The organism is Nostoc sp. 'Peltigera membranacea cyanobiont' 210A (genome assembly GCF_002246015.1).
Lineage (GTDB): Bacteria > Cyanobacteriota > Cyanobacteriia > Cyanobacteriales > Nostocaceae > Nostoc.
Genome location: NZ_NOLJ01000004.1, coordinates 557,367 through 730,033 on the forward strand (window position 1 = coordinate 557,367; position 172,667 = coordinate 730,033).

The 172,667-nt window shown below is 40.8% G+C and carries 167 protein-coding genes, 2 tRNA genes and 6 pseudogenes; 97 read left to right on the top strand and 78 right to left on the bottom strand.

Going from position 1 to position 172,667, the window contains the following annotated elements:
- Positions 1-154: 154 nt before the first annotated feature.
- The gene (locus CDG76_RS15335; RefSeq protein ID WP_094349841.1) at positions 155-613 is read right to left on the bottom strand and encodes a BON domain-containing protein; all 459 of its coding nucleotides are present in this window, start codon (positions 611-613) and stop codon (positions 155-157) included.
- A gap of 289 nt (positions 614-902) precedes the next feature.
- Here CDG76_RS15335 and CDG76_RS36185 point away from each other — a divergent pair, with 289 nt between their 5' ends.
- The 3 genes from CDG76_RS36185 to CDG76_RS15345 all read left to right on the top strand — a co-directional run bounded on the left by CDG76_RS36185 (position 903) and on the right by CDG76_RS15345 (position 3,077).
- A complete protein-coding gene (locus CDG76_RS36185; protein WP_143854094.1) occupies positions 903-1,103 on the top strand; it encodes a hypothetical protein in 201 nt (66 codons plus the stop codon).
- Positions 1,081-2,001 (top strand): ribonuclease D, encoded by a 921-nt coding sequence (locus CDG76_RS15340; RefSeq protein WP_094349842.1) that lies wholly within the window; start codon positions 1,081-1,083, stop codon positions 1,999-2,001. The genes CDG76_RS36185 and CDG76_RS15340 overlap by 23 nt, the downstream gene beginning before the upstream one ends.
- A gap of 233 nt (positions 2,002-2,234) precedes the next feature.
- Positions 2,235-3,077: a tetratricopeptide repeat protein gene (locus CDG76_RS15345; protein ID WP_094349843.1), complete on the top strand. Its 843-nt coding sequence runs from the start codon at positions 2,235-2,237 to the stop codon at positions 3,075-3,077.
- A 126-nt stretch (positions 3,078-3,203) separates the two neighbouring features.
- Here the strand turns inward: CDG76_RS15345 and CDG76_RS15350 are convergent, their stop codons facing one another.
- Together CDG76_RS15350 and CDG76_RS15355 are read right to left on the bottom strand one after the other, a co-directional pair.
- Entirely contained in the window at positions 3,204-4,772 is a 1,569-nt protein-coding gene (locus tag CDG76_RS15350; RefSeq protein ID WP_094349844.1) for a sodium:solute symporter family transporter, read from the bottom strand.
- A 137-nt stretch (positions 4,773-4,909) separates the two neighbouring features.
- On the bottom strand, positions 4,910-5,185 hold the full coding sequence (locus tag CDG76_RS15355) for a DUF485 domain-containing protein (protein WP_094349845.1): 276 nt from the start codon (positions 5,183-5,185) through the stop codon (positions 4,910-4,912).
- A 685-nt stretch (positions 5,186-5,870) separates the two neighbouring features.
- Between CDG76_RS15355 and CDG76_RS15360 the strand changes: the two genes are divergently transcribed.
- Positions 5,871-7,118 carry an ISL3 family transposase gene (locus CDG76_RS15360; RefSeq protein ID WP_442946355.1) on the top strand — a complete coding sequence of 416 codons (1,248 nt, stop codon included), beginning with the start codon at positions 5,871-5,873 and terminating at the stop codon, positions 7,116-7,118.
- Here CDG76_RS15360 and CDG76_RS15365 read toward each other — a convergent pair.
- The 4 genes from CDG76_RS15365 to CDG76_RS15380 all read right to left on the bottom strand — a co-directional run bounded on the left by CDG76_RS15365 (position 7,115) and on the right by CDG76_RS15380 (position 12,739).
- Positions 7,115-8,521, bottom strand: a complete 1,407-nt coding sequence (locus CDG76_RS15365) for a hypothetical protein (RefSeq protein WP_223265246.1) — start codon at positions 8,519-8,521, stop codon at positions 7,115-7,117. The two genes, CDG76_RS15360 and CDG76_RS15365, sit on opposite strands and share 4 nt — an antisense overlap.
- 353 nt (positions 8,522-8,874) lie before the next feature.
- The gene (locus tag CDG76_RS15370) at positions 8,875-10,545 is read right to left on the bottom strand and encodes a phosphatidylglycerol lysyltransferase domain-containing protein (protein WP_094349847.1); all 1,671 of its coding nucleotides are present in this window, start codon (positions 10,543-10,545) and stop codon (positions 8,875-8,877) included.
- Positions 10,546-10,717: 172 nt separating this feature from the next.
- Positions 10,718-11,626, bottom strand: coding sequence for an alpha/beta hydrolase (locus CDG76_RS15375; protein WP_094349848.1), 909 nt, complete (start codon positions 11,624-11,626; stop codon positions 10,718-10,720).
- 150 nt (positions 11,627-11,776) lie between these two features.
- A complete protein-coding gene (locus CDG76_RS15380; protein ID WP_094349849.1) occupies positions 11,777-12,739 on the bottom strand; it encodes an alpha/beta hydrolase in 963 nt (320 codons plus the stop codon).
- Positions 12,740-12,886: 147 nt separating this feature from the next.
- Here CDG76_RS15380 and CDG76_RS15385 point away from each other — a divergent pair, with 147 nt between their 5' ends.
- From CDG76_RS15385 to CDG76_RS15415, 6 genes are all read left to right on the top strand, one after another.
- Positions 12,887-13,819: a lysylphosphatidylglycerol synthase domain-containing protein gene (locus tag CDG76_RS15385; RefSeq protein ID WP_094350015.1), complete on the top strand. Its 933-nt coding sequence runs from the start codon at positions 12,887-12,889 to the stop codon at positions 13,817-13,819.
- Between the two features lie 540 nt (positions 13,820-14,359).
- Positions 14,360-14,821 carry a hypothetical protein gene (locus CDG76_RS15390; RefSeq protein ID WP_094349850.1) on the top strand — a complete coding sequence of 154 codons (462 nt, stop codon included), beginning with the start codon at positions 14,360-14,362 and terminating at the stop codon, positions 14,819-14,821.
- Between the two features lie 4 nt (positions 14,822-14,825).
- Positions 14,826-17,714, top strand: coding sequence for a tetratricopeptide repeat protein (locus tag CDG76_RS15395; protein WP_094349851.1), 2,889 nt, complete (start codon positions 14,826-14,828; stop codon positions 17,712-17,714).
- Positions 17,715-18,336: 622 nt separating this feature from the next.
- The gene (locus CDG76_RS15405; protein ID WP_094349853.1) at positions 18,337-18,777 is read left to right on the top strand and encodes a PIN domain-containing protein; all 441 of its coding nucleotides are present in this window, start codon (positions 18,337-18,339) and stop codon (positions 18,775-18,777) included.
- Complete coding sequence (locus CDG76_RS15410; RefSeq protein WP_094349854.1) at positions 18,767-18,982, top strand: hypothetical protein; 216 nt, start codon at positions 18,767-18,769, stop codon at positions 18,980-18,982. The genes CDG76_RS15405 and CDG76_RS15410 overlap by 11 nt, the downstream gene beginning before the upstream one ends.
- Before the next feature lie 46 nt (positions 18,983-19,028).
- Entirely contained in the window at positions 19,029-19,598 is a 570-nt protein-coding gene (locus CDG76_RS15415; protein WP_094350016.1) for a Uma2 family endonuclease, read from the top strand.
- A 104-nt stretch (positions 19,599-19,702) separates the two neighbouring features.
- Here CDG76_RS15415 and CDG76_RS39615 read toward each other — a convergent pair.
- Positions 19,703-20,889 (bottom strand): annotated as a pseudogene (locus CDG76_RS39615) (ISAs1 family transposase).
- Between the two features lie 279 nt (positions 20,890-21,168).
- Here CDG76_RS39615 and CDG76_RS15430 point away from each other — a divergent pair.
- The 5 genes from CDG76_RS15430 (at position 21,169) to CDG76_RS15450 (ending at position 29,053) form a co-directional block, all read left to right on the top strand.
- Positions 21,169-23,010, top strand: a complete 1,842-nt coding sequence (locus CDG76_RS15430; protein WP_094349855.1) for an aspartate kinase — start codon at positions 21,169-21,171, stop codon at positions 23,008-23,010.
- A gap of 367 nt (positions 23,011-23,377) precedes the next feature.
- Complete coding sequence (locus CDG76_RS15435) at positions 23,378-25,438, top strand: tetratricopeptide repeat protein (protein WP_094349856.1); 2,061 nt, start codon at positions 23,378-23,380, stop codon at positions 25,436-25,438.
- A gap of 220 nt (positions 25,439-25,658) precedes the next feature.
- Positions 25,659-26,639, top strand: coding sequence for a magnesium transporter CorA family protein (locus CDG76_RS15440; RefSeq protein ID WP_094349857.1), 981 nt, complete (start codon positions 25,659-25,661; stop codon positions 26,637-26,639).
- Between the two features lie 142 nt (positions 26,640-26,781).
- Entirely contained in the window at positions 26,782-28,284 is a 1,503-nt protein-coding gene (locus CDG76_RS15445; RefSeq protein WP_094349858.1) for an acyl-CoA synthetase, read from the top strand.
- A gap of 175 nt (positions 28,285-28,459) precedes the next feature.
- Positions 28,460-29,053, top strand: coding sequence for a restriction endonuclease (locus CDG76_RS15450; protein WP_094349859.1), 594 nt, complete (start codon positions 28,460-28,462; stop codon positions 29,051-29,053).
- Between the two features lie 15 nt (positions 29,054-29,068).
- Here the strand turns inward: CDG76_RS15450 and CDG76_RS15455 are convergent, their stop codons facing one another.
- The 3 genes from CDG76_RS15455 to CDG76_RS15465 form a co-directional block, all read right to left on the bottom strand.
- Positions 29,069-30,055, bottom strand: coding sequence for a DNA-methyltransferase (locus CDG76_RS15455; RefSeq protein WP_094349860.1), 987 nt, complete (start codon positions 30,053-30,055; stop codon positions 29,069-29,071).
- Positions 30,056-30,105: 50 nt separating this feature from the next.
- Positions 30,106-30,348 carry a helix-turn-helix domain-containing protein gene (locus tag CDG76_RS15460; RefSeq protein WP_094349861.1) on the bottom strand — a complete coding sequence of 81 codons (243 nt, stop codon included), beginning with the start codon at positions 30,346-30,348 and terminating at the stop codon, positions 30,106-30,108.
- 132 nt (positions 30,349-30,480) lie between these two features.
- On the bottom strand, positions 30,481-32,745 hold the full coding sequence (locus tag CDG76_RS15465; protein ID WP_094349862.1) for a DUF1796 family putative cysteine peptidase: 2,265 nt from the start codon (positions 32,743-32,745) through the stop codon (positions 30,481-30,483).
- 764 nt (positions 32,746-33,509) lie between these two features.
- Here CDG76_RS15465 and CDG76_RS15470 point away from each other — a divergent pair.
- The 6 genes from CDG76_RS15470 to CDG76_RS39100 all read left to right on the top strand — a co-directional run bounded on the left by CDG76_RS15470 (position 33,510) and on the right by CDG76_RS39100 (position 38,812).
- On the top strand, positions 33,510-34,226 hold the full coding sequence (locus tag CDG76_RS15470) for a biliverdin-producing heme oxygenase (RefSeq protein WP_094350017.1): 717 nt from the start codon (positions 33,510-33,512) through the stop codon (positions 34,224-34,226).
- A 160-nt stretch (positions 34,227-34,386) separates the two neighbouring features.
- The gene (gene hemN, locus CDG76_RS15475; protein ID WP_094349863.1) at positions 34,387-35,769 is read left to right on the top strand and encodes an oxygen-independent coproporphyrinogen III oxidase; all 1,383 of its coding nucleotides are present in this window, start codon (positions 34,387-34,389) and stop codon (positions 35,767-35,769) included.
- A 600-nt stretch (positions 35,770-36,369) separates the two neighbouring features.
- A complete protein-coding gene (locus CDG76_RS15480; RefSeq protein ID WP_094349864.1) occupies positions 36,370-36,648 on the top strand; it encodes a GlsB/YeaQ/YmgE family stress response membrane protein in 279 nt (92 codons plus the stop codon).
- A gap of 165 nt (positions 36,649-36,813) precedes the next feature.
- A complete protein-coding gene (locus CDG76_RS15485; protein WP_094349865.1) occupies positions 36,814-37,506 on the top strand; it encodes a manganese catalase family protein in 693 nt (230 codons plus the stop codon).
- Positions 37,507-37,839: 333 nt separating this feature from the next.
- Complete coding sequence (locus tag CDG76_RS15490) at positions 37,840-38,580, top strand: DUF3891 family protein (RefSeq protein WP_094349866.1); 741 nt, start codon at positions 37,840-37,842, stop codon at positions 38,578-38,580.
- A 97-nt stretch (positions 38,581-38,677) separates the two neighbouring features.
- On the top strand, positions 38,678-38,812 hold the full coding sequence (locus CDG76_RS39100; protein WP_262984331.1) for a hypothetical protein: 135 nt from the start codon (positions 38,678-38,680) through the stop codon (positions 38,810-38,812).
- Between the two features lie 469 nt (positions 38,813-39,281).
- Here the strand turns inward: CDG76_RS39100 and CDG76_RS15500 are convergent, their stop codons facing one another.
- The 4 genes from CDG76_RS15500 to era form a co-directional block, all read right to left on the bottom strand.
- Positions 39,282-39,479 (bottom strand): hypothetical protein, encoded by a 198-nt coding sequence (locus CDG76_RS15500; RefSeq protein ID WP_143854095.1) that lies wholly within the window; start codon positions 39,477-39,479, stop codon positions 39,282-39,284.
- Between the two features lie 45 nt (positions 39,480-39,524).
- Complete coding sequence (locus CDG76_RS15505; protein ID WP_094349868.1) at positions 39,525-39,965, bottom strand: GNAT family N-acetyltransferase; 441 nt, start codon at positions 39,963-39,965, stop codon at positions 39,525-39,527.
- A 101-nt stretch (positions 39,966-40,066) separates the two neighbouring features.
- Complete coding sequence (locus tag CDG76_RS15510; protein ID WP_094349869.1) at positions 40,067-40,744, bottom strand: response regulator; 678 nt, start codon at positions 40,742-40,744, stop codon at positions 40,067-40,069.
- A gap of 97 nt (positions 40,745-40,841) precedes the next feature.
- A complete protein-coding gene (gene era, locus CDG76_RS15515; RefSeq protein ID WP_094349870.1) occupies positions 40,842-41,816 on the bottom strand; it encodes a GTPase Era in 975 nt (324 codons plus the stop codon).
- Between the two features lie 429 nt (positions 41,817-42,245).
- Between era and CDG76_RS15520 the strand changes: the two genes are divergently transcribed.
- A complete protein-coding gene (locus CDG76_RS15520; protein WP_094350019.1) occupies positions 42,246-43,328 on the top strand; it encodes an ATP-dependent 6-phosphofructokinase in 1,083 nt (360 codons plus the stop codon).
- A gap of 129 nt (positions 43,329-43,457) precedes the next feature.
- Here CDG76_RS15520 and CDG76_RS15525 read toward each other — a convergent pair whose 3' ends face one another.
- Entirely contained in the window at positions 43,458-44,585 is a 1,128-nt protein-coding gene (locus tag CDG76_RS15525; protein WP_094349871.1) for a succinylglutamate desuccinylase/aspartoacylase family protein, read from the bottom strand.
- Positions 44,586-44,746: 161 nt separating this feature from the next.
- On the opposite strand from CDG76_RS15525, the gene CDG76_RS15530 reads away from it, so the two are divergent.
- The 5 genes from CDG76_RS15530 to CDG76_RS15550 all read left to right on the top strand — a co-directional run bounded on the left by CDG76_RS15530 (position 44,747) and on the right by CDG76_RS15550 (position 49,988).
- On the top strand, positions 44,747-48,448 hold the full coding sequence (locus CDG76_RS15530) for a tetratricopeptide repeat protein (protein ID WP_094349872.1): 3,702 nt from the start codon (positions 44,747-44,749) through the stop codon (positions 48,446-48,448).
- A 77-nt stretch (positions 48,449-48,525) separates the two neighbouring features.
- The gene (locus CDG76_RS36190) at positions 48,526-48,822 is read left to right on the top strand and encodes a hypothetical protein (protein WP_143854096.1); all 297 of its coding nucleotides are present in this window, start codon (positions 48,526-48,528) and stop codon (positions 48,820-48,822) included.
- A gap of 20 nt (positions 48,823-48,842) precedes the next feature.
- A complete protein-coding gene (locus tag CDG76_RS15540; protein WP_094349874.1) occupies positions 48,843-49,115 on the top strand; it encodes a hypothetical protein in 273 nt (90 codons plus the stop codon).
- The gene (locus tag CDG76_RS15545; protein WP_094349875.1) at positions 49,112-49,531 is read left to right on the top strand and encodes a type II toxin-antitoxin system VapC family toxin; all 420 of its coding nucleotides are present in this window, start codon (positions 49,112-49,114) and stop codon (positions 49,529-49,531) included. The genes CDG76_RS15540 and CDG76_RS15545 overlap by 4 nt, the downstream gene beginning before the upstream one ends.
- Positions 49,532-49,550: 19 nt before the next feature.
- Positions 49,551-49,988, top strand: a complete 438-nt coding sequence (locus CDG76_RS15550; RefSeq protein WP_094349876.1) for a hypothetical protein — start codon at positions 49,551-49,553, stop codon at positions 49,986-49,988.
- A 53-nt stretch (positions 49,989-50,041) separates the two neighbouring features.
- Here the strand turns inward: CDG76_RS15550 and CDG76_RS15555 are convergent, their stop codons facing one another.
- The 3 genes from CDG76_RS15555 to CDG76_RS15565 form a co-directional block, all read right to left on the bottom strand.
- Positions 50,042-50,680, bottom strand: a complete 639-nt coding sequence (locus CDG76_RS15555; RefSeq protein ID WP_094349877.1) for a histidine phosphatase family protein — start codon at positions 50,678-50,680, stop codon at positions 50,042-50,044.
- A gap of 710 nt (positions 50,681-51,390) precedes the next feature.
- Positions 51,391-51,573: a CsbD family protein gene (locus CDG76_RS15560; RefSeq protein ID WP_069070399.1), complete on the bottom strand. Its 183-nt coding sequence runs from the start codon at positions 51,571-51,573 to the stop codon at positions 51,391-51,393.
- A gap of 347 nt (positions 51,574-51,920) precedes the next feature.
- On the bottom strand, positions 51,921-52,385 hold the full coding sequence (locus tag CDG76_RS15565) for a hypothetical protein (RefSeq protein ID WP_094349878.1): 465 nt from the start codon (positions 52,383-52,385) through the stop codon (positions 51,921-51,923).
- A gap of 254 nt (positions 52,386-52,639) precedes the next feature.
- Between CDG76_RS15565 and uvrB the strand changes: the two genes are divergently transcribed.
- The 6 genes from uvrB (at position 52,640) to CDG76_RS15600 (ending at position 59,536) form a co-directional block, all read left to right on the top strand.
- Complete coding sequence (gene uvrB / locus CDG76_RS15570; RefSeq protein ID WP_094349879.1) at positions 52,640-54,637, top strand: excinuclease ABC subunit UvrB; 1,998 nt, start codon at positions 52,640-52,642, stop codon at positions 54,635-54,637.
- A gap of 10 nt (positions 54,638-54,647) precedes the next feature.
- On the top strand, positions 54,648-55,208 hold the full coding sequence (locus tag CDG76_RS15575) for a Uma2 family endonuclease (RefSeq protein ID WP_094349880.1): 561 nt from the start codon (positions 54,648-54,650) through the stop codon (positions 55,206-55,208).
- Positions 55,209-55,579: 371 nt separating this feature from the next.
- The gene (locus tag CDG76_RS15580; protein ID WP_094349881.1) at positions 55,580-57,853 is read left to right on the top strand and encodes a DEAD/DEAH box helicase family protein; all 2,274 of its coding nucleotides are present in this window, start codon (positions 55,580-55,582) and stop codon (positions 57,851-57,853) included.
- A gap of 139 nt (positions 57,854-57,992) precedes the next feature.
- Complete coding sequence (locus tag CDG76_RS15590; protein WP_094349882.1) at positions 57,993-58,574, top strand: Uma2 family endonuclease; 582 nt, start codon at positions 57,993-57,995, stop codon at positions 58,572-58,574.
- 149 nt (positions 58,575-58,723) lie between these two features.
- Complete coding sequence (locus CDG76_RS15595; RefSeq protein ID WP_094349883.1) at positions 58,724-59,092, top strand: hypothetical protein; 369 nt, start codon at positions 58,724-58,726, stop codon at positions 59,090-59,092.
- Between the two features lie 138 nt (positions 59,093-59,230).
- Positions 59,231-59,536, top strand: a complete 306-nt coding sequence (locus tag CDG76_RS15600; RefSeq protein WP_223265247.1) for a helix-turn-helix domain-containing protein — start codon at positions 59,231-59,233, stop codon at positions 59,534-59,536.
- 193 nt (positions 59,537-59,729) lie between these two features.
- Here CDG76_RS15600 and CDG76_RS15605 read toward each other — a convergent pair whose 3' ends face one another.
- Positions 59,730-60,344 (bottom strand): tetratricopeptide repeat protein, encoded by a 615-nt coding sequence (locus CDG76_RS15605; protein WP_094349884.1) that lies wholly within the window; start codon positions 60,342-60,344, stop codon positions 59,730-59,732.
- Positions 60,345-60,596: 252 nt separating this feature from the next.
- Here CDG76_RS15605 and CDG76_RS15610 point away from each other — a divergent pair, with 252 nt between their 5' ends.
- Positions 60,597-61,316 carry a rhomboid family intramembrane serine protease gene (locus CDG76_RS15610; protein WP_094349885.1) on the top strand — a complete coding sequence of 240 codons (720 nt, stop codon included), beginning with the start codon at positions 60,597-60,599 and terminating at the stop codon, positions 61,314-61,316.
- A gap of 129 nt (positions 61,317-61,445) precedes the next feature.
- Positions 61,446-62,117 (top strand): rhomboid family intramembrane serine protease, encoded by a 672-nt coding sequence (locus CDG76_RS15615; RefSeq protein ID WP_094350020.1) that lies wholly within the window; start codon positions 61,446-61,448, stop codon positions 62,115-62,117.
- A gap of 153 nt (positions 62,118-62,270) precedes the next feature.
- On the opposite strand, the gene CDG76_RS15620 is transcribed toward CDG76_RS15615, so the two are convergent.
- The 5 genes from CDG76_RS15620 to CDG76_RS15640 all read right to left on the bottom strand — a co-directional run bounded on the left by CDG76_RS15620 (position 62,271) and on the right by CDG76_RS15640 (position 69,474).
- Positions 62,271-64,445, bottom strand: a complete 2,175-nt coding sequence (locus CDG76_RS15620) for a GumC family protein (protein ID WP_094349886.1) — start codon at positions 64,443-64,445, stop codon at positions 62,271-62,273.
- Between the two features lie 221 nt (positions 64,446-64,666).
- Complete coding sequence (locus tag CDG76_RS15625) at positions 64,667-66,025, bottom strand: polysaccharide biosynthesis/export family protein (protein ID WP_094349887.1); 1,359 nt, start codon at positions 66,023-66,025, stop codon at positions 64,667-64,669.
- Positions 66,026-66,258: 233 nt separating this feature from the next.
- The gene (locus tag CDG76_RS15630; protein WP_094349888.1) at positions 66,259-66,981 is read right to left on the bottom strand and encodes a cyanoexosortase B system-associated protein; all 723 of its coding nucleotides are present in this window, start codon (positions 66,979-66,981) and stop codon (positions 66,259-66,261) included.
- 236 nt (positions 66,982-67,217) lie between these two features.
- The gene (crtB, locus tag CDG76_RS15635; protein WP_094349889.1) at positions 67,218-68,111 is read right to left on the bottom strand and encodes a cyanoexosortase B; all 894 of its coding nucleotides are present in this window, start codon (positions 68,109-68,111) and stop codon (positions 67,218-67,220) included.
- A gap of 169 nt (positions 68,112-68,280) precedes the next feature.
- Positions 68,281-69,474, bottom strand: coding sequence for a DegT/DnrJ/EryC1/StrS family aminotransferase (locus CDG76_RS15640; RefSeq protein WP_190240861.1), 1,194 nt, complete (start codon positions 69,472-69,474; stop codon positions 68,281-68,283).
- Positions 69,475-70,214: 740 nt separating this feature from the next.
- On the opposite strand from CDG76_RS15640, the gene CDG76_RS15645 reads away from it, so the two are divergent.
- Together CDG76_RS15645 and CDG76_RS15650 are read left to right on the top strand one after the other, a co-directional pair.
- Entirely contained in the window at positions 70,215-71,768 is a 1,554-nt protein-coding gene (locus CDG76_RS15645) for a GAF domain-containing sensor histidine kinase (protein WP_094350022.1), read from the top strand.
- A 328-nt stretch (positions 71,769-72,096) separates the two neighbouring features.
- Positions 72,097-73,515 (top strand): IctB family putative bicarbonate transporter, encoded by a 1,419-nt coding sequence (locus CDG76_RS15650; protein WP_094349890.1) that lies wholly within the window; start codon positions 72,097-72,099, stop codon positions 73,513-73,515.
- Between the two features lie 55 nt (positions 73,516-73,570).
- On the opposite strand, the gene CDG76_RS15655 is transcribed toward CDG76_RS15650, so the two are convergent.
- Positions 73,571-73,852: a WGxxGxxG family protein gene (locus tag CDG76_RS15655; protein WP_094349891.1), complete on the bottom strand. Its 282-nt coding sequence runs from the start codon at positions 73,850-73,852 to the stop codon at positions 73,571-73,573.
- Positions 73,853-74,034: 182 nt separating this feature from the next.
- The gene (smpB, locus tag CDG76_RS15660; RefSeq protein ID WP_094349892.1) at positions 74,035-74,502 is read right to left on the bottom strand and encodes an SsrA-binding protein SmpB; all 468 of its coding nucleotides are present in this window, start codon (positions 74,500-74,502) and stop codon (positions 74,035-74,037) included.
- Positions 74,503-75,153: 651 nt separating this feature from the next.
- Between smpB and CDG76_RS15665 the strand changes: the two genes are divergently transcribed.
- Positions 75,154-75,837: a response regulator transcription factor gene (locus CDG76_RS15665; protein WP_094349893.1), complete on the top strand. Its 684-nt coding sequence runs from the start codon at positions 75,154-75,156 to the stop codon at positions 75,835-75,837.
- 211 nt (positions 75,838-76,048) lie between these two features.
- On the opposite strand, the gene CDG76_RS15670 is transcribed toward CDG76_RS15665, so the two are convergent.
- The 4 genes from CDG76_RS15670 to murC all read right to left on the bottom strand — a co-directional run bounded on the left by CDG76_RS15670 (position 76,049) and on the right by murC (position 79,757).
- Positions 76,049-76,528, bottom strand: coding sequence for a low molecular weight protein-tyrosine-phosphatase (locus tag CDG76_RS15670; protein WP_094350023.1), 480 nt, complete (start codon positions 76,526-76,528; stop codon positions 76,049-76,051).
- Between the two features lie 118 nt (positions 76,529-76,646).
- Positions 76,647-76,994 carry a YbaB/EbfC family nucleoid-associated protein gene (locus CDG76_RS15675; protein WP_094349894.1) on the bottom strand — a complete coding sequence of 116 codons (348 nt, stop codon included), beginning with the start codon at positions 76,992-76,994 and terminating at the stop codon, positions 76,647-76,649.
- Positions 76,995-77,167: 173 nt separating this feature from the next.
- Positions 77,168-78,169, bottom strand: a complete 1,002-nt coding sequence (gene murB / locus CDG76_RS15680) for a UDP-N-acetylmuramate dehydrogenase (RefSeq protein ID WP_094349895.1) — start codon at positions 78,167-78,169, stop codon at positions 77,168-77,170.
- 124 nt (positions 78,170-78,293) lie between these two features.
- Positions 78,294-79,757 carry a UDP-N-acetylmuramate--L-alanine ligase gene (gene murC / locus CDG76_RS15685; RefSeq protein ID WP_094349896.1) on the bottom strand — a complete coding sequence of 488 codons (1,464 nt, stop codon included), beginning with the start codon at positions 79,755-79,757 and terminating at the stop codon, positions 78,294-78,296.
- 403 nt (positions 79,758-80,160) lie between these two features.
- On the opposite strand from murC, the gene nadD reads away from it, so the two are divergent.
- Positions 80,161-80,811: a nicotinate (nicotinamide) nucleotide adenylyltransferase gene (gene nadD, locus CDG76_RS15695; protein WP_094349898.1), complete on the top strand. Its 651-nt coding sequence runs from the start codon at positions 80,161-80,163 to the stop codon at positions 80,809-80,811.
- Positions 80,812-80,927: 116 nt separating this feature from the next.
- Positions 80,928-81,941, top strand: coding sequence for a type I glyceraldehyde-3-phosphate dehydrogenase (locus CDG76_RS15700; RefSeq protein ID WP_094349899.1), 1,014 nt, complete (start codon positions 80,928-80,930; stop codon positions 81,939-81,941).
- A gap of 47 nt (positions 81,942-81,988) precedes the next feature.
- Here CDG76_RS15700 and thiL read toward each other — a convergent pair whose 3' ends face one another.
- Positions 81,989-83,011 (bottom strand): thiamine-phosphate kinase, encoded by a 1,023-nt coding sequence (gene thiL / locus CDG76_RS15705; RefSeq protein WP_094349900.1) that lies wholly within the window; start codon positions 83,009-83,011, stop codon positions 81,989-81,991.
- Between the two features lie 89 nt (positions 83,012-83,100).
- Between thiL and CDG76_RS15710 the strand changes: the two genes are divergently transcribed.
- On the top strand, positions 83,101-83,688 hold the full coding sequence (locus CDG76_RS15710) for a Uma2 family endonuclease (protein WP_094349901.1): 588 nt from the start codon (positions 83,101-83,103) through the stop codon (positions 83,686-83,688).
- A gap of 45 nt (positions 83,689-83,733) precedes the next feature.
- Here the strand turns inward: CDG76_RS15710 and CDG76_RS15715 are convergent, their stop codons facing one another.
- Positions 83,734-84,840, bottom strand: a complete 1,107-nt coding sequence (locus tag CDG76_RS15715) for a peptidylprolyl isomerase (protein WP_094349902.1) — start codon at positions 84,838-84,840, stop codon at positions 83,734-83,736.
- 202 nt (positions 84,841-85,042) lie between these two features.
- On the opposite strand from CDG76_RS15715, the gene efp reads away from it, so the two are divergent.
- The 3 genes from efp (at position 85,043) to CDG76_RS15730 (ending at position 86,676) form a co-directional block, all read left to right on the top strand.
- The gene (efp, locus tag CDG76_RS15720; RefSeq protein ID WP_094349903.1) at positions 85,043-85,600 is read left to right on the top strand and encodes an elongation factor P; all 558 of its coding nucleotides are present in this window, start codon (positions 85,043-85,045) and stop codon (positions 85,598-85,600) included.
- Positions 85,601-85,708: 108 nt separating this feature from the next.
- Positions 85,709-86,266 (top strand): acetyl-CoA carboxylase biotin carboxyl carrier protein, encoded by a 558-nt coding sequence (gene accB, locus CDG76_RS15725; RefSeq protein ID WP_094349904.1) that lies wholly within the window; start codon positions 85,709-85,711, stop codon positions 86,264-86,266.
- A gap of 62 nt (positions 86,267-86,328) precedes the next feature.
- Positions 86,329-86,676, top strand: a complete 348-nt coding sequence (locus tag CDG76_RS15730) for an ArsR/SmtB family transcription factor (protein WP_094349905.1) — start codon at positions 86,329-86,331, stop codon at positions 86,674-86,676.
- Positions 86,677-86,740: 64 nt separating this feature from the next.
- Here the strand turns inward: CDG76_RS15730 and CDG76_RS15735 are convergent, their stop codons facing one another.
- Together CDG76_RS15735 and CDG76_RS15740 are read right to left on the bottom strand one after the other, a co-directional pair.
- Positions 86,741-87,352, bottom strand: coding sequence for a GerMN domain-containing protein (locus tag CDG76_RS15735; RefSeq protein ID WP_094349906.1), 612 nt, complete (start codon positions 87,350-87,352; stop codon positions 86,741-86,743).
- Between the two features lie 302 nt (positions 87,353-87,654).
- Positions 87,655-89,469 (bottom strand): proline--tRNA ligase, encoded by a 1,815-nt coding sequence (locus CDG76_RS15740; RefSeq protein ID WP_094349907.1) that lies wholly within the window; start codon positions 89,467-89,469, stop codon positions 87,655-87,657.
- Positions 89,470-89,684: 215 nt separating this feature from the next.
- Between CDG76_RS15740 and CDG76_RS15745 the strand changes: the two genes are divergently transcribed.
- The 3 genes from CDG76_RS15745 (at position 89,685) to CDG76_RS15755 (ending at position 93,292) form a co-directional block, all read left to right on the top strand.
- Positions 89,685-90,254 (top strand): Uma2 family endonuclease, encoded by a 570-nt coding sequence (locus tag CDG76_RS15745; RefSeq protein ID WP_094349908.1) that lies wholly within the window; start codon positions 89,685-89,687, stop codon positions 90,252-90,254.
- Positions 90,255-90,481: 227 nt separating this feature from the next.
- Entirely contained in the window at positions 90,482-91,864 is a 1,383-nt protein-coding gene (locus tag CDG76_RS15750; protein WP_094349909.1) for a glycerol acyltransferase, read from the top strand.
- Positions 91,865-92,362: 498 nt separating this feature from the next.
- Complete coding sequence (locus CDG76_RS15755) at positions 92,363-93,292, top strand: XDD3 family exosortase-dependent surface protein (protein WP_094349910.1); 930 nt, start codon at positions 92,363-92,365, stop codon at positions 93,290-93,292.
- 195 nt (positions 93,293-93,487) lie between these two features.
- Here CDG76_RS15755 and CDG76_RS37340 read toward each other — a convergent pair whose 3' ends face one another.
- From CDG76_RS37340 to CDG76_RS15835, 15 genes and pseudogenes are all read right to left on the bottom strand, one after another.
- Complete coding sequence (locus CDG76_RS37340) at positions 93,488-93,637, bottom strand: hypothetical protein (protein WP_190240862.1); 150 nt, start codon at positions 93,635-93,637, stop codon at positions 93,488-93,490.
- 494 nt (positions 93,638-94,131) lie between these two features.
- Positions 94,132-95,346, bottom strand: coding sequence for a pentapeptide repeat-containing protein (locus tag CDG76_RS15765; RefSeq protein WP_143854097.1), 1,215 nt, complete (start codon positions 95,344-95,346; stop codon positions 94,132-94,134).
- A 94-nt stretch (positions 95,347-95,440) separates the two neighbouring features.
- Positions 95,441-95,986, bottom strand: a complete 546-nt coding sequence (locus tag CDG76_RS15770) for a (2Fe-2S) ferredoxin domain-containing protein (protein ID WP_094349912.1) — start codon at positions 95,984-95,986, stop codon at positions 95,441-95,443.
- A gap of 102 nt (positions 95,987-96,088) precedes the next feature.
- Positions 96,089-96,292, bottom strand: a complete 204-nt coding sequence (gene nifT / locus CDG76_RS15775; RefSeq protein ID WP_094327371.1) for a putative nitrogen fixation protein NifT — start codon at positions 96,290-96,292, stop codon at positions 96,089-96,091.
- Complete coding sequence (locus CDG76_RS15780; RefSeq protein WP_094349913.1) at positions 96,267-96,554, bottom strand: nitrogen fixation protein NifZ; 288 nt, start codon at positions 96,552-96,554, stop codon at positions 96,267-96,269. The genes nifT and CDG76_RS15780 overlap by 26 nt, the downstream gene beginning before the upstream one ends.
- Positions 96,541-97,674 carry a homocitrate synthase gene (gene nifV / locus CDG76_RS15785; RefSeq protein WP_094349914.1) on the bottom strand — a complete coding sequence of 378 codons (1,134 nt, stop codon included), beginning with the start codon at positions 97,672-97,674 and terminating at the stop codon, positions 96,541-96,543. The genes CDG76_RS15780 and nifV overlap by 14 nt, the downstream gene beginning before the upstream one ends.
- Before the next feature lie 371 nt (positions 97,675-98,045).
- Positions 98,046-98,243 carry a DUF2949 domain-containing protein gene (locus CDG76_RS15790; protein WP_094349915.1) on the bottom strand — a complete coding sequence of 66 codons (198 nt, stop codon included), beginning with the start codon at positions 98,241-98,243 and terminating at the stop codon, positions 98,046-98,048.
- A 306-nt stretch (positions 98,244-98,549) separates the two neighbouring features.
- Positions 98,550-98,780 (bottom strand): Asr1405/Asl0597 family protein, encoded by a 231-nt coding sequence (locus tag CDG76_RS15795; RefSeq protein ID WP_094349916.1) that lies wholly within the window; start codon positions 98,778-98,780, stop codon positions 98,550-98,552.
- Positions 98,781-98,891: 111 nt separating this feature from the next.
- Entirely contained in the window at positions 98,892-99,653 is a 762-nt protein-coding gene (gene cysE, locus CDG76_RS15800) for a serine O-acetyltransferase (protein WP_094349917.1), read from the bottom strand.
- 920 nt (positions 99,654-100,573) lie between these two features.
- Positions 100,574-100,777 carry a hypothetical protein gene (locus CDG76_RS15810; RefSeq protein WP_223265248.1) on the bottom strand — a complete coding sequence of 68 codons (204 nt, stop codon included), beginning with the start codon at positions 100,775-100,777 and terminating at the stop codon, positions 100,574-100,576.
- Between the two features lie 418 nt (positions 100,778-101,195).
- Positions 101,196-101,420 carry a type II toxin-antitoxin system HicB family antitoxin gene (locus CDG76_RS15815; RefSeq protein ID WP_094349919.1) on the bottom strand — a complete coding sequence of 75 codons (225 nt, stop codon included), beginning with the start codon at positions 101,418-101,420 and terminating at the stop codon, positions 101,196-101,198.
- Positions 101,417-101,641 carry a type II toxin-antitoxin system HicA family toxin gene (locus CDG76_RS15820; RefSeq protein WP_094349920.1) on the bottom strand — a complete coding sequence of 75 codons (225 nt, stop codon included), beginning with the start codon at positions 101,639-101,641 and terminating at the stop codon, positions 101,417-101,419. Before CDG76_RS15820 ends, CDG76_RS15815 begins: the two co-directional genes overlap by 4 nt.
- 23 nt (positions 101,642-101,664) lie before the next feature.
- Positions 101,665-101,913 (bottom strand): DUF6887 family protein, encoded by a 249-nt coding sequence (locus CDG76_RS15825; RefSeq protein ID WP_094349921.1) that lies wholly within the window; start codon positions 101,911-101,913, stop codon positions 101,665-101,667.
- On the bottom strand, positions 101,897-102,169 hold the full coding sequence (locus tag CDG76_RS39620) for a DUF6888 family protein (RefSeq protein WP_442946376.1): 273 nt from the start codon (positions 102,167-102,169) through the stop codon (positions 101,897-101,899). Before CDG76_RS39620 ends, CDG76_RS15825 begins: the two co-directional genes overlap by 17 nt.
- Before the next feature lie 7 nt (positions 102,170-102,176).
- A pseudogene (locus tag CDG76_RS15835) lies at positions 102,177-103,994 on the bottom strand (HEAT repeat domain-containing protein); the annotation flags it as partial.
- A 52-nt stretch (positions 103,995-104,046) separates the two neighbouring features.
- Between CDG76_RS15835 and CDG76_RS38325 the strand changes: the two are divergent.
- Both CDG76_RS38325 and CDG76_RS38330 read left to right on the top strand, forming a co-directional pair.
- The gene (locus CDG76_RS38325) at positions 104,047-104,427 is read left to right on the top strand and encodes a helix-turn-helix domain-containing protein (RefSeq protein ID WP_223265249.1); all 381 of its coding nucleotides are present in this window, start codon (positions 104,047-104,049) and stop codon (positions 104,425-104,427) included.
- 50 nt (positions 104,428-104,477) lie between these two features.
- Positions 104,478-104,969, top strand: coding sequence for a transposase family protein (locus CDG76_RS38330; protein WP_262984332.1), 492 nt, complete (start codon positions 104,478-104,480; stop codon positions 104,967-104,969).
- 147 nt (positions 104,970-105,116) lie between these two features.
- On the opposite strand, the pseudogene CDG76_RS15845 reads toward CDG76_RS38330, so the two are convergent.
- Both CDG76_RS15845 and CDG76_RS38335 read right to left on the bottom strand, forming a co-directional pair.
- A pseudogene (locus tag CDG76_RS15845) lies at positions 105,117-106,325 on the bottom strand (NACHT domain-containing protein); the annotation flags it as partial.
- A 486-nt stretch (positions 106,326-106,811) separates the two neighbouring features.
- A complete protein-coding gene (locus tag CDG76_RS38335) occupies positions 106,812-107,084 on the bottom strand; it encodes a hypothetical protein (RefSeq protein WP_223265250.1) in 273 nt (90 codons plus the stop codon).
- Between the two features lie 375 nt (positions 107,085-107,459).
- Between CDG76_RS38335 and CDG76_RS15855 the strand changes: the two genes are divergently transcribed.
- Entirely contained in the window at positions 107,460-109,067 is a 1,608-nt protein-coding gene (locus CDG76_RS15855; RefSeq protein ID WP_094349923.1) for a PQQ-dependent sugar dehydrogenase, read from the top strand.
- Between the two features lie 274 nt (positions 109,068-109,341).
- Here the strand turns inward: CDG76_RS15855 and CDG76_RS15860 are convergent, their stop codons facing one another.
- Complete coding sequence (locus tag CDG76_RS15860; RefSeq protein WP_094349924.1) at positions 109,342-110,307, bottom strand: NAD(P)-dependent alcohol dehydrogenase; 966 nt, start codon at positions 110,305-110,307, stop codon at positions 109,342-109,344.
- 210 nt (positions 110,308-110,517) lie between these two features.
- On the opposite strand from CDG76_RS15860, the gene CDG76_RS15865 reads away from it, so the two are divergent.
- Together CDG76_RS15865 and CDG76_RS15870 are read left to right on the top strand one after the other, a co-directional pair.
- A complete protein-coding gene (locus CDG76_RS15865) occupies positions 110,518-110,940 on the top strand; it encodes an element excision factor XisH family protein (RefSeq protein WP_094349925.1) in 423 nt (140 codons plus the stop codon).
- Positions 110,922-111,263 carry a XisI protein gene (locus tag CDG76_RS15870; RefSeq protein WP_094349926.1) on the top strand — a complete coding sequence of 114 codons (342 nt, stop codon included), beginning with the start codon at positions 110,922-110,924 and terminating at the stop codon, positions 111,261-111,263. Before CDG76_RS15865 ends, CDG76_RS15870 begins: the two co-directional genes overlap by 19 nt.
- A gap of 14 nt (positions 111,264-111,277) precedes the next feature.
- Here CDG76_RS15870 and CDG76_RS15875 read toward each other — a convergent pair whose 3' ends face one another.
- Positions 111,278-111,856, bottom strand: a complete 579-nt coding sequence (locus CDG76_RS15875; protein WP_094349927.1) for a Uma2 family endonuclease — start codon at positions 111,854-111,856, stop codon at positions 111,278-111,280.
- A gap of 287 nt (positions 111,857-112,143) precedes the next feature.
- On the opposite strand from CDG76_RS15875, the gene CDG76_RS15880 reads away from it, so the two are divergent.
- The 9 genes and pseudogenes from CDG76_RS15880 (at position 112,144) to nifD (ending at position 121,701) form a co-directional block, all read left to right on the top strand.
- Complete coding sequence (locus CDG76_RS15880; RefSeq protein ID WP_094348690.1) at positions 112,144-112,299, top strand: IS4/Tn5 family transposase DNA-binding protein; 156 nt, start codon at positions 112,144-112,146, stop codon at positions 112,297-112,299.
- Positions 112,280-112,939: pseudogene (locus CDG76_RS15885) on the top strand (IS4 family transposase); the annotation flags it as partial. The gene CDG76_RS15880 and the pseudogene CDG76_RS15885, both read left to right, overlap by 20 nt.
- Before the next feature lie 1,239 nt (positions 112,940-114,178).
- Entirely contained in the window at positions 114,179-115,630 is a 1,452-nt protein-coding gene (gene nifB, locus CDG76_RS15890) for a nitrogenase cofactor biosynthesis protein NifB (RefSeq protein WP_094349928.1), read from the top strand.
- 104 nt (positions 115,631-115,734) lie between these two features.
- Positions 115,735-116,091, top strand: coding sequence for a 4Fe-4S binding protein (locus CDG76_RS15895; RefSeq protein WP_094349929.1), 357 nt, complete (start codon positions 115,735-115,737; stop codon positions 116,089-116,091).
- 34 nt (positions 116,092-116,125) lie between these two features.
- Positions 116,126-117,334, top strand: coding sequence for a cysteine desulfurase NifS (gene nifS / locus CDG76_RS15900; RefSeq protein ID WP_094349930.1), 1,209 nt, complete (start codon positions 116,126-116,128; stop codon positions 117,332-117,334).
- A gap of 104 nt (positions 117,335-117,438) precedes the next feature.
- Positions 117,439-118,338: a Fe-S cluster assembly protein NifU gene (gene nifU, locus CDG76_RS15905; RefSeq protein ID WP_094349931.1), complete on the top strand. Its 900-nt coding sequence runs from the start codon at positions 117,439-117,441 to the stop codon at positions 118,336-118,338.
- A gap of 222 nt (positions 118,339-118,560) precedes the next feature.
- Positions 118,561-118,917 carry a globin domain-containing protein gene (locus CDG76_RS15910; protein ID WP_094349932.1) on the top strand — a complete coding sequence of 119 codons (357 nt, stop codon included), beginning with the start codon at positions 118,561-118,563 and terminating at the stop codon, positions 118,915-118,917.
- A gap of 348 nt (positions 118,918-119,265) precedes the next feature.
- The gene (nifH, locus tag CDG76_RS15915; RefSeq protein ID WP_094349933.1) at positions 119,266-120,159 is read left to right on the top strand and encodes a nitrogenase iron protein; all 894 of its coding nucleotides are present in this window, start codon (positions 119,266-119,268) and stop codon (positions 120,157-120,159) included.
- 150 nt (positions 120,160-120,309) lie between these two features.
- Positions 120,310-121,701 (top strand): nitrogenase molybdenum-iron protein alpha chain, encoded by a 1,392-nt coding sequence (gene nifD, locus CDG76_RS15920; RefSeq protein WP_094349934.1) that lies wholly within the window; start codon positions 120,310-120,312, stop codon positions 121,699-121,701.
- A gap of 241 nt (positions 121,702-121,942) precedes the next feature.
- Here the strand turns inward: nifD and CDG76_RS15925 are convergent, their stop codons facing one another.
- Positions 121,943-122,839 (bottom strand): hypothetical protein, encoded by an 897-nt coding sequence (locus tag CDG76_RS15925; RefSeq protein WP_094349935.1) that lies wholly within the window; start codon positions 122,837-122,839, stop codon positions 121,943-121,945.
- Between the two features lie 208 nt (positions 122,840-123,047).
- On the bottom strand, positions 123,048-123,743 hold the full coding sequence (locus CDG76_RS15930; RefSeq protein ID WP_094349936.1) for a hypothetical protein: 696 nt from the start codon (positions 123,741-123,743) through the stop codon (positions 123,048-123,050).
- A gap of 115 nt (positions 123,744-123,858) precedes the next feature.
- On the opposite strand from CDG76_RS15930, the gene CDG76_RS36205 reads away from it, so the two are divergent.
- The 6 genes and pseudogenes from CDG76_RS36205 to CDG76_RS15955 all read left to right on the top strand — a co-directional run bounded on the left by CDG76_RS36205 (position 123,859) and on the right by CDG76_RS15955 (position 126,666).
- A complete protein-coding gene (locus CDG76_RS36205) occupies positions 123,859-124,053 on the top strand; it encodes a hypothetical protein (RefSeq protein ID WP_143854099.1) in 195 nt (64 codons plus the stop codon).
- A gap of 259 nt (positions 124,054-124,312) precedes the next feature.
- Entirely contained in the window at positions 124,313-124,564 is a 252-nt protein-coding gene (locus CDG76_RS15935) for a DUF433 domain-containing protein (protein WP_094349937.1), read from the top strand.
- The gene (locus CDG76_RS15940; protein WP_094349938.1) at positions 124,561-124,893 is read left to right on the top strand and encodes a DUF5615 family PIN-like protein; all 333 of its coding nucleotides are present in this window, start codon (positions 124,561-124,563) and stop codon (positions 124,891-124,893) included. Before CDG76_RS15935 ends, CDG76_RS15940 begins: the two co-directional genes overlap by 4 nt.
- A gap of 167 nt (positions 124,894-125,060) precedes the next feature.
- A pseudogene (locus CDG76_RS15945) lies at positions 125,061-125,666 on the top strand (transposase).
- Between the two features lie 468 nt (positions 125,667-126,134).
- The gene (locus tag CDG76_RS15950; RefSeq protein WP_094349939.1) at positions 126,135-126,353 is read left to right on the top strand and encodes a DUF433 domain-containing protein; all 219 of its coding nucleotides are present in this window, start codon (positions 126,135-126,137) and stop codon (positions 126,351-126,353) included.
- A 1-nt stretch (position 126,354) separates the two neighbouring features.
- The gene (locus CDG76_RS15955; RefSeq protein WP_094349940.1) at positions 126,355-126,666 is read left to right on the top strand and encodes a DUF5615 family PIN-like protein; all 312 of its coding nucleotides are present in this window, start codon (positions 126,355-126,357) and stop codon (positions 126,664-126,666) included.
- Between the two features lie 400 nt (positions 126,667-127,066).
- Here the strand turns inward: CDG76_RS15955 and CDG76_RS15960 are convergent, their stop codons facing one another.
- From CDG76_RS15960 to CDG76_RS15990, 8 genes are all read right to left on the bottom strand, one after another.
- Positions 127,067-127,948: a DUF5677 domain-containing protein gene (locus CDG76_RS15960; RefSeq protein ID WP_094349941.1), complete on the bottom strand. Its 882-nt coding sequence runs from the start codon at positions 127,946-127,948 to the stop codon at positions 127,067-127,069.
- A gap of 165 nt (positions 127,949-128,113) precedes the next feature.
- Positions 128,114-129,037: a polyphosphate kinase 2 gene (gene ppk2, locus CDG76_RS15965; RefSeq protein WP_094349942.1), complete on the bottom strand. Its 924-nt coding sequence runs from the start codon at positions 129,035-129,037 to the stop codon at positions 128,114-128,116.
- A gap of 143 nt (positions 129,038-129,180) precedes the next feature.
- Entirely contained in the window at positions 129,181-130,128 is a 948-nt protein-coding gene (locus tag CDG76_RS15970) for a DUF4238 domain-containing protein (protein ID WP_094349943.1), read from the bottom strand.
- Positions 130,129-130,221: 93 nt separating this feature from the next.
- Positions 130,222-131,745: a slipin family protein gene (locus CDG76_RS15975; protein ID WP_190240868.1), complete on the bottom strand. Its 1,524-nt coding sequence runs from the start codon at positions 131,743-131,745 to the stop codon at positions 130,222-130,224.
- Positions 131,746-132,490: 745 nt separating this feature from the next.
- Positions 132,491-132,565 (bottom strand) — tRNA-Met (locus CDG76_RS15980).
- A gap of 1 nt (position 132,566) precedes the next feature.
- A tRNA-Thr gene (locus tag CDG76_RS15985) sits at positions 132,567-132,642 on the bottom strand.
- A 166-nt stretch (positions 132,643-132,808) separates the two neighbouring features.
- Positions 132,809-132,955 (bottom strand): hypothetical protein, encoded by a 147-nt coding sequence (locus tag CDG76_RS37345; RefSeq protein ID WP_190240863.1) that lies wholly within the window; start codon positions 132,953-132,955, stop codon positions 132,809-132,811.
- A 23-nt stretch (positions 132,956-132,978) separates the two neighbouring features.
- Positions 132,979-133,557, bottom strand: coding sequence for a hypothetical protein (locus tag CDG76_RS15990; protein WP_094349945.1), 579 nt, complete (start codon positions 133,555-133,557; stop codon positions 132,979-132,981).
- Positions 133,558-133,853: 296 nt separating this feature from the next.
- Between CDG76_RS15990 and CDG76_RS15995 the strand changes: the two genes are divergently transcribed.
- From CDG76_RS15995 to CDG76_RS16010, 3 genes are all read left to right on the top strand, one after another.
- Positions 133,854-134,507, top strand: a complete 654-nt coding sequence (locus CDG76_RS15995) for a TraX family protein (RefSeq protein ID WP_094349946.1) — start codon at positions 133,854-133,856, stop codon at positions 134,505-134,507.
- An 852-nt stretch (positions 134,508-135,359) separates the two neighbouring features.
- Positions 135,360-136,319, top strand: a complete 960-nt coding sequence (locus CDG76_RS16000; RefSeq protein ID WP_094349947.1) for an orange carotenoid protein N-terminal domain-containing protein — start codon at positions 135,360-135,362, stop codon at positions 136,317-136,319.
- 603 nt (positions 136,320-136,922) lie between these two features.
- Positions 136,923-137,348: a hypothetical protein gene (locus CDG76_RS16010; protein ID WP_094349949.1), complete on the top strand. Its 426-nt coding sequence runs from the start codon at positions 136,923-136,925 to the stop codon at positions 137,346-137,348.
- Positions 137,349-137,736: 388 nt separating this feature from the next.
- Here the strand turns inward: CDG76_RS16010 and CDG76_RS16015 are convergent, their stop codons facing one another.
- Entirely contained in the window at positions 137,737-138,633 is an 897-nt protein-coding gene (locus CDG76_RS16015; protein ID WP_094349950.1) for a glycoside hydrolase family 75 protein, read from the bottom strand.
- Between the two features lie 437 nt (positions 138,634-139,070).
- On the opposite strand from CDG76_RS16015, the gene CDG76_RS16020 reads away from it, so the two are divergent.
- On the top strand, positions 139,071-141,257 hold the full coding sequence (locus tag CDG76_RS16020) for a sensor histidine kinase (protein ID WP_094349951.1): 2,187 nt from the start codon (positions 139,071-139,073) through the stop codon (positions 141,255-141,257).
- A gap of 8 nt (positions 141,258-141,265) precedes the next feature.
- Here the strand turns inward: CDG76_RS16020 and CDG76_RS36225 are convergent, their stop codons facing one another.
- On the bottom strand, positions 141,266-141,469 hold the full coding sequence (locus CDG76_RS36225; RefSeq protein ID WP_143854102.1) for a hypothetical protein: 204 nt from the start codon (positions 141,467-141,469) through the stop codon (positions 141,266-141,268).
- 188 nt (positions 141,470-141,657) lie between these two features.
- On the opposite strand from CDG76_RS36225, the gene CDG76_RS16025 reads away from it, so the two are divergent.
- Positions 141,658-142,305 (top strand): class I SAM-dependent methyltransferase, encoded by a 648-nt coding sequence (locus CDG76_RS16025; RefSeq protein WP_094349952.1) that lies wholly within the window; start codon positions 141,658-141,660, stop codon positions 142,303-142,305.
- A gap of 159 nt (positions 142,306-142,464) precedes the next feature.
- Here the strand turns inward: CDG76_RS16025 and CDG76_RS16030 are convergent, their stop codons facing one another.
- Positions 142,465-142,938 carry a hypothetical protein gene (locus CDG76_RS16030; protein WP_094349953.1) on the bottom strand — a complete coding sequence of 158 codons (474 nt, stop codon included), beginning with the start codon at positions 142,936-142,938 and terminating at the stop codon, positions 142,465-142,467.
- Positions 142,939-143,107: 169 nt separating this feature from the next.
- Entirely contained in the window at positions 143,108-143,905 is a 798-nt protein-coding gene (locus CDG76_RS16035; protein WP_094349954.1) for a dienelactone hydrolase family protein, read from the bottom strand.
- Positions 143,906-144,154: 249 nt separating this feature from the next.
- On the opposite strand from CDG76_RS16035, the gene CDG76_RS16040 reads away from it, so the two are divergent.
- Positions 144,155-144,694 (top strand): DUF2267 domain-containing protein, encoded by a 540-nt coding sequence (locus CDG76_RS16040; protein ID WP_094349955.1) that lies wholly within the window; start codon positions 144,155-144,157, stop codon positions 144,692-144,694.
- Between the two features lie 65 nt (positions 144,695-144,759).
- Here the strand turns inward: CDG76_RS16040 and CDG76_RS16045 are convergent, their stop codons facing one another.
- From CDG76_RS16045 to CDG76_RS16055, 4 genes are read right to left on the bottom strand one after another with little or no spacing between them, the layout of a single operon-like run.
- A complete protein-coding gene (locus CDG76_RS16045; RefSeq protein WP_094349956.1) occupies positions 144,760-145,098 on the bottom strand; it encodes a XisI protein in 339 nt (112 codons plus the stop codon).
- The gene (locus CDG76_RS16050) at positions 145,086-145,502 is read right to left on the bottom strand and encodes a XisH family protein (RefSeq protein WP_094349957.1); all 417 of its coding nucleotides are present in this window, start codon (positions 145,500-145,502) and stop codon (positions 145,086-145,088) included. Before CDG76_RS16050 ends, CDG76_RS16045 begins: the two co-directional genes overlap by 13 nt.
- Before the next feature lie 9 nt (positions 145,503-145,511).
- Complete coding sequence (locus CDG76_RS37350; protein WP_190240864.1) at positions 145,512-145,652, bottom strand: hypothetical protein; 141 nt, start codon at positions 145,650-145,652, stop codon at positions 145,512-145,514.
- A gap of 11 nt (positions 145,653-145,663) precedes the next feature.
- A complete protein-coding gene (locus CDG76_RS16055) occupies positions 145,664-149,332 on the bottom strand; it encodes an NB-ARC domain-containing protein (RefSeq protein ID WP_094349958.1) in 3,669 nt (1,222 codons plus the stop codon).
- Positions 149,333-149,563: 231 nt separating this feature from the next.
- Here CDG76_RS16055 and CDG76_RS16060 point away from each other — a divergent pair, with 231 nt between their 5' ends.
- Complete coding sequence (locus CDG76_RS16060) at positions 149,564-149,845, top strand: hypothetical protein (protein ID WP_094349959.1); 282 nt, start codon at positions 149,564-149,566, stop codon at positions 149,843-149,845.
- Positions 149,846-150,039: 194 nt separating this feature from the next.
- Here the strand turns inward: CDG76_RS16060 and CDG76_RS16065 are convergent, their stop codons facing one another.
- Entirely contained in the window at positions 150,040-151,341 is a 1,302-nt protein-coding gene (locus tag CDG76_RS16065) for a site-specific integrase (protein ID WP_094349960.1), read from the bottom strand.
- Between the two features lie 217 nt (positions 151,342-151,558).
- Between CDG76_RS16065 and CDG76_RS39625 the strand changes: the two are divergent.
- From CDG76_RS39625 to CDG76_RS16130, 13 genes and pseudogenes are all read left to right on the top strand, one after another.
- Positions 151,559-151,726, top strand: a pseudogene (locus CDG76_RS39625) (nitrogenase molybdenum-iron protein alpha chain); the annotation flags it as partial.
- Positions 151,727-151,923: 197 nt separating this feature from the next.
- Entirely contained in the window at positions 151,924-153,459 is a 1,536-nt protein-coding gene (nifK, locus tag CDG76_RS16075) for a nitrogenase molybdenum-iron protein subunit beta (protein ID WP_094349961.1), read from the top strand.
- 125 nt (positions 153,460-153,584) lie between these two features.
- A complete protein-coding gene (locus CDG76_RS16080; RefSeq protein ID WP_094349962.1) occupies positions 153,585-153,932 on the top strand; it encodes a Mo-dependent nitrogenase C-terminal domain-containing protein in 348 nt (115 codons plus the stop codon).
- An 89-nt stretch (positions 153,933-154,021) separates the two neighbouring features.
- A complete protein-coding gene (nifE, locus tag CDG76_RS16085) occupies positions 154,022-155,404 on the top strand; it encodes a nitrogenase iron-molybdenum cofactor biosynthesis protein NifE (protein ID WP_094349963.1) in 1,383 nt (460 codons plus the stop codon).
- A complete protein-coding gene (gene nifN / locus CDG76_RS16090; RefSeq protein WP_094349964.1) occupies positions 155,404-156,741 on the top strand; it encodes a nitrogenase iron-molybdenum cofactor biosynthesis protein NifN in 1,338 nt (445 codons plus the stop codon). Before nifE ends, nifN begins: the two co-directional genes overlap by 1 nt.
- A gap of 217 nt (positions 156,742-156,958) precedes the next feature.
- Positions 156,959-157,372, top strand: coding sequence for a nitrogen fixation protein NifX (gene nifX, locus CDG76_RS16095; RefSeq protein WP_094349965.1), 414 nt, complete (start codon positions 156,959-156,961; stop codon positions 157,370-157,372).
- Positions 157,369-157,845, top strand: coding sequence for a NifX-associated nitrogen fixation protein (locus CDG76_RS16100; RefSeq protein WP_094349966.1), 477 nt, complete (start codon positions 157,369-157,371; stop codon positions 157,843-157,845). The genes nifX and CDG76_RS16100 overlap by 4 nt, the downstream gene beginning before the upstream one ends.
- A gap of 158 nt (positions 157,846-158,003) precedes the next feature.
- Positions 158,004-158,219 carry a CCE_0567 family metalloprotein gene (locus CDG76_RS16105; protein WP_094350024.1) on the top strand — a complete coding sequence of 72 codons (216 nt, stop codon included), beginning with the start codon at positions 158,004-158,006 and terminating at the stop codon, positions 158,217-158,219.
- Positions 158,216-158,533, top strand: a complete 318-nt coding sequence (gene nifW / locus CDG76_RS16110) for a nitrogenase-stabilizing/protective protein NifW (protein ID WP_094349967.1) — start codon at positions 158,216-158,218, stop codon at positions 158,531-158,533. Before CDG76_RS16105 ends, nifW begins: the two co-directional genes overlap by 4 nt.
- Before the next feature lie 10 nt (positions 158,534-158,543).
- A complete protein-coding gene (locus CDG76_RS16115; protein WP_094349968.1) occupies positions 158,544-159,353 on the top strand; it encodes a HesA/MoeB/ThiF family protein in 810 nt (269 codons plus the stop codon).
- Between the two features lie 105 nt (positions 159,354-159,458).
- Positions 159,459-159,830: a HesB/IscA family protein gene (locus tag CDG76_RS16120; RefSeq protein WP_094349969.1), complete on the top strand. Its 372-nt coding sequence runs from the start codon at positions 159,459-159,461 to the stop codon at positions 159,828-159,830.
- Positions 159,831-160,058: 228 nt separating this feature from the next.
- Positions 160,059-160,358 (top strand): 2Fe-2S iron-sulfur cluster-binding protein, encoded by a 300-nt coding sequence (locus CDG76_RS16125; protein WP_069069799.1) that lies wholly within the window; start codon positions 160,059-160,061, stop codon positions 160,356-160,358.
- 104 nt (positions 160,359-160,462) lie between these two features.
- A complete protein-coding gene (locus CDG76_RS16130; RefSeq protein ID WP_094349970.1) occupies positions 160,463-160,723 on the top strand; it encodes a FeoA family protein in 261 nt (86 codons plus the stop codon).
- A gap of 215 nt (positions 160,724-160,938) precedes the next feature.
- On the opposite strand, the gene CDG76_RS16135 is transcribed toward CDG76_RS16130, so the two are convergent.
- Positions 160,939-161,148, bottom strand: coding sequence for a TOBE domain-containing protein (locus CDG76_RS16135; protein WP_094327429.1), 210 nt, complete (start codon positions 161,146-161,148; stop codon positions 160,939-160,941).
- 319 nt (positions 161,149-161,467) lie between these two features.
- Between CDG76_RS16135 and CDG76_RS16140 the strand changes: the two genes are divergently transcribed.
- The 5 genes from CDG76_RS16140 (at position 161,468) to CDG76_RS16160 (ending at position 165,993) form a co-directional block, all read left to right on the top strand.
- Positions 161,468-162,349 carry an AAA family ATPase gene (locus CDG76_RS16140; RefSeq protein ID WP_094349971.1) on the top strand — a complete coding sequence of 294 codons (882 nt, stop codon included), beginning with the start codon at positions 161,468-161,470 and terminating at the stop codon, positions 162,347-162,349.
- A gap of 35 nt (positions 162,350-162,384) precedes the next feature.
- A complete protein-coding gene (lysS, locus tag CDG76_RS16145; RefSeq protein WP_094349972.1) occupies positions 162,385-163,524 on the top strand; it encodes a homocitrate synthase in 1,140 nt (379 codons plus the stop codon).
- Positions 163,525-163,862: 338 nt separating this feature from the next.
- The gene (locus CDG76_RS16150) at positions 163,863-164,351 is read left to right on the top strand and encodes an ankyrin repeat domain-containing protein (protein ID WP_094349973.1); all 489 of its coding nucleotides are present in this window, start codon (positions 163,863-163,865) and stop codon (positions 164,349-164,351) included.
- The gene (locus CDG76_RS16155; protein ID WP_094349974.1) at positions 164,314-165,600 is read left to right on the top strand and encodes a SagB/ThcOx family dehydrogenase; all 1,287 of its coding nucleotides are present in this window, start codon (positions 164,314-164,316) and stop codon (positions 165,598-165,600) included. Before CDG76_RS16150 ends, CDG76_RS16155 begins: the two co-directional genes overlap by 38 nt.
- Before the next feature lie 18 nt (positions 165,601-165,618).
- The gene (locus tag CDG76_RS16160) at positions 165,619-165,993 is read left to right on the top strand and encodes a hypothetical protein (protein WP_094327434.1); all 375 of its coding nucleotides are present in this window, start codon (positions 165,619-165,621) and stop codon (positions 165,991-165,993) included.
- A gap of 44 nt (positions 165,994-166,037) precedes the next feature.
- Here CDG76_RS16160 and CDG76_RS16165 read toward each other — a convergent pair whose 3' ends face one another.
- A complete protein-coding gene (locus CDG76_RS16165; RefSeq protein ID WP_094349975.1) occupies positions 166,038-166,517 on the bottom strand; it encodes a hydrogenase maturation protease in 480 nt (159 codons plus the stop codon).
- 87 nt (positions 166,518-166,604) lie between these two features.
- Between CDG76_RS16165 and CDG76_RS16170 the strand changes: the two genes are divergently transcribed.
- Together CDG76_RS16170 and CDG76_RS38340 are read left to right on the top strand one after the other, a co-directional pair.
- Positions 166,605-166,880 carry a DUF2281 domain-containing protein gene (locus CDG76_RS16170; protein ID WP_094349976.1) on the top strand — a complete coding sequence of 92 codons (276 nt, stop codon included), beginning with the start codon at positions 166,605-166,607 and terminating at the stop codon, positions 166,878-166,880.
- Positions 166,877-167,140: a PIN domain-containing protein gene (locus tag CDG76_RS38340; protein WP_223265252.1), complete on the top strand. Its 264-nt coding sequence runs from the start codon at positions 166,877-166,879 to the stop codon at positions 167,138-167,140. Before CDG76_RS16170 ends, CDG76_RS38340 begins: the two co-directional genes overlap by 4 nt.
- A 219-nt stretch (positions 167,141-167,359) precedes the next feature.
- On the opposite strand, the gene CDG76_RS16180 is transcribed toward CDG76_RS38340, so the two are convergent.
- Positions 167,360-167,782: a hypothetical protein gene (locus tag CDG76_RS16180; protein ID WP_094349977.1), complete on the bottom strand. Its 423-nt coding sequence runs from the start codon at positions 167,780-167,782 to the stop codon at positions 167,360-167,362.
- A gap of 165 nt (positions 167,783-167,947) precedes the next feature.
- Positions 167,948-168,280 carry a winged helix-turn-helix transcriptional regulator gene (locus CDG76_RS16185; RefSeq protein WP_094349978.1) on the bottom strand — a complete coding sequence of 111 codons (333 nt, stop codon included), beginning with the start codon at positions 168,278-168,280 and terminating at the stop codon, positions 167,948-167,950.
- Between the two features lie 102 nt (positions 168,281-168,382).
- On the opposite strand from CDG76_RS16185, the gene CDG76_RS16190 reads away from it, so the two are divergent.
- Positions 168,383-169,120, top strand: a complete 738-nt coding sequence (locus CDG76_RS16190; RefSeq protein ID WP_094349979.1) for an SDR family oxidoreductase — start codon at positions 168,383-168,385, stop codon at positions 169,118-169,120.
- A 231-nt stretch (positions 169,121-169,351) separates the two neighbouring features.
- Here the strand turns inward: CDG76_RS16190 and CDG76_RS16195 are convergent, their stop codons facing one another.
- Entirely contained in the window at positions 169,352-169,597 is a 246-nt protein-coding gene (locus CDG76_RS16195; protein ID WP_094349980.1) for a type II toxin-antitoxin system Phd/YefM family antitoxin, read from the bottom strand.
- A 501-nt stretch (positions 169,598-170,098) separates the two neighbouring features.
- Between CDG76_RS16195 and CDG76_RS16200 the strand changes: the two genes are divergently transcribed.
- Positions 170,099-171,295, top strand: coding sequence for an AAA family ATPase (locus tag CDG76_RS16200; protein ID WP_223265253.1), 1,197 nt, complete (start codon positions 170,099-170,101; stop codon positions 171,293-171,295).
- A 135-nt stretch (positions 171,296-171,430) separates the two neighbouring features.
- Positions 171,431-172,651, top strand: a complete 1,221-nt coding sequence (locus CDG76_RS16205) for an ISL3 family transposase (RefSeq protein WP_094348229.1) — start codon at positions 171,431-171,433, stop codon at positions 172,649-172,651.
- Positions 172,652-172,667: the final 16 nt, after the last annotated feature.

Genomic DNA, 172,667 nt, shown 5'->3' on the forward strand with positions numbered 1-172,667 from the left:
ATTTCTTATTTCCCTCCTTTTTTATAAGGGGGGATTAAGAGGGGTAATTTGACTTGTTGTGTACACCGTAGGCTTGTGGGGAGGGGGAGGGTTTGCTTTACTCAAATGCGGGGTGGGGTTCTTTATTTTTGATTTATCCAAAAGGTCTATTCTTTTATGGCTTTTTCACACTATCAACTTTTGCTTCTAGCTTCACTGTCTTCACACCTTGAACTTCTTTAGCTAAGGTTTCAGCTTTCTTGAGTTCTTCAGCAGAAGCGGCTGTACCTTTGAGGATAATTTCACCTTCTTTGTTTTCAACTTGTAACTTGTTGCCTGGTAAACCTTTATTCAACTTTGCGCTAACTTCAGTTTTTAAATCGCTCTTAGCTTTTGTTGCTGCCGTTTTTTCAGCATCGGTTTTAACTTTCGTACCTGTATTAGCTGCTAAGGGAGTAGCTTGTGTTTCTGGAACTTTGGCAGTTTGATTTGTCTGCGAAGCTGGTTTTGCTGGTGCTTGGGCGGCTTCATTAGTTGTGCTAGGAGTTTCTGAACCAGTTTTAGGAGCCTCTTGGCAGCCAAAAGTACCAACTACCAAAATGCTACTAACTACTAATAGAATTAGCTTTTTCATTATCTATCTCCGAATTGAGTACTTGAAGCGGTTAATTGAGGTGTGTGTGATGATGAGGAGCAAATTTAAAAAAACAATTAAAAGTGAAGTAGCAAAAGTGCTTAAGCAATAACTCAGGTTACTGAAAATTGAAATTTGGACGATTTCTTGAACCTAAGATTTTGCACCTAGTTTTGAGAAATGCCAATTCAATTGTTCTGACGGCTGATAACCAGGATGGCTTTACACACAGTCTCTGGCTCTCGATGAATTTAATGTAGATGCTGAGTAGCTGTTTTGATGGTAGACTATGCCACTGCACAGTAGTGACTCGATGTTATCAGATTTGAGTCAATTTGGCGATGTCTATGACGAATTTCAAACTTCAGCCTTTTTGCAATCCTGTATAAGCATTCTTACCATCAAAATGTTACTTTATAAAACTATGGCTTACTTACAATGCCTTAAATATCAGGAAATATTAGTCAATGCCCTACCTTACTTCGGCTAGCGAAATTCGTGCTATTGTCGCTGAATATACAAACGCTAAAACACTGTGGATAGATACAGAAGTCGCTGACTATAAAAGTCGTAATCCCCGATTATCGCTGATTCAGGTATTAGATAATCCTCAAGATATGAGTGGCGATCGCGTCTATCTTTTAGATGTATTAGACCAGCCTACTATTATAGCTGAATTTATTGATAAAATTATGATAAATTCTGCGATTGAAAAAGTTTTTCACAACGCCAGTTACGATCTAAAATTTCTCGGTAGCAAGAAAGGCAAAAATATTACTTGCACTTTGGAAATGGCCAAAAAAATTCCCTACTATCTTTTGCCATTACCCAACTACCAACTCAAGACAATAGCTACAGCACTTTGTAGCTTTAATAATATCGATAAACAAGAACAAAAAAGTGATTGGGCAAAACGCCCTCTGACTGAAGAACAGATAGAGTATGCTTACCTAGACTGCATTTATCTTGCTCAAATTCACCTAAACTTGTTAGACTTACAAGCCCAAGCCAGCCCCGAACCTGCAACAGAAAACTTAAGATCGCTAAGTACTAGATACTCGCAAGTTGAGCAGCAATGGAAATTGTTGAATTCAGAATTTGAGCATTTGCAAGAACGTATAAAAAAAGCCATGCAGGCTCAGGATATATCAGAAACTTATGATTATAAGCTGACTAGTTATGAACGGACTACAATCAAAGCTGCATTTACAGAATTGGCACACCTAGCACAAAATCAAGGTATTAATTTAGATTTTCCGATTACGCTAACTCAGAAACTCCAAAAAGATTTAGGGCAAAATCTAGAACAATTGTCTGTAGATATTGACAAAAATACCTCTTGGCGGTTAATTCCTAAAACTCAAGAGAGTGAAGCTGAGGATGAGTAAATTGTTCATCAGGCTACAAATGTCAGAATTTATAGAGTTATTGTGAAGAATAAATATTGAAATTTAATAATTCTTGCCTCCTCCCTTCTCTAATAAATCTATAAAATATTAGGGAAATTTGTCAATTAACTTTAAAGGGCTATCAAAAGTTAGAATAGTTATTGAGCTAAAGAATTAAAATCTAGATTTTGGTACTAATTCCATTCAGGTATTATGGCAGTTTATATTAACTTATGAGACGGCGTTTATTTGGGCAAAAGCGAACAAGGGTAAATACTTTATTTACCATAGCTATTTTTACTACATTGACCGCAACTAGCAGTATTTCTTGTAGTAAGAATGACAATGTATTAGTAACAGAAATAGGAGTTAGTCAACCTAGCCGTAGTTCAGCTACAACTTCCAATGGTGGGGAATTTTATCTTCAGGGAAAGAATCAGCATTTAAACGGCGACTTGCAAGCTGCGATCGCTTCTTATAGTAAGGCAATTAGTCAAAATTCTCAATATGGCGCTGCCTACAACGCGCGGGGACTAGCCTACTTCGATTTGGGAGACAAGGAAAAAGCGATCGCAGATTACAATCAAGCACTCCGCATCAACCCTAATGATGCCGAAGCCCACAATAACTTAGGAAATGCCCGCGCCTCACTAGGAAACAACAGAGAAGCAGTTAAAGATTACAGTGAAGCGATTCGCCTCAATCCCAACTATGCCGAAGCTTATAATAACCGGGGAAATGCCCGCGCCACCAATGGAGACAAAAAAGGGGCAATAGACGATCTCGATCAAGCAATTCTTCTTAACCCCAAATATGCGATCGCTTATAATAACCGAGGAAATGCCCGTGCTGCCAATGGAGATGCCAAGGGTGCGATCGCAGATTACAATCAAGCCATTCGCCTCAATCCTAACTTTGCTCCTGCCTACAATAACCGAGGAAATGCCCGCGCCACCAATGGAGACAAACAGGGGGCGCTCAAGGACTTACAACAAGCAGCAAACATTTTTCAAAGTCAAGGTAACAACGATTTATACCAACAAGTGATGAATAACATCAAAGAACTTGGACAGTAGCAGAGGGGCAGGGAGCAGGGGAGTAGGGGAGCAGGGGGGAAATTCCTCTCCTCTGTATCCTTTTCCCTGCACCCCTGCCTCTTTACCCAATGACAAATGACAAATGACAAATGACAAATGACAAAATTACATCCCAGAACCAATGTGAATGCGATCCTCGACTTCCGCAAACTTTTCTAGTGCTTCCTGTTCAGTACTCAATAGTGAAACGACAATCGCCACAATAAACGCCAGTGGGATACTGATTAATCCAGGATTTTTTAGAGGAAAGGGTGCAGAAGCGTGCTTGAGAATCGTTACTTGAATAGTAGGTGATAAATAAATCAGTACTAAAGAGGAGACAGTTCCTACTAACATACTTGCAACCGCACCATTGGTTGTAAAGCGTCGCCAAAGCATGGATAAGAGTAACGCTGGGAAGTTTGCACTCGCAGCGATCGCAAATGCTAAACCTACCATATAGGCTACGTTTTGTCCTTTAAACAAGATACCCAGAAATATTGCCACTAATCCCAAAAGCATTGTCGCACCACGAGCCACCTTCAATTGTTCTGACTCGTCAGCATGGCCAGAGCGCACCACATTTACCCATAAATCATGAGACAGTGCAGCCGCACCTGAGAGTGTCAACCCAGCGACAACAGCCAAAATAGTTGCAAAAGAAACAGCGGCGATAAAGCCTAAGAAAGCATCACCACCGAGAAATTCTGCCAACATCGGCGCAGCCATGTTACCACCAGTACCAATTTTCTCAATGGCATCTTTACCTACCAGTACCATCGCTCCAAAGCCCAGAATGAAGGTAAGGAGATAAAAAACGCCAATAATAGCTGTGGCGTAAGTAACAGAGAGTCGCGCTGCTTTGGCGTCGGGTACTGTATAGAAACGCATTAGGATGTGGGGTAATCCAGCAGTGCCGAACATCAACGACATCCCTAAAGAGATAGCATCCAAGGGGTTAGAAACCAGTTTGCCTGGAGCTAATACACCTGTATACTTTTCAGATGCAGCGGCGAAAAGAGCAAGTGGGTTAAAGCCAAATCGCGCCAGTACCAAGATAGCTAGTAAAATAGTTCCGGCGAGCAACAAAACTGCTTTGATAATTTGTACCCAAGTGGTGGCAATCATCCCGCCAAAAATCACATAAGCCATCATCACACAACCGACGATGACCACAGCTAATTCATAATCAAAGCCAAACAGCAGTTTGATTAATTCCCCAGCACCTACCATCTGGGCAATTAAGTAAAAGCTAATTACTACTAGCGTTCCAATTGCAGATGCAATACGTACAGGTTTTTGCTGCAAGCGAAAAGCCACTACATCAGCAAAAGTGTATTTACCTAAGTTACGTAGTGGTTCGGCAATTAGGAACATGACAATCGGCCAGCCCACCAAGAAGCCGATAGAATAAATTAAGCCGTCAAAGCCGTTGAGTGCCACCAGCCCCGCGATACCTAAAAAGCTAGCTGCACTCATGAAGTCTCCAGCCAAGGCCAGCCCATTTTGGAAACCGCTAATTTTACCGCCAGCTGTATAGAACTGTGCCGTATTTTTGGTAAGCTTTGCCGCCCAATAGGTAATGCCTAAAGAACTTACAACAAACAGAAAAAAGAAAGCGATCGCCAACGGGTTAAACTTACCAAGACTGGTAATATCCGCCGCTAGTGGCAGATCGAACCACACACTATTCATGCTTTTTTGGTTTAGGATTTTGAATTTGGGACTAGAAATTGCTAATAGCTAATTCGCCTTACTCAGTGCTGAGTGAGTCAAATACTACTCAGCACGGGCTAAACGCCCCGCTAACAGCACTTTTAACTCAGCACTCTTCACTTGCGTGTCAGCCTTGCGATTTGGTCGTCGTAACTACTATTTGCCCAACGCACATAGATAAAAATTAATACCCATGCTGAGACAATTACCAGCGCCCCTAGTAAAATTCCCAGGCTCAGACCAGGAACTACTAATGACCCCAGCAGGGGCTTATTGAACGCGATTAATAGGATAAAGCCGAAGTAAATAAACATCATGGCTCCAGTCAGAATCAAGGATACCCGCCAACGTTCAGCGGCGAGAGCCTGGAGAGCCTTTGTGCGATCGTTCATGTCTTCCTTTAGGTTGAGAAGATTAGGTCAGATTGTCTCATTGAAGCTGATTTCTGCGTAATTTTCTTAAAGATTATTAGTAAATCTATTGCTACATCAGGTAATAAAATTAACTTTGCAAAGTGATATACCCAAATAACAAGACAATAGCGACTCTGTTTTGAGTCAGAGAAACATAAAACTATAGATGCAGTTAGACACAAATAAACCTCATCTATCTGTGATTTGTGATTCTGCACATATTAAGTGCTTTATTATACATTTAAATTAAGTCGGTAGCTAATAAATTAAGTTTTTAGATACTAAAAAATAAAATAAATACGTAGTTATTACGAGGTTTTAAAATCCTTAAAGTGTTATGAACTACTTTTTTTAAGCTATAAAATCAACTGAGATTAATAAAAGTAGTAAATTTTAATTTATAAAATATACCAAAAATTACAGTAGCAGCTTAAGTAGTTAGTTTAGCAAAATTTATACCATTGTTTTATCATTACACAGATAGGGCATTACCAAAATTTAGTGGTTCTTCAGTACTTACTATGCTAAATTATTAGCTGCGAAGGTTAAAAAGTATAAAGAATTGCATAAAATATTTAGTAAAACTTTTGACATAATTGACTTAGGACGCAGATTCATTATTAACTGTAAGTACTAGAAAAGTATTTTTTGTCTATTTACAGTTATGAACAGGAAACAAAATATTAAAATACTAACAGAGCTTCTAGATTTAAAAGATGTGAAAGTTATATCACATCGCCTTCATGTCGGGATAGGAATGATTTTACAAATAGAATCAATAAAATCATACAGTACTTGTCCTCGCTGTGGTACAAAAAGCCATAGATTACATCAAAATCATCGATACATTGTTAAAGATTTACCTTTCGGTGAGAAACCAGTATTTTTAGAAATAAATAGAAGACAATTCAAATGCGAAGAATGTAAAAAACCCTTTAGTGAGAATTTAGATTTCGTGAGCCAGAAAAGAACTTATACAAAACGGCTGGCACACAAGATAATACAAGAGGTAGTAGAAAACGATATCCACAGTGTAGCTGATCAAGGGATAGTGACAACAGAAGAAATAGAAAGAATGTTAAAAGACGCTTCGCTTGAATTATCTGATGACAAACCTTCTCTGATAAAAAGACTTGGAATCGATGAGATAGCTCTGGTTAAGGGCAAGGGTAATTACTGCGCCGTACTAATAGATTTAGATACATCTAAGCTAGTAACTATTTTAAATGGGCGCACGCAAGAAGTAGTGAAGGAAACCCTTTTAGAATGGGGATATGAGGTCTTAGAACAAATTGAGGAAGTGAGTATAGATTTGTGGGTTGGTTATAAAAACGTTGTCACAGAATTAATGCCCAATGCTCAAGTAGTAGCAGATAGATTTCATGTAATGACACAGATTAATAAAGAATTAGATACACAGAGAAAACGAGAGAAACGGAGTCTAGAAGAATTAATTAAAAAAGCGCAATTATCAGCACAAAAAGCTGAATATGAAAAACTTTTATCGGGATTAAAAAATAGTAAGTACGTTTTACTTAAAAATGAGTCAGACTTAAATGAAGAGCAAATAAATAAACTTTCTGAAGTCAAGAATGTATCTCCTGTCTTAAAAGAAATGCATGAATTAAAAGAAAAATTTAGAAAGATTTTTAATAAGACAGATAATTGGTATCCGGGAGTTTTTAAACTCGGTATGTGGTTATCGAAAGCTAAAAAATATTTTCCCAAGAGTAACAATACTATTATCCGTTGGTTTGATGAGATAATTGCTTACTTTGATAATGGGACAAGTAGTGGTGCTGTGGAAGGTATTAATAACAAGATCAAGTTGATTAAACGTTCCGGTTATGGATTTAGAAACTTTGACAATTTCCGAGTTAGATGCTTATTGAATTGGCATTTTAACTATTAGTTAAGCATACTATGTACTGAAGAACCAACAGAAATAAGTTTGCTATAATATTCCGTTTTGGCATAAATGCTGATAATACTATCACCAACTGCAAAGAAAGTACCTTCTTGCTCATCTTTAGAAAATTGCAAATTTGGGTATTTAGCAGCAGCTTCATCAGCAGTCATGGCTTTGACTTCCATTTGATCTGGCAATAGTCCAGTAGAACCAATGTAAAATACTAAGGGAGATATTTTATCTTGATAGATATTTTCTGCATATTGTTCTAACTTTTTATTTGCCACTGTTAAAGCTGCAACCATTTCCTCTTTGTCTATCTGCTTACCAGTTTGTTTATCCTGCAATAACTGCGCCAAACTATCAGCACCAACTTTCTGAAGAATACCTCCAACAATACCATTTTGCTCAAGCCCAAGAAAATCATCAAAAATTGGTTTCATCAATTCGTCAACTTTTGTAATTTTGGTACGTGATGACAGCAATCTGTGCCTAACAGCGACATTCTGATTAAATGTCATCTCGAAACTTGGCTTAATGATAATTTCTCCAGTTTCTTCGTCATAAAGACGATACATTCTATTGAGAAACTTGTTAGCAGAAGGTAACTTACTCAGGTTTAGAATATCTTGACTGCCGATATCGATTTTATAACTCAATTTTGATTCAATAGTACCATTAGCTAAAGCTTCGCTGATGTCAGTGTATTCGTTGGTTGTAGGAAAGTTGATGTAAGTATTCTTAGACAGATAGTGCTTTTTAAACTCATCTAACTGTGCCTCGATAAATACATCTGATTCCTTTTTCAAGTGAGCGCAAATAATACTAGTCAGTACTTTAATTTCTGCCAGTTCATTGAATAGTCCATCAATACTGCTGTAACGACTATTAGCAGCTACAAGTGGCAAGTTATCTAACTGAATCGTATATTCTGATCGGAAGTCAAATTCTTCTGCGTCCAGTATGCCTTTTTGTTTGAGTAAATCAAAGGCTTTTTTATTGCTAATTTTGACTTGTAATGATTTTACGTTTATTTTGCCGTCACTTACAATCGTGTAATTATTAAAAGTGTTGAGGTCATTTACTAACAAGCCTGCTACTTCAATAGTAGGAGTTTGGTCTTCAAACTTGGCAAGTTTAACTCTACGCTTGACAAGCATATTGATAGTAGCAGCGTTGCGGCTAAACTGAAACTCGCCCATGTCAACGTACTCAGCATTATCTATATATTCTGTTGTTAACCAAGGTTGTAACAGTTCTCCATTTTCGTTTCTAACACCTCTAATACGCTTAACACCTGTTCTTTGATAATGTTCTTGTAAGTGCTTAATATTGATGATAATGTTATTGCAGTATTGTCCAAAAATTTGGATTAATTCTACTAGAGAAAATTTATTGTCGCTCATATTGCCACCTTGCGAATAAAGGTCAATAATCTTTTATAGCAACGGTTATTGAAGTCTATTAATATTCCAAAATAAACTGTTCTTACCGTGCGAAATTTAATGGTAAGTTCGTGGACGATTGAGGGTTTAAGTTTAAACGCAGAGTATAGCGCAGAGGAGCGCAAAGTTTGTTTGAGTCTATTCGCTAGGAATTTAGGCAACGCGAAGAACAGCCTTGCCTAAGTTATAGTACAATTGTATCACACAAAGGGCAAGTTGTGTAGGCGTAGCCCCTAGTAGATATCGCTGTGCAATGAGGTGTTATAGTATAAAGCAATTCAGTCAAAATCATTGCGACTTTTTTGAGTCCACATTTAGGCTCCGGGTTTGAAATAATCGAAGAGGCGATCGCCTGAATCTGCGCGAATCAATGCTACAACTACATCTGGTAAAGTAGCTAAACTGGGGTAAACCAAGTAACGCGGTTCCCAACGGGGGCGGAACTTATCTTTGTAGGCGTGCAGTCCCTTGAAGTTGTAGAAGCGATTCAAATGCTCGTAAAGATAGTGCAATACTTTCTCCAAGCGGCGTGATTCGGGGTTGTCTCCAACTCCAGCAAGCGCAGAAAGACCGAAATTAAAGCTGTCGTAGCCACCCTCTTTAAAATGCTGGAGCAGGGAAATAAATAGAAAGTCCATTGTGCCATTTTCAAGAGATGAGCGATGTCGCATCATGTCAATAGTCGCTTCGTTAAGTTGGTACTCCCGGATAATGTTGGCAAAGGCGCTAATCTGACCTTCAGGATTATGCACCACAGCAATTTCGCACTCTCGCAGGTAAGCTTCATCAAACCAACCCAAAGAAAATTGTTTTTCTGAACCTTGTACCATTTTCAACCATTCATCACTTACAGATTTGAGTCGGTGCAATAAATCATTGGCGATGGGTGGTTGGTAAAAGTCGATTTGGTATCCTAGCTTAGTTAAACGACTGATTGATGGTCTAAAGTTTTTACCGGCTTTACCTTGTAAGGTAAAACTTTTTAAGTCAACGATCGCTTCCTCTCCAATCTTGAGCACTTTAAACCCCAATGATTTGTAAAGCTCAACATCATCGGGCATAGTTTGGTAAAAGCCAGGATACCAGTCGTTACGCTGGCAAAACTGCCAGAAAGCAATAATTGTCTCTTTGCGGTCTTCAATGGGGCCGATGGGATCTCCCAAGGCGATCGCACCCCGTCCTTTGGGAACATAAGCAATTACACTATTACCCGAAGGACTGAAATAATAACTTTTATCATTTAAAAGTGTAAGCGCAGCTAAAGAAGAACATCCATATTGCTCGACAATTTCTTTAACTCTTCGTTGCTCGTTTGTAGTTGTTAGATTGCGCCAAAATACAGGTTGCAACAGCATTACTATTGCATAAGTAATAGTACCTGCGGCAATAATATAGATAGAATTAGCAAAAAATTCTCCAAATTGACTCTTTGGTTGCAGTCCCCAATTATCCTCGGTGAAGAACATCGCCAAAGTCTGAACTATCGCTTCACGCCAATTAAAATTCTCTGAAAACTTACCATCTAACAAGTAAAATCCAATAGTTCCGTATGCCAGGGTAAATAATAAAGCGCCTATCAGCACTCTGACTCCTCGTGCAATGGAAGGACGGTCTGATTGCGCCGTGAAATAATGGCGCATCAAGATTAATTGCAGCAGCAAAACTCCAGAGAGTAGACTTTCTTCATAATCCAGTCCCTTCAGCAAGTGGCTGCAAATAGAAATTACTAGTAAAGCAATGGTTAGTAACCAGGCTATTCTTTTCCGGCGTAATAAATTAGTAGCAAGTGTTAATAAAACAAACCCAGTCAATGCTGCGAATATATGACCGCTGGCGCGAATTTCAAATGGTAAAAATTCTTTTAACCAGTGAGTCCGCCCATACAGGTTAGGTGTCACTGCTGATAATAAATTTACTACTCCGACTAAACCTGTTAGGAAAACTGCACTCCAAAGTCCAATCTTAGTTTTTAAATTATTTGTCATTGGTCATTTGTCGTTGGTCATTTGTCATTGGTCACTTGTACTGAGTTTCGACTGCGCGGAAATCGAGCGAAGTCGAGATTCAACTACCGCGTAGCCGTTGGCGCAGCCTCTGTCTGCGACACGCTGCGCGAACGTAGAGAAGTATTTGTCATTTGTTTTGGCGTTAAAACTCTTAAGTCTTAACTCCTAATTGTTTAAACTGTTCTCCGACATAGGAGAGTGAATCTTTAAGATGTTTGTGAAAGTAGTTCCAGCCTACATTAGCACCAGACAAACCATGACCTCCGGGAAATGCATAAAATACGTGAGCAATGCCTAATTTATTTAATGTTTCGTTGAAGGCTTTGGTAGAAGCTAGTAAATTAATATCGTTCAAACCAGCATCTAGGTAAACACGCAATCGCTTCCTATCTTGAACCGTTAGCTGTTGGACAATTTGTTGAGGACTATTTTGTGAACCGCTCTCATCAGTAAAGTAACCACTGTGGCTAAACAAAATCTGAAAGTTGTTGAGATAGCGTAATCCAATATTAAATGCTCCCCATCCTCCAGAAGATAGACCTCCTAGCGCCCAAAATTGGGGTTCTTTCAAAGTGCGGTAGCGCGACTTGACAACTTGTACTAATTCTGAACCAATCAAAGTTCCCACTTTGCCATTCGGTCCATCAAAGTAATCGGGGTCGTATAAAGGACTAGAACCGCGATTATCATTACCATCAGGTGTAATCACAATCGATGGCGGTAATTTTCCACTTTGATAAAGTTCATGCAACACGTCTAAGAGTGCATATTTATTAGCATAAGCACGAGCATCATCATGACCACCGTGTAGTAAGAATATCACAGGGTAGCGCTTTTGCGGATTTTTGCTATAGCTAGGGGGCAAAATCACGCCGTAGTTACGGACTGCACCCATCGCTTGGGAGTTGAAGGTTGCTAATTGAAACTTTAGCCCAGTATTTGCCTCTTTTTTGGGTGGGTCTAGTTGTGGCGCGCCTAAGATGAATACATAATAATAACCAGCAGTAGTAAGAAGTGCGATCGCTCCTACTAAGCTAATTAACAATTTATAAATCTTCATATTCTTTTACAGCTAAAAAAATCACCTCCGTTAGAACTTACTATAATTAATCTGCTGAGAAATTGCAGTAGAGTTTTTCACATTAATGTTTAAATATCAACGGTTTTGCAAAGTAGTATTATCGATCATAGGGATTTTTAATTATTTCAATTACTTTTTTTGATTAATATTTGAATTATCAGCCATATTTGCTGTTTCAGAAGCTCGAAATTGTTCGCCGACAAATGTCAATGAATTTGCTAAATGTTTCCGCCAGTATTGCCAAGTATGACTGCCAGGAAACTCACGAAATGAATTATAAATTTTCAGTTGATTTAGTGCTTTGCTAAATCGCTCTGCTTCCCTGATTTCATCAATATCTGATGTACCCGAATCTAGATAAATTTTCAACCTTTTTTGAGCTTGTCTGGGAATGGTTTTAATATAAAATATTGGGCTATTCGCTGGGCCACTTTTATCATTAAAATAACCACTATGACTAAATAAAATCGAGAAACGATCCAAATTGTGTAATCCCACATTCATTGCTCCCCAACCACCAGAAGATAAACCACCTATCGCCCAAAAATCTGGATTAGTTAGTGTACGATAACGGCTTTGCACAACTTTTACTAACTCATCGCCTACGGCTGTAGAGACTTTACCATTAGGGCCATCGATATATTCGGGATCTCGGTAGGGACTAGAGCCGCGTTTGTCGTTGCCATCTGGTGTAATTATGATGCTGGGTGGCAACTTACCTGTAGTATAAAGTTGTTCTACAGTCTTGAGAGCTTGTCCCTTATTCTGAATAAACCAATCACTGGGATTACCATGTCCACCGTGGAGGAGAAAGATTACAGGATACCTTTGTTTTGGGTTTTGCTCATATCCAGGAGGTAAAGAAACGCCATAAGTGCGACTTGCACCCATTGCTTGACTATCGTAAGTTTCAATTTTATAGGTTAGGAGAGTCGCTGAGTTGTTAGTATTGCGCTGGGTTGGAAGAATGGAAGGCTTTGTTTGTAAATCCTGCTGTTGCGGTGGTTTTGCGACGACACCTTGGGAGAAATTACAGCCAACTAGGGCTAATACTGAAAATAGCAAGAGAATTTTAGATTGTTTGTAGTTCATCTTTGAAAGGCATTTGGCATGGGGTAGTTAGTCGTTGCTTGCCTTCAAAAGTTTATGCAAATGATATGTCAACGCTGTGTCAACAAGATGGAAACTTTACGACTGGTTGTAAATTAAAAGTCAAGACTTAGGATGAGTTTCTTGATGATGCTTAAAAAGCTGCGACTCAATTTCAGTTCTTTGTTTGGCTTGTTGCTGCTGCTGCTTTCCCTGTGGGCGATCGCAAACGAATTACGTCAGTATAATTATCGTGATATCCTCAACTCTCTAGCTGTTATTCCCAAAAGCCGCGTAAGTTGGGCAATTTGGCTGACAGCTTTGGGCTATTTAGTGATGATTGGGTACGATATCTTAGGTTTTAACTACATTAATCGCTCTTTAAGTTGGAATAAGATAGCTTTCACTAACTTTATTAGCTCTGCATTTAGTAATACCATCGGTTTTGCCTTGCTGACTGGCAGTGCTATCCGTTATCGATTTTACTCAACTTGGGGAGTGTCAGCAGTTGCGATCGCTCAAGTCATTGCTTTCGCCAATTTTACCTTTTGGTTGGGGATGTTTGCCGTTGCAGGTTTCTTGTTCCTCATCAATCCCTTGAAGATTCCTACTCAATTACATTTACCTTTTGCTACTGTGCGTCCCATCGGCGTAATTTTTCTACTATTAGTTGCGGTTTATTTACTAGGAAGTATTTTTATTAAACAACCATTAATAATTCGTGGAAATGAATTCCGATTTCCTTCTTTGAAAATCTCCCTGGCTCAAATAGCAATTTCTAGTTTTGACTGGATTCTTGCGGCAGCAGTTCTTTATGTTTTACTTCCTAGCAATATATCTTTGTCATATCTAGACTTTTTAGGAATTTATTTACTAGCGATGTTTGCAGGTGTGGTTAGTAATGTACCCGGTGGTTTGGGAGTATTTGAAACTATAATTTTGCTGATTCTCTCCTCAAAAGTTTCGGCGGCGGCAGTTTTGGGTTCAATGTTAGCTTATCGGGGAGTCTATTATTTCTTACCTTTGCTAGTAGCCGCAGGTTTGCTGGGAATATATGAAATTAGATTTAAACGGGGAATTTAAAATAATGAATAATCTTAAAAGGGCAGTTAGAGGATCTTTGAAAAGTCGCAAAGTATGTATACTAAAAACCCCTCTCCAAACCTCTCCCCGAAGCGGAGAGAGGCTTTGAAACCCCCATTCCCTTAGGGAAGGGGGGCTAGGGGGGTTAGGTTTCCGAGGCTTTGATGTTACCAAAAATACTTTTCAAACATCCTCTTAGAAACAGCCAGCATCACTGACAGCAACTGCGTCAGCAAACAGCCCATCGGAGACATCGCTCATCTAAAACCTATTAAACTCAAGTCTGTAAGTCTGAGATATTGCATCTGTTGCATTACCCGCCACAGGTTAAAAACCTATGGCTAATAGCTAAAGTCTTCTAAAGAAGACTGAGAAGTTTTAGTCCACTAAAGTGGAGTTGGGCTATTAGCCTTGTAATTGATTGCAAGGCGTGATATGGGGGTTAATTGCTAAATGTGTGTTATATATTTGCGAAATAGACATAACTGCATTTGTATTTTCCTGTGCGATGTCGTATTTCATTACTAATTTACTAAATTTATGGAACCTATAACACTGACGGCGGCTGGAATTGCAACTCTTATTTTCTCAGAAGCCCTCAAAGAAAGTGGGAAAGCTTTAGGAAAAGGTATTTCAGAAAAAGTTGCTCAACTCTTGAGTGCTATTCGTGAAAAGTTCCAAACTGCGGGAACTGAAGGACTACTGACACGAGCGCAAGAAAATCCTATAGAAAAGAATACCGCAAAGTTCCAAGATGAATTGGAAACACAAATGCAGGAAGATGAAGCCTTTGCCAATCGGTTACAAGAATTAATGACGCAACTTAAATCAAACGAAACGATTAATCAAATTGTTCTCAAGGGAGTTGAGGTAAAAGGTAAGGCTAAAGTCGGCGATATAAATTTAGGAGCAACAAGAGACGGTTCAGTGAATCAAGAAGCGGTGGTTGATGCTAAATTTGGCGACGATCTTGACCTTGGTAATGTGAATATGAAAGCCTAAAATCATGAGCGAAAATCGCAGCCCAGAAGAAATTCTCCAGAGCATTCTTCAGAATGTACAAGTAGGCGGCAATCTGACTACAGGCAATATTACCCAAACAATAATCGACAATTTGCTGGTCTTTATTTATCAGCACGAATCTTTTAAGCCTAAAGAAATTCCTCAAAATATTCCTCGTGGTAGCATAGTCAAGTTTGTCGGACGTGCTGAGACTTTAGTACATCTGCACGAAAGACTACAACACAGTTCTCAAGTGGTAGTTGCTGCTATTGAGGGTATGGGAGGAGTCGGGAAAACAGAGTTAGCAATTGAGTATGCACTGATTCACCTGCTACTCAACACTTACCCAGGTGGTATCTGTTGGTTACGCGCTAGAGATGAAGATATTGGGCTTCAGATATTGGAGTTTGCCATAGCCAAGTTAGGACTAAAACTACCAGAAGATTTGGATTTCCTAAAGAAAGTTGATTTCTGTTGGTCACACTGGCACGATGGGGATGTGTTGGTAGTGCTGGATGATGTCAACGATTTCCCCAAAGTAGAGCAATATTTACCACCACAATCACCCCGCTTTAAGCTGCTAATTACCACCAGGTTACAGTTAGATTTTCCCCAGTCATTTACTCTAGATGTTTTAAGTGAGTCCGCAGCACTGGAACTTTTACAAGAGTGGGTGGGAGCAGAAAAAGTCGCACATGAATTAGAAGATGCCAAAGAAATCTGTCAGCGTTTAGGTTGTTTGCCTTTGGCGCTGAATTTGGTGGGGAGGTATGTGAAAAAGCGGAGAATCTCTCTGGCGGAAATGGTGCAACGGTTGGACGCAAAAGGGAAGGCGTTAAGTCATAAAGCTTTAGCGCTGGATGAAAAAGACCGTACTTGGACGCTAAATGTTAAGCGGGGTGTGATTGCAGCTTTTGAGTTAAGTTGGGAAGAATTAAGTAATGATGCCAAGGAGTTAGGTGTTTTATTGAGTTTATTTGCTTTAGCTCCTATTCCCTGGAGACTGGTAGAAAGTGTAGAAACGACGAAAGATGCTGAACAGTTGGAAGATAGCAGAGTTGAGTTAGAGAGTTTGCATCTGCTTCAAGGTGAGGACAGCTACCAACTACATCAACTCATTCGGGAATTTTTTCAACTCAAGCAAGCTGAGTTCAGTCAAGTGGAAGAATTAAAGCGATCGCTTTGTCGGATAATGGTAGAAATTGCCGACGAGATTCCTGAAACTCCCACCCTTAACCAAATTACCGATGCTACACCTGCAATACCTCATATAGCTGAAGTAGCGAACAATCTTATTCAATACGTCAGCGATGATGATTTAACTTTGCCTTTTATTGGTAATGCCTGGTTTTACGGTGGTCAGGGTTTGTATGATCAGGCTTTACCTTGGTGTAAAAAGTGCAGAGAAATAACTAAACAACGCTTGGGTGAGGAACATCTTTATTTTGCTACTAGCCTCAACAATCTGGCAGCAATCTACCGTTGTCAAGGAAAATACAGCAAAGCCGAACCTCTGTACCAGCAAGCTTTGGAAATAAGGCGACACTTGCTAGGAGACGAACATTCAGGTGTTGCACTTAGCCTCAACAATCTGGCTAATATCTACAATTCCCAAGGAAGATATAGCGAAGCTGAACCCCTATATCAACAAGCTTTGGTACTAACGCGGCGCTTGTTGGGAGAAGAACATCCTGATGTTGCACTTAGCCTCAACAATCTAGCTATTCTTTATACCTTCCAAGGAAAATACAGTGAAGCTGAACCCCTATATCAACAAGCTTTGTTACTAATGCGACGCTTGCTGGGAGAAGAACATCCAGATATTGCACAAAACCTCAATAATCTGGCTAATCTCTACCACTTGCAAGGAAGATATAACAAAGCAGAATCCCTTTACCTGCAAGTTTTGGCACTCAGGCAACGCCTGCTGGGAGAGGAACATCTAGATGTTGCACTTAGCCTTAACAACCTAGCAGCACTCTATAAATTCCAAGGAAGATATAACGAAGCCGAACCCTTGTACCAGAAAGCTTTGGAAATAAGGCGACGCTTGCTAGGAGAGGAACATCCCGATACTGCACAAAGCCTCAATAACCTAGCAGCACTCTACCGTTCCCAAGCAAGATATAACGAAGCCGAACACTTGTACCAGAAAGCTTTGGCAATAAGGCGATGCTTGCTGGGTGAGGAACATCGTGATGTTGCACAAAGCCTCAACAATCTAGCAGTACTTTACTATTCCCAAGGAAGATACAGCGAAGCTGAACCCCTGTACCTGCAAGCTTTAGAACTAAGGCGATGCTTGCTAGGTGAAGAACATCCTGATGTTGCACAAACCCTTAACAATCTGGCGGGACTCTATGATTCCCAAGGAAAATACAGCGAAGCCGAACCCTTGTACCAAAAAGCTTTGGAACTAAGGCGACACTTGCTGGGTGAAAAACATCCTGATGTTGCACAAACCCTTAACAATCTAGCAGTACTTTACTATTCCCAAGGAAGATATAGCGAAGCCGAACCCCTATTCATGCAAGCTTTGGAACTAAGGCGACACTTGCTGGGTGAAGAACATCCTGATGTTGCTACTAGCTTTTACAATCTGGCGGAACTCTACAACTCTCAAGGAAAATACAGCGAAGCTGAACCCCTCTACTTGCAAGCTTTAGAACTAAAGCGACGCTTGTTTGGAGAGGAACATCCTGATGTTGCACAAACCCTCAACAATCTGGCTGGACTCTATGAATCCCAAGGAAGATACAGCGAAGCCGAACCCCTTTTCATTCAAGCATTAGATATTTTGGAGCGACGGTTAGGCGCAAATCATCCTAATACTGTTACTGTGCGTGAAAATTTAGCATATCTACGCGATCGCCTCTCCCAAAATCCAGAATAAGCTAGTTTTGTGCAAAGCGTACCGTAATAAAACTGAAAAGTGCGTTAGCGTTCGCGAAGCGTCTCATAGAGAAGCTCACCGTTCGCGTAGCGTTCCGAAGGAAAGGTATCGCCTAGACTAAAATTCATATTGAACTAAGTAAAAATGCCATTCGACTTACTCAAAATGAGCTTTTACTTATTCAAAAGGAGCTTTTACTTTCTCAAACCCCAGTTTGCTTTCTCGTTTTGGTGTTTTCCGCAAGCAAAATAAGCTTTTACTTACTCAAACCCCAGTTTGCTTTCTCATTTTGGTGTTTTCCGCAAGCAAAATGAGCTTTGACTTTCTCAAAATAAGCTTTTGTTTTCTCAAACCCCAGTTTGCTTACTCATTTTGGTGTTTTCCGCAAGCAAAAGCAGCTTTTACTTACTCAAACCCCAGTTTGCTTACTTATTTGAGTAATTCACGCATTCATTTTGGTATATCATTGAGCCGAAAGCTGGCGATGCTCTAGAAAAGAAGTGTAAATTTACGAGCGATGTCTCCGACGGGCTACGCCTACGCGTGGATTGCACTGCTAGAGGCGATGTCTACGACGGGCTACGCCTACGCTTTTCTTGAGAGAAAGTTGTAAAAAAGCTATATGACCAGGGTTTATCTAGATACCAGTATTTATAATCGTCCGTTTGACGACCAAACACAGCCAAAAATATTTCTAGAAACACAAGCTATCATCTTAATTTTACAAATGGTGGAGGCAAGATTAATAGAATTAGTTAGTTCTTCAGTTCTAGAATATGAAAATAGCCGTAACCCTTTTATTATAAATCAGCAATCGATGCAGCGATATTTACAAATAGCTGTCTTGAGAGTATTAGTAGATGAAAATATTAGAGTGAGAGGAGAACAACTAGAACAACAAGGAATTAAACCTATCGATGCACTTCATGTAGCTTGTGCAGAGGCTTCCCAAAGTAATTATTTTGTTACTTGCGATCGGAGATTAATCAACCGATGCCAAGATTTATCGCTTTTGGTGATCAACCCAACTAATTTTATTTTTGAGGTAGACAATGGAAATTAAAGTTATTAACGAACAAGAAAATTTACAAGAAGTTATGCAGGTTTTGCTCACTCATTTAGAACCATCGAAGGTAATGAAGTTTTGGGCAGCTTGTAAACTAAGTCAAGGTGACTATTTGCAAGTTAAAGAAAAACTATTTGCTAAAGAAACGGTTGCCAGCTTATATGCCAAAATCAAAGAATATCAAGATGATGAAAGTAAGTAACCGCTAGAATAAAGCCTATATTCATAAATTAAAGTTTCAACTTATGATAATAGCCTCGCCCCAACAAAACTATCTTACTGCTGAAGAATACCTCCAAATGGAGGAACAGAGCGATATCAAGCATGAATATATAGACGGCTATATTTATGCAATGGCTGAGGTGCTTGATGCACACGTAACCATAGCTGGAAACCTTGCTACGTTCCTCCGTAATCATGTGCGCGGCTCTGGTTGTCGTGTTTACATGGCTGACATGAAAGCCCGAATCGAATCTCTGAATCGCTTTTATTATCCTGATGTGATGGTTACTTGCGATCAACGAGATCGAGAAACCCCAGGTTATAAAAGATTTCCCTGTTTAATTATCGAAGTTTTATCTAATTCTACCGAAGCCTTTGACCGAGGCGACAAATTCGCCGATTATCAAACACTCGAAAGTCTGCAAGAATATGTTTTAATTAATACAAAACGTCAGCGAGTTGAGTGTTTTCGCCGCAATGAGCAAGGGTTATGGGTTTTACAATCCTACACAGCAGAGCATCAATCATTTCGACTCAACAGCGTGGATTTTGAGGAAACGATGGCAGCACTTTACGAAGATGTAGTTTTTGAATAATTATGATCTCATTTTTGCTTAATTACTTAATTAAATCCGAAGAACCCCACCCCGCCAAAGCTGTGCTTTGTCTCCCCTCCCCGCAAGCGGGGAGGCAGGGTGGATTAATTGTGGAGAGAGAAAAAGTTTTCTGACTCGACCGTTGGACTCATAGGTATTCTGGAAGAGAAGTCAAAGTGCTCAAATAGCGCATCAAAAATCATTTGAAGTTGGTTAGCCATCAGCCTTAACGCTTCAGGAAGAGTCCGACAATGTAACTGACGAGCGAGGGAAACTAAAAACTGTCTGACCATCGCCCAATTAGCTGGTGAAAAACCGCCAGTATGAATACAGTTATCTTCATTTAAAGTTACATCCTTGACCCAATGAAGTTGATTTTCGATTGACCAATGGCCACGAATAAGGAGAGCGAATTTTGAGGCTGAACAATTTAAGCTACTCAAATAAAAGTGTCGTTCATGATAATCAACAATCTGACGACGACTTTTCTTTCCTTGAGGTCGAGTTCCATGTCTGTTAACCTCAACTAAACTTTTAGCGGCAACCCAATCAGGTAATGACTCAGATGGAATTGGATAGACTTTGACTTGACGAGTGGTCTTTCGTCCATGCAAATTTTCATAATGGTGATTGGTATCGATAGCGATTGAGGATTCAGCTAGCTCAGTAGCTACTTTCAGCAGATTTGGCTGGTTTCCTTTAATAGTAATAATGTAGTCATTTTCTCCCTCAATAATTAACTCAACAGTTTTTTTTGGCAATGTAGCGCATCTGCTGTAATCACGACATGATACCCAGAAAGTGTTTTAATTAGCTCTTCTACCACACTAATCTCACTATGAGCGTGATTCTCCATAGCTTGATGTCTGACTACCCATCCTTGCTGATGACTATAAACTGAAACGATACTCACAAAGTTTTGATAAGATTTATTTCCCCCTGTGACAGTACTTTTAATACATTTACCATCGATGGCAAATAATTCTTTGTGATTAATTGGCAAACTATTTTCTGCCCAGACGTTAAACAGTTCAGCTAATATCTGAAAATCAATAGACATCATGATATTTCTAAATGTTGATGCTGACGGAAATTGAATATCTGGAGATAAATCTAATAATTTGATTAGGGATAATCGATGATTTTTAGTGAACTCAGCTAAAGGTTTATATCCCCAATATCCTGTGCAACTACCTAACAAAACTATAGTTAGTATTATCCAAAGTCTATGTCTAATCCCTCTGGCATGTCGATAATCGGGAACCCCTTGAATTGCTTCGATTAAATTCATTCCCAACTTTCCTCTGGTTTTGGTCTTTTTCTCAAGGAATCATTCTTCCATGTTATATTTTCTCTCTCGACAATTAATCCACCCTGCTCCCCGCNAAGCGGGGAGGGGATTAAGGGGTGGGGTGCAATGACTGTGAGAATCATAACTAATTACCCAGATTTGATTATGATAGGGTATTCGACGCAATATTTAGTAAACTATATAACTGATAAGCCTTGAAGGCTTCCTAACCAGGTGGAAGCGTTGATGAAAACAGGCACAATTGATTAAAAAAAAGTTATGGCGCTCATAGTTCAGAAATACGGTGGTACATCTGTCGGTTCAGTGGAACGCATTCAAGCTGTCGCACAGCGTGTTTATAAAACTGTCCAAGCTGGAAACTCTCTGGTAGTAGTGGTTTCAGCAATGGGCAAAACCACCGATGGACTCGTCAAACTAGCTAATGAAATTTCTCCAAATCCTAACCGCCGGGAAATGGATATGCTGCTTTCCACAGGCGAACAAGTAACTATTGCCTTACTCAGTATGGCTTTGCAGGAACTCGGACAACCCGCAATTTCCATGACTGGCGCTCAGGTAGGAATTGTTACTGAAGCTGAACACAGCCGCGCTCGGATTTTGCATATTGAAACTACTCGCCTAACTCGCCACATAAATGCAGGTAAAGTAGTTGTAGTAGCAGGCTTTCAAGGCACATCCAGCGCCGGAGAGATGGAAATTACGACTTTGGGGCGCGGTGGTTCTGACACATCAGCAGTGGCGATCGCAGCCGCATTAAGAGCGAATTTTTGCGAAATTTATACAGACGTTCCAGGTATTCTCACTACAGACCCCCGCTTAGTTGCCGAAGCCCAGTTGATGGATGCCATCACCTGCGATGAAATGTTGGAATTAGCTAGTTTGGGCGCAAAAGTGCTGCATCCCCGTGCTGTGGAAATTGCCCGTAACTATGGTGTTCCCCTGGTAGTTAGGTCTAGTTGGACAGATCAACCAGGGACTTGGGTGACATCAGCCAAACCCCAAGGGCGATCGCTAATCAATCTAGAAATTGCCCGTCCAGTAGATCATGTAGAATTTGACACTGACCAAGCGAAGGTCGCTTTGTTGCGCGTACCCGACAAACCAGGTGTGGCAGCTAGGTTATTTGGCGAAATTTCTCGGCAAAAAGTAGACGTAGATTTGATTATTCAGTCAGTTCATGAAGGTAACAGTAATGACATTGCCTTCACTGTGACAACACCAATATTAAAACGGGCAGAAGCAGTAGCAACAGCGATCGCCCCAGCACTGAGGAATCAATCTAACCCCAAGTTTGACGAAGCCGAGGTAATGGTAGAACATAACATTGCCAAAGTTAGCATCGCAGGCGCAGGAATGATTGGCCGTCCTGGGGTAGCTGCAAAGATGTTCGCCACATTAGCTGAAGCTGGCGTGAACATTCAAATGATTTCCACCAGCGAAGTGAAAGTAAGTTGTGTAGTCAATGCCGCAGAATGCGATCGCGCCGTCTTAGCACTCCGTACCGCCTTTGAGATTGAGGCAGGGGAGCAGGGAGCAGGGAGCAGGGGAGAATTTCTTACTCCTAACTCCTCACTCCTAACTCCTCACTCTCCACCTCCCGTTCGCGGTGTCGCCCTCGACTTGAATCAAGCGCGTCTTGCTATTCGCCAATTGCCAGATCGTCCGGGGATGGCGGCGAAGTTGTTTGGATTATTAGCGCAGCATAATATCAGCGTTGATATGATTATCCAATCTCAGCGTTGCCGGGTGATTGATGGTGTTCCCAGACGAGATATTGCCTTTACAGTCTCGCGCATAGATGGGGAAAGTGCCAAAAAAATGCTTACTCAAGTAGCGGCAGAGTTAGGATGGGGTGAAGTTGTTTTAGATAGTGCGATCGCTAAAGTGAGTATTGTCGGTGCAGGTATGGTAGGACAACCAGGTATTGCCGCTAAAATGTTTGAAGCTTTAGCTCAACAACAAATCAACATTCAAATGATTGCCACCTCAGAAATCAAAATTAGTTGTGTTGTGGCGCAAGAGCAAGGTGTTAAAGCTTTGCAAGCCATTCATGCAGCCTTTGAACTGGCTGGTAGCGAGAAATTTGTCGTACCAGCGTAAAACCTGAATCAATGAGCTTTCATCCTAAATCCCTTTCCTAAGCTTGGGCTACAGTGTACACCAAAACCCTGGATTTACCCCCCTTAATCCCCCCTTATAAAGGGGGGAAACAGAAATCTAGTTCCCTCCCCTTTATAAGGGGAGGGTTAGGGTGGGGTAAAACCTTGGTTACTCAGCTATTTCAGACTTGTGTATACACCGTAGCTCCCAAGCTTCTTGGGAGAGGGACTTTGCAATATACACGCCGTAGCAGCCCACACCTCGATCTCATTTGAAGTTGCTTAATAATAAATATTTATATTTTAAAAGCAGGAGTAATAACACGTAAGCTATAATCGAACAATTTATCAGACTATAATTTATATTGATGAATAGTCATTTACTAGATGGACATTATCAAATACTAAAAATTCTCAATGATGGGGAAAAAGAGAAAACCTATCTAGTTGAAGATGTTAATCTTAATGGTAAAGAATTTATAGTAAAGCAGTTATCTCTTACTAATAGCAATCCTCAAGCTTTAACAATCCTACGCCGCTTATTTACGAATAAGGCAGCAACTTTAGAAAAACTCGGACAAAAACACGATAAAATTCAAAAGCTCATTGCTTCTTTTGAAGAAAATGAAGAATTTTATCTAGTCCAAGAATTCATAACTGGTAATCCTTTAACTGACGAAATTATCCAGGGAGAACTTCTCAAGGAAGACCAAGTAATTAGTCTTTTGTCAGAGATATTAGAAACTTTGGTCGTTGTACATAGCTATGGCATAATTCATCGGAATATTACACCAGCAAATATTATTCGTCGGGAATCAGATAAAAAGTTAGTTTTGATTAATTTGGGTACTTTTAATGAAGCGATCGATAATACTGTTGACAATTCCGAGTATATGCCTATAGAGCAAATTAACGGCAACCTCAAATACAACAGTGATATATATGCTTTAGGTATCGTTGCGATCGCAGCCCTGAAAGGTTTACCTACAAAGGAAATATCTAATTTACGAAGTCAGAAAAATAAGCTGACTGGTGAAATAGTTTGGCGCGATAAAAATCTCAAAGTTAACAGAAGATTAGCAAAAATTATTAATAAGATGGTGCGTTTTGACTACCGTAAGCGCTACCAGTATGCAACGGAAGTTTTAGACGACCTGAAAAAGTTCATAAATGTTGATGACAATCAACAAAAACAGCATCAGAAAAAATTATTACTAGTTCTAGCAGGGATAGCTGGATGTATTACCCTTAGTGTTGCAGCGTGGCAATTGAGATCGCCAAAACTTGTGAGTGATGCTCAAAAGACATTATACCAAGAGGGAGTAAATAAATATGAGTCAGGAAACTATGAAGGAGCAGTTGAAGATTTCAATCAGGCTATTAAATTAGATCCGCAAAACGCTTTAGCTTATAATAGGCGGGGTGATGCTTATTATCGATTAGGAGACTACGAGCAAGCACAAGCAGACTCTAGCCAAGCTATTGTGCTTAATCCTCAAGATGCTAATGCCTATTTTGACCGAGGATTTGCTTTTTCGGCATTAGGCAAATACAAAGAAGCGATCGCAGATTATACTCAAGCAATTAAGTTAAATTCTAAAGATGCTTATGCTTACTATGGGCGAGGATTAGCTCGTGTTCAATTGAAGGATAATAAAGGTGCAATTGAAGATTTTAGCAAAGCGATCGCTCTTAAACCTCAATATACCGAAGCTTACTTGCAACGAGGTATCTTTCGCCGTCGTCTCAAACAAAGACTTGAAGCAATCCAAGATTTTGATAAAGTAATTAAGATTAATCCTAGTGATGCCAAAGCTTATTATCAAAGGGGTTTAACTCAATCTATTAATAAACAAAAAAATGAAGCAATTAAAGATTACACAGATGCAATCAACATCAATCCAAAATACATAGAAGCTTATCTGAATCGTGGTGATATTTACAGCGATCTGGGAAATAATGTAGAAGCGACTGAAGATTACAATACTATTTTACAGATAGACCCGAAATTTATTGCAGCTTATATTCACAGAGGTATTCACCGCTTTTCTTTTGGAGATTATAAAGGTGCTATTGAAGATTACACCGCAGCACTAAAACTAGATACTAATAATGTAGCAGCTTACAATAACCGTGGTAACGCCTATCTCGAACTGGGAAATAAAAAAGCTGCAAATCAGGATTATTCACGAGCGATCGCAATTAATGCTAACAATGCCTTAGCCTATTATAACCGGGGCGTGATTCGCACCAAGCAGAAAAATAAACCAGGTGCGATCGCAGACTTCAAAAAAGCTGCAAAACTATTCCAACAGCAAGGGGAACAAGATAGTTATCAAGATGCACGGCGGGAAATTGCAATTCTGCAAAATAATTCAGCGCCAGCGCCAACTACGCGCCCGAAATCTGGGAAAATAGAAAAAAATTGAGTCACCACTCAATATAGTGTTGACTATCAACAGTCAAAACTCTTAGAGAGTGATTGTGCTATTTAAATGTGTTTTACTTTACAAATTTACAACTATTACTTTATCAAACTAGTTTTGATGGTTTGTAGTAAGCACTAAAGTGCTTATAAAACAAGGACTAAAGTCCTGATTAATTACCATGAGTCACAGTATTTTATTACGACTCAATTAGGATTGCTATATGCTAATTCTCCTGACTTTTCATCCAGATAACCTGGAAATCTTCACCCATAGAGATGTCGATACGGTACTGAAAAGAATTGATGGTTCTTATAATATTTGGTTGCGTTGTATTCACTTCCGCGATCGCACTGGAACAGCCAAAATTATCAAGCACTTTGGACTAAATCCATCTCGTGTTAACATGATTTTCAACCATTCCCCTGTAGGAATTGATGAAGACGTAGAAGATTGTTTATTTGACAGCTATGAAATCCTAAGTTCTCAAATCAAAAATAATGAGTTTGAGGTTGTACGTGGCAACATTGTAGTTGGAAATAATTTTATCATAACTTTTGAAATCACAGAACTCAAAATTTTAAGTATTTTAGCTAATAATCTCCAAAAGCGAACTCTAGATATTCAAAAATGCGGCATCGACTATCTTTTTTATCTCATATTTAAAGATATTTTGAATAATTACGAAACTGTCTTTACCTATATTTCTAGAAAACTTGATGATTTAGAAGATGAAGTTTTAGACAATTCTGGTGATGAATCAACGTACCAAAAAATTGCCACAATGAGGCAATCTACTCGTTCTGGACGCCGTAATTTTCAAAGCATCAAGTTACTTATGGCTATTATGGATAATGAAGATTTCCAATGGATAGGCCAGCCAGTAAAAGAACTATTCAATCAAGAATTGGTTCATCACGTTGATAAACTCTGGCAAGAATATCAAGCTATAAGAGCCTGGATGTCAGAATTGATGGAAATTCAACGCGATAATATTGCTAGTAAAACAGGTGAACGAATTAATCGCCTGACTATCCTCTCAAGCATATTTCTACCAATCACTTTTCTGTCTGGTTTCTATGGTATGAACTTCAAATATATGCCGGAATTAGAACAACCTTGGGCTTATCCTGTAGTAATCTGTATGATGGCATTAATTGTAATTGGCAGTATTACCTATGCAAAAAAACAACGTTGGTTGTAGTATTTATAAAGTTATTAATAAAAAGATTATCGACTCATTAAAAGATTTTTATCTGAGTCTGTTGGTGCGAAGCAAATTAAATCAGATTTCTACATATACTTTCTTTAAGTAGACTGAATCAACCCTAAATCGGCAAATAAACGTGAATTTACCATTGATTATTCGTGCTGAAGAATATAACGAAAAAACAGCAATTGTGACAACGGATGGAGCATTTACTTATCGAGATTTGCTACACACTTCCAGTCAAATAGCAACAAGTCTTCTTCAAAATGCAGAAAATTTACAAGAGCAGCGAGTTGCCTTTCTCATTCCGCCTGGATTTGAGTATGTAGCCACTCAATGGGGAATTTGGCGGGCTGGTGGCATAGCTGTACCTCTGTGTGTTTCCCACCCACGCCCAGAATTGGAGTATGTAATTACTAATTCTGGAGCATCGATTATTATTGCTCATCCTAATTTTGAGGATATACTGCGTAGTTTACCGCCGCAGGCATCGCTCGCCCAAGAACGCAATTTGCGATTTATCCTCACCTCAGAAACGCTCCCACATAATATTAGTCGCCTCCCAGAGATAGATATCACGAGACGCGGCTTAATTCTCTACACCAGTGGTACAACAGGTAAACCCAAGGGTGTAGTTACGACTCACCAAAATATTCAAGCCCAAGTGACTAGCTTAAACACCGCTTGGGAATGGACATCGGATGATCGCATTTTACATATCCTGCCACTACATCATATTCATGGAATTATTAACGTACTGACTTGTGCTTTATGGGCTGGAGCAGAGTGCCATATCTTGAGCAAATTTGATGCCGAAACTGTTTGGAACCGAATTTGTGATGGTGACTTAACCCTATTTATGGCAGTACCAACAATTTATGTAAAGCTAATTACTGCTTGGGAAACAGCCTCTAAGGAACGCCAAAAAACGATGTCAGAAGGCTGTGCTAAGATGCGCCTGATGGTTTCTGGTTCGGCAGCATTACCAGTCCAAGTTTTAGAAAAGTGGCAGACTATCAGCGGCCATTTTCTGCTTGAGCGCTATGGTATGACTGAAATTGGTATGGCGCTATCAAACCCTTTACATGGTGAGCGGTTATCTGGATATGTTGGTAAACCTCTACCTCATGTTGAAGTAAGATTAGTGGATGAGAACGGAGAGTTAGTCCCAGGCGAAACCCCAGGGGAGATCCAAGTTAAAGGCCCCGGAGTGTTTCTAGAATATTGGCAAAACCCCGAAGCAACCGCCAAAGCTTTCCAAGATGGCTGGTTCCGTACTGGAGATACCGCCGTAGTGGAGAATGGCAACTACCGAATTCTGGGACGGATGAGCGTAGATATCATCAAAACTGGAGGGTATAAAGTTTCAGCTTTAGAAATTGAAGAAGTGCTAAGAACCCATCCAAATATTCAAGAATGTGCAGTGGTTGGGGTTGCCGATTTAGAGTGGGGTGAACGGGTTTGTGCCGCGTTAGTATTGCAAGGTTCACAACCTTTAACATTACAAGCTTTCAGGAGTTGGGCAAAAGAGCGATTGGCTGTTTATAAAGTGCCAACCCAAATTTTGATAGTTGAAGAATTACCGCGCAATGCGATGGGGAAAGTTACTAAACCGACGGTGGTTGAGCTATTTTGCTGATAGCGATCGTCAACGCTCAATTAGACTTGGAGTTTAAAGTTAGCTGGCTTTGAGTTGACTATGGGAGTGTAGCGCGAGGTTATCTGTTTGTTAGACGATGTAGAAACAAACCTTAATTGCAACAAATAGGCAAACCTGCACTACTTTTGCATAGCTAAGTCAATGAGTAGTTAATATGAAAATTGTTCAAGAAGTTTCTCTGATCAGTATTGGGAATTTTGAAGAATCAAACGATTGGTCTATCATTAGGGCTGAAATTCGTGATGCTATCTCTCTAATCGTTCATCCTCCTGGTACATCCAGTTTTACAATTAATCCAACAAAGCACGGTAATGGCGTCAAGCCAATTAAAGATGCTTGCATGGTTGCATTGAGAGATAAATTTGGATGGAGTCTCGAAACTTCGATTAACTATGCAACTCGATCGCCAGGAAAGGTCGATGCAACAAAGATCATTGACAAATATCTTTTTGCGCTTGAGTGGGAAACGGGTAACATCTCTTCAAGCCATCGAGCAGTCAATAAACTGAGTCTTGGATTACTACGGGGTGTCTTTTTAGGCGCTGTCTTGGTACTCCCCAGTAGAAAACTCTACCCTTATCTAACTGATCGGATTGGCAACTATGAAGAGCTAGAGCCATACTTTGATATTTGGCGGGCAATCCGTATTGAAGAGGGTTTTCTGGCAATTTTTGTGATTGAACACGATCGGTTAGATGACAATGTACCAAAGATTACCAAAGGAACAGATGGTCGTGCATTAGTCTAAATTTTCCTGCATGAATTATGTAGAGTAAGGAATAGGCAGTTGTAATGCAGTTGTTTTGCCTTGTTTCAATTTCTTGCTTCCCCTTGCCGATTCCCATTGCTCTACAATTCCATTAGCCAAGTCAGTCAAGCGGTCTACTGCTGGCTCTGTATCTCCAATTTCTGAACCTATCCAGTAACGGTGTAGTTTTTCTGCTGCATAAAATGTAGTACCAGAACCCCCAAAAGGATCGACCACAATCTGCCCTGGATCAGATGCCATTGCGATAATCCGTTCCAGCATAATGGGAGCGAGCTCATTAGGAACTCGTTTTTTGTGCCGACGATGCCGAACGGGTGGAATATCAGTCCACATCTCCTCGGTTAATGTCCATAAAACTTCAGTAGTGGAAGCTTCAGGGGCATCCTCCCAAACATCTTCTGGCATATCCCAGACATCCATTAAGTTGATGCCTTTTTCATTGAGGCTTTTTCGATGCCCACCATAGTCACGAATCTCTTTGCCACAGTGTCGGCAGAGTTGAATCGGTGTGTAGACTTTGTTGAAAACGGCTGGCTCCCCTTTTGTATAATAGATCAGTCCGTAGTGAGCCGGAGACATTTTTTTACCTCTAGGAAAAGCCTTTGGCATTCTGCAAGCAATCCAATGCCGAAAGCACATTCCTTTACGATTAAGGTATGCGCCGTACTCTATACACCATTTGGGCAGGTTGAAAATAAATAAGCTGCCACCTGGTTTAAGTATGCGAATGCTTTCATCAAGCCACTGTTGCGACCAGCTTAAATACTGATCTGCCTTGATTTGATCGCTTATACCTTCACCATATTCTTTACCGAGATTAAAAGGTGGGTCGGCAAATACCAAATCCACGGAATCATTTGCCAAAGCTGACAAAAATTTAAGACAGTCTCCTTGGTAGAGTATGCCATGCTCACTGATATAAACCTGTTGCAGTTCTTGTTGAGTTGCAACATCAGGTGTGATCGCTTGAAAGGGGAGCATTCACTTAACCTCTAGTACATTAGTATAGCTTGAGTATAGAAACTCTGTTGTCAATAGTCAATAGAGTTTTTTTGAGAGGTTGTACTACGCGGCTGATAGGGTTTTCCAGCAGGTTGATTTTTATACCTCTCTACTTCAGCAAATTCTATGTAATAGTAACGCCCAAGTTTGCAAGCTATAATCTGACCATTCTTAATTAGGTCGTGAATTCGCTGACGAGTTACATCAAGTAGCTTGGCAGTTTGAGCTACAGAAAGTAATTCCGGGCTATCATTTGATCCGGAGTCTGTCATAGGATGAAAATGCTTTAATCACTGGAGCCAATCTTTTTTATATTGCATATTCAAGGATAACTAAAATTCTCTGAAAATAGATACTAGAAAACGCCAGCCACCACTGAGTCAAAGGGCTTGAGCGGATCGCCCCTACCTAATTTCCCACCCCTTCGGTATCTTTGGCGGACACCAGAAAAGATTTTTGCTGGACACACCAAGAGATTCCAGAATTCCTCGCATAACTTCTGTGCAGTACATCCAGTGTCCCAAATCGTCATACATGCGATCGGGATTAAACTCGACATTGTAATGCAGTACATTGGGAAGGTCTAAAAATTCATCACCGCTTTGGGGAGAAAGAAGCAACAGATGAAATGGCTTCCCCTGGCATTGTTTTTGCAGCTTGTTGACTAAATCTATCACACCACCGCGTAGCTTGCCGCCGTAGGCATCGCTAATTCCTGTGCGGACAAAAAGCACTTTGTCGCAATGCCGCAATGCGTACCAAAACCTTTCAGAGCGTGCTGTGTAACGAATACGCATCCGTTCATGGACGGGAGACATATCGTTTTTTGGGTCGTCTGTCTCCTCAACTTCATGGGCAAAGGATAAACCCGACCACTTACTATGGTAAATTCTACCTGCATCGGGACTGTAGTGCAAAAAAGCAGGGTTCCACATATCATCAAAACCGTGTTCGATCGCATCCGCAACATCTGCAATATTAGTGGTGCGCGTCAGATCGAAGGGAAAGGCGGGGCCGTCATATTCCATCTTATATAGCATCATGCGGACGGCACAGCGATCGCCAAGGGGAAGAATTGCCACACGGCTGATATCCGATAACTCACATTTGTATTGGAACAACACCGCAGACTTAGGTGGTGCTTTCACCCGGCTTTCTAACCCATCCTTACCAATCATCATCGTGCGAAACGGGAGATCGGGATAAAGCGGATCTTCATAAACACCCGATGGCATCGCTTGAAGTGCGTTACAAACTTCCGTCCACATTGGCTGAATGTTGTACTCGCTGTCCGATTCGTTGATTATCCAGAGGTGGCGTTCATCTGCTTGCCAAATCCCCAAATGCCCGTCATAGAATAAAACGTTGTTCGGCGAAAAGAGATTGAAGGCGGCGCTATATTCTAAATCGGTATTTGGGGGGATGTTTATTGTAGTTGCGATCGCGCCATCCTCTACAGCCAAGAAAGGGAGCGTCCCCGGCTTGACAGACTTCGCAATGTAAATACCTGATATCAATCCAGCCTTACTTTGCAGTGCAGTTTGTAGTTCTTGCCAATAGGGAGCGATCGTGTAGCTGTATGCCGATGAATTAACGATTCGTAAATGCTTCTCTTCCATACACACAGAGACATGAAAGCCCCTATTATCAAAGTAGATGGGGAATTCATTCGGTTGCCGGAAGCGTTGTTTTTCTTTTGCTAATACGTCTTTGTTGATATCGAATAAATGGTGGTCGATCTGCTGATACATAAGGCTATGACCGACTGTATTCGGGTGAGCCGGATCGAAGGATGTCCCCGCTTTCCATCGTCCTTGTCCATCATCCACGGCTGCCAACCAATCAAGTACAGGTACGCCCCAACTGAGCATTCGTTTGTGTGTGTCTCGGATCAGCGAGTAATGTTCCAGGGAATAATCACCGTTGGGATAGACTCCGCCTAGAATGGGGATTGCTCCGATGTCGCGCGTCATTTTCACAAGCTGCTGCAAGCCACTTTCAAACCGCCGTTGTACCGCCCGCCGTTCGTGAGGGGAACAGTAAGCTAACCCTTCGTTACCCAGAGATAGGGCAATGATGACGATATCCGGTTTTTCTGGGGTGACAAACCAGGGGAATCGAGCGATCGTTCTGCTGACATTCGCCCCCACCTCCGACACATTCACAAGTTTATGCCCATATTTTTGCTGTAAAGCCTGTGCCAACAACCAGACCCAACCTTGCAAAAACCAGGCTTTATGACCTAATGCAACGGAACTACCAATGACTAAGATTTTTAAACCTTCAGACTCTTCATCCAGAGGTATTTTCACAGCAGGGTTCTCAATATATCCGAACGGATAAGGTTGTAAATAACCGAATGCGCCATCATCCACAATAATTGTGTTGGCATCATTGTTAAAATCAATGGGAATCCAGCGGTTTGTATCTAGTAAGCTCTCCCATGTTGCGTTACCGTTTGCATCGAGCCGCACGTACTTGTATTCAACTCTCTGTTGATCGCCTGACTCTTGAATGTCAATATTTGTCCACCATAAAGGATAGCGATCGCCACTTGTACGCAGATGAACACATTTAGTAATATCCCACAATCCCAACTCTGGAGTAGAACCCACCAGACCAATGGATTCGCCCGTTTGAGTGTATGCACTGATCTGGAATCGATACATAGAGTTTATCCTGATTTAGTGAGGGCCATACCAAACGGTCAGATGAATCCTTAAATCTGTTTTGAGAATATCACATAGAACTCTTAAGAATCCGGTATTAATCTTATTAAGTATACTGAAGCTCTGATTTATATCACTCAAAGCTATAGCAGACAAGCTTTTCAAAAATTAAATTGGATTTTTATAGAAGATTTAATACTAATTAAATAGAATATATTGTATTAAAAGTTTTAGTACAACTAAGAACAAATCAAAATAAGGATAAGATTAAGTTAAATTTTTCCTTCAATAGCACTAAGGCAATCAACTAGTATCAAATACTATCTATTACAGTTAACCGACACTGAGATACGATCAATGTGATGGTGAGCCGATGTATGTAATTACCAGTTATATCAAGTTTTATTTCTGCAAGCTGCACACTCACGACCATAAGTCACGAGTTCAGCGCTTATCACCCAATCGTTTCAGAAGAGTTTAAATGCCTATCTCACAACCATTTTTGTTACTAGTCAACTAGGATGTGCCTGAATATGAGCATCAGAAAAACATAAATAAATATGAATATCTTAATAGCTATATATGAATGAATAGTTAAATAATCTTAGGAGAAATAAAAATAGCTGGGATTTGCATCGGCAGTTGTGGATAGAGTGATGCAGATCCTTTCTAACCTAGAATAACAATTTTTTAGCTGGTCGTGGTAGGCATCGTGAATCGGTGACTGCCAAGAAACCTTGCGCTTGAACATGAAGGAAGCAACAATGAGTAGCAATCTAGCCATCAAACTCCGCTCTGGAACTCAACAAGCCCACACATCAGCGGAAAATGTGGCATTCATGAAATGTTTTTTGCAAGGAGTTGTGGATAGAGACTGCTTCGCTAAATTCTTAAGCAACTTGTATTACGTCTACAGCGAACTAGAAGCCGCATTGGAGAGCCATGTACAGCATCCTGTGATTAGTGCAGTTTACTTTCCTGAACTTAATCGCCAATCCTCACTCGAAAAAGACATGGTGTTCTATTATGGGGATAATTGGAGAGAGCAAGTTACAGCCTCACCTGCTGCCCAGAGCTATATTGACCGCATTCGGGAAATTTCTGCTAGTGAACCGGCTTTATTGCTAGGTCATGCCTACACTCGCTACATGGGCGATCTTTCTGGGGGTCAAATGCTACAAAAAGTTGCTCAGTCAGCCCTGAAGCTTTCTGGGTATGAAGGCACATCCTTTTATAACTTTGAGCAAATTCCTGACAAAAAGGCATTTAAGGATAAGTATCGTCAGGCATTAAATGCATTACCCGTTGATGATATAACAGCAGAACGGATTGTTGCAGAAGCCAATAATGCCTTTGGGTTCAATTTAAAGATGGCTCAAGAATTAGAGGAAAGTTTAATTAAAGCACTCGGTCAAGTTCTCTTTAATAGCCTCACTCGTTCTCAGAATTCAGGTAGCACTGAAGTAGCTGCGGCTAATTAATTTTTATTGGGAATTGGGGATTGGGCATTGGGCATTACAAAGAAACTTGTTCAATAATTCTCCCCTCTCCACCAATCCCCAATCCCCAATCCCCAGTCCCCAGTCCCCAGTCCCCAGTCCCCAGTCCCCAATCCCCCTTCATTCATTGGAAAGCAACTCAATGGTTTTTCTATTACCTGGTGTCAAGTTTGATCTGGATCTGATTCAAAAGTACGACACTCGCGCACCTAGATATACCAGTTACCCGCCCGCTACAGAGTTAAGCGAAACATTCACTGAAACTGATTTTAAGGCCGCGATCGCCGCCTCGAATCAACGCAAAACCCCTCTTTCTTTATATTTCCATATCCCTTTTTGCCAAAGTGCTTGCTACTTCTGCGGCTGTAACACAGTAATTTCCAACAACAAGAATATTGCTAAACCTTATGTGGAGTCTTTGGTTCAAGACATCAAAAACACCGCAGCTTTAATCGATTCCGATAGAAAAGTGCTGCAAATCCACTGGGGTGGTGGTACTCCTAATTACTTGGAGCCTCACCAAGTAGAATTTTTATGGAAAAACATCAATCGCTATTTCAACATTGATCCCCAAGCAGAAATCTCAATTGAGATTAATCCCCGCTATATCGATAAAAACTACATTTTATTTCTAAGACAGATTGGATTTAACCGCATTAGTTTTGGCATTCAGGATTTTAATCGCCAAGTTCAAGTAGCTGTCAATCGTGTCCAGCCAGAAGAAATGCTCTTTGATGTCATGAGTTGGATCAAAGAAGCTAAGTTTGAAAGTGTGAACGTAGACTTAATTTATGGTTTACCTTATCAAACCCGTGAGACATTTCAAGAAACGCTGAAAAAGACGATTGAATTAGATCCTGATCGAATTGTTGTCTTTAACTTTGCTTATGTGCCGTGGCTCAAACCGACACAAAAAAATATTCCTCAAGAGGCGCTACCCCCAGCCGAGGAAAAGTTAGAGATTTTGAAAATGACCATTGAAGAATTGACGAATAACCAATATCTATTTATTGGCATGGATCATTTTGCTAAAACTAATGACGAATTAGCGATCGCTCAACGTAATGGTACTCTCAAACGCAATTTTCAGGGCTACACTACCCACGCCGAGACAGAATTATTTGGTTTTGGTGCTACATCCATCAGTATGTTAGAAGATGCTTATGCTCAAAACCACAAGGAGTTAAAGGATTATTATCAGACATTGGCAGCAGGTAGTTTACCTGTTAGTAAAGGTATCAAGCTCACTCAGAATGACATTATTAGACGGGATGTGATTATGGGTATTATGTCTCATTTTCAACTTCATAAGCAAGATATTGAAAACAAATATCATATCAGTTTTGATGAATATTTTTCCGAGGAACTAGAGGCGTTAAAACCACTAGAAGCCGATGGTCTAGTCAGTTTATCAAAAAATCAAATCCAGATTACCGACATCGGTAGATTACTAGTAAGAAACATTGCCGTCATATTTGATACTCACACAAGAACGCGAGAGACAAAGTTCTCCCGCGCTATTTGATATCACTTGTGCAAATATTTACCACATATTATCTCCTCAATCTACCTTAAAAATAAAATTTGAGGGGATATTATTAAAACATAGTAATCCGATTTGATGTTTGAACTTATTTGTGTGGTGCATGAAGCGCACTGCAAGCGGGATAGGCAGTCAAAAGGCAATTGGAATAAAGTTGTTAAATAAAAATGTGCAACAAAAATCTTGGTTAATTATTTATTTATATAGATAATTAATGATGAGTTACGACGAAAATTATCAAAAGTCGAATGAATAAATACTTTTAATACATCCCCAATAAGTTAGATACAAATTTTATGCCTTAAGATAGAGATAAAAGAGAATATATGGAGTAGCTAATTAACATTTAGTTTTGCGGACAATAATTATGTCTATGATTAGATATTTTTAATAACTTCTAGCTTACAAAATGCAAAAACTTTCGTTTAAGATGAAGATGCAAAAAATGTAAAATCTCATCCAATCGGGATATAAATTATTTTGTATAACTTTTGGATTTAGCATTTACCCCATCTGGTAGAAAGAATTTGGAATTAGAGTTGATAACTTAGATATTAAGTGAGTGAGATTGTTGAGGCGGTTATGAGTATTATTGCTTGGATAGTTTTAGGACTTTTGGCAGGTGCCATTGCTAAAGCTATCTATCCTGGTTATCAAGGCGGCGGAATTCTCTCCACAATGATTTTGGGTATCATTGGTGCTTTCGTCGGTGGAAGTTTATTTACCTTGTTAAGAACAGGAACTCTGCAAATTACTGCGGCTGGCGCTGGTTTAACTCTTCCTGGTATTTTAGTGGCTGTGCTTGGTGCAATTGTTGCTATTTATTTGTGGGGATTAATCAGAAGAAGCAGCAATGTATAACCGCTGATTGGCAGTTATCAACCCTGAGATAACTACTGTATTTTATTCAGTCTTCTAGTTCACCAGTTTAAGAAGCTATAAAACATCAAATTAGCTCTATCTGGAAAAAAACTAAAAGATAAGTTGATTCATTCTGTAACACCAAATTTTGGGAAGTGTAAATCTATGTTTTTTCACAAAAAAGAGCCTATTCACGCAGTTAACGTTAGTGAACCAAACCCTCGTTTTGCTCAGTTGCTACTAGAGCAGTTTGGCGGAGCTACTGGAGAACTTAGCGCAGCACTTCAATATTGGGTTCAATCATTCCATGTCGAAAATGCTGGCATTAAAGATATGCTCCAAGACATTGCCATTGAGGAATTCAGCCATTTAGAAATGGTTGGTAAACTCATTGAGGCTCATACTAAAAATGTAGATCAAACAGAGGCTTACAAGAGTACTCTTTTTGCAGTCCGAGGAATTGGGCCTCATTTTCTAGATAGCCAAGGTAATGCTTGGACTGCAAATTACTTAAATGAGGGCGGTGATGTAGTGCGTGATTTAAGAGCTAACGTTGCAGCTGAAGCCGGCGCTCGTCAGACTTACGAAGAATTGATTAAGTTGGCAACCGACAAAGGAACCCAAGAGACTTTAGTGCATCTGTTAACACGAGAAATTTCTCATACTCAGATGTTTATGAAAGCTCTAGATTCACTAGGTAAGTTGACAGATCCTTTCTTTGGTAATATTAAGCCAGATGAAACTGTCGCTCTCTACTACAATCTATCTACAAACGGAGATGGTAAGGATGAGCGTGGCCCTTGGAATTCTGAGCCAACATTCAAATATATTGCTAATCCGCTCGAAAGCCACTCTTAATTGCATAGCTTGATTTTGAGCAAAGAGATGATTGGGAAATTGTGAAAAAATCCCAATCATCAAGTGGGTTATTTATCCACCTTATTTAGCAATTTTTGGGCTGTTTAGCTACATCTAGCAAGCAAAAATAAAATATTCCCGACTTTTCTAATGAAGTCGGGAATTCTCGCTGAGTATTTGGCTATTACACTCAATTGAAAATAGCTATAGCTATAAATATTCCGCAACACTGAAAAAGTTAGAACGATCGCTGCTTCAATTTCTACCCCAACATTTCTAACTTCAGAAATTAATTCAACTCAAAATCAAAACTCAGAATCAGGAGATTAACTTGTGATTGTCAACGCTACGTCAAATGGTTGGGAAGTAATTTATCATCGTGCCCATGCTTTATTAGCAGCTGAACTAGCGGGACAATGGCGACGCAAAGATGCTCCAGCAAGGTTATATGAAACTATAGCTGCAATTTCTCATCACGATGATCTAGAAAAAGAGTGGGAAGAAGATATTCTGACTGAAGCAGGTGCGCCAAAGGACTTCATGCTCTCCACAAATGCCGATTTAGATGCAGGTGTCGATAAATTGGCTGATTTGGCAAAGAATGCCCTTTACCGTGGACGATGGGTAGCTCTATTAATTTCTATGCACATCAGCCGTTTAAATGAGTCAAGCCGGGGTAAGTCTTCAAAATTAGACAAACTTTTAGACGAGCAACTTCAAAACCAGCAACGTTGGCGCAAAGAATTGGGCATCAAAAAGGAGGAAGTTGATGCAGCCTATGCATTTATGCAATGGTGCGATCGCCTTTCTCTCATTTTATGTCAGCAAGAACTACCTGACGATGAACGATTTTTAGAAATTAGCAAGGGGCCTGAAGGTGAGCGCTATGACATCATGCAGCGCAGTGATAACTTGGTTGTTGTCAAACCCTGGCCCTTCCAGGATAATAAATTCACGGTCAACGTTGAAGCTTGCGACCTCTCTCAGGTGAAATTTGAGAGCAGCACCGAATTATCTAAAGCACTACAAGAAGCCCCGATTAAGGTACTAGAGTGGACATTCGTTAAGAGTTAGATGCGTAAAGCTTACAGCTATTTAACTGAAAATAGCTGTAAGAAAACTAGGTTATGCGATCGCGCTCTTCTATCAAATCCCTACTTATATTTTTGCAATGGCGATCTCAGTAACGACTAATCTAGGGAGTCATGCTGTGGATATAACCCAAGCTGCAAAGACACAAGAAGTAGCGATCGCATTTAGTGCCAAGGTCGTGAGGTCAATTTTAATTATTCTAACTTTTACCTAAAGATGCAGTTTTTAGGCAGATTGTTATTACTTATGATAGTTCCTTCAAATCATTCTGATGAGGGAAAGTATATATACTTAACAACTGAGGTTCAAAGCATGGACTCAACAGGTAAGGTTCAAACTGTGGACTCGTCCTGGTCTCTTCCACTGCCGTTGAAAGAGTATGCAATGAGCCGAGTAACTGTCTACTTCTATAGCGACAGATGGGTTCCAATTAAATATTGTTCTTTGGGAAAGGCAATTTTGCTGCACCAGAAGGCAAGTTTAGAAGGGAAGGAAATTTTGTTATTTCCTATTAATATAGACCCTAATCAATTCTCAAACTCTTTTAACTGAAATGCATTGAGGTAGACTATTTTTCAAACATCTTGGCAACAAATTAATCAACTATAGAGGCGTACATATATATGTACGTCTCTACTTGTAAATGGGACTAAAAGTTGTGGCGATCGCTCAATACAGTTCAGTTAAGAAAAATTGCTTTGTTGGGTTGCGCTTTGCTTCACCCAACCTACTGGCGTGGCAAGGCTAAAATGTTGCAAAAAAAATGTAGGTTGGGGAGCCACTGCGTTGCGCGGGTTTCCCGCGTTGTAGCAAGTGGCGTTGGAGGCTTTGCGTAACCCAACATCCTGATATATGTTGGGTTGCTCTATATTTGGCTGCATTTGTTTTATGTTCAATACGTAATTCATGCAAAACTTTCATCTCCTCTAAAATCGTTTTGCCATAAAAATCAGATGCTGGCTTCTTTGATAGCCATGCTTGGTGTAAAAAGCCTCTGCTTGTCCATCCTTTTTAGTCAAAAGATAAACATAGGTAACTTGCATCGCGGTTAGAGTTTCCATTAACTGGTTAAGTAGCTTTGTCCCGATTCCTTGACTTTGCTTATGAGGTCGGACACAGATTTCTTCTAGACAAAAGCTTTTACTTTTTTGCCCTTGCTTACAATAACCTGCCACGAATCCTAACAGTTCATCCTGTTTGAATACAAATCCAACAAAACCTGGTGTATTCATAATTTCAAACAACTTTGCTCTTGCAGTCTCGAAAGTCCATTGCTCGTTCCAAGGTTCACCATTGAACACTTCAACATATAGATGAGCGCACTTGTCAAGATATTCAGTAGTAAAGATTTGAATTTCTTCTGACATAAAAAAACCAGAGTTTAGTTAGTCATGAAATTAAAGTACCCGCACACAAATAAAGACTACCAGATCAGATGCTCATCTACAGCGCTCACAGATTTTAGCAATCAAACTAACCCAGAACGCAGTGCTACAACTGCTGCTTGCACGCGATCGTCCACTGCTAATTTATTCATAATTCCCCGGACGTGAGTTTTGATGGTGTTGGGACTGAGATAGAGTTTTTCGGCAATTTCGGGATTACTCAACCCGTCTACCATCAGCTTTAATACTTCTAACTCGCGCCCAGATAAGTTGGCGTTGTTGGTGGTGGGTGAAGGCGGTTTGAGATTATCAATTACTCGCCGTGCAATTTGGGGATCGAGATAGGCTGCACCATCAACTGCGGCTGCGATCGCACTTAACAATCGTTCCACACTTGCACCTTTGATACAATAGGCATCTGCACCGCTAGACAGTGCCGCAATAATTTCTGTCTCCGTTTGATGAGATGTCAGCATCACTACATGAGTTGCTGGTAGCGCCGCCTTAATTTGCTGTGTTGCGGCAATACCATCCAATCGCGGCAATCCAATATCCATAACCACCAAATCAGGTTTCAGTTGCAGTGCAGCTTGAACTCCCAAATAACCATCTTCAGCTTGTCCAACAATCTCCAACTGAGGATGAGCCATTAACGATTGCTCTAATCCCAATTGCATCATCGGATCGTCTTCGACAATTAACACGCGCAATGGCGGAGCATTGACCGGTAAATTTAAGGGATAGTGAGTATCTAAAGACATTTTTATTAATTAAGAGTCATTTGTCATTTGTCCTTTGTCATTTGTCCTTTGTCTTTTGCTTGCCAATGACTAATAACTAATGACAAATGACCAATTATTATTCTTCCACCCGATAGCCTAACTCTGCTAAACTAATCCGCGACTGTCGCCATTTTGGCTGGACTTTCACAAACAATTCTAGATAAACTTTGCCAGCGATTAATTTTTGGATTTGTTCGCGGGCTTCACTACCAATTGCTTTGAGCATTGCTCCACCTTTGCCGATGAGTATGCCTTTTTGGGAATCACGCTCGACGTTGATGGTAGCAAGTACACGGGTAATGCTGGGAGTTTCTTCTACTAAATCAATGGCGATCGCAACTGAATGGGGTACTTCTTCACGAGTCAACAATAAAATTTGTTCTCGGATTAATTCACCCATAATAAAGCGTTCTGGCTGGTCAGTTACCAAGTCTGGAGGATAATATAATGGCCCAATTTCTAAATGCTCAATTAATAATTCTTGAAGTTGCGGTAATCCTGTACTAGTCTTGGCCGAAAATTTCACGATTTCCCATTCATGAGACTGGGCCATCTGAGCGTAACTATCATCTAGAAACTGCGAATCAGCCGGTTGTTGGTCGGTTTTGTTTACGCCCAGAATTACTGGTGTTTTGCTGCGACTGAGCAATTCAGCAATGTAGCGATCGCCGGCTCCACAAGCCACAGATCCATCTACCACAAATAAGACTACATCTACCGATTCAATGGCAATTTTGGCATTTTGCACCAATACTTCGCCCAATTGATGATGGGGCTTATGAATTCCTGGCGTATCTACAAATATTAACTGCGCTTCTGGTGTAGTTAATACACCGCGCAAACGGTTACGTGTAGTTTGTGCTACAGGGGAAGTTATGGCAATTTTTTGTCCTACTAACTGATTCATCAAAGTAGATTTACCGACATTTGGACGACCAACAATGCCGATAAAACCTGATTTGAATTCAGGAGGAGCTTGGGGAATTGTTACTTCTCCTGAAAAAGAGAAGTTGTAATTTTCAATACTAGTCACCTTTGGCTCCACCCTCATATTTTATAGCTGGGATAACTTGGTTTTTTCTTAGACACAAAATAGGCATAAAATTACCCTGGCATTTTTAGGGATTGCTTTTGCCGAGGTTTAATCTACTACCGACTCTACACTTATATTTTACAGCTGAGATAACCTTAGTTGTAGTATTCAAGAGTCAGAATGCAGTAGTCAGAATATTAAAAAAATTAAACTCCAAGTTTACCTCATTTCATCGGCAATCATACCAAACTCACATAATTTCTGACTTCTGGCTCAAGAGTTGCTGAATTTTTAGACCTAGTTTTGTTTTTAGATCCAAAAGAAACATAAAATTACTTTGGCATTAACAGGGAGGACTTTTGCTGAGGTTTAATCTGCTGCTAACTTTGGCTTAAGTTTCATCAACTATTTAACATATACATTTGGATCAAAATGTCAATAAAAAATGTGGGAGAACCCAAACGCATAGGAATTCTGACAAGTGGAGGTGATTGTTCTGGCTTAAATGCTGTGATTAGGGCTGTAGTAAATTGTGCTGTAAATACTTACGGCTGGGAGGTTTTGGGAATCCGTCAAGCGACTCTGGGATTAATGGCACGTCCGCCACAATTCACCAAGCTGGAAGTTGACCAAGTTGACTCGTTGTTAACTGCGGGTGGCACAATGTTGGGGACAACCAATAAAGGCGACCCTTTTGCTTTTCCAATGGCGGATGGAAGTTTATGCGATCGCTCCGAAGAAATTATTGCAGGTTATCATGAATTAGGTTTAGACGCTTTGATTGGTGTTGGTGGCGATGGTAGCTTGGCAATTTTGCGTCGCCTCGCTCAACAAGGTGGTATTAATCTAGTAGGTATTCCCAAAACCATTGATAACGATATTGGCGTTACTGAACACGCTATCGGTTTTGATACAGCAGTAAATATTGCCACAGAAGCACTAGATCGATTACATTTTACTGCTGCAAGTCATAGCCGAGTCATGATTTTGGAAGTAATGGGGCGTGATGCCGGACACATAGCCATAGCTGCGGGAATTGCGGGGGGAGCAAATGTAATTTTAATTCCCGAAATTCCTTATACAGTTGAGCATATTTGCCACAAAATCAAAGAACGCCAAGAGAAAGGCAAAAACTATTGTTTGATTATTGTTTCTGAAGCCGTTCGTACCCAAGATGGCGAAAATGTGACGATTACCAATCGCTTAGGTCAATCTCGATACGGTGGAATTGGCGAATATTTAGCCGATGAAATTATTCAGCACATCGGTGTAGAAACGCGAGTCACAGTTTTAGGACACATTCAACGGGGTGGAACTGCTTCACCACTGGATAGATTAGTTGCAACAGCCTTTGGCGTAGCAGCAGTTAATCTGATTGCCGAAGCTAAATACGATCGCATGGTGACATGGCAAAATCGCCAAGTATTAAGTGTACCAATTACAGAAGCGATCGCTCAATATAGCGCCGTCGATCCCAATGGTACTTTAGTTAAAACTGCTCGTGGTATGAGTATTTATTTGGGAGACTAAACTCAAAACTGTTTGGTTAAGGCAGGAGACGCGATGAATCGCCGTCTCTACAATAATTAGTCTTTTGTCTTGACGGCGATTTATCGCGTCTTTGTGATGACAATTACATGAATATCTATGCCCAATGCTCTAACTCACAATTCCTAGTACAAACTCGCCTTCATTCACGGTTTGATTGGTTGCGACATCATAAACTAATCCATCATGTTGAGCGCAGACATCAATTACACTAGGTAGTTGACCTTCTTTATTAAAGCTGAGAATTTGATACAGCTTTTCTCCAACTTTGACTGTGCTACCTAATTCGATTCTGGATTGAATCATACCACCTGCGATCGCATAATATTTTTTCCGGTTGCTGCTAGATGCAAAAGTCATTTCATGGGTTTTTGTGTCGTCTGATAAATCAGTAATTTGCAGTACACCTTTTTGGGCTAAATAACTTTTCACACCCCGTACACCTTTAGCAACTGAATCAGCGTTCATTTGCATTCCTGCTCCTAATTCTAATGTCCAAGCTTCCACATCAAACTTAATTTCTCTACCTAATTCTTTAAAACAAGCTTCTAATGCTAACCAAGGTTTGATAAAAGCTTCATCAAAAGCATCACCATCATATTTATCAAGCAATATTCCGAAATCAAGTAGGAAGTATTTGGCACTGTCTTCTCGATTTGGAAAGTAATAAATGTAGTCTAATGCTTGATTGGTAGAACTATGTAAATCAATTAAGTAGTCTGCATCTAAACTGAGATTTTGTAGCTTGTAGGCAAAAAGCTCAGTGTAAGGAACACCACTAGAAGAATTAAGTTTTTCTAAAATTTTTGCAAATTGTTGCTTAATTATAGTTAGATAATTTTGTCGAATGACCTCTAGATCGCTATGAACTTGAGATTTAGTAAAAGCTACTAAATCATCAGCTTCTTTCTCGTAGTCCCAAAATATGCGATTCCAGTCTTTGGCTTCGTAAACGCAGTAACGTCCAGGAGAAAAATGATGAGCGCGTTCATTCGTCCCCATTGGATTACAAACGGGAACTAACCAAATTTCTCCAGTTAAATCTGTATCATTTATTGTTAATAAAAACTCAATTAGCTGGTGAATTACGGCATTACCAGCAATTTCTGCACCGTGCAGATTAGATTGAATGTATACCTTTTTACCAGGTTGAGCGCCAATGAATTTGTATAGTTGTAAGTAGAGGCGATCGCCCGAAGCCATTTGACGTAATACAATACTTTCAATAACTGGCAGCATGAAATAACTCGGTGATGATTTGAGTAAATTATCGCTGTATCTGTACTGAATTAAAAGCCTAGTCCAATAGAATTTGCTGATTTCATTTGCGTAATCAGCAAACCTCTGGGTGAATTACTAGGATAAGGTAGCATTATGATTAACTAGTCTTGAGGGTCGCTATGGTGCAGAATTGGTTGCGGATAACTCATCAAGACGACAAAATCCAACTTTCCTGGCAACGCGGATATGAAAGTCCTCGCCTTGCACCAGAAGTCCCATTCCAGCAACCCTTTGATGAAAAAAACGCGGCTGAGTTGCGCTGGTATTTAGAAGATTATCTGAAGTTTCCTTACGGTATTTTTCCAGATAACGCTGTAAAAATTGAACAAAAATTACAGCATTGGGGACAACAGCTATTTGAGCTAGTATTTCGCAGTACAGAGAAAGCAAGAGAGTTTTTTCAAGAAGCGACACGTGAAGGGCTAGATAACTGTGAACTGGGCATCATTTCTGATAATGCCGAAGTGCTGAATTTGCCTTGGGAGTTGCTATATTCCCCCGATTATCAATTTCTTGCACCTTCACTGGCGGGGATGTATCGCAGTCTCAGCAGTCAGGGCGTAAAAGCACCATTGCCAGCAATGCCCGATGACCAACTGAATATTTTACTAGTTATTGCCCGTCCTTACGATGAGCAAGACGTAGGGTTTAAAACCATTGCCCGTCCACTGCTGGCGGCGCTGCAACCGATACGACAGCGAGTCAATATTAAGGTATTGCGTCCCCCTAGCTTGAAAGCATTTGAAGCAGAACTGCAAGCAAATAAGGGTTTTTATCATATCGTCCATTTTGATGGACATGGGAATTTTGACAGCGAGACACAGGGAGTTTTAGTCTTTGAGGATGAACAGGGGAATAAGCAAGCTGTCAGCGCTAGAGAAATCGCCCAATATTTAACAGATTGCCGTGTGCCTATTTTTGTGCTGAATGCTTGCCAGTCTGGACAAGTAGGCGAAGAAGCTTTTTCTTCTGTGGCGGGACAGTTGGTGAAATTGGGGGCTAAGGGTGTGGTAGCGATGGCGTATTCAGTTTACGCCAAAGGTGCAGAACACTTTATTGGGCGGTTGTATGGGGAATTAGTCAGGGGAGAGTGTATCGCTACAGCAGTTGCAGCAGGGCGTAAATCCATGTCTATTGACAAAATGCGCCCCAGTCCCAAAGGAAATTTACCTTTACAAGATTGGCTTGTGCCGGTGTTGTATCAGCAAGAACCCTATACGCCTTTTGTTCCTAAAAAGACAGCACCCAGTTTTGCCGATTTGATGGCGCAAACAGACAACACTCCAAAAAGCAGCAAGGCTGTAGGTTTACCTGATGAAAGTGCTTATGGTTTTATTGGGCGAGATTATGAGATTTTGCGTTTAGAGAGAGCATTTCGGCAAAATCATCTGGTTTTGGTGCAGGGAATGGGCGGTGTTGGTAAAACTGAGTTAGCCGCAGGTTTCGCCCGGTGGTTAAATGACACTCAAGGACGTACAGGCGGTATGTTCTTCACCTCCTTTGAACAGGGTGCGGGGTTGAGTCAGGTAATTAACCAAATTGGTAGGGCGTTAGGAGGTGAGAGATTTTCCCAAATGATGCCAGAACAGCAAGAAGATGTAGTGCGGCAATATCTGCAAACTAATCCTTGCTTGTTGATTTGGGATAACTTTGAACCTGTCAACGGTTTCCCGACGGGGAATGAACCATTATTGAGTGGGGAAGAGAGAAACAAGCTGAAGCGGTTTCTTAAAGAATTGCGGGGTGGTAATTCTTGGGTATTAATTACCAGTCGCCGCGAAGAACCTTGGTTAGATTGTGGGTATAGTTTAATCAATTTGCGGGGGTTGTCGTCATCTGATGCAGCAGAGTTAGCCGCAAAGATTCTGCAAACCGTGGGTGTGGAGAGAAAGAACCTACCAGCAGAGTATTTGGAATTGTTGAAATTGTTGGGGGGGCATCCGTTGTCTTTGCGGGTGGTGTTACCGCATTTAAAGATGCAGAGACCTGTGCAGTTAATTGAGGTGCTGCGGCAGGGGTTGGATACTTTTAGGGGACAAGAGGAAGAAGGGAGAGAAAAATCTCTTACTGTGTCGTTGGATTATTCTTTTGCCAAGCTGTCAGAACGAACACGTCAGCATTTACCATTTTTGGCGCTGTTTTCGGAACGGGTTGATGCAGATTGGCTGTATCAGTTCTCAGAAAGTCCTGATAATGAGTATGGGCAAGCCTATCAGGCAGTGTTTGGAGAGAACTTGCAAAAGCAAGATTGGTTGACAATTCTCAATGAATGCGCTGCCGCAGGTATTTTGGAATATTTTATTGGTGACACTATCTACAAAATTCACCCAGCACTACCTTGGTATCTGCGCCAGCAGTTAAACACGATGGCTTCCCAGGAGGTGATTAACAAACTTGAAAAAAAGTTGCTGATGCTCTACGCACACTTGGCTGATATCTACCGTAAGAAACTCATCAGCAATGCAGAACTAGCAACTTTTGTGCTGCGAGTTGAAGAACCGAATCTGTTGCAAAACCTGCGCCTCGCCGAACAGCAGCAGGAGTGGGCTTATGCACAGGCAATTTTGCAAGCTTTGGGACAAGTATATGAACGTTTAGGGCGCAAACCCGAATTTAAGTCACTGCAAGAACGGGCGCTGAACCAAATTGGTATTCACTTGGCAGATGCGAAAGCAAAGGGTGAAGATACTTTGAATTTTTGGATGTATTTGCGGGTTAATGAAGCTAACGAAGAACTCCAAAGTGCTAAGTTGGCAGAAGCTAGAAAAGTTTATCAAGAAATTTTAGATGAATTGATAACTGTAAATGACTCCTCAGTGAATGACAAAATTGCTGTTGCTTATCACCAACTGGGCATGGTAGCCGAAAAGCAGCGGCATTTTGATGTGGCTGTTGATTACTACCACAAGGCGCTGAAAATTTATGAAGATGCTGGAGATTTGTACAGTGCTGCCAAAGACTATCACCAACTGGGCATGGTAGCCCAAGAGCAGCGGCAGTTTGATGTAGCAGTTGATTACTACCTCAAGGCGCTGAAGATTTTTGAAGATGCTGGAGATTTGTACAGTGCTGCCAAAGACTATCACCAACTGGGCAATGTCACCTATGAGCAGAGGCAGTTTAATGTGGCGGTTGATTACTACCTCAAAGCGCTGAAAATTTATGAAGATGCCGGGGATTTGTACAATGCTGCGGGTGACTATCACCAACTGGGCATGGTAGCCGAAGAGCAGCGGCAGTTTGATGTGGCTGTTGATTACTACCACAAGGCGCTGAAAATTTATGAAGATGCCGGGGATTTGTACAATGCTGCGGGTGGCTATCACCAACTGGGCAGGGTAGCCGAAGAGCAGCGGCAGTTTGATGTGGCGGTTGATTACTACCTCAAGGCGCTGAAGATACGTGAAGATGCCGGGTATTTGTACAGTGCTGCAACTAACTATCACCAACTGGGCAGGGTAGCCGAAGAGCAACGGCAGTTTGATGTGGCGATTAATTATTATCAAAAAGCCTGGGAAGTTTTTGAACAATCCCGCAATTGGTATTGGGCTTCAGCAACATTGGGTAAGTGGGGAAGGGTTTTAGAAGCTCAAGAAAATTACGCTGAGGCTTTGCAAATTTACATTCGTGTTTTAGCTATTGACCTAAAGCATAATCAAGATTGGATTGGTTATCGTATCAATGCTTTAGCCCGTATGCTCAAGCAGTTAGGAGAAAACCAGTTTCAATCCATTTGGCGCGAGGCGACGGGTGAAGAGTGCGCTGGAGAGGTGCGCGAGGTAATTTGGACAGCGCGAGATAGGCTAGAAACAGAGTCGTAGGGTGTAGTGCAAGATTTATTGCCAACGTCAAATCATTCATAAGTTTTATTTAAGCATTGCTTGCGATCGCATAAGTATTGCCACAAAAACATCGTTTTCATAACCAAAGCGATCTTTTTCATGAACAAAAGGATCGTTTTCATGACCAAAGCAATCGTTTTCATGACCAAAGCGATCGTTTTCATAACCAAAGCGATCGTTTTCGTAACCAACATCGTCATTTTCATAACCAAAGCGATCGTTTTCGTAACCAACATCGTCATTTTCATAACCAAAGCGATCGTTTTGGTTACGACAAAGTAGTTATTCACAACTGGGATGTCTACGACGGACTACACCTACGCAATATTTACAGCCGCAGTGTTCTATCCTAGAAACAAAAAGGAGCAAAAGTATGCAAGCCTACAAGCTAAACGCCACAATTGATGAATCAGGTCATTTAATTATTGACGAACCTCTAAATATTGCTCCTGGAAAAGTGGAAGTGATTATTTTGCAGCCAGTTCCATCCTTGGAAACTTCTACTGAGTCACAGCTAGAAAAGCCGAAGAGACAAACAAAAATCAAAGCTTTGCAAGGCTGGTTTGAAAAAACACAACCCACGCCTTCTGATTTTGACCCAGACCAAGCCAGATGGGAAGCTTTAAAGGAGAAACATAATCTGTGAAAGTCTTTTTAGACAGCAATGTTATTCTGGATGTTGCTCTTGAGCGACAACCTTTTTTTGGCAATAGCGAGACAGTTGTATCATTTGTTGAAGCGGGGCAGATAGAAGGCTACATCTGTGCATCTTCCTTTAGTGACATTTACTACATCATCCGTAAAGATAAAGATCGAAATTTAGCCCTTGAATTTTTGAGGGAAATAGTTACCTTTTGCCAAGTCGCCACTGTAGACAGTACCACAATCAACATGGCACTAAACCTTAACTTTAGAGATTTTGAAGACGCTATTCAATACAGCACTGCGGCACTAAATCACTTAGATGCTATTATTACTCGCAATCCTAGAGATTTTCCAGTTGCTACTCCCAGAATTATCACACCTGATGAGTTGATTCAGGAACTAACAACTACTCCATAAATAATTAAGTCAAATATATATGAATCCCCAATTAACCCCTGTCGAAATCCAAGAACTTCAGCAACTTCTGCCAAACGACACCCCAGCGCAAAAAGCGCTTACTACTCTACAGCATCACAACGGGAATCTAGAAGCTAGTTTTGATGCACTCTGGCAAGAGAAAGTCGGCACAACAGATTATAGTAGGGGCAAAAAATCTATTTTGCAGCTGACCCTCGACGAAATCCGTGCAGAAATCTGTGGTGATGATGGTTTACGGGGCAAAATCAAAGAATACACCAATAACCCTGGTAGTTCTTCTCTGCTCAATAGTATCATTGGCTCCCTGGTTGCCGTTGCAGCAGTGCATGGAATACCGATTGATGGTGCGATCGCTACAATTGTCGTGTTATATATTATCAAAATTGGAATAAACGTTCTCTGCAAATACACTGAGCCTGATAGCCAGCCAGAGTAAGGGTAAAAATAATATTGTACAGACGCGATTAATCGCGTCTCTCCTAACTTCTCTCACGTTCCCGGTAAATTTTGCAAACGTTCATCCAAATGACTACGGTCTGCCAAAACCTTTAATAGCGGGCCATGTGAGGAAAATTCTACAATACTGACCGAAGCAACAGGGCATCCCAAACGAAAACGGAAGCGTCCCACATCAATCCCCAGTACACTACACAGCATAATTCTGATAGTTGCCTTGTGTGCAACAACTAAAACATTACCACTACTATAATTTTGCTTGATTTCTTCAATTACCTGCAAGGCACGAGAAGCAATTGTGACAGCCATTTCTCCACCAGTTGGAGCATTCCAAGCCGGATCTGCTGACCAGCGAATATAATCATCGTGATATTCACGGCTAATTACTTCTGGCGTTTTTCCTTCCCATTTACCATAGTTAATTTCTTTTAAACCATCTCTAAGTTGTGGTTCTATCTTTATTGCTTCACACAAAGGTTTTGCTGTCAATACAGTTCGCTGCATTGGACTACAAAATATTGCTGTCCAATCCTTAGAACTATATGCGTCAGCAAAAGCCTTTGCCATCTCCAACCCTTCTGGGGTAAGTTCTGAGTCTATGGAACCGCAAAAGGAATTATTGCGGCTGCATTCTGTCTGTCCGTGACGGAGGAAATAAAGAGTTAGGCTCACGGTATATTCTCATCGATTGTAAATTTAAGAGCGCTAACAATCAGATGTAGCTGAAGATAGTTAATGCCCGTGCTATAGTACTACAATTTCATGATGTTTGGAATAATCTTCAGATTGAGCAAAGTTATAGCGTTTCCTAAGCAACTGAGGTACACCCAAATCTTTGTGAGCAAGCTTAGTAGCTTTGATAACGTACCTCACCAGATCGGGAACCGCTATATCACAGCTACGCCCGTCTTAGATATCACGCTGCTCTGCTAATATCATCAGCAGTCATTCAGTTGGATTTATGTGTTGAGTCAAATAATTAATATAATTTATAGCGCTTCTCTGTTGAGTGTAGTGTAATACAGACCTAACGCCCAGCCCCTTCCCTACAAGGGAAGGGGAGTAACATTTAAAACCTCTCTCCTAAAAGGAGAGAGGTTTGGAGAGAGGTCAAAATGTATTGCTTCCATTCGAGAACCGCTATAGTGATATCTAAATTTTAAATTAAATAAAATAAATAAAATTCATTGGAAAGTGTAGAGACGTGATTAATTACGTCTCTACAAAAATTCTTCCAATCAAGCTGATACTCTACTCTCTAATCCCTGCCTAGAGGATATCAAAAGAGTTTAGCTTGGTTCTTTAACAATTCAAATTTTTCTGCAAAAATGCAATCCACCCCATTTATATCCCTACATTTTCTGCAAAAAAATTATGAATTATTAGTCAATGTTTTTCTTGACATTATCTTTTACGTCTTCAATTCCGTGACGTACTTCACTTTCAGCTTGCTTTGCTTTACCTTTGGCTTTATCTTCTGGATCTCCAGTGATATTTCCTAAAGCTTCTTGGGCTTTACCTTCAACATTTTTAGCAGCAGCCTTTGCGCGATCTTCAATGCTCATTTTGTACTCCTGATTTTATTAAAAATTAACTTCAAAGCTATAAACTAACTTTGAAATTTTTTGTGATTACTTATAAACAGTAGCTTAAAGTTTTTGCTAAAGCCTTCCACCACAAGGCATATTAAACAATTAAAAATTAAAAATTAAAAATTAAAAATTAAGAAAGTAGTTGTAGTAAGCATTCTGGCTATTGTTTGAATGTAAAAGAAAGTACGAATAGTTTAGTTACCTATGCTAAAAGACATAGAACAAATGTAAATATGGTAATCTCTGCTTTTAACTGTTTAAATAAAAAAACCAGTTTCTATACGAAACTGGGTTAATAAAGTTATGGGGATGTTTTTTGTTTAATCGAGAAAACCCATCAGGGTTTCAGAATTGTCAATCTCATTTGGTGCTATCGGACGATTACCGAATGTTGAATAGCTGTCAGAAATCACCAATGAACTTGAGGCAATTGGACGAATCCCAGAGAGATTGATACTTTCAACGACTTGGAATGTGTTAGCGCCAATTGGACGAATACCCATTGAGTTATAGGTTTCAACTACTTCTAACGTACTAGTGCTAACAGGGCGCACCCCAGCAATTGAGAGGTGTTCAGCAACTTCTAAGTCGCTAGCGCCTATAGGACGAATTCCAGAAATGGCGAGTGTTCCAGAAGCTCCAGCTGGCAGTTCAGTAACTTCCTCGACTTTATCTGCATTCAAGCTCTGGTCTTGTTGATTTTCAACTCCCTCTGTAGCTTCCCCTGGAGACTTGGCATACTTTTGCCGAGAACTGGTTGCTTTGCCAGTGTTGCTAATAGTCATAAACGAACACCTCTAGTTTGTTAATTGAATTTTACAATAATTAAGGAAAGATGAAATTTTTTCCCATATACCTTAGAGTTTAACCTTAAAAAACCTCACATAGATATAAGTATCTTTAAAACTGATACATAAGTAAACTTGAATTAATAATTTTCGTAAACAATTATTACTATTTATTTTAGTTTAAGAAGCCAGCTACAATGGACACAGGGCGGAATCGTCACCATGAGATAGGGTATTTACAGCAAAACTGTATGACAGAATTTTGTCTTCAAGCTCCCTTTAGTCCTACAGGCGATCAACCACAAGCGATCGCACAACTCACCGCGAGTATCCAAGCTGGTAATCGTTACCAAACTTTACTAGGAGCCACTGGAACTGGCAAGACATTTTCGGTAGCAGCAGTTATTGAGAAAATTGGCAAGCCTACTTTAGTTCTGGCGCATAACAAAACCTTGGCTGCACAGCTTTGTAACGAGTTGCGAGATTTCTTTCCCAACAACGCAGTCGAGTACTTTGTCAGCTACTACGATTATTATCAACCAGAAGCGTATATTCCCGTCACCGATACTTATATTGAAAAAACGGCGGCGATTAATGATGAAATAGATATGTTGCGGCATTCAGCGACGCGATCGCTGTTTGAACGTCGTGATGTCATTGTCGTTGCTTCCATCAGCTGCATCTACGGTTTGGGAATGCCAGCAGAATATCTGAAAGCTGCCATCCCTCTTCAGATAGGTATGGAAGTAAATCAACGCCAAATTTTACGGGATTTGGCAAATGTTCAATATAGCCGCAACGACATAGAAATGGGTCGGGGAAAATTTCGCGTCCGAGGCGATGTCTTAGAAATTGGCCCAGCTTATGAAGACCGAATTATTCGCGTCGAATTCTTTGGTGATGAAATTGACGCAATTCGCTACATTGATCCGGTGACAGGGGAAATTCTCAAAAGCTTGGAAGCGGTGAATGTTTACCCTGCACGTCACTTTGTCACCCCAGAAGAACGGTTAGAAGTAGCTTGTAATGATATTGCAGCCGAGTTAAAACAGCAAAAACTAGACTTAGAACAAGCTGGGAAATTATTAGAAGCGCAACGCATAGATCAACGTACACGCTATGACCTAGAAATGCTACGCGAAGTCGGTTATTGCAACGGCGTTGAGAATTATTCCCGTCACTTAGCAGGAAGACAAGCTGGAGAATCACCAGAATGTTTAATTGATTATTTTCCTAAAGATTGGCTATTAATTATCGATGAATCTCACGTTACTGTACCCCAAATTCGCGGGATGTATAACGGCGACCAAGCGAGAAAAAAAGTTTTAATTGAACATGGATTTCGGCTTCCTAGTGCTGCTGATAACCGTCCTTTGAAAGCAGAAGAATTCTGGCAAAAGATGAATCAGTGCATTTTTGTATCAGCAACTCCCGGAAATTGGGAAATAGAAGTTTCTGAAGATCATGTAATTGAGCAAGTGATTCGACCAACTGGGGTGGTTGATCCAGAAATTTCTGTGCGTCCTACAGAAGGACAAATTGATGATTTGTTGGGAGAAATTAAAGATAGAGCCGACCGCCATGAACGAGTGTTAATTACCACGTTAACCAAACGCATGGCGGAAGATTTAACCGAATATTTGCAAGACCACGGTATAAGGGTACGGTATTTACATTCCGAGATTACTTCTATTGAGCGCATTGAAATTTTGCAGAACTTGCGCGAGGGTAAATTTGATGTTTTGGTTGGTGTGAATTTGCTGCGGGAAGGGTTGGATTTACCCGAAGTTTCCTTAGTAGCAATTATGGATGCAGATAAAGAAGGTTTTTTGAGAACCGAGCGTTCCTTAATTCAAACTATTGGTAGAGCCGCACGTCACGTCCAGGGACAGGCGATTTTGTATGCCGATAATATGACAGGTAGCATGATTAAAGCTATTGATGAAACAGATAGGCGGCGTGGGATTCAAACGGCACATAATCGATTGCATGGGATTACACCACAACCAATTGTGAAAAAATCAAGTAATGCGATTTTGGCTTTTTTAGATGTATCTCGGCGGTTGAATGCAACTGACTTGAAAGTTGTAGATGAACATCTAGATGAACTGCCATTAGAACAGATTCCAGGGTTGATTACTTTGTTGGAAGCGCAGATGAAAGAAGCGGCGAAGAAACTGGAATTTGAAGAGGCGGGGAAATTGCGCGATCGCATTAAACATCTGCGGGATAAAATGTTAGGACGTTAACGTGAATCTTATGCTTACCAATATTCGCCTAATTAGTGTTCGAGAATATCACCAAATGGCGGAAATGGGTATTTTTCATCCTGAAGAACGCTTAGAATTAATCGCGGGACAAATCATCAGAATGTCAGCAAAAGGAACTGCTCACGAATCAGGAATTACCCGCACAGAAAGGTTATTACGTCAACGTTTGGGTGACAAAGTTTTATTAAGAATCCAGTCACCAGTGCAACTTGACGATTATTCGGAACCAGAACCAGATATTTCAGTAGTGAAGCTGAATCCATTAGATTATGAGGATCACCATCCTGATGCTTCCGAAGTGTTTTTACTGATTGAAATAGCTGATTCCAGTCTCAAATATGATCGAGAAGTAAAAGCGATCGCTTATGCGAAGTCAGGTATTATTGAGTACTGGATTTTAGATGTGAATGGACGCAAGTTGTATATGTATCGTCTCCCCAGTCCAGACGGCTATCACAGTGAAAGCATACTTGCAGAGGATGTGACAATTTCACCTTTAGCTTTTGGTGATTGTGCGATCGTTATTCGGGAATTGTTGCGAAAAATCTGAGAGGCGATCGCCAGAAAGCACCTACGAAATAAAATGCTAGAGCATTAGTGGTTGGTTAGGGTAGCAATTCGGCGGATGTGGAAATAGTGATGTCTACGACGGGCTACCCTTACCCTGATTTGTACCGCTAAGTGCAGTTTGAAACCGAAACTAGCAATGAAGATGCGTAGATGTGCCCAGATGAGGCGGCGCAGCCGAAAGCTTATCTATTGGTATCAAGTATTTATCTACCTTGACGTTATGCATAGGGCAATTGCACTGAGATTGTTATTGATTGCCTTGAAATCGGGAACACTGTGATTAAGGGTGCTGCAAGGTTGTGAGCAATTGAACAAAACCCAAATCCATAATTATCTTTGGTTTCCACTACTATGCAAACAGTTGAAGTTGAGTATTCAGGTCAGATCAAAGTTAATGCAGGCAAAAATCCTAGAGAACTTTACGCTCACCAGAACGAGGCAATCAAAGCACTGGATCAAAAAAACAAGTCTCCATTTGAAGGCTTACTAGTTTTGCCTACGGGTGGCGGAAAAACTTTGATAGCGATTAATTGGTTACTACGTAACTTTATCGATAAGGGAAAAAAAGTTTTGTGGATCGCTCATCGGCATGAGTTACTTGACCAAGCCTTTGAGACGTTGAAATTTAGTGCCGATCCTTCATTGCTCAATAATGTCGAAAAGTTTAGATATCGTGTGATTTCCGGTCATCCTAAACATGATCGTCCTGTTAATATTCAACCAACTGACGATATTATTATTGCTAGTAAAGATAGTCTAAATAGTGGATTAAACCACCTCCTCGACAATTGGGTTAAACATTCTGATGCAGTTCTATTGGTAGTTGATGAAGCACATCACGCAACAGCAAAAACTTATCGAAAACTAATTAACGACATCAAGCAAAACTTTAAAGATAGAGGCAAGGCAGATAGTTTCAGAATGTTGGGGTTGACAGCGACTCCATTCAGAACAGATAAAGGTGAACAAGGTCTACTTAAAAAAGTTTTTCCTGACGACATTATCTTTTCAGAACACTTAAGAACACTCATTACTAGAGGAATTCTTGCTGAACCAATTTTCGATAACTTAGAAACAAAACTAGATTTTTATCGGGAATTGACCGATAAAGACATCAAAGCGATCGAGAATTTTGATAAGCTGCCCAAAAAGGTAGCCGAAAGGATCGCAATGTCTGATATCCGTAACAAACGGATTGTTGATCACTACGTTGATCATCAAGATAAGTATAAACCACTATTAGTTTTTGCAGTTGATATTCAACACGCGATCGCATTAAATAGCTTATTTCAGAAACGAGGGATTAACTCTGATTTTGTAGCGTCAAAAATATCAGATGCAAATACAGGAGCTACAGTTTCTGTAAAAGAAAATGCTGAGAAAATCAAGCGATTTAGAAGAGGAGAGCTTGAAGTACTCATTAATGTAGAGATGTTAACTGAGGGAACCGATTTACCCAAAATTCAAACTGTTTTTCTGACTCGCCCAACTACTTCTACGATTCTAATGACACAGATGATAGGTAGAGCCTTACGTGGGCAGAAGGCAGATGGTACAGAAAAGGCTTATGTTGTAAGCTTTATTGACAATTGGGAAGACAAGATTAACTGGGTCAATCCTGAGAAGTTGATTACAGAAGAGGGGGAATTCCGCGATACAGGTATCGAGACAATGAAGAGAATTGCTCGACTTATCTCTATTGAAAAGATTGAAGAATTTACCCGCATGATGGATGATTCTATCGATACTAATGACTGGGAAAAATTAGACTTTTTGAGACGAGTTCCCGTTGGAATTTATTGTTTCTCTATTCTTGAACCTTCTGAATCTGGTGAACCTCTATCTAGAAACTATGATGTACTTCTATATAATGATACAGAAGAGGCTTACGATAGCTTCGTCAATGATTTAGAGACTGTATTTAAGAGCGTTGATATCGAAAACAGAGAGATATTAACTGACGAAGAACTTAAATATCTGCTGCAACTCACAAAGAAACTTTATTTTCCCGATCATTCATTCCTACTTGGCTATAGAGATGCTGATGTTGAGAATATTCTACGTTTCTACGCTCAAAAACAGATGGAGCCAGAATTTATTGCGTTTAGTGAACGTAGAAAGTGTGATTTGTCAATTGTAGCGAGGCATATATACGAAAATGATTTAACCCTTAGACAAGTAACTGAATATCTCACTTCTCTATGGAATGACACTCAATCCTTTTGGCAAGTTCTATTTGGATATAACTATCTGTATTTCAAGAAGCAAGTAGACATTGAAATTAATAAACTGCTCGGAGTTTACCCTGATCTGATAGTTACTCCACCAATCGTAATTCCTGACACAGTACCCATAGAAAGTCTTTCACTCGTTGAAATTAGGGAGAGAGATCCAGCCGAGTATAGAGATATTAAGGATGCTGTGTTTGCTAAATATACAAATACAAAGGGATTTATTAACTGTGCTATGAGTGAGTTTAAGAGCCAGATGCGAAGGGATTTCCAAATTGATCACATCATACCGATGTCAAAAGGTGGTTTAACCACGCTAGATAATCTTCAAGTTTTATCTCGTAAAGCTCACACAGAAAAGACTCGGTTAGAAAACCTAAAAACTAGAATTTGAAGAAGCGGCAAAATGGCGCGATCGCATTAAACATTAGCAATATAAAATCCTGAAATATTACTGCTTAGTCAGGGTAGCAATAAAGAGAACGTCCTTTTTTCGCTATCCTAGAAAAGTAACTCATTCCCCGATCGCTACGATGGTTGCTTTACCCGACAACATTTTGATGAGTGCAGAAGAATATCTGGTTTGGGAACCTACCCAAGAGGAACGCTACGAGTATTGGGATGGCGAAGTTGTGATGATGAGTGGTGCTACACGCAACCATAATCGGGTTTCTGGAAATTTCTTTAAGTTCTTAGATGATGCCCTAGCCGATCGCACCTGCGAAGTGTACATTGTAGATGTGAAGGTTCAGGTAGAACCTGGGCAAAAGTATTTTTATCCAGATGTGGTGGTGACTTGCGATGAGCGAGATACTGATCCACAATTAGTACAATTTCCCTGCTTAATTATCGAAGTGTTATCACCTTCAACAGAAGCAGCCGATAGGGGGAAAAAGTTTGGCAAATATCGCCAATCTTCAACCTTGCAAGAATATGTCTTGGTACAAGTAGCTCAACCGATTGTAGAAGTGTTTCGGCGCAACGAACAGGGGAAATGGGTGCTGTCGGAGTATAATTTAGGCGATATATTGCGGCTGGAATCTGTAGATGTAGAAATTGCGATCGCCCATTTATATCGCCAAGTGCAGTTTGAAACTGAAGCAACTGAAAATTGAATAGATGATTGATAAGGTTGCCTCATAAATCTTAGCCTTTTGGAGAGACAGGAGAATAGGTAATATCAGGATTGGCAGTAAGATGGTTAGTAGTGAAATAATAGTTGACAAGTTAATGCTTCAATACATACCTACCCATCAGCGATGCGATGAATGCAGAAGAATCTGAGCTAGCTTACAGAAAACTTTTATCAATGCTTGAAGATCGCCGATTTGGATGGGTTGTTGAGCAAGTAGAAGCAGGAATCTTTGCAGGTGACATAGAGTTACCAGAAAAGAGAACGTCTCCTACGATTATTGAAGATTTTTCTGCTCACAAGAAGCTGAGATACTTGGTAGATGCCATTGAACAGGCGGTAATTAATACTGCTGATATGGAACGTGAAACCTTAGTTTCTTTAAAAGAGAAATTACTTTCTATCCTGATAGTGAAAATTCTCAAGCATCTTTTTCAGTTAACGAAACTTTTTTGGCTTCAAGACGACAAGAAGCTATTAGCGCATTACGAGAATTACTAGATTTATTGAGAGCAAGGATATCCGAAGATGGTAGCAAGTAATGTTGATCTGCTGAATGAGATTAGCTTATACCAATTCTGTATGAAGATGCGCCAAACTATGCCAAACTTCTAAACGGGTGCATTTAGTGATTTTGTTATGAGTCGTCCATTCCAAATTGAGATTTCAGAAAGCCTTGAAGAATTGGAAAAAGCTATCAGACATGCCACAGCGGCAAGCAGTAAAGAAAGATTGCAAATGCTCTATTGGCTTAAGAGTGGTCAAGTCAGCAGCAGGCGATCGCTGGCAGAACGTTTAGGACGTGATGAAGCAACCATAACTCGTTGGGTGAGAAAGTATAAAGATGAAGGACGAAGGGGCTTGCTTGAAGTCAAACATGCACCAGGGAAAGTTCCCCTCATCAGTGGTTCAGACTTATACCAATTCTGTATGAAGATACGCTAAACCATGTTTAAGTACAAGAAAGGAAAACGAACCGCAAAGGACGCATTCGCGCAGCGTCTCGTCAGAGAAGGACACAAAGTAAAGAAAGAAGTTAAAAGGGTTTGGCGCAGCCTCACAAAGAAATGGTATTAGAAGCAATTAATAGCTCCAGCAATTGCAGAAAACTGGTAGTTTATCTAAGAAAAATCTTAGTTCATCCTCGCAATTTCTTATGTACCTGCGCTAAATACCACATATAATCATCAATTTTGTAATTCTCAGCAGCTTTAACTATATATTCCTGAGCTAAACCAAGATTATTTTGAGCTTCGTAATATAATCCCAAGTAAAGATGACTGTAAAAATTTCCCTTTATCCCTTCTGATTGACCAACAATTAAAACATCGTCTGGTGTACAATTACCAGCATACAAATCATATACGCGCTGCATAATACGTCGAGGGTCATTTTTTACAGTTAGTAAAGAATTACGCGCCTCTTCAACACCTAATGAACGAGCTATGCAGAGATATCGCCATACTGTTTCTTCTACATCTTGAGCATTTACAGTCAAATCTATTTCAAATTGTTCAGCGCCCTCAGCAAATCTTTCTGCATAATAATACGATAATCCCCGTTGCCAGAGATAAGGTTTAATACGAACATCCAATTGCTCTGCTGTGTCGAAATCTTGAATAGATTCATCAATTTTGGCCAGTTGAAAGTTAACCATGCCTCGGCGAATGTAAGCATTAGGGTTTTTTGGCTGATTGCGAATGGTTTCGTTCCAGCGCTGGAGTTGATTTTCCAGAGAATTTGAAAAAAACATGGGTAACCAAGCCTATATGAGAATTAACTAGCATATATCATCTTATGGAACATCTTAGATAAACAAAATCAGCACTGTAGTCAAGCTCCTTTCTTCTCTAACTGGAAAATTATGGCATGATGCTTACTGCTTCAAGGTAAGTCCTACAATAAATCTCAAATATTAAACTGAGATCCATCCACGAGGTAGAAGAAACTACTTACAAAATTCCGTATTGTAGAATTGCTGTCTTAAAATCAGGAAAAAACGCTCGTGGTTCCCATTAGAGATAATAATCCGACAAAAATCACGCCTTATGTAACTTATGGGCTGATTGCTGTCAATGTCCTCGCTTTTATTTATGAAGCAAGTCTTCCCCCACAAGCATTAAATGGATTTTTACACCTTGCGGCTGTAGTTCCACGAGAACTCACCTTAAGCTTTGGCGGCATCTCTGTACATCAACCAGTTCCAGAATGGGCAACTTTGATTACTTCCCAATTCCTGCACGGTGGTTTCTTGCACTTAGCCGGTAATATGTTGTTTCTCTGGATTTTTGGCAACAACGTTGAAGATAAGTTAGGCCATGCCAAATATTTACTGTTTTATTTATCTTGCGGTGTTTTGGCATCTTTAACACAGTGGTTCTTCGCTCAAGATTCTAGCATTCCTTCTTTGGGTGCAAGTGGTGCGATCGCAGGTGTTATGGGTGCATACATTCTCCGCTTTCCCAATGCCGAAGTCCTTGGCGTTGTACCTTTAGGGTTTTTCTTCCCAACTTTCCGTGTCCCCGCATATTTCTTTTTAGGATTCTGGTTTCTCGAACAAGCCTTCTACGGACTTACCAGCCTGGAAGCACGTACCAACATCGGTATGGAAAGCGGTGGTATTGCCTACTGGGCCCATGCCGGCGGGTTTATCTTTGGGGCAATTCTCGGCCCACTGTTGGGTTTATTTAGTGATAAATCCCAGGAAGAATCTTGGTATAAGTAATTTTTTTTAGTATCGTAGTTACCCTCAATTATACTGATTAATTTAATAATAGGTGAAATTGTTTAACCTTCGCAACTGCTAGCCTTACAAGCTATATTGCAGTTAGTCAATAATTTAGGAAAAACACCTGTGTTTCCCCTCTACGATGAAAATCCGACGCGAATTACCCCATATTTCACCTATGGGTTAATTGGCATGAATGTTTTAGTTTTTATTCACGAGGTGAGCCTGTCACATCCACAATTGAGTCAGTTTTTAAGTGAGTATGCAGTAGTACCTCAAGAGTTAACCACCAATTTAAATGGAGAGTGGATAACGTTATTTACGTCGCAATTCTTACATGGTGGTTGGTGGCACTTAATCTCAAATATGGTGTTTCTCTGGGTTTTTGGCAACAATATTGAAGATCGATTAGGTCATGCCAAATATCTGATTTTTTATTTGGCGTGTGGTGCTTTAGCTGCCTTGTGCCAATGGTTTATTGGGATGAATTCTGAGATTCCTTCCTTGGGGGCAAGTGGTGCAATTTCTGGGATTTTGGGTGCGTACATTATCCGCTTTCCCCATGCTCAAGTTATGACTTTAATATTTTTGGGGTTTTTCATCACCACAATCAGAGTTCCAGCACTAATCATAATTGGAATTTTTGTTGTGCAAAATGTGATATCCGGTCTTGCTACCCTACAAACAGCCGCTAATATGACCGTGCAAACTGGTGGAGTTGCATATTGGGCGCACATCGGTGGTTTTGTATTTGGGGTAATTCTTGCTCCCTTATTTGGCTTGTTTCGACGCGACTGAATACAGCATTTCCTGAAACTCATAGCACAAAAATTGCTCCCTTTCAATTCTCTGCGCTAACCTTCTCTGCGAGACGATTCTCTTTCAGAGACGCTAAAGCGAACGCCAACGCGAATCCGATAGTCTGCGTTAAAATTTACACATTTGAAACTATTAGTTTTTGTTGGCACTCGCTGAAACTTCTTCTGACTGTTCTACCTCAGATGTAAATGCTGATGATTTTGGAACTTCTTCAGGTACAGAAACGATGATATCAGCACCATTAATAATTGCTCCCAATAACCCTAGTTCAGATTCAACCAATTGATCGATAGCTTCACCTAGCATATTTTCTTGCGTATAGTTTGGTCGCGCCACTAGTACGATCCCATCGCTGTAGGGTTGAATTAACAAAGGGTCGTTGGATATGCTGAGGGGACTAGTATCTAAAATAACTAAATCAAAACGTTCGCGGACATCTTCTATCAGCCGCCGCATTTCGCTGGATTCAAGAATAGCAGCGGATTGCCGTACTGGGCCAGGGCTGGGAAGAATGTATAAATTTTCAATATCAGGAACTAAACGAATACATTCACTCAAATTAGCGTAATAACGTAGGGGTTCAATAGTGGCTTCCGGGTCAGGAATTACTTTTAAGGATGCACAACGGGAAGGCGATCGCAAATCTGTTTCGATAATTAAGGTTCTTTTACCAGCACGGGCGGAAGCGACACCCAAATTATAAGCACTTGCTGTTTTACCCTCTAGGCTACTGGTGCTAGTAATCAATACTACCTTTAAGTTTTTACCACCAATGCGGCGCATATTACTACGGAATTTCTCATAAAATTCTAAATAAGGAGAATCTTGGGAAAATACTACCGGTACAGCATCTGGCTCCAAATCATCAACTGGCATTAAAGGCAATTCTCCCAACAGTGCCACTTCTCGTTGCTTGAGGCTCTCGCGAATATCCTCTCTGGTTTTGAAAGTCCCTTCCAGCGCTCCCAACAAAAATATCACTCCGCCACCAATCAATACACCTAAGAAACCACCCACAGCAAGGGTAATAGGCACACTCTTCGGAGGTTTGGGATCGACAGTGACTGCGGGGCGTCTGGCAATACTGAGGCTGCTAGTCGTTTCTGCCTCTGCGGTTTTCGCATCGGTTAGCTTCACCTGCATTTGGTCATAGATGGCTTTTTTGAGTCCAACCTCCTGTTCTAAACGCGATCGCTCTAATTGCTTATTGGGTATCAAAGCATACTCTCGCCGCAGTCGCGCTTCTAGTTGGATTTCTTGAGCTAGTTGTTGTTGCAGTGTCTCCCGTTGGGTTTGTAAAGACACCATTTGGTTTGCCAATTGCTGGCGTGTTGGATCTAAGCTGCTTTGAGTGCGAATACCTGCAACGCTACCCTGAAGCGGAGCCGCCGTCCCACCACCACCTAAAACTTCAGCAGCACGTTGTTGTAGTAATTCCTCAGCAGCTTGTTTCTGACGCATTAACTGCACCATCGTTGGATGTTCCGGCCGCAAATCTTTTCTGAGTACAGCGATTTGTGATTCACTTTGATAAATTTGCGCTCGTAAGTTACCAATAATTGGATCGGCACTCAAAGCAGAAGAAACATAAGCTTGTCCGACTGTTAAGCCTAACTTATTTTGTAAACTGCGAGCTTGACCATCAACCCCAGAAATAGTTAATTGAATTTGCCGTTGTAGATTTTGGCTGGCAGTAATGGCGCTTAACAAGCTGCCATTCTCTGCTGCTAATATTGCTGTTCGCTCGACGCGATCGTACTGTTCCAACTTCTTTTCAGCAATTTGCAATTCCCGTTTAGCTTGTGGTGTGCGATCGTTAATCTTTTGAATAATTGCTTGTAATCGCCCAGTATTGATGTCACTACTCAACTTGATCATTGCTTGCATCAATTCCGTCAATACCTGTATGCCTCGTTTGGCGTCACTATCTACATATTTAAGTTCAAAGGTAGAAGATTCTAATTCTCCACTCTTAGCATTTTTTTTAGGTAGAGCAAGAGCAAGACTTGCACCGAGTTGTTTCGGTTTGACACCAACTTTCTCCGCCACACCTGCAATTATCTGGTTTGATAGTAAAACTTCCTCATTTAGTTCCTTCCCTTGCTGTTGGATTTCATTACCAGTTGCAGAGAAAGAAACTGGTGGTCCACTATAAGTAAGTGCCCCAGATGCTATATAGCTAGTAGGTGGCTCTGGTTGCATAGCTACCACAGTTGATCCGGCGACAACTAAACCAAAACTAGCTAGTCCAATCCACTTATATTTATCAAAAGCAATAAGATAGCGTTTAACAATTGGTGGGGTCATGGTCGCTTCGCTCCAATTCAAAATTTAAATATTCAAAATTCAAAATTTAGGAAGCACCAAACTAAAGATAGTGGCTTTGATACAAGGATGCTATCAACTTCCTACTGTATATATCGGTTGATATCTTTAAGATTTTTCCATTAATAAATTCAAATATCAGTTAGAGATGTGGCTTCCTACACTCCAAACTATTTCTAGGTTTTATCTTTCTTTTAATGTTATTAATTTGAGCCACCACCGATATTGTCAAAAAACCGGAGAAAGGATTGAACATTGAAGAAAGGTTGGGTAATGGTGGTCAAGAAATTAGTAATTCTACCAATGAGGTTCCGACCAACAACAATAACATCATTATCTTGAAGTGCTACATTTTGCGACGCATCACCGCCTAGAGCTTTTTTAGCATCAAGTTTTTGGGTAACAGCTTTGCCTCGTTCCGAATCAAAGCGAACCAGAGCGATATCTCTCAGATTAGCAGTGTCTAGATTTACACCTCCCAAAGCATCTACAAATGTACTGCCGTTAGGCAGTGCTTGAATGGAAAGACCACCCGCAGCGTAGTTTAAAACTCGGACTCTAATTTGTGGTGTGGCCAAGGATGAACGTGCTACTAAATTGCGGTCATAACCATCCTCATTGCCAACTTCACGACGGGGCACGAGTATTGCATCTCCGTCTTGTAAGCGTAAATTCGGGATTGAACCGCCATTTTGCAATGCTGCGTATAAGTCAATAGTTTGTGAAATCACAGAACCATCGATTAACTTTCGCCGTACTTGCACCTGTCGCAGGTCTGCATTCAACGTTGAACCACCAGATGTTAGCAAAGCATCAGCAACGCGGGGTGTTGGTGAATTAATTGGATAAATTCCTGGTCGAAATATTTCTCCGCTAATGGTAACTTGAACTGGTCGCGTTCCTGCCAAGGATACTACCACGATTGGATCTGGGAAAAAGCGACTCAAGCCCAAACGAATTTTTTCTTGAGCTTCTTCCAAGGTTAAACCTTTTAATGACACCGTTCCCACTTGCGGCACGATGATGTTGCCTTCTGGACTAATTACAGCTTGAAAACTGAGGTCTTGACGCTGCGTTGCTAATGCTAAAACTATTATTGGATCGACTACATAACGATTTAAACCTAAGCGAATTTTTTCTTGAGCTTCTTCCAAAGTTAAACCTTGTAAAGAAATTGTTCCCAATAACGGCACCGCAATATTACCTTCTGGGTTGATTAAAGCTTGAAAGCTCAAATCTGGAAAGCGCTGAACCGAAACGCTAATTCCATCTCCTATGCCTAAACGGTATGGCCCAGGAGGACGCTGAAGCACAACACCAATTGCATCTCCTGGCCCCAAAAGGTAGCGGCTCAGTTGCGGGGAAATTTCTTCATTTGCACCACTAGGTGCAACTTCATTAACTGGCACAGGTGAAGGGAATTTCCCTGGTGATTGTCCTTGAGATGGAAAAGGCTGGGCAACAACAAGTTGGATAGGTGTTGTTAAGAAAACTCCTACTTGAAGACTGACAAAACACAGGGCGCTGAATCCACGCATATAGTAACTGGGATCTATGAACATCGGTGTAGAAAATATTGATATAGAAATTAGTCGCGCCGAGTGGTTATTTTACTCTAAAAATGCCTTCAATGTGTCTTTTATCTAGAAGTATTTACCAAGAGAAAGAGAATAATTTTGCTCAATTTAATTTCTAACTTCATGTTGTTAACATCATTTTAGGTGAGTTTCAGCCTGAACACAATTTATAGACATACTCTTGATAAATCTCTGCACAAGGGCATCTATAACAGACTCTACAAAGCGCCTGCCATTAATGCAGCTTGAACTGTTTCCCCAATAGACTGGGCTAAAGGCCAAGATGTTTCTACCTGCCCCAAAGGTTCCATTGGAATCAGAATGCTCACGCCAACCCAAGGAGTGCGTTGCTTGCGCCACTGTGCCAGTTGATCTGCCAAGAACCAGTGAAAAGGTGATGGATTTCCGCCGTCTGGCATCGCATACCATTGCAAAACAGCGAAGGTTTGCTGTGGTGTGGAGGCGCGAAAAAACCTAGCTTCTACTTTAGTTTCGACATTAGAAGCTAACTTTGCAGATGGTTTCACAGTAAATTCCGCAGAACGAGATTGAGCTATATTCCACTTTCCCCAGCGCGATCTTCCCCAACCGTTAACATCTGTCCACTCTACCTCTGGTTGATCCATAGGCCCATTTTGCGGCAACAAAAGCAGGATTGCTTGGGATTCGGAACCTTCTTTTTTAATTACCTGCAAAGACCAATTATGTTCGCCAATTTGCTGTTCTGCTTGTTCAATGGTTTGCCAACCAGGAAGGGTTAACCCAGTCTTGCGGATCTGTTTTAATTCGTGGAGGGTAGGAACAGGGGGCGGCTGTTTCCATTGCCAGTGTCCTGTCAGATATCCGGGAACCCCCGCCATTGCTAGCAGCAGTAGCAACAACAAAAGTGCTGCTACCTGAGTCAATTGGTTTTCCTTGAAAAATTTAGAGAAGGAAGTCATCAGTAAAATTTGCAATACTTAGGCAAAATCTTACTTTATAAAATCACATTGTGAGTTCAGTAATATTTAGGACTTACGTATAAGTGATGAAAAATTAAGGGAGTGAAGAATGGAGAACAGGGGAGAAGTTGCAGAAAATTTTCTCCTCTGCCCCTCGGTCACTGAGCGTAGCCGTTGGCGCAGCCTCTCGTAGAGAAGTGCTGCCCCTCTGCCCCTCTACTTAATACCCAATGCCTCTAACTTTCTGCCTCTTGCTCAGTTTCTAGAGATGCTGAAAAATAGCTATTAATCCAATTCAGTAAGGGCACTAGTGACACCAGCATACAAGCAGAGTAGAGATCGCCACCCCAACCCTCATGCAGCCATTTAAAAGACGCTTCTTGACCCGTGCCGTGAAAGAAAGTCAGTAAAGTATTACGAATGATATTGGCAATAATACTAACGATCGCAGCCAGAGATAAAAACGATATAGTTGTCCGCCGTGAAGACAAAGCATCTGTCCAATAAAGCAGCATCAAGCCAACGTAGAGAGTCGTAAACAACATTTTCAGCCCTGCACAATAGGGAGCAACTTCTACAATCCGTCCTCCCACATAAAGATTGATCTCATCTACGGTTACTTCCATACCAAATTGGTTCAGTATGAAGCCTGCTGTGCCAGCGATGAAGCTTTGGAGAGGCATGGTATAGGGAGCAATGAGATAGGGTAATGCTGTTGGGGTTGCTAAAAATACTAGTAGTAGAGAGAATCCTTGTAATCGCAAACCTGCTATTCCCTTAAACCACAAGCATAATCCGATTAATATCACGGGCAAGGATAGGTTAACCCACTCTGTAACACCGCTAAGATAAAAAATTGCCCCTAATAACAATAAAACAGCGCCCAAAGGATTGATGGTATCTGGCAAACGCCTCCACTTTTTCCGGTTCATCCAGCCCAGATAAGCCGCAAATGGTAGGCCAATAATTCCGTGGCTGAAATATTCGTGTTCTGTACTGATATTTTTGTGCAGCCAACCATCCAACCAGTGTAGCAATATTGGAGCATAAAGCAGCAGCAAAACGCCTAAAATAGCTAGATTTAACAAGCCTGATGCGTTTATATTTTTAACCTGTTGCTGGAGTGCCATGATTTTCAGTATTAGTCATTGGTTATTAGTCATTGGTCATTGGTCATTGGTCATTGGTCATTGGTCATTGGTCATTAGTTTTTAACAAAGGACAAAGGACAAATGACTATTGACAAATGACAAATGACAAATGTCTAATTTTTAGATGTACATTAAGTATGAATTAACTTCAGGCTACAACGCTGCCCAGGTCGGCAGGAGATAGATTATCTACCTGATAACTTGTTGAGACTGCATTGGCGATCGCTGCTACAACTTCTTTAACTTGGCTACTACTCAAACCAGGATACATCGGTAATGATAATATTTGCTTTGACAACTTCTCTGCTTGGGGAAAATCTCCTGGTTGATAGCCTAAGTTAGTAAATGCTGGCTGGAGATGACAAGGAATTGGGTAGTGAATACCAGTTTGTATTCCCGCGGCTGTGAGTTTTTCCTGGAGTTGCTGGCGTTCTATTGGGCAAGAATCATCTACTTTAATCACATAAAGATGATAAACGTGTCCTGTATCACTTTGATTTTCTATAGGGATAATTCCAGCAGTTGCCAAGGGTGCTAGTTGTTTATCATACTGCTGGGCAATAGTCAAGCGATCGCGATTCCACTGCGGCAAATATGGGAGTTTTTTGTGCAAAATTGCTGCTTGCAAAGTGTCCAAGCGGCTATTCGTACCTGGTTCAGTATGAAAATACTTTTGCGATGCACCATAATTTCGCAAACGCACCATCTTCTGCGCTACATCTGAATCTCGTGTCAGCAGCATTCCCCCATCCCCAAATGCTCCCAAATTTTTGCTGGGATAGAAACTAAAAGCTGCTGCTATTCCTACTGAACCAGCGTAATATCCGTCTCTTTGGGCCAGATGGGCTTGGGCGGCATCTTCAAAAATTAGGAGTTTGTAGGTATCGGCAAAGTTCACTAGATCGCGTGGTGATACCATCTGACCATAGAGATGCACAGGGATAATTGCTTTGGTCTGAGGCGTAATTGCCTTTGCTGCTTCTCTTAAATCAATTAAAGCAGTTTGGCGATCGCAATCTACCAAAATTGGCTTGGCGCCAGCACGTAGCACTCCAATTAAGGTGGCGATAAAAGTATTTGCGGGTAAAATTACTTCATCGCCAGCACCAATATTACACGCTTGTAATCCCAGAGCGATCGCATCTGTTCCTGATGCCACACCAACTCCATAAGCTGTACCAGATACTGCCGCAAATGCTGCTTCAAAATCTGAAAGTGCTTGCCCTAAAATGAAATCTCCCCGTTCCAATACAGATTGGATTGCATCTTGCAATTGTGTTTGAATTGGTTCATGTTGTAACTTCAGGTCTACAAACGGAACTCTAATAGTCATTTTATTCATTACCAGTCGTCCTCAAAAAATGTTTCCTCACATGGAAAAAATAGAAAACCTTGTACAATTTTCGGTATGAAATTGTCATAGATTTAATCTATTGGGTAAAGGCTTAGATCAACTATTTAGGCGATTATGGTTAATTCAAAATCACGCCCTCTTAATTTGAGCAACCGAAGTTGCCATCAGACTTCTCTGAAGCCGCCACTCCAACTTCTCTCAAAATTCAAAAAGTTCAGAAAGTGGGCTTTTCAATAATTTGATAGCTTGCTAATCCGTAGGGATATGGTTGGCCTATTTAGGTCATCCTGCACTAGGATTATCATCTCTGGGCACTAGCTGTTATCAGTAAAATGTCTATATTTAATTACACTAATGTCTATTATTTTAAGTAAATTTACTTTGAATGTTCCAGTAAAAATTTTCCCTTATGTACATAAAGAATGACAGCCCCTTTGTATTGTATCCTTAGCATTAGCTTACCCTGGCTGAATCCAAATCTAACGCAGTCTGATTGCAAAATCTCAACCAAGAAAGACTACACCAGTGCTAAATAAAGAACATTCAGCACCAGTAACTAGTAACTAGCAGACACCACATCTTGGCTTAATGGAAGGGAGAAAAAAATTTTGCCCTAAATTTGTTTGTCAGAGGCAAAATTAGGGAATGCTTAAAAATAGCAATTGATAACCTAGAAATAGGACTTGGATCAATTACACGATCGAGAAATTATTAAGGTAGCAGTGGCAATGATAGAGCCTGAAAACAAATTATTTGCCCTAAAGGACGGTTGGGATTCTCATGAATCAAGAGAACAGCAACGCCTCAAAGCTTTGTCGGATTTAGGTTTGCGGCAACCAGAAACGATTCCGGTTTTTGAAGAAGCCACACAGACTGCTGCCCACTTTTTGGAAGCGCCAATTTCCATATTGGGATTTGTAGATCAAGAACGCCACTGGTTCAAGTCGGCGGTGGGCTTATCTAGACTAGGACTAATGAATCATTTGGCCCAAAGCCGCCAACTACTACGCCGGGAATCATTTTGTACTCAAGTAGTGGAGAGCTTTCAAATATTTGTAATTAATGATACACATAAACTTACTGATCCAGTCCTTGCTAGTAGCAAGTTGGTGCAAGATTATGGTATTCGTGCTTACTTAGGAGCGCCACTAATTGATGCTGAGGGACATTGTTTGGGTGCATTGGCGGTGATGGATTTAGTCCCACGCAATTTTACAACTAGAGACATTGAGTTTTTACAAATCATTGCTCGTTGGAGCATGAGTGAATTTGAACGTAACCGACTCTTGCAAGGGAAACTCGAATCAAGCGCTGCTAAGAACGTTCCGATATTTTCACTGAATGAGGAACGTAACACTGAGATTAAAATCACTGCATCCACTCAAGATAGCGACTCTGTTTCTACTAAACAACTGAAGCTAGAGCTTTTGAGTCAGCTAACTCAGGAGTTACGCACGCCCTTAACATCTGTACTCGGTATGGCTAGTGTTTTGGGACGTGAGATTTATGGGCCTTTGACGACTAAGCAGAGAGAATATTTGGAAATTATCCAACACAGTGGTAAGTACTTACTTTCCCTAGTAAACGAAATTACCGAACTAGGAACTATGGATGAAAACTCAACGGTGCTAAATCTAGCTCCCGTGGATATTGAAATGCTATGCCAACAAGCTATCAATACCCTAGAAGAAGTAGCTAATCGTCGCGAGCAAGATATTCGCCTGTCTATAGAACCGGGACGCAGTCGCATTTGGCCTTTAGATAAAGACAAGGTGCGGCAAATGCTTTATCATCTGGTTTTCAGTGTGATTCAACTTTCGGCTACAGGTAGCATTGTTCGCATTCATGTTTCTTACAAAGAAGATACGCTCAACATTACTATTTGGGTTTCCCATCCCTGGTTAGGGGACGGGATAACAGAGGTCGATCCTTACTTCCGTCTCAATTCTTTGTCGCTGCTGGAGCTTACAGGTGAATTAGCAACTTACAATACTCATACAGAAAGACAAGAACAACTAGATACTTCATCAGTAGCAGTAGAAAATTCCAAAAACTTGAGTGATTCCCACTCAAATTTCTTTGCTACTAGTTCAGGTATAAATTTAGCTAAATCACATGGAAGTCTTTCTCGTGAAAGCTTAGGTCTATTACTAAGTTGTCAACTGGCAGAATTGCATGGTGGACATATTTTGATTCAAGGTTCACCAGAATCAGGATATCGTTATGTGCTTTCTTTGCCACTGCAACTAGCGACTTCCTCACAAGCAATTAGCGATGTCTGATCGTGGGGATTGGGGATTGTGGGGTCCCCTCTGGGGATAAGGGGTAATGGAGATTGGGAAAGACGTATTTTCTATCTAGATTTGATTAATTCTCTGTGTGCTTTTGCGCTTACCTATGCCTTTAAATTTCAACCCTCAATTCACCACTATTTTACGTCAAGCTGTACTAAGTATATGAAGAACTATCTTAACTTCCTATTGGATGATGGCTAGGAATAAGAGCGCCATCATGCGATGTGTAATTTCTGTTATTACCTTTTTATAGCTATAGGCATTATGATCAATTCCAAGTTCTGCGTCGGCAGGCTAATTGATCGCAATGTTTTTTATGAATTTAGTCTGGCAACGATTTACTCTATCAACTTTACCGCTCAAAGAATATCTTGCTACCAGTTATGTACACCGCTCTCTGGTGGGACTGCTAAGTTCTTGGCGGCAAACTAGCGTCTTGCTCCAGTGGGGAGATGCGATCGCAGCGGCTTTACTCAGCTTAATATATGCTCTAGCACCTTTTGCTTCTAGTACATTGGTGGGTTTTTTGCTGGTGGCTTGTGTCGGATTTTGGCTGTTGTTGACTTTATCTGATGAAGTAACACCAGCAAATGTCTCGTCAGTCACTCCCATTCACTTGCTGGTATTGCTCTACTGGGGAGTTGCCGCAGTCGCAACAGCTTTATCACCAGTGAAAAAGGCGGCACTTAACGACTTGGGAACCTTAACCTTGTATTTGCTACTATTTACCCTTTGTGCCAGGGTATTAAGGTCGCCTCGCCTTCGTTCTTGGATTATCATCCTTTATCTGCACGTATCGTTAATTGTTAGTGTATATGGGTTGCGGCAATGGTTTTTTGGAGCCACAGCACTGGCGACTTGGGTTGATCCAGAATCTCCTATGTCTAAGACTACAAGAGTCTACAGTTATTTAGGCAATCCCAACTTATTGGCTGGATACCTCCTACCAGCAGTAATTTTTAGCTTAGTGGCAATTTTCGTATGGCAAAGTTGGCCTAAAAAAGCTCTTGCATTAACAATGCTAATTGTCAATATTTCCTGCTTGATTCTGACTTTTAGTCGTGGCGGTTGGATTGGACTAGTGGTGGCAGTGTTAGCTGTGATGGCATTGCTACTTTATTGGAAAAGCGTGGAAATGCCTCGTTTTTGGCGTACTTGGTCAATACCGATTGTTTTAGGAGGTTTGATCGGCGTATTGGTGCTAGCAGTGATATTTGTAGAGCCAGTGCGGCTGCGAGTGTTTAGTATTTTTGCCGACCGTAAGGATAGCAGTAATAATTTTCGCCGAAATGTGTGGGATGCTGTTTTTGAAATGATTCGCGATCGCCCGATTTTCGGCATTGGGCCTGGTCACGGCTCTTTTAATAAAGTTTATCCCCTGTACCAACGCCCTCGTTACACTGCTTTAAGCGCCTATTCAATATTGTTTGAAGTGACTGTAGAAACTGGCTTTGTTGGTTTAGCCTGCTTTCTCTGGCTACTAATTGTCACATTTAATACGGCACTTTTGCAAGTGCGACGATTGCGACAAATCAGAAGTGTAGAGGGATTTTGGTTAATTGGAGCGATCGCTATTTTGTTGGGTATGCTAGCTCACGGTACTGTAGATACTGTCTGGTATCGTCCTGAAGTCAATACCCTCTGGTGGCTCATCGTTGCCTTAATTGCCAGCTACTGGACACCTTTAGCTCAAAACCAGACAAATACAACTAACTCAGAACCAGCAGTAAATTAACATAAATAAGTTGTCAGTTGTTTTCTTACCGGACAACTGACAACTTTTGAATTGTCTAATCTCTGTAGGTAGTGGCACTTGGGGCATTAGGATCGCGATAAGCTACAGGTTCGCGATCGTTCTTTTTGCCAGCCAACCCGCCTAGACCGAATAAACCAAGCAATCCTAGCCAACCCCAATCAAAATCGTTGCGATCCTCAGTAGTCGTTGTTGGAGCAGTAGTAGTGGTTCCGGTATCATTAGTTGTCTGAGCTTGTGCAGATAGAGTTAAAGGTAAAATTCCCATACTCAAGGTGAGAACGCCAGCGCCAACAGCTGTAATGAAATTACTTTTCATAAGTTGTAAAAGTTCCTGATGTCATCCGAAGTTACTCACCACTATATCGGTTCTCAACCTTAACAAAATCAATCTGCGGCTATAAACTAGGCATTTTCATAACTCACGCTGTGGATATACAACATGGTTTTAACAGTAATCGATTTCTCATTCTGGTATGGTAGTTTGACCACACGTTACCCTTAATAGCTTTTCATTGCCCGTTGAATGTCACGCTGGTCTTGGCGTCGTTTCAGGTCTTCTCGTTTATCGTGGAGCTTTTTACCTTTGCCAAGGGCTATACTCACTTTTAGCCAGCCTCGTTTGAGATACATTTTCAAAGGGATTAAAGTTAAACCCTGCTGTTCGACTTTGCCAATTAGCTTACGGAGTTCTTGACGATGCAATAATAGCTTGCGTGTACGCCGTGGTTCATGATTAAAATATTGTCCACTAGCGTTGTAAGGCGAGATATGCACATTGATCAACCATGCTTCGCCATTGCGAAGCAAAGCATAGCCATCTTGGAGATTGACTTTACCCGCACGAATCGACTTCACCTCTGTTCCTGTCAACTCAATTCCAGCTTCGTAAGTTTCTAGAATTTCATACAAATAACGGGCTTGACGGTTGTCGCAAATAACTTTGTAACCTTCGTTCTTGTCGCTCATTGATAATTTTGTGTGCTTTAAATGTACCTAAAAAATTATTTGGATTGGCTTGTGAATTATACGGTGTATCTTAGAACCGCTAGAAATGGTGAACTGTATATCACTAATTTAGCTTTTCTAAGTTCACAATTAAGGTTTTCTGGCAACTTTAAGTTAGCTGATAGCCATTACCTCTGAGGTTTCATAGAACAAGTTACTTGAGCAACTTGTCTCACCAAGCCTGATTTTGTGCAGTTTCACAAATAGGACTTACACATCAAGTAAAGGCAATACCCTTGGGAAGCCGCTTGTACGAAAGACTCCGCGTAACTTGCTTCTTTGCGTTTAGATGAATTGCCCTCACTCCCTTTTTGCATAAATCCTGACAAATAATTGGTATGACGCTAATGAACATTTACTCTCCTTGATTGATGAGTTGTTACAAATTACAAAGCTCTCTATACCTCCTAAGCACAGGGAGTCTAAGGTGGTTACACTTAGTTAACCTTCCTAATGATTTAAGATTTTCTTTATAAATAAACCCTGAGAGCACTCATTAGCTGGTAATCCTGTCATAGTATGAAACATAAGAACACTATTATTGTCTGTGTTCAGTAACGGAGTACATAAAAGCAAATTTCTGAGTAAAAAAATGCTAGGGGTGTATTATCCATGCCCTTGACGATCCTTGTAGTGGATGATGATTTGGGCACTCGTCTGTCTGTTAGCGACTATCTTGAACTGTCTGGCTACTCAGTGATCACGGCTAATGACGGTCAAGAGGCTTTGTTTATGGTGGATGAGTATCATCCTGATTTGATTGTCACGGATATTGTTATGCCACGGATGAATGGCTATGAACTGGTGCGCCGGGTGCGTCAACAACCAGTATTTCGTTTATTGCCTGTAATTTTATTAACGGCACGCATTAAGACCCAAGAAAGAATTCTGGGCTACCAGTCAGGGTGCGATTTATACTTACCCAAGCCTTTTGAACTGGAAGAGTTAGCAGCAGCAATCCGCAATCTTTTGGAGCGATCGCAAATTATCCAATCAGAGTATCGTTTTTCTCATAAAGATAGTTTGGGCATTTCCGGCTTGACAAAAGCGGGGGATGCCCATAATTCTCTGTCCACTCAAATTCAGCAATCTCATCTCCACTCAGCCCTAACTCACAGAGAACAGGAAGTCTTAGAGTTATTAACTCACGGTCTTTCTAATGCCGAAATGGGTCATCAGCTACACCTGAGTCCTCGAACTGTGGAAAAGTACGTTAGCAGTTTATTGAGAAAAACCTCAACCAGCAACCGCGCGGAATTAGTCCGTTTTGCGATGAAGCATGGTTTAGTGGAATAAAAGTTAGGAGTTAAGAGTTAGGAGTGAGGAATTAAAACTCCTAATATCACGTCCGCTTGGTTACTTATTAAACCTCAAGAACCCCACCCCGCCAAAGCTACGCTTTGTCTCCCCTCCCCGCAGGCGGGGAGGGGCTGGGGGTGGGGTGCAATGATTGTGGAAATCATAACTAATTAATTACCCGGACATGATCTAACTCATAACTCCTCACTCATAACTCTTCACTTTTAACTTTTGTGAGCAGACCTTCACAAGCATCGATCAGTAAATCAATAACCTGATTAAATCCCTCTTGACCACCGTAATAGGGATCTGGAACTTCCTTTAGAGTGTGTCGAGAGCAAAACTCGCACATCAAACGCACTTTATGCTGATATTGCTTAGTTTGATCGAGAGTGAGGATGTTCTCATAATTTTCTCGATCCATAGCCAAAATCAAATCAAAGTCTTGAAAGTCTGACTTTTGAAACTGGCGTGCTCGACCACGCAGTTTAATTCCCAACTTAGCAGCCGCCGCCGCACTCATGCGTCTGTCAGGTGAGCTACCAACGTGATAGCTAGATGTACCAGCAGAGTCACAGAGGATGTGTTCGCTCAAGCCAGCCTGCTCAATTAGATGATTCATGACGTTTTCTGCCGATGGCGATCGGCAGATATTACCTAAGCAGACAAACAGCAACTTGTAAGGCATAGATATACTTTGTCCTTTGTCAATAGTCATTTGCCCTTTGTCAATAGTCTTTTGTCCTTTGTCTTTTGACTAATGACCAATGACTAATGACCAATGACTAATGACTAATGACCAATGACTAAAATCCAGGTAACTCCAACCCACTGGTTAATTCTTCCATACGTTCCCGCATTGTTGCTGTGGACTTGTTGTAGGCTTCTTTCATTGCCACTGTTACAAGATCAGAAAGTACTTCTGCACCTTCTGTTAAAGCATCTGGAGAAATTTCCACTCGCTTGGGTTCTTGGTTTCCACTGACAATTACCTTCACCAGACCACCGCCAGATTCTCCTTGAATCTCCATTTGCTCCAATTCTTCTTGGAGTCGCTTTGCGCCTTCTTGAACTTGCTGCGCTTTTTTAAAAGCTTCGGCTAATTCTTTCATTTTTCCTAAGCCAAAGCCGAATCCCTGTCCTTTTCCTGTCATAATTATTTGTACGCGTGTGCGTTGAATAACAAATCAAATTCAATTATAGATGCGGTAAGTAATTTGACTCTTTTTTTACCAATAATTAATGCGTCATAGAGTTGAGAGTAGGGAGTAGGGTATTGAACATTGGTTCTTATATTCTTCTACCTCATCTCCCCATTCCCCATTCTTTATCCACAAGCACCTTGAAACTCTCCGAGCATTTTGACTTCTGGCTCTAAATTAATAGACCAACGTTCTTGTACTTGATGTTGGATGTGGCGAATGAGACAGAAGATATCACTAGCTTTTGCTCCACCACGATTAACGATAAAATTAGCATGTAGTAGTGCTACTTGTGCCCCACCGATTTGGTAGCCTTTCAGACCAGTTTGTTCAATTAACCAGCCAGCACTGTAAGGTTTGGGATTGCGAAACACACTGCCACAACTGGGGAAGTTATATGGTTGGGTGCTTAACCGATGCTTTTTGTGTTCTTTGGTAATTGCCACAACTTTTGCTGGGTCTGCACCTGGCGCGAGTTGTAAGGTAGCTTGGGTGACTATGCGATCGCCACCTTGCAATAATGAAGTCCGGTAGCTATAACCTAACTGTTCCGGGGTAAGAGTTTCCAGCGTACCATCGGGTGAAAGTACCTCGGCACTAACTAACATATCTGCGATACAGCTATTATGTGCCCCTGCGTTCATCACCACAGCACCTCCTGCTGTTCCGGGGATGCCAACAGCCCACTCCAATCCTTGCCAACCTAATTCTGCTGCCGCCCATGCCAAGCTGGGAATTGATTCTCCGGCAGCAACGGTTAATTGACCGGTTTGGGGGTCAAAGTGGTTGAAGCGGAGATGACGAGTAGCAATAACTAAGCCTGATATACCACCATCGCTTACCAGCAAGTTAGAACCTGCGCCCAGTGTTGTCACCTTTAAATTACGTTCTTTTGCGTATTTAAGACTTGCTTGCAGTGCTTCTAAGTTTCGGGGGGCAACGTATAAATCAGCTGCTCCCCCAACTCTATAGGAAGTAAATGCTGACAAACAAGCCTGGGACTTGATCGCACAATCAGTATTGGGTAAGTAAATTACTTCGCTCTCCACTGAATTAGCTGTTTGCTGTTTCTTTGTATTCAAAGCAGAAACTGTGCAGACTTTTCCAGCTGCCTGGGAAATGGTCATCTTTACTTTGTTTTGGTAAAATTTTTACATTAATCTACCGCAAAGATACGGTAATAGAGTTCACAGATGAAACCGTTGCGAGAAGGGCGCTTTGCTCAGAAATAAAACTTCGCAAAGTTTCCACTTAGGATGTGGCTTTAGCCGGCTCACAAAGTGCCGTAATTACTTCAGGAATCACCTGGTTCAAATTTCCAGCCCCTAAAAACAGTGCCAAGTCTCCTGGGCGTAGTGTTTCTAGCAAGTAATCACACACTGCGGGTAAAGTTGGTTGATAAACTACCTGCGAATGCTGTTTAGCAATTTCCGCCGTTAGACGTTCACCACTAATTTGCCCTAAATTAGGTTCGCCTGCACTGTAAATATCAGTCAGCACCACCAAATCAGCATGGGTAAAAGACTCGGCAAATTCTTCTAAAAAGGTCAGTGTACGGCTATAGCGATGGGGTTGGAAGATGGCAACCACTCTTTGCCCTGGTCTTGCCTGTAAACGTGCGGCGGCGAGAGTAACGCGAATCTCGCTAGGGTGATGAGCATAGTCATCAATGAAGGTAATGCCATTGACTTCACCTCGGAACTCAAAGCGTCGTCTTGCTCCTTCAAAAGTGGCGATACCTTTGGCAATTGCTCCAAATTCTAAGCCCAAAACGCGACCAACAGCTACTGCGGCTAGGGCATTGCTGAGATTGTGCCGACTGAGCAAACGCAACTTTAAAACGCCCAAAGCTTTGCCTCTTTCCCAAACCAAAGCCGTGGTACCATCAGCACGATAATCAATATTGGTGACGGTGTAATCAGCGTCGGTATCTGAGTGTAAGCTGTAGCTGATTGTGGGTTTCAAGCGATCGCGCACTGTCGCACAGTCAATGCTACCTATTAACGTTTTACAACCCTTAGCAAATGTCTGGAAGATGTCAATAACTTCTTCTAATGTATCGTAGTGGTCAGGGTGATCGAGTTCAATATTGGTGATGATACCAATTTCGGGAGCGTGTTTTACCAGAGAACCATCTGATTCATCTGCTTCGGCTACCAAATATTGGCTTTGCCCTAATCGAGCATTACCTTCCCAAGCATTGACTTCGCCACCGACTATAATTGTTGGGTCTAGGCCTGCTTCCAGAAGCATATAGCCAATCATGCTACTGGTTGTAGTTTTGCCGTGTGTTCCTGCCACTGCAACACTGTAGTAATCGGCAATTAAAGCTGCTAATACATCTGAACGATGTAAAACTGGACAACCTAATTCCAGTGCTGCTTTGTATTCTAAATTATTAGTGTTAATTGCTGTTGAACAAATGACTTGAGGCAGTTTTGACTTAGTATCAGCAGGTAATTCTTCTTGTGAATTTAATACTACTGGATTAGCCAATACCTGAGGGTGAAAGAATTCGAGATTGCTTGCCTCTTGTTTACCAAAAATATGAGCGCCGATAGATTCCAACTTGTGCGTAATGTGGTTAGGACGAAGATCCGAACCTGATACTGGAAATTGACGCTTTGCAAGAACGTATGCCAGAGCAGACATACCTATGCCACCGATGCCAATGAAATGAAATGGTCTACCACTAAAATCTACAGAATTAGTCATTTATTGCTCCTCTTACACCACACCACACCATAATCACAAATGACACGCGTATCATAACAGGAATTTGATTTTTACCGTAACTACTCCTGTATCATGTTCATGTTTGATGCCCAAATGATGTTTCTGCTCTGGTTTTCCTGGTTGAGAATGATTTTACCTTGGTTAGAGGTTTTTGCTATTTCTGAACTGTTCTTAAGATTATTCTGAAAATTTTGGCCGCATCGGGAAAGAAATTCTTGTAATGTCAAATACATATTTTTGTCTACCTTACTGGAATTGGCTACATAATACATTGTTTAGTGAAACTAAATTGAAATTGCATCAAGTTTAGGCGTGAATTGAGTACAATAGTACATTGGTAATGAAACTATTTTTCAATTGCATATAACCCAGGCTTATCTGGATGCAGCGACTAGCAATTTTTGGTGGCACATTCGATCCAATTCATTGGGGACACCTGCTCGTAGCCGAGACAGCTTTGCATCAAGTCTCCCTTGAAAAGGTAATTTGGGTACCAACCCTAAATCCTCCTCACAAAGAAGCAGCTTTGTTTGAGCATCGTCTGCAAATGCTGCAATTAGCAATAAAAGATAACCCAGCATTTACTGTCTCACTAGTGGAGACTAATCGCTCTGGTACTTCTTATGCCATTAACACCCTGATTGACTTATCTGCTTGTTACCCAAATACTCACTGGTACTGGATTGTGGGCTTGGATACTTTCCAAACCTTACCCCGTTGGTACCGGGGACACGAATTAGCACAAATGTGTGATTGGTTAATCGCACCCCGACTGCTAGGTGGTGAGACTATAACTCAAAGCAAATTAATCTGCAAGCAAGTGGAGCAACAACTCAAGGAGGAGTCTGTGATCATTCACTGGCAACTCTTGAATATACCTTTCGTAGGAGTTTCGTCAAGTCTAATTCGCAAATTTTGTCGCGATAACTTCGTCAACGCCAAGGGCGAACGCCAGTCAATTCGTTATTTAGTCCCGGAAGCGGTCAGATCATATATCACTAACAACAATCTCTACTCTTACAAATCTGAATAAATTATGTGTTTTTTTATTGATCTAACACTTTATGGTTAAAAGTGCCCCCCCCCTTTGCGATATGATTGGGGTCAACGATATCAACATATAAGCATAAATACAGAGGGCAAGACACTGTGATTAGAGTTGCAATCAACGGTTTCGGGCGGATTGGACGTAACTTTGCGCGTTGTTGGGTGGGTAGAGAGAATAGTCAAATCGATCTTGTCGCTATTAATGACACTTCAGATCCTAGAACCAATGCTCACCTGCTAAAGTATGACTCAATGCTAGGCAAGATCAAAGGTGCTGAGATTAGTGCCGATGATAACTCTATCATCGTCAACGGTAAGACCATTAAGTGCGTGTCCGATCGCAATCCCGAAAACTTGCCCTGGAAAGATTGGGGAATTGACCTAATTATCGAAGCAACCGGGGTATTTACTAGCAAAGAAGGAGCGCTCAAGCACGTAAATGCTGGAGCCAAGAAAGTTCTGATTACCGCTCCTGGTAAAAACGAGGATGGCACTTTTGTGGTTGGTGTGAATCATCATGACTATGACCACAACAAACACAACATTATCAGTAATGCTAGCTGTACTACCAACTGCTTGGCACCAATCGCCAAGGTGTTGAACGATAAGTTCGGCATCATCAAAGGTACGATGACCACTACCCACAGCTATACAGGCGATCAGCGATTGCTAGACGCTTCTCACCGGGATTTGCGACGGGCGAGGGCCGCAGCGATAAACATTGTACCCACCTCTACTGGCGCAGCAAAAGCAGTGGCGCTGGTTATCCCAGACCTCAAAGGCAAGCTAAATGGTGTTGCCTTGCGCGTACCAACCCCGAACGTCTCAATGGTAGATTTCGTAGTTCAGGTTGAGAAGCGTACTATTACTGAAGAAGTTAACCAAGCTCTCAAGGATGCTGCCGAAGGCCCACTTAAAGGAATTTTGGACTACAGCGAACTAGAACTGGTATCCTCTGATTATCAAGGTAGTGATGCTTCTTCGATTGTCGATGCCAATTTGACTTTGGTCTTGGGTAATGACTTAGTAAAAGTTATGGCGTGGTATGACAACGAGTGGGGTTACAGCCAACGAGTCTTGGATTTGGCAGAATTGGTAGCTGAAAAATGGCAATAATTTATTATTAGTCATTGGTCATTAGTCATTAGAAAAATCACAAAAGACTATTGACCAAAATGTTGAAATCCCTGGCTAAGATTTAGAACTTGGTCAGGGAATTTTTTTTGCTCGTCGTGCAATATTACTGTCGATCCGGCTGTAATCTTGCCTGCGATCACAGCACCTTCACCAAGATGTTGCACTAAGGTTGATGCTAATTTTTGTGGTAAACACAGTACCAATTCAAAGTCTTCGCCACCATATAGAGCATATTTTAACGCTTGCTCTGGTGGCAACCAATGATTAAAAGTTTTTGGTACGAGAATTTGTCTGTGTTCTAAAACAGCGCCAACGCCACTGGCGCGGCAAATTTGGATAATCGCATCTGCCAAACCATCGCTGCTATCCATACCAGCAATGAAGAGTTGGGAGTTAGGAGTTAAGATTTTCCAGAGGATTGGTAAGACATCTAATCGTGGTTGTGGACGTTGATGTGCGCGGATTAGAGCCGTGCGTTCTGCATCTTTGAGGTTTTGTCCTAGTTCGGGATGCAAGAGCAGTTCTAAGCCTGCATGGGAGGCTCCATGAACGCCTGTAACAACGATCGCATCTCCTACAACAGCAGCAGAACGGCGGATAATTTGACTAGGGTTAACTTGACCAAAAGCGGTAATTGACAGAGTAGTAACAGGCGATCGCACCACATCACCCCCAACAATCGGGGTATTGTATTTTTGCAGGCATTCTGTCATTCCCTGGTACAAGCGTTCTACCCAACTCACCCTAAGTTCACCAGGTAGTCCCAACCCGACAGTGATTCCCAATGGAGAAGCGCCCATTGCGGCTAAATCTGATAAATTAGCAGCAGCAGCCCGCCAACCAGCATCTTCTGGGGAAGTGGTGAGGTTGCTAAAATGAACGCCATCAACCAGGACATCTGTAGTCACTACCAAAGATTGCTCTGGTGCAGTCTCAAGTACTGCGGCATCATCGCCGATCATTTCTGCTGGGCAGAAACGCTGTAATCTTTCTAAAAGACCTTGTTCGCCAATGTCTTTTACCTGTTGAGAAGATAAATCACTGTTCACAATCGGTTTTCCGTGTTGCAAAATTACTAAGAAAACTGATGATTTACTTTACTGTTTAAGATAAGGGTATCGTCTAGGAGTCAGTTGGAATGGTAACAACACCAGTAACCAGCATCACATTTGAGGAGTACTTAACCTATGATGATGGTAGCGATTTTCATTATGAACTGGTGGATGGCAAGCTAGAGCTAATGAACCCACCTACTATTGAACATTTTCTGATTGTCGATTTTTTGGATACTGCCTTGAAAGCAGAAATCAAACGTTGTAACTCTACTTGGCTGTGTTTTCGGGAAAGTGGGGTGAGAACGGGTAGAAATAAATCTAGGTTGACTGATTTGTGTGTAGTGACACTGGAGCAAGCTAGAGAATTGTTAAATGCCTCAGCAGTATTTGAGTCACCCCCGTTACTAGTTGTCGAGGTGGTTAGTCCTGAGTCGGTGAAACGGGACTATCGTTATAAACGCTCAGAATATGCGGCCTTAGAGGTTCCTGAATATTGGATTGTAGACCCACTGGAAACAAAAGTTTCAGTGTTACTACTGGAAGATGGATTTTACGAAGAAACAGTTTTTACACTTACTCAGCAAATTGTATCACGAACTTTTCCAGAATTAAGGATCGCAGTTGAGCAGATATTCACTGCCGGAAATCTGAATCAGGAGAGACGCGATTAATCGCGTCTGTACAAGAATTATTCTTCTCCTGCCCTCTGTGTCTTCTTATGCAGCTTGCGGTTCAACCAGATTTTCTATCCCCTGAACCACTTTTGCTGATTCGATTTTGTCACCAGCTTTCAGTTTATCCAAAACTTCTTTACCTTCGGTGAGATAGCCAAAAACGGCATAACGACCATCTAACAGGTTGCGTCCGGCGGGGGTGAGTTCTGGTTCAAACAAAAAGAAGAAAAATTGTGATGAACCACCATTTACTTCACTTTCAGGACGAGCCATCACTACTGCACCAAAGGCAGAAAAAGGTAGAACTGGCATATCAACGTAACGACCAGCTTCTTCTAAAGTAATGCCATAAGTAGGTGCTTTATCCCCTTGAACTAAGACTTCTAAGGGAATAGCACGATATTTGCCAGTTGTTGGATCAATGAAACCCACATCTTTCCCAGCAGGATCTCCAGTTTGGAGAAAGTAAGATTCTTCAGAACGGGTAAATTCTAAGCCATTATAAAAACCCCTATTTACCAAATCTACAAAATTACCAGCAGTTACAGGGGCGCTGTAACCGTCTACTACAAGGGACAAATCGCCTTTGTTGGTTTTAATTTCTACAGTGGCACGACCTTTAAGTTGTGGCAGATTACTATACTCAGCAGGTACTTCAAAGGGGAATTGTTTTACCATTGACTCTTCTAGCTGAGTCACAAGATTCAGAAGTTTGCCTCTCTCTTCCAGAATTTGTTCTTTATCTTTGCTCTTCGCCAATTCTTCCAATTTACCCACCCCAGATTTCAACTCGGTAATCCAAGCTTCGGCTTGGGGTTGGCGTTCTGCGGGAACGCTTGTTAAGATTTGGGAAGGTTTATCGAGAATGCGGGATGCTTGGCTGATGTCTTTGGAAATAGCACCCCAACGCCGATTCGCCCGCAGTTGGGCAGAGATGTCCTCTAAACTGCCTTGTAGTTGCCGCACAGGTTTGTTATCTATCGGGAGTGCATACCGCAACAAAGCCTTTCCGTCGGTAATTGCATTGCCGGCTGGCAGTGCGGCGCGACTGGAGGGAGTCCACCCAGCTGTAGTTATGCCTAAAAATATTGTTACCAGCAGTATTGCCATTAGGCTGTTCTTCAGCCAGGATTTTAATAAGTTAAGCATGGGATAACTCAAATGCAGCAGTGAATTGTTGACTGGACGTAACCCATCAATAATCTTCCCACGTTAGGTGATGAGTGGAGCATAGGTCTAGGGCAGAGGAAAAATCACTAATGACAATGACACTAAACTAATGACAAATGCCCAATGACGACCCTAGAAGGGTACAATAAATGCCGATTGTCTTCCAAAAATTGAAAGTTTCATGATCTCCAGTAACGACTTTCGACCCGGTGTTTCAATTGTATTAGATGGGTCTGTATGGCGAGTGCTTGAATTCCTACACGTCAAGCCAGGTAAAGGTTCCGCTTTTGTACGAACTAAGCTAAAAAATGTCCAAAGTGGGAGCGTGATGGAAAAAACGTTCCGCGCAGGGGAAACAGTGCCGCAAGCCACTCTAGAAAAAAGCACGATGCAGCATACCTATAAAGAAGGCGATGAGTTTGTCTTTATGGATATGGAAACATACGAAGAAGGCAGATTGACTCGTGAACAAATTGGCGATCGCGTCAAGTACCTTAAGGAAGGTATGGAAGCCGAAGTGATTCGGTGGGGCGAACAGGTGCTAGGAGTAGAATTGCCTAAGTCTGTGGTTCTAGAAATTGTCCAAACAGATCCAGGTTTAAAAGGTGACACCGCCACAGGTGGCTCAAAACCAGCAACTCTGGAAACTGGTGCAGTTGTGATGGTTCCTTTGTTTATTTCCCAAGGAGAACGCATCAAAGTTGATACCCAGGAAGATAAATATATCAGCAGGGAATAACTTTCATCTCTACGGAGATGCAAGTCCCGATTTAAATCCCTACATAGGGATTAATCCCCTGCCACACTTAAAATGCTAATTTACGGATAGGTCGAGGTAATAAAAACTGTGCCATTGGACTTTAATGAAATCCGCCAACTTCTGGCAACTATCGCACAAACAGATATTGCAGAAGTCATACTCAAAAGCGATGATTTTGAGCTAACAGTCCGTAAGGCTGTGAGTATTAGCAATCAGATGTTGTCGGTAGGTCAAGGGACTTTAGGCGGTGTGGTAGGTTCAGGCTTGACATCAGGTTCATCTGGGGGAAACCAGGTGAGCGGAAGTCAGGTAACGGAGGTGTCCACATCTCGTGTGTTTGAGAATACTGGTACTAGCACACAATTGCAGTTGTCAGTAAGTCCTCCCTCAACCATTGACCAAAGATTAGTAGAAGTGCCTTCCCCAATGGTAGGAACGTTTTATCGCGCTCCTGCGCCTGGGGAAGCGGCATTTGTGGAAGTGGGCGATCGCGTCCGCAAGGGTCAAACAGTCTGTATCATTGAAGCTATGAAGCTGATGAATGAAATCGAAGCCGAAGTCTCTGGGCAGGTGATGGAAATTCTCCTCCAAAATGGCGACGCTGTAGAATATGGTCAACCTTTGATGCGAATTAACCCTGATTAAGTATTAATGTATATATGATGTGAATCATTGTTAAAATTTTCTTTCCTTGCGGGTTAATCCTGATGAAACAAACGTTGCCTTTACCACCAGAAGTGGTGCAACAAGTAGCTGAATACTTCAGCCTGTTAAGTGAGCCAATGCGCCTACGGCTGCTACACTTATTACGGGATGAAGAAAAATGCGTGCAAGAGTTGGTAGAGGCAACACAGACTTCTCAGGCAAATGTGTCAAAACACCTGAAGGTAATGTGGCAAGCAGGTATCCTTAGCCGCCGCAGTGAAGGAACTTGCGCCTATTACCGGGTGGAAGATCAAATGATTTTTGAGTTGTGTAATCGGGTTTGCGATCGCCTCGCCACAAGGTTAGAGCAGCAAGCCCGTAATTTTCGTGTATTAAATAGCAAACGTTAGGTCATTTGTCCTTTGTCAGTTGTCCTTTGCTAATGACTAATGACTAATGACCAATGACTAATGACTAAAGGGGATAATCTTTCTGAAACTGTTCGCGAGTGAGTGGTTGTTGTATCTCTACACCCTCACCGCCTAAAACATCCAACGGTTTGCCGTTCACGTCAATGTACACCTTGGCTTTGGGATTTAAAGTTGTTGCAGTGTAAACAACTTGTCCCACGCGGCCCATCATTGAGGTGCTACCACCACCGCTGGTAAAATCTTCAGATAAATTAACGTGAACTTCATTATTTTCCGCTTTCAGCCCTAATAGCTTGGTTCCTTTAGGGATAGTTGTTGAATCTGTCCCTTCTGTTGGGCCTGCTAACAAACTTTGGAAAGCTGCTTCTAAAGCTTGGTTGGGTAATACAGAAGCTACTTTAACAGGCTGAGGAACCAAAGTAACATTTTTGTCTTTTGGTCTTAGCCAGTAAACGTTCGGGCTTTGCTCATTAGCTGGCTGTCTAGTTGATGGCTGTGCTGGCTGTTCAATGCGGCCAGAAGGGTTTGACGGTGTAGGAGTATTGTTGGATTGTGTGGTAAACCAAGCTACACCACCACCCACCGCTACAACCACTGCTGATACAGCTGCAATTACGCCTGAAGAAATACGATTAGATCCTTGTTGGTCTTTCATGTTCAAAACCTTCCTAACTGAGGGCTGATATGGTAGTTATGTGAGGAGCAGCCTGGTTAAAGACGATACTTACAAGTAGAGAGTTTCCCACAATCTAGAGGAGACTTGATGGCTTTTAATTCTGCAAGTCCCTAAGATAATTTTAGGATTTTTATTTTTAATCCGTCACCTGCCAAATTATGTAAATTTTGGGGAGTTGAGAGTGAAAAGTTAGGAGTTAGGAGTTAGGAGTTGGGGACAAGGGGACAAGGGAGACAAGGGGGAATTATTGAACAAGTCTCTACCTTGTCTCTTCTCCATGCTTATGCCCTATGCCCTATTGCTTCTGTAATCCACTGCTTAAGTGTTGTTGTCACTTCATCAATGACTATTTCTTGCGATTTGCGGGTGGCTCTTTCTACAACTTCAACTTTGCCATTAGCGATCGCACGTCCGGTTACAATTCTATAAGGTATGCCAATCAAGTCCGCATCTTTAAATTTCACTCCCGCCCGTTCGTCTCGGTCATCTAGTAGGGTTTCAATTCCCGCTTGATTGAGTTCTGTGTAAAGTTTTTGGGCTATTTCGATTTGTTGAGCATCCTTAATGTTTGGAATTGTGACGATCGCGTGGTAGGGTGCGATCGCAACTGGCCAAATAATTCCATCTTTATCGTAAGATTGCTCGACGGCAGCTTGGGCTAACCGCGACACGCCTACACCAAAACAACCCATAAATAGCGGCTTTTCTTCACCCTGTTCATTGGTATAACTTGCACCCATCGCTTGGGAGTATTTAGTACCTAATTGGAAGATGTGACCGGCTTCGATTCCACGGGCGCTTGCAAGAGTTTGTTCTGGGTTATGAAGGGCGCGATCGCCTGGTCTTGATTTACGAATATCTACTACTTGCTCTGGTAACTTAAATTGCTCACCCCAATTAGCACCAACTACGTGATAACCAGCTTCATTCGCGCCTGTAACAAAGTTTTTTAAATCAACGGCTGTTTGATCAACCAAGCGCAAAAACTTGGGATGGATTTGTTTATTGGCGGTAATATACTCATCTGCGATATCAGGCGCAATGTAACCTAAAGGTAGAGATTTAGTTGTCCATACTTGCTGGGCTTCTACATTTGGTACATTCAAACTAATAATAGTTTTAGCACCATACTCAGAAGCTAATTTGGTCAATTCATTTTGCAACTTGACTTCATTAACTTCCTGATCGCCTCGGATACTCACCAGAACTAACACCGTTAAACCATTATCATAAACTGTTTGATAAAGGACATTTTTGACTAATTGAGTGGGAGAAGAGTTGAGGAGTTGACAGACCTTTTCAATCGTCTCTGTTCCAGGTGTATCGCGTTTCTCATAGCTTGTAAACCGTGAGGTTTCAGCGTCAATTGGTAAAGAAACAGCCTTTTCTACGTTAGCGGCGTATTTGCCATCCTCAGTGTAGAGAACTTCGTCTTCACCAGCTTCCGCCAAAATCATAAATTCTGTGGAACCAGAACCACCAATTGCACCAGAATCAGCTTCTACTGCCCGAAAAGCTAAACCAGAACGCCGTAGGATATTGCTGTAGGCTTTATACATATCCTGGTAAGTTTCTTTGAGGCTGGCTTCATCGGCATGGAAAGAGTAGCCGTCCTTCATGATAAACTCCCGTCCGCGCATTAAACCAAAGCGGGGACGAATTTCGTCGCGGAATTTGGTTTGAATTTGGTAGAGATGCAGTGGTAGCTGGCGATAAGAGCGAATCATATCACGAGCGATCGCTGTGATTACTTCTTCATGAGTTGGGCCTAATCCTAATTGTTGCTCACGGCGGTCAATTAGGGAAAACATAATTCCCTCAGCTTTGGTGTAAGTGTCCCAGCGTCCTGATTCCTTCCATAAATCAGCGGGTTGTAATTGCGGCAAAAGACATTCTTGTGCGCCTGTAGCGTTCATTTCTTCCCGCACAATCTGGGAAACTTTTTGCAGTACCCGCCACATCAGCGGCAAATAAGCATAAAGACCACTACCGATGCGACGAATGTAACCTGCACGGAGTAATAATTTATGACTGGGAATCTCAGCATCAGCTGGATCATCCCGGAGTGTAACGAATAACATTTGTGATAGTCGCATCGTTTATTCCCTTTCCAGAATCTCTAATTTGTTTATAAACCACCTGGCGATTATAAATCGCGGCCACACAAACCCTCGTCCGCCTGGGTGCATTCAGAAGGTATCCTAGTTTTTGAACCTGCGAGGTAGGCAAAGCGCAAGCGCGATCGGCATCTTACAGCCGTTAAGATATGGCATGATATAATCTTTGCAACTATTTAATCTAGGTCTAGGTTATGAGTCATTTGACATTAAAACTAGACACTGTTCACCTGAGTGACGAACAATTTTATCACTTATGCCAAAATAACCGCGAATTGAAATTTGAACGCACTACCAAGGGAGAATTAATCATTATGTCCCCCGTTGGAGGTGAAAGCGGCAATCGAGAAGCAGATTTAATTATTGATTTGGGAATCTGGAATCGGCAAACTGGCCTTGGATTTACCTTCAGTTCTTCTACTATATTCAAATTACCTAATGGTGCTGACCGTTCTCCAGATGCTGCTTGGATTCAACGAGAACGTTGGCAAGCACTTACACCTGAACAAAGACGCAAATTTCCCCCCATTGCACCCGATTTTGTCATTGAATTAAGGTCAGCAACGGATGATTTGGAAATGTTGCGTTCCAAAATGCAGGAATATATAGATGCAGGGGTGCAATTGGCATGGTTAATTAACCCCCAACAGCAACAAGTGGAAATTTATCGCCAAAAACAAGATACGGAAGTGCGAAATCTACCCACACAATTATCGGGTGAAGATGTATTGCCAGGATTTAGCTTGAGTCTTTCTTGTTATTAAGATTTGCAAGTGCCGCTAAACTCCACTATCTGCCCATACTTTCCATAGCAGTAAAAAATACTCTATAAGTCTGCGTAGGTGCGCTTCATTAGAAGAACCTGCCTAAGCAGATTTTGTCGTGTGTGGCTGTGACTTCTAGTCGTCAGGACATATTACAGCAGCTAAGATAGCTTAAAAGAAATAACCATCAGGCGATTAGAATCAGGGCATCTTTAGGAGAAACTACTTTGGCAGATGTAATTTATCAAGCACAAGCACCCTTAGAATTTATTCCTCCGGCGTTTAACCCTTTATTGCTACGAGTTGTCCATCTTTTGCTACCCAGTTGGATAAAATGGCAAACACCTATTACCCAAATTGAAGCAGATAACGTAGAAGTTCTGGTGGATCTCTATCGCCAGTTTCAGGAGGATAAGATCCGTTTTATGCTGGCATTTCGCCATCCGAAAACAGACGATCCGTTTTGTTTGGGTTACTTGCTATCTCAACTCGTACCAAAGACAGCGCGATCGCAAGGTACAACACTACAACATCCCATTCACGCTCATTTTATCTACGATCGCGGCATTCCTCTCTGGGCAGGTGCCCACGTTGGCTGGATTGCTTCTCATTTAGGTGGTACTCCGATTCAGCGAGGTAAAGCTGACTGGACGGGGTTACGTTCGGCGCGTGAGTTGTTTGCCAATGGGAAATTCCCGATGGCGGCTGCGCCTGAAGGTGCTACCAATGGTTTATCAGAGAATATTAGCCCGTTAGAACCTGGTATTGCCCAATTAGGCTTTTGGTGTGCTGAAGATTTGCACAAAGCTGGACGTGACCAAGAGGTTCTAATTGTACCAGTTGGGATTAAATATAGTTACGTTGATGCTCCTTGGGATGCGATCGCCAATCTTTTAAGTGAATTGGAAGCGGCTAGTGGTTTACCTGTGAATTCAGCAGAAAATGCTTCTGTGGAGTCGCTTTATCCCCGGTTGTTGACTTTGGCAGAACATTTACTTTTGCTCATGGAAGAATTTTACACCCGGTTTTATCATCAAAAACTGCCAGATCCTAAGATTGTCAACGGGCAAATTCCAGATAGAAATGAAGCATTAGCAGTTCGTTTACAAGCTTTATTAAATGCAGCGCTGTTAATCTCAGAACAGTATTTTAATTTGCAGTCAAAAGGTAGTTTGAGCGATCGTTGTCGGCGAGTCGAGCAAGCAGGTTGGAATTATATATTTAGAGAAGAATTTAAGGATGTAAAAGGAGTGTCTGCGGTTGAAAGAGCTTTAGGCGATCGCGTTGCAGAAGAAGCGAATGCGCGGATGTGGCACATGCGTTTAGTAGAAAGTTTTGTGGCAGTTTCTGGTAATTATATTCGTGAAAATCCAACAGCAGAAAGGTTTGCTGAGACGACTTTAATTTTATGGCAGATGATTGCTAAAATCAAAGGCAATAAAACTGTACAGCGTCCCCAATTAAGTAAGCAAAAAGTAAAGATTACTGTGGGTGAACCCATATCTATTTCTGAGCATTACTCAACGTATAAGGAAAATCGTTTGGGTGCTAGACAAGCTGTTGCTGATGTCACAAACGATTTACAACACGCGTTGGAAGGTTTGATTTGATTAGAAAGGTTGCATTTTTTGCTAGGAACCAGAATAAAGGTGTCAGTCGTCAGGAGGCTTATTCATTTCGACCCCTGCCCCCTGACTCCCTTAAATAGCAAGGTGCAATGTAAATGCCCAAGTGTTCATCCGAATCGGATATTACTTTCTAAAGTAGATCGCGCGTTTAGATGCTCAGTACGGAGATGCTAGGCGGATATGGTTTATTAAGCTTGCACAAACCCAAAACTTTTTCAAAACTGTCTAAATAAATGGGTGCAGAAAATCGTAGGCTGCTAGACCTGCTTGCCTTTGCTGCTATTTCACTTTAATACAATTGGGTTAGATAAAGGCAATTGTAACTAAATATGTCATTTTTTATTTGAGTTTTATAAAATTAACGTTAAGTTATCCAAATTATATTTTCAGAAAAATCACGCTTTTCTATTTTTTTAATTCCAATTATAAATAGAGAAGTCCAAAAAATTGTGATTCTCTAAATCAATCAATTTATAAATAATGAAAACTCAAAACTTATTCAATTTCCTGAAGGTTGGTATTGCTACTTTTGGAATCTTCTTTGTGGCTGGTCAAGGAGCCTATGCCTCAGACTTAAAGGGAACAGCATTTAGCATATCTTTGGAGTGTATGAACGACACTACCGGCCTTTTGATGGGTCAAAACTCCACTGATGCTAGCGGGTGGCAGTATGCATTTGATTCAAACAAAGATGGGATGAACGGGAATTACTGGGTTGGTGCCGCGGCAGGAAAAGTAAATCCCTACGATATCTCTGGTATGGCTATCAAAGAAACTGCTACCAGCGTCATTGTGGCAATCAATGGCAATATGAAGTTAACAGGAGAGGCTGAACAGGGTGCTACAGGCGGTCAGATTGGATATGGTGATTTGTTCTTCAACATGGCCGGTAAGACCTTTGACAATGCTATGAGCAGCGGCGATTTGTTTGGTATTCATTTCGCTTCAGCGAATGCTTCAGGGGTACAACAACTAGGTGTTTATAGTGGTGTTCAGGCAAAGACAGTTACTAATATCAAAGAAGGCTACACTGTTGCTACATATGGTGGTTTAGCAGGAGGAGGGAATTCTTACGAAAGTCAGGTAAAACAAGGTGGTGGTATTGTCGGTTATGGTGATTTGACCAGTAGTTATTTTACTAATAACGGCAAGGACAATACATTTAATCTCAATGTCATCAAGTCTGGAAATTATCTGAGTGGAATCTCGTTCCTAGCACAAGGTAATGTAACGCAGCAGTTGCTAACCACTGGCTATAATGCCAGCAAATTTAACGGCACACAAACCATTGCATTTGAATTCAAGAAATCTTCTATTGTGCAATCGACTCCTGAGCCTGCTAGTCTCGCTGGTTTAGGAATCGTCGGTCTGGCTTTGGCTAGTAGCAAGCTACGCAAAAAATTAGCATAGCAATTGGGTGGATACTATTCGCAATACGGCTTGATTTATCTTCAGTGATTATACACAAGATAAAAAACTATTTTCTCTCATATAAATGATCGCTGGAGTAATGGAATTTTGGATGAAGCTTAAGCGAAAAGTATCCCAAGCTGTATAGATTTACTCACTAAATATTAAATAGGTAAATTTCAATGCCCTTACTTTTTAGCCAGGGCATTTTTTTCTAAGATAGTTATCAAATACAAAACTACTCAGGCAATTATCTAAAGAATCTCGGTAACGCTCATGACATTTTTCAAACACAAGCAGACAAGCTGCTAGTTCATCTGCAAGCTCTAGATATAGCTGTGTCATACTGATGACTTGGATAAGCCATTAGAAGATTTACAGGATTATATGTAATGCAGATGCTATATTCACAAAAATACTATCACTTGCTTATGAACAATATTACTATATCTAATCTTGATGATGAAACCCAATCTCATCTTTAAAAACGAGCCGAAAAACATGGTCATTCCCTTGAAGAAGAAGCTAGAGAAATTCTTTGTTTGGCTCTAACAGAAAATCACGAAGAGCGCTTAAACTTAACTACTATGATTGAGCGGGATTTTGCGAATTTGGGAGATTTTCAATTACCGGAACTTAAGAGAGAATCTATTCGTATTGTATCAACATTTTAAAAATGATTATTCTTGATACTTGAGTAATAAAGAATATTCAAAGCTCTATTCCATGTAATATACCGAAGAACGAATTTATCCATATATTACCTGACTTGAAACAAAGTCGTTGTTGATGTAGAAACTAATTCGATAGTGATAACACCAGAGCTTTATTTATACTCATTATGAAGCAGTATCCGGGTTAATAAACTTGGCTAACTGGGCTGGTGATTGGTATTTTGAGCCATCAGGTAAGATTGTTTCCTCATTTAGAGTTGCCTTTTCTAATTTGGCACTTTTGAGGTTAGCACTTTTGAGGTTGGTACTTTCAAGGTTGGCATTTTCGAGGTTGGCACTTGAGAGATTGGCATTTTCGAGGTTGGCACTTGAGAGGTAGGCATCTTCGAGGTTGGCATTTTCGAGGTTGGCACTTGAGAGATTGGCACTTGAGAGGCAGGCACCTTCGAGGCAAGCACCCCAGAGATTGGTACTTGAGAGATTGGCACTTGAGAAGCAGGCACCAATAAAAATTGCACTTTTGAGGTTAGCACTCCAGAGGTTGGCATCAATGAAAATGGCACTTTTGAGGTTGGCATTTTCGAGGCAAGCACTTTCAAGGTAGGCACTTTCGAGGTTGGCATCGCTCAAATTTAACTTGCTTATAAGTTCTGCATCGATTAGAAATCGAATAACGCTTCCTTTGCGTTCTCCATCTTTGTCCAACCTCCGCAGTACTGACAACGTTCTAGCGCGTGCTATGTTTAGTGCTGCATCTAGTTGAGAGTATTTTGGGTGCGATTGTTCTAAATTTTGATCGAGCAATAGTTTGAATTTTTTATCAATCAGCAATTCCGACATACGGTCAATATAAACTTCTAGAGCTTCCTCTCGGAAATTAGTGGTTGCTATTTCTCTTTCAAGTGCAGCTCGTTCCGAAGCCTGTAGTTTTTCAAGCGCGGCTCGTTCCTCAACTTGTTGTTTTTCAAGCGCAGCTCGTTCCTCAGCCTGTTGTTGCTCACTGCGCTGAAACTGGAATAGTATAACCGGAATTGCAAGTGTACCAGCCAAGCCTAACCAATCCCAAAGAGTCTTAGCTGGTTGAGAATCCTTACTTATCTCTGTGAGTTTGATAATTCTTCCGTCTTTAGGATTTATTACTTCCTTTGTAGTCACTGAGTCATTGGAGTCCGGTCCAAAACCAGTCCACTCAAGCGGGTACAGCATTTTATAAATCGCAATAGCACCAACCACAACAGCAGCGCTTATCAGTAATGCTTGCCCGGTAGACCAAACCCGCTTCTTTTCTTGTAAAGACTTCACCCAATTATAAAACCTCTGTTTGTATTCGGTATTACTAGTAGTGCGGCAGTTATAACTTAGCCGATCGCAGTTTGACAAGAGTGCTATACAGACTATACTTACAACAAATAGGGGTAAAAATTTTACCCCTACAAATTTGTGTATTAATTTTAAGAAAAGCTAGAGAAGCTTATTACTCTGAAGTTAAGTGACCTTCTAGCAAAGATGCGATCGCATCAGGATGAATATTCTTGTATTTCTTTTTACCAAGCTGTAAAACACAGTTGGGAGCGCTGCCACAGCATTTTTGACAACTTGTATGTTCAATGGTAACTTTGTCTAATAAACCGCGATCGCACAAAGTTTTTTCTAATTCTGATAATAAGCCTTTACCACCACGTTTCAAGCAACCGCCCTTTTGACATACCATAATCCTCGCTTTGGTTTGAGGTGGTAAATCTTGCTTTGGACACGCATCAATTGGTGTCACCTTATAGGCTTTAATTTTAATTTTACTTGTACGCGAGTCTATCTCACTATGACCACAAATGCGAATTTGCTGGCCAGGAACTAAGGATGAACTTAGTAAACGGCGTAACTCTTTAGGCAGTTTAATATCTACATTTCCAGATGGAACTGCCAATTGCAAGTATTTATATTTTCCTGGTTCACCACCAACAAAACCTAGTAACTGTCCCTCAAGGTTCAATTCTGATAACGTCAAATACTTGTTACCCATGATTGATAAAAATTTAGGAGTGGGGAGTTAAAAGCGAAGAGTTAGGAGTGAGGAGTTAGGAGTTAAAATTTATAACTCATAACTCTTAACTCCTAACTGTTTTTAAGCGAGGCGTTTAGCTTCTACTGTTTGAGGTAAATTTGCTGCGTCTGGCAAATCACGAAATTCTAATTCCCAACCATTTGCTAGGGTGAGAATCTTGCCATCATTTCCATCGGTTTGTTTGACAACTTCTTCTTCCAGGTCTTTTTTAGCAACGTAAACTACTAAAGTGCCAGCATCATTCATCCGTAGCATTACTTTCATGAGATTCCTCAACAGATTCTAGTTCTTTTTTCATACAGCCGACGACGAACCCTGTTTCTAAGAAATGCACAGCATATATATAGGAAGTCTGCAAATATGTGCCTATACTCGCTATGTAACCGATATCTCCCTTGTTTACCAAAACTTGGCCGACTTCCTTACCGGGAAAGGTACCATCGTTTTTTAGCAGTTTACGAACTCTGACTTTTTCACCAATTTCAAAAGCAGGTGGCAAGTTCAGTTCTAATTCATCGCGTTGCATGAGAATACCTCTGTTCTCTGACCAAATTCAATAATTCTTCTGTCGTCAAACTGCGTTTTTTCTGTACCGATTGATGGCGTACTGCATCTAAAACAGATTGGGTTTCTTGAGAGTTCAAGAAAATTCCATGCTGTTCTAGCAAGTTAGCAACCAAATGCCGTCCAGAATGTTTACCTACTACTAAACGCCGTTCCCAACCCACCTCTTCAGGTGCAAATGGTTCGTAGGTGATGGGGTTTTGCAATACCCCGTGAGCATGGATGCCAGATTCGTGAGCAAAAGTATTTTCGCCAACGATCGCTTTCCAAGGTGGTACGCTAGCACCTGATGCGGCTGCAACTAGTTGAGACAGTTCCAGCAAACTAGGAGTGTCAATGCCCAAATCAACGCCGTAGATACGTTTGACTGCCATGACAACTTCTTCTAATGCTGCATTTCCTGCCCTTTCACCCAATCCGTTGACTGTGGTATTCACTGATGAAGCTCCGGCTTTGATACCCGCAAGGGCGTTGGCAGTTGCCAGACCAAAATCATTATGCGTGTGGATTTCTAAGGGAATCGTCAACGCTGAAACCAGCCTTTGGACTTTGGTGTAGGTGGTAAAGGGGTCGAGAACTCCTACGGTGTCGCAGAAACGGAAACGGGATGCACCCCATTCTTGGGCATAAAGTGCTACATCTAAGAGGAAGTTTTCATCAGCCCTGGAAGAATCTTCTCCGCCAACTGCTACCCAAAGACCTTGATCGAGGGCGAAGTGGATTGAGTCTTTGAGTTTTTGTAAACTTACTCGCCACTGACCATGAAATTTAGTGGCAATTTGGATACCAGAGACGGGAATGGCAATATGCACCCGATTCAAACCACAGGCGATGGAAGCCTTGATATCTGAGATGACAGCACGGTTCCAGCCCAAGAGTTTTGCTTGTAAACCCAAGTCAGAAATTGCAGCGATCGCACGGGTTTCTTCGTCGCCCATTGCCGGTATACCCACTTCTAATTCGGGTATACCAATAGCATCGAGAAACTTCGCGATCGCTACTTTTTCTTGTAGAGTAAAGGCAACACCTGCTGCTTGTTCGCCATCACGTAATGTAGTGTCATTAATTATGATTTGATTCATTGCAAATATCCCTCTCTTGGAAGTATTCTTAATATCCTTTCCCTCTACAATCCCTCGTGATGGTAAATGCTAAAAATATCACAATTCATAATGTAGGATACATGATCCTTAATTATTGCCCCATTATTAGCATCACATCTGTATGGCAGGGAACTAAATCAATGTATAAATTACTAATCGTTTTTACCGATGTCAGTTGAAATGTCTTCGAGTAGCAATGAACTAATATAACTATTAGCAAATCCCGAACAAAGTAATACGCAAAATCCAGCAATTAAGGATGTAATCATCTTCGTAACCTCATCTTTTCTAGTGCATGTGGGTGTAAGTTAGGCAGGTAATGGTACTCAGAGATACAGGATTTCAATTAACTAACTTTGGTCTGCTAGCCAATCAAATATCTTTCCTAGCTGTTCTAAATCAACGAAACCATACTGCCAAAGGAGCATCGGGAGCGGGCCATTTTCTAATTCACGGTGTCGCAGAGCTACAGCAATATCGGCATTTGAAAGTTCAAGTTCATTGTGCAAAAAATTGAGTAGTTTTATATCTCTGTTCCGAGTCGCCATAAGTGATTGAACTTTCAATTTCTTAATTTGGGAAAAATTTAAAAATCAGAAATTCCAATTTATATTTAGGAATTTCGCATTTTTAATTGTTGCTATATGTCAGGAAAATTTCAGATTAAGTAGACCCAACAAAATCTAAACTCCGTCTAATCCATCTCAGTCTGCAACAAATTCTGCTAGCGGACAGTAGCTTCAAACTCTAAACCTATTTGAGCTTTGTGCATCTATGGACAAAAAGGATGAAGTCCAGTACTTGCGTCATGAATTCAAGATTAATCGTGCCTAAATTAGGTCTTTTTGAAATAATCATGACTCATCACTGTAATGCCAGCAACGCTCTAGCCATTCTAATAATTCGTGACGAGAAGCAAGAAGTTGCATAAGTGTACTACGAATTAGAATTACTTCCAGCAAATTGTTCACTTGCACTCGTAAAGAACCATCGGGGGGACAAGAGCAATCAATTTTTAACTCTTGCAAACGGTAATAGATTCGCCAGCGATCGCTCAGAGGAATCTGCAAAATGTGATTTGTCATTTGTCATTTGTCCTTTGTCCTTTGTCCTTTGTCATTTATCAGTTGTCCTTTGTCCTTTGTCATTTGCAAATGACCAATGACCAATACTTCGACTACGCTCAGTACAAGTGACTAATGACTCTTAACGCTTAAAGTTTGCAGTTGTTTTTCGAGTTCTTCAATGCGCGAGAGCAAAGAACGAATCACGGTTGCTTCCATATCGGGTAGCTTTCCATGTTCTAAAGGAGAAAGGCTGGCGCTTTCGTTCCGAGAAATGATTCGACCAGGAATTCCCACAACAGTGCGATCGCTGGGGACATTCTGCAAGACAACGGAACCTGCGCCAATACGGACGCGATCGCCAATTTGCAGATTACCTAAAACTTTCGCACCCGCCCCAATCACTGCATTTTTGCCGACTGTGGGATGACGCTTACCAGTTTCTTTACCAGTTCCGCCAAGGGTGACGCCCTGATAAATCAGTGTATAGTCGCCCACGATCGCAGTTTCGCCAATGACTACTCCCATTCCGTGGTCGATAAACACGCCCTCACCAATCTCTGCACCTGGGTGAATTTCAATACCTGTCAAAAATCGCCCCAAATGAGAAATTAAGCGGGGGATAAAACCGACTCCTCGACCATGTAACCAGTGAGCAAGACGATGCAAACATAGCGCGTGCAATCCAGGGTAGCAAAACACCACTTCTAGCCAATTACGTGCGGCTGGATCGCGCTCAAAAATAATGCGAAAATCACTCAATAATGGCTCAAAAAAAACGCCAGAGAGAAGATTTTTCAGCATGGATGTACGGGCAGAATCCTGCGTTTTGGTACTTGGGCGTAGGCGAAGCCCGTCGGAGACATCGCTAATACTGTCTAAAGACTGTTGCATCGGTAATGTCTATCTAGTAAAAGAGTCATCTGCTATTTTTATGCTTATATCAGGTGACATCCAACTCGATAGAAAACCCAATGCTGATTGGATTTATTGGATTGATTGAGGTTGTACTCAAACGCCGAAACCCCGACTCCAGATAAACTTAAAATTTGTCTTGGGGTAGGGGCGCTAGTATTTAATGATGGGGGTACTAGTATTTTTGGGGCAGGGGTTAAGAATTTCTGTTCACGCTACAAGAAACTTTACCCGTAAGCATTTGCTAAGATTTTATCAAGATATTTTGCAATATATTAAGCTGTACTCAGATGCACTCAAATATGAATTTGGTAAGGCTATAAATCTATTTTCTGTATATCCTATTACTATTAGTATCTTATTCTTTGGATAGGCGAAAGACAGGTTTCTTTATTTTCTTTTAGGATTTGCTGTCTGTATGTATGTATACGTTTCAAAATATAGTTATCGCTCATCGTAACTGTTTTCTTATTATATAGATGTCTGGGAATAGCGATCGCAAAATCTTAGAACAGCAGAATAGGTAAATGTTCCCATAGCAATTAGACTTATTACATGAATTAAAAGCCCTCACCCTAAGTCCCTCTCCCAAGCTTGGGAGAGGGACTTTGAATTTGTCTCCCCTTCTCCCAATTTTGGGAGAAGGGGTTGGGGGATGAGGGCTAGTTTTGTATTCGTGCAAGAGTCTATTAAATAATTACTGATTGCTGTATGCTAAGACAGGTATTTTACACTACACACAAAAGCTGTAGAAACTTGTTAATGGAGTTCAAAGACTCATTAATGGAGTTCAAAGGCTCTTTAATGATTATATATTTACCTTGGGAGTTCTAATGGTGAAGTAGCAATAGTTGCTAAGTATAGAATTCCCATTGGTAAGTGCGATCGCACATCATAACCTATTTATTTATCTGTTTTAGCGCCGATGCTGAAGGATACTGACCAGATGCAATCAAAGCTTGTCGTTCTACAATTCTTTCATCGCCGTTAAAATCTAGGATGCGTGCGGTAACTTCACCAATGTCTGTTTGATGCTGAATTACAGCCTCATCTAGTCGAAAATTATCGCCCCAAAAGTCTCTGCGTGGGTTAAAAAACCGCACAAGTTCGCCAGTTTGCCAATTAATTGACCCTAAATCCGTGCCTTTTTGCAGGTTACAGAAAATACAGGCATAACAGAGATTATCTGCTGTTGTAGCGCGTGAGATGGGGGATGCATTTCTTGCCGAAGTTGAACGCGCTATCAGTCGTATTGAACAGTTTTCAGAAGCATGGGCTCAATTATCAAAGAATACAAGACGCTGCCGCGTAGCTAGTTTTCCTTATGGAATCATTTATGCCATCAGAGAGCAGTAAATTTTAATAGTTGCAGTCATGCACCTTCAACGTCAACCAAATTACTGGACTAATAGAATCTGATATGCCGAATTGTTCTCCAGTTTTTTACCAGTCATTGCTTTAAAATTCGGTTGCATTTAAAAACCTCCCAATAGCGATCGCACAATTACTCCCTTTGCTTATCTATGCAACTTCCAAAGATTTTCCTAGCGTTTTAGGCTCTGGTAGAGGTTCACCATCAGCCAAAGATGATTCAATCAGCATTTTTAAAACTTCTTGAGCATTTTGTAGAGCGTCTTCATAAGTCTCTCCGTGAGTACAAGGCTGCATTATATTCGTAAACTCAGGTAGGAAAACCACATAACATTGGTCTTCTTCTGACCATTGAATCACGATTGTATATTTCATTCTTCTATCTCCTCGTCTTCTTTAATTTTATTTAGTTCTTCTAGTGCTTCATTGACTTGCTTTTCTAAATAAGGTTTGGCATCGTTACCATCTTTACCAGCGATGATAATAGCTTTAGGCAATTGCGGATGCATCCATTTACTGTGGCTACCCTTTGCAGGTTTATTAGTAAACCCAGCTTGCAGCAACAAGCTTTTGAGTTCTCTAATTTTTTTGGGCATAACCTCAGCTTGCGTTTTTATTCTTAACTTTGAGAATCTTGCTTGCTTTTATTTGCTTGATCAATGCGTTGCCTAATTGCTTCTTCTGCAATGCGAATATTTTCTTCTATCGGCGTACCGTCTTCAGCTATCATTGGCCCGTACCAAGTTGCTTCCGAATCGGGAGGATTGCGGCGACTAAACAAAACACGAATAGCCTCATCATCATCTCGGTGTGCCAGTATATAAGCTGTTAATTCTTTGCTAGTCATCGCTTCAAAGTTCGGTTTCATTCAAAAACCTCCAGTTTCCATTATGGGGTATGATAATTTGAATATTTTCACCTGCCAAAATATATATATCTCTAGTTTGGATATCAAAACGAAACAGGTGAATATCTTTGTAGGTATTGGATAAGATTTGGCAGACTCGCACAGAGGCTTGTGCTTGTTCATTAGTTGGGTTTATTGTCTGTTCCTCAATTGTGACATAGATAATAGTAAGCCTTTCTTTTGCGGTTTCTACTGTGAATTGTGAATAGTAAATCAGCTTACATTTACCCTTCCAACTGCTTTAACTTCTTCTGAGCAAATTCCCGCACTTGTTTATCTGGGTCATTCTCTGCGCGATCGCGCAACAGTGGTAAAGTCTGGGGATGCTGAGGAAATTGCTTGATAATTATCTCTAGTGCAATGCGCCGAGGATTAGTTTCATGCTCTTCCTTGCGCTCAAAGGGGTCATGAACAGTGCAGTTGTGGTATATGTCAAACAGCTCAAGCTGATATTTAAAGTATTTAGCTAATTCTCGGACTGCTACACTTCGCACATAGTTGTCATCATCATGGATAGCGAGTTTTTTGAGGAAGAATTTGGTGTCAGGGTCATCTTTGAAGTTCTTCGCTAATTCTTGGATTGCTACACGTTGCACATAGTTGTCATCATCATGGGTAGCGCGTTCTTTGAGGAAGAATTTGGTGTCTGGGTCATCTTTGAAGTTCTTCGCTAATTCTCGGACTGCTACACATCGCACGTCGTTTTCATCATCATGGGTAGCGCGTTCTTTGAGGAAGAATTTGGTGTCGGGGTCATCTTTGAAGTTCTTCGCTAATTCTCGGACTGCTGCACCTCGCACATCGTTGTCATCATCCTGGGTAGCACGTTCTTTGAGAAAGAATTTGGTGTCGGGGTCATCTTTGAAATTCTTCGCTAATTCTTCGACTGCTGTATGTCGCACATCCCAGTTATCATCCTGGGTAGCGCGTTCTTGGAGCCAGGTTTTGGTGTCGGAAGATTCTTGCCAGGTCGTTGCAATTGCTGTGACTGCTTGAGTGCAAATTTCATGAAATACTTTAGCTTCTTCATCTCGATGGGGGACGTAATAGTACCAGAGGTCATATTTAGTTAAGTCTTTTAGCTTGTCAAGTAATAGAGTAGCTGTTGACGCGATCGCCGAGCGATTTCTCACCTCTACAAGACACTTAGCCGCTAAAAAAAGATTGACAAACTTTTCCTCTTCGCCATCTTGCGCCATTAAATAATCAAGAATTTTGCTAACAAATATTGGCTCAATCATTCCGGCAATTAGCAGCAAGACTTCATGCCAACTTTCATCTTGCCAGTGTTTGCCAAAAACTTCATTCTTAAGTTCCTCAATAGTCAGCGTTTGCGTTTCTTTAAACTGCCAGACAAACTCCCAAGCACAGAAATATTCTAAAAATGTCCGATGTACAAAAGCATAATAATCCGCACCCAGGAAACACAACATAAAGTTGCGAGTCCGCAGTTGATTAATCATCACCCGTGCAGCTTCTCTGGGTTTATCAAATTCTATGGTTTTGAGATAATCAGTCAGAACTTTGACTAAATCATTTTCATTAATCAAATTACCTGCCAAACCTTTATTAGCAGTTTGCATAAAATAAGCAACCTGACGCAGCATCGCTTGCTTCTCTTTATAATGAATAGTTTTGGAGTCTAACCTCTGATCTTCTGTCAAAGCGCGTTCCACATCCCATTGATGTAGCAGTACCCGCGATGCTTGATCGTAAAGTGTAGCTCTATCTCTTGGTAGCTCTTGGTTCCGATTAAGAATTGCCATCATCGTCAACAGCAGAGGATTTCCCGCCAATTCTGCAATAGATTTGGAAGCTGCAATTCCTCTTTGCAACCGTTCCCGTTTTCTCACTTTATCAACTGCATCGGTAAAAGTTAACTCATGCCAACGGTAGATAAAATCCTGAATTAGTTCTGAGTCTAAATCTTGTAATATAAAGTGGCGAAACTCAGCATTAAGCAATCGTTGCGGTTTATAGCCAATAATCCGAGAAGTGACTATTACCTGCACATCAGGATAGTCATTAGACATCTCCAAAATAGTAATATTCTGTGCTAAAAGAACATCATGAGAAGTTTTTCGACACAAAAATATGAGTGACATACTGAATCACATTGAGGAAAATCCCAAAGAAACAAAGCGGTTAATTGGTATGGGGCATGAACAGTTACAACAATTAATCTATAATGCGGAAAAATTACACAATGAACAACAAGCGTTGTTAGAATCCCAGAAAGTTAGAATTATTGCTGGCGGTGGAGGTCGTAAATCAAAGTTATCTATCAAAGAACAAATAATTTTAACCTTGGTATATCTGAGGCATCTGACAACTTTTCAACTTTTGGGTATCCAGTTTGGAGTAAGTGAGTCCACAGCAAATGATACATTTAATTATTGGTTGCCACTACTGAGAGAATTGTTACCATCTAGTTTAATTGAACAGGTAAAAAAAAAGAATCTGACTATGAAGTAGTTAAAGAGGTACTGACAGAATATGAATTAATTGTAGATAGCTATGAACAAGTGAGGGAAAGACCTGGAGACAATAAAGAGCAAGAAAAATATTATTCAGGAAAGGCAAGTAAACATACATTTAAAAGTCAGATAATTATCTTGCCACATGCCGGGGATATCGTTGATGTTATCGCTGGCGAACCTGGTTCAAAAAGCGACATAATTTTGTTTAGAGAAAACCGTGATAACTTTGACCCAAAACAGAAATTTAAGGGGGATTTAGGATATCTAGGAGAAGATTTAATTGACACCCCAATTAAAACACCGAGAAATAGCAAGTTAACAATTGACCAGAAAAAAGAAAATAAGGAGTTTTCATCCAAACGAGTATTTGTTGAACACCGAATCCGTTCAGTCAAAATATTTCGAGTTGTTCAAGATAGATTTAGATTAAATCCTAAAAAGTATGCTGAGGTAATTTTGACAATTTGTGGACTAGTCAGATTGCGAATTGGAGCGTTAATATTGCCAACAACAATAGCTCCTTTGCCATCAGGCTAAAATCAACGCATATAACTACATATTTTTGCCTCATTATTATCAAGAAATATCTCAAAGCCTTATTTTATCGTATAGACTAGCTAGTTAGCTAACCTTGCGCTTAGATATTATGAGCTAGTCACAGCAAAGCTTTGATAGTTTTTGGAGATGTCTATTAGTAAAGCGATGAATATCAGTAATTACATCCTCTCGTTTACCAGGGTCAAATACCTCATCCAAACCATCAAACATCACTAAGGCATTACCAGCTTTTAATTGTTTATCTAGCTCAAGCTGATTGAGATGATGAATTGCACCACTACATTGATGAAAAAATTCTAGAAAATTATTGCACTCTTTATCTTCCCGTCGCCGCATATAAGTGCGTAACTCAATTAGCAACGGAATTGGTAATGATATAATATTATCCAGTGGAGACTCCGCCCAATTCAAAGCCAGAAATTGCAACAAAGTAGACTTACCTGAACCAGGATCGCCCAAAATTACAATATATTTATAATCATGCTTTTTATTGACAACATCTAAAACCGAACGGATCGGCTGTTCAAAATAAACCCGTTTGTGGCGTTCTAATTCTTCTAATTCAACTGCTTCTACTTGGTCGCTTTCTCGCAGCCGTCTAAGATGTTCTTTAGGCAGTTCGTGAACTTGTGGTAAAACTTGATGAGCTTCCCGGACATTTTGAGCGGTAAAAATCCGCCATAATTTAAGTTCGTTATAGGCATAGCCGCTAGTATCTAAGCTATCTAACTTGAGATTGCCATAGCGTTCGCGGATTCCTTCTTGATATTTAACTAAATTAAAATCTACAATAACACCAGCAATTTCTTTGGTATTTATTTCAATATCAGATAACTTTTGTAATTCGAGGATATGGTGTAAATCTTTTGAATCTAAAAGAAGTTCTTGGACTTGTGTTAAATACTGTTCTGTAATTGATTGCCAGTTAAATTTAGATGGCAGAGGTTTTAATTGCAGCCTGTTCCAACTATCTTCTAGGGTTTTAGCGTCTAGAGATTCACAATTAATATCAAAAGCCTTACCAAGAATTTCTGTAACCGACTTATCACTGATAAATTTCTTGATGTCTGTGGTGTACTCTTTAATCTCAGTTTCAGCAAGTTTGCAACGAACCTTTAACTGCTGCTGCATGAGTTGCAAAAATTCCTTTAAGGCTTTACCAGCAGCAATTTCTATATCTTCCTTCTTAAGTTTCTGGAAAAGCTTGCCAGGGATGCCTTTTAATAAATCTTTAGCCCAATCTTTAGCAGCATCCTTGGCTAAGTCTTCTAGAATGGGTTTAAAAATCAACCCGGCGGCCTGAGTTACACCCCAAATAGCTAACCAGTCCAGCATAATACTCGCTTCTGTTGAGAGTTTGATTACGAGTATATCCACTAGCTGGAGTAATGTTTCCAGATTTCAGGGAATTTGGAAAACCTCTCTCTAAATCTCTCTCCTAAAAGGAGAGACTTTGAATTTTCCCCCTTCCCGCGTTGGGAAGCAGCTTAGGGGGTTAGGTTTGGCGTTGGTTTTTCAGATCAATTGGAAACTACGATGTCTACGCCTACGCAATTTCTCTGCGAAACTTTGAATTCTCTCTTGCGGCATAGGATAGCGTTTTCCTGAGAGATCGTACCAATACAGCCATTCTCTGGTGACACCGGAATAGAGAATGGGTATAAGTTACGTTAGGTTATAATTAGCAGTCAAACTTTTAAAACAAATGAACTGGAAACTTGACGAAGCACAACAAAAACTGCCAGAAGTAATTGATGCCATAGCATCAGAACCTCAATTAATCTTCAATCAAGACAAATTAGTTGCTGCGATACGTAGAACCTAAACTTTTCCAAGATTTCCTTGCTTGGCATCAGCAACAAAAAGTCTCTTCCCTCGCAGATGCTTTTGTCGAACTACGTCAACTCTGTGCTGAAGAAAATTACATTTTAGAAACTCCTCCACGATGTGCCGATCGCCATATCCCATTTGCTGAGGAGCGGTATTGTCATACTTAATCCATTTACCTAAGTTTTGAGATGCGATGTCTACGACGGGCTGCGCCAACGCAATTTCCCCCACAGCACGCTCACTCTCGCTACAACCATGAGCCACGGCTAGTTATACCAAGGGATACGTGCAATCAATCACCACTATTTGAGAAAAACCAAGTCCTCAGCGTTGGGTTTTTCCAACACAAACTTGGCTTTTTGACCGAGAAGGTAGGCTGTTAAGACGCTCTACATAATGGTTTCGAGGCTAAGTACCTTGAGGAATATTTTAGTTGAGAAGTGCGATCGCTCTGCCTTTTTATAACTCTCGGTTGATGAATTTTTTGATGAGTCAGAAAAAATAGTAGTAGATAAAGATATTTTAAGTCTCTCCAAAAAATAACACACCTGAGTTAACTTTGGTCAGACTCTCGGTCAAATCGGCTAGCCGAGAATGATGTGTAACACAGATCACTACCAAGCTAGAGGGAAGTTCAAAATGGTTGCATCTACTCTAAAACCAACACAGATATTTGGACGGATACTATCTGCATCGCTAATTAGTTTGATGTCCTTAGAGGTTCTTAGCACCGCAGCGATCGCTCAACCGCTCCCTGCGTCTGTTGAAACCAAGCTGAAAGTGCCTAGTACAATGACCTCTTGGCCCTTTAATATTAACCGTTACTTGAAAGTGCCGCCCAATTTCTCCGTCTCTGTTTATGCTCGCATTAACAAAGCTCGCTTTATGGCAGCTGCTCCCAATGGGGATCTTCTAGTATCACAACCCAGTTCCGGTAAAGTGTTAATTGTGCGACCAAATGGCAGCAAAGACCCAATTATTTCTGACTTCGTAACGGGTCTACGCAAACCACACGACATTGTGTTTCATAAAATTGACAACACCACATACATTTATATCTCTGAGAGTCATCAAATTAACCGCTTCATTTACAACTCTGGAGACTTAATCGCGAAAAATCGTCAAATCGTTGTAGTTGGCTTACCAGACAGCAGCACACGGGAACTCAAAGGCGCTTATGGTCACGAACTGAAAAATATCGCACTTGATGCCAACCACAAACTCTACGTGTCGATCGCCTCTACGTGCAATGCCTGTAAGGAAGATACTGTCAGCACTCCAAAGCGTGGTGCGATTTACCAGTACGACGCTAATGGAACCAATCAGCGGCTTTTTGCCCAAGGTTTACGTAATGCCGAAGGGTTAGCGTTCTTACCTGGCACAAATGACCTTTGGGTAGTCGTTAATAATCGAGATAACATCGCCTATCCTTTCAACGATAGCAGTGGCAATTACGGTAAAATTATCCCCTCCTATGTAGACAATCACCCACCAGAGGAGTTCACGAAAGTTCGAGATGGCGGTAACTACGGTTGGCCATTCTGCAATCCCAATCCTGACACCTCAAATGGCCTCAACAATATGCCATTTGACCGAGACTATCAGTTCAATGCTAATGGAAGTGTTAATTGCAATGCAATGGACAGGATTAGCAAGGGTATCCAAGCCCATTCCGCTCCCTTGGGACTAACATTCTTACAAAGTACTAACTTTCCCAGCCTATACTCAAATGGAGTAGTGGCAGGGCTGCATGGTTCATGGAATCGGCAGAAGAAAACGGGCTACAAAATAGCTTACTTTCCCTGGAACAGTACGACAAAGACCCCAGAGCAGGAGATAGATTTAGTCACCGGTTGGGTAGTTCCAGCAACGCAAGAAACCTGGGGGCGACCCGTAGATATGGTAGTAGACCAGCAAGGTAATTTGTTAATTTCGGATGACTACAGCGGCGCTATCTATAAGCTTTCCTACACACCGTCACAACAGGTTAAGGTCTACAGAGACCCTAACTTTGGCGGAATTTCCCAGTCTTTTCCTACGACTCCAGGAGTATACAAATACAACCAAGGTGACTTAAATATTGTTGGTAATGACACTATTAGTTCATTCAGTGTACCACCGGGTACGCGGATACGTGTGTGCCAACATATAAATGGTAATGGTTTATGCCGTGAATATACTGCTGGTGATTATAAATCTCTTGGAAATGACCTTGATAATATCATCTCGTATATAGAGGTCAAGTAGCACCACTCACCGAATTTTAGATGATGTTAAATTTTGGATTCAATACTTTAAAAGTTTTCTACTGAACGCTTATGCCGTACCCCTCCGGGGAAGCAAGCTACGCGTAGCGTTCCGCAGAAAAGTCCAAAATTTAAAAAGGTCTGATATCAAGTCCGGTTAATCACTTATGATTACCGGATCTGTACAAAAATCGGAAACGCCTCTTTCCCTCTGCTCCCTGCGGTCTAAATTATAAGTCTTTAGCCAGACACGATATGAGACGATGTTCGGAAAGTCAACTAGAAACTGCGATGTCTACGACGGGCTGCGCGATCGCAATTTTCCCCACTGCACGCCCAGTTTCGCTATATGCATGAGCCGCCGCTAGTTCTTGCAAGGGATATGTGCGATCGATTACCACACGAATCTTACCAGCTTCAATCAATTCTTTGAGAAAAAGCAAGTCTTTAGTGTTAGGTTTCTCAAAGAGAAATTTTGCTTTTTGACCAGGAAGGAATGCTGTTAAGACGCTCTCTAACAACACTTCGGGGCTGGGTAGTGTGGTGATATAAATTCCATTGGGTTTGAGGACTCTTTTGGTTTGAGAGAGCGATCGCTTACCCACTGCATCAAAGATAATGTCATACTGCGCTATATCTTCGGCAAAATCTTGCTGCGTATAATCAATCACGCGGTCTGCTCCCAAAGATTTCACCAAATCCAAGTTTTTAGTACTACTAACTCCCGTCACCATTGTCCCTAAAGCCTTAGCAATTTGCACTGCAAAAATCCCCACACCGCCCGCAGCGCCATTAATTAACACAGTTTGTCCTGTTTGAATATTTCCCTGATCTCGCAGTGCTTGCAGAGCCGTAAGCGCTGCTAAAGGCACAGCCGCAGCTTCTTCATAAGATAAGTTCGTTGGTTTGAGAGCCACCACATTTTCTGGAACAGCTGCAAATTCGGCATAACCTCCTCCAGGAAAGCTGGTACTGCCGTAAATAGCATCTCCCGCTTTAAAGCGCGTGACCCCGGAGCCAACCTCTACAACATCTCCCGCCACATCAAACCCCAAAATCTTTGGGAATTTGCTGCCGGTAATCAAACTCAACATTCCTTGGCGAATTTTCCAATCAATGGGATTAACGCTACTGGCACGAACTTTCACAAGTAACTGCGTTGGCTCAATTTTCGGCTGTTCCACATCTTCATACTGCAACACTTCGGCGCCGCCATACCGACGGATAACCACTGCTTTCATTGCATTCCTCCTGCTACCCTGTTTGACTGAATGAACTCAGACAGCTTATGAATATAGTGTAGCGATGTCTACAATAGGTTATAACGCTCGATAGCGCAGGTAAAGCCTTTGGCATAGCTTCGTTATCGGCGTTGCATAGGATTTAACGATGATGCTAGGCACACTCAGAAATTTTCTAAAATAAAAATATCAGTCTAAAACTACACCTGTATGCCAGCTAGAGACATCTATCACAATAATGTCAAAAATGCTTTGATTAAAGACAAATGGACAATTACTCATGATCCACTGACTCTGAAGTTTGGTAAAAAAGATTTGTATGTTGATTTAGGTGCTAGACAACTGTTGGCAGCGCAAAAAGCAGAATCCAAAATTGCAGTTGAGATTAAAAGTTTTTCCGGCAGGTCGGATGTTGATGATTTAGAAAAAGCGTTAGGTCAGTATATTTTATATCAGGATATATTAATTGAGTTAGAGCCAGAGCGAATGTTATATCTTGCAGTGCCTAACAGAGTTTTTGATGATTTGTTTGAAGAACCCATCGGCAAACTTTTATTGAGAAATCATCGTTTAAAGCTGATTACCTTTGATCCAAAACAGGAGGTCATCAAACAATGGATTATACCAAGTTAGACCACTATCGCCAGGTGATTGAAACTATTCTTGGTGAGTATGCTTCCCTGAGTTATTCCTATGCGGATATTCAATCAGAAGTGGTGTTTGATCGAAGCCGCGATCGCTATTTGTGGATGGATCTAGGTTGGGATGGCGATCGCCGCATTCATGGCTGTCTGGTTCATATTGACCTAATTGATGGCAAAATCTGGATTCAACGGGATGGCACCGAAGAAGGCATTGCCGCCGATTTAGAACGGGCTGGAATTCCTAAAGAACACATCGTCCTTGGCTTTCGTCCACCGGAGTTAAGACCCTACACAGGTTATGCAGTTGCTTAAAGAGCGCATTCTCTTTATTCTTCAGTGGTAAATAGAACACCCTCATACAACAATTCAATTGGACATTCAAATTCAATGCTCGATAGAGTGACGATATCTCCAGCCGTGTAGGGATAGTAAAGCCACATCCTACCCTCACCCCGACAGTAACGCTCAACGGAGATTTGTTCCGAGTCAATCAAGATATACTCTTGCAAACTGGGGATTCTCAGGTAATAAGTAAATTTTTCACCCCGATCTTTAGCGCTTGTACCTGGCGAAAGAACTTCGGCAATCAACTTCGGATGTTGAATAAAGTTGCGGGCATTCAGGTCTTCAGGGTCGCAACTGACAATAACATCAGGATAATAGTAGCGGCTCTGGGGAGTGAGTTGCATTTTCACATCTGACACATTCACTCGACAACCTCTGGAACGCAAATGAGGGTACAAAGGTCTGTAGAGATTTAGCGCTATGTCATTATGGGGAATTGTACCGCCTGTCATCGCAAACACTTCGCCATTGGCATATTCGTAGCGAAGTTCTTGCTGAGGTTCCCATTCCAGATATTCCTCAACGGTCATTTTTGGCGGCTGTTGGGAAATGGCTATCATAACTCAGATTTTTTCACGTTTGGTTTGATTGTAGCTAAATGACACTCTGATTTTTCAGGGTATCGGTAAAACCTCACTTCTATTTCTCTCTTCCTTTAAGGCTAGGGTGTACACACAAGTTTGAAATAGCTGATTAACCAAGGTTTTACCCCACCCTAACCCTCTCCTTATAAACTATCCATTACCCGCATCTTTCTCAACAAAAATACAACTTACTTAAAATATGCCAAAAGCATTGATAGGTATAGTTTTTGAGAGAAGAGAATATTTGAGGGTAATGGTGCATCATGGAAAAATGGGCAGCATCCGAATTAAAACAGGCAGATTTAGGAGACGCAAGACGAAACAAGCGTCTGGTAAGGATCGTAGAAGACTTGGCAGCACAACCAAGCAGCAGCGTACCTCAAGCCTGTGGAAACATACAAGCAAAACCCAGAGCGTGATGCAAGGACAGCAAAACTAACACTCTTTCAAGCCACTTTTGAGATACAAGTACCCTTACACCATATCCGACGTTTACAGTTGAAGCCTGTAAAATTGCAGGTAATTCTGGCACTTGAAGAAAACCCGCCAGATGGAATCAAACCGATTAGCTGGTTGTTGCTTACTACCCTTAAAGCTAACAGTTTTGAAGAGGCTGCCCGTTGCGTTCGCTGGTACACATATCGTTGGTTGATAGAACGTTACCACTACACATTAAAAAGTGGTTGTGGAATTGAAAAATTACAGCTTGAAACCGCAAGGCGAATCGATATGGCACTGGCAACATATTCAATTGTGGCGTGGCGTTTGTTATGGCTAACTTATGAAGCCAGATTTAACCCTGATATGCCATGTGATTCTGTTCTAGAAATCGATGAATGGCAGTCTTTGTGTGCCACTATCAACAAAAATCCAATCCCACCCAAAAAGCCGCCTTCTTTACGCGAAGCAGTACGAATGATTGCAATATTAGGTGGCTTTTTAGGTCGAAAGGGTGATGGAGAACCTGGTGTTAAGACTATTTGGCGGGGATTACAGCGATTACACGATATCGCTGCAACCTGGAAACTACTCTACCAGAATTGTCAAATATGTATTTAGCGATCGCCGATCAAATTAACCTTATTCACATTCTCCTCCTTTTGTCAACTATCTACATGTTGCATTGTTCCATAATCCTTTTCCTGACTTACTTACAGCAATGTTAAGAAACATGTGACTAATGCATAGCCTTATAAAGGGGAGGGAACTAGATTTTCCGGTTTCCCCCCAAAATATCGCGGGGATTTAGGGGGGTAATTCGATTTGTGTGTACACCGTAGCTTCCCGACACGGGAATGGGGTTTTTCGTTAAGGTTTGTAGTGAGCAATTCAGAAAATTCATTGCGATCGCTCAATCATGTTAGATTATAGTTTGTTGTTTCTCTTAAACACAAAATCCGACAGTTTCCTACCCATCTCCTCATTGTGGGAATGAAAAAAAAGAGTTAAAAGTTAAGTTTTTTGAAAATGATATGCAGCAACACATCTATTTCCATTAGCTTCTACGGCTTGCCAGACAAGGCTTAAAGGCATAATTGAACATCATTGTCAAAGAAAAATTAAAAGAATATGAAGTGCATTTTTACCGTCAAAAAAATGATATGTTAGATACAGAATTGAATTTCGCACGTTTCTGGAGTAAAACAATATAGATTACTCCAGTTTTTCACCCTCAAACCCTTGGCATTTATAGCTTTTGACGCAAATTGAGGGCAATCTGAGTACACATTTAAATAACCCAAACCCAGTTTCAATTTAGTTAAAGTTATTGCTGGGATTGGGTTTTGACTGAGTACAAAGAAATCCTGAACCCCTATCTATAAACACTAGAACCCCAACCAAAAAATACTAGAACCCCTACCTGAAAAAAACTTTTTTAATTCTTGTAATGCTTGAAGAATTAGGGTTTTTGGTATTTGAGTACAAAAGTAATAAATCCAATAAATTCTATCCTAGAGAGACGCAACATCTGGCTGGGAGACGGCTGCTATAAATCTTATATCGCCAATCACCTAACGCTCTGAAACAAACAAAGCGAAAAGTGAGTGGAGGGATGACATAGCACCATGCCTGAAGTGAAGAGAAGTCGCGGCTGTAAGCACAAATTCTACCCAAGAACCGAACGTTGACACACACCAGCCGAACATCAGATATCTATCGCCTGCTTTACTTGAAAACAAGTTGCCCGAACCCAAGGGTTTGCAGGCAGTGTGGAAGACGCGACTTCAATTCTGGGCATAGAGAGCAGCAACATCTCCCACAGTGGCAGCCAAGTCCACCGACCTTTTGCGAAACTAAATGACATCACCGTCTACACGACTCCTCAACTCTAACGCTACGGAATCGACAACCCAAGCAAAATCCGGTGGTTGCGGCTGCGACAGCCCCAGCAGCGCCACCGTGGAAAGGGATCAAAAGCTCGAAGAACGCATTGCTAAACATCCCTGCTACAGCGAAGACGCCCATCACCACTATGCCCGGTTGCACGTTGCAGTTGCTCCAGCTTGCAACATTCAATGCAACTATTGCAACCGCAAATATGATTGCGCTAACGAAAGCCGTCCTGGAGTAGTTAGCGAATTGCTAACACCAGAACAAGCAGCACACAAAGCTTTAGTCATTGGTGGAAAGATTCCCCAAATGACAGTTGTGGGAATTGCCGGCCCTGGCGACCCTCTGGCGAACCCAGATAAGACTTTCCGCACATTTGAGTTGATTGCAGAACAAGCACCTGACATCAAGCTGTGCTTATCAACCAATGGTTTAATGCTGCCAGACTACATCGATCGCATTAAACAATTAAATATAGATCACGTGACGATCACCATTAACATGGTAGATCCAGAGATCGGTGCTCAGATTTATCCTTGGGTTCACTACAGACGCAAGCGTTATAGAGGCATTGAAGGCGCGAGAATTCTCCACGAAAGACAGATGGAAGGATTGCAAGCCCTGAAAGACGCTGACATCTTGTGCAAAGTCAACTCCGTAATGATTCCCGGAATTAATGACCATCACTTAGTCGAAGTGAATCGAGTCATCCGTGAAAAAGGTGCATTCTTGCACAACATCATGCCATTGATTTCTGCACCAGAACATGGCACACACTTCGGTTTAATCGGTCAACGCGGCCCCACACCCAAAGAACTCAAAGAAGTCCAAGACAACTGCTCTGGTAACATGAAAATGATGCGTCACTGTCGCCAGTGCCGCGCCGATGCAGTAGGATTGTTAGGAGAAGACCGCAGCCAAGAATTTTCCAAAGAGAAATTCTTGGAAATGACTCCAGAATATGACATGGAGAAACGTCAAGAAGTTCACGACGGGATTGAGAAGTTTAAAGAAGAACTTAAAGTAGCCAAAGACAAGGCGCTTGCCGGCAAGAAATTTGCCAACAGTCCCAAAATCCTAGTTGCAGTAGCAACCAAAGGCGGCGGATTGGTTAACCAACACTTTGGTCATGCAAAAGAATTCCAAATTTACGAAGTGGATGGGAATGATGCTCGCTTTGTCAGCCATCGCAAAATTGACCAATACTGCCAAGGTGGATACGGCGAAGAAGCTTCTTTTGAGCATATTATGAAAGCGATCGCAGATTGCAAAGCAGTTTTAGTTTCCAAGATTGGTAACTGTCCTCAAGAAAAATTGCAAGAAGCTGGAATCAAGACTATTGAAGCTTACGACGTGATTGAAAAGGTTGCTTTAGAGTTCTACGAGCAATACGTTAAGGAATTAGGGAATAACGAATAGGGAAATAGGTTACAGGGGACAGGGGAGAGATTATTACCTATCACCTGTCACCTGTAACCTCTCCCCTCACTCTAATGCCCCATTCCCCAAAAGGAGAATAAATCATGGCTTACCAAATTCTTACTAGCCAGTGTATTTCCTGCAATCTCTGTCTAACGGTATGTCCCACAAATGCAGTTAAAGTGGTTGATGGACAGCACTGGATTGACCCTGAACTTTGTACAAACTGTGTTGGTAGCATTCATACCGTGCCTCAGTGTAAAGCCGGTTGTCCCACCTGCGACGGTTGCGTTAAGCAGCCTAGCGATTACTGGGAAGGCTGGTTTACCAATTACAATCACGTAGTTGCTAAATTAACAAATAAACAAGATTACTGGGAACGTTGGTTTAAAAGCTATTCCCAGAAATACTCTGAGCAGTTGCAAAAGCGTCAATCCCAAACAATGGGATCTGAATCTTAATTAAATAATTCCTAATTTGTAATTGAAGACAACAATGCAAAATAACTGCATCTATCTTGATAATAATGCTACCACTAAGGTAGACCCAGAAGTTATAGAGGTAATGCTACCTTACCTCACAGATTATTACGGCAATCCCTCCAGTATGCATACCTTTGGTGGGCAAGTCGGTAAAGCAGTGAGAACCGCAAGAGAACAACTTGCAGCCATCCTGGGAGCCGATGAGTCAGAAATTGTCTACACAAGTTGTGGAACTGAGGGAGATAACGCGGCGATTCGAGCCGCACTGTTGGCGCAACCAGAAAAGCGACATATCGTCACCACCCAAGTTGAACATCCAGCAGTACTTAATGTCTGCAAACAATTAGAAACCCAAGGTTATAGTGTTACCTATCTTTCAGTAAATAATCAAGGGCAGCTCGATCTAGATGAACTAGAAGCTTCCTTGACGGGTAACACCGCCCTGGTGACAATTATGTATGCTAATAACGAAACCGGCACGGTTTTCCCGATTGAACAAATTGGGTTGCGCGTCAAAGAATCTGGTGCTATCTTCCATGTAGATGCGGTGCAAGCAGTGGGAAAAATCCCCTTAAATATGAAGACTAGCACCGTGGATATGTTAACGCTGTCTGGTCATAAGCTGCACGGGCCAAAAGGAATTGGTGCTTTATATATTCGGCGCGGAGTTCGGTTCCGTCCCTTCATTCTTGGGGGACACCAAGAACGCGGACGTAGGGCGGGAACAGAGAATGTTCCAGCAATTATCGCCTTGGGCAAAGCTGCGGAACTGGAAATGTTACACTTAGAAGAAGCGATCGCCAGAGAAAGAAAGCTGCGCGATCGCCTGGAACAAACTTTACTCGCTAAAATTCCCGATTGTGTCGTTAACGGTGACGTTACGCAGAGATTGCCAAACACAACCAATATCGGCTTCAAGTACATCGAAGGTGAAGCAATTCTACTGTTATTGAACAAATACGGTATCTGTGCATCATCCGGTTCTGCTTGCACCTCCGGTTCTCTGGAACCTTCCCACGTTCTGCGGGCAATGGGCTTACCCTATACAACTTTGCACGGTTCAATTCGCTTCAGTCTTTGTCGCTACACCACCGAAGCCGAAATCGATCAAGTAATAGAGGTAATGCCCACTATTGTAGAGCGTTTACGCGCCCTCTCACCCTTCAAAAATGATGACGCGGGTTGGCTGCAAGAACAGGAGCAAGCATTGGCACACCGTTAATTAGGGAATAGGTTACAGGTTACAGGGAATAATCTGTTCTCTATCACCTGTCACCTGTCGCCTAACTTCACTCAGCACTCACCACTCAGCACTCGGAACTTAATATGTGGGACTACACCGATAAAGTATTAGAACTGTTTTACGATCCCAAGAATCAGGGAGAAATTGAAGAAACGGGCGAAGCTGGAGTTAAGGTTGCAACGGGCGAAATCGGCAGCATTGCTTGCGGCGATGCTCTGAGATTGCACCTGAAAGTGGAAGTAGAATCTGATAAAATTCTAGATGCTCGCTTTCAAACCTTTGGTTGTACTAGTGCGATCGCATCTTCTAGCGCATTAACCGAAATGGTCAAAGGTTTAACCTTAGATGAAGCTCTGAAAGTGTCCAATAAAGACATTGCAGATTACCTGGGTGGTTTACCAGAAGCAAAGATGCATTGCTCTGTCATGGGACAAGAAGCCCTAGAAGCCGCTATCTATAATTATCGTGGCATACCTCTAGCTACCCATGATGATGACGATGAAGGCGCGTTAGTTTGCAGTTGCTTTGGCATCAGCGAATCTAAAATTCGTCGCGTGATTCTAGAAAATCATCTCACGGATGCCGAGCAAGTAACAAATTATGTAAAAGCTGGTGGCGGATGCGGTTCCTGTCTGGCGAACATTGATGATATTATTAGATCAGTTCAACAGGAATACGCCTCACCTGCTCTCAACAATTACGGCGTAAAAGTTGCCACAGAAATTGTTACATCTAAGGAACGAGCGCTAACAAACGTCCAAAAGATTGCTCTAATTCAAAAAGTTCTCGATGAAGAAGTCAGACCCGTACTCATTGCAGACGGGGGAGATGTAGAACTCTATGATGTAGAAGGCGATCGCGTTAAAGTTGTACTGCAAGGTGCTTGCGGTTCCTGTTCTAGTAGTACAGCAACTCTGAAAATTGCGATCGAAGCCAGATTACAAGATCGTGTCAGCAAGAGCCTTGTAGTCGAAGCAGTTTAGGAATTGCTGTAGGACTTAACGTATTCTACAAATACGCCCTAATATGCATTCAGCCAGGAACAGAAAGTAGGATTTGAACCATATAATTGTCTCCACATCAATGTTTCAATCCTACCGACAACCGATAGCTAAATTAGCTATAACGGCTAACAGCATATAGGCAAAAAGATTAAGCGCCTACTTGCAAATTTCATCATCCAACTCGCTTCAAAGGAACAGGATATGAGCACATTGTACGACAACATTGGTGGACAACCAGCTATTGAACAAGTAGTAGATGAACTCCACAAACGCATTGCCGCAGACAGCCTCCTCAATCCCATTTTTGCTGGTACAGATATGGTAAAGCAACGCAATCATCTAGTTGCTTTCTTAGCTCAAATATTTGAAGGGCCAAAGCAATACGGCGGTCGTCCAATGGACAAAACCCACGCTGGAATGAACTTACAGCAACCACACTTCGATGCGATCGCCAAGCATCTCGGTGAAGCAATGGCTGTGCGTGGAGTGTCAGCAGAAGACACCAAAGCTGCACTAGATCGCGTCACAAATATGAAGGGCGCTATTTTGAACAAGTAATAGGACTTATGCATTGATTGTTGACAAATAACAACATCAAGTCCTATTAAATCTTGCAAGCTGAAACACATTAAGACGTATTTGTAAATTGCGTAATTTTCTTTGTTCTTTGTCAAAAAAATGACAAAGAACAAAGGAGAAAAAACCAAAAGAAAAAAATTTTAACGAGGAAGAACGATGTACTTACTGTCAATAATTTTGGCTGTGGAGCGATCGCCCCCAGCAGGCATTTATGCCAACTGTACCAACGATGCTCTACACGCGCTCACTACTGTCGCTCAACTGGCGTGAACGCAACTGACAAACGCGCATACCCACCAACCAACCAATTGCAGGGAAACACGAATCATGACTGAAGAAAAGATTAGACAGATAGCTTTCTACGGTAAAGGCGGTATCGGTAAATCTACCACCTCCCAAAACACCTTAGCAGCTATGGCAGAAATGGGTCAACGCATCCTCATCGTCGGTTGCGATCCCAAAGCTGACTCCACTCGTTTGATGCTGCACAGCAAAGCTCAAACAACCGTTCTTCACCTCGCCGCAGAACGTGGTGCAGTAGAAGATATCGAACTCGAAGAAGTAATGTTAACCGGTTTCCGTGACGTTCGTTGCGTAGAATCTGGTGGGCCAGAACCCGGTGTAGGTTGCGCCGGTCGTGGTATCATCACCGCCATCAACTTCTTAGAAGAAAATGGTGCTTACCAAAACCTAGACTTCGTATCTTACGACGTATTAGGTGACGTTGTGTGCGGTGGTTTCGCAATGCCTATCCGTGAAGGCAAGGCACAAGAAATCTACATCGTGACATCAGGTGAAATGATGGCGATGTATGCTGCTAACAACATCGCTCGTGGTGTTCTTAAGTATGCTCACACTGGTGGCGTGCGTTTGGGTGGTTTGATTTGTAACAGCCGTAACACTGACCGGGAAATCGATCTGATCGAAACCTTGGCAAAACGGTTGAACACCCAAATGATTCACTACGTACCCCGTGACAACATCGTTCAACACGCAGAATTGCGCCGGATGACAGTTAACGAGTACGCACCAGAAAGCAACCAAGCTAACGAATATCGGACATTGGCTACAAAGATCATCGACAACAAGAATCTATCTATTCCTACACCCATCGAAATGGAAGAACTAGAAGAATTGTTGATTGAATTCGGTATTCTTGAAAGCGACGAAAATACCGCAATGCTAGTTGGTAAGAGTGCTACTGAAGCTCCTGTAGTATAATTCGCTGCTAATAAATAACGCTTTAGCACAAGGAAAAAGGAAGAGTTCCATATCTTACCTTTTCCCCTCTCCCTTGCATCTCCCCCCTAATCTTAGAGGGGACTCCTAGTCCCCCTATGCCCCGATCCTTACGAGTCACAGAGGCTAAATATGACACCTCCAGAAAATCAAAACATCATCGAAGAAAGAAAAGAACTAATTAAAGAAGTTCTAGAAGCTTACCCCGACAAAGCTAAGAAAAAACGGGAAAAGCACTTAGGCGTATACGAAGAAGGTAAGTCCGATTGCGGCGTTAAGTCTAACGTTAAATCCCTTCCTGGGGTAATGACCGCTCGTGGTTGTGCTTACGCCGGTTCTAAAGGTGTGGTTTGGGGTCCTATTAAGGACATGATCCACATCAGTCACGGGCCTGTTGGTTGCGGTTATTATTCTTGGGCTGGTCGTCGTAACTACTACATCGGCACCACAGGTATTGACTCCTTTGGTACCATGAACTTCACCTCTGACTTCCAAGAAAGAGATATCGTTTTTGGTGGTGACAAGAAACTTACCAAGCTCATCCAAGAACTTGATGTACTTTTCCCCCTCAACCGTGGTGTTTCCATTCAATCTGAATGTCCCATCGGTCTAATTGGGGATGACATCGAAGCTGTTGCTCGGAAGACATCGAAAGAAATTGGCAAGCCAGTTGTACCTGTGCGTTGCGAAGGCTTCCGGGGTGTTTCCCAATCTTTGGGACACCACATTGCTAACGACATGATTCGTGACTGGGTTTTCACCAAATCCGACCAAGCTAAGAAAGACGGTACACTCAAGTTTGAAAGTACCCCTTATGACGTAGCCGTTATCGGTGACTACAACATCGGTGGAGATGCTTGGGCTAGCCGCATCCTGTTAGAAGAAATCGGCTTGCGCGTAGTCGCTCAGTGGTCAGGTGATGGCACCATCAACGAAATGTTGATGACCCCCAATGTGAAGATGAACCTCATCCACTGTTACCGGTCGATGAACTACATCAGCCGTCACATGGAAGAAGCTTATGGTATACCCTGGTTGGAATACAACTTCTTCGGCCCTACCAAGATTGCTGAATCTTTACGGGAAATCGCTTCCAAGTTTGACGAGACAATCCAAGCAAACGCTGAGAAAGTTATCGCCAAGTATCAGCCAACAATGGATGCGGTAGTCGGTAAGTATCGCCCCCGCTTGGAAGGTAAGACTGTCGCCATCATGGTTGGTGGTCTACGTCCTCGCCACGTTGTCCCAGCTTTCCTAGACTTGGGCATGAAGATGATTGGTACAGGTTATGAGTTCGCTCATAACGATGACTACAAACGTACCGCAGGCTACATCGAAAACGGCACCATCGTTTATGACGACGTTACCGCTTACGAATTCGAGGAATTTATCAAAGCCCTGAAGCCTGACCTAGTTGCTTCTGGTGTGAAAGAGAAGTACGTCTTCCAAAAGATGGGTCTTCCTTTCCGTCAAATGCACTCTTGGGATTACTCCGAACCTAGCGATCGCTCCTCAACATCATAATAATGCAAGCTTTTTTTCGCGGCGGGAGAAAAAAGAGCCTATTTCTAGCCTAAATGCGAGTTGCCGGGTTATCTAAGAACAATCTATTTTGATGCTTTAGATAGTATAACTCTTATAGAGTATAGTTTTTATATTTTGCTTGCATTTTGCTTTAAGAAAAACTGTAAAATGAAAGACTATTTTTAATGACAATTTTTTAGATTAAATGGTATATAGGGTAATTATTAGCTCTCTCCAATGCTTAAGGTTCTACAATTAAACCCCTGATTTCTGGTATACGCTGAGGTTTACCTAAGATATTCATTGAAGGTAAAGCAGAGACAGTACTATGTAACTCACTACTGAAGCCAGAAATAATTAATTGTCCTCCTGACTGAGCAGTGTAGTGGCGACGAAACTCAGAAATAGACCTTCCTGCTTTGTTTTCGACCAAGCACAACAGAGAAAGACACGGAAACCGATCTGCTCCTTTTTGCTCAACACGATATTTCTGAATCTTATCTACAAGGGGACAAAAAGTTTTCTCAATCAAACCATTGAGACTGTTCCGTTGCTCACCGACATAAGCAACAACTTCAAGAGGTTTCCATTTTACCAATCCACAAGCAGCATCAATAATTTCTAGATCGCTGTTAGTTCCCATGTATAAGATAACGCCATGTTTTCTCAAAGTTCCAACTGCATCACAATCTCGATTAATGAGCATAGTGATCGGCGCATCAAAAAAACCTGTGTTCAAGAGTTGCATTGCCTTTATAGCAAGCGCTCTATTATTAGCTACAGATGCATAACTACCGAAGTCATCAGGTTCAAAGGGAAGGTTAAGAGTAAAGTTTGCAAGCTTTAAGTCATGTGACATTAGAGACTTTGATTGCTTTGATGCTAATTCACACACCGTCATTGAGATTTGATTGGCATGATAGAGCATGACAGAGGAAGTTTCTCCATAAACTTTCCCATTCTCAAATAGCAAATCAAATATTTCTGATGTGAGCGCAGCTACTCCTTCAGATAAATATAAGTTTACAAGATTTTCATAATCTGGAGTAATTTCCGGCAGAGGCACTACGATATTTTGTTGCCACTTTGACTTACCAAAATTTGGGTCAGCCTGTTTGCGACGTTTTGCTTCTCCCATCTGTTTAACCTCACTCTTCGCTCTAGTAAATTACTTACTTATAACTTTTGTTATATAGTGTTCCCAGTTGCAAGAGAATGTGAACGAAGAAGGCTAAATAATTGATTGTGTGTGAGATGTACAAGAAGTATATCGTTGGGGCGATCTCTTTTAATCGACAACAAAGTAGCTGATCGCGTGATGCAATCGCAATTCTTTGTAGCAATTGTTAAACATTCATTATAGAAATTGCGCGGCAGTAATTATTGATACTATTACCAATGTCAAAAATCAAGTCAATTATTTTCTCCCTGTCTTGTATTACAATTGTTTTACACCACTTTTGAGGAAAAGAAGTTTCCTTATACTCAAATGCATCTAACTTAAATCCAAAATCAATCAGGCTTCCATTATCTTTTTTTAAATAAAAAGTTGTATTTAATAGCCTGCGATGCTTGATGGTATTTACAAAACCAGATAGATATGAAAACTCATCTGACTTATCGAGATTATCAACTGCATGGATTATCTCATCAGCATACGTGCGTTTCACAGAATCTAGAGTTAATTCGGCTAATTTAGTCGTTACTTTTTTGATAGTCACTTTCTCACTACTTAAATGTTTTTCTGAAGGAAGCAGAGGTTTCAAAATTGTCACATTAATTATCTGTCCCAAAACATCAGCTAATGAATGGAGATTTGATGCCAGAGATTCGATGTATATTTCAACTTCAATTTGAGTCTTACTAAATTCAATAGAACTTATTTTTAAAGGTTGGTTTACAGAGGTAGTAAAACAATCTCTAATAAATAAAATACGATCTATTTTACTTTTAACTGATGCTACATAAACTGCTGCCTCGTCTGTCACATTTTGGGAGCAAATATCCAGTAATTCTTGAGTCTTCCAGGTTTTGTCGCTCATCTTTTTTTGCACAAACTCTCAATAGCGAACTAAACTAACACGTAAACTCAGTAGATGACAAGTCAGTTTAAACTCAACCACAAGCTAGGCGAACAGATGCACAAGAAGTAGACTGTTGTTGCGATGTCTGCGACGGGCTACGCCTACGCACTCACTCGACAATAAACTAGGCGATCGCATTAAACTGTTACTACCTCAATTAACAATCCGGGTACTTTGCCCAAATCCCGATGATTGCGTCTTAATAAAACTAATTTACCAGAAAGTGCGATCGCCTTTAAAGATTATCTGTGAGATGGAGAAGAAGTAGACTGTTGTTGCGATCGCTTTGACTCGACAATAAACTAGGCGATGTCTACGACGGGCTGCGCCTACGCATTAAACCGTCCAATCCTCAATTAACAATCCGGGTACTTTGTCCAAATCCCGATGGTTGCGCGTTAATAAAACTAATTTTCGGGATAGTGCGATTGTAGTAAAAGAAGTAGACTGTTGTTGCGATCGCCTTGTTGCAGCACGATGTAAAGCTGTTCTAGACTTAGAAAGAAGCTATGCAGTTTATAATCACCATGAGCTATCACGATATTATTACAATTGAACCGGACAAGCGAGGTGGTAAGCCTTGTATTAGACGGATGCGAATCACCGTGTACGATGTTCTAGGCTGGTTGGCAGCTGGTATGTCTCATGGAGAGATATTAGACGATTTCCCTGAATTAACAGAAGAAGATATTAGAGCAAGTCTAGAGTTTGCTGCTGACCGTGAACATCGTTTAGTTGCCTCTCTACCAAACGTTACGCGGACGGCAGGTGGTATTTGAAGCTGCTTTTTGATCAAAATTTGAGTCGCAAGCTGGTAACTCAATTAGCAGACGTTTTCCCTGATTCCAGTCATCTTCAGTTTCATGGACTGGAAGTGAAGACTGATACTGAAATATGGGAATTTGCTAAAACCAATGACTTTTGCATCGTAACTCAAGATGTAGACTTTGCCGAAAGAAGCCGTTTATACGGTTCTCCGCCTAAAGTTGTATGGTTACGTTGCGGAAATGCACCCACAAAGCAAGTTGAATCTTTACTTCGTTCTGGGGTGGAGGTAATTCAGGAGCTTTTGAATAATCTAAGTCTGCATTGCTTAGAATTGTACTAAAGCTTTGCGGGGGATTGTCTGTGAGATGCACAGGAAGTAAAGCGTCGTAGACATCGTAGTAAAAGAAGTAGACTGTTGTTGCGATGTCTGCGACGGGCTACGCCTACGCCCTCATATCATGTCCGGATAATCGCTTATGATAAAAGTGGTGAGTGCAAATATGAGTAATGCCGAAACGAATTAGTGTAGCGACACATCTAAGTATTGAAGAGTTAGAACAACGTTATCGTCAAGCTAAAGATGGGATAGAAAGTCGTCAGTATCAAATCATTTGGTTAGTGGCACAAGGGAAAAAAACAGAAGAAGTGGAGGAAATAACTGGCTACAGCAGAACATGGATATACGCATTGGTAAAAAGAGGTTATGGTTGTATGCTTTTGTACATCCCCAAAGTGGAGAAACTTATTGGTGGATTCTTCCTTACGTCAATACAGAACTGTTTAATCAGGTTTTGGCTGATTTTGCTGCTGAATTTGGTTTGGGTGCAAATAAACACATTCTTTTAGCTGTTGACCGTGCTGGCTGGCATACCAGCAAAAATTTAGAGCTTCCTGAAGGACTACATCTGACATTTTTACCATCTCACTCCCCAGAATTACAACTCTTCAGTTAGGCTATGGACTGTCATTGATGAACCCATTGTTAATCGCTCTTTTGAAACACTTAATGATTTAGAGGATGTTCTTTATCATCGCTGTCAATTTTTACTTCAACAACAAGATTTAATTCGTGGTCTTACTGGTTTTCATTGGTGGATGAAACTTGGAGTTTAATCGTAACTAATTAACCGGACATGATATCATATCATGTCCGCTTGATTAGTTACTAAACCCCAAGAACCCCACCCCGCCTGCGGGGAGGGGCTGGGGGTGGGGTGCAATGACTGTGGAAATCATAACTAATTATACGGACATGATATCACTCGGCAATAAAGTAGGCGATCGCATTAAACCGTCCAATCCTCAATTAACAATCCGGGTACTTTGCCCAAATCCCGATGATTGCGTGTTAATAAAACTAATTTACGAGATAGTGCGATCACCGAATAGCCTGTCGTAGACATCGCAGTAAAAGAAGTAGACTGTTGTTGCGATCGCTTTTATTCGGCAAGATTATTGAGGTGCAATTAGCAAAAACGAGATGGAGTTTATCAAACCTAAATATGCTTAAGGTACGCAAGAGCCGTTATATCTCATGAGAATTGATAAACTATTAGGTACGAAACTGGAGATTAAAGACTTATGCTTAAAGACTCCCCAATTATTAGCGCATCTCCTGAAATTATGGGCGGGACTATAGTTTTTGCTGGAACTAGGGTTCCTGTGCAGACGCTTCTGGATTATCTCAAGGCAGGCGAATCTATCGACGACTTTTTGGATGGATTTCCGACTGTTACCAAAGAGCAAGTTATTGCCTTGCTTGAGGAGGCTGGAAAGCAGTTTGCTAACATGGTAGCATAACATGAAACTCTTGTTGGATGAGTGTATTGACCGCAAACTAGCGAGGGAGTTTGTTGGCTATGAAGTAAAAACTGTTCCTCAAATGGGATGGGCAGGGGTAAAAAATGGTCAACTTCTTGCTCTTGCAGAAGTAGACTTTGATGTTTTCATCACTGTTGATCGCAACTTGTCATTTCAACAAAATCTACCACAGTTCGATATTGCGATAATTGTTTTACAAGCACAATCTAACCGTTTGATAGATATGAAACCTCTAGTACCCAAGGTTTTAGCTACTTTAGCCACGGCAGTTAAAGCAATACAGTTCAGATAAGCCCAAAACACTTGTAGAGACGGCGATTTATCGCGTCTCAAAAACCCAAAATTTTTGCCAGTAGCCCTTAACTGAACCGTATTGGCAGTTAAAGGACAAGCCATAGTAGTCAGTTTGTAAAAATAGAGCCTAGTAGTTCTGACCTTCAACTTCGGAATGCGTTCAGTTTCGCAGTTTTCAATTAAAACACCGATAAATTCCATTAGTGATGTCTGCGACGGGCTACGCCTACGCCTTCATTCGGCAATCAACAAGGCGATAGCGAGCGCATTAAACCGTCCAATCCTCAATTAACAATCCGGGTACTTTGCCCAAATCCCGATGATTGCGTGTTAATAAAACTACTTTACGAGATAGTGCGATCACAATCATGTGTCAACGAAATTGAAGCACATAAGAATCAGGTGTATGGCTTCAAATAGCAACGCTCACGCCGACTCAAATGATCAGCTAGTTCTGTGAGCCTATTTTGTATATCGTTTGGTAAACTGTCAAACTGATTTGGAAACTCCATTAGAGTCAGAAATCGCTTGCATAGCTTCATACTTTGACGGCACTCATATTTGATTTCTTTGACTTCAATTAATGCTTCAAAAGTTAATGACTCACTTAAAATTAGTGTACTTATATAAAGGGCAAAAAAACCAGCTTGCAAAGTGTTTGAGGCTTGCCAATAGGAATAATGTATGTCATCATCCTCTCGATAATTGCCAGAAGCAACCATATTAGGGTGAGTATGCTCACTCAGGAATGGAAACATGATTGTATGAACTGCTTGATCATACTTATACTTACTTCGAGAAACTAAAGTTGATATACCTACACCATAGGATAAAGTTTCGCCAGTTTCAGTATCTATAACTTGATTTGATAACTTTCGTCCTTTTTGAGAAACTGGATGCTGTAAGCGCCCTGTATAAAGACCAATCTTTTTATGTACAAAATCGTCTATATTCTCTGGATTTTCGATCACATATATGATGTGCAGATAGTTTTCATAGACGCTACGTAATAAGCTCATCGCATCTTCAGGTAGTTTATTCTCAAGGAGAATTGATACAGCCATCAAACTTTTACACGCTTTGGTAAAACAGTAAAATATATAATCATGTACAACATACTCTTGAGAAAAATCATTGTCCATAATTGCGTCAACTGTGCCATATTCAAACACAATACTTTGACAAAGATTAATTTGTTCATTGAGCCTTCGCTTGAAAGCTGTTAATAATCTGAGTAGTGCTGTTTTTTGACGTATATTTGACGAGTCTGTGTTAGTCATTAGGTCTAACTTAAAAACTGTCGCGAGAAGAATTTATTATCAAAATTTGGATTCTCCACAGGAGTCGGTGTCTATGCAACACCCATAGATAAAATTGTACATACCTTTCGACTTCTCCCTATATTTAATCATTAACGAGAAGCTGCAATACAACAGTGATTTTGCTTAATACACTTGAGGGACAAAAAACTGCTCATTGCGGGGGGCGCGAACATAATCCTCAGCCACAGGTCTAGATGGAAGCTCTAAGGGAGGAGGTGTCATGTCTTCGTAAGGAACTTTGCTCAACAAATGATGAATGCAGTTGAGCCGCGCCCGTCTTTTATTATCTGCTTCAATGGTAAACCAGGGGGCTTCTGGAATATTCGTGTAAGCAAACATGGTATCTTTTGCTTTGGAGAATTCTACCCAGCGATCGCGTGATTCTAAATCCATTGGGCTGAGTTTCCAGCGCCTTGCTGGATCGTGACTGCGAGAGAGAAAGCGTTCCTCTTGTTCGTCATCGCTGACGGAGAACCAATACTTGATTAAAACAATGCCCGATCGCACCAGCATTCGTTCAAATTCCGGGCAAGATTGCATGAATTCTTGATATTCTGCTTCAGTACAAAAACCCATCACCCGTTCAACTCCGGCTCGATTGTACCAACTGCGATCGAAGAGGACAATTTCGCCTGCTGTCGGCAGATGTTGCACGTAACGCTGAAAATACCACTGAGTTTTCTCGCGATCAGAGGGAGTTCCCAGAGCAACTACACGACAGCCACGAGGATTGAGTGGGTCGGCAATGCGTTTAATTACTCCTCCTTTGCCGGCTGCATCGCGGCCTTCAAAGATGACGACAACCCGATAGCCGACGTGCTTAATCCAGTATTGCATTTTGACTAGCTCAATCTGGAGTTGCTCTAGTTCAGTTTCAAAAGTCTTTTTGGGAATTTTCTTGGCAAAAGTTTCAGTACTACCATCAAAAATCCGTTTGGATTTCTTAGATTTTTTCTTATCTTTTGCCTTTACTAGTTTTTCTACTAAGTCTGTAGCAGTTTGAACTAGATCATTATTTTGCTGGTTTTCAACTTCATCAATTGACATTGCAGTGACCCCATGCCATTAAATCGGCATAATTAGAGTTTATCTATGAAGTATATATTTTAATGCAGACTGAGTGTAAATATACACGTTCGCAAGTATAACAGTACCAAAGATGTAATATTAAGAGATGCGAACGCTAGAATTCAGGTTAGCAAAAGCTCAAAATTTTTCTCGCTGGAGTAAGTTTGTCTATAGCATTGATTCGCTTGTAGCTTGTTATACGATTTTACATCTTCTTCTGATAGAAAAATGCTCCTTCTGTCATAACTATTGAGCTTATTCCAAAAGTTTGATTCAAACATAATTAGAAGATGTTTAGAAGTAATTGGATAAACTACTTGGACACCATGTGAAGCCAGACCAGTTCCAAAATCCTCATGCTGTTTGATTGCTATTGGATTATCTGAAGTCCATAGTGGAATGGAAGTTGAGTTTATACCAAATAACCAAATATGACTTGATAATCTTTTTGATATCTCTGAATCAGAACCTTGATCGAGAATATTAGAGATATAAAATAAATGCTGTGCTATTGAGTCTTCTTCTATGCCTACCTTTAATAAATCATCAAAATAAATTGAATTACTGGAAGGTTCTGGACAAGGAAAGCTAACTTTTTGAATATCTATCTTATTATTGAATAGTGCCCGATCCATTCTTTTCTTTAAATTATCTAAAGATTGAAATATTTCTTTAATTTGCCCTCTAGGCGTAGTTGTCCTGACCAACTGAAGTGCTAAAAAGGCAGAGAATTTTTTCTTTCCCTCTTCATCCAGAACTCCAAGAGAATCAAATAAGTTATTTTCTTCTATTTTTTCAAGACAATTTATGATCTGTTTTATAAAGTCTCCAAATCTTAATTCTACTTTAGCAAGATCATTCTCCATGAATTGATATTTTATTTTATCCTTCAATTCTTCAGGTAAAAATGAATCAGGAAAATCATTGAAATATCTCTGTTGGGCAACGTTTTTAACATGAGATTGATAGATAGATTTTTCTATCTTATCCAACACAAATAATGTATCTTCATTAGCAAAGTTTCTTAAATAGAATTGAGGTACAAAGTGCTGCTGTTTAACTTTATTCATTGAAATAAATCCTCTAATCTCAAGAGATATCTAAGTAGTATATAGTGCGATAGCTTGACTTTTAATACAGTCACTACATAATTGATGTCATCGCTACGGATTCATCCGAATCAAGTCTGTTAAAATACTATCCAAGCTGCCGTTAACTTGAATCCGATCAATCTTCTCTGCAATCCGCTCTAACACTTCCAGTTCCTTCAGACGCAACGCAACGGGGTTATCTTCCATCACTTTGGCTGTGTTTAGCATACTGCGGGTAGCAGCCGTTTCTTCTCTACGTCTAACTACGTTGGCTTGAGCGGTTTTTTCTGCCTCCACTACTTTGCTCAAGATAGCCTTAATCTCACCAGGTAAAATAATATCTTTGACACCTACAGAATCAACTTCAATTCCATAGTCTGCGGCTTTCTGGCGAATGTATTCAGAGATGCTTCTATCAATTGCACCTTTATCTTCTAATAAAGCATCTAAGTTGCGTTCGCCAACTGCACCACGCAAAGCAAACTGTAATTCTTTGTATAAGAAGCCGGAAATATCTGATAACCCGTTTTTTGCTCTCAATGGGTCTTGGATGCGAAAGCCTGCGGTCAAATTTAACCGCAGAGGTACTTTATCTTTAGAGAGGATATCTTGACCGGATACTTCCATATTTTGTAGTCGCAGGTCGATGGTTTCAGTTTGAAAAGAGCGGCCAAATAACCACCAAGCGTGTACCCCTGGCGATCGCAGTCCTTGAAACTCTTGATTAATGTATACTAGTCCCACGTGCTGGGCGGGAACTTGGCAAATATGCAAACAGTTACGACTGAGCAATTTCACTTCTGTTGAACCCTCAACCAACTCAGCCACTAAAGCAGGCTGTAACTGAGCATCAGCGCTGATGTCGAGAATTTCCACTGCAATACCCTGCCAAAATAATTTGCGGCTTGTAGGCGGCAAAATAGAAATCACTTTACCTCGATATCGCACAATTGCAACTTGTGAACTCAGTAATTGCACGGTTTGACAGTAAGCAGCAATAAAGTCGGGATGTTTTTCAATGAGTACATCTTCCAAAGGAAAATCTGGGTTAGGGATAATCCGGCTGAGAGTTCGGACTGTAACATCTCTATCTACTGACCAAAAAGCATACTCTCCTGATTCTAGAGGTCGCACAAAATTATTTTGCAGATATAGCAAACCAATCTCAGACTCGGAGATTTGGAACTTCTTCAGTCCATTCAAGGTAACTGAACGCAATTGCTGCACAAAGTAACTAGGTAATTCTAAGCTTTCTTCTAAGTTGAACAGATGAGATTCTACCTCAATAAAACCACGCCAAAAAGCTCGTAATTGATTTGGTGCAACGCTTACCCAATTCTGACCACAACGGACTAAAGCAGCTTGGTTAAATGCAGTTCTGATAATCAATAAATGTTTTTGCAGTTCAGCTTCGTGATTTCGCAACAACAGTTCTAGGTTTTCAATCTGAGCTTGTGGCTGGTTGAGGTCATAAATTTTGACTTGCCAATGCCGACCAAAATATGTGTGTGTACCTGGCTGCAAAATTTTCTTAAAGTCGCTGCGGTGATATAAGATGCCGATTTCGTTAAGTTTGATATAAAATGTTTGCCACATAGTAATTTGCATAAAGAATTTGCACGATATTTAAGATAAGCTTTGCAATGCCTGGGTTGGGTAGCGATCACAACCAGCTAAGAAGATTTGATAAAGACATTTATAACCCAATACAGTTCAGTTAAGCATTTCTTTATTCTCTCAGTGCCCTCTGCGTCTCTGTGGTTCGTAAAAAAAATTGACTTTGACAAAGAGTTTTAGCCTTAACCCAAGCGTATTGATTTATAACCTTGCTTGAACTCAAATATCAACTGCGATTCAAATCGCTGTCACACAACTTAAGTATTGAAGTTTACAACCTTGTCAAAAAGGCTAAAGGATTGGTTTTAATTATTTGTACTACTATATACTACAAAAGTTTTTTTTACTCTGCCAGTGCAAGTGTTTACAGTTCAGGTGTGGACAAAAGCTTCTCCAAAGCTGGATTAAGATTGCTGTTAATTTTCCCCGACTACTCAATGACAATCTAGAAAAAGAACCGCGCTCAAATATGCCGTTCGTTTGCCAATCTAGAATCCCGAAGGAAAACTAGATGTAGGAAAGGAAGGAACATACTCAAGTTAGGGAGAAATGCAGTTGCGCTTACTCCTTAACTGTGGCTACCGAACATTACCCTTATGAGTGATGACCGACAGCACAACACTTGCACCGCAGAGTTGAGAAAATGAGGGGTCTCGAATCTGTTAAGATCCGTACCATATTGGCTACCTTGGAAGGGTATTGTCTTTTAACCCGGACAGGGTTTTGGGTGAAAGTATAGGAATCGAACCTACAACACATCGATTATGAGTCGATTGCTCTACCAGTGAGCTAACTTCCTCTGGGGTTTGATACAGGACTCGAACCTGTGACTAATCGATTACGAGTCGATCGCTCTACCAACTGAGCTAATCAAGCAATATAGTTTAAAGTACTCGGCGGCATACGCTTATACAAAAGTTTGGCGCACCAGTTAGGCATATAGAACCTAAACCATAGCTTTGTAACTTTGTTACTATCCCGCTCCAAATTTAGCATATAGAAATTGTGAGGTGCTACAACTACGCCCATCGTAAATATCGCCTCAATTGACTCTTGTACCCGGATTTCTCACGCATAGTGTAGGCTTCAGGGGAAGAGGAGTGTGGGGAATGTGGGGGGTAAGACTTCTTCCCCATCCTCCCACACCTCCCACACCTCCCACACCTCCCACACCCCTTGGATTTCTCACAAGTGAGAAATCCAGGTTGTAGCTCAGTCTGGGAAAGCTAGACCAGTCATGGGGTCACGAATATACAACCCTAGCGTCAGGCTACGCATCGCTTCATCCCAAACGGGTATTAATTGTTCTGCTTGATCTGCCCAATAATCGAATGTAATTAAGCATTGAACATTCGACCCCAAACCAATGCAAGTCCGCGAAAAAGCTTCCCGTGGTTCTTCTTGAGTGTCAATGAACTTCATCTCTGTCCAGACAATTCTGGCGGTTTGACGCTTGACGGTAATAATTTCTCCCTTAGAAATGATGTTGCGGCTGTCGTCTTCCAGAACTTTCTTCAACGTGGATTTTAGCGGAAACTTGCTCCAGTCATTGGGTGGCAGACGATTGAAAGATACTTCTAGGCAGCAATCATCGTTGGGCGGTTTTTTATCCATGAACTTAAAGGATTTCTCTTGTGGCTCAAAAACCCAATCCTGCGGAACATTGAAACGAACAGCGCCTCGATCTGCTACAAAGATTTTGTAGCCTGATGGAGATTCCCAGCGATGATCAGGTTTTAGTTCAAGCGTTTCTTTAATCCACTGGAGATTGCTTTTCTTACGCTTTGCCATAGTGTTTTTGTTATCTCTGCTAAAGAGGGCGTCACCAAACAGCCCGCACTTCTCTACGAGAGGCTGCGCGTAGCTTGCTTCCACGTTCGCGTAGTGTGCCGTAGCAAGTGGTACGACAAGCTACTTCTCTGCGAGAGGCTGCGCCAACGGCTGCGCTCAGTACAAGTCAGTGACCGTCGTAGACATCGCCCTTTTTATTAATGTTATCAAATTGCTAGGATTTTGAATAACTCTTATATTAAAATAAAATTTTTTTCGGGATTTTATATCAAGGAATCCAAGGTAACTGTAACGTTGTGATTAAAGTTTCAGCTTTTAACATTAAAATCTTAGCAGCAGTATTCATGGTTATGGATCATGTGTGCTATTTGCTAATGCCAGAGTTGGTAATCTTGCACTTGTTGGGGCGATTGAGCTTTCCCCTCTTTGCATGGCTTCTGGCTGAAGGCGAAAAACATACCCATAATGTACACCGTTATGGGGGGAGACTATTAATTACAGCAATAATATCTCAGCCAATCTATAGTATTGTTTTCCAGAGCTTATCACTTAATATTCTATTCACGCTTATTTTGGGACTTGTGATGTTGCGCTTAGTAAAGCGTTACCCACAATTATGGCAGCAATTAATAATTATCGGCTTGTGTGCAGTAGTTGCCGAGAGTTTGGGCGCTGAATATGGAACTTATGGGATTGGAGTAATTTTCTTGATGTCCCTAATAGACAAACTCAAACCCAGAATATGGTTGCTCTACTGGTGCATCTTTCACTTTTTTATTTTAGTAATCCTATCTATGCTTAATATCTTTCAAGGTTGGGCAATTTTTGCAGGACTCATTGTTTTTCAATTCAATGGTAAACAAGGTTCACGAGCTAAATGGTTTTATTTGTTCTACCCGGCTCATTTGATAATTTTAGGTATAATCAATTATTTAATCCAGTCCAGGTAAGATTGACTGACTATATTAATCCAGTCCAGGTAAGATTGACTGACTATATTGCAATACAGTTCAGTTAAGCATTTCTTTCTTCTCTCAGTGTCCTCTGCGCCTCTGTGGTTCGTTAAAAAAATTGACTTTGACAAAGAGTTTTAGCCTTAACTGAACCGTATTGGACTATATTGCCCTACGGATAACCTCAAAACAATTGGCTTCACGAATTGAGGCAAAGCATCCCCTAACTAAACGGCGATCGCAAATAAAATAAATTTTTCTTTAACCTAGTATCCGACCCTTTAAAATCAATAAGGGCTGGCGGTGAGGCGCATAAGAATTTTGCTAACATCCATGTCATCAGGTTGTTCGATTGCATCTGCGATCGCTCAAGCAATAGCCTCTGGTGGAATATAAATCTGGCAGAAATCCTGCATCCCACAATGTGCCTCACTATCTGAAATACTATCGGCCAGTTTTAAACAAAGTTGAGCAATTGAGCAATTGTATTTTTATTGCTCAAAAAGTCTAAGATGCAGATACATTTATATATATAGATAGATAATATATAGCAACATATCTTTCTTTAGGAAGATATGTTATTCAAAACAAAACTTTTATTAAACTATAAATTTGAAAAAAATAGTGGATATACATTTCCTTCAATGATAGTCATCAGATAAATCTTCTAAACCTTAGTCTTTTGTTAACGTTTACCAGTTATGATGCCATAGTGAATGATAATGATTCGGATTTGGATATCTAGAGATAATTGTGTCATCCAGGAAAAATGCTCTAGATTTATTCCCTAAGCTGCAAGATTGTAGCCGAAAGCAACTACTAAATAGCTAAATCTTTAAGGTAATAAGCATGAGTTATACTATCGATTCCGCACGCAATATTTTCTCTAGCACTCAAGTGGCAGATGCTGTTCCAGCTACTACAGCAATGTTTGCTAAACTCAACATTGAGGAGCAACTGGCATTTCTCTGGTATGCCTACGCTGAAGTAGGTCGTACAATTACTCCAGCTGCTCCCGGAAAAGCAAATCTCCAATTAATGGAAGGTATATTCAACGATATTAAGCGGATGTCTCATGAAGAACAAACGCAATTAATGAGAGATTTAGCGAGTAATGCTGATACTCCTATTAGCCGTTCCTATGCATACTTTGGTGTCAACGCCAAGCTGGGATTCTGGTGGCAGTTAGGAGAGTGGATGAAAGAGGGTATCGTTGCTCCTATGCCAGTTGGCTATCAAATGTCAACTCAAGTTAAAGCAGTGCTAGAAGCTGTTCAGAGAATCGATCAGAGTCAGCAAATTACTGTACTACGCAATACTGTAGTAAATATGGGCTTCGATCCGTCTGTGACTGATAACAAACAGGCAGAAGTCATAAACTTTAAGTTTCCACGTGCATCTCTAAGTCCCCAATTTACTATTGAGGGAGTTACAGAACCGACAGTGCTGAAATACATTGAAGCGATGAATGCAGATAACTTTGAAGCTGCTGTTGCTTTATTTGCTAACAATGGTGCGCTGCAACCACCATTCCAAAAACCAATTGTTGGTCGAGAAGCAATCACTTCCTATCTACGAGATGAGGGACAAGGGTTAGTGATGAAGCCAACCAAAGGCGTTTCGGAAACCATAGAAGATGGTTATACACAGCATAAAATTACTGGTACGGTCGAAACTCCTTGGTTTGGGGGTAATGTTGGGATGAACATTGCTTGGCGATTTTTACTCGATCCTCAAGGTCAAATTTACTTCGTGGCTATTGATTTACTTGCTTCTCCCAAAGAACTGCTTAACCTAACTCGTAAGTAATATTTCTTTGCTTTTTTAAAACATCCTCTAAACGGGATCATCATCATCAAATAAAATCCCAATTAAAGCTCGGTTATAGGTGAACCGAGCTTTAGTTAATTGTAGGTAAGCTAGTGTTATAAATCAACATCAGCTACATTTTCCAGATCCAAAAAAGCGTTATGTTCTGCTTGCGATCGCACTACCATCACAACGATCAAGACTAGTCATTGCAGCGCAAAAATATAGATAAAGTCAAATTTAGTAAGCAAAATGGCATTTGACTTACTCAAAATAAGCTTTTACTTAATCATTTTGGTGTTTTCCGCAAGTCAAATGAGCTTTTACTTACTCAAAAGCAGCTTTTACTTACTCATTTTGGTGTTTTCCGCAAGCAAAAGCAGCTTTTACTTTCTCATTTTGGTGTTTTCCGCAAGCAAAAGCAGCTTTTACTTACTCAAAAGCAGCTTTTGCTTTCTCAATTCAGTATTTTGCGCATTTCTGACAAATATCGCACTTGTAGCAAAAACTATTACAGATTTGCCAGAATTCCCTCAGGCTAATATATACGTAAGCCTTTTAAGGTAAAGAATATTAACCGTACTCTATTAGAAGGTGTAGATCATGGCTCGGAGAAAAAGAACTTCCCTAGTTTTAGAAAAAGCAGTGCGCCGTGCAGCTAGCATCAACTCAATAGATCCGAGTTTAGATTTAGGCAATGGACTTACCTTACCTGCCTTTTCAAACCTGATCGAAACGATGCGAACTAGAGAAAATGCATATAATAGTGCCCTTTCCAGCTTGGATAAATTGTATCGTGAAATGCTAGAAACAGAAGGCGAGTTGGGAGATATGACCGAACACATGCTAATGGCGGTAGGGACCCGATATGGCAAAAGCAGTGTGGAGTACGGTATGGCGGGAGGAGTTCCTAAAAATCAGCGTCGGAAGGGACTGCGAGGCGAGTCGTTAACTGTCAGTGATGAGCAACCGTCATTCGTTGGCAGTGTGGAGAGCAAGAATGGAAAGAAACCAGCAGCGATAACTTAAAATCTGCTATTATCCTCAAAAATTTTTCAAGCAAAAATGATTGCGTAGATGTAAAGTGGCTTGTCGTAGACATTGCTCTCCAAAAACAGAGACGTAGCACTGCTACGTCTCTATTGCAATTGAATTTGCATCAGGTACACTCTTATATCATGTCCGCTTGATTGCTTATTAAACCCGAAGAACCCCACCCCGCCAAAGCTACGCTTTGTCTCCCCTCCCCGCAGGCGGGGAGGGGTTGGGGGTGGGGTGTAATGACTGTGGTTAGCATAACTAATTATGCGGACATGATATTATAGAGCAATACGCTTGGGTTAAAAGTTATTGGTGTAAATAATTGGTATTTCAAGACGCGATGAATCGCGTCTCTACATTAGGGTTTTGGGCTGATCTAAACTTTATTGTCTAGAGTCTTTATCCGTTCTACGCCACCCCATATTTCAAAAAACCGTTTAGTTTCAGCTTCTATTTCTGAAATTGTTCTTGCCTTTCCATTCCCAGAACCTGGAAAAACAATATAAACGATATCCTTGGCAATTCCTCGCCTGACTCTTGATTGTACTAATGGATCGTTTCCAACAGCCTGAGACAAAGCTATTGAACCCTCTCCAATCTGGTTTTTAGGCCCAACATCAGCATAAATTGCAAAAGCGAGTTTTTCATTGTTAGTGTTGTAAACAACTGCAAAATCTCCTAATTTAACGCCTGTAGCCTTTCTAAAATCACCATTTCCCGGAAGCACAATATACGGAATCTTTGTTGAATCAACATAGCGACGTGGATCTTGTTTAACAAATCCAGAGTCGAATAATGCAGTTGTAGAAATATAGTATCCAGGATATGGATCGGTACTACTTTGAATAAATGGATTGCCGTTTTTATCTACAGCTAGTGCCCACCAATTATCTGAATACCCAGCATTTGCCAAAAAATCAATCCCTCTATCTGCGGGGTGATAAGCATTAGGCGCACCATCAGCATTAATGCTCATCCCTGCTTCATAGAAAAATGCAGATTCTCCATTTGCCTGGAGAATAGGAATTTCACCAATTTTAAGCACAGTCTTGATCGAAAATTTTGTGACTGGACTCAGGAATTTTTGAGCGACAAAACCTTCTAAAGTTTTTCCTTCAATAATAGTTGCCACCTTCCACCACTTGTCATTCTCGGAATTTTTTATTTTAGATACAATATATCCTTTTGGAAGAGATGCTAATTGATTAGCTTCATCAACCATCGGTGCTGAACGTATATTCAAACTATCTGATGTTACTTGAAATTGCTGCATAAACTACTCCAAATTTGAAAATTGAACTCATGAAACTACATTAAAAAACCAAATTTTGTGCTGATGCTATTGCTAATATCTAGAACATCTCAAACTCTGATTTTTTGTGTCGCGTCAGCTGCGACAACAAGGAGTCAGTTGGGCGGACAATACCTGATTTTCCTTGCTCTTAAAGGCGAATATAGGAGAAGGAACCCCCGCAACGCACCCTAAATCTAAATGTCACTTACTAAATCACTGGATTTCGATCCTTGACTTCTTACCGACACCCGGAGAGTAGAAGTTGAGGATCTGGGCAGCAATTTTTGCTTAAGAAAGTACCATTCCACCCTAAAGCCGCCTTTGACTTGACAAAAAAATTTAAACAAAGGTGAGTATGCGAACATCTTGGGAACTATAAAAGCAAATCAAATCAGCACAACTTTCAGCTTCCAGCAATGAAGACTCACTATCTCAGCAAAGCTAAGGCGTTCCCATTACAGATTGTTCTTATTGTTCCCTTCCTTATCCAAATTTTTGCAGCGGTCAGCTTAGTAGGTTATTTGTCCTTTAAAAATGGACAAAGAGCAGTTAACGACCTAGCCGAACAGGTGATAGATCGTACCAGCGATGTACTGGATGAACACCTGAAGTCTTATCTTTCCATTCCGCAAACCCTTAATCAGATCAACGCAGATGCTATTCGCAGGGGACTATTGGATGTGCGCGATCGCCAAACCCTTGGCAAGTATTTCTGGGATCAGATGCAGGCTTATGACCTGACTTATATTGGTATTGGACTAACAACGGGTGAGGGGCTAGGAGCTGCTTGTTATAATGGCAAAACTATTACCATTGATGATTGGACTGCCAAGTTTCCCAATAATACTTCCACTTATGCCACAGATAATCAAGGTAATCGAACTCAAATAAATACTCAATGGACTTGGAACAATTTTACTGAATCTTGGTATACCCAACCCATCGCTGCTGGTAAACCTATTTGGGGAAAGATTGTGACTGCAAATTTGCCAACGGGGCCTTTCATCAGCGCCTCTGCTAGTCGTCCGATTTATGATTCGCAAAATCGCTTATTAGGAATGATTGCAACAGACATTCACCTATTGAAACTCAGCGATTTTTTACGCAATTTGAATATTAGTCAATCTGGGCAGGTGTTCCTTTTGGAGCGGGATGGCACATTAATTGCTAGTTCCGGTACAGAGAAGCCTTTTGTTGTGGTTAATCAAGAGATCCGGCGGTTGCGAGCGATCGATAGTTCTGACCCAATAATCCAGAATGTTGGCAGACACTTCCAAACCTCTGGGTTTGGGTCTATCACCCAAGACACAGATTTTAAACTTGAGATGGAAGGAAAACGGCATTTTGTCCATGTTTTACCTTGGCGTGACAAATATGGCTTGGATTGGCTGATGGTAGTGAGTGTGCCAGAAAACGCATTCATGGCGCAAATTAACGCCAACACACGTACCACGATCGCTCTTTGTTTTGCCGCATTAGTCGTTGCCTCTGTGATGGGCGTGTTTACCTCTCATTGGATTGTCCGCCCGATTCTGCGCTTGAATTGGGCAAGTGAGGCAATGGCATCTGGTAATTTCAATCAGACATTAGAAACTAGCCCCATTCAAGAACTTAATACCCTATCTAACTCTTTCAACCAGATGGCAGGGCAATTACACGAATCCTTTAGTGCTTTAGAGAAAAGCAAAGAAGAACTAGAAGAACGGGTAGAAGAACGCACTACTGAACTTAAAAATGCATTAGGAGAATTGCAGCGCACTCAATCTCAAGTTATTCAAAGTGAAAAAATGTCTAGTTTGGGACAACTAGTTGCTGGAGTCGCACACGAAATTAATAATCCAGTTAACTTTATTCATGGCAACCTCGCCCATGTGCAGGAATATACTCAGGATTTATTAGCACTGATGCAGTTGTATCAGCAATATAATCCCTACCCTGCTACTGAAATTCAAACCGCTGCTGAAGACATCGATTTAGAGTTCTTGCAGGAAGACTTGCCAAAAATGTTGTCTTCGATGAGAGTAGGCACCGATCGCATTCGTCAAATTGTACTGTCGCTGCGGAATTTCTCTCGCATTGATGAAGCGGAATTTAAACGTGTCGATATTCATGAAGGCATCGACAGTACTTTGATGATTTTACAGCACCGCCTGAAAGCTAAACCAGAACAGCCTGAAATTGAGGTGATTAAAGACTACGGCACTGTACCCCTAGTAGAATGCTATGCCGGACAACTCAATCAGGTATTTATGAATATTTTAGTAAATGCGATTGATGCGTTAGAAGAAAATAATACTAAGCTTACCTATCAGGAAATTAAGGAAAATCCCAGCCAAATTAAGATTCGCACATCGGTAGTTAATTTAATGTGGTTGGAAGTGGCGATCGCTGATAATGGAGTTGGTATTTCTCAAGAATTTCAGCAACGAATATTCGATCCCTTTTTCACCACCAAACCCGTTGGCAAAGGAACCGGAATGGGTATGTCTATCAGCTATCAAATCGTCACAGAAAAACATGGCGGTAAACTAGAGTGTTTCTCAACTCCTGGAAAAGGAACCGAGTTTATCATTCAGATTCCTCTGGGACTAAGGAATGGTTGAACTATGAATTATGGCTGAGGCTTGGGGGAACAGGAAGATGTAGAGAGTTTTGGATTATACAGCAGATTGCAAGTTGAGGAGGGGTGTACTTCATTGACTTGTAAAGTGCTGTTAGTAACAATACCTTTGCTAATTTCCGAAGCTTGAACAATGATTTGCTGTTTAGAGCGATCGCTCGCTATTTTTGATAATACACCAACCGCTCTTGTCACTTCGCTGCTATAGATATTGTTCGGTCAAAGGATATCGGAGAATATGTCTATTATAAAGTTTTTTTATTGGTCAGAGAATATACAATGAAGTTTTTTTGTTGGTCAGAGAATATGCAAGTTTTCGGTGCTAACAGATTATACAGTTGAACAGATAGTTAAAATCAGTAGTTCTGCTTGTTAAAAAATCTATGCAAATACATCAGGTGATTGAAACCTACGATCGGGTATCGGTGGATTATGACGCAATTATGAAGCATTACTGGCACATCGAGCGCGAACCCTTAATTGCTTCCTTGCAGCTAAAACCAGGACAAACTGCCCTGGATGCTGCGGTAGGAACTGGTCTTAATCTTCCAGCCTATCCTGAAGGTGTAAGTGTCGTCGGTGTCGATCTTTCTGAGAAGATGATGGATGAAGCACGTAAAAAGCGCGTATCCGCAGACATCACCTTCAAGGTATCGGATCTCTGCAATCTTGATTTTCCTGATAACACTTTTGATGCAGCAGCATCGGGATTTACCCTCTGTGTCGTTAGCGATCCAGTCCGCGCCCTTGCAGAGATCCTGCGAGTTACTAAGCCTGGTGCCTTGATTGCCATTCTCGATTACTGCAAATCACAAGATCCAGAGATTCAGAAATGGCAAGAATTAATATCAGATAGTAGTTCACAGGTAGGCTTCCCAACTGGCAAGATCAAGTGGGATGCATTGATGGATTATGACGAATTGATTTACAACAGCAAGCTTGCCATTGAAGTGCTTGCAGACGATCGCATAGAAAGTCCAAACCCATTTTTATGTGGTTGTCAATTACTGCTTAAAAACTCCAAAGCTTAAAGGCAATAGGATCGCACTCTTGTCCAATGAGTGCGATGTCTACAAAAGGCTGCTTCGTATCTACGCAGATATTTTAATTCGAGTTGATCGTTAGGGGTAAATAGGCTGTGCTTACGGAGGCTGGTTGAAAAACAATTCCTACGCGATCAAGCGATGGCACTACCGAGTAAGACTAGGATCGACCTTCTTCAGGTAATCTCGAAAAATTTGATGTGCGGTTTTGTGGTTTCCTTCAGGAGTCATATCGGACAACCACCAAATGAAACTACTTTGATAACATCTTGGTTCATCTGTTGCAACTAATCGACCAAGATGTTCACAATTCCACCCAGTGAAAGTATACTCCCAATTAGCAAAAACATGAAGGGCTTGTTTGAGCCGCTCAATTGTTTGCTTCGGCTCAAAAGCAATATGGTCAATGCCAACAACGAATTTTGACTCCCTTCTTTCAAAGGAACACAACCCACGACCTGTATCAAAAATGCGTGTATCTGACAGACCAATCCCATAATGCCAAAACGGATCAGGTGGATTTTGCCAGTTAAGTAAACGTCCATATCGCTGACTTAAAGGGTCAGCAAGACAGTCGATTTCTTGTATTGTCTTTTCAACTTGCTCTAAGAATAAAGGCATACACGAAGACGGAAATTATATATCTGTTTATTGTACAAATAATTATGTATATTTTTTTAGAATACATATAATTTTCGGTATGCCCCTGGCTGACACATAGCTTACTAAGGCAGGGTTTGTTGTTGTTCACGTAACGCACCTTGCATGATCGATGCGATTCCCGGATTTCTCACAAGTTGTTTTGAAACAGTTCTAAAACATGTTGCCAAGCATCAGGAGCTGCTTCAGGATTATAACTTGGGTGTTGTTCCATAAATGGGTACTTGTCTTTAAAGAATCCAGCAAAAAATCCGTGTCCGGCGTCGTATCGAAATACACGATGATTTATGTGATGTTTCTTTAATTCTGCCTCAATTTGCTCGTTTTCTTCCTGAGAAACTAATGTATCTCTTATCCCAAAAAAGGCATAAATAGTACCTTTAATTTCGTAGGTGCGATTAATGGTTGGAGTATATTCACCATAACTAGGAGTGGTAATCCCGCCACCATAAAAGGAAGCTGTGGCTTTGATATCGGGTAAAGTCGCAGCCATATAAGCAACATGACCGCCAAAACAGAAACCAATCACACCGATGGCATCATCTTTGACATTGGGTAAAGTTTTGAGGTAAGTAATGGTAGCTTGAATATCGCTGAATATCTCTTGATACTTCACTTGTTGATAATATTCCAACCCCAGCCGATATGCTTCTGGACTAAACCCAATATCTTCAGGGCTAAAGTCAGCCTCAAAACCGGGAGCAATACGTTGATACATCGCCGGGGCGATCGCTACATAACCTTGTTTAGCGATTAGTTCGGTGATATCTCGAATATTACTATTGATTCCAAAAATTTCTGGAAAAACTATAACTGCGCCAAAGGTTCCACTTTGTGCTGGTTGAGCTAAGTAAGCATCGATTTCTAAGTCATCGTTGGGTACTTTGACATAGGAAGTGTTAATTTCAACGTTTGTTGTTTCTACCATCTTCGTTTTGGCTGCTTTTATACCAACTCATTTATTTTGACTGGTTTTCGACACAGACGGCCACAAACATCAGAAGTATTGCTCTCCTCACCTCAACCATGACTTTACAGCTATAAGCAGATCAAAGAAATTTCTAACTTTTGAATGGATACCATCTCAAACTTCTGGAAGATTACAAGGGTTTTTGATTTGTGCGACCTTACATAAAGTAAGCATAAAGACTCAAAATTAATAACCACAAGAAAAACAATGCCAGATCAAAGTTTTAGAACAAATATTCCAGAAGTTGACCCAACAGAGATTGAAGATAATCGAACTGCGATCGCTGATGAACATCACTCCTTTCTTGAAAAGGTCATGGTTAGAAGCGGATTTGCGGATTTGTATGACGCAAGAGACTTTACCGAAGTTGTGTATCGCGTTATGCGTGACTTAATGACCGCGGACACAATCGATCGCGTCGAGTCAGAACTGCATACAGAAGCTATACCTACAGATGAAAAAGCACTCCAGTTAGAAGTGGCTGAACTCTGGAAAGACACCAATCCTGTTGTGAGATTTTTAAGTAAAATCCGTCAACCTTTAAGAGGCCCAGCTCCCCTTGGAATTGATTCCAAGCTATTTCTAACGCGAGTTGCGAATGAAGGAGGGGTTCCAGGATCAGTCGACGCCGAACAGGCAGTTAAAGCGGTATTTTCTGCTACCAAAGATCAACTTTCCCAAGAGCGGATTCAGGAAATTGCTGGCTGCCTCCCTGATTATATACGTCAGCTTTGGGAGCAAGCTTAATTAGAAGTATAAAAAAGTCAAGTCTGTTTGTGGGTAGCGATCGCAAACAGGCTTTTTAAATAGATTTAGCCTACAGCAAACTCTGTATACTGCCTTACATGAGGTGCATGATATCCTATCACAATATCTTGCTTAGGCACTCCCTCGCTCACGAGTTGATCTGCGATCGCATCCTCCGTTCCGTCATGCTGCACCCAAATCTTTCCATCCTTGATATCTATATGCAGCACACAGCCATAAATCCGGGTACTACTATCCTTCCATCCCACATGCACAAGCTGATAGTGGTCTTTTGTAGTATCAAAAATGGTTTGACTTTCTATTGGATCGCTCTCAGAACGCAACTTTCCTCGCGCCGTCAATAATTTCTGAATTAGTTCACGATACAAAATTAGCTTATCCATTCTGCAATCTCCTGTTTTTGTGTGTCATACACCAAAAGGGGAATTTTGTTACGGACAATGACCGTTTGAATAAATGGATATCTGAAAAATCGCTTATAAACGTCGAGCGGAACTGCCAAATACAATTGCCGCTCTGGATCATCATCTTCCAAAGCAATGCGGTAGTTAATAAATTGTCCAATTGCAGTATGGAACTCAGAAATTGTTGAGGGTGTTAAAAACGTTTTGATTTCAACTGCAATCTTTTCCTCATCCTTTGTCGCTGCTAGCAACAGTTCTGCACCCAAGTCGATGTAAAAATCAACAAACCCTAAATCAATGTGATACGGATCATGAGTAATTATCCACCCATCCTTCTCAAGGGCAGTTCTAACCAGTTCATGAAACCTATTTCTTGCAGACATCGTAGACAGCTAACCAGAAGGATAAAGTCTTTTCTTTTGCTTAAATTCTATCGTGCATCCCACTAAAGCAGCACCAGGTGTAGATACAATTTGGCTTTGCATAACCCGAAGGCGATCGCTTGCTGTGTTGGAGAGAAAGGGCGATCGCACTATTTTAAAATTCAGCTATTTGTGATCTCAGGAAAAAGTTGAGAAATTTCTTTCCAGTGGGGACGTACCCACCCGGCAATGCAAACTGCTTCTCGCATAACCTCCAACGATAAGCTTGGCTGAACTTTCTCAAATGCTGATGCCCATTCACTCAGATCGTATAAAAATTTATCGAGTCTTTGCAATCCAAGTGTGGTGAATGCTTCAACAAAGTGCCCAATGTTTGCGCTCGGCGCTGCTAAACCGCTTAGTCCTTCCGAGCGATGGAAGCCATTATCGATTAACGGTTGAACTTCTTTCTTAGCTAAATCGAAATGTCCTGCTTGAGATAATGCAGCTGCAAATGTCCACACTGCTGACTCTCTGCGCCCCCAGTTTTCAACAGCATAGGTAGATGCTTTAGCCTCCATAAATATTCTATTTGCCTCAGCTTCAAGCCCTGCATTAGTTAAGGCTGCTGCTACAGCACATAATGCTTGCGCTTTTTGTAAATCGTCATTAATATGAAGCGTGTTTTCCATAGCTTGCTTAAAACGACCTACCTGAGCTAATGCTTTTACTAACGTACTTTGTGGTGGTGCATAAACTGATCTAATGGTCATAGGTTTATGAGCAAATTCCTGAATATCTTGAAAAACTCTATCTGCTTCAACTTTTTGCCCATCTAACTCAAGAGCAACTGCCAATGCACTAAGTGCATTGACACGGTATGGATTGTCTGACAGAATCATCTGAAGAACTTCCTGTAACTCACTGAAGTGTCCAACTTGAGCAAAAGCAATAGCTAATGTACTCAATATATCTACCTGTTCGTGTTCATCTTCGTTATTCGCAATATCCCTTATTTTGATAAAGATACCCTCTGCTTCTGCTTTGTATCCAGCCTTTTTCATTACGACTGCTAGATTACCCATTGCTGCTACTGCCAATCTATCTCTGGTAATACGGGCAGCTTCTTTGGCTTCTGTAAAGATTTTTATGGCTTCTTTAGTCCGCCCCACTTGCGCTAAAGCATTTGCTAATGCACTCAAAGCTTCTGCTTGTATCCCACTGCTTTTAGGAATAGTACAAGTTACTTCATAAGCTTCATGGAAACGTCCACCTTGAGCCAAGTGATATACTAAACGATTTTTAGATCTGTCACAGCACCACCAAGGACTCTCATAAATAAATTTTCGAGCTTTTGTGAAGAATTTATTAGCGTCTTTTTTATATCCAACTTGAGCTAACGTTACTGCAAATTTACCCAATGCATCCGTCCATTGTTCATGGTTATGAGCAGAATGTAAATTATTAGCTTCTATCAAGGCTTTAATTTCTGTAAAAATTGCTTCTGCCTCTTTACCTAATGCTTCATCAATCAGTGCTTTAGTTAATTCACTTAATGCTTGTACTTTCCAGCAATCAATCTCAATCTTATTTGCTACTTGTTTAGCTTCAGTAAAGCGACGTACTTGAGCAAGAGTAGTTACTAAATTTGTTAAATAAAATGCTTTAAACCAGAAATGTTGTTCAACAAGTGCAATTTCCTCTGCTTGAACAAAGGCTTTACTTGCCTTATTATTCTGTCCTATTTTATCTAAGGCTTCTGCTAGTTTTGTTAACACATACGCTTCATTTAAACTTCTACTGTTAATAAAATTTTCAGATTCTTCAATTACTGTTAAACTTTCTGTCTGATATGCAGTTTGGGATATAGCTACTGCTAAATTTACTAATATGTTTGCTTTATCCCGACTTCTCATTTGAATTGATAAAGCTAATTCTTTTAGTTCCTTCAAAAGACAATAGTTAACCTCTCCTCTCTTTTGTAGTGCTTTAAAAACAGCTAATAAGCCGTTAAACTTCCTTTCAGGAAACTCTCGCAAACGTGCATAGCTAACAGCTTCATTTTCATGCCCCAACCAGACTAGAGTTTCTAAATCTGTATCGCTATAATTAATTACTCTTTGATTTACTACTTGCCTTGCTGTTTGGAGTTGAGTCAGCGTTAACAATTGATTTGCTTCTAACGGATCGGTAAAGTCAATTATTGCCAATTCCAAGTCAGCAACATAGGCTGCATCACCTGTACAAGCAATATATTTCGCTTCCATCCAATCTGGGGATTTAGTTAGCAGTTCATACAGTTCTTGTTTTCGCCCAGATTCATGTAGATGGTAAGCTAAGTTTTCAAAAAAATAGCCATCATTTGGGCCAGTATGCCAGCCATTTGAGCAACGTGAAGAGTAAGAATTCACAAAACGGTTATGCAATGCAGGCAAATCACCAGCTTGCTTACGCACATAGTCATACTGGAGGTCATGCAAAGTTAAACATCCTTTATCATCACGCCGTGCTAGCGATCGCTCTACTAGCACATCTACCACATCTTGCGTGTTGAATTCATCTAGCCCTTCCGGTTTCCAAAAAGTTTGTAACACAGCTTCAGGAATAGGCGTATCTTCTGGAAAAACGGCAAAATCTAAATAGCGCTTTTGGATATCAATATCTAATGCCTCAATACTGACTTGAATCGCTTTCAGCAAGTTTGGATAAGGGTAATCAGGAAACTGATGCCTAATTTTTTCTAGATTAGCACTACAAAGCTTGTGCAGCAGATTGCCCCAACGGTCTGGCTTACCTTGCACTAATGCACCAATCATTGCTAGCGCCAAAGGCAACTTACCACATTCTCGTACCACTTCATGTGCTTCAACAGGTAATGTTTCTTTCTCTTGTTTTGCCCACAATGCCAAGAGTGTTCGCGCCTCTTCATCCTCCAGCAAACCTAGCAAATATCCAACAGCACCCAATTCTTGAAGTACTTTATTGTCACGTGTTGTAATTAACATCTTACACTTCTGCCCTAGTGCATTAAATGCCTCAGCGTGTTTGCTTTGCCACACGTCATCTAGAATCAACAAGCAAGCTTTATCTGCTAACAATTCGCTCAAGTGAACTCTGCCCTGTTGAACATCTTGGAACATCTGTGAACTATCGCCCAGCATTTTGGCTAAATCTAATTGCCGTAAGGTAAGTGCTGGATTTTGACCAAGTGTTACCCACAAGATGCCATCGGGAAAACTATGCCGCACCTCCTCATCCCGTGCTAGCATTGCTGCCAAGACTGATTTGCCAATTCCGCCCATACCTTGCACTCCAACTCTAAGGGCAGTTCCAGTAACGGCTACTGGCTGATTAGTGCCATCAAGTACTAACTTTTTGACTTCCTTGAGTGCATCAAAGCGTGGTAAGAAATTTAATGGTAAATCTGGTATATGACTGCTGAGTTTTCCTAATGCTGCCGGGGATACTTGAATTAGATCGTTAGCCTCTGAAGCTGACTGAAGTGGAGTATCAAAGTTAGAAGTTTGCAGCCATTGCAAATACTGTTGTTTTAACCAAGCAAGAAATTGTTGATCTTTATTTTGCCTTTTCTGTTTATAGCCCGGAAAACCTTCCTTGCCATCTTTTGGACAGAACCGCTCATTGTATATTGTCCACATATGCTTTCTAACGGTCTCTGGATTATGAGGCAATTCATCATCTTCTATCGCTTGCTCTGCAACCAGTTTGTTAGTTCTGACAGTTTCTTGGCTAGGGAATTTAGACAAAAGAATGGCTTGCTCAGTTTTGGTTAATCCATATCGTTCTTGAGGAAACACCTCCGTTCTTAAAAATGTGTGCCAGCTTTTCATAGTTACTGTTATCTTCCTAAACCGTCTTATAATTTGGCATATTTTGATTCAGTTTAACTGAATGGGCTTGAGAATGTATATGTTTTCCGGTTATTTTCAAAAGCGGAAAAATTTTTCCGCTTATATTTTATTTACTGGAAATTATTTTCTGGGACTTTTTCAGAAGCAGCTTATAGAATGTATTTGTTGGTCATTACATCTTAAAATCTGATTAAAGGATTGAATATATTTATGAATTACTCTTTAGTCTCTGAAACTATTCAACAGCAACAACAAACAAATCAGCTATTGCGCTGCCAAACAACAACAGCGAAACCAGAAAAACTTGTTTGTACGACTGAAAAAGCCATCATCTCACCTTTGGAACAATCAGATACAATTGCATTACTCCAATATGGGGGACTTCCAGCCGCCATCATCCTAGCTATTGCGTTTCTCATTCTTGCTTTAGCTGAATATAACAAGATATTTGTACCTGTAATGCTACAAAAGCGAGATGTAAAAACCAAATAATTTACTGATAGCTCGTAACTCAACTGTAAATGCGATTGCTATCCTCTCCTGCAACGATACCAAATTTTAGGTAAATCGACAGCTAGCGATCGCTCTTTACTTAAAATGCTCATGAAGTAATTGCTACTTCTACAATTACACTTTATATCCATGTATTCAAAATGTAGTAGAGGTGTACGGAGTCCACTTGATTTTTAACTACGCTTATAAACCAACTCCATTTTCAACTTCTCAATCTCCAACCTCAACTTGTCATTCTCCACCTTTAACTTAGCATTTTCCTCTCTAATCAACTCAACTTCATTCCTCTTACTCAAAGCCTGATTAATCGCTAACTTCCGCATATCTAACGAAAACCAACGCTGATAAGTTTGCGTATGAACTTGCACACTATGCCCCAAATTATCTGCCGCCGCTTTAATTGGTATTCCCAAAATATGCGCCCGAATTGCCCAAGCGTGACGTAAATCATAGGGTTTAAAATCTAATCCTATCTTGCGAAACCACCAACTAACTCGCTGTGTTAATGCCGTTATCTCAGCATGATTAGTGTTATCTTTTTTTGCGATCGCACTCCCCAACATCTCTACATATTTAGGATTTCTCAAATCAAAGTCATCAATCCATTGCCGATGTAATGGTAATGCTTGTCTCTCACCAGTCTTACAATCCTTATGAACTTTCCATGTCAAATCTAGATTTTCTTGACTCAACCACCAATCAAGATCGGGATTAATAAAAAGTTCCCGTGGACGTAAACCAAAAACTGCTAACATTCCATACGTCCAGCGCCAAAGTTGCCAGCTATCTTGAACATTTTGATTAACTTGATTACCTCTATTATGTTGGTAATCTTCAAACTTGGTAATTCCCTCAGATATTTCTGCATCGGTCGGTATATTTCGGGAATTATTCTCCGGCATTTTTGAATATTTCGATAAATCAATTTCGATATTGAATGTCACACAAAATGCTGCGATCGCTCTAGCTGCATTATACTTAGCCCATTCCTTATCGATTTGTTCAATTGAACTTATCATATTTGCAGCAGTCGCTAAATCTTTGGGATTCGTAAATCTCTTTGTTCGGGAAAAATAATAAAAAAAAGTATGTTCACTTTTAGTTGTGCGTTTATGAGTTTTAAAATACTCATTCTCAAATTGTTCGAGTAATTCTCCTATAGTTTTAAAATCTTTTTTAATTGCCTCATTTCCTAAATATTTATCATTCCATTCAAAAGTTTTCCGAGCGATTAACTTGCCTAACTCATAAGCTTCTTCCTCAGCCGTTTTGAGTCCATCTAAATTAGAGGGAATATTCAAGCTGAGATTGTATTGCTTTCTCCCAGTCCCATTACTGTCCTTGTCTCCCGGTTTAATTGGTAACGTCGCTCTTAATTGCAGACTTCCATTCGATTCTCTAATTGTTACTTTAGCCTTTGCAGACTTTAAACGCAGATTAACTTTCTCTAATTCCAGTAGTACTTTCGTTCTCATGTGTTCTTTTTGCTGCTGTGCTTGCAGAGATGAGCAAAAAAATGGGCGATTTAATCGCCTTGGTTCAGGACAACATTTAGATGATGCGTGAGTCCTGAACCTAGTTATGCTGTGTTTTTAGCCTATATTTAGCCTAAAAATAAATGTGTTATCAGCGAACAATGCTTATTGCTGACACTGTTTACTGCAAACATTAGACAGTTGAAAAGAATTAAACCACAAAAAGGATTACTCCGGCCCTTATCACGGTTATGACGGCTTCGCCATCTTCGCTCGTGATATGGACTTGGCACTCAACAGCCCAACCTGGGGATTAATTGGCGCTCCTTGGAATGAAAAAGCTAACGCTAAGAAGGCTGAAGCTAAGGCTAAGGCTGCCGTTTAGGGAAATGGGAGAGTGAGATAAGTAAGGATAACCTGGGGCTAAAACCCCAGGGGGGAGTTGGGAATACAAAATTCAAAATTGAAAGATTAAAAATTTATTTTGATTTTTGCATTTTGAATTTTGAATCATATTTCCACTCCCTACTCCCCACTCCCACCTCAATTACTAAAGAATTCAGTAACCTTGGAGATCCAGAAATGCCTCAGAATCCAGAAAAAATTCAAGATCACGTCGAGTTATTCCACCAACCGGAGTACCAAGAGCTATTTGAAAACAAAAAGCAGTTTGAAAACGGTCACGAAGCCGAAGAAGTAACACGAGTTGCAGAGTGGACAAAGAGTTGGGATTATCGTGAAAAGAACTTCGCTCGTGAAGCTTTAACCGTTAACCCTGCTAAAGGTTGTCAACCACTAGGAGCAATCTTTGCTGCTGTTGGTTTTGAAGGTACTCTACCTTTTGTTCAAGGTTCTCAAGGTTGCGTTGCTTACTTCCGCACGCACTTAACCCGTCACTACAAAGAACCATTCTCTGGTGTATCTTCTTCAATGACTGAAGATGCAGCCGTGTTTGGTGGTCTGCAAAACATGATTGACGGCTTGGCGAACTCTTACACTCTCTACAAGCCCAAGATGATCGCTGTCTGCACTACCTGTATGGCAGAAGTAATTGGTGATGACTTGCAGTCTTTCATCAACAACGCCAAGGAAGCTGGTTCAGTTCCTCAAGATTTCCCAGTACCCTACGCTCACACCCCTAGCTTTGTCGGTTCCCACATCACTGGTTACGACAACATGATGAAGGGAATTCTTTCTAACTTGACCGCAGGTCATAAGAAAGAAACCAGCAATGGTAAGATCAACTTCATCCCAGGTTTTGATACATACGTAGGCAACAACCGCGAAATCAAGCGGATTGCTTCTTTGTTCGGTTTTGACTACACAATTCTAGCCGACAACAGCGACTATCTGGATTCACCCAACACAGGTGAGTTCAATATGTACCCAGGTGGTACAAAGCTAGAAGATGCAGAAGATTCAATCAATGCGAAAGCTACGATCGCTCTGCAAGCACACTCCACCCTCAAAACCCGCGAGTACATCGAAAAAGAATGGCATCAACCAACCTCAGTTTCCCGTCCTTGGGGCATTAAGGGTACTGATGAGTTCTTGATGAAACTCAGCGAATTGAGTGGTATCCCCATTCCCGAACAATTGGAAATCGAACGCGGTCAGGCAGTTGATGCCATGACTGACTCCCACTCATGGCTTCACGGTAAGCGCTTCGCTATCTACGGTGAACCAGATTTAGTATACTGCGTAGTTGGCTTTATGCTAGAAATGGGTGCTGAACCTGTGCATATCTTGGTTCACAACAGCAACGAAGTATTTGAAGCAGAAATGAAAGAACTGCTTGCTTCTAGCCCCTTCGGTCAACATGCAACTGTTTGGCCTGGTAAAGACCTGTGGCACATGCGTTCTTTGATGTTCACCGAACCCGTAGACTTGCTCATCGGTAACAGCTACGGTAAGTACCTGTGGCGCGACACCAAGACTCCCTTAGTGAGAATTGGCTATCCTATCATAGATCGTCACCACTTACACCGCTACACCACCATCGGTTATCAAGGTATAATCAACCTCCTTAACTGGGTTGTAAATACCCTGTTTGAAGAAATCGATCGCAACACCAACATTCCTTCTAAGACAGATATTTCCTACGACTTGATTCGTTAGAAATTGCGTAGAAACACAACGTGTTAATTAAGGGCGGAAAATAATTCGTAATTCGTAATTCGTAATTCGTAATTATGAGTTATTTCCCCCTTTTTCTTTCTAGCATTTACCCAAGGGATTTCTAAATGGAAACCATCAATCACACTCACGAACACACTCACACTCATCCTCATCCTAATTACCATCCACCTAACCAGAAAAAACCAGGGTGGGTCCACAATCTTCTTAATCCGTTGCGGCGTGTGGTGGATGAAATTCAGGTTAAAAATAATCGCTTCGCTCATCTAATTTGCCAAACAATTCCTTGTTGTTGTCCCTTTGAGCGACAAATTAAATTATTTGGGAAGTCTATTGATATTCCACCACTATGTAAACTCAATCCTTTATATGACGAATTTGTAGGATTGCGTTTCCGCGCTCTATCTTACCTCGCTGATGTATGTGGAGAGGATGTCACAAAATACATTTGTTAGTCATTAGTCATTGGTCATTAGTCATTAGTTGTTAGTTATCCAAATGACAAATGACAAAGGAAAATTAACAATTAAGTACGAGAAGAGAGATGAAAAGCACCCAAGGCAAAATCAACGAGCTGCTGACTGAGACAGGATGCGAGCATAATCAGCACAAACAAACGGAAAAGAAAAACAAGTCTTGCGCCCAACAGGCACAACCTGGCGCGGCTCAAGGGGGCTGCGCTTTTGATGGTGCAATGATTTCTTTAGTGCCGATCGCAGATGCTGCTCATTTAGTCCACGGGCCGATCGCCTGTGCTGGTAATTCCTGGGGCAGTCGTGGTAGTCTGTCGTCTGGCCCTCAACTCTACAAAATGGGCTTTACGACTGACTTGGGTGAAAATGATGTCATCTTCGGTGGCGAAAAGAAACTCTACAAAGCGATTCTAGAACTCAAAGAGCGCTACCAACCAGCAGCAGTATTTGTTTACGCTACCTGCGTTACAGCCTTAATTGGCGATGATTTGGATGCTGTCTGCAAAGCGGCGGCTGAGAAAATTGGTATTCCTGTTGTTCCCGTCATTGCCCCAGGATTCATTGGCAGTAAAAATCTGGGCAACCGTTTCGGTGGTGAAGCTTTATTAGAATATGTTGTCGGAACAGCAGAACCGGAACATACAACGCCCTATGATATTAACTTAATCGGTGAATACAACATCGCCGGTGAAATGTGGGGAGTAACACCACTGCTAGAAAAGTTAGGCATCCGTATTTTATCCAAAATTACGGGCGATGCTCGCTACAATGAAATTCGCTATGCCCACCGCGCCAAGCTCAACGTCATGATCTGCTCACGAGCGCTGCTCAACATGGCGAGAAAGATGGAGGAGCGTTACAACATCCCTTACATTGAAGAGTCTTTCTACGGCATCGATGATATGAATCGCTGTCTGCGAAATATCGCTGCTAAATTAGGCGACGCTGATTTACAGGAGCGGACAGAAAAGCTAATTGCAGAAGAAACGGCTGCTTTAGATTTGGCATTGGCTCCTTATCGCGCTCGACTCAAAGGTAAGCGGGTTGTTTTATATACTGGTGGTGTTAAGAGTTGGTCGATTATTTCGGCTGCTAGAGACTTAGGTATTGAAGTTGTTGCTACCAGTACTCGAAAAAGTACTGAGGAAGATAAAGCCAAAATCAAGAAGTTGCTCGGCAACGATGGCATCATGCTGGAGAAGGGCAACGCTAAGGAATTGCTACAAGTGGTTAAAGACACTCGCGCAGATATGCTGATTGCTGGTGGACGTAACCAATACACCGCTTTGAAAGCTCGAATTCCTTTCCTTGATATCAACCAAGAACGCCACCATCCTTATGCAGGTTATGTGGGAATGATTGAGATGGCGCGGGAATTGTACGAAGCTCTGTATAGCCCGATTTGGGAACAAATACGCAAACCCGCTCCTTGGGAAGAAGAGGAGGAAGTTTAATGGCGATCGTTACCGCTTCTAACAAAGCACTGACAGTTAATCCCCTCAAGCAAAGTCAAGCTTTGGGCGCAACCTTAGCCTTTTTGGGATTGAAAGGGACGATGCCCTTATTCCACGGTTCTCAAGGTTGTACTGCTTTCGCTAAAGTTGTGCTAGTGCGGCATTTCCGGGAAGCGATTCCCCTAGCTACAACAGCGATGACGGAAGTCACTACTATCTTGGGTGGTGAAGAGAATGTGGAGCAAGCAATTCTGACTCTGGTGGAAAAGGCTAATCCAGAAATTATTGGTTTATGTAGTACTGGGTTAACAGAAACTAGAGGCGATGACATTGAAGGTTTTCTGAAGGAAATCCGCGATCGCCATCCCGAATTGAATGACTTAGCGATCGTTTTTGCACCTACCCCAGATTTTAAAGGTGCGTTGCAAGATGGCTTTGCCGTTGCTGTCGAAAGCATAGTTAAGGAAATTCCTCGCGCGGGTGGACTCAGAACTGAACAAGTCACAGTTTTGGCGGGTTCTGCTTTCACACCTGGGGATGTACAGGAAATCAAAGAGATAATCACGTCCTTTGGATTAGTGCCTATCTTTGTACCTGACCTTGGCGCTTCTCTAGATGGTCACTTAGAGGATGGTTATAGTGCGGTTACGGTCAGTGGGACTACCTTAAAACAGCTACGAGAAGTAGGTAGTTCTGCTTTTACCCTGGCATTGGGTGAAAGTATGCGGGGGGCTGCCAAGATTCTGGAAGAACGCTTTGGCACACCTTATGAGGTGTTTGGCGAACTGACTGGATTAGAACCAGTAGATGAGTTTATCCAAGCATTGGCGATTTTGAGCGGTAATAGCGTACCGGAAAAATACCGCCGCCAACGCCGTCAATTGCAAGATGCGATGTTGGACACTCACTTCTACTTCGGTGCAAAACGAGTTTCCTTAGCACTGGAACCAGATTTGTTGTGGTCAACCGTGCATTTCCTGCAATCGATGGGTAGTCAAATTCATGCTGTGGTGACAACCACGCGATCGCACCTCTTAGAAAAACTCCCGGTTAAAAGTATCACCATCGGCGACTTGGAAGACTTTGAGAGTCTAGCGGGTGGTTCTGATTTGCTGATTGGTAACTCCAATGTTGGTGCGATCGCAAAACGCCTCTCGATTCCTCTTTATCGTTTAGGATTGCCCATTTATGACCGCTTAGGTAATGGTCAATTTACCAAAGTTGGCTATCGAGGCACGATGGAACTTTTGTTTGGTATCGGCAACCTGTTTTTAGAGGCAGAAGAAGCCAGAGTTAAGCAGTTCCAAGAGTTCGGAATTGTGAGCGCAGAGTTTTGAATTCTTCTTCAAGAATTCAGAAGTCAGAATCCAGAATTCAGAATGCTTTTCAGAAAGAGTAAAACCTGCCACTGATTGTTTGCCTTTGGCGTTTCCGTAGGGAAAACCACTAAATATGCAGATTTAGTTCTTACTCTTGAATTCTGACTCCTGACTCCTGACTCCTGAATTCCTTCTTCCCAATTCAAAATTCAAAACTTTAGAGAGGAGAATTACAATGAAAATAGCCTTCACGACGAGTGACCGAGTTCATATTAATGCTCACTTCGGATGGGCAAAAATGATTGATGTTTACGAAATTACCGATGAGGGATATCACTTCGTAGAAACCCTCACCTTTGAAGGCGAACTCAAAGAAGATGGGAATGAAGACAAAATCACCCCAAAACTTGAGTCAATAGGTGACTGTACGATTATTTACGTAACAGCAATTGGTGGTAGCGCCGCCGCTCGGTTAATCAAGAAAGGTGTCACCCCAGTGAAGGCGCGATCGGAAGAAGAAGAAATTAGTGAAGTGCTAAACAAGCTAGTGAAAACCCTCAAAGGTAATCCTCCACCTTGGTTGCGTAAAGCTTTACAGCCAAAAACCACAAACTTTGCTGATGAAGTTGAAGATGAGGCAACAGTATGACCGCAAATAATAGTGTTAATGGAACCGCTACAACTGAAGTCTTGAACTCACCTTTTTTGAAGGTATTAATCAAACAAATCCGTGGTCAAGACAGTTATGGAGTTTATCGTACTTGGTCGGATGAGTTGATTCTCAAACCCTTTATTGTTACCAAACAAAAGAAACGGGAAATCTCCGTTGAGGGCGAAGTTGATGCGGTAACTCAAGCCCGGATTATGGCATTTTTTCGGGCTGTAGCGGCTGGTATTGAACAAGAAACAGGTTTGATATCCCAGGTTGTAGTTGATTTGAGTCATGAAGGATTTGGCTGGGCGCTAGTTTTTTCTGGCCGTCTTTTGCTAGCTGTGAAAACCTTGCGAGATGCTCAACGCTTTGGCTTTGACTCGCTAGAAAAATTAGCAGAAGAGGGAGAAAACTACGTCAAAAAAGGCCTTGATTTGGCGAAGCGCTTTCCTGAAGTTGGCAACCTGTAAAAATTTTAGATTTTGGATTTTGGACTTCGGCTACGCTCAGTCGAACGATGTTGGATTCAAGTTTTAATCATTAGCTTCATGACCATTTGATTAAAACAATATCATCCAATTCAAAATTTAAAATCTAAAATCCCAAATCCAATGTGGAGTGGCTGATTGTGCAAGCAGAAGAAACGAGTATTGAGGAACTACAAGGACAAATCAGACGCCTCAACAGCAAAGCCGGTCAAATGAAAATGGATCTGCATGATTTAGCTGAAGGGCTACCAACAGATTACACACAACTTATGGATGTTGCCTCTGCAACTTATGAAATCTATCGTCAGTTAGATGAACTTAAGCAACATCTGAAAAAATTGGAGAGTGCTAAATGACTGGAACTATTAATGAATTCAAGCAACTCGTAGATGCAGAAGAATTTTTTCAATTCTTTAACCTGTCCTACGACTTAGAAGTTGTGAATGTAAATCGTCTACATATTCTGAAAAAGTTCTCTCAATTCATCCAGGAAATTGATAATAATTCTCCTGACTTGAGTGAAGAAGAGAAATTAAATCAATATTCTTTGGCTTTGCAAAAAGCCTATCAGCTATTTGTCGAATCAACACCCCACGAACAAAAGCTGTTCAAAGTGTTTAACGACAAGCCGAAAAATGTAGTCACACTGACAGAAATCACTTCTGATTAGGAGGTATAAATTGGTTAACCTAACGCCTACCGAATTAGAACGCTATCGTCGCCAAATGATGCTTCCGAATTTTGGCGAAACAGCACAGAAACGCTTGAAGTCAGCGACAGTTCTGGTGACAGGTGTGGGGGGATTAGGCGGTACGGCGGCGCTTTACTTAGCAGTAGCAGGCGTTGGGCGGCTAATCCTAGTCCGGGGTGGTGACTTGCGGCAAGATGATATGAATCGTCAGGTTCTTATGACTGATGATTGGGTAGGTAAGCCAAGGGTATTCAAAGCTAAAGAAACTCTCGATGCGATTAATCCTGATGTCCAAGTGGAAACTGTTCATGATTACATCACCCCGGAAAATGTAGACTCGTTAGTACAGTCGGCTGATATGGCTCTTGATTGCGCCCACAATTTTACAGAGCGCAATTTGTTAAATGAAGCCTGTGTGCGATCGCGTAAGCCAATGGTGGAAGCCGCAATGAATGGGATGGAGGCTTACCTGACGACGATTATTCCTGGTGTGACTCCTTGTTTATCTTGTCTGTTTCCAGAAAAGCCTGATTGGGATCAGCGTGGCTTTTCAGTTCTAGGCGCTGTTTCTGGAACACTAGCTTGTCTAACGGCTTTGGAAGCTATCAAGCTGATCACCGGGTTTAGTCAGCCTCTATTGTCGCAATTACTGACAATCGACCTAAATCGAATGGAATTTGCTAAACGCCGTTCTCACCGCGATCGCTCTTGTCCAGTATGCGGTAATAGTGCGCCTTGGAGACACGCGCAATCCAATTCAATGGAACCCACGGCTACAGGTATTGCACAAAATACTTAATTTTGTCATTGGTCATTAGTGAATAACAAATGACGAAGGACAAAGGACAAATGACAATCCCCACCTGAAATCAGAACAACTAATCGCTACAAATCAGGAGACTTAATGGCCGTTATCTTATCAGAAAAAGCAGAATTTCATCTGCGGGCATTCCTCAAAGGTTCCGCATCGGACGCTAATGGCGCAACTAAAGGTGTTCGCATCTCGGTAAAAGATGGTGGTTGCAGTGGCTATGAATATGCGATCGATATCACCAGCAAGCCCCAACCAGATGATTTGGTAAGTCAGCAAGGCAAAGTACTGGTTTACGTTGATGCCAAAAGTGCGCCGTTATTAGACGGAGTTATCGTTGACTTCGTTGAGGGAGTGATGGAAAGCGGTTTTAAATTCATCAACCCCAATGCAACTGATACCTGCGGTTGTGGAAAGTCCTTCAAAACAGACGACGGTACGCCTACTGGTGTACCTTGCAGTTAACATCATTCCGTTACGCCAAGTCTGATTGTAGAGGCTTTCTATAGACACACTCCGCAGAGTTTCAATGCTCTTGAGGTAGCTTCTAGTTTGCTTTGCATCCCTTACCCCTATAAAGAAGCTAACTAAAATTAGCATCACTGTAAGAAGAAGGGAAGCAAAAAGTAGGATAGGTTGCTCAAATACTTCAGAAATTACACCAACTGTATAACGTTTGAGGAGAATCGGAAAATGGCTTCCTATCAAGTTAGATTAATCAACAAAAAAGAAGACATCGACACCACAATTGAAGTTGACGAAGAGACCACCATCTTAGAAGCAGCAGAAGAAAATGGTATTGAGTTGCCCTTTTCATGTCATGCAGGTTCCTGCTCTAGCTGTGTTGGTAAAGTTGTCGAAGGTGAAGTTAATCAAGACGATCAAAACTTTTTAGATGACGATCAGGTTTCTAAAGGATACGCTTTACTTTGTGTAACTTATCCTCGTTCTAATTGCACAATTAAGACACATCAAGAAGCATATCTGGTCTAAGTTACTACTTTGGTTGCTGCCTTTAGGAACCAAATAAAACATGAAGGATGAAGGATGAAAATATACTTCCTTCTTCCTTTCACAATTCCTAATTTATAATTAAAATGTTTACCAGCTTTAGTGTTACTGGCTGTTCATTAGAGCTATTGAGAACAGGAGAGCGAGGAATAGTAATTTTCCGTAAAACTCAGGATGAAACAATTTTAAAAAAACTTATATCAATAGGAATAATAGAAGGAACTAATATCACTATAAAACAACACTTTTCCTCTTTTATTCTCAATATTGATAACAGAGATTTTGTACTAGATTTAGAAAGTGTCCGAGCCATTTATGTTCGCGTTATTGATAATTACATTAGTTAGCATTTCTGTATAGCCTTATTTAATTTTTGCTAAAAAAATACCCGATTTATTTAACAAATCGGGTATCTATGATATTCAATTCTTAAAAATCTAATATTATTGCTGTAATTACACTATACTAAGCTATTACACTCTTTTCGTCACTAATATTTATTATATAAATGCAATTTGATATGAAAAATAGAGTGGCTTGCAAAAGAAGCCAACTCTATTTTTTAATCAACAGCAACTATCACATCTGATGATTTAATCACGGCATAAGCCTGCTTACCTTCTGCAAGTCCTAGCTTTTCTGCTGATGATTTTGTGATTATTGACACTAGCTCTACTCCTGGCGCTAGTTCTAAAGTTATCTCAGTATTAACTGAACCATGTACAACTTTTTTGACAGTACCCTTAAGAGAATTACGAGCGCTAATTTCCATGTTTTTAATTCACTAACTTGAACTCTTTATACCTTAGTTAGGTTAGCAAGTTTTGATTTTAAAACTAGCTATATTTAAGATATCTTAATAATTTTGAAATAATTCTAATTTACTTAATAGTGGTATTTCTGCTTGACGAGCATTACAAAAATTGGCAAAGCGATCATTTATTGAAAAAAGCAAGATAAAAAATTTAAAAAAACTAACTATTGATGGATATTATCATCCATTTAACACAGCTATTTTAATTATGTATAAATACTGAGGTTGAAAAATATTTATGTATTTATGATAACTAGACTAAAAAGAGGTTTATATTGTGCAGCATCAAGTTAATACAACAAGGCCAAATCTATTTTTTGAACATTTAAGTCCAGTTGTAGGTGTAGGATTTCCTGTTCCTAAAGACTGGTTGCCAATAACAAGTTTTCCCTTACTTATTCTAGTAGGTATGACTGGCGTGGGAAAAAGCACAATCACAAAAGCTTTGGCTGAAGAAGGCTTGGATTTTACACTTTTACCTAATCGTCGTGTTTTAACCGAACGTGTGATAATTGCACCAATGTTAAAAATGCAAGAGAAACTCGTGCAACCACATTGCCGGATTAAACGCCTAACTTATACTCGCCTTTATCGAGAATACTTTCCTGGTGGAATGGGTCACATTTTAGCTTCTCTACACATCAATCCACAAGAAGTCAACTCTATGTTAGTTTTCGATAGTTTGCGTGGTGAAAATGAGGTTCGCTATGCAGCTACAGCTTTGAAAAATGCTAAATTTGTAATGTTGACCGCACCAAATACGGTGCGTTTAGAAAGGCTTCTAAAACGTCATGATTCTTTTGATCGAATTGCTCATCAAGAATTAGACGATGGTATGCAAATTATCCCAGAAGTACTGAGCAATTTTGCTAGTTTGGGCGTACCAGAAGCTTCTGCTTATTTTACTCCTAAAGAAGAACAACAAATCTTAGAACTTGTAAGCAAACAAGTTGTTACAGGTGTAGAATTGCGAGAAAAACTAAAAATATTTGTGGAAGAGAGTCAGAACTATGATTCGGTTCCGACAAAACATATTTTAGAAGCGATGGATACAAGCGATCGCTCTCTTATAATTGATACTATAACCAGTCCCCAAGAATCAGCCAAAGCAATTATTTCTCGATTATGCAAATCTGTTAATATAAAAACTAATAAGTGAATATCCTTAGTAAGAATTAGTATAGGGATTGCTCAATGTCGCTATCTGAATTTGCAATTGTAGAAAGTACTCTCCGTGAAGGTGAACAATTCGTCAAAGCCAATTTCTCTTCAGATGATAAAGTCGAAATCGCTGAGGCACTTGCTGCATTTGGAGTGGAATATATAGAGTTAACGTCACCAATCGCTTCACCTCAGTCTAGACGAGACTGTGAACGATTATCTCGGTTAGGCTTGCCATCCAAAATATTAACTCACATTCGCTGTCACTTAGAAGATGCTAAAGTCGCTTTAGCCACAGGCGTCGCTGGGATTAATTTAACTATTGGTAGTTCTTCTTTGATGCGTCAGTTCAGTCATGGTAAAAATATTAATCAAATTATTGATTTAGCATCTGAAGTTTTAACTTTTATTCATCAACAAGCCCCCGATATTGAGTTACGGTTTTCGGCTGAGGATTCGTCACGCACTTCAATAGAAGATTTAATTACAATTTATTCTGAGATTGAAAAGTTAGGAGTTGTCAAACGCATAGGAATTGCCGATACAGTAGGAATTATTACGCCAATGCAAGTATTTGAATTAGTGAAGACTTTGCGCCAGTTCACTAATTTAGATATTGAGTTTCACGGTCATAATGATACAGAATGTGCAAATGCTAACAGTTATACAGCACTGGAAGCGGGAGCAACTCATATTGACACTTGTGTTTTGGGAATTGGTGAGCGAAATGGTATTACTTCCCTAGCTGGATTTATTGCTAGATTATATGCTACAAATCCAGAGCAGATTAAGTCTAAATATCGCTTGGATGAACTTGGTTACTTGCATGAATTAGTTGCGAGAAAAGTTGGAGTTTCTATTCCTTTTAACCACTGTGTTTTTGGTGAGAGTGCTTTTAGTCATAAAGCTGGCATTCATACTAAAGCTATGCTCAATAATTCGGAGACTTATGAAGCTATTAATCCCCGGAGTTTTGGTGTAACGCGTTCAATTTTAATCAATCATAAATTGGCTGGAAAACAGGCGGTTAATCACCGAGCTAATGAATTAGGACTTTCCTTTAATTTATCCCAGCTTAAAGATATTACCCATAGATTGAAAGCTTTAGCTGATAACCAAAGTCTTACCATCGAAGATGTAGATAATATTTTATATTCTTATCATTGTCAGTAAATTTGAAAATATACACACTTACTGTCCAAGTGCAGATCCCCGACTTCTTGAAGAAGTCGGGGATCTAAATCCACCTATATCTGCTATTAATCTATCTTATGTAAGAAAACTGTAAAAATTACTGCTTTTCCATTATTTTTCAAGCTTTTTTAAGATGAATGTTTGCTGTTCTTTATAAATGATTCATAATTTAAACTTATAAAATTGATAGCATATATGTAAGTTAAAAGAATTTGGATAACATTTTTTCAATAATGGTGAGGAATACTCACCATTCTGTTTGCCAAGCAAATTTATATTAGTAAGTTGTCAGAAATAAAGTTAACTAAGGAATACTGATGAATCGAACCAACAGTCAAAAATTGAGTGAAGTAACAACCCAATGGCTAATAGCAAAAGGCTATAATTTTAGCGATTTAAATCAGCCGGGTGAAAATGGCGATACAGCTTTAATGAAAGCGACAAGAGAAGGAGTTTATACAGTCGTCAAAGAACTAATTGATGCTGGTGCGGATATTAATGCTCGAAATAGCGATTCCAACAATGCTTTGTGGTTTGCTTGTTTTGGTAATCACTACGATTTAATTAATTTACTCTTGGCTCATAACATTGACATTAATAACCAAAATGATAACGGTGCAAGTGTTTTAATGTACGCAGCATCAGCCGGAAAGACAGAAGTTGTCAAGTTACTTTTACAACATCATCCTAACTTATATTTAAAAAACTTAGACGATTATAAAGCGATAGATTTTGCTAGTAACGTAGAAGTCTTAAGGATAATTAAAAATGCCATCAAGTCAGATATCGGGCAAAGCCTATCATGACGCTACCAAGCATTCTTACTTATCGGTACAACTTGACCCAAATTATGTAGATGCTTCAACACAGCCATCTGCATTTAAAGTTTATCCCAAGTTTTATCGGAGAGTGAAATTAAATCTCAATAATCCTGTTCATGCTTTTATCTCATTAACCAGTGCGATAACACTAGAAAAAGTATATAAAGATGGCCCTTATAAACTGCGGGTAAATCCATCAGCAGGCGCTTTGTATCCTACAGAAGTTTACGTACAGATTCGCGGCATTGAGGGAATAGTAAATGGTATATACCATCTAGAAGTTGAGAATAATTGTCTAACTCTCATCTATGAATTAATCGATGATGGGTTAGAGAGTTATATTATACCGGGTAAATGTATCAACGGATTCATCTTTTTAATTAGTTGTGTTTATTATAGGTCTAGTTGGAAATATCAAAATAGAAGCATGAGATATTGCTTCTTAGATAGCGGACACCATTTAGGTGCAGTTGCAGCTTCAGCTTATCTCTACAACCGAGATATACAACTAATTTTCGACTTTGATAAACTTACGCTCAATTCTGATTTGGGATTCGAGAATAAGGAGTTTATTACTGCTTGTGCGGTGTCAGGAGAAATACAAGACAAGAAAATCAGACACTTAAGGCTGAAAGTTCCTTTTGTCTCTGGTACTGATTATTTTGAATCCAATCAATTTATTGAAGATGCTTATCAAGCAACTACTCTAGAAAAGAGTCGTCAGCAAAAATTAGAGTATCCTCAATTTGATTTTGATCGGGATAAATTTTATCAAACTGTTTGGGATAGACGTTCTATTAGACGTTTCCGGAAAGAGGCTATTTCTCAAGAAGATTATTTATATGTAGTGCAACAACTTCAACAATCAATACCGACAGAAAACTATGAGGAAATAGAAATTTACTCAGTGGTGCATCGAGTAGAGGGAATGACACCTGGGTTATATAGAGGTACACATCTGGTTAAAACAGGTAATTTTAGTGAAAAGACAGGTTACTTATGTATTAATCAGGCTATTGCTAGAGATGGTGCTGTAACTTTATTTTTTGTGTCAGATTATTTAAATTATCAAACTGCTATGCAAATAGCTGGTTTTCTCGGACAGAGACTTTATTTAACTAGTAATTATTTGGGAATTCAGTGTAGTGGGATTGGTGCTTATTATGATGACGAAACCCAAGAATTATTAGAAACAAATAAAGATGTACTTTATGGAATGGTGATTGGAATATAAGCAGGAAGCTAAAGAGAGATGGCTAGAAATATGTATTACTTTAATGGTGATGACTCACATCCTATACAACCGACATCTGCGGATATTATACTGCGTCAACAACTAGAGGATTCTATTAGCAGATACTTTTACGAAGCGTGCGATCGCACCATTCAAAATCTTTTGTCTGATTGTCGGTGGTATGTCACAACCCACGCCAATGCTCTGACATTGGTAATTGAATGTCCCGATCAAGTTATTAATTGGCGTGTTTTACAAAAAATTGTGCCAATGGGGACATTGCTATATGGAATTGTTAACAGTGCTAAAATCCGTGTTTGTCCCCCAGAAAGTCAAGGTATACCTTTTGAAATGAGGGTAGATGAACTGTCTGTTTATCGGGATTGGGCATAGAGAAGAGAGACGCGATTAATCGCGTCTGTACAAGAGTTAGGAGTTTAAAATTTCTGCTCATTATTCTGGCTGATAAGTGCAGCTACCTCTTCAAAGACCACATCAGCAGAATGTTTGATAGCAGGACTTAACTCCAGTCCAAAACCAAGATTTGCCGCCTCAATTAAATAAACTGTCACATCTTCGGGAAAATCATTTTGAAAGATTTTCCGTCCGGCGGCTAAAGCATTATCCCAACGAAAATCGTGCAAGTTATAACTAGGTTCTGGCAAAGCTTCCAGTTCTTTTCCTGGAACTTTAAACACAGCACCCGGTTCAGAACCAGTTGAACTTGCATCAATAATTACTAATTGTTTACTACCTCTAGCTTGAAACATTACTTCCATCCCTGCGGTGCCACAGTCATAAACTCGCACATGAGGATGAGGGTTTTCAGCTAGATATTTTTGTAAACGTTGGGCGATGATTACGCCTACTGCGTCGTCATTGCGATTGAGATTGCCGCAACCGATAATAGTTAGCATTTTTTGTACGCCAATGTCTTCAGCCGTCACCAGCGCGATCGCATAAAGTACAATAAGTCAAAGCAATTCTTTCCTTTTGTCAAGCGTATGGATACTTTGACTACAAATAGACAGACATTAATTGAGGCAATTAATGCTCTCCCAGATGAAAAATTAATTGAGCTAGCAAGCTTTGTTGAATATCTTCAATATAAATCGACAAGGCAAAAAGAAGTAAACAATCATGGGTCTTCTTTTCTAATGTCTATTGCAGGATTAGGAGCTTCTGCGGAAACTGATATCTCAGAACAAGATGAAGATATATTAAAAAATGAGATTGATTCTGTACGTGGTTGGGGTCTTAAAGCAGATGACCGTGCATGACAGCAATCCTGGATACAAGTTTCTTATTTGCACTTACTAACAAGAGCGACCGCAATCACTCTCGTGTTTTTACTGTCGCAAAGACATTGAGTGAACCATTAATTTTACCAACCTCTGTTCTTCCCGAAGTTTGTTACCTAATTTCGTCTAGACTGGGACATCAAGTAATGCGTCATTTTTTGGTTGAACTTGCTGCTAGCGATATTCGACTGGAATCAATTCACTTTGAAGATTTAGAGAGAGTTAATGAAATTCTGTAACAGTATGCTGATAGTCAGCTTGACTTTACAGATGCAACGATTATTGCACTTGCAGAGAGAGAGAACATCAATCGCATCTTGACGCTTGACCGTCGTGACTTTGGTTTTGTTCGTCCGAGACACTGTGATTATTTCGAGTTATTGCCATAATCTGCAAAATACGAGGCTTTGACTGATGGGACAGACAAAGCCTCTGAAAAATAATTTATCAGTCGGAAACTATAAATCTATGCCATGTTTCTTGGCAATTTCAGTCAGTTTCTCACACTGATCTTGTGACACTTTAGTTAATATCTCTTCAGCCTGTTCTTTAGTACTTCCCTCTTTAGGAATTAAATACTTGACATAAAGAGATACAAAATCAGCAGCGATCGCTAAACCAGATAAAGTGTGTTTGTCAGCTTCTTTACCAGCGATCGCAGCTACCAAACCTGCTTTAATTGGGTCTGGTTTAACTTTCATGAACTGCTCGACCAGTTTCGGAACGTAGTCTTCTGGTGGCAAATTATCTAACTTACTTCTATCAGGAGTAAAGTTACATTCTGCGGCTTGAGCTTGCTCTAAAACACACCATTCTATGTATTCTTGCAATGCTGCATCGGGAACGCGAGGGAGATAATTATGTAGCGCTAAATCAGACACAAGCTTACCGTGTAAATTGCTGTTTTATGCAAATGCATTAAGGCAAGCCTAACGCACTGTTTCTATAAGTTTTAGTGTGGTATGCTACGAGTTTTGAATATGAGGCATTGGGAATAGGACATTGGGAATAGGGCATTAGAAAATCTCTGCTCAACTTCCTAATTTCTATTCCCTAATAACTCGCTTTAGATGTTCTTGTCCCCAGTCGCAAAGAGCTTTTAAGACAGGTATAAGAGTTCTGCCATAATCTGTAAAAGAATATTGCACTTTTAAAGGTACATCTGAGTACACTTTTCGGTTAACAATTCCATCATTTTCTAGTTCACGAAGTTGTTGAATCAACATTTTTTCAGTAATCTCAGGAATCAATTGTTTCAATTCGCTGTATCGTTTGGCTTCATCCTTCAAGTGCCAGAGAATCAAAATCTTCCATTTGCCACCTAAAACTTTTAGCGTTGTTTGCACAAATGATGTGCCTTGAGTTTGCTTTTCTGACATATATTATGCGAACTTACAAAAAAGTAAGTACTTCCCAAAAAGTAAGTATAAGTATATTTTTGGATTAGAGTAATTCTTATTTCGACGGTATAAAGGAAAAGCATGAAAGTTTTAGGTGCAATCGCTTTGGTAACTGGCGCAAATGGAGGTCTAGGTAAGTACTTCGTAGAGGGATTGAGAGCGCAAGGTGTAGCCAAAATTTATGCTGGCGCTCGCAAGGTGGATGCTTTAGCTGAACTGGTTGCAACTGATCCGCAGCGAATTATCCCGATTCAGTTAGAAATTACTGATGAAGAATCTGTTCGCCAAGCTGCACTAAAATGTCAAGATGTCAACTTGTTGATTAACAATGCTGGTGTGGGCTTGAACCAGGGATTGATTGCTGCACCTGATTTGTCTTCCGCTAGGGCAGAAATGGAAGTTAATTATTTTGGGACGTTGATTATGTGCCGTGCTTTTGCTCCCATCTTGAAACAAAATGGAGGTGGAGCGATCGCTAATATGGTTTCAATGGTGGCCCGGGTAAATCTTCCTTTTAATGGCAGCTATGGCGCTTCTAAAGCAGCAGTTTTGTCATTGACTCAGGCGGTTCGGGCAGAGTTGGCGGCTCAAAAAACGCTGGTGGTAGCAGTGTTACCAGGAGCGATCGATATTGGGATGGGTAAGTCTTTCCCTGATCCAAAAGTACCTCCAGAAGAAGTAGTTCGGGATGCACTGCAAGCTGTGGTTGATGGCATAGAAGAAGTTTACCCAGGTGAGCAGGCCAAGCAACTCAATGAGCAACTGATGCAAGACCCTAAAGGAGTTGAAAAGTTTATTGCGACATTTTTACCAGGTTAAAGAGTTGATGGAGCGATGTCTCCGACAGGCTACGCCTACGCATTTTTGGTGTTGTCTATTTGTGTAAACTAGGGCACACTTGTAAAGCAGGTATAAACATATAATTTGTTCATGAAACCTGCTTTACATAAAGGGCAACTAATCACATGGAAGGACGATCGCTGGTTTGGTTTCATACAACCCGATGTCGGGTAAACCACCATAACCAGCACTGCGTATCTAGCAAAAGTTTCACTCCTCACCGCCCTCAAATGCTGCCAAAATTTCTTCTGGCAAAGGAGTATTGAAGTCATCTGGTACTACAAAACGCCCTTTATCTTGTCCTAAACTATTGAGTCGATTTGATGAGGAGCGAAACGGAACAAACTTGGCAACAGGAATACCTCGGTTGGAAATAATGATTTCTTCTCCAAGTTCTACGCGCGACAACAGCTTTGAGAGATTCGTTTTAGCTTGATGAATATTTACAGTTTCCATAAGATTAAACTAAGTCTGTAAACTAAGTTTAGTCTGGTTGTCATAGTGAAACAAGAGCGATCGCTTCTTAGGTGGTATAGACAGTAACTATCATTCTTGGATAAAGCGATCGCCTTGTTAGTGTTCTCAACTTGATGGCTGTTAGCCAGCACTGGGTTAAATCAGACTATTAATCTAATTGTGCTGAATTAGGAGAGCGAACGCTTTATTGGTTAATACTTATACTTTCCAACTTTCTATGATGAATTACTTTAAAGTTATCTGTTAGATCCCCAGACTATATTAAGGGCTTATCTCTGGGTGAGTACACAGAAGCCTATTTAAATTCTCTGAAATCATTAATTACGTAATTGCGTGGTATAGTAAATACAGGTATAATTAAATAATGTCATTGCAAATTACACGTATAATATCAGTTTTTGCTATATGTATCTCAAGACAGTCTTCATTCGTTTCTATAAATCCTTCAACGACGATTTCATAAGAAAAAATAAGAACAAAGTGAAACCTAAACCTTGGGAAAAGATAGATAATGCTTTTTACCCGTATATTGAAATTCCTCTTGATCCCAAAATTACAACAATCGTTGGTGCAAATGAATCTGGCAAATCTCACTTACTCAGTGCTATTGAAAAGGCTATATCTGGCAACAATATAGAACGTAGTGACTTTTGTCGTTATTCTCATTTTTTTACGGTTAAGCAGAATGAATTGAAATATCCTGACTTTGGTACTGAATGGTCTGATCTGTCAAAGTCTGAAGAGGTAAGCTTAAGAAAAATTATAGAAATTCCTGAGAATATTATTTTTGATAGATTTCTAGTATTCAGAAAAAATATTAGTAATATAACTGTATATTTGCCTGAAAAAGGAGACTACAGACCATATAGAATTGGGGAGAGACAAGTTAGCGAGTTGCAAAGTTTACTTCCTGAAATACTCAGAATTGAATCTGATGTTGCACTGCCGTCCAGTGTTCCCATTAAGAAATTAGTCCACTTAGGCCAAGAGAAGTATCTTGATAGCAGAAGATTTGAACTTTTGGATCGGGAACAAAGAAGCAGAATTGTGGACGCGCTCGACGAATTTAGTGATAACCCAGAACTAGTTACTAAAGTTCGTCTTTTTTGGGGTGAAAATAAGGATGTTGTTGACCCCGATGCGATTGAGACAATGAAATCAATTATTTCAGCACTGGATGAAGCAGTATTCAGCCTTAATGAAAAAGAAAGGAGAGAGAAAGAAATCAATTTAGCTTATAAATTGATTTGCAAAATTGCTCAAGTTGATGCCAATGCTTTACTTGATTTAGCTGGGGCGATTAAAAAGGGAATGCAAGGTTATGCAAATGGAATCATCGAGAAGATTAACCGCCAATTATCTATTAATTTAAACTTTCCTAACTATTGGGTTCAAGACCGAAACTTCTGTTTGAAAGTTATGGCAAGAGACTATGACTTAGTATTTACTATAACAGATAGAACAGGAACTGAGTATTCATTTGAGGAGAGAAGCCAAGGATTACGATACTTTCTCAGCTATTACATTCAGTACCGATCTCATGAACCTCATCCAAATAAAACTGAAATCCTTTTAATGGATGAGCCAGATGCTTATTTATCTAGCCAAGCACAACAAGATTTACTTAAAGTATTTGGCTCTTCGGTTGCTTTTATGGAGATTGTTCAAAATAATTGAATTATAGTGAATATAATTTAGTGATGTTAATACCTGTAATATAGATTTGACAGGTGTTTAAGAGATATTAAGCATAGTTTTAAAACCCCGGACTTATAACTTGTATTATAAAATAGTAAGTTTTAGGTGTGCGCCATGAAGTTTCCTGTAGAGCAAATCTTGAATCTTCCCGATATGAAAGTATTAGATTTTCAAGAAGTTGTTGGGGAAGAAATAATTATAACGATAGAAAAAGGCGTGAATTATTCGACTTGTCCTGACTGTGGAAAACTTACTCAAAGTATACATCAAAATCATTGGCGGATGATTCATGATTTACCGTGGAATAAAAAACCAGTACTCTTAAAAATAAATCGCCGCCAATTTAAATGTCATAAGTGTAAAAAAGTATTTAGCGAACAACTAAATTTTGTAGAGAAAAGTAAAGGATATACTAAAAGATTAGCATCCGAGATAGTTCAACAAATATTAAATAGTAATATTCATAGTGTTGCCAAAAGAAATGGCTTAAGTGATGAAGAAGTAGAATCAATGTTAAAAAGCCAGGTGTCAGAGATATTAAGTATTAACTTAAGTCAGATAAAAAGGTTAGGAATAGATGAAATTGCCTTGGTGAAAGGTCAGGGAAATTATCTAGCAGTATTAGTAGATTTAGATAGTCGTAAACCAATTGAGATAGTGCAGTCGAGAAGAATAGAAGATATTCGTGAAGTCCTTGTCAGTTGGGGAATTGATGTACTTAATGAAATAGAAGAAGTGAGTATTGATCTCTGGTCGCCTTATAAAAAATTAGTAGAAGAGTTAATGCCAAATGCCAACATAACTGCTGACAGATTTCATGTGATGAAACAAATTACGGATGAGTTAGATACTATGCGTAAAAATGAGAAGAAAGCTGCAATGTCGTTAGATGATAAATCAGAAAAAACCAGAAAGTTAGAGGCACTAAACAAAAGTAAATATAGCTTACTAAAAAACGAAGACTCTTTAAATGAAAAGCAAAAATTGAAATTACAATCTGTGCTAGAAGTTTCGCCTAATCTCGCTAAGATGCACGCACTTAAAGAACAATTCCGCCAGATATTTGATACAACTAAATCTTGGGGAGATAGCATCACTAAATTATTAGACTGGATGTATGATGCTCGTTCATATTTTCCGAAAAGTCTTGGGACAATGGTGAGATGGTTTGGGGAAATAGTTGGTTATTTTGACGGCAGAACTACTAGTGGTGTTGTAGAAGGAATTAATAATAAACTCAAGTTAATTAAAAGACTTGGGTATGGCTTTCGTAACTTTAACAATTTTCGCTTACGCAGTTTATTAAACTGGCACTTTTCTATTAATTCTCCATAAAAGTAGCTGAAGAACC

Coding starts and splice junctions, on each gene's coding strand:
- CDG76_RS15335 (WP_094349841.1), bottom strand. CDS start 613: ATGAAAAAGCTAATTCTATTAGTAGTTAGTAGCATTTTGGTAGTTGGT.
- CDG76_RS36185 (WP_143854094.1), top strand. CDS start 903: ATGCCACTGCACAGTAGTGACTCGATGTTATCAGATTTGAGTCAATTT.
- CDG76_RS15340 (WP_094349842.1), top strand. CDS start 1,081: ATGCCCTACCTTACTTCGGCTAGCGAAATTCGTGCTATTGTCGCTGAA.
- CDG76_RS15345 (WP_094349843.1), top strand. CDS start 2,235: ATGAGACGGCGTTTATTTGGGCAAAAGCGAACAAGGGTAAATACTTTA.
- CDG76_RS15350 (WP_094349844.1), bottom strand. CDS start 4,772: ATGAATAGTGTGTGGTTCGATCTGCCACTAGCGGCGGATATTACCAGT.
- CDG76_RS15355 (WP_094349845.1), bottom strand. CDS start 5,185: ATGAACGATCGCACAAAGGCTCTCCAGGCTCTCGCCGCTGAACGTTGG.
- CDG76_RS15360 (WP_442946355.1), top strand. CDS start 5,871: ATGAACAGGAAACAAAATATTAAAATACTAACAGAGCTTCTAGATTTA.
- CDG76_RS15365 (WP_223265246.1), bottom strand. CDS start 8,521: ATGAGCGACAATAAATTTTCTCTAGTAGAATTAATCCAAATTTTTGGA.
- CDG76_RS15370 (WP_094349847.1), bottom strand. CDS start 10,545: ATGACAAATAATTTAAAAACTAAGATTGGACTTTGGAGTGCAGTTTTC.
- CDG76_RS15375 (WP_094349848.1), bottom strand. CDS start 11,626: ATGAAGATTTATAAATTGTTAATTAGCTTAGTAGGAGCGATCGCACTT.
- CDG76_RS15380 (WP_094349849.1), bottom strand. CDS start 12,739: ATGAACTACAAACAATCTAAAATTCTCTTGCTATTTTCAGTATTAGCC.
- CDG76_RS15385 (WP_094350015.1), top strand. CDS start 12,887: ATGCTTAAAAAGCTGCGACTCAATTTCAGTTCTTTGTTTGGCTTGTTG.
- CDG76_RS15390 (WP_094349850.1), top strand. CDS start 14,360: ATGGAACCTATAACACTGACGGCGGCTGGAATTGCAACTCTTATTTTC.
- CDG76_RS15395 (WP_094349851.1), top strand. CDS start 14,826: ATGAGCGAAAATCGCAGCCCAGAAGAAATTCTCCAGAGCATTCTTCAG.
- CDG76_RS15405 (WP_094349853.1), top strand. CDS start 18,337: ATGACCAGGGTTTATCTAGATACCAGTATTTATAATCGTCCGTTTGAC.
- CDG76_RS15410 (WP_094349854.1), top strand. CDS start 18,767: ATGGAAATTAAAGTTATTAACGAACAAGAAAATTTACAAGAAGTTATG.
- CDG76_RS15430 (WP_094349855.1), top strand. CDS start 21,169: ATGGCGCTCATAGTTCAGAAATACGGTGGTACATCTGTCGGTTCAGTG.
- CDG76_RS15435 (WP_094349856.1), top strand. CDS start 23,378: ATGAATAGTCATTTACTAGATGGACATTATCAAATACTAAAAATTCTC.
- CDG76_RS15440 (WP_094349857.1), top strand. CDS start 25,659: ATGCTAATTCTCCTGACTTTTCATCCAGATAACCTGGAAATCTTCACC.
- CDG76_RS15450 (WP_094349859.1), top strand. CDS start 28,460: ATGAAAATTGTTCAAGAAGTTTCTCTGATCAGTATTGGGAATTTTGAA.
- CDG76_RS15455 (WP_094349860.1), bottom strand. CDS start 30,055: ATGCTCCCCTTTCAAGCGATCACACCTGATGTTGCAACTCAACAAGAA.
- CDG76_RS15460 (WP_094349861.1), bottom strand. CDS start 30,348: ATGACAGACTCCGGATCAAATGATAGCCCGGAATTACTTTCTGTAGCT.
- CDG76_RS15465 (WP_094349862.1), bottom strand. CDS start 32,745: ATGTATCGATTCCAGATCAGTGCATACACTCAAACGGGCGAATCCATT.
- CDG76_RS15470 (WP_094350017.1), top strand. CDS start 33,510: ATGAGTAGCAATCTAGCCATCAAACTCCGCTCTGGAACTCAACAAGCC.
- hemN (WP_094349863.1), top strand. CDS start 34,387: ATGGTTTTTCTATTACCTGGTGTCAAGTTTGATCTGGATCTGATTCAA.
- CDG76_RS15480 (WP_094349864.1), top strand. CDS start 36,370: ATGAGTATTATTGCTTGGATAGTTTTAGGACTTTTGGCAGGTGCCATT.
- CDG76_RS15485 (WP_094349865.1), top strand. CDS start 36,814: ATGTTTTTTCACAAAAAAGAGCCTATTCACGCAGTTAACGTTAGTGAA.
- CDG76_RS39100 (WP_262984331.1), top strand. CDS start 38,678: ATGGCGATCTCAGTAACGACTAATCTAGGGAGTCATGCTGTGGATATA.
- CDG76_RS15500 (WP_143854095.1), bottom strand. CDS start 39,479: ATGCAGCCAAATATAGAGCAACCCAACATATATCAGGATGTTGGGTTA.
- CDG76_RS15505 (WP_094349868.1), bottom strand. CDS start 39,965: ATGTCAGAAGAAATTCAAATCTTTACTACTGAATATCTTGACAAGTGC.
- CDG76_RS15510 (WP_094349869.1), bottom strand. CDS start 40,744: ATGTCTTTAGATACTCACTATCCCTTAAATTTACCGGTCAATGCTCCG.
- era (WP_094349870.1), bottom strand. CDS start 41,816: ATGAGGGTGGAGCCAAAGGTGACTAGTATTGAAAATTACAACTTCTCT.
- CDG76_RS15525 (WP_094349871.1), bottom strand. CDS start 44,585: ATGCTGCCAGTTATTGAAAGTATTGTATTACGTCAAATGGCTTCGGGC.
- CDG76_RS15530 (WP_094349872.1), top strand. CDS start 44,747: ATGGTGCAGAATTGGTTGCGGATAACTCATCAAGACGACAAAATCCAA.
- CDG76_RS15540 (WP_094349874.1), top strand. CDS start 48,843: ATGCAAGCCTACAAGCTAAACGCCACAATTGATGAATCAGGTCATTTA.
- CDG76_RS15550 (WP_094349876.1), top strand. CDS start 49,551: ATGAATCCCCAATTAACCCCTGTCGAAATCCAAGAACTTCAGCAACTT.
- CDG76_RS15560 (WP_069070399.1), bottom strand. CDS start 51,573: ATGAGCATTGAAGATCGCGCAAAGGCTGCTGCTAAAAATGTTGAAGGT.
- CDG76_RS15565 (WP_094349878.1), bottom strand. CDS start 52,385: ATGACTATTAGCAACACTGGCAAAGCAACCAGTTCTCGGCAAAAGTAT.
- uvrB (WP_094349879.1), top strand. CDS start 52,640: ATGACAGAATTTTGTCTTCAAGCTCCCTTTAGTCCTACAGGCGATCAA.
- CDG76_RS15575 (WP_094349880.1), top strand. CDS start 54,648: ATGCTTACCAATATTCGCCTAATTAGTGTTCGAGAATATCACCAAATG.
- CDG76_RS15580 (WP_094349881.1), top strand. CDS start 55,580: ATGCAAACAGTTGAAGTTGAGTATTCAGGTCAGATCAAAGTTAATGCA.
- CDG76_RS15590 (WP_094349882.1), top strand. CDS start 57,993: ATGGTTGCTTTACCCGACAACATTTTGATGAGTGCAGAAGAATATCTG.
- CDG76_RS15595 (WP_094349883.1), top strand. CDS start 58,724: ATGAATGCAGAAGAATCTGAGCTAGCTTACAGAAAACTTTTATCAATG.
- CDG76_RS15600 (WP_223265247.1), top strand. CDS start 59,231: ATGAGTCGTCCATTCCAAATTGAGATTTCAGAAAGCCTTGAAGAATTG.
- CDG76_RS15605 (WP_094349884.1), bottom strand. CDS start 60,344: ATGTTTTTTTCAAATTCTCTGGAAAATCAACTCCAGCGCTGGAACGAA.
- CDG76_RS15620 (WP_094349886.1), bottom strand. CDS start 64,445: ATGACCCCACCAATTGTTAAACGCTATCTTATTGCTTTTGATAAATAT.
- CDG76_RS15625 (WP_094349887.1), bottom strand. CDS start 66,025: ATGTTCATAGATCCCAGTTACTATATGCGTGGATTCAGCGCCCTGTGT.
- CDG76_RS15630 (WP_094349888.1), bottom strand. CDS start 66,981: ATGACTTCCTTCTCTAAATTTTTCAAGGAAAACCAATTGACTCAGGTA.
- crtB (WP_094349889.1), bottom strand. CDS start 68,111: ATGGCACTCCAGCAACAGGTTAAAAATATAAACGCATCAGGCTTGTTA.
- CDG76_RS15640 (WP_190240861.1), bottom strand. CDS start 69,474: ATGAATAAAATGACTATTAGAGTTCCGTTTGTAGACCTGAAGTTACAA.
- CDG76_RS15645 (WP_094350022.1), top strand. CDS start 70,215: ATGATAGAGCCTGAAAACAAATTATTTGCCCTAAAGGACGGTTGGGAT.
- CDG76_RS15650 (WP_094349890.1), top strand. CDS start 72,097: ATGAATTTAGTCTGGCAACGATTTACTCTATCAACTTTACCGCTCAAA.
- CDG76_RS15655 (WP_094349891.1), bottom strand. CDS start 73,852: ATGAAAAGTAATTTCATTACAGCTGTTGGCGCTGGCGTTCTCACCTTG.
- smpB (WP_094349892.1), bottom strand. CDS start 74,502: ATGAGCGACAAGAACGAAGGTTACAAAGTTATTTGCGACAACCGTCAA.
- CDG76_RS15665 (WP_094349893.1), top strand. CDS start 75,154: ATGCCCTTGACGATCCTTGTAGTGGATGATGATTTGGGCACTCGTCTG.
- CDG76_RS15670 (WP_094350023.1), bottom strand. CDS start 76,528: ATGCCTTACAAGTTGCTGTTTGTCTGCTTAGGTAATATCTGCCGATCG.
- CDG76_RS15675 (WP_094349894.1), bottom strand. CDS start 76,994: ATGACAGGAAAAGGACAGGGATTCGGCTTTGGCTTAGGAAAAATGAAA.
- murB (WP_094349895.1), bottom strand. CDS start 78,169: ATGACCATTTCCCAGGCAGCTGGAAAAGTCTGCACAGTTTCTGCTTTG.
- murC (WP_094349896.1), bottom strand. CDS start 79,757: ATGACTAATTCTGTAGATTTTAGTGGTAGACCATTTCATTTCATTGGC.
- nadD (WP_094349898.1), top strand. CDS start 80,161: ATGCAGCGACTAGCAATTTTTGGTGGCACATTCGATCCAATTCATTGG.
- CDG76_RS15710 (WP_094349901.1), top strand. CDS start 83,101: ATGGTAACAACACCAGTAACCAGCATCACATTTGAGGAGTACTTAACC.
- CDG76_RS15715 (WP_094349902.1), bottom strand. CDS start 84,840: ATGCTTAACTTATTAAAATCCTGGCTGAAGAACAGCCTAATGGCAATA.
- efp (WP_094349903.1), top strand. CDS start 85,043: ATGATCTCCAGTAACGACTTTCGACCCGGTGTTTCAATTGTATTAGAT.
- CDG76_RS15730 (WP_094349905.1), top strand. CDS start 86,329: ATGAAACAAACGTTGCCTTTACCACCAGAAGTGGTGCAACAAGTAGCT.
- CDG76_RS15735 (WP_094349906.1), bottom strand. CDS start 87,352: ATGAAAGACCAACAAGGATCTAATCGTATTTCTTCAGGCGTAATTGCA.
- CDG76_RS15740 (WP_094349907.1), bottom strand. CDS start 89,469: ATGCGACTATCACAAATGTTATTCGTTACACTCCGGGATGATCCAGCT.
- CDG76_RS15745 (WP_094349908.1), top strand. CDS start 89,685: ATGAGTCATTTGACATTAAAACTAGACACTGTTCACCTGAGTGACGAA.
- CDG76_RS15755 (WP_094349910.1), top strand. CDS start 92,363: ATGAAAACTCAAAACTTATTCAATTTCCTGAAGGTTGGTATTGCTACT.
- CDG76_RS37340 (WP_190240862.1), bottom strand. CDS start 93,637: ATGACACAGCTATATCTAGAGCTTGCAGATGAACTAGCAGCTTGTCTG.
- CDG76_RS15770 (WP_094349912.1), bottom strand. CDS start 95,986: ATGGGTAACAAGTATTTGACGTTATCAGAATTGAACCTTGAGGGACAG.
- nifT (WP_094327371.1), bottom strand. CDS start 96,292: ATGAAAGTAATGCTACGGATGAATGATGCTGGCACTTTAGTAGTTTAC.
- CDG76_RS15780 (WP_094349913.1), bottom strand. CDS start 96,554: ATGCAACGCGATGAATTAGAACTGAACTTGCCACCTGCTTTTGAAATT.
- nifV (WP_094349914.1), bottom strand. CDS start 97,674: ATGAATCAAATCATAATTAATGACACTACATTACGTGATGGCGAACAA.
- CDG76_RS15790 (WP_094349915.1), bottom strand. CDS start 98,243: ATGGCGACTCGGAACAGAGATATAAAACTACTCAATTTTTTGCACAAT.
- CDG76_RS15795 (WP_094349916.1), bottom strand. CDS start 98,780: ATGACAAATCACATTTTGCAGATTCCTCTGAGCGATCGCTGGCGAATC.
- cysE (WP_094349917.1), bottom strand. CDS start 99,653: ATGCAACAGTCTTTAGACAGTATTAGCGATGTCTCCGACGGGCTTCGC.
- CDG76_RS15815 (WP_094349919.1), bottom strand. CDS start 101,420: ATGAAATATACAATCGTGATTCAATGGTCAGAAGAAGACCAATGTTAT.
- CDG76_RS15820 (WP_094349920.1), bottom strand. CDS start 101,641: ATGCCCAAAAAAATTAGAGAACTCAAAAGCTTGTTGCTGCAAGCTGGG.
- CDG76_RS15825 (WP_094349921.1), bottom strand. CDS start 101,913: ATGAAACCGAACTTTGAAGCGATGACTAGCAAAGAATTAACAGCTTAT.
- CDG76_RS38325 (WP_223265249.1), top strand. CDS start 104,047: ATGAGTGACATACTGAATCACATTGAGGAAAATCCCAAAGAAACAAAG.
- CDG76_RS15855 (WP_094349923.1), top strand. CDS start 107,460: ATGGTTGCATCTACTCTAAAACCAACACAGATATTTGGACGGATACTA.
- CDG76_RS15860 (WP_094349924.1), bottom strand. CDS start 110,307: ATGAAAGCAGTGGTTATCCGTCGGTATGGCGGCGCCGAAGTGTTGCAG.
- CDG76_RS15865 (WP_094349925.1), top strand. CDS start 110,518: ATGCCAGCTAGAGACATCTATCACAATAATGTCAAAAATGCTTTGATT.
- CDG76_RS15870 (WP_094349926.1), top strand. CDS start 110,922: ATGGATTATACCAAGTTAGACCACTATCGCCAGGTGATTGAAACTATT.
- CDG76_RS15875 (WP_094349927.1), bottom strand. CDS start 111,856: ATGATAGCCATTTCCCAACAGCCGCCAAAAATGACCGTTGAGGAATAT.
- CDG76_RS15880 (WP_094348690.1), top strand. CDS start 112,144: ATGGAAAAATGGGCAGCATCCGAATTAAAACAGGCAGATTTAGGAGAC.
- nifB (WP_094349928.1), top strand. CDS start 114,179: ATGACATCACCGTCTACACGACTCCTCAACTCTAACGCTACGGAATCG.
- CDG76_RS15895 (WP_094349929.1), top strand. CDS start 115,735: ATGGCTTACCAAATTCTTACTAGCCAGTGTATTTCCTGCAATCTCTGT.
- nifS (WP_094349930.1), top strand. CDS start 116,126: ATGCAAAATAACTGCATCTATCTTGATAATAATGCTACCACTAAGGTA.
- nifU (WP_094349931.1), top strand. CDS start 117,439: ATGTGGGACTACACCGATAAAGTATTAGAACTGTTTTACGATCCCAAG.
- CDG76_RS15910 (WP_094349932.1), top strand. CDS start 118,561: ATGAGCACATTGTACGACAACATTGGTGGACAACCAGCTATTGAACAA.
- nifH (WP_094349933.1), top strand. CDS start 119,266: ATGACTGAAGAAAAGATTAGACAGATAGCTTTCTACGGTAAAGGCGGT.
- nifD (WP_094349934.1), top strand. CDS start 120,310: ATGACACCTCCAGAAAATCAAAACATCATCGAAGAAAGAAAAGAACTA.
- CDG76_RS15925 (WP_094349935.1), bottom strand. CDS start 122,839: ATGGGAGAAGCAAAACGTCGCAAACAGGCTGACCCAAATTTTGGTAAG.
- CDG76_RS15930 (WP_094349936.1), bottom strand. CDS start 123,743: ATGAGCGACAAAACCTGGAAGACTCAAGAATTACTGGATATTTGCTCC.
- CDG76_RS15935 (WP_094349937.1), top strand. CDS start 124,313: ATGAGCTATCACGATATTATTACAATTGAACCGGACAAGCGAGGTGGT.
- CDG76_RS15950 (WP_094349939.1), top strand. CDS start 126,135: ATGCTTAAAGACTCCCCAATTATTAGCGCATCTCCTGAAATTATGGGC.
- CDG76_RS15955 (WP_094349940.1), top strand. CDS start 126,355: ATGAAACTCTTGTTGGATGAGTGTATTGACCGCAAACTAGCGAGGGAG.
- CDG76_RS15960 (WP_094349941.1), bottom strand. CDS start 127,948: ATGACTAACACAGACTCGTCAAATATACGTCAAAAAACAGCACTACTC.
- ppk2 (WP_094349942.1), bottom strand. CDS start 129,037: ATGTCAATTGATGAAGTTGAAAACCAGCAAAATAATGATCTAGTTCAA.
- CDG76_RS15970 (WP_094349943.1), bottom strand. CDS start 130,128: ATGAATAAAGTTAAACAGCAGCACTTTGTACCTCAATTCTATTTAAGA.
- CDG76_RS15975 (WP_190240868.1), bottom strand. CDS start 131,745: ATGTGGCAAACATTTTATATCAAACTTAACGAAATCGGCATCTTATAT.
- CDG76_RS15990 (WP_094349945.1), bottom strand. CDS start 133,557: ATGGCAAAGCGTAAGAAAAGCAATCTCCAGTGGATTAAAGAAACGCTT.
- CDG76_RS16000 (WP_094349947.1), top strand. CDS start 135,360: ATGAGTTATACTATCGATTCCGCACGCAATATTTTCTCTAGCACTCAA.
- CDG76_RS16010 (WP_094349949.1), top strand. CDS start 136,923: ATGGCTCGGAGAAAAAGAACTTCCCTAGTTTTAGAAAAAGCAGTGCGC.
- CDG76_RS16015 (WP_094349950.1), bottom strand. CDS start 138,633: ATGCAGCAATTTCAAGTAACATCAGATAGTTTGAATATACGTTCAGCA.
- CDG76_RS16020 (WP_094349951.1), top strand. CDS start 139,071: ATGAAGACTCACTATCTCAGCAAAGCTAAGGCGTTCCCATTACAGATT.
- CDG76_RS16025 (WP_094349952.1), top strand. CDS start 141,658: ATGCAAATACATCAGGTGATTGAAACCTACGATCGGGTATCGGTGGAT.
- CDG76_RS16030 (WP_094349953.1), bottom strand. CDS start 142,938: ATGCCTTTATTCTTAGAGCAAGTTGAAAAGACAATACAAGAAATCGAC.
- CDG76_RS16035 (WP_094349954.1), bottom strand. CDS start 143,905: ATGGTAGAAACAACAAACGTTGAAATTAACACTTCCTATGTCAAAGTA.
- CDG76_RS16040 (WP_094349955.1), top strand. CDS start 144,155: ATGCCAGATCAAAGTTTTAGAACAAATATTCCAGAAGTTGACCCAACA.
- CDG76_RS16045 (WP_094349956.1), bottom strand. CDS start 145,098: ATGGATAAGCTAATTTTGTATCGTGAACTAATTCAGAAATTATTGACG.
- CDG76_RS16050 (WP_094349957.1), bottom strand. CDS start 145,502: ATGTCTGCAAGAAATAGGTTTCATGAACTGGTTAGAACTGCCCTTGAG.
- CDG76_RS16055 (WP_094349958.1), bottom strand. CDS start 149,332: ATGAAAAGCTGGCACACATTTTTAAGAACGGAGGTGTTTCCTCAAGAA.
- CDG76_RS16060 (WP_094349959.1), top strand. CDS start 149,564: ATGAATTACTCTTTAGTCTCTGAAACTATTCAACAGCAACAACAAACA.
- CDG76_RS16065 (WP_094349960.1), bottom strand. CDS start 151,341: ATGAGAACGAAAGTACTACTGGAATTAGAGAAAGTTAATCTGCGTTTA.
- nifK (WP_094349961.1), top strand. CDS start 151,924: ATGCCTCAGAATCCAGAAAAAATTCAAGATCACGTCGAGTTATTCCAC.
- CDG76_RS16080 (WP_094349962.1), top strand. CDS start 153,585: ATGGAAACCATCAATCACACTCACGAACACACTCACACTCATCCTCAT.
- nifE (WP_094349963.1), top strand. CDS start 154,022: ATGAAAAGCACCCAAGGCAAAATCAACGAGCTGCTGACTGAGACAGGA.
- nifN (WP_094349964.1), top strand. CDS start 155,404: ATGGCGATCGTTACCGCTTCTAACAAAGCACTGACAGTTAATCCCCTC.
- nifX (WP_094349965.1), top strand. CDS start 156,959: ATGAAAATAGCCTTCACGACGAGTGACCGAGTTCATATTAATGCTCAC.
- CDG76_RS16100 (WP_094349966.1), top strand. CDS start 157,369: ATGACCGCAAATAATAGTGTTAATGGAACCGCTACAACTGAAGTCTTG.
- nifW (WP_094349967.1), top strand. CDS start 158,216: ATGACTGGAACTATTAATGAATTCAAGCAACTCGTAGATGCAGAAGAA.
- CDG76_RS16120 (WP_094349969.1), top strand. CDS start 159,459: ATGGCCGTTATCTTATCAGAAAAAGCAGAATTTCATCTGCGGGCATTC.
- CDG76_RS16125 (WP_069069799.1), top strand. CDS start 160,059: ATGGCTTCCTATCAAGTTAGATTAATCAACAAAAAAGAAGACATCGAC.
- CDG76_RS16130 (WP_094349970.1), top strand. CDS start 160,463: ATGTTTACCAGCTTTAGTGTTACTGGCTGTTCATTAGAGCTATTGAGA.
- CDG76_RS16135 (WP_094327429.1), bottom strand. CDS start 161,148: ATGGAAATTAGCGCTCGTAATTCTCTTAAGGGTACTGTCAAAAAAGTT.
- lysS (WP_094349972.1), top strand. CDS start 162,385: ATGTCGCTATCTGAATTTGCAATTGTAGAAAGTACTCTCCGTGAAGGT.
- CDG76_RS16150 (WP_094349973.1), top strand. CDS start 163,863: ATGAATCGAACCAACAGTCAAAAATTGAGTGAAGTAACAACCCAATGG.
- CDG76_RS16155 (WP_094349974.1), top strand. CDS start 164,314: ATGCCATCAAGTCAGATATCGGGCAAAGCCTATCATGACGCTACCAAG.
- CDG76_RS16160 (WP_094327434.1), top strand. CDS start 165,619: ATGGCTAGAAATATGTATTACTTTAATGGTGATGACTCACATCCTATA.
- CDG76_RS16165 (WP_094349975.1), bottom strand. CDS start 166,517: ATGCTAACTATTATCGGTTGCGGCAATCTCAATCGCAATGACGACGCA.
- CDG76_RS16170 (WP_094349976.1), top strand. CDS start 166,605: ATGGATACTTTGACTACAAATAGACAGACATTAATTGAGGCAATTAAT.
- CDG76_RS38340 (WP_223265252.1), top strand. CDS start 166,877: ATGACAGCAATCCTGGATACAAGTTTCTTATTTGCACTTACTAACAAG.
- CDG76_RS16185 (WP_094349978.1), bottom strand. CDS start 168,280: ATGTCAGAAAAGCAAACTCAAGGCACATCATTTGTGCAAACAACGCTA.
- CDG76_RS16190 (WP_094349979.1), top strand. CDS start 168,383: ATGAAAGTTTTAGGTGCAATCGCTTTGGTAACTGGCGCAAATGGAGGT.
- CDG76_RS16195 (WP_094349980.1), bottom strand. CDS start 169,597: ATGGAAACTGTAAATATTCATCAAGCTAAAACGAATCTCTCAAAGCTG.
- CDG76_RS16205 (WP_094348229.1), top strand. CDS start 171,431: ATGAAGTTTCCTGTAGAGCAAATCTTGAATCTTCCCGATATGAAAGTA.